This window comes from Streptomyces sp. NBC_01716, from assembly GCF_036248275.1.
Classification (GTDB): Bacteria; Actinomycetota; Actinomycetes; order Streptomycetales; family Streptomycetaceae; genus Streptomyces.
The window spans coordinates 7,791,247-8,021,932 of sequence record NZ_CP109181.1; the positions used below are offsets into that span (position 1 = coordinate 7,791,247).

Consider the following 230,686-nt stretch of genomic DNA (forward strand, 5'->3'; position numbering starts at 1 on the left):
GGCCAGAGCCGCGCCGACGTGCCGTATCTGATGCGTGATCTGGTACGCGGCCCGGCCCGCCGCGTCGTCGACGTCGCCGCGCCGACGGCGGAGCCCGCCGAGAGCCTGCGCGACCGGCTGGCCCGGCTGACGCCGACCCGCCGCGAACAGGCGCTGCTCGACGTGGTCCGCGCACAGGCCGCCGCCACCCTCGGCTTCGCCGACGCCGACGAGGTCGACGCCGAACGGTCGTTCCGCGACATGGGCTTCGACTCACTCGCCGCCGTGCGGTTCCGCAACGGCCTCGGTGAGGCCGTCGGGGAACGCCTGTCCGCGACGATCGTCTTCGACCACCCGACGGCGCTCGTCCTCACCAGGCACCTCCTTGAGGAAATGGCGATCAACGAACCGGAACCCGAGCCGGAGCCGGCCGAGCCCACCGAGGACCGCACCGCGGCGATCCAGAACATGGACCTGGCCGAACTGCTCCGCACCGCGCGACGATCAGGAGAATCCTCATGACCCAGCTGCTCGACGACACCGACCGGAGCGTGTTCGCCACCGACGAGGAACTGCTCCACCGTGTGCTGACCCCCTACCGGGCCAAGCGGTGCGAGTACCTCACCTCGGCCACCGTCACCTCGGCGGGCGACCCCCGCGACGGCGGACGACTGACCGCCGCGTGCACCTTCGAGATCCCCGAGTCCTGCTACATCGACGACACCGGGCACTTCAACTCGGTCGAGTTCAACATCTGCTTCAACCAGATGGCCTACTACCTGATGGCCAAGTCGGTGAAGGAATCGCTGGTCGAGCCCTTCTCCCGGTGGACGCTGGACCAGTTCTGGACCCGGCAGCTCGCCGACGTGTTCATCACCGACTTCAAGAGCACCTTCCGCAAGGCCATGCGCGGGCGCCGCTTCAAGGGCGAGATCGAGATCGTCGACATCGCCGAGTGGGACGCCAACGACCTGCGCGAAGCCCTGGTGATCCTGCGGACCCGCTGCCACTACGCCGACGAGCACGGTGGCGAGAGCAACGGCGAGGTCACCGCCGCTGTCACCAACCCGCCCGTGATCTGACCCCCGTCCGGACTTCGCGAAGGAAGCGACAATGAGCAAAGCAGAACGCCCCGGGCTTCCTGACGGAGTCCTGGAGGTCGACATCGAGCACCTCTACAGCCGCTTCGCCGACCGCGGGCTCCAGTACGGGCCCGCGTTCCGGGGCCTGCGGTCGGTGTGGTCGCACGGCGACGAGGTCTACGCCGACTCCGCGCTCGACAGCGCGGCAGGCAGCGACGACTACCTCATCCACCCGGCGCTGCTCGACACCGCGCTCCAGGCCGCGCTGGTGCCGGACCTCGAACGCGACGACCGGACGTTCCTGCCCTTCGCGCTGCGGGGGATACGCGTCCACCGGGCGGGCGTCCGCGCCGTCCGTATCCACACCGTCCCCGGCGACGGCGGCGTCTCACTGGCGCTCACCGGCCACGACGGCGAACCCGTCGCCACGGTCGGCACCCTCGTCAGGCGCGCCGTCACCGCCGACCAGCTCGACGCCGCCGCGCAGCGCACCCAACTGCTCCGCGTCGCCTGGAAATCCGTCGTCCAGCAGCCCGACCACGCCGACCAGCGGCACTGGGGATTCCTCGGCACCGACCGCATCGGACTCACCGGCGCGCTCAAGGCCACCCGCCGCTCGTTCGACTCCTACCCCTCGCTGCGCGAGCTCGACTCCGTGCTGCGCGAGGGCACTTCGGTGCCCGACGTGGTCGTCGTCTCCTGCACGGACGAGGACTCGCCGGTGCGCTCGGCCGCCCAGCGCGCCCTGATGCTCGTACAGGAGTGGCTGGCCGACGACCGCCTGGCCAAGTCCCGGCTCGTCCTCGTCAGCAGCGGAGCCGTCGCCGCCCGCGCGGGGGAGGACCTGTCCGACGTGTCGGGCGCCGCCGTCTGGGGTCTGCTGCGCAGCGCCCAGTCCGAACACCCCGGCCGCTTCGTCCTCGTCGACGTGGACGACCCCGGGAACTCCGGCCGCGCCCTGGTCGCCGCCGTGGCCTCCGACGAGCCGCAACTCGCCGTACGCCAGGGCGCGCTGCTGCGGCCCCGCCTCGTACGGTCCCCGCCCCCGCAGGGCCGTAAGAGCCTCACCGGCACCGTGGTGATCACCGGCGGCACCGGAGCGCTGGGCCGTCTGTTCGCCCGGCATCTGGTCACCCGCCACGACGTCAAACACCTCGTGCTGCTCAGCCGCCGCGGCCCCGACGCCCCCGGCGCCGCCGAACTCGTCGCCGAACTCAACGAGTTGGGCGCCCGCGCCGACGTCGTCGCCTGCGACGCCGCCGACCGGCCGTCGCTGGAGCGCGCGCTGGCCGACATCCCCGCGCCGTCCGCCGTCATCCACACCGCCGGTGTGCTCGCCGACGCCGCGGTCGGCACCCTCACCCCGCGCGGACTCGACAAGGTCCTGCGCCCCAAGGTCGACGCCGCGCTGCATCTGCACGAGCTGATCCGGGACCCGGACTGCGTGTTCGTGATGTTCTCGTCCGTGGCGGGGCTGGCCGGCAACGCCGGACAGGCCAACTACGCCGCCGCCAACGCCGTACTCGACGCGCTCGCGCACCACCGCCGCACCCACGGCCTCCAGGGCGTGTCCCTCGCCTGGGGCCTGTGGGAGAGCGAGGGCGGCATGGGCTCCGACCTGTCGGCCGCCGACCGCAACCGCATGAAGCGCTCCGGCTTCGCCCCCCTCGGGTACGACCAGGGCCTGGCCCTCTTCGACGTGGCCCTCGCCGGCGACGACGCGGTCCTCTCGCCGGTCCGGCTCAACGAGGCGGGCCTCACCGGCGACATCCCGCCCGTCCTGGAAGAGCTGGCGCCCGCCCGTACCGGCAAGCACGCCGTGACCGACACGCTGGTCAGCCGTCTCGCCGACCTGCCCGACGACGAACGCGAGGCCGCTGCGGTGGAGTTCGTCCGCGCCGTGGCCGCCACCGTCCTCGGCTACGACAGCGCCGACGACATCGACCCCGAGCGGGAGTTCGGCGAGATCGGCCTGGACTCCATCGGCAACCTCGAACTCAGCCGCCATCTGGCGGCCGCCACCGGGCTGCGGCTTCCCGCGACCCTCGTCTTCGACCATCCGACACCCGCAGGTCTGGCCTCCCATCTGCGTCGACTTCTCCAGGAGAGCAATTCATGAAAACTGTTGTCGTCGGCGGCGGCGTCATCGGCCTGGCCACCGCGTGGCGCGCCGCGCGTGAGGGCGTCTCCGTCACGGTGATCGACCCGGCCCCCGGCACCAAGGCGTCCCACGCCTCCGCCGGCATGCTCCCCGGTCACAGCGGACAGCTCTACGACCAGGAGGAGCTGCTGCGCCTCTGCCTGGCTTCCCGCGACCTCATCCCGTCCTTCTTCGCCGAGCTGGAGGAGTTCGCCCCCTCCGGCTTCCGCCGGGACGGCGTACTGGACGCCGCGTTCGACGAGGACGCCCTGCGCGACCTCGACCAGCAGCACGCCTTCCAGGAGTCGCTCGGCATCCGCACCGAACGCCTCACCCCCGAGGAGTGCGCCAAGCTTCAGCCGGCCTTCGGGCCCGTGCTCGCCGGCGTGCTGATGCCGGACGACGGCGCCGTCGACCCGCGCGTCCTCCAGCCCGCGCTGATCACCGCGATCGAGGCCCTGGGCGGCACCGTCATCCGCAGGGGCGCCACCCGCGTCGAGGACCACACCGTCGTCCTCGACAACGGCGACAAGGTCCCCTTCGACCGCGTCGTGCTGGCCGCCGGCTGCTGGACGCACCAGATCGAGGGCCTGCCCGAGGGCGCGATCCCGGAGATCCGTCCCGTCAAGGGCCAGATCCTGCGTCTGCACTCCGACACGCCGCTGCTCAACCTCACCTCCCGGGCCCTGTCCACGGGCGGCGCTTCCCTCTACCTGGTGCCCCGCCTGGACGGCGAGCTCGTCATCGGCTCCACGTACGAAGAGGCCGGTTACGACGAGACCGTCACCGCCGAGGGCACCCAGAGCCTGCTGGCCCGCGTCACCAAGGTCATCCCCGGCGCCGGCTCCCTGCGCTTCGCGGAGATCAGCGCCGGGCTGCGGCCCGCGTCGCCCGACGGGCTCCCGGTCATGGGCCCGACCGTGGTTCCGGACGTGTACATGGCCTCCGGCCACTTCCGGATGGGTGTGCAGCTCACTCCCATCACGGCCTCGATCATGGCCTCGTACCTGACGGACACCACGCCGCACGAATCGGCGGCGCCGTTCAGCCCCCTCCGCTTCGCCTGACCGACCTCTCCGACGTCCTCCCTCCCCGCGGCTCGCGGGGAGGGAGGACGTTTTCGTGCCCGGGGGTGGAGGACCTGAGCGCGACACAAAGACCGGCAGCCGCCCACGCCCTTTCGGGCATCGTGGACGGCTGCCGGTCGCAGGCTTTGAGGTCAGGCCACCGCTGTGAGGGCGCTCAGGGTGCCCGTCGCGTTGTCGGTCCAGGAGTGGTCCTCCTCCGAGCGTGACCTGATGACGAGCGAGCGGCCCGCCGACCGGTCGTCAGGTCCCACGATCACCTGGACAAGAGCGGCTGACTGCGTCCCGAAGGTGATGGGCGCGTTCAGGACGAGCTCCGCGATCTCGTCCAGACCCACCGTCCGCGCCGCGTGCAGCGCGAGTTCGACGAAGGCTGTGCCCGGGAGGATGACGGTCCCCATGACGGTGTGGTCGGCGAGCCACGCGTGGCCCGCCAGCGTCACCCGGCCGGTGAACAGGCGCGTACCGTCCGGGAGTTCGGTGGCCGTGGCCAGCAGCGGATGCGAGGCGGGCTCCAGGCCGAGACCCGCGGCCGAGCCGGCCGGGTCGGGCACCTCCAGCCAGTGGCGGCGGCGCTGGAAGGCGTACGTGGGAAGGCTGACCGCCCGGGCACCGCGCCCCGCCAGGAACCCTTTCCAGTCGACGGCCGTACCGCACACATGGGCCTGGACGAGACCGCCCAGGAGGGTGGCGGGCTCGGGAAGGTTCGGCCGCAGCAGCGGTACGGCGGTGGCGTTCGGCAGCGCCGAGCGGGTGAGCGCGGTGAGTACGCCGTCCGGGCCGATCTCCAGGAAGGTGGTGATGCCCTGCTCCTGGAGCTGGTTGAGCCCGTCGAGGAACCGGGTGGTGTTGCGGATGTGATCGGTCCAGTAGGCGGCGCCGATGATCTCGGAGCCCGCCGGACGGCCGGTCACGGTGGAGACGAGGGGGATACGGGGCGCGTGGTACGTGAGCGTCCCGGCGATGTCGTGGAAGTCCCCGAGTATCGGATCCATGTGCGGGGAGTGAAAGGCATGGCTCACGGTCAGCCGGCGGGTGCGCCGCCCCTGCGCCGTGAACTCCAGGCCGATGGTGTCGACGTCCTCCTCGTCGCCGGAGACGACGACGGAACGGGTGCCGTTGACGGCGGCGATGCCCACCCGCTCGGTGAGGTGCGGGACCACCTCCTCCTCGGTCGCCTCGACGGCGAGCATGGCGCCGCCGCCGGGCAGGGCCTGCATCAGCGAGCCGCGCGCGGCGACCAGCCGGCAGGCGTCGTCCAGGGAGAGGATCCCCGCCGTGTGGGCCGCGGCTATCTCACCGATCGAATGACCGATGAGATGCGTCGGGGTGACGCCGAAGTCGGCGGCCAGGAGCCGGGTGAGGGCCGTCTGGAAGGCGAAGAGGGCGGGCTGGGTGTACCGGGTCTGGTTGAGCAGCGTGGGGTCGTCGGCGAAGACGACCTCCTTGACCGGGACTTCGGCCTTCAGATGCCGGTCCAGATTCGCGCACACCTCGTCGAACGCCTCCCGGAAGACCGGGTACGCGTCGTAGAGCCCCCGTCCCATGCCCGGGTGCTGGGCACCCTGGCCGGTGAAGAGGAAGGCGACCTTCTTCGAGCGGGAGTGCCCCTGGAGGGAAGCGGCGCCGGAGTCCTGAGCGAGCGTCCGCAGACTCTCGACCAGCTCGTCCCGGGTGGCGCCGACCACGGCGGCCTGGTGCTCGAAGGTGGTACGCGTGGCGACCAGGGAGTACGCGATGTCGGCGGGCCGCAGATCCGGGTGCTCGGTGACATGGTCGACCAGGCGCTGCGCCTGGTCGCGCAGGCCCTGTTCGGTCTTGGCCGACAGGAGCCAGGGGACCGTGGTGGCCTCCGGCGTCGTGCCGGGCGCCTGATCGGCCGGAGCGGGAGCTTCCTCAAGGATCAGGTGGGCGTTGGTGCCGCTGATGCCGAAGGAGGAGACGGCCGAGCGGCGCGGGTGGTCGGTCTTCGGCCAGGCACGCGCCTCGGTCAGAAGCCGCACGTTGCCGGTGGTCCAGTCGATCTGCGGACTGGGCTCGTCCACGTGGAGCGTGCGGGGCAGCGTCCCGTGGCGCATGGCCTGGATCATCTTGATGACCCCGCCGATGCCGGCGGCGGCCTGGGCGTGCCCGATGTTCGACTTCAACGACCCCAGCCACAGGGGCTGTTCGGCCCCATGGCTCTGGCCGTACGTGGCGAGAAGCGCCTGGGCCTCGATCGGGTCACCGAGGGGCGTTCCCGTGCCATGACCCTCGACCGCGTCGACCTGGTCGGGGGTCAGCCCCGCGACGGCCAGCGCCGCCTGGATGACCCGCTGCTGGGCCGGCCCGTTGGGCGCGCTCAACTGGCTGCTCTTGCCGTCCTGGTTGACCGCCGAGCCACGGATGACGGCCAGCACACGGTGCCCGTTGGCCTCGGCGTCCGACAGACGCTCCAGCAGCACCACACCCGCGCCCTCGGCCCAGATCGTGCCGTCGGCGGCGCCCGCGAACGACTTGCACCGGCCGTCGGGCGCAAGCCCGCGCTGACGGCTGAACTCCACGAACATCCCCGGCGTCGGCATCACCGCGGCGCCACTGGCCAGGGCCATGCTGGACTCGCCGTTCCGCAGCGACTGGCAGGCCAGGTGAAGGGCCACCAGCGAGGAGGAACACGCCGTGTCGACCGTGACCGCCGGGCCCTCCAGACCGAGCGTGTACGCGATCCGCCCGGAGGCCACGCTGAGGGTGTTGCCGGTCAGCAGGTGACCCTCGACATCCTCGGGACCCTGGTGGATCAGCGACGCGTACTCGTGCCCGGAGACCCCGCTGAACACCCCGGTACGGCTGCCACGCAGCTCGGCCGGCGCCAGCCCGGCGCTCTCCAGGGTCTCCCACGTGATCTCCAGCAGCAGCCGCTGCTGAGGGTCGAGGGCCAGGGCCTCACGCGGGCTGATGCCGAAGAAGTCGGAGTCGAACCGGTCCGCGTCGTAGATGAAGCCGCCCTCACGGGCGTACGTCTTCCCGGACGCGTTCGGATCGGCGTCGTACAGCTCCTCCAGGTCCCAGCCCCGGTTGTCCGGGAACGGACCGACCGCGTCCCGGCCCTCCGCGACCAGCTCCCACAGCTCCTCGGGCGTACCGGCCCCGCCGGGGAACCGGCAGGCCATGCCCACGACCGCGATGGGCTCGCTGTCCCGCGACTCCACCTCGGCCAGCCGCTGACGGGTCCGCTGAAGATCAGCGGTCACCCGCTTGAGGTACTCGCGCAGCTTGTCCTCGTTCATGATGCGACGCCGCTCCTTTGCCGAGTCGTGTGCCGAGTCATGAGAGCCCCAGCTCGTTGTCGATGAAGTCGAAGAGATCGTCGTCCGTCGCGCTCTCGATCGCGACGTTCGTTCCCTGCCGTTCGGCGTCGTCCAGGCCGTCCAGCTTCTGCAGGAGAGCCTGCATCCGTGCCACGACCGCGGTACGGGCGCCGGGCGCCACGGTCCCGAGACTGCCCTCCAGCCTGTCCAGCTCGGCGACCAGCGCCTGCGGGACCTCGTCCGGGGTGCTCTCGGTCCCCTCGGGTGCCAGCTCCGCGCGGAGCATGGTGGCGAGCTGAACCGGTGTGGGGTAGTCGAACAGCGTCGTGGGAGGCAGCCGCAGGCCGGTGGCCTGGTTGAGATTGTTCCGGAACTCGACCGTGGTGAGCGAGTCGAGCCCCATGTCCAGGAACCCGCTGTCGGGGTCGATGGCGTCCGGCGAACCGTGGCCGAGGACCGCGGCGACCTGGCCGTGGATGTAGGTGAGCAGGATGTCCAACTGCGCGGCCTCGTCCTGGGAGGCGAGCCGCTGCCTCAGCGCGTTCGGCGCCGTGGCGCCGTCCTGGGCCGCGGCACGCCGCCCGCGGGGGCGGACCAGTCCGTGCAGGACCGGCGGGACCGGGGCGTCGCCGTCGCCCAGCCGGGCGAGGTTGAGCTTGGCGGGCACCAGCAGCGTCCGGTCCGAGGCGAGCGCCACATCGAGCAGGGCGAGCGCCTGTGCCGTGGGCATCGCGCCGATGCCGCCGCGGTCAAGCCGCGCCCGTCCGACCGGGTCCAGACCCGCCGTCAGCTCACTGGTCTGCGCCCACAGGCCCCAGGCCAGTGAGAGGGCCGGCAGGCCCCGTCCCCGGCGGTGGGAGGCGAGCCCGTCCAGGAAGGTGTTCGCCGCCGCGTAGTTGGCCTGACCGGGGTTGCCGATCGCGCCGGCCGCGGAGGAGAACAGGACGAACGCCGCCAGGTCCATGGTCTCGGTCAGCTGGTGCAGGTGGTAGGCCCCGTCGACCTTCGGCCGCATCACCGCCGACAGCCGCTCCGGCGTCAGCGAGGCGAGCGCCGCGTCGTCGAGGACACCGGCCGTGTGGAACACACCGGTCAGCGGGTGCGTGTCGGGAATCGACTTCAGAAGCCCGGCCGCCTCCTCGGCGACCGCCGTGTCGCAGGAAGCGACGCTGACCTCGGCGCCCAGCGCCTTCAGCTCCGCGGTCAGCTCCGCCGCCCCGTCCGCGGCCGGGCCACGCCGGCTCGTCAGGAGCAGATGACGTACGCCGTGCCGCTCGACCAGGTGCCGGGCGAGCAGGCCGCCGAGGGTTCCGGTGCCGCCGGTGATGAGTACGGTCCCCTCGGGGGCGAACCCGGCACCGGTGACTTCGGCGTCCCCGCCGTCCTCCTGCGTGGGCAGCGTCGCGTGCACCAGTCGCGGTACGCGCAACTCGCCCTCACGGATGGCCAGTTGCGGCTCTCCCGTGGCGAGCGCCGCCGGGAGGGCGGCGAGTGTGGCGTCCGAGCCGTCGATGTCGACGACCACGAACCGGTCGGGATACTCCGACCCCGCCGTCCGCATCAGACCCCATACCGCGGTCCCGGCCGGGTCGGGCACCTGCTCGCCGTCGGCCGTGGCCACCGCGTTCCGGGTCACCACCACCAGCCGCGAGTCGGTGAGGGCGTCGTCCGAGACGAAGTCCCGGATCAGCTTGACCAGTTCGTCCACCGAGGTGTGGGTGTGCGCCGCCAGGTCGTCGCCGTCGAAGCGGCCGGGTCCGGCCAGCACGATCCGTGGCGGCCGGGCACCGTTCGACGCGGGCCCGCTCAGCGTGGCGAGAGTGGAGTGGTCCACCACGTCGGTCCCGGCCTCGCGGAGCGCCGCGGTCAGATCCGTCAGGCCGAGTCCGGCCCACCGTCCGGCGTCGGCCGACGCCGGCGCGGCGAGGGGGCTCCAGCCCATCTCGTACAGGGCGTTGCTCTGCTGGGCACGGGCGGCGGCGACCTGGTCGGAGGCCACCTCACGCATGGACAGACCCGTGATGGTCAGCACAGGAGCGCCGGTGGGATCGGCGACGGCCAGCGACATCAGATCCCGCTCGGAGCGGGTCAGCCGCACCCGCAGCCGGGACGGGCCGAAGGCGTGCAGAGCCACACCGCTCCAGGAGAAGGGCAGCCGCACGGCGTCCGAGCCGTACCAGAACAGCATCAGCGGGTGCAGTGCCGAGTCGAGGAGCGCGGGGTGAATCCCGTACGCCTCGGGGTCCGTGCCCTCCGGCAGCGCGATCTCCGCGTAGAGGGTCTCGCCGACCCGCCAGCCCGCCTTGAAGCCCTGGAACAGCGGCCCGTAGTCGTATCCGCGCCCGATGAAGCCGCGGTAGAACTCCTCCATCTCGACGGCCTCGCCCTCGGCGGGCGGCCACACCGTCAGATCGAAGTCGGGCTCAGGCGCCGCCCCGGTGAGGAAGCCACTTGCGTGGCGCGTCCACTCGGCCGACTCCTCGGCGACCTCGCTCTCCGGCGCGGAGTAGAGGGAGAACGGTCGCCGCCCGCCCTCGTCCGCGGCACCCACGGTCACTCGCAGCTCCCGGCCACCCTGCTCGGGCACGGCCAGGAACGCGTGGTGCGTGAGCTCTTCGATCTGGTCGCAGTCGACGTACCCGCCGGCGTGCAGCAGGAGATCCACGAAGGCGACACCCGGCAGCACGACCGTTCCGTGCACGACGTGGTCCCGCAGCCAGGGCTGCGCCTTGAGCGAGACCCGGCCGGTGAACACCGCGCCTTCCCCGTCGGGGAGCGGAATCGCCGCCGTGAGGAGGGGATGCCCCGAGCTGTTCTGGGCCTTGGCGGCGGGACTTGCCTGGTCCAGCCAGTAGCGCTGGCGCTGGAAGGGGTAGGTGGGCAGGTTCGGGTGGGTTTGGCGGGCCGGGAGATGAGCGGTGAGGTCGGCGGGGGCGCCGGCCGTGTGCGCGGTGGCGAGGGCGGCGAGGAGCGTGCCGGCCTCGGAGTGTCCCTTGCGCAGTACGGCCGTGGGTGTGGCGGTGTGGGTGCCGTCGGTGGCGCTGAGGGTCTCGTTGACCAGAGTGGTGAGGACGGGGTCGGGTCCGAGTTCGAGGTAGTGGCGGGTGCCGAGCCCGTCGAGGGTGCGGATGGTGTCGGCGAAGCGTACGGCGTCGCGGACGTGCTGGACCCAGTACCGCGCGGTGGTGATGTGGTGATCGGCGATCTCGCCGGTGACGGCGGAGACGACCGGGATGGTCGGGGTGTGGTACGTCAGGTCCCCGGCGACGCGTTCGAACTCCGCAAGCATGGGGTCCATGTGAGGGGAGTGGAACGCGTGGGACACCGTCAAGCGCCGTGTCTTGACCCCGGTTTCGGCGAGGGTCGCGGCGATCTGGGTGGCCGCTTCCTCGTCGCCGGAGATGACGATCGAGTTGGGGCCGTTGACGGCGGCGATGGTGACGTGGTGCTCGTGGCCTTCGAGGAGCGGGAGGACCTGCTCCTCGGTGGCGCGGAGCGAGATCATGGCGCCGTTGCCCGGGAGGGCCTGCATGAGTGACCCACGAGCCGCCACGAGTCGGCTGGCGTCGTTGAGGGTGAAGATGCCCGCGACATGGGCGGCTGCGATCTCACCGATGGAGTGCCCGGCCAGGTGGTGCGGTGTGACGCCGAACGATTCCACCAGTCTGTACAGCGCGGTCTCGATGGCGAAGAGCGCGGACTGTGTGTACCGGGTCTGGTTCAGCAGCTCCGGGTCGTCCGCGAACACGACGTCCTTGACGGGTACTTCGGCGTCCAGATGCCGGTCGAGCGTGGTGCACACCTCGTCGAACGCCTCCCGGAACACCGGGTACGCGTCGTACAACTCCCGGCCCATACCGGCCCGCTGCGCACCCTGTCCCGTGAAGAGGAACGCGGTGCCCCCCGGGCGTGCCGTTCCGGTGACGACGGTGCGAGAGGTCTCGCCGTCGCTCAACGAGCGCAGACCCGCGAGGAGTTCGTCACGACCGTCACCGACGACCACCGCACGGTGCTGGAACTGGGACCGTGTCGAGGCGAGCGCGTGGGCGACCTGGTCCGGGCGTGCCTCGGTGTCGCTTTCGAGGTACTCGCTCAACTGGAGCGCCTGGTCGCGGAGCGCCTGTTCGGTCTTGGCGGACAGGAACCAGGGCACCGTGCCGACCGTCGGCTCGGTGTCACGCACCGGCTCCGGGTGGGTCGCGGTGGGCGCTTCCTCAAGGATGAGGTGGGCGTTGGTGCCGCTGATGCCGAAGGAGGAGACGGCCGAGCGGCGCGGGTGGTCGGTCTCGGGCCAGGCGCGCGCCTCCGTGAGGAGCTGCACATTGCCCGACTCCCAGTCGATCTGGGGGCTCGGCTCGTCCACGTGGAGCGTCCGGGGGAGTGTCCCGTGGCGCATGGCCTGGATCATCTTGATGACTCCGCCGATACCGGCGGCGGCCTGGGCGTGCCCGATGTTGGACTTCAACGAACCGAGCCACAGGGGCTCTTCACGGTTCTGGCCGTAGGTGGCGAGAAGCGCCTGGGCCTCGATGGGGTCACCGAGCGGCGTTCCGGTGCCGTGTCCTTCGACCGCGTCGACCTGGTCGGGGCTGAGCCCGGCGCCGGCGAGAGCGGCGTTGATGACCCGCTGCTGGGACGGACCGTTCGGGGCGGTGAGACCGTTGCTGGCGCCGTCCTGGTTGACGGCGGAGCCGCGGATGACGGCGAGGACCGTGTGTCCGTTGGCCTTGGCGTCCGACAGACGCTCCAGCAGGACCATGCCCGCGCCCTCGGCCCAGATGGTGCCGTCGGCGGCGCCCGCGTACGACTTGGCGCGGCTGTCGGGCGCAAGCCCGCGCTGGCGGCTGAACTCCATGAACATGCCGGGGTTGGCCATGATCGTGGCGCCACCGGCCAGGGCCATGGTCGATTCGCCGTTCCGCAGCGACTGGCAGGCCAGGTGCATCGCGACGAGCGACGACGAGCACGCGGTGTCGACGGTGACGGCCGGGCCTTCCAGACCCAGCGTGTACGAGATACGTCCCGAGGCCACGCTCGACGTCGTACCCGTCAGCAGGTAACCCTCGACCGGTTCGGCACCCTGGTGGGTGAGCGAGACGTACTCCGCGGCCGCGACACCGGCGAAGACGCCGACCGGCTTTCCGCGCAGGGCGTCGGGGCGGATGCCCGCGTTCTCGAACGTCTCCCACGTCGTCTCAAGCAGCAGCCGCTGCTGCGGGTCGAGCGCGAGAGCCTCACGGGGGCTGATCCCGAAGAACTCGGGGTCGAACCGGTCGGCGTCGTACAGGAACCCGCCCTCACTGGCGTACGACTTCCCGCGTACGTCCGGGTCGGCGTCGAAGAGGTTCTCGATGTCCCAGCCACGGTTGTCCGGGAAGGCACCCACGGCGTCACGCTCGTCCACGACCAGCTGCCACAGGGCCTCGGGCGTGTCCGCGCCGGGGAAGCGGCAGCCCATACCCACGATCACGATCGGGTCGGCCGCGTCGCTCCGCGACGACGCGCTTCGGGTGGTGCGGCGCGCCACCTGCGTGCCCGCCTCGGCCTGCCCGCTGCCCACGAGCTGGCTCCGGATGTAGCCGGCCAGCACCGTGGGGGTGGGGTAGTCGAAGAGCAGCGTGGACGGGAGTCGCATCCCGGACGCCTTGTTGAGCGAGTTGCGCAACTCCACCGAGCTGAGCGAGTCGAACCCGAGCTCCTTGAACGAGTGCACCGGGTCGATCGAGTTGGGCGATCCATGTCCGAGGACGGTGGCCACGTGGTTGCGCAGGAAGTCAAGGATGATCTTGTCCTGCTCGGCCTCCGGACGGCCGGCGATCGCCTGCCCGAGGGCTCCGACCTCCGCCCCGGCGCCCGCCGACTGGGCGGCGCTGCGCAGCGGCGTACGGACCAGGCCCCGGAAGACCGGCGCGACGGGGGTCGTCGCGGCGCGGGCCCGCAGCCCGGCCAGGTCGAGCTTGGCCGGGACGACCACGACCTGATCGGCTTCGAGCGCCGCGTCGAAGTGCCCGAGTGCCTGGTCGGCGGGCATCGGCAGCAGGCCGCCGCGGTTCATGCGCGCCTGGTCCTGCTCATCGAGGGTGTCGGCCATACCGCTCTCCCACAGGCCCCACGCGAGGGACTTGGCGGGGAGTCCGGCGGACCGGCGGTGCTCGGCGAGTTCATCGAGGAAGACGTTCGCCGCCGCGTAGTTGGACTGTCCGGGAGAGCCCAGGACTCCGACCACCGACGAGAACATGACGAAGGCGTTCAGCTCCAGGTCGCGGGTCAGCTCGTGCAGGTTCCACGCGCCGTCCACCTTCGGGCGGAGCACCCCGTCCAGCCGCTCCGGGGTCAGCGCCGTGACGATGCCGTCGTCCAGAGTGCCGGCGCAGTGGACCACCGCGCCGAGCGGGTGCTCGTCGGGCAGGCTCGCCAGCAGTGTCTCCAGCGACTCCCGGTCGGCCGTGTCGCAGGCCGCGATCGTGACCTCGGCGCCGAGTTCGGCCAGCTCTTCGGTGATCGTGCTGCCTGCCGTACGTCCGCGCCTGCTCGTGAGCAGCAGCTTCTTCACACCGTGTTCGGTGACCAGGTGCCGGGCGAGGAGCGTGCCCAGCGCGCCGGTGCCGCCGGTGATGAGGACCGTCTTCTCCGGGTCGAACGGCGCCGTGGACGCGGTCGGCGCGGAGTCGGACGTGGCGTCGGAGCCGGCGGAGTTCGCGCCGGCACGGGCGAGGCGAGGGGCGAGAAGCCGGCCGTCGCGCACGGCCAGTTGGGGCTCGTCGGTGGCGAGAGCGGCCGAAAGGGCCCGCAGGGACGAATCCGAACCGTCGAGGTCGATCAGGGTGAACCGGTCGGGGTGTTCCGTCTGCGCGGTGCGGATCAGTCCCCAGACCGCCGCTCCGGCCAGGTCGGTCCGGCCGCCGGTCCCCGTGGACATCGCGCCCTTGGTGAGGACCACCAGCCGGGAGTCCGGCCGTTCGTCGGCCAGGATCGTCTGGACGAGGCCGAGTACGCGGTGCGTGAAAGAGCGGGCGGTCCGCGCCGGGTCGGCGCCGGGCTCGGAGACGCACCAGGTGAAGACCACGTCCGGCCTGCTGGTGTCGTCCCCGGGCGTCGTCGGAAGCGTGATGGCGTCGGGCGCCACCTCGACCGCCGCGCCGAGCGGCGAGAGTGCCCCGGTGACCTGGGCGTTGCCCGGATCGGCGACCACGGCCCACTTGGCGCCGGCGCTCTGTGTCTTGTCCTCGACCGCCTGGACGTCGGTCCAGTCGACCTTGTAGAGCTCTCCGGCGTCCGCCGCACGGGTGGCGGCGAGCTGGTCGGCGCCGACCGTCCGCATCGCGAGGGAGTCGATCGTCATGACCGGCGTCCCCGTCTGGTCGGCGATGACCAGTGACGCGGTGTCGGGTGTGGTCCAGGTGTGACGGATCCGCAGCGAGCCGGCCCCCGTCGCGTGGAGGGACACACCGGCCCAGGAGAACGGCACCCGGATCGAGTCGTCCGCCTCGGTCTCGCCCATGATCAGCGCGGCCGGCTGGAGGGCCGAGTCGAGCAGACCCGGGTGGATGCCGTAGTCACCGGGATCCGATCCGGTGGGCAGGGAGACTTCCGCGTACGTCGTGTCGCCGTCCTGCCAGGCCTTCTTGAGCCCGCGGAACAGCGGCCCGTAGCCGAAGCCCCCGTCCGTGACGCGGCGGTAGAACTCCGCCACGTCCATCTCCTCCATGGTGTCCGTGATCTCCGGCGGCCAGACCTCGTTCCTGAGCGAGTCCGCACCCGCGGGGACTTCCCTGCGTTCGGCCCCCAGCACACCCGTGGCGTGGAGGGTCCAGTCGGTCTCGACCGGAACGTCCTCCGGCCGGGAGTAGAACGCGAACGACCGGTGACCCGAGTTGTCCGCCGGCTCGACGAGAAGCCTCAGCTGGAGGGCGGCGCGCTCCGGCACGGCGAGGAACACATGGTGGGTCAGTTCCTCGATGTGCTCGCAGTCCACATGGCGTGCCGCGTGGAGCAGGAGGTCCACGAAGGCCACACCGGGGACGATCATCGTCCCGAAGATGATGTGCTCAGCCACCCAGTCCGGGTCGTTCCCGGAGACACGGCCGGTGAACAAGTGTCCGCCGCCGTCCGGGAGTTCGGCCAGCGTGGTCAGCACAGGGTGACTGGTGGCCGTCAGCCCCAGACCGTCGGCGCCCGAGGTGGGCTTCGCCGGCTCCAGCCAGTAGTGCTGGCGCTGGAAGGGGTAGGTGGGCAGGCCCGGGGCGGGGGCCGGACCCTCGCCGATCACGGGGGTCCAGCGGACCTGCGTGCCGTTGGCGTGTGCGGCGGCCAGAGCGGTGAGGAAGCTCTGGTTCTCGTCCCGGTCGCGGTGCAGGGTGGCGACATGGACGGCGTCGACGTCGTCCGGCACGGAGTCCTGCGCCATGGCGGTCAGGACGGGGTCGGGGCCGAGTTCGAGGTAGTGCCGGGTCCCGAGCCGGTCGAGGGTCGTGATCGCGTCGGCGAAGCGGACGGCCTCCCTGACGTGCTGGACCCAGTACTGCGGGGTGGTGATGTAGTGATCGGCCAGCTCGCCGCTGAGGGCGGAGACGATCGGGATCGTCGGGGTGTGGTAGATCAGCTCCCCCGCGACGAGTTCGAACTCGTCCAGCATGGGCTCCATGTGGGGCGAGTGGAACGCGTGGGAGACCGTCAGCCGCCGTGTCTTGACCCCGGTCTCGGCGAGCGAGTCGGCGATCCGAGTGGCGGCCTCTTCGTCACCCGAGATGACGATCGAGCTGGGCCCGTTCACTGCCGCGATCGTGACCTCGTCCTCATGGCCTTCGAGGAGGGGAACGATCTGTCCCTCGGTGGCGCGGAGCGAGATCATGGCGCCGTTGGCGGGCAGGGCCTGCATCAACGACCCACGGGCGGCGACGAGTCGGCACGCGTCATCGAGGGAGAAGATGCCCGCGACGTGCGCGGCTGCGATCTCACCGATCGAGTGGCCGGCCAGGTACTGCGGCGTCACGCCGAACGACTCGACCAGACGGTAGAGCGCGGTCTCGATGGCGAAGAGCGCGGACTGTGTGTAGCGGGTCTGGTTGAGCAGGGTGGGATCGTCGGCGAAGACGACGTCCTTGACCGGTACTTCGGCGTTCAGGTGCTGGTCGAGGGTGGTGCAGACCTCGTCGAACGTGTCCCGGAAGACCGGGTACGTGTCGTACAACTCCCGGCCCATACCGGGCCGTTGCGCGCCCTGTCCCGTGAAGAGGAACGCGGTCTTGCCGGGGTGAGGCGTGCCACGGACCAGCGCCGGGGACGGCTCACCGAGGGTGAGCGCGCCCAGCACGCGGTCGAACGCCTCGTGCTCGTTGCCGAACACCACGGCCCGGTACGGGAACTGGGCCCGGGTGGTGGCGAGTGCGTGGGCGACCCGGTCCGGGCGCACCTCGGGGTTGAGTTCGAGGTACGTACGCAGCTGCTGCGCCTGGTCGCGGAGAGCCTGCTCCGTCTTGGCGGAGAGAAGCCACGGGATGAGGGCGGCCTGGGGGCCGTCCTGCTCCTGGTCGTCCTCGGTGGACTCCGGTGTGACCGGGGCCTGTTCGAGGATGACATGGGCGTTGGTGCCGCTGATGCCGAAGGAGGAGACGGCGGAGCGGCGCGGCTGGCCGGTCTCCGGCCAGTCGCGGGCCTCGGTCAGAAGCCGCACATTGCCCGACTCCCAGTCGATGTGCGGGCTGGGCTCGTCCACGTGGAGCGTCCGCGGCAGGGTGCCGTGGCGCATGGCCTGGATCATCTTGATGACTCCGCCGATACCGGCGGCGGCCTGGGCATGGCCGATGTTGGACTTCAACGAACCGAGCCAGAGCGGCTCTTCACGGTTCTGGCCGTACGTGGCAAGAAGCGCCTGGGCCTCGATCGGGTCGCCCAGCGGCGTTCCGGTGCCGTGGGCCTCGACCGCGTCGACCTGGTCGGCGGTCAGACCCGCGCCGGTGAGCGCGGCCTTGATGACGCGCTGCTGAGAGGGACCGTTCGGGGCGGTCAGACCGTTGCTCGCGCCGTCCTGGTTGACCGCGGAGCCGCGGATCACGGCGAGCACCGTGTGTCCGTTGGCCTTCGCGTCCGACAGACGCTCAAGGAGCACCATGCCAGCGCCCTCGGCCCAGATGGTGCCGTCGGCGGCACCGGCGAACGACTTGCACCGGCCGTCGGGCGCAAGCCCGCGCTGGCGGCTGAACTCCAGGAACATGCCCGGGTTGGCCATGACCGTCGCGCCACCGGCGAGAGCCATCGTGGACTCGCCGTTCCGCAGCGACTGGCACGCCAGGTGCATCGCGACGAGCGACGACGAGCACGCCGTGTCGACGGTGACCGCCGGGCCTTCCAGACCCAGCGTGTAGGCGACTCGCCCGGAGGCGACACTCGCCGTCGTACCCGTCAGCAGGAACCCGTCGACAGGCTCGCTGCCCTTGTGGACGAGGGAGCCGTACTCCTGGGTGACGACACCGGCGAAGACACCGACGGGCTTGCCGCGCAGGGCGTCGGGGCGGATACCCGCGTTCTCGAACGTCTCCCACGTCGTCTCCAGGAGGAGCCGCTGCTGCGGGTCGAGCGCGAGAGCCTCACGGGGGCTGATCCCGAAGAACTCGGGGTCGAACCGGTCGGCGTCGTACAGGAACCCACCCGTACGGGCATAGGTCCTTCCGCGCACGTCGGGGTCCGGGTCGAACAACTCCTCAAGATCCCAGCCGCGGTTGACGGGGAAGGAGCCGATGGCGTCCACCCCCTCGGTGACCAGCCGCCACAGCTCGTCCGGCGTGGTGGCGCCACCGGGGTAGCGGCAGCCCATACCGACCACGGCGATCGGGTCGTCGTCGTCACGCGGGACCACCGGTACGACGGCGGTCTCCACCGCGTCCTGCGGCAACACGGCCTCGTCGTCGACCAGTTCGTCCCTGAGGTGCGTGATCAGCGCCTCGGGCGTCGGGTGGTCGAACAGCATCGTGGACGGCAGGTGCAGTCCCAGCGACTCGCCGAGCACCATGAGGAGTTCGATACCGGCGAGCGAGTCGAAGCCGAGGTCCTTGAACGAGCTCTCGGGGTCGATGACCAGCGGCGAGCTGTGGCCCAGGACGGCCGCGACGTGCTTGCGCAGGACCTCCAGGAGGAGTTCGCGCTGCTCGTCCTCGGACCGGCCGGCCAGCTGCCGGCGCAGCGAGGACTCGTCCACCTCCTCACCGCCGCGCTCGGCGGGCGGTGCCTGGGCCGGAAGCAGTTCGGCGAGCAGCGGGGACAGCATCGAGGCCCGCTGCGAGCGTGCGCCGGAGACATCGACCCCGGCGGGCACGAGCACGGCTCGCGCCGTCGCGAGGGCCGAGTCGAAGAGCCCGAGCGCCCGCTCGGTGGGCATCGGCGCCAGTCCGCCGCGGTTCATACGCGCCCGGTCCTGCTCGTCCAGGGTGTCGGCCATACCGGCTTCCCACAGGCCCCAGGCGAGGGACTTCGCGGGGAGTCCGGCGGACCGGCGGTGTTCGGCGAGCTGGTCCAGGAAGGAGTTGGCGGCGGCGTAGTTGGCCTGTCCGGGGGAGCCCAGGACACCGACCACCGACGAGAACATGACGAAGGCGTCCAGGTCCAGGTCCTGGGTCAGCTCGTGCAGGTTCCACGCGCCCTCGACCTTCGGGCGGAGTACCGCGTCCAGCCGGTCCGGGGTGAGTTCCGTGACCACACCGTCGTCCAGGACACCGGCGCAGTGGACCACCGCACCCAGCGGGTGCTCCGCGGGCAGCCCCGCGAGCAGCGCTTCGAGCGACTGCCGGTCGGCCGCGTCGCAGGCGGCGACCGTGACCTCGGCGCCGAGTCCGGCCAGCTCCGCGGTGAGCGCGCTGTCCGTACGGCCGCTCCGGCTCGTCAGCAGCAGCTTCCTGACGCCGTGCCGGGTGACCAGGTGCCGGGCGAGGATCGAGCCGAGGGCGCCGGTGCCGCCGGTGATGAGTACGGTGCGCCGCGCGTCGAACGTCGCGGGAATCGCGCCCGGCGTCAGACGGGCGAGGCGCGGCACGAAGAACCGCCCCTCGCGCAGGGCCAGTTGGCGCTCTCCGGTGGAGAGGGCGGCCACGATTGCCTCGTCGGAGGCCCGCGAGCCGTCGACGTCGACGAGCGTGAACCGGTCCGGGTGCTCGGACTGGGACGACCGGATCAGACCCCAGACCGCCGCTCCGGCGAGGTCGGCCGACGCGTCGCCGGTCCCGGTGGACCGCGCGTTCTCGGTGAGGACCACCAGACGCGAGTCCGGCGCTCCGTCGGCCAGGACCGCCTGGAGCAGGTCAAGGGCCTTGCGGGTCTGTGCGTGTGCCGCCTCGACCGGTTCGGCGCCGTCGGCGGTGAAGCGGGCGACGACCGTCGACGGCCGGGCCGCGCCGGCCCGCAGCGAAGCGCGCAGCGCATCGGCGTCCGGGTACGAATCGGCCGCGGAACCGAGCGCCGCCAGCACAGCGGCGACCCGCGGATTACGGGTGTCTCCCACCACGGCCCAGCCGGCGCCGTCGGGGCGCGCCGCCGCGCGCGGCGGCGCGGGTACCGCGCGCCAGGCGACCTCGTGGAGCGCGCCGTCGCGGTCGGGCCTGGCAGCTTCGAGCTGCTCGGAGCTGACCCCGCGCATGGCGAGCGAGTCCACCGTCAGGACCGGCGCACCGGACGGGTCCGTCACCGTCAGGGCGACCGTCTCGGGCGTCGTGCGTACGAGCTGGACCCGCAGGGCACGGGCGCCGTTGGCGTGGAGGGCCACACCGCTCCAGGAGAACGGCACCAGGAGCGTGCCGTCCGTCCGGGTCGAGGCCAGCGCGATCGGGTGGAGCGCGGAGTCGAGCAGACCGGGGTGGACGCCGTACGAGCCAGGGGCGGTCCCCGCGGGCAGGGCCACCTCGGCGTACAGCGTGTCGCCGTCCTCCCAGGCGGCGCCGAGCCCCTGGAAGACCCCGGCGTAACCGAATCCGGCCTCGGCGACGTGCCGGTAGAAGCCGTCGGTGTCCAGCGCCTCGGCGGAGGCCGGGGGCCAGACCGCGTCCGCCGCCGGGATGGCCGGCGGTACGGCGGGGGCCGTGCCGAGCGCACCGGTGGCGTGGCAGGTCCAGTCGGCGCCCAGCGGGGCGTCCTCGGGCCGCGAGTGGACGGCGAAGCTCCGGCGCCCGGAGTCGTCCGCCGGCCGGACGACGACCCTCAGCTGAAGGGCGCCGTGCTCCGGCAGAGCCAGGAAGACATGGTGGGTGAGCTCCTCGATACGGGGGCGTCCCACCAGGGCCGCGGCGTGCAGCAGCATGTCGACGAAGGCGACACCCGGCATGACCGGGGTGCCGAAGACGGCGTGGTCGGCAGCCCACGGAGGCGCGGAGGCGTTGACCCGGCCGGTCAGCAGGAGGCCGCCCGGGTCGGGCAGCTCGGCGGCGGTGGTGAGCACCGGGTGCCCGGTGGCGGTCAGTCCCGCCGAACTCACGTCCCCTGTGGCGGCCGTGGCCGTGAGCCAGTAGCGCTGGCGCTGGAAGGGGTACGTGGGGAGGTCGGGGTGGCTGTCGGCGCTCGGGAGATGGGTGGTGAGGTTCGCGGGGGCGCCGGCCGCGTGCGCGGTGGCGAGGGCGGTGAGGAGCGTGGTGGCCTCGGAGTGTCCCTTGCGGAGGACGGCCACGGGGCTGGTGCTGTTACGGGACTTGGTGAGGGTCTCGTTGACCAGAGTGGTGAGAACCGGGTCGGGTCCGAGTTCGAGGTAGTGGCGGGTGCCGAGCCCGTCGAGGGTGCGGATGGTGTCGGCGAAGCGTACGGCGTCGCGGACGTGCTGGACCCAGTACCGCGCGGTGGTGATGTGGTGATCGGCGAGTTCGCCGGTGACGGCGGAGACGACCGGAATCAGCGGGGTGTGGTACGTCAGGTCGGCGGCGACGCGTTCGAACTCGTCCAGCATGGGGTCCATGTGGGGTGAGTGGAAGGCGTGGGAGACCGTCAGCCGCTTCGTCTTGACCCCGGTCTTGGCGAGGGAGTCGGCGATCTGGGTGGCGGCCTTTTCGTCGCCGGAGATGACGATCGAGTTGGGGCCGTTGACGGCGGCGATGGTGACGTGGTGTTCGTGGCCTTCGAGGAGTGGGAGTACCTGTTCCTCGGTGGTGCGGAGCGAGATCATGGCGCCGTTGGCGGGCAGGGCCTGCATCAACGACCCACGGGCGGCGACGAGTCGGCACGCGTCGTTGAGGGTGAAGATGCCGGCTACGTGTGCGGCGGTGATCTCACCGATGGAGTGGCCGGCCAGGTGGTGCGGGGTGAGCCCGAAGGACTCGACCAGGCGGTAGAGCGCGGTCTCGATGGCGAAGAGCGCGGACTGTGTGTAGCGGGTCTGGTTCAGCAGTTCCGGGTCGTCCGCGAACACGACGTCCTTGACCGGTACTTCGGCGTCCAGATGCCGGTCGAGGGTGGCGCAGACCTCGTCGAACGTGTCCCGGAACACCGGGTACGTGTCGTACAACTCCCGGCCCATACCGGCCCGCTGCGAGCCCTGCCCGGTGAACAGGAAGGCGGTCGTGCCTTCCCGCGCCGTTCCGGTGACGACCTCGCGGGAGGTCTCACCGTTGCTCAACGAGCGCAGACCCGCGAGGAGTTCGTCGCGGCCCTCACCGATCACCACGGCCCGGTGCTGGAAACGCGCGCGGGTGGAAGTGAGCGCCTGACCGATGTGCGCGGGGTGGAGATCGGGCTGCGCGGTCACGTGGTCGAGCAACTGCCGCGCCTGGTCACGGAGAGACTGTTCCGTCTTGGCGGACAGGAACCACGGCACGAGGCCCGCCTGGGGCGCGTCCTGCTCCTGCTCGTCCTCGGCGGGCTCCGGTGTGACCGGGGGCTGCTCGATGATCAGGTGGGCGTTGGTGCCGCTGATGCCGAAGGAGGAGACGGCGGCCCGGCGGGGATGATCCGTCTCGGGCCAGGCACGCGCCTCGGTGAGGAGCTGTACGTTGCCGGACGTCCAGTCGATGTGCGGGCTGGGCTCGTCGACGTTGATGGTCCGCGGCAGGGTGCCGTGGCGCATGGCCTGGATCATCTTGATGACTCCGCCGATACCGGCGGCGGCCTGCGTGTGCCCGATGTTGGACTTCAACGACCCCAGCCACAGGGGCTCTTCACGGTTCTGGCCGTACGTGGCGAGAAGCGCCTGGGCCTCGATCGGGTCACCGAGCGGCGTTCCCGTGCCATGGGCCTCGACCGCGTCGACCTGGTCGCCGGTCAGCCCCGCGCCGGCCAGCGCCGCGTTGATGACCCGCTGCTGGGACGGACCGTTCGGAGCGGTCAGACCGTTGCTGGCGCCGTCCTGGTTGACCGCGGAGCCGCGGATGACCGCGAGGACCGTGTGTCCGTTGGCCTTCGCGTCCGACAGACGCTCCAGCAGGACCATGCCCGCGCCCTCGGCCCAGATCGTGCCGTCGGCGGCGCCCGCGAACGACTTGCACCGGCCGTCGGGCGCAAGCCCGCGCTGCTGACCGAACTCCACGAACATGCCGGGGGTCGCCATGACCGCGACGCCGCCCGCCAGGGCCAGCGAGCAGTCACCGGCGCGCAGCGCCTGCGCCGCCTGGTGCATCGCGACGAGCGACGACGAGCACGCCGTGTCGACCGTGACCGCCGGACCCTCAAGGCCGAAGGTGTACGAGATACGCCCGGAGACGACACTCGCGGTGTTGCCGGTGAGCAGATATCCGCCGAGACCGTCGTCGCCCTCGTGCAGCCGGGGGCCGTACTCCTGCGACATCGCGCCCACGAACACACCGGTGCTGCTGCCCTGCAGACCGTCCGGGTCGATCCCGGCGCGCTCCAGCGCCTCCCAGGTGACCTGGAGGAGCACCCGCTGCTGCGGGTCCATCGCCGTGGCCTCGCGCGGGCTGATGCCGAAGAACTCGGTGTCGAACTCGGCGGCCTCGTCGAGGAATCCGCCGTGCCGCGTGTACGTCTTGCCGCGCACCCCGGGCTCGGGGTCGTACAGGGCTTCCAGATCCCAGCCACGGTCGGTGGGGAAGCCCGAGATCGCGCTCACACCGTTGTCCACGAGCCGCCACAGCTCGTCCGGGGTGCCGGCGCCGCCGGGGTAGCGGCAGGCCATGCCGACGATCACGATCGGGTCGTCGGCGTCCAGCACAGAACCCGACCGCGACAGCACGGACGCGGCCGACGACGAGTCGTCGCCCAGGGCCAGTTCGATCAGCCGCCGGGCCAGCCGCGACGGGCTCGGGTGGTCGAAGACGACGGTCTCCGGCAGCGCGAGACCGGTGACGTCCACGAGGTTCTGCCGGAGCTGGACCGCCATTGTGGAGTCCATGCCCAGCTCACGGAAGGCCTGGCCGACCTCCACCGTGTCCGTGCTCAGATGGCCGAGCACGATCGCCGTACGCAGCCGCACCAGCTCCAGCGCCACCCGGGTGCGCTCGTCGGCCGGCAGTCCGGCGATCCGCTGCGACCACGAGGAGCCGGCCGCCGCGGGGGTCTCCTCGCGTGCCGCTTCCGGGAGTTGGGCGGTGCCACGTGTGCCGGGCTCGAACGCGGTCGAGACGTCCGGCCAGTAGCTCTCGCGCTGGAACGCGTACGTCGGCAGCGCCACCCGGCCCGGCGCCCGACCGGCGAAGACGGCGGACCAGTCCACGGGCAGACCGCGAACGTGCAGCTCCGCCAGCGAAGTCAGCAGCTGCGGCCACGGAGTCTCGTTGCGGCGCAGCGAGTCCACGACCACCGCGTCCGGCAGCGTCGCACGCAGTCCGACCGTGAGGACGGGGTGCGGGCTCGACTCCACGAACGTGCCGAAGCCGTCCTCGGCCATGGCCCGGAGGGTCGACTCGAAGAGAACGGGCCGGCGGAGGTTGGAGAACCAGTAATCGGCGTCGAGCCCGGCCGTGTCGATCGCGCCCGCGGTCACCGTCGAGTAGAAGGCGATGTCGCACGAACGCGGCGTCACTCCGGCGAACTGCTCAAGGAGCCGGTCCTTGATGGCGTCCATGTGCGGCGAGTGGGAGGCGAAGTCCACGGCGGAGACGGCCTTCGCGCGAATCCCGTCGCTCTCGCAGCGGGCCAGCAGCTCGGCGACCGCGTCAGGGGTTCCGGCCACGACCGTGGTGGTGGGCCCGTTGACCACGGCGACGCTCAGCCTGTCGCCGAAGGGCTCGATGTACTCGGCGACCCGGTCGGCCGCCAGCGGCACCGACGCCATCGCCCCGGTGCCCGAGAGCGTCATGATCGTCTGGCTGCGCAGGGCCACGATCCTGGCGGCGTCCGCCAGGTCGAGCGCGCCCGCGATGTGCGCCGCGGCGATCTCGCCCTGCGAGTGACCGATGACCGCGTCGGGCCGTACGCCCAGCGACTCCCACACCCGGGCGAGCGAGACCATCACCGCGAACAGCACGGGCTGGACGACGTCCGCGCGGTCGAGGGCCGCCGCGCCGGACTCGGCGGTGAGTGTGTCCAGCAGCGACCAGTCGACGTACGGGGCGAGGGCTTCGTGGCACGCCTCGATCGACGCGCGGAAGACCGCCGACGTGCGCATCAGCTCGCGTGCCATGCCTTCCCACTGCGAGCCCTGCCCCGGGAAGACCAGCGCGGTCTTCCCGTGCTCACCGGTCACCCCGGTGACGAGCCCCGGCACCTCGGCGCCGGACTTCAACGCCGCCAACTGGGCGTCGTGGTCGAGCCCGAGGGCGACGGCGCGGTGCTCGAAGTGGGTACGGGTACCGGCCAGCGACCGGCCGATGTCGAACGCGTCCGCGTCCCCGGTCCGCCGCTCCAGCAGCCGCCCGGCCTGGGCGCGCAGAGCGGCCTCCGTACGCCCGGAGACCAGCCACGGGGCCAGCTCCAACTTCGGCTCGTCGCCCTGCGGCGCGGCCTCGGGAACGGCAGGCTCGGGCGCCTCGGCGAGGACGACGTGGCAGTTCGTACCGCCCACGCCGAAGGAGCTCACACCGGCAAGCAGAGGCGCGTCCGGCCAGGGGCCGGACGCGGTCTGGACACGCAGATTGAGTGCGTCGGGATCGATACGCGGGTTCGGCGTCTCGTAGTTGAGGCTCGCCGGGATCTCCCGGTGCCGGATGCTCAGCGCCGTCTTGATCAGACCGACGATGCCCGCCGCGCCTTCCAGGTGCCCGACGTTGGTCTTGGCCGAGCCGACGAGAACGGGTTCGCCCGCGGGGCGCGCGGTGCCGTACGTGGCGCCGATGCCGGCCGCCTCCAGCGGGTCGCCGGTCGGGGTGCCCGTGCCGTGGAGTTCCACGTAACGGACCTCGGCCGGGTCCACACCCGCGTCCTCGCACGCCTGGCGCAGCACCGTCGCCTGCGCCTCGGCGCTGGGCACGGTGAGTCCGTCGGTGGAGCCGTCGTTGTTGACCGCGCTGCCGCGGATGACGCCGTAGACCGTGTCGCCGTCGCGCACCGCGTCAGCGAGCCGCTTCAGTACGACGACGCCGCCGCCCTCACCGCGTACGTAGCCGTTGGCCCGCGCGTCGAAGGTGAAGCAGCGTCCGTCGGGCGACAACCCGCCGAACATCCCGGCGACTTCGGCGCTCTCGGGCGCGAAGTTCAGCGCCACACCGCCCGCCAGGGCCAGGGTGGCCTCGCCCTTGCGCAGGCTCTCGACCGCCAGGTGCACCGCCACGAGCGACGACGACTGGGCCGAATCGACCGCCATGCTCGGGCCGTTGAGGCCCAGCGCGTACGACACGCGGTTGGCGATGACGCCGCGGTTCAGACCCGGCAGCGAGTGCTGGGTGATCGCGCCGCCCCGGTGGGCCAGCGCCGCGTAGTCACCGGCTATCGCGCCGACGATGACGGCGGTCGCGGTGGACCGCAGCGTCTCCGGGACGATGCCCGCGTCCTCCAGGGCCTCCCAGGCCAGCTCGGCGAAGAGCCGCTGCTGGGGGTCGATCGCCACGGCCTCGCGCGGCGATATCCCGAAGAACGCCGCGTCGAACTGGTCCACGCGGTCGAGGAACCCGCCGTGACGCAGCGCGGCGCGGTGCCGCTCAGGCGAGTCCGGCAGCACCTCGTCCGGGTTCCAACGGTCCTGTGGTACCTCGCCGATCGCACTCCGGCCCGACCGCAGCAGCTCCCAGAAGGCGCTGGCGTCGGGTGCCTGGGGGAGGCGGCATGACATGCCGGTGATAGCGATTGCATCCGTACCGTGAACAAGATCACTCGACATGATGGCGAGTGCCTCCCTCATCGCGCGCTTCGAAAACGCCGGGCAGGCGTTCGTCTTGAGGGAACGATCATCATCTCCCCCGCTCGCCCCCAGCTACCCGTAGAGCCCCCTAGGACGGCGTTGTCAGGGGGTACCCCTGGAGACGTCCGTCTCCCGGCCCTCCGTACAAACACAAGTCCGCCCGCCCGTTGGAGAACGGGCAGGCGGACGGGGCCCCTTGGGGGGATACGGATCAGACGGACTCGTAGCTGACCGCGTGTGCTCCCTGGAGGAGCTGCTCGCGGTTCCTGATGCCCATCTTGCGGTAGACGCGGGTCAGATGCTGTTCCACGGTGCTGACCGTGATGAACAGCCTCTCGGCGATCTCACGGTTGGCGTACCCCTGCGCGGCCAGCATCGCGACGCGTCGTTCGGACTCGCTGAGGGTGCCGAAACTGTCCTGGGCCACCCGGTCGGGACCGCGGGACCCCTCGGCCGGCCTGGTGTCCATGTTCTGCGGCATGGACGTCGGAAGCAGCGCCTGGCAGAGCGACTCCGCCTGGCAGCTCTTGGCGAGCCGCCACGCGCGCCGCGCGGTCGGCCGCGCCCGCTTGTCGCCCAACTGCTGGTAGGCGCGGCTGAGATCGGCCAGGACAGCCGCCGCCTCGTAACGCGCGCCGCTCGCCTCCAGCAGCCGGAAGGCGTCCCGCAGGATCGAGGGCTGCTTCGCGGTCGCCTGGACCAGCGCCAGGGTGTGCAGGGTCATCCCGCGCGAGCGGGTGAGCCCGTTGTCGGGATTGGCGAGCTGCTTCTCGACGAGCCGGGCCGCCTGCTCCCGGTCGCCCAGCCGCAGCCACACCTCGGCCTCTCCGAGCCGCCAGGGCGCCAGGGCGGGGGTGTCGATGTCCCAGCGCCGCATCAGCGTGCCGCACTCCTGGAAGTCCGACAGCGCGAGATACGTGTTGCCCGTCGCGAGGTGGTGACGGCCGCGCGCGTACAGGTAGTGCAGCCCCGCCCGGGTGAGGAAGAGCGCCGGCGGCGGCTCGGCCGCCAAGTGCTTCGCCGCGGCCTGGTGGTTGCCCATGGCGGTGTGGGCCTCGACGAGCACGGTCAGCGCCAGCGCGCTGCTGACGTTCCACCTCGGCCCGGACAGCCGGGCGTACGCCGTCTCCGCCTGGCGTACGGCGTCCGCCAGCCGTCCGCGCCGCAGTGAGAGGAGCGCGCCGACGCTTTCGATCTGGGCGCGCCAGCCGGGGGCCTCATGTCCTTCCATCTCGGCCGCGACCAGCTCGTACCACGTGGCGGCGGCGTCGAGTTGATCTGCGTAGCACAGGGCCAGCAGCGCCTTCGGCAGACCGCTGAGTCTCGATGTCGACCGGCTCTGGCTGCCCTGGAACACCTGCTCCGCCAGGGCGACGGCGTATTTGTCGGCGCCGTTCTCAAGGACGAGGGCGAGGGCGTGGCGTGCCCTTAATTCCGCGTGGGACGTCGCCGGGGCGGTGGTGGCCGGGAGCGGACGGCTCAGTCGTTCGAGCAGACCGGGGACCTCGGCGGCCATCAGCATCCGGGTGCTGTGCAGCGCGTTCGACAGGTCCTCGTCGCCGGTGTTGACGTGGTCGACAACTTCCAGTGCCTCGTCGAAGTTGAGGTGGAACAGCATCCCCTCGGCGACCCACAGGGCGTCGTTGCCCGCGAGCTTCCCTTCGAGGATGGGGCCCTTGAGCGCGCGGAAGTGCGGGCCGGACTCCGCGGGCCTGAGCTGCCACTGGCCGAACGCGTAGAGGGACTTGGCCGACAGCCGCTGTCCCTCGTCCGACGAGCACTCGCAGGCCAGCTCCAGATACCGGATGCCCTGCGGTACGTCCCCGTCCTCCATGGCGTGCGACGCGGCCTCCTGCAGGACGGGCAGCACCCATCCGTCGTGCAGCGGGCCGACGTTGAGCAGATGCATGGCGACTGCCTGCGGCGGCGCCCCGCCCTCGTTCAACAGGCAGGCGGCGCGGTAGCGCTGCTGGGTCGCCTCGCCGTGCGGCATCTCACCGAGGACCGCCTGCCGCACGCCCGCGTGCCGCAGCCGCGCGCCCTCCAGCACCCCCATGCTGGTGAACAGCCGTATATAACGTTTCAGCAGTTCGGGGTCGATACCGCTCAGGCGGCTGAGCAGAAGAGGTGTGGTCGCCTCGTCCAGCAGGGCGACACACCGGGCGACCCGGACCGCGCGCGGACCGAGCCGGTGCAGATAGGCGAGGACCGCCTGATAGAAGACGGGGCCGATCGACGCCCCGCCCTCGGTGGTCGTCTGGCGGCCGGGGCCCTCGGTCTGCTGCGGGACCGGCCCCGGGGCGGACTCGGACGCCGCGCGCAGCCGGTGCTCCTCGATGAGCGCCAGCGCGAGCAGCGGGTTTCCACCGCTCAGCCGGTGGATCTCCACGACGAGCCGGTCCGACGGCAGGACCGGGAGCCGGCTCGCGGCCAGCCCCATGAGGTCCACGCGCGTGAGCGGCTCCAGATGGAAGTGGCGCGCGCTGGTCCGGTACAGCAGGTCGTCCAGGACCCGAGCCGGCTGCTCGTCGACGGAGACACCGTGCGTGAAGACCAGCGTGAGCGAGAGCTGGGTCAGCCGCTGCGCCAGGTGGCGCAGGCAGGTCAGGGTGGCGGTGTCGGTGTGCTGGATGTCGTCCACCGTGATGAGCACGGGGTGCCAGGTGGTCAGTTCGGCGATGACCTGGTAGGTCCGCCGGGCGACGGCCAGCGGGTCGTCGTGGGCCCCGGGCGGGGCGAGCGCGGCGGCCACATCGGCCGCCCTGCCGGTACGGAGAGTGCGCGGGCCCCCGTTGCCCGGACCCTCGGTGGCGATGCACTGCGTTTCGATCGAGTGCAGGAGCTGGGCGAGGGCGCTGTACGGAACCTCGCGCTCGTGGGGTGAACTCACCACGCTGAGCACGATGGTGCCCGCCGAAGTCGCCCGCTCCGCCAGTGCGTTGAGTGTCGTGGTCTTCCCGACCGCGGTCGAACCGCTGATCGCGGCGATGGCCCCCCTGCCTCGCGTGGACTGGATCAGCAGATCGTCGAGCTGTTCGAGTATCTTGTCCCGTTCCTTCAACACTACGAGCCTTCCCCCCCTGTTTACACCTTTTGGTCGTGCAGGCTGGTCTCTGTTTCCGGCGCACCCAGAAACGGAACCCAGTCGTCAATATGAGAAGCATAGTGACCGTATTCGGTCACCACCCGGCGATAGGATAAGCGCTGTCGCGCTAGGGAGTGGTAAGTGCCGCTGTGCGAAATCTCCTAGTAACCTTGGCGGCGATTACCGGCCCGTAGGGGAACTTTCGAGGGTCCGCAGAGCCGGGTCTGCTGCTGTACGGGGCGAATTGGGCGGGTGCCGACACCCGGAGTCGGCCGCTTCACGGACTGCCTGTACTACGATACGGTCCTCACCGTCGGTCGCGGTTACCAAAAAACGCTTCCGTCGCCGATTCAAGCGCGTCGGCTTGCTTTCGGCCAAAACCCTGAAGACCAGCGACGATCTGCCCCCGGCGACCTAGACGGAATCCATACGCGAAGGGTTCCGGCCGTGACGTGTTCATCACGCGGATAGGTGAAGTCGGTGTTACCGGTGAGTTCGCAGGGCCCGAGTGGTGCAGCCGCGACGCGGCTCCCGGTGCGTACGTACGGAGACCGCCGCGACGGGGCCGACAGGATCGCGCGGAGCGGCCGGCGGACTCGGGGGACGACTGACTCCCGGTACGGAGAACGGGAGTTGAAGACCCCGTGAATCCACCGCGGTCCGCGCGGTGACCGTGTGAACGCCCTGGTGAGGCGGCGGGAGGGGCTCAGGTCCCGGGGGTGTGGTCCTGGTGGACCCCGAGCGGCGCGCGGCCGAATCGCCCCGCGCACAAACGCGCCGAGCGTGCTCCCTTGGCAAATCGGCTCGCCTAGGGTCCGGACATCCCCGCGCGCTTTTCCCGCACGACGATGGCGGAGCGAAGCGTGCGGCGGACGGACCTTTTGTGCGCACGGGATGAACGGCTGTTGGCCTTAAGATGCCCGGCTGTATGCCCTGGTCGGAGAAGTGCGCGAGCCCCGGCATTCCGTTTGCGGCGGATAGTGCGGTGGGCGCAAGGCCGACGGCGGCTGGGCGGCGCGGAATTGAAGATAGCAGGCGCGCGGGGGCGCGAGCGGCGCGCGGCGGGGCTGTTTACCTTGCTGTTGAAAAACAATAGTCACGCCTTTTCCCTCGCGCCATAGTCCACCCCGGGCAGGGGATACCGGTCACGTGCGGGTACTTGCGGGCGACGGGACGGCCCGTTCGGGCGAGGGCGCTCCCGTGGTGAAAACATAGCGCATCGGCGTTGTTGAACTCGCCGAGTTCGGCGCCCCCGAACAGCGCCCCGCAGGTGGGCTGTCGGATCCGGGCTCCGCCGCCGGGCCGGGCGACCGCTGCGGAGCCGCGAGACCGGGCGGGGATCGGCCACCCTCCTTCGCTCCCCAAGACCGGAACGTGCCCGTCAGGATGGACCGCGGCCGCAAGCGGAACCGAAATAGGGGTTGGGAAATAGGGGTAAATAAATAGGGGGTGAGTAGGGGGCGTATCCGCATGGCCAGGCTCGCGCCCAGGTCGGATCGCGCGCCGTCGGCGCCTCGGCACATGGGCGCGAGCCTCGAACCCCCGGCATCCGCCCCCTACGCCCGGCCGGGGACCCTCGTCGGCCACCTCGCGGGCCGTCATGTCCCGCCGTACGGCACGGGCTTGGAGTTCCTCACACGGCCTCGTCGTACCGGCCGACGCTCTCGACCCCCGTCATCGGGGTCCATGTCGGGAATAGGCCGGTACTCGCCCTCAAACGGCATGCGACTCGTCACATTCACCGCAATTGGCCGGTCCTGCGCCTACCGAGTGTTCCTCGCACAGGTTTATCGGCCATACTGCCAGCCGTGGAGCGCATCGATCCGATAATCCAGCCCGTACCCGCCGCGGGAACCGATCCCGGATTCATCCCTGGGCTCATGGCACCCCGCCTCGTAGAGGAGGCTGACGACGCAGCCAAGGACGTTCCTCAGGAGGCCGCCGACGAGGAGAAGGCCGAAGAGCCGACCGAGGAGGCCGAGACCTCCAAGGCACCGGCCGTCGCCGACCCCGAAGCGGAGACCGACGACAAGGCGGACGACGCGGACGACACGGACGCGGCGGTCTCCTTCAACAAGGACGCCCCGGAGGACGGCGACACCGACACCGACGCCGACGTCGACAAGGACGGTCCCGTCTTCGACATCAGCGACCGCCGCGCCTCGATGACCGCCGACCGCACCGGCGTCCGCCTCCGGCTCGACGAGACCGAGGCGGAGTTCGGCTGGGACGAGATCGGCGCCGTGGAGATCGAGACCCCCAGGTTCACCCGCCGGTTCACCGTGACCCTGCACACCACCGGCCGCCGTCACTACCAGTCGGAGGTCGACGCACCCTCGCGGAGCAGCCTCAAGAAGTGGACGGCCGACCTCGACGCGGTGCTCGACGCCTACTTCGAGGAAGCCTGACCGGACGCCTCGGGCGCCCCGTCCCCACCCCAACTCCTCGGTACTCCTCGGTCCCGGCCGGGCCGCACTCCGACGGCCCAGCCCAGGTGGCCGGTCCCTCGGCCCTGCTGTGCACTTGGGGCGAGCGGCCCCGATCGGGCGGGCCGCGTGCTGCCCGCGCGGGCGGCCGACGATCGAGGAGTCCCTGATGAGACGGCACACCAGGACAGTCACCGCGCTGGCCTCCGCCCTGCTGCTCGCCACCGCGGCGGCCGGCTGTTCGGACGGCGGTGGCGACAACGGCAGCGCCGCCGACACCGACACCGGCAGCCAGGCGGACAGGCGTGAGGCCGAGGTGGTCCCGGCGGTGTCGTCGTCAGCGACCCCGAATGTCGACGTCAAGAACAACAACTCCCTCGGCAAGATTCTCGTCGACAACAAGGGCATGACGCTCTACGAGTTCGACAAGGACACGAAGAACAAGTCGATGTGCAACGGCGCGTGTGCCCAGCAGTGGCCGCCGTTCACCGTCAAGACGACGCCGGCCGCGGGCAGCGGGGTCAAGGGCAATCTGCTGAAGACCACCAAGCGCGACGACGGCAGCATGCAGGTGACCTACAACGGACGCCCGCTCTACCACTTCGCCGACGACACGAAGGCCGGCCAGACCAACGGGCAGGGCCTCAACGCGTTCGGCGCCAAGTGGTACGTCATGGGCCCCGACGGCAAGAAGATCACCAAGAACTCCGGGAACAGCAGCGGCGGCGGCGGTTACTGATCGCCGGCAGCTCCGGTCCATGACCACTCGGAGCCCGGCAGGCGGCTCCGTCCCCGGGGGCGCGAATGGAGACCTCCATGTCATCACAGACCCCCGCGCACGCCGCGCCCCGGCGCAGGGGCGGCGCGGGCCGCATCGTGCGGGGTGTGGTCCGGGTGCTCGCGGCGGCGGCCCTGGCCCTCGACGCGTATTACCACGCGGATCTCGCGCCCCAGTACGACGGCATCAGCGAGGACATCAGCCAGGGCGACCTCTTCCGGATCGAGGCGGGCCTCTCCGCGCTGGCCGCGCTGCTCGTCCTCGTCTGGCGCCGGTTCCTGGGCGACGCCTACGCCTGGGCGGTGGCGGCGGGCGGACTCGCGCTCCTGCTCGTGTACCGGTACGTGAACGTCGGCGTCCTCGGCCCGTTCCCGAACATGTACGAACCGATCTGGTTCGGCGAGAAGCAGGCCACCGTCGTGGTCGAGGCGATCGCCGTCGTGGCCACGGCGTATCTGCTGATCTTCCGTCCCCGGGGCAGACGTCTGTACTGACCCGGATCACCGGTCCGCCCGGCCCGCGGGTCCGGCCGACCGCCCGTCGACACATCCTTGACCGGCCATCCGCGCGGCCCCGGAGTAGCCTGAGATTACCGGGGGCGTGCTGAGCGCTGGAGGTGAGGGCAACGATTCATGTCCGTCACAGATGACTCCGCGCAGAGCCCGGTGGGAGCGGTCGGACGCATCACGGTCCCGATCCCGCCGGACGGCCCCGGAGAAGTACTGGTGGCCGTACGCGGCGGTTCCGAAGCCTACGCGGCCTGGTGCGACCGGCCGATCGCCACGAACGTACGGGTCCTGGTGACCGACCGTGTCTCGGCCCGCTCGGTGATGGTGGAGCCCCTTCCCGACTGAAGCCCGGAAGCCCACCGAGACCGATCACGGCGTATGAGTGCGAGTGTGCAGTGAGGACAGGAGTTCCCTCATGTTGTTCTGGCGCGTTCCAGCACCGAACGAGGCGATGCTCATCTCCGGTTCCAAACGGCAGGTCCAGGACACCCAGTTCCGGATAGTCACCGGTCACGGCAGTTTCGTTCTACCCATCAAGCAGAAGGCCCGCATGCTGTCCCTGGCGTTGCGGGAGGCGGAGATAGCCGAGGACTGTGTCACCCAGCAGGGCATCCGGCTGACGGTGCGCGCGGTGACCGTCTTCAAGGTCGGTGACGACGCGGTGTCGATCGCCAACGCGGCCCGGCGTTTCCTCGCCGAGCAGGACCGGATGGAGGAGCTGGTGGGCCGGATCTTCGCCGGTCACCTGCGGTCCATCGTCGGTGGACTGACCGTCGAGCAGATCATCCGCGAGCGGGACCGGGTCGCCCAGGAGGTGAAGGCGGCCAGCCACAGCGAGATGGAGAAGCTCGGCATCGTCGTCGACGCCCTCCAGATCCAGGAGATCGAGGACGCCACCGGCTACATCAACAACCTGGCGGCGCCGCACGCCGCGGCTGTCGCGAGCCAGGCCCGTATCGCCGCGGCCAGGGCCGACCAGGAGGCCGCCGAGCGCGAGCAGCAGGCGGAGGCGCTGAAGGCCGAGTACGAGAGGGACACCTCGATCAAGCGCGCCGGCTTCCAGGCCGAGACGGAGCAGGTACGGGCCCGCGCCTCCCAGGCCGGACCGCTCGCTCAGGCGAAGGCGTCGCAGGACGTCATCGAGGAGCAGACGGCGCTGGCCGAGCGGCAGGCGATGCTGGCGGCCCAGCGGCTGGAGGCGGAGGTCAGGCGCCCGGCGGACGCGGAGGCGTACCGTCAGCGGACGCTCGCGCAGGCGCAGGCCGACGCGAACACCGCGCGCGCCCTCTCGCTGCGGGAGGGGAACCAGGAGCTTCTCGCGGCCAACCGTGTCGTGGAGGTGCTCCCGGAGCTCGCCGACGCGGCGGCGAAGGGCCTGGCGGACTCCAACCTCACCGTCCTCAACGGCACCGACGGTGTCAACGAGATGGCGGCGGGGCTCGTCGGCCAGGGCATGACCATCCTCAACTCGCTCCAGCACCGGGGCGGTTCGACCCGGGCACCGGCGGAGCAGAGCCGGGAGGCGGCGCCCAACGTGAACGGACAGGCACCGGTGAAGGCGGACACCGCCAACTGACGAAGAGGGGCTTCCCGCCTCGGGCGGGAAGCCCCTCGTGATCAGTGGTCAGCGCTCTTCGCGGAAGTCGACGTGCCGACGGGCGACCGGGTCGTACTTGCGCAGGACCAGACGGTCCGCGTCGCTGCGGCGGTTCTTGCGGGTGACATACGTGTGGCCGGTGCCCGCGGTGGAGCGGAGCTTGATGACCGGACGGAGTTCGTTGTGTGCCATGAGCACATCATACGATAATGGTTCCCATTTCCAAAATGGCCCGCTCACCGCTTCCGTCGTCCCGCACCCCGCCGCCGGCTCTCCTCGGCCGGCCGCGAGATCGACCGCGACTGGACGTGCTCGTAGACCATCGTCGTCTGCACGTCCGCGACCTCGCGGCGCTCGGTGAGACGGTCGATGACGAAGGCGTACAGCCCGTCGACGTCGGGGACGGCCACATGCAGGAGGAAATCGTGCGGGCCCGATGTCACGAACAGCCCGATGGTCTCCGGCAGCCCCGCCGCCCACTCGCGGAACCCCTCGATCACGGGCCGGGACGGCGGTCTGATCCGTACGGAGATCAGCGCCTGTACGGGGCGGCCCACCGACTCCAGGTCGAGCGACGCGTGGAACCCGTCGATCACGCCCCGCTCGCGGAGGATCTTGACCCGCTCCAGCGAGGTGGAGGGGGAGACGCCGGTCTTGGCGGCGAGATCGCGGTTGGTCTGCCGTGCATCGTGCTGGAGCTCCCGCAGCAGAGCCCAGTCGAGCGCATCAAGTTCCATGTTTCTGCCCCTCGGACGTACGAAGTGCGCCGGAACTCCCCATCGTACGCATGACTGCCTACCGTTCTGAGGCATGACCGTTCAGAACGACATCTCTCAGCTCGCTCACGACGCGACGACCGGCCTCTCCACCCGCCAGGCCCCGCTCAAGTGGGTCGTCGTCATCGACGAGTCCCTGCCCGCCGGGCGCGCGGTGAACGCGGCGGTCTGTACGGCCGCCGCCGTCGGCAGGGCCCTGCCCGACCTGCTAGGGGGCGACGGCCGGGACGGCTCGGGGCAGCTGCACCCGGGGCTGCCCTGGGCGGGCTGTTCCGTCCTGGCCGCCGACGCCGCCACCCTCCACGCCCTGCGGGAGAAGGCGACCGCCAAGGAGGACGTCTTCGTGGTCGACATGCCGGAGCCCGCGCAGACGTCCCGGATCTACGACGAGTACCTCGGCCTGCTCGCCGGTACCAAGCACGAGGATCTGACCTATCTCGCGGTCGGCCTCGTCGGCCCGCGCAACCGGATCGGCAAGCTCGTCGGCAAACTGCCCCTGCTGCGCTGACGGCCCGTCAGGAGGTGACGCTCAGCACGATCTTCCCGCGCGTCCGTCCCTCCTGGACCCGCCGGTGTGCCTCGGCCGCGTCCGCCAGCGGCAGGACGCCCTCCACCTCGACGCGTACGACGCCCTCGTCGATCAGTCCGGCGATGCGGGTGAGGGAGACGCCGTCCGGCTCCACCAGGAAGGCGGTCGCGTTCAGCCCCCGCGCCCGCGCGGTGTCGAGCAGTTCCGGCGCGACGCCGGACGGGACGGCGACGATCGTGCCGCCCGGCCGCAGGGTCTCCAGCGAGCGGCTGGTCGTCGCGTCGTGCCCCTCGCCCACCAGGTCGATGACGACGTCGACGTCGCTCACGGCCTCCTCGAAGCGGACCCGGGTGTAGTCCACGACCTCGTCCGCGCCCAGTTCGCGCAGCCAGTCGTGCTTCGCGGCGCTCGCCGTCCCGATGACATACGCCCCGAGGTGCTTCGCGAACTGCACCGCCAGATGCCCCACGCCGCCCGCCGCCGCGTGGATCAGCACCCGCTGCCCTGCTTCCACGTGCGCCGCGTCCACCAGCGACTGCCAGGCCGTCAGGCCTGCGAGCGGCACGGCGGCGGCCGTGTTGTGGTCGAGCGTGCGGGGCTTGAGCGCGAACTGCCGTGAGGGCGCGGTCACATACTCGGCGTACGCGGACGCGGGCCGCGGGAACCAGGGCATCCCGTACACCTCGTCGCCCACCTTCAGCGTGTGCACACCGAAGCCGACCTCCTCCACCACACCGGACACGTCCCAGCCCAGGACGAACGGGGGAGCGCCGAGGAGACCGGCCATGCCGCCGCTCTCGCGCGACTTCCAGTCGACCGGGTTCACGCCGGCCGCGTGCACCCGTACCAGCACCTCGGTCGGGACCGGGCGGGGCCGCGGGCGGTCGGAGAGGCGCAGCACCTCGGGCCCGCCGAGGGAGTTCTGGATGATCGCGCGCATGGTCGGCTCACTGCTCATGTCGGTGAAGTCTCCTGAAAGAGTGCGTGCCGGGGGAGCGCCGAGGACGCCGGTCCCGGTCGGTGGATCTTCGACACCGCGAAAGTACTCCCCGGGTACTGCTTTCCCGCAAGGGGCACTGCTTTGGGCCGCCCTCGCCATCGGTGCCCTCGAAGAGGGCCCGCAGCGCTTCGGCGCCCTCCAGCGGCGGCTCCAGGGGGTCAGCCCCAAAGTGCTCACCAGCACCCTGCGCCGACTCGCGGACCTGGACGAGATGCGCACACTCGAGCCGGGTCTCTCACCGGTGACCGAGTGACCGGCTGACCGCGGCCGACCGACGGCCGGCGGCCCGCGTCAGTTGCCGCCGGCGGCGACCATCGCGAGCGTCACCAGCACCAGTACCACCCACCCGAACCAGAGCCAGCCGCTGCTCCCCAGCGCCGCCGTGTAGGCCGTCACGACCACCAGCGCGCCGACGGTGATGACCCCCATCGCCTTCGTGGATCCGGACCCGGACATGGGCGACCTCCTCAGCGGCCGTGACCGTGGCCGTAAGGACCATCGTCACCCGAAAGGTGGCTTCCGCGCTACCGTCCGCGTGTCTGCAACGACGCGAGGTAGGCGTTGTACGCGGCCAGCTCCTTGTCACCGTCCCGGTCGGCGGCCCGGTCCGAGCGCTTCGCCTGGCGCTGGTCGGACCGGTACCACTGGTACACCAGCGCGATCAGCACGAGCACGGACGGGATCTCGCTGAACGCCCAGGCGATGCCGCCGGCGGCGTTCTGGTCGGCGAGCGCGTCGATGCCCAGGGACGCCGGGGGATTCTCGTACGCCCGCACCATCGGCTCGCTCGCCATCATCAGCGCGATCCCGAAGAACGCGTGGAACGGCATCCCGGCGAACAGCTCCAGCATCCGCATCAGATAACCGGGCCGGTGCGGCCCCGGGTCCACGCCCATGATCGGCCAGAAGAAGACCAGCCCGACGGCCAGGAAGTGCACCATCATCGCGATGTGCCCCGGCTTCGACTCCATGAGGAAGTCGAAGAGCGAGGTGAAGTAGAGACCGTAGAGGCTCGCGATGAACAGCGGGATCGTGAAGGCGGGATGCGACACGAACCGCAGGAACCGGCTGTGCAGCAGCGCCAGCAGCAGCTCACGCGGCCCCTTGCGGCCCCGGCCCGCGACCGGCAGCGCCCGCAGCGCCAGGGTCACCGGCGCGCCCAGGAGCAGCAGGATCGGGGAGACCATGCTGATCACCATGTGCTGGACCATGTGCACGCTGAACATGACCATGCCGTAGTCGTTCAGCGCGGTGCACATCACCAGGGCCACACTCAGCACGCCGAGCACGAAGGGGACAGTGCGGCCCGGCGACCAGCTGTCGCCCCTGGCGCGCAGCCGCAGGACGCCCCACCCGTACAGCGCCAGCGCCAGCAGACATCCGACCAGGAAGAAGGTGTCGAGCGAGAACTCCAGCGCGCGGCCCAGCGTGAACGGCGGCAGATCCATGGTCGTGCCGTGCTCGCCGTGATCCATACGTGCTCTCCCACCGCGACGATCCCGAATGGGGCGATGTGTCCGCACCCGGGACCAGAGTAGAACCGCCCCCGGCGCCGTTCGCGGCCGGGGGCGGTTCGTCGTACGAACGCGGGCGGTTCAGCCGCGGACGCGAAGGCTCAGCGCCTCAGAGCACGCACTCCGCCTCGGCGTAGCGCTCGGCCGGCACCGTCTTCAGCGTCTCGACGGCCTCCGCGAGCGGCACCATCAGGATGTCCGTGCCGCGCAGCGCCGTCATCATGCCGAACTCGCCGCGGTGCGCCGCCTCCACCGCGTGCCAGCCGAAGCGGGTCGCCAGCACCCTGTCGTACGCGGTCGGCGTCCCGCCGCGCTGGACGTGGCCCAGGATCACCGGCCGCGCCTCCTTGCCCAGACGCTCCTCCAGCTCGACGGAAAGCTGCCTGGCGACGCCCGCGAAGCGCTGGTGCCCGTAGATGTCCTTGCCGCCCGCGTCGAACTCCATCGAGCCCTCACGGGGCTTGGCGCCCTCGGCGACCACCACGATCGCGAACCGCTTGCCCGCCGAGAACCGCTTGCCGACCAGCTCGGTCAGCTCCCCGATGTCGAAGGGCCGCTCGGGGACGACGATGGCGTGCGCACCGGCGGCCATGCCCGAGTGCAGCGCGATCCAGCCCGTCTGCCGCCCCATGACCTCCACGATCAGGACGCGCTGGTGGGACTCGGCGGTGGTCTTCAGCCGGTCCAGCGCGTCCGTGGCGACACCGACGGCGGTGTCGAAGCCGAAGGTCACATCCGTGGAGGAGATGTCGTTGTCGATGGTCTTCGGTACGCCGACGATCGGCAGCCCCGCCTCGGAGAGGAGGTTGGCGGCCTTCAGCGTGCCCTCGCCGCCGATCGGGATGATCGCGTCGAGACCCAGGTCGGCCACATGCCCCTTCGCGCGCTCCACACCGTCACGCAGATGCGCGGGCTGGACCCGGGAGGAACCGAGGATCGTGCCGCCACGGGCCAGGATGCCGCCGACCGCGTCGAGGTCGAGCTTGCGGTAGTCGCACTCCAGCAGACCCTTCCACCCGTCATGGAAGCCGATGACCTCGTCACCGTGGTCGACGACGGCGCGGTGCACCACGGACCGGATCACCGCATTGAGACCGGGGCAGTCGCCGCCGGAGGTGAGCACACCAATTCGCATTGCCCGGAGAACCTTTGCAACGTGGGCCGACGGCCGGACCCCGTCGTCCGGCTGAATCCCCGCCACCCTACCGGCGCGGAGTGGCGGGGCCGAACCAGGCGTCCGACTGCTGGACACCCCTCGGTTGAACGGAAGACGTCAGGCCGGCTGCGTCGCGGCGGCGATCCGCTCGGCGCGCAGCGCCTCGTACCAGCGGTCGTCGGCCGGCGGGAGCGCGTTGACGTCGAGCGCCAGCTTCAGCAGCAGATCGGCGATCAGCGGATTCCGGGCCAGGACCGGGCCGTGCATGTACGTACCGAAGACCGTGTCGTTGTACGCGCCCTCCGTGCCGTCACCCGTGCCGTTGCCCCCGCCGAGCGAGACCCGCGCGAACGGCCGGGCGCTCGGGCCGAGATGGGTGATGCCCTGGTGGTTCTCGAAACCGGTCAGCGGCGGCAGCCCCAGGTGGGGGTCGATGTCGCCCAGTACGTCTCCGACGCAGCGCGCGCCCTCGCCACGGGTGGAGATCACGTCGAGCAGCCCGAGACCGCCCTCGCGCTCGCCCAGGTCGTTGACGAACTCGTGGCCCAGGATCTGGTAGCCGGCGCAGACCGAGAACACGATCGCGCCGTTGGACACCGCCCGGTTGAGACCGCCGTCACGGCGCAGCCGCTCGGCGGCGAGCCGCTGCGGCCGGTCCTCGCCGCCGCCGATGAGATAGATGTCGCCCGAGGTCGGTACGGCCTGGTCGCTGCGGACGTCCACGCGCGTGACGTCGAGACCCCGCTGCCGGGCGCGGCGCTCCACCACCAGGGCGTTGCCCTGGTCGCCGTAGGTGCTCAGCAGGTCCGGGTAGATCCACACCAGCCGCAGACTGTTGTCACTCATTCTTCGCTCCTCCCTCTCCGACTTCATCTGTCTCAGTTGCCGACACGGCGGCGCAGGTCCTGGAAGGACGTGTAGTTCGCGATCGCCTCGATGCGTCCGGGGGGTGCCATCTGCACGGCCTCGTCGGCGGTCGCGCACACCCGGAAGTCCAGGTTCGCGACCTCAAGACGCACCGCCAGGTCCAGCTTGCGGTCGCCGATGACGAAGATCGGGTGACCGGCCAGCCGGGTGTAGTCGACGTCCCACAGCCAGGACGTGTCCGTGCCGTCGGCGCCGCGGGCGTTGACCGCGAGGATGACGGGAGTGGGCGGCGGGTCGATGAGCGAGAACGTCTCCAGCCAGCCCGCCGGGTTCTTCGCCAGCAGCAGCCGCAGGTCACGGCCGAGGAAGGACACCACGTCGTACCGGCCGGCGACGGCCTGCACCTGGTACATCCGCTCCAGGGCGACCTGCGGGGGCACGCCGAACGTGGCCGCGACGGCGGCGGAGGTGGCGGCGTTCGCGCGGTTCGCGCGGCCCGGCAGCTGGAGGTGGATCGGCCAGGCGGAGCCGTGCGGGTCCAGGACGTGCTCGCCGTGCAGTGCCCAGCTCGGCGCGGGCCGGCGGAAGCCGCACTGGCCGCAGAACCAGTCGTCGCCGGGCCGCTGCATCACACCGCCGCACGCGGGGCAGGACCAGGCGTCGTCCTTCCACTCCTGTCCGGCGGCGACCCACACCACGTTCGGGGACGACGAGGCGGCCCAGACGACCAGCGGGTCATCGGCGTTGGCGATGACCACGGCCTTCGTACCGGCCAGGCCCTCACGCCAGTGCTCGGCGAGCATGCGGGTCTCGGCGGCGCGGTCGAGCTGGTCGCGGGAGAGGTTGAGCAGGGCGATCGCCTTGGGCGTGGTGTCGCGCGCGACACCGGCGAGGTACTTCTCGTCGACCTCGATCACGCCGTACTTGGCGTCCGAACCGCCGGCGAGGGCGGAGGTGATGCCGGCCGGCATGTTCGCGCCCAGCGCGTTCGACACCACGGGGCCGCTGGCCCGCAGGGCCTCGGCGATCAGCCGTGTCGTGGTCGTCTTGCCGTTCGTCGCCGACACGAGCACGACGTCCAGATGCTGTGCGAGAGCCGCCAGCAGATCCGGGTCGAGCCGCAACGCCACCTTGCCGCCGATCACCGATCCGCTGCCGCGTCCCGCAGCGCGCGACACCGCCGCTGCGGCCTTGCCTGCCGTCACGGCCAGCTTGGCCCGTGGCGACAGCGGGTCCGTGTTGCCTGCCATCGTCCTTGATCCTCCTCGCGTCGGTCCGGGCTCAGCCTATCGAGATACGCGCACAGGCCCGAACCACGGCACCTGCGAAGGGACCGATCGTTGTCACACGTACGCCTGAACGAAGCCGCAGGGCGGGCGCGCCGGAGAGCCGCCGGGGGCCGCGGTGCGGCGGTTCCCGGCCCGGAGAGCTGGGCGTTTTCCCGGCGGCGCCCGGTGTTCGCACGGCGTACGGCCCCATTCCCGCCGGTCCTGCCGCCGCGCGGTGTGCCGTCGGGCCGTGCCCGGCGGCGGTGGACCACACCGGACGGCCCGACGCCTCGGCCGATCCCCGACGGTCCGTCACATCCGCGCCGACGACCAGGTCTTGAACCGGATGTTCACCCCACCTCCACACCGCCGAGCCATACGCGGGCGGGTCGCAGGTCCGGGCCGAGCTCCACCAGGTCCGCCCGCAGGCCCGGCCGCAGTTCGCCCCGGTCGCTCAGACCGAGCAGCCGGGCGGCGGTGCCGGACGTCATCCGGACCGCGTCCGGCAGCGGGATGCCCACCGTCGTCACGGCTCTGCGGAACGCCTCCGCCACGAACAGCGTCGACCCGGCGAGCGTGTCGGTGCCACGCAGCGTGGCCACCCCGTCCGCGACGGTCACCTCGCGGTCCGCGAAGGCGTACTCCCCGTCCGGCATGCCCGCCGCCGGCATCGCGTCACTGACCAGCATCAGCCGGTCGGGCCCCGCCACCCGGTGGGCCAGCCGGACGGTGTCGTCGGCCAGATGGTGCCCGTCCAGGACGAGTTCGCAGACCAGCCGCCGGTCCAGCAGCGCGGCGGCGACCGGGCCCGGCTCCCGGTGGTGCGGCGGCGGCATCGCGTTGAAGAGATGCGTCACCGCGCGGGCACCGAGATCGGCGGCCCGCGCGAACCGGTCCGCGTCCGCGTCGGTGTGACCCAGACAGCAGACCAGCGCGTCCGCGTATGCGCGGATCAGCTCCGGCGCGCCCGGCAGTTCCGGCGCCACGGTCATCGACACCGCGTGCCCGCCCGCCGCGTCGATCAGTCGTGCCAGCAGGTCCGGGTCGGGGTCGCGCAGCGCGGAGCGGGTCTGCGCGCCGCGCCGCAGGGGCGACAGGAACGGGCCCTCGAAATGGGTGCCGGCCAGACTGGGCGCCGACCCGTCGTCGATGACCGACGCGACCGCGCGTACGGCTGTCTCCATCGCAGCCGGCTCGACCGTCGCGACGGACGCCAGCATCGTGGTCGTACCCCGCGCGAGATGACCCGCCGCCGCCCCCCGTACGGCGGCGGGATCCCCTGTGTAGACCGAGTGCCCGGCGCCGCCGTGGCAGTGCGGGTCCACGAACCCCGGCACGACGGTCCGGCCGCCCAGATCCACTACGCTCGCGGGCCCGCCGGGCGGGGCGCCCGTACCCACCGAGTGGATACGGCCGTCCCGTACGAGGAGCCACCCGTCCAGGACACCGGCGTCGGGCGTGACGAGCCTGCCGCCGGTGAACAGCCGCCCGCCGGTGCCTTCCGGCCCCTGTTCCGGACGGCCCGCCGTCATCGCGTGCCCAGCAGCGCGTCCACCGCGGCCCGCGCGCACACGCGCGAGGCTCCGAAGGTGCGCACCCAGCCCCGGAAGCCGCCGAAGTCATGGCCCGGGACGCCCATGTCGACCTGTCGACCCCGGCGGCGTGCTTGGCGACGAGCGCGCGGTCGGCGCCGAAGGTGACACAGGCGAGCGATGAAAACCAGACATGTGGCACATCACGTTCAGGTAAACGTGACGGCACACCCGTGAGGCTCTCGCCCCGGGCGACGACGTACCCTGGCGCGACGGCGACGAGCGAACCCGGCACCCACCGACGGCCGGTGCGCCGGCGGTCGGCCGGGACGGAGCGTCAAGACCATGCGAAACCGGCCGATCCCCGGCAGCGCCGGACGGGTCCGTCCTCTGCGGCTGCTCGGCGACCCGGTCCTGCACGCACCCTGTGGGCCCGTCACGGACTTCGGGCCACAACTCGCGCGGCTGGTCGACGACTTGTTCGCGACGATGTACCGGGCGAGCGGGGTCGGTCTCGCGGCGAACCAGATCGGCGTACCGCTACAGGTGTTCGTGTACGACTGCCCCGACGACGAGGACGTCCGCCACCTCGGACACGTCGTCAATCCCCGCCTCGTGGAGGCGGACGGGGTCACCGTACGAGGGCCCGAGGGCTGCCTCTCGCTGCCCGGACTCGAAGCGGGCACGGAGCGGTTCGACCACGCGGTGGTGGAGGGCGTGACGGTGGACGGCGTGCCCGTGCGGATCGCCGGCACCGGGTTCTTCGGGCGCTGTCTCCAGCACGAGTGCGACCATCTGGAGGGGCTTGTCTACGCGGACCGGCTGACGGGTCTGCGGCGGGCCAGGCTGCTGCGGGCGGCGCGGCGCGCGTCCTGGAGCTGACGCCGTACCCCGTCGTACCGTCGGCCGGGCGTGCTCGGAGCCCGGGGCGTGCTCAGAGCCCCGGGCTGCCCGCCCGGTCGGCCACCGCCGACAGCCTGCCCCACAGCAGATCCGCCAGGCTGCTCACCAACTGGGCGCGGGAGCAAGGGCGTTCGCCGAGCCACCAGTCACCCGCCGCGTGCATCATGCCGACGATCCCATGGCCCCAGACGCGGGCCAACTGGGCGCTCTCCGGGCCGAGGTCGACCCGCTCCTCGATGACGATGGCCAACTCCTCGCCGAGCCGGCGCAGCAGCGGCGCGGAGTGCCGGCCCACGTCGAAGCCCTGCTCGGGGAGTTGGCTGTCCTCGGCGGGGTGCATCAGGAACCGGTACACCTGCGGGCGTGCCTCGATCGCCGCGAGATACGTGTCGAGCGTGGCCTCCACCCGCTCGCGGCGGTCGGCGGGGGCGTCCAGCGCCGCCTTCAACGCGCTGAGCAGCGCGTCCGTATGACGCTTCGCCAGGGCGCGGTAGAGCCCGCCCTTGTCGCCGAAGTGGCGGTAGAGGATCGGCTTGGTGATGCCGGCCTCGGCCGCGATCGCGTTCATGGAGGCCTTCGGCCCGTCACGCAGCACCACCCGGTCGGCGGCCTCCAGGAGTTGGCGGCGCCGCTGATGGGCGGAACGGTGCTGGTCGGCCTGCTGTGTGGTCCCCATGGGTGTCTCCCCGCCCGTGCGATTCCGTGACGCCCCGGCAACGTAACACCAAGGCCACCACCCCCGCAGATCAGCCTGCCGCAGGTTGACATCCTCTACTTGCCGGTAACAGACTGTTGTTACCGTAAGTAACAGCAGTGCTGGAGGATGACGATGGCCGAGTTCACGTTCGAACTCAACGATGACCAGAAGCAGGTACGCGACTGGCTGCACGGGTTCGCCGCCGATGTCATCCGCCCGGCCGCCGCCGAGTGGGACGAGCGGGAGGAGACTCCCTGGCCCGTCATCCAGGAAGCCGCCAAGGTCGGTGTCTATTCCCTCGACTTCTACGCACAGCAGTATTTCGACCCCACGGGCCTCTCCATCCCGATGGTGATGGAGGAACTGTTCTGGGGTGACGCGGGCATCGCCCTGTCGATCGTCGGCACCGGACTCGCCGCCGTCGGTGTGCTCGCCAACGGCACCGAGGAGCAGATAGGCACCTGGATACCGCAGATGTACGGCGACGCGGACGACGTGAAGGTCGCCGCGTTCTGCTCCTCCGAGCCCGACGCCGGATCGGACGTCGCCGCGATGCGCACCCGCGCGGTCTACGACGAGGCGAAGGACGAGTGGGTCCTCAACGGGACCAAGACCTGGGCGACCAACGGCGGTATCGCCAATGTGCATGTCGTGGTCGCCGTGGTGGACCCGGAGGCCGGCTCCAAGGGGCACGCGTCCTTCATCGTCCCGCCCGCGACGCCCGGTCTCTCCCAGGGGCAGAAGTTCAAGAAGCACGGCATCCGCGCCTCGCACACGGCCGAGGTCGTCCTGGAGGACGTCCGCGTCCCGGGCCACTGCCTGCTGGGCGGCAAGGAGAAGCTGGACGAGCGGCTGGCCCGCGCCCGCGAGGCGCGGGCGGGGGCCGACGGGTCGGGGACCAGCGGCGGTGAGCGGGTGAAGAACGCGGCCATGGCGACCTTCGAGGCCTCACGCCCGGCGGTCGGCGCGATGGCGGTGGGCACGGCACGAGCGGCGTACGAGGTGGCGCTCGACTACGCCAAGACCCGCAGCCAGTTCGGCCGCCCGATCATCGACAACCAGGGCATCGCGTTCCAGCTCGTCGACATGCGCACCCGGATCGACGCCGCCCGGCTGCTCGTCTGGCGCGCCTCCTGGATGGCGGCCACGGGCAAGCCCTTCACCGCGGCGGAGGGCTCCATGTCGAAGCTGTACGCGAGCGAGACGGCGAAGGAGGTCACCGCGCGGGCGGTGCAGATCCTCGGCGGCAACGGCTTCACACGGGAGTACCCGGTGGAGCGGATGCACCGCGACAGCGCGATCTACACGATCTTCGAGGGCACCAGCGAGATCCAGCGCCTGGTCATCGCGCGCACGCTGTCGGGGATGCCGATCCGCTAGAGCCTGTCTTCTCGATCGGCCGGCCCTGGCGGCTCACTCGCAGGCGATGCCGTCGCCGTCGCGGTCCAGATGCGAGCCGTAGCCGGGGTCGCCCCTGCGGATGGGGGCGGCGCCTGCGGCCCGGACGGCCGTGCAGTTGGCGTAGTACGTGGAGCCGCCTCCGGAGCCGCCCGTGTCCGAGCCTCCCGAGCCGGTCGACCCGCCGCTGTCGCCGTTGTCGTCGTCCGCGGCGGGCGCGCCGGTGACCTTGACGGTCTTCGTCTCGGTGACGGTCGGCGCGGGCTTCGGGGTGGCCGTCACCGTCTCCGTCGCCGCGGGTTCGGGGGTGGCCGTCGCGGTGGCGGTCACCGTCGCCGTGGCACCCGGCTTCGCGTCGGCCGTGTTCTCCGTCCGTGTCGTGTCGCCCGAGGAGCCGATGCCGACGCCCAGGAAGAACAGCACCGCGACCACGGGAAACAGCACCCGCTTCCGTGTCCACTTCGGACGGCCGGGCGGCGGTGTCGGCGGCCCGACGTACGGGTTGGGACCGGGCGCGGCAGGTGGCGAAAAACTCATGTGTCCCCCAAGGGCGGCTTCGTGAGGGGATGACCGTAGCGAGGCGACTTGCCCCCTTGTAGGGACATCGGGCCCGTTGTGGCGAAAACGTGATGAAGTCATGGACGGGTGGTGATGCCGGTCTTCGCGCCCATGGCCTCTGTGGCGAGCCGGAGGCGGTATCGCGCTCCTAGGAGGTGATCACCGTCTCCGCGGTACGCGTCGGGCGAGGGCCGCGACGGTGCGTTCGGTGTCGAGGTGTGCGACGGCAGTCCAGCCGCGGCGGCGGGAGGCCGCGCAGTTGGCCGCCGTGTCATCGATCAGCAGGCACTGCTCGGGCGGTGTGCCGAAGACAGCCTCGGCGAGACTGAACATCGCCTCGTCCGGTTTGGCGACGCCGACCTCGTGCGAGCGCACCACGGCGTCGAACACGGCGGCGGAGCGACCTGCGGCGGCCAGCATGGCCGCCCGGTGCGGTTCCCACTCGCGGACGCTGTTGGTCAGCAGGCCGAGCCGCACCCCCTGGCCGCGCAGTCGCACGAGGTGGTCGAACAGCGCGAGGTTCAGCTCGCGGTCGGCATAGAAGTAGTCCCCGAATCGGCCGAGGTCGACGCGGGGACGCCACCGGGGCGCCAGGGCGGCGGTGACGCGGCGGCCCCACTCGGCCTGGCTGAGCAGGCCGAGTTCGAGGGGTGCCACACCGGTGAGTCCCATGTCCGCGGCGACGGTCTCGGAAGCCGCACGCAACTCCCTCGCCGGCACCGCGGCGGCCGCGACCACGCGGGCGAACGCTTCGTCGATCGGTGGCGTGAGAACGCCACCGAAGTCGCACCACACCACTGTGATCCCGCCCATGCGCACTCCCTCGTCGTGTCGATGTTCTGACCGCCCGCTTGTCGTCGGCAAGGAGCGATCACCGATCGCCCGATCGGCCATCGTGATCGGCGCTCGACATCGAAGAAGTCGGGCAAGGCCCCCGGCGAGCCTGTTCAGCGGGAGTGACGAGTCTGTCGCCGCGTGTTCACCTGGGCGCACGGTGGCGCGACGACACTGAGCGCCCGAGGGAGGTCGAGCAATGGAACTGCGTCACCTGGTGTCGTTCCTCGCGATCGCCGAGGAACTGCATTTCGGCAGGGCCGCCGCACGGCTGCATCTGGCGCAGCCGTCGCTGAGCCAGCACCTGCAGCGGCTGGAACGCTCGATCGGGGTCGAACTGGTCTCCCGGAACTCCCACGAAGTGCGGTTGACGCCCGCCGGGGTGGTGTTTCGCGAGGAGGCGAGCGACATCGTCTCCCGGGTCCAGCGGGCGGGCCAGACCGCCAGGGCTGCCGCGGCCGGCCGGGCGGGCACCGTCCGGGTCGGTTACAACTTCCCCGCCGGCCAGCGCGTTCTCCCCGACACCCTCGCCACTCTCGCCGAGCGGTATCCCGCGATCGACGTGGAGATGCGGGAGATGCGCACCGGCCCGCAGCTCACCGCCCTCACACAGGACCGCATCGACGTGGCCATGGTCTACGGCAAGCCGACCGCCACCCGCCTCTGCCACCGGCACCTGCTGCGGGTCCCGCTCGTCGCCGTCGTCGGCAGCAGGCACCGGTGGGCCGGACGCGACCGGATGGCGTTCGGCGAGCTGGCGGGCGAGTCCTGCATCCTGTTCGACCGGGCACAGTCCACGGCGATGTACGACGTGATCTTCTCCGCCGCCGAGCGCAGCGGCATTCAGCTCACCGTGGCGGAGGAGGTCGACGACCCCGGTGCCACGGCCATTCTCGCTTCCATCCGACCGTTGGTCGGCTTCGCCTCCGAGTCGCGCGGGCAATCGACCGGGGCCGCACCCGGCGGTCCGGGGACCGCCGTGGTGCGGCTCTACGATCCTGTCCCCACGGTGGACCTGTACGCGGTGTGGACCGTGGGCGACCGCGCCTCGTTGGTGGAACCGTTCGTCGACTGCCTGCCCACTGCCCGTATCGAGGACGGGAGATGACTACTTCAGTCCAGATCGGACGAAAGCGTTGACGATGTGCCGCTGAAGGAACAGGTACAGCGCGAACACCGGCAGACACGCCATTCCGGAAGCAGCCATCAGCGGCCCCCAGTCGTTGCCCTCGGTGCCCATGAAGCTGCGCAGGCCCAGTTGCACCACGGCATTGCTGCGCTGCATCACCATCGCGGGCCAGAAGTACTCGTTCCACGCGGTGATGGCCAGCAGTATTCCCAGCGCGGCCAGCACCGGCCGCAGCGTCGGGACCACGACGGTCCACAACGTGCTCCAGGAACCCCGGCCGTCCATCCTGGCCGCGTCGAGCAACTCCTTCGGAAAGCCCATCAGGTGCTGCCGCAGCATCAGCACGCCCAGCGCCGAGCACAGGTTCGGCACGATCACCCCGGCCAGGGTGTTGAGCAGGCCCAGCCGCGAGAGCAACACGTAATTGGGCAGCATCGTCACCTGGAACGGGACCAGCCAGGTGCCGACGAACGCCAGGTACAGCAGACGCTCGAACCTGAACCGCCACGCCGCGAACGCGTACGCGGCGAGCAGCCCGGTCAACAACTGGCCCAGCGCGGTCAGCACGGCGATGATCATGGTGTTCACCAGCATCGCGAACATGTCGGTCTTGTTCAACGCGTCGGCGTAGTTGGCCAGTGACAGGGGCCACGGCAGCAGCGACAGGGAATGCACGTCGCCGGGAGCGCGCACCGAGGTCGCGTACAGCCAGTAGATCGGGAACAGGCACCCCAGGCTCATCAGCCCGAGCACGACGTGCCCGACGGCCTTACGCGCCGTCCCCCGGTCGCGGAGCGGCTCTTCGGGTTCGGTGTGGACTGTCATCGTCCGCCTCGTCAGTCGTCGTAGTGGCTCAGCCGGTCCGACAGCCGCACCAGCACGGCGGCGACCAGGACGAAACCGATGAAGAAGATCACGCCCGCGGCGGCCCCGAGCCCCGCGTCGTAGCTGTGGAATCCGTAGTCCCACAACAGGTAGTAGACGGTCGTGGTCGACCCGGCCGGCCCGCCCTGGGTGAGTGTGTCGATCAGCGGGAACGTCCACTGGGCCGACAGAAGCACCGTCATCAGGAGCAGGAACGCCAACGTCGGCGACAGCATCGGCAGGGTGATCCACCGCAGTATCTGTCCCCGCGAGGCACCGTCCACCTGTGCGGCCTCGGCGTAGTCGGGGTTGATCCCGGTCAGGCCGGCCGACACCACCAGCACCGCGAACCCGACAAGGTGCCAGCCGGTGATCAGGATGATCGCGAGCTGTGCCGGCCCCGCGTCGTGCAGCCAGTTGATCCGCGTGCCCAGCGCCGAGTTGACCACCCCGGCGTCCGGGTCGAGAAGCCACTGCCACACAGCCGCGCCCGCGACCGGAGCCACCAGCATCGGCGCGAACACCATCGCCCGGTACGCCGCGCCCGCCCGGCCCTTGACCCGCCGCGACAACAGGCTGACCAGAACCGGGACGAACACCGTGAACGGCAGCAGGCCCAGGATGACCAGCACCGTGCGCCACACCGAATCACCCAGGTCCGGAGTGGAGAGCAGCCGTTCGTAGTTGGCCAGGCCCACATCGGCCATGGGTGAGGTCGGCAGCAGGTTCCACGAGTGGAACGACAACTGCACGGTCTGCGCCAGCGGCCGATAGGTCCACACCACCAGCATCACCAACGCGGGCGCGAGATAGAGATACGGCGGCGCGGCGCGGGCCGCCCGGCGCCACCACGCGGGCCGGGCGGCAGGTACGGCCGCGGGGACCCGCGGCCGTACCACGGCGACTTCGGTGAACTCTCCGCTCACCATGTTCCGACGACCTCCCGGATGTACCGGAGCCGGTCCGCCTCGTCGACGTCGTACACCGAGGCGGCCCGCGACATCGGCACCGCGGTCGCGACCACGTGCTCACCGAAGACGTCGATGCGGCTGAACGCGGTGTCGGCGTCGGCACGGAGCCTGCCCTTCGGCGGGACCACCGTCACGCCGTAGGCCGTCGCGGGCCCGATCCACACCGGGATCCGGGACAGCGCACCGCATCCGGTGTGGTGCGCGTGCCCGGTGACCACCATCCGTACGTCGGTGCCCGCCAGTACGGCGGCCAGCCGGTCGGCCTCGCGCATCCGCAGCAGGTGCACCGTCGGGACGGGGGAGGGCAGCGGTGGGTGGTGGGTCACCAGCAGACTGCCGAGCGGTGCCGGCTCGGCGAGCACGTCGGCCAGCCAGTCCAACTGGGACCGTGACACATGCCCGTCGTGACGGCCGGGTTCGGTGCTGTCGAGCACGACGACCCGCAGTCCGCCGATCATCCGCACCACGTCGTATTCCGCGGTCGACGGCCGCTCGTCCAGCAGTTCGCTCCGGAACGCGGCCCGCTCGTCGTGATTGCCCGGCGCGTAGACCACCTCGGCGCCGAGCCGTGCCGCGGCGGGCTCGACGACCGAACGCAGCCGTCGGTACGCGGCCGCCTTGCCGCTGTCGGTCAGATCGCCGCTGAGCACGAACGCCGCTACGGGGAGACCGGATGCCTCCACCGCCTCGACCGCGGCCACCAGGTTGGCCATCGTGTCGACGGTGCCGTGCAGCAGCTGTCCCTCCGGCATGATGTGGGTGTCGGACAGTTGGATCAGAGTCAGGTCGGGCCGGTTGTCGTCATTCACCGTCCGCCGCCCGGGATCAGCTTCGCGGCCTCTTCCTGCTTGGCCCGCAGCGTGGTCGCCGCGTCCGCACCCTGGAACACCGAGTTCTCGACGGCCTCCATCATGCCGTCGCGGACCTGTACGTAGCTCGCGCCGGGGAACGACACCCAGGGCTCCATCCGGGCGAACTGCTCCAGGTTCGGCTTGATCAGCGGGTTCTTGTCCGCCCACGGCTTCAGTGCGGCCGGATCGTTCACCAGCTCGGTGCGCAGTGGCAGGTAGCCGATCTTGGTCGATATCGTGGTGTAGGCCTCTTCGCTCGTCAGGAACTTGATCAGTTCCCACGCGGCCCGCTGCCTTGCCGGGTCCTTGGCGAGAACGAACAGCGACGCGCCGGAGTTGGTCGGCACCACGGGCTTGCCCGCGAACGCGGGCATCGCGGCGGACCGCAGCTCCCACTTGTCCTTGGCGCCCTTCTCGAAGGTTCCCTGCACGGCGCTGGACTCGAGGATCATGCCGAGGTCGCCCCGCGTGAAGCCCTCGACGGCCTGCATCTGGGTGCGGTTGGGCATCGCACCCGAGCGCACCATGCCCCGCATGGTCCGGACAGTCTCGACCGCGGCGGGTTCGGCGAACCGCAGCGACGTGCGGTCCTCGGAGATGACACGACCGCCGTTCGAGCGCACCAGGGACTGGAAGCACCAGTCCTTCGCGGACTTGGTCAGGCAATCCACATAAGCGCCGTCCTTGCCGGTCTTCTTCTTGATCGCCAGCGCGGCCCGCTCGACCTCGGCCCACGTCGCCGGCGGCTTGGCCGGGTCCAGTCCCGCGGCGGTGAACAGCGCGGCGTTGTAGTAGAGGACCGGTGTGGAGAACACGAACGGCACGCCGTACGTCTTGCCCTTCCAATCACCGAGTGTCCGCGCGTTCTTGGCGTACGGGTATGTGGCTCCGTCGAAGTTCTTCCGCACCGCGTCCTTGCCGAACAGGTCGTCCAGGGGTGCGGCTTTGAGCTGGTTCACGGTGAAGTCGAGATCACTGAAGCCGAGTTGCGCGACGTCGGGCGGATGACCGGTCGCGAGCTGGCTCTGGAGGCTCGTCACCGTGTCCGAAGCCGGGTTCGCGCTGTTTCCCTGCGGCTTCTGCCCCGTCACCTCGATGTTCGGGTGCGCCTGCTCGAACTTGGCGATCAGCTCGTTGAACGTGTCCGTCCACGCTCCCGCCTGGCCGAAGTTGTAGCTCTCCAGCACGATGGAGACCTTCTGGCCCGCCTTGAGCTCGGGAACCCGCTTCACGGGCGCCGCCTTTTCGGGTGTGCCGCTGCCCAGGCCGCAGCCCGTGGCGGTCAGTGTGACCACAAGCGCCGATACGGCGCCCGCAAGCAACGTTTTCTTCGTTCTCATGTGTGGTTGCCCTTTCGTGGGAGGGGAAATCGGGGGTCAGACAGGGGTGGTGGTGACAGGGGCGGCCCGCCAGGTCAGGCGGCGCCCGCTCGCCGGGTCGAAGAGATGCAGATGCCGGGGCTCGGCGGTGAGATGAACCGGGTCGCCCACGCGGAGCCCCAGTGGCCGTGGTCCGCGCAGGCACAGTCGCGACTCACCCGCCAGGAGGTGTGCGACTTCCTCGCTGCCGAGGTTCTCCACGGCGCGCACGACGCCGCGGATACCGGTGTCCCCCGGGGCCCTCACGGTGAGGTGTTCCGGCCGCACGCCCAGGGTCACCGGGCGCTCGGGAATGCCGGCGTCGATCCCGAGCGGCAGGTCGATGCCGGCGCCGCGCACGGACAGCACACCGTCGACCGCGTGTACGGTCGCATCGAGGAGGTTCATCGCAGGCGAGCCGAGGAACCCCGCGACGAACGCCGAAGCGGGTTCGTCGTAGACCTGCTCCGGGGTGCCCACCTGCTCCACCCCGCCGTCGTTCAGCAGGACGATCTGGGTCGCCATGGTCATGGCTTCGACCTGGTCGTGCGTGACATAGACGAACGTCGCACCCAACCGCCGGTGCAGAGCGGAGATCTCGGCGCGGGTGGTGGACCGCAGCTTCGAGTCCAGATTGGACAGCGGTTCGTCCATCAGGAACGCGCCGGGATCGCGCACCAGCGCACGGCCCAGCGCCACCCGCTGGCGCTGGCCGCCGGAGAGCTCCCTGGGCCTGCGGTCCAGCAGGCCGTCGAGGTCGAGGACCGTGGCGACCTCGTTCACCTTGGCCCGGATCTGCGCCTTGGACCGTCCTTGCGCCCGAAGAGGGAATCCGATGTTCCGCGCGACCGAGAGATGCGGATAGAGCGCGTAGCTCTGGAACACCATGGCCAGATCGCGACGTTGCGGCGGGGTGTGGGTGATGTCGCGGTCGTCGAGCAGCACGCGGCCGCCGGTCGGCGGCAGCAGGCCCGCGATCATCCGCAGCAGAGTCGACTTGCCACAGCCGCTCGGTCCCAACAGGACCACGAACTCACCGTCGGCCGCGTCGAGCCAGACGTCGTTGACCGCGGTCACCGAACCGAAACGCCGGGTCAGTCCTTCCAGTTGAATACGGCTCACGGATACGCGCTCCCTCTTCGTGTTCCGGCGAATGCCGCCGGGAGGCGAGTGCAACAGCCATCCGTGTACGGCCGGTGAACGGAAATGGCCGCGACAGGGTCAATGAATTGCCGTCACATAGGCGCTGAGCTGGGACGACAGTGAAACATCCGTTGCGCGGACACAATCGGCGATCGGGAAACGCAATCGGGCGAGAGGGAATGAGCCGCCAACACGCCGGTATTTCACCTACGCGTCTTCCTCGGACGGAAGACCGATTCCCCGGGGCGGGAGAGACTTTCCGGGGGTAATGCTCTGTCCCGGAGTCGCACCGATTCTCGTAGGCCCCTCGCTCCGGGAACACCGATGCCCGGCCCCACGGTCACGGGCCGGGCATCGGTCTCGGAAGTGAGTGCTACGCCGGGAGTTGGGCCTCGATCGCCGCGATGACCTCAGGGGCCTCGGGCTCCGTACGGGGACGGATACGGCCCACGACCTCACCCTCCGGGGAGATCAGGAACTTCTCGAAGTTCCACTGCACGTCACCCGCCTCGCCCTCGGCGTCGGCCCGCTCGGTCAGCGCCGCGTACAGCGGGTGCCGGTTGTCGCCGTTGACCTCGGACTTCTCCAGCAGCGGGAAGCTCACGCCGTACGTCGTCGAGCAGAACGTCTCGATCTCCTCGGCGCTGCCCGGCTCCTGGCCCGCGAACTGGTTGCAGGGCACGCCCACCACCGTGAGGCCCCGGTCGCCGTACGTCTGCTGGAGCCGCTCCAGGCCCTCGTACTGCGGAGTGAGACCGCACTTCGACGCTACGTTCACCACCAGCACCGCGCGGCCCTTGTACGCGGCCAGGGATGTGGGCTCACCGCTGAGGGTGCGCAGCGGGATGTCGTACACAGTCATCAAGATCTCCTAGGAGCAGTCGGTCCACGCGATCCCCACCATTGTCGCGCTTCACCCGCCGAGCTTGCGGAACAACCCCTCCTGGACGACTGAGACCAGAAGCCGGCCCGAGCGGTCGTAGATACGGCCCCGGGCCAGACCCCGCCCGCCGGTCGCGATGGGCGACTCCTGGTCGTACAGGAACCACTCGTCCGCCCGGAACGGCCGGTGGAACCACATCGCGTGGTCCAGCGACGCCATGTCGTACCCGCGCGGCCCCCACAGCGGCTCGACGGGGATACGGACCGCGTCCAGCAACGTCATGTCGCTCGCGTACGTCAGCGCGCAGGTGTGCACCAACGGGTCGTCGCCCAGCGGGCCCACCGCCCGCATCCACACCGCGCTGCGCGGATCGGCCTCACGGATCTCCTCCGCCGTCCAGCGCAGCCGGTCCGCGTAGCGGATGTCGAACGGCTGACGGCGCGCCATCCGCTCGAACGCCTCGGGCAGCCCGCCCAGATGCTCACGGACCTCGTCGGCCACCGTCGGCAGCGACTCGGGGTCCGGGAAGTCGAGACGCGGTGGCAGCTGGTGCTCGAAGCCGCCCTCCTCCGGGTGGTGGAAGGACGCCGTCAGATTGAAGATCGTCCGCCCCTCCTGCACCGCCGTGACCCGGCGCGTGGTGAACGACCGGCCGTCGCGCACCCGCTCCACCTGGTAGACGATCGGCACGCCGGGCGTGCCCGGCCGCAGGAAGTAGGCGTGCAGCGAGTTGACCGGCCGGTCGTTCTCCGTGGTGCGCCCGGCCGCGACCAGCGCCTGGCCGGCGACCTGGCCGCCGAAGACCCGTTGCAGCGATTCGTGCGGGCTGCGCCCGCGGAAGATGTTGACCTCGATCCGCTCCAGATCGAGCAGATCGACCAGCCGCTCGGCGGGATTCGTCATGGTTCTCGTTCTCCACAGATCTCGTTCGGCGGGGGAGGGGTTCTCAGACGCCCGACAGCTGTCCCACCGAGGTGACGCGGACCACGGCCCGGCCCTCCTCGTCGGACGCGGCGAGATCGACCTCCGCGCTGATGCCCCAGTCATGGTCGCCGTTCGGATCGGCGAACGACTGCCGGACCCGCCACAGGCCGTGGGCCGGGTCCTCCTCGATACCGAGCAGCTTCGGACCCCGCGCGTCGGGGCCGGTGCCCAGCTCCTCGTACTCGTCCCAGTAGCCGTCCATCGCCTCGCCCCAGGCGTCCGCGTCCCAGCCCGATTCGGCGTCCAGCTCGCCCAGCTCGTTCACCCTGTCGAGCGCCGCCAGCTCCACCCTGCGGAACATCGCGTTGCGCACCAGGACCCGGAAGGCACGGCCGTTCGCGGTGACCGGCTTGACCTGGTCGGCCTTCTCCCGCGCCTCCTCGGCGGTCTCCACCTCCGGATTGGCCAGCTGCTCCCACTCGTCCAGAAGGCTGGAGTCGACCTGACGCACCATCTCGCCGAGCCAGGCGATCAGGTCCTCCAGGTCCTCCGACTTGAGGTCGTCGGGGATGGTGTGCTCGAACGCCTTGTACGCGCCCGCGAGATACCGCAGCACGATGCCCTCGGTGCGCGCCAGCTCGTAGTGGGAGGTGAACTCCGTGAAGGTCATGGCCCGTTCGTACATGTCACGGATCACGGACTTCGGCGACACCGGGTGGTCACCGACCCATGGATGGCTGGTGCGGTAGACCTCGTACGCGTGCCACAGCAGCTCTTCGAGGGGCTTCGGATAGGTGAACTCCTGGAGCCGCTCCATCCGTTCCTCGTACTCGACGCCGTCGGCCTTCATCTGCCCGATCGCCTCGCCACGGACCTTGTTCTGCTGCGCGGCGAGGATCTGCCGGGGATCGTCCAGCGTCGACTCCACGACGGAGACCATGTCCAGCGCGTACGAGGGCGAGGCCGGGTCCAGCAGTTCGAACGCGGCCAGCGCGAAGGTCGACAGCGGCTGGTTGAGCGCGAAGTTCTGCTGGAGGTCGACGGTGAGCCGGATGATGCGGCCCTCGGCGTCCGGGGTCTCAAGCCGCTCGACCACACCACCGTCCAGCAGGGAGCGGTAGATGGCGATCGCGCGCCTGATGTGCCGCAGCTGCTGTTTGCGCGGCTCGTGGTTGTCCTCCAGAAGACGGCGCATCGCCTCGAAGGCGTTGCCCGGCCGCGCGATGACCGACAGCAGCATGGTGTGGGTGACCCGGAAGCGGGAGGTCAGCGGCTCCGGGTCGGAGGTGATGAGCTTGTCGAACGTCGTCTCCGACCAGGCGACGAAGCCCTCGGGGGCCTTCTTGCGGACCACCTTGCGGCGCTTCTTCGGGTCGTCGCCCGCCTTGGCGAGCGCCTTCTCGTTCTCCACGACATGCTCGGGTGCCTGCGCGACGACGAAGCCCGCCGTGTCGAAACCGGCCCGGCCCGCGCGGCCCGCGATCTGGTGGAACTCACGGGCGCGCAGGGTGCGTACGCGCGTGCCGTCGTACTTGGTGAGAGCCGTGAACAGCACCGTACGGATGGGGACGTTGACGCCGACGCCCAGCGTGTCCGTACCGCAGATCACCTTCAACAGACCGGCCTGCGCCAGCTTTTCGACGAGTCGGCGGTACTTCGGCAGCATTCCGGCGTGGTGCACCCCGATGCCGTGGCGTACGTAACGGGAGAGATTGCGGCCGAACTTGGTGGTGAACCGGAAGTTGCCGATCAGGTCGGCGATCCGGTCCTTCTCCTCACGCGTGCACATGTTGATGCTCATCAGCGACTGCGCGCGCTCGACGGCCGCCGCCTGTGTGAAGTGCACGATGTAGACCGGCGCCTGACGGGTCTCCAGCAGTTCGGTCAGCGTCTCGGTGATCGGGGTGAGCCGGTACTCGTAGCTCAGCGGCACCGGGCGCGTCGCCGAGCGGACCACGGAGGTCGGCCGGCCCGTACGGCGGGTCAGGTCCTCCTCGAACCGCGACACGTCGCCGAGCGTCGCCGACATCAGGATGAACTGCGCCTGCGGGAGCTCCAGGAGCGGGATCTGCCAGGCCCAGCCCCGGTCCGGCTCCGCGTAGAAGTGGAACTCGTCCATCACGACCTGGCCGATATCGGCCTGCTTGCCGTCGCGCAGCGCGATGGAGGCCAGCACCTCCGCCGTGCAGCAGATGACCGGCGCGTCGGCGTTCACGGACGCGTCGCCGGTGAGCATGCCGACGTTCTCCGTACCGAAGAGCTTGCACAGGTCGAAGAACTTCTCCGACACCAGCGCCTTGATCGGGGCGGTGTAGAAGGTGACCTTGTCCTCGGCCAGCGCCGTGAAGTGCGCACCCGCCGCGATCAGGCTCTTTCCGGAGCCGGTGGGGGTGGAAACGATCACGTTGGCCCCGGAGACGACCTCGATCAGCGCCTCCTCCTGAGCCGGATAGAGCGTGATGCCCTCGCCCTCGGCCCATGACGAGAAGGCCTCGAAGAGGGCATCGGGGTCGGCATCCGGCGGCAGCTGATCGATAAGGGTCACGCCCCCATCTTGCCTGCCTTGCGCCCGGAAGCGGGAACCGGACGATCGGCGGAAGATCACTACCGGTACGCTGCTCTGTCAACTGGGCCTTGGGGGGTGTCTTTTGGGTCAGGCCGGATCAGGGAGCGGGGTCTGGTGCGTGCGGTCGCAAGGCGGAGGAGGGAGTCGACGCGGAGTGTCGGCGACTGACGACAACGCGGCGAGTGTGCGCACCAGGGCTCGCGAGCCCGGCAAGACCCGAAAGACACCCCCCAACCGCAACGGTGGTGGGCCCATCGTACGTACCACCACAGCGACGACGGGGCGGGGAACGATCATGCGGGGACGACCATGATGGGGCCGGCGCACTCCCTGTCGGGAGCGGCGGCCTGGCTGGGGGTGGGAGCCGCCGCCGCGGCGGCGGACCGCGCCATGCCCTGGCCGGTGCTGGTCGTGGGTGCGCTGATCTGCGCGGGGGCGGCGCTCGCCCCCGACCTGGACCACAAGTCGGCGACGATCTCGCGGGCGTTCGGACCGGTGTCCAAGGCGGTGTGCGAAATTGTCGACAAGCTGTCGTTCGCCGTCTACAAGGCGACAAAGAAACCGGCGGACGCCCGCAGGACCGGCGGCCACCGCACTCTCACCCACACCTGGCTCTGGGCCGTCCTGATCGGCGGCGGCGCCTCCGCGATGGCGATACTCGGCGGGCGCTGGGCGGTGCTCGCACTGCTCTTCATCCATATGGTGCTCGCCGTCGAGGGGCTGCTCTGGCGGGCGGCGCGGGTCTCCAGCGACGTGCTCGTCTGGCTGCTCGGCGCGACGAGCGCGTGGATCCTGGCCGGTGTGCTGGACAAACCGGGCAACGGCGCGGACTGGCTCTTCACGGCCCCCGGCCAGGAGTATCTGTGGCTGGGGCTGCCGATCGTCCTGGGCGCGCTGGTGCACGACATCGGCGACGCGCTGACGGTGTCGGGCTGCCCGATCCTGTGGCCGATCCCGGTGGGCCGCAAGCGCTGGTACCCGATCGGCCCGCCGAAGGCCATCCGTTTCAGGGCCGGGAGCTGGGTGGAGCTGAAGGTGCTGATGCCGCTGTTCATGCTGCTCGGCGGGGTGGGCGGCGCGGCGGCGCTGAACGTGATCTGACGGGCGGGCGCCGTACTCACAGTACGTGAGCAGGCAGGAGTCCCACAGCGTGATCCCGGGGCGTACAGCGCGCGGTCACGCCGACGCGGCCTTTCCGGCTGTTCTCCCGGACTACTCGCGCAGGTCTTCTCTGATCATGGCGACGAGGCCATTGACCGTGGCCAGGGTGGAGCGCTGCTCGGCGGCGTCGTCGGCGGGGAAGCGCGCGAGCAGGTCGGCGGACTCCTCCGCGGCCCTGAGGGCCTCGGCCGGGCGCAGCCACCGCAGGTTGTCGGCGACGAGATAGAGCGCCGCGGCGACGCCGCGGTAGTGGGAGGGGGATTCGGCCGCCAGGGCGCGCCAGAGCGTGGCGGCCTCCCGCGCCGCGTCGGCCGCTTCCGCGGCCCGGTCGGTGCCGGTGAGTTTGTCCGCGAGGTAGCGCAGGGCGAGGCCGAGTTGGTAGCGGTGTTCGGCACTGCCCTCCCGGGCGGCGCAGCGCCGCCAGACGCGTACCGATTCCTGGCCCGCGTCGACGGATTCCCGCCGGCGTCCCAGTTCCCACAGCGACTGGGACAGGAACCTCGCCGTGACGGCGAGACCGAGCTCGTGCGCGGCGGGGTCGCGCCGCACCAGGCGGCGGTACGTCTCGGCGATCCGCTTCATGACGCGCACGGCCTGGGGCCGGGCCATCCGGTGGTAGGGGTTGCCGCCCTCGGAGGGATCCAGTCCGGCGAGTTCCGCGGTCATCGAGGTGAGCGCGCCCGCCAGGCTCGCGTTGAGGGGCCTCGTTCCGTCGGCCCATGTCTCCCGTGCCGCCTCGTCCAGATACGCCACGGCTTCGTCCCACCGGCCCGCCCTCGCCAGAAGGACGCTCGCTTCGACCAGCACGCCGTTGATGTCGGAACGGCCGATGAGGTCGTCGTCCCCCGCGTAGGAAATCTCGTCCGAGGTTCTGAGGAGGTGGACGATGCTGCGGTGCAGGCTGAGCACATCCTCCGTGTTCGCCGACGCGTCGAGCATGCCGCGGAGGGCCATCAGGGCCCTCAGCAGCGCGGACGCGCGCCCGGAGGTGTTGCCGTGGGCCAGGCGCCCCAGCACCTGCACAGCCATGCCGCGTCCCGTCGCCGCCCCGGTGGCCCGTTCCTGTACCCACACGAAGCTCATCGCATGGGCCATGACCCCGAACCAGGGATCCTTGTCCCCGCCCGCTTCCGGGTTTCGGCGGCTCAGCTCGGCGGCCTCGCTGAGTACGTCGATGGCTTCCTCGGCCCGCTCCAGTCTGAGCAGCACCGCACCCTGGGTGGAGAGCGCGAAGACCAGGTCCCGCACATGGTCGTCCGGAGCCTCGGTGGCCAGTCGGCGGGCGATCCCGACCGCCTCGTCGGCCAGCGCCCTTGCCTGCCCGGACTGTTGTCCGGCCAGGGCCGTGGCGGAGGTCACCAGCACATAGGGCAACTGGTGAGCCCATTCTCCGGGATCCGCGTCCGCCAGCCGGCGGGTCAGCTCGACCGCCTCCAGCGCCGCTCCCACCGCCGCGTCGGACGGTCCGAGCCGGGGAACGAGGAAGGCGGACGCAGTCAGTGCCGCCACCAGGTTCCCCTGGTGTTCGGCGGGGCTCACCGCCGCCAGTCGGCGGAAGAGCTCGATGGCTTCCCGGAACGCGGCCGCTGCCTGATCGACCCGCGCCGCGTCGGCCGCGGGATTCGCCAAGGGGTCCCGCGCCCACGGCTCAAGGTCGGCGAACACCAGAGCCATGGCCAGTTCGAACGACGCCTCCGCGAAGAGGGCTTCGAAGTCCGATGGGTTCGAGGCGGCGACCTCCCGATACAGCCGTACCGCCTCCGCGAAAGCGGGGGCGGCCTTCTCGGCCCGGCGAGCCTGGTCGAGTCGCTGCCCCAACTCGCGGTGGATCCGGGCCTGTTCACCGGGATCGGCGGAGGCCGACAGGCGCCGAGGGGCGAGGCGTTCGGTGAGGTCGGCCGCAGCCGCCGCGAGTTCGCCGCTCTCACCGACATCGTCCGGCAGGCGCGCGTAGAGGGCTTCCAGCGTGGTGAGCAGATGGGGCCAGCGGTGGCTGGCGGCGGTGAGGAAGGCGAGGGCGCGGGGGGCGTAGGGCGGCAGGGAGTCGGACTCCTCCCCGTCACCGCCGGGCAGGGCGGGCAGCAGGAGTTCAGGCATGCCGGCGGCCCATGGATCGGCGGCGTGGTCGGTCAGTCGGTGGCCCGGGAGGGACAGCGCGAGAAAGTCCTCGGCGAGGCGGTCGGGGTAGAGAGGCTCCAGGACGGTGTCGGAGGCGCCGGGCGGATAGCAGTACGCGTGGTCGGTGAGCAGACGGTCCGCGTCGGCGCCGAGTCCGGCGCTCTCCAGTGCCCCCTTCGCTTCCCGGTAGGGGAGCGGTCCGGTGAGCGCCGCGACGAACGCCGTGCGGGAGATCTCCGCCGTGCTGGAACCGAGCGCCCCCGTCTCGTGCAACGTGTGCCAGTGGCGGCGTTCCCTGTCCAGCAGATAGGCGGTCAGACCGGTCATGTCCGGTGCGGTGGCCGCGGCCGCGGTGTGGGCGTGGCGGTCCACGGCCGCGAGCGCGGCCAGATGGACCGCGAGCGTCAGCCCGAAGTCCGGTCCGCTCAGTTCGCCCGGCGGCTGGATGTCGTTCGCGGGCATGCCGTAGAGGTCCGCGAAGGCGTCGCGCGCGGCGAGGAACATGCCATGACGCTCGCCCTCGCCGACGTTGCCGCCGCCGTGGCTCAGGGGCGGCAGGGCGTATGTCGACACATCGGCCCGGAGGTCGGCGACGGAGGCGCGCACGGCGGGCCAGGAGTCCCGGCTGCGGGCCAGCAGCAGAACCCGCGCCTGGTCGGTCACCTGGTGCAGAAGGGTGTTGCTGAGCAGCCACGTCAGATGGGCCACCGGCCACCGGTCGGCGTAGTCGACGACCAGGAGGACACCGGGGCGGGTGTCGGTGCGCAGGTCCTGGCTCCCGGGCGGGGGGTGGGCGACGCCGGGTCCGCGTGCGGCGGTCGCCACGGTCCAGTCGGCCGCTGCGGACTCCCTCGCGAACCGCGCCGCCAGTCGGCTCTTGCCCTGGCCGCCCGGAGCGTGCAGCCACCGGACAGCGAGGCGTGGCCCGCCGTCGCGCCAGCGGCGAAGGCCGGACAGCGCGTCCTCGCGCCCGGTGAAGCCGACGACCTCGTACCGCGCGTTCAACATACGGCTGGGCAGGTCCAGCAGCCAGGACGGGTCCGGCCGGGGCTCGGGGCACCACTGCTGAAGGACGTACAACGGCACGCCGTCGCCGAACACATGGATGTCCGCGCCGATACAGCCGTAGGCGAAACCGTTGACCGCCTGCACGGTCTGCTCCTGGGAGAGCTTCAACGGCGGTCCCCGGTACGAGGAGTGTCCCTGTCGTCGATCACCTTGCTGCCCGGCCTCCGCATCAAGTCCCCCGTCATCACGCTGAGTTCGCGTACTTCACTTGGTGACGAGGATATAGCCGGCCCGCGCCCGTCGACCCGTGCCCACCGGCCCGCGTCATCGAAGACGCGGCCCCGGCCGTGTGCTCAGTCGTGCCAGGAGCGCCACAGCGCCGCGTACGCGCCGTCAGCCGCCACCAGTTCGTCGTGACTGCCCAGTTCGCTGATCCGGCCCTCCTCGACCACGGCGATCACGTCCGCGTCGTGCGCCGTGTGCAGACGGTGCGCGATGGCCACGACCGTACGGCCGTCCAGGACCTTCGCCAGTGACCGCTCCAGATGCCGGGCCGCGCGCGGGTCGAGCAGTGACGTCGCCTCGTCCAGGACCAGCGTGTGCGGGTCGGCCAGCACCAGTCTCGCCAGCGCGATCTGCTGTGCCTGCGCCGGTGTGAGCGTCGCCCCGCCGGAGCCGACCTCGGTGTCGAGTCCGTCGTCGAGCGCGCGGGCCCAGCCGTCCGCGTCGACCGCCCCGAGCGACGCCCACAGTTCGGTGTCCGCCGCGTCCGCGCGGGCGAGCCGCAGATTGTCGCGCAACGAGCCCACGAAGACGTGGTGCTCCTGGTTGACCAGCGCGACATGACTCCGTACCCGCTCTGCGGGCATCCGCGACAGCTCGGCCTTGCCGAGAGTGATCCGGCCCGTGCGCGGCCCGTAGATCCCGGCGAGCAGCCGCCCCAGCGTGGACTTGCCCGCGCCGGACGGTCCGACCAGCGCGACGCGGGTGCCCGGCGCGACGTCCAGCGTCACCTCGTGGAGTACGTCGACGCCTTCGAGGTAACCGAAGTTGACCTGGTCGGCGCTGACGTCGCGGCCGTCCGGCACGACCTTCTCGTCACCGTCGTCGGGCTCGATCTCGCGTACGCCGACGAGCCGGGCGATGGACACCTGCGCCACCTGGAGCTCGTCGTACCAGCGCAGGATCAGACCCACCGGGTCGACCAGCATCTGCGCGAACAGCGCGCCGGTCGTCAGCTGTCCGACGGTGATCCAGCCCTGGAGCACGAAGACACCGCCGCCCACCAGCGTCGCCGCGAAGATCGTGACGTGGGTGAGGTTGATGACGGGGAAGAGCACCGAGCGCAGATAGAGCGTGTACCGCTCCCATGCCGTCCACTCCTTGACGCGCTGGTCGGACAGCGCCACCCGGCGGCGGCCGAGGCGGTGCGCCTCGACCGTCCGCCCGGCGTCGATCGTCTCGGCGAGTACGGCGGCCACCGCCGCGTAACCGGCCGCCTCCGAGCGGTACGCCGCCGGCGCCCGCCTGAAGTACCAGCGGCAGCCCACGACCAGCAGCGGCAGCGCCACCACCACCGCGAGCGCCAGCGGCGGCGCGGTGACGCCCAGCGCGCCGATCAGCAGCGCGGCCCACACGAGGCCGATCGTGAGCTGCGGTACGGCTTCGCGCATGGCGTTGGCGAGCCGGTCGATGTCGGTGGTGATACGGGACAGCAGGTCGCCGGTGCCCGCCCGCTCCAGGACGCCCGGCGGCAGCCGTACCGACCGTACGAGGAAGTCCTCGCGCAGGTCGGCCAGCATCTCCTCACCGAGCATCGCGGCGCGCAGCCGCATCATCCGGGTGAAGACGGTCTGGATGATCAGCGCGCCCGCGAAGACGGCGGCGGTGCGCTCCAGATGGAGTTCCCCCGCTCCCTTGGCCCCCTCGGACAGATCCTCCACGACGCCGCCGAGCAGATACGGCCCCGCCATGGAGGCGATCACCGCGACCGCGTTGGCTGCGACGAGCAGGACGAACGCCTTGCGGTGCCGCCGCAGCAGCTCCATCACATAGTTCCGCACGGTCGCCGGGCGGGCGACGGGCAGGGTCGTGGCCGACTCAGGGGCCGCCGGGTCGTACTCCGGTGGTGCCACGCCGATCATGCGGATTCCTCGATCTCTGCCAGTTGTTCGTGTGTCTTCAGCGGTGTCGGCACCTGCGCGTCCTCGCCGGACCCGGCCCCCGCCGCCGCGTCGGCCTCCTCGTCCGTCCGGCGTGTGACGACGCTCAGATAGCGCGGGTCGTCCCGCAGCAGTTCCCGGTGCGACCCCACGGCCGCGACCTTCCCGTCGTGGACGAACACCACGGTGTCCGCCTGGTCGAGCAGCAGCGGCGACGACGCGAACACGACGGTCGTACGGCCGCTCCGAAGCCGCCGTACACCCGCCGCGATCCGCGCCTCCGTATGCGAGTCGACGGCCGACGTGGGCTCGTCGAGGACGAGCACCTCGGGGTCGGCGACGAGCGAGCGGGCGAGCGCGAGCCGCTGGCGCTGCCCGCCGGAGAGCGACCGGCCGCGCTCGGTGATGCGTGAGCGCAGCGGATCGCCGCTGCCGTCCACCGACGCCTGGACCAGCGCGGCGAGCACGTCGTCGCACTGCGCGGCGTCCAGCGCGTCCCGGGGCTTCACGGCGTGGGACGCGGGCACGTCCAGCAGCTCCGTGAGTGTCCCGGACAGCAGCACCGGATCCTTGTCCTGTACGAGGACGGAAGCGCGCGCCGAGTCCAGCGGAAGGTCGTCGAGCGCCACCGGACCGAGCAGCACGGAAGCGCTCTTCTCCTCCTCGGTGGCGTGTCCGCCCAGCCGTTCGGCCAGTCGCCCGGCCGCGTCGGGATCGCCGCACACGACGGCGGTCAGCTGTCCGGCCGGGGCGAGCATGCCGGTGGCCGGGTCGAAGAGGTCGCCGGTGGGCCGGGCGTCGTCCAGACCGCCGCGCTCGTCGTCGTAAGAGGTCCGCTCCAGCCGCAGCACACGGGCAGCGCGCTTCGCCGAGGGACGCGAGAAGGAGTACGCCATCGCGATCTCCTCGAAGTGCCTGAGCGGAAAGAGGAGAAGGGTGACCGCGCTGTAGACGGTGACCAGTTCGCCGACCGAGATCCGGCCGTCGCCCGCGAGGACCGCGCCGTACCAGACCACGGTGATCAGCAGGATTCCCGGCAGGAAGACCTGGATGGAGGAGATCAGCGCCCACATGCGGGCGCTGCGGACGGCTGCCCCGCGGACCTCCTGGGAGGCTTCCCGGTAGCGCGTGAGGAACAGCTCCTCGCCGCCGATGCCGCGCAGCACCCGCAGCCCCGCCACGGTGTCTGCGGCCAGCTCGGTCGCCCGGCCCGCCTTCTCGCGCTGGATGTCGGCGCGCTGCGTGGCCCGGGGGAGCAGCGGCAGTACGGCCAGGGCGAGCACCGGCACCCCGATGGCCACGACCGCGCCGATCGACGGCAGATACAGCACGAGGCCGACGCACACCACGACGACCGCGATGGCGGCCGCCAGGAAGCGCGACAGCGCCTCGACGAACCAGCCGATCTTCTCGACGTCACCCGTCGAGACGGCGACCACCTCGCCGGCCGCGACCCGGCGGGTCAGCGCCGACCCCAGCTCCGCGGTCTTGCGGGCCAGCAGCTGCTGTACACGGGACGCGGCGGTGATCCAGTTGGTCACCGCCGCCCGGTGCAGCATCGTGTCGCCGAGAGTGATCGCGCACCCGAAGAGGGCGATGACCAGACCGGCCAGCGCGAGCCGCCCGCCCGAGCGGTCCACGACGGCCTGTACGGCGAGCCCGGCGCCCAGCGGCAGCCCCGCCACGCCCAGCTGGTGCAGCAGCCCCCAGGAGAGCGATTTGAGCTGGCCACGCAGCTGTCTGCGCCCGAGCCAGTACAGGAAGCGCGGTCCTGACCGGGCGTCGGGTCTCCCCGGATCGGAGTACGGAAGATCGCGAATCTGCATGACGTCCCAGTGAGTCGTGGAGTGGCCCAAACCGTCCAAGGTTGTGCTTACGGCACGGTCCGGGGCAATCGATTATTCGCTTCTCGGCCACGACTCCTCGGGAGGCTTCTCCGAATCCGTACCGGGGCGGGACTTCTTCCACTCGCCGCGGGTGAAGTCAGGAACCTGCTGCGGCCGGCCGCCCGCCTTGATGGACGCGTGGCTGAGCGGCACGGGGGCGGTCCAGGTCGCCGCGTCGTAGACGTCGAAGTCGGGCACCAGACCGAGCCGGACGCACTGCATCAGCCTGAAGACCATGATGTAGTCCATCCCGCCGTGCCCGCCCGGCGGATTCGCGTGCTCCTTCCACAGCCAGTGGTCCCACTCGGCGTACGCGCCGAAGTCGCCCCACTCGTCGTTCGCGTGATCCGGCTCGATGTGGATGCGCTCGGGGTAGTCCTCGAACACGCCCCTCGTGCCGCCGAGACTGTTGATACGGCTGTACGGGTGAGGCGTCGAGACGTCGTGCTCCAGCCGGACCACCCGGCCCTTGGCCGTCTGCACCAGACTGATCGTCCGGTCGCTGTTGACGTAACTCTCCTTCCAGCTGGCGTCGCCCGGCGGCATGTTCTCCTCGCGGTACTGGGCGAGGGAGAGCGCGGGCGTACCGATGCTGGTGATGCTGACGGCGCGGTCACCGCGGTTGATGTCCAGATAGTTGGCGACGGGGCCGAAGCCGTGGTTCGGATAGAGGTCGCCGCGGAGCCTGGTGTGCCACAGCCGGCGCCAGGGGCCTTCGTAGTAGTCCGGGTCGAACATCAGGCCGCGCAGGTCGTGGTTGTACGCGCCGGCGCCGTGCAGCAGATCGCCGAACAGGCCCGCGTGCGCCATCCGCAGGACGCGCATCTCGTTCTTGCCGTACACGCAGTTCTCCAGCTGCATGCAGTGGCGCCGGGTGCGCTCGGAGAGGTCGACCAGCTTCCACAGCTCGTCGAGCCGCATCGCGATCGGACACTCCACGCCGACGTGCTTGCCGGCCAGCATGGCGGTCCTGGCCATCTCGAAGTGGAAGTCCCACGGAGTGGCCACGTAGACGAAGTCGACGTCGCCGCGCGCGCAGAGCTGTTCGTAGTCGTGCTCGTCCTTCGTGTAGACGGCGGGCGCCGGCTGCCCGGCCTTGACGACCTTGGCGGCAGCGCCGAGCGCCTTGTCCCGCACCGTGTCGCACAGGGCGACGACCTGGACGCCGGGCACCGCGAGGAACAGATCGATCATGCTGCCGCCGCGGTTGCCGAGGCCGATGATGCCGACGCGGACCGTCGAGCGGCCTTCGAAGGGCACACCGGCCATCGTGCGGCCCTGGCGCTCGGGGACGGCGGATCCGTCGCCGTCGGGGGCGGCGGCCTGTGCGGCCGCTCCCGCTCCGGCCGCCGGCGTGGGCTCCGCGGCGGCGGTGCCGGTGCCCAGGGCGGTGAGTCCGAGGCCGGCGCCGGCGACGCCCGCCGTCGTCCTGAGAGCGGAACGGCGGCTCATCGAGCCGCCGTTGTCGTTGTCCATGTGGTCGTTCGCGTCGTTGTCCGCGTCGTTCTCGCCGGGGTTCTGCGGTGCTGCGTCGTTCATGAAGCCTCCAAAGGAGCTGACGTGCGCGGCGGAATTGAACCTCGGGGAGGACCTTGGTCGGTGGGGCTGGTGATGCGCAAGGGGACCAACAGCCAGGCCCGTCGGCCCCGTTCGGCGAACCGGCTCAGCAGCGCCGGTCCGGTACGCCGTCCACCGGCCCGCCCACCAGCGCGGACAACAGCACGCCGAGCGTGGCGCGCTGATCCGCCGTCAGCGGGGCCAGGATGTCCTCGGCGGCCTTCTTGCGCGCGTCGCGCAGCGCCCGCAGCACGCCGCGACCGGTGTCGGTGAGCTCGATCCGGATCACCCGGCGGTTGGCCGGGTCCGGGGCGCGGCGGACGCAGCCGCTCGACTCCAGGCCGTCGACCAGGCTCGTCACGGCGCGGGGCACCACTTCCAGACGCTCGGCGAGATCCGCCATGCGCGGCGGACTGTCGTAAAAGGCGACCGTGCGCAGCAGACGGGACTGCGCGGGGGTGATCCCGATCGGCTCCAGATGGCGCTTCTGGATGCGGTGGAGCCTGCGGGTCAGCCTCAGGAGCTGTTCGGCCAGCAGGCCGTCGGCGTCGGGGGTGCTCATGGCGGAATAATAACAGGACCTAGTGCATTGTGAAGCTAGGTAACAGTGAGCTATGCTCTTCAAGCATTTCCTGTACTTCCTGAAACTCCCGTAACTCCTGAACTCCCGAATCCTTCGAAGGAGCCCATGAAGTCCGAACTGTCGACCTGGAAGCCCTCGGCCCGCACCCTGGAGCCGGCGCAGCCCGAGCCGCCGGCCCAGCTGCGCCGCATCTTCCGGCTCTTCCGCCCCTACCGCGGCAGGCTCGCCGTCGTCGGCCTGCTCGTCGGTGCCTCGTCCCTCGTGGCCGTCGCCTCGCCCTTCATGCTGCGCGAGATCCTCGACACCGCGATCCCGCAGGGCCGCACCGGGCTGCTCAGCCTGCTGGCCCTCGGCATGATCCTCACCGCCGTCCTCAGCAGTGTCTTCGGCGTCATCCAGACCCTCATCTCCACGACGGTCGGCCAGCGCGTGATGCACGATCTGCGCACGGCCGTCTACGCGCAGCTGCAGCGCATGCCGCTCGCGTTCTTCACCCGCACCCGCACCGGCGAGGTCCAGTCCCGGATCGCCAACGACATCGGCGGCATGCAGGCGACGGTCACCTCCACCGCCACCTCGCTCGTCTCCAACCTCACCGCCGTCATCGCCACCGTCGTCGCGATGCTCGCGCTGGACTGGCGGCTGACGGTCGTCTCGCTGCTCCTGCTGCCGGTGTTCGTATGGATCAGCCGTCTCGTCGGGCGTGAGCGCAAGAAGATCACCCTCCAGCGGCAGAAGCAGATGGCGACGATGGCCGCCACGGTCACCGAGTCGCTGTCCGTGAGCGGCATCCTCCTCGGCCGCACGATGGGTCGCGCCGACTCGCTCACCAAGTCCTTCGCCGAGGAGTCCGAGCAGCTCGTCGACCTCGAAGTGCGGTCGAACATGGCGGGGCGGTGGCGGATGTCCGTCATCGGCATCGTCATGGCCGCCATGCCGGCGGTCATCTACTGGGCGGCCGGTTTCGTCCTCCACTCCGGCGGCACCGGCGTCTCCATCGGCACGCTCGTCGCCTTCGTCTCCCTCCAGCAGGGCCTCTTCCGCCCGGCCGTGAGCCTGCTCGCCACCGGCGTGCAGATGCAGACGTCGCTCGCGCTCTTCCAGCGCATCTTCGAATATCTCGACCTGCCGGTGGACATCACCGAACCCGAGAAGCCGGTCCCGCTGGACAAGGTCCGGGGCGAAGTGCGCTTCGACGGCGTCGACTTCAGTTACGACGAGAAAGACGGCAAGACCCTCCAGGGAGTCGACCTGACCGTTCCGGCGGGCGGCAGCCTCGCTGTCGTCGGCCCGACCGGATCGGGCAAGTCGACCCTCAGCTATCTCGTGCCGCGTCTGTACGACGTGACGGGCGGCCGGGTCCTGCTCGACGGGGTCGACGTACGCGACCTGAGCTTCGCCACCCTTGCCCGCGCGGTGGGTGTCGTCTCGCAGGAGACGTATCTCTTCCACGCCTCGGTCGCCGACAACCTGCGCTTCGCGAAGCCGGACGCGACGGACGAGGAGATCGAGACGGCGGCCAGGGCGGCGCAGATCCACGACCACATCGCCTCACTGCCCGACGGGTACGACACGCTGGTCGGCGAGCGCGGATACCGGTTCTCCGGTGGCGAGAAACAGCGCCTCGCGATAGCCCGCACCATCCTGCGCGACCCGCCGGTCCTGGTGCTCGACGAGGCGACGAGCGCGCTCGACACCCGTACGGAACACGCGGTTCAGCAGGCCATCGACGCGCTCTCCGAGGGCCGTACGACCATCACCATCGCGCACAGGCTCTCCACGGTGCGGGACGCCGACCAGATCGTCGTCCTCGACGCCGGGCGAATAGCCGAGCGCGGCACGCACGAGGAACTGATCGACCACGACGGCCGGTACGCGGCACTCGTCCGCAGGGACGGCAGGCTGTCGACGGCGCAGGCGGCGTCCGAGAACGCGCGCGCCAGCGCGGCCTGACCGACCTGCGCGCTTTGTCCGGGTTAGCGTGCCCGCATGACGAACGAGCCCCCACGCGCGGCATCCGGGCGGAGGCCCCGACTGACGCGCCGTGGCCGACTGGTCCTGATCACGGCGGCGGTGGTGGCCGTCGCGGTGGCCGTGCTCGTGCCGGTGCTGCTGACGACCGGGGAACCACCCGCCGAGGAGAAGAAGACGGTGTCGCTGCTCGTCCCGGAGGGACGACGGGCCACCGAGGTGTACGCCTCCGTCGACAAGGTTCTCGGTGTCCCGTCCGGTACGGCCGCGAAGGCGGCGACCGGCGCGGGGCTCCAACTGCCCGGCGCCGCCCGCCGCAACCCGGAGGGATATCTCTTCCCGGCCACCTATCCGGTCGAGGCCGGAGCGACCCCGGCCGGCCTCCTCGGCTACATGGTCGACACGGCACAGGAGCGCTTCGGCGCCGAGCGCATCACCGAGGGCGCGCGGCGCAACGGCATGACGGTCTATCAGACGGTGACGATCGCCAGCATCGTGCAGGCCGAGGCCGACACGGCCGCCGACATGGGCCGGGTGGCGCGCGTCGTACACAACCGACTGGCGCGGGACATGCCCCTCCAGATGGACTCGACCCTCAACTACGCCCTGAACCGCAGCACGTTGGACACCACGCACTCCGACACGAAGACCGAAAGTCCTTACAACACCTACGAGTTGAGAGGTCTGCCGCCCACGCCGATCGGCAATCCGGGGGAGATGGCGATGAAGGCGGCGATCAGCCCGACACGGGGCGACTGGCTCTACTTCGTGACCGTGGCACCGGGGGACACCCGCTTCACCGCCGACTACGCGGAACACCGGAGCAACGTGGCGGAGTTCAACGCGAACAGAAGCTCCGCCACGCCGTAGCCCGCCTGTTCAGACGAGGACGGGCTCGTGCTCCAGCAGCGCCCGGATGTCGCGTACGGCCGCACGCCCCGCACGATTGGCGCCGATCGTGGAGGCCGAAGGCCCGTACCCGACCAGATGGACCCGCTCGTCCCGTACCGCACGCGTGTCCTCGACCCGGATACCGCCGCCCGGCTCCCGCAGTCCCAGCGGTGCCAGATGGTCGATCGCCGGACGGAAACCGGTGGCCCAGAGGATCACGTCCGCGTCGGCATGCCGTCCGTCGTCCCAGACCACACCCGACGGGGTGATCCGGTCGAACATCGGCAGCCGGTCGAGCACACCCCGCTCGCGCGCCCGGCTGATCGCCTCGTTCACCGGCAGCCCGGTCACCGAGACCACACTCTGCGGCGGCAGCCCCGCCCGTACCCGCTCGTCCACCAGCGCGACGGCGGCCCGGCCCTGTTCCTCGCCGAACGGCCCCTCCCGGAAGACCGGCGGCCGGCGCGTGACCCATGTCGTCTCCGCGGCCACGTCCGCGATCTCCATCAAGTGCTGTGTCCCCGATGCCCCGCCCCCGACGACGACCACCCGCAGCCCGGCGAACGCGGCGGGCCCGGGGTAGCCGGACGTGTGCAGCTGGCGGCCACGGAAAGTCTCCTGCCCGGGGTAACGCGGCCAGAAGGGCCGGTCCCAGGTGCCCGTGGCATTGATCAGCGCCCGCGTCGACCAGACACCCTCCGACGTCTCGACCCGCAGCCGCCCGCCGTCGCCCGCACGTACGGCCGCCACATCCACCGGCCGCCGGACGCGCAGGCCGAAGCGGTCCTCGTACGCGGTGAAGTACTCACCGATCACCTCGGACGAAGGACGGCTCCCATCGGCGCCGGTCAGCTCCATGCCGGGCAGCGCGTGCATCCCGTGGATCTTCTCGTACGTGAGTGAGGGCCAGCGGAACTGCCAGGCGCCGCCGGGCCGAGGGGAGTGGTCGAGCGTGACGAAGTCCCGGTCGGGCACGAGCCCGGAGCGCCGCAGATGGTAGGCGCTGGACAGGCCGGCCTGCCCCGCGCCGATGACCACGACGTCCACGTCCCGTATGTCCCGTGCCTCTGCCACCCCGGAATCGTTCACGCTTCTGCCAACAGCCGGGGTTGCGCGGATCATCCCGCACGCACACCCGCCCGTGAGGCGGCAGGATGGAGCCATGCCCGACGCCTTCACCACCAGGATCGTGAACGTCGCCACCGGCACCGACGAGACCGTGACGGACCTGACGCACCTGTGCGAACGGTTCCTCCGCGAGACCGCCGCCGGCCGCGACGGCCTCCTGCATGTCTTCGTCCCGCACGCCACGGCCGGCGTGGCCCTCATCGAGACGGGTGCGGGCAGCGACGACGACCTGCTCGCCGCGCTGCACACCCTGCTCCCGGCGGACAACCGCTGGCAGCACCGCCACGGCTCCCCGGGCCACGGCCGCGACCATGTCCTCCCGGCCCTGGTGCCGCCCCACGCGACGCTGCCGGTGCTCGCAGGCCGCCTGGAGCTGGGCACCTGGCAGTCGGTCTGTCTGGTCGACACGAACACCGACAACCCGGACCGGAAGGTACGGCTGAGCTTCCTAGGCTGAGCGGGCGGGCGCGCCGCCGGCCACCGGATACGAAACGAAAGCGAACCGCCGGGAGTCGGGACTCCAGCTGTTGACGTTGATCGTGCCCTGACCGCCGAACAGCGGCACGCGTGCCAAGGGCGCGGACCAGTCGGAGGTACCGACGAGGACCAACTCCACGTCGAGGTCAGCGGGATGGCCGACCGTCCCCGCCGGATACCGCAGACAGACGGCAAGACGGCCGTCCGGTGCGAGATGCGGGAACCAGTCCACGGTGTCGGTCGAGAGCAGCCGCTCGACCTTCTCCGGGGACGGGTCCTCGCTCGGCACCCTGGCCAGTTGGGCGTGTCCGGGTATCGCCGCCCAGCGCTCGGTGTTGAAGTAGATCCATTCACCGTCGGGAGACCATTCGGGACCGTCCACATGGCCACCGCCCGTGTCCACCACCGTGACCGGACCGCCGTCCGAGTCGATCAGAGCGAGCCTGCCCGGACCGCCGGCCCCGTCGATCCGTACGAAGCCGAGCCGCTTCCCGTCCGGCGAAACCCCGTGCAGGAAGTGCTGGACCCCCTGCTCGTCCGTGACGCGGCGGTGGCCGCCGCCGGCCAGCGGCCCGTGGTAGATGTGCCCGTCCGTCGCGGACATGAAGACGGCCTCACCGCGCGGATCGAGGACATGGTCGTTGTTGAGAGCCGGCAGCCCCTCGTACGCGACACGACGCGGTGCGAGCGGGGAGTCGAGGGAGAAGGCCCAGAGCGCGCCGTCCCCATTCAGATAGAGCGTGCCGCCGTCGGCTCCCCAGTTGGGCGCCTCGAAGGACATCCGGTCGAACTCGGCGATGACGGTGGCCGAGAGGGACGCCACGTCGAACACATGGATCCGACAGGTGCGGCCCGCCCCCGGATCTCGCGGGGGACCCGACGGGTCCCGCCCGACGGGATGTGCCGTCTCACGGGGTGAAGGTGTGGTCATCTCCGGAAACTCCTCAAGTCGCGGGCAGGTGTCCACCCTGCCCGGTGCGGCTCGGCCGCGGGCGACGAGGCCGTGTCCGCCCAGGTCCGGAAGGTGCCGCGTACTCTGGGGGCCGTGCCGTCCCCCCGCCCGCAACGTGTCGCCGTCCTCGTGCTGGAAGGTGCGAAGCCGCTCGACGTCGGCATTCCCGCGCAGGTGTTCACGACCCGCGAGAGCATGCCCTACGAGGTACGGGTGTGCGGCGCGGCGCCCGGTCTCGTGACCGGTGGCGACGGGCTCTCGTACCACGTCGCGGACGGCCTCGACGCACTCGCGTGGGCCGACATCGTCTTCATCCCCGGCTACCGCTTCCCCGACCGCGAGGATCCGCCGCCCCCGGTCGTCGACGCGCTGATCGCGGCCCACCAGAGGGGCGCGCGGCTCGCCGCCATCTCCACGGGTGCCTTCGCGCTCGCCGCCACCGGGCTGCTCGACGGCAGACGCGCCACGACCCACTGGCACTACACGCGGGCGCTCGCGGCCAAGCACCCGCTCGTCCGGGTCGACGAGAACGTGCTGTTCGTGGACGAGGGCAGCGTGCTGACGTCGGCCGGTGCCGCGTCGGGCATCGACCTGTGCCTGCACATCCTGCGTTCCGACCTCGGGGTGGCCGCGTCCAACCACGCGGCCCGGCGCCTGGTCGCGGCCCCCTACCGCAGCGGCGGGCAGGCGCAGTACGTGCCGCGCCGGGTGCCCGAGCCGCTGGGCGAGCGATTCGCCGCCACCCGCGAGTGGGCCCTGCGCCGGCTCGGCAAACACCTCACCCTCGACGTGCTCGCCCAGCACGCGGCGGTGTCGCCGCGCACGTTGGCGCGGCGCTTCGTCGAGGACACCGGGTACACGCCGATGCGGTGGGTGATGCGCGCGCGGATCGATGCGGCCCGCGAATTGCTCGAACGCTCCGAGCTGAGCATCGAGCAGATCGCCACCGACGTCGGTCTCGGCACCGGTGCGAACCTGCGGCTGCACTTCCAGAGCACGCTCGGCACCACACCGAGCGCGTACCGGCGGACCTTTGCCCAGGGCGAGTAGCCCAGGCGGCCCGCCCGCCGCACCCCCGTTGGCGTGATCCTTACGAACCATGGCGTTCACGCCGCAGTCACGGGCGGACGCCCCGCGCGAACCTGGAGGGAAACCGAAGGGACATCTCTTATGACTCGCATCGCCATCAACGGATTCGGCCGCATCGGACGCAACGCGCTGCGCGTACTGCTCGAACGGGACAGCGACCTCGAAGTCGTCGCCGTCAACGACCTCACCGAGCCCACCGACCTCGCGCGCCTGCTCGCCTTCGACACCACGGCCGGCCGGCTCGGCCGCCCGGTGACCGTCGACGGGAACGCCCTCGTCGTGGACGGCCGTCGTATCGCCGTTCTCGCCGAGCGCGAACCGGCCCGGCTGCCCTGGGCGGAACTCGGCGTCGACATCGTCCTGGAGTCGACCGGCCGTTTCACCTCGGCCGAGGCATCCCGCGCCCACCTCGCAGCGGGCGCCAAGAAGGTGCTGGTGAGCGCCCCGTCGGCCGGCGCCGACGCCACGATCGCGTTCGGAGTCAACACCGACGCGTACGACCCGGCCACGCACACGATCATCTCGAACGCCTCGTGCACGACCAACGCCCTCGCGCCGCTGGCCGCGGTCCTCGACGACCTCGCCGGCATCGAGCACGGCTTCATGACGACGGTGCACGCCTACACCCAGGAGCAGAACCTCCAGGACGCTCCCCACCGCGACGCCCGCCGGGCCCGCGCCGCCGCGGTCAACATCGTGCCGACCACGACGGGCGCCGCCAAGGCGATCGGCCTGGTCCTGCCGAACCTCGACGGCAAGCTGTCGGGCGACTCGATCCGCGTGCCGGTGCCGGTGGGCTCGATCGTGGAACTCAACACGACCGTCGCCCGCGACGTGTCACGCGACGATGTGCTGGCCGCGTACCGCACGGCATCCGAAGGAGCGCTGGCCGGCATCATCGAATACTCGGAGGACGCCCTCGTGTCGTCCGACATCACGGGCAACCCCGCCTCGGCGATCTTCGACTCGGCCCTCACCCGCGTCGACGGCCGTCACATCAAGGTGGTCGCCTGGTACGACAACGAGTGGGGCTTCTCGAACCGGTTGATCGACACGCTCGAACTCCTGGCCTGACGCGCCGGGCAGGCCCTACGCGCAGTCGGGCGAGGTGGGGTCGGCGCCCACGGTGAGCGTGACCGGGATGCCGGCGACGGGCCCCAGCCGACTGCTCGTCGTGGGAGTGATGGTCGTCCCGCCGACCCGCTTCGCGGTGACCCTGCCGCTCCGGTCGACGGTGGCGACCGCCGGGTCGCCGCTGGTCCAGCGGGTCGAGGGCAGCAGCGGCAGGATGTTGTCGGCGTCCAGGGCCACTTCGTCGCCGGTGACCTCGGCCGCGTCGGTGGCGTTCAGATCGGCCCGCAGATTCAGACCGTTGTCGAAGCGGTTGTCCTCGATCACGGCGTCCGACGAACCCCGGTAGGCGAACAGCGAGGTGGTGTACGCCGACGCCTTCGGCACGGCGCGCACCTGGGTGGTGGCGCCCGGGGCGGGGCAGGGGTCCGCCGTCTCGGCGGCGAAGGCGGTGTCGCGGTCCAGGCGGGAGACCGTGTTGCGTTCGAAGGAGATACCGCTGACGCTCTTCGCGTCGAGCAGCCGTACGTCTCCGGTCCGGAAGGTGTTGTCCCGCACCCGGATGTTGTGGTGCACCGGCCTCGCCGGGTCCACGACCTGGTTCGTGGGCTCCACGAGGATCACCGGACCGGCCGGCCGCAGGAAGGTGTTGCGGCTGATCAGCACATCCTTGACGTCGTGCGAGCGGATGACCGCGAAGGTGGTCATCAGCCCGTGGAACAGCAGGTGCGAGCCGTCCCCGTCGATCGTGACGTCGCGCATGTCCTCGGCCAGGATGCCGATCCGCTTGTCCCGGTAAGTCTGGTCGGCGCCAACGGTGTTGGAGACGTACAGCTCACGGCGTTCGGCGTGCTCGGGGTAGAGCTGATAGGTGCCGCGCGGAAACAGGACGCGGACCGGGCCCTTGACCCGCTTGGCCTGTCGCATGGCCTTCGCCACCGCGCCGGCGCTGTCCCGCCGGCCCGTCGGGTCGGCGCCGAAGGCGGTGACATCGACGACCGTCTCGGCCGCCGGAGTGGTGGCGGTCCCGGCGCTCGACGGATCGGCACCGGCCGCGAACACCGCCGGGGCCGGGGCCGTCAGTGACAGAACGACGGCCAGGGTCAGCAGGATCTTCCGCGACGGCGGGCGGGTGCTGTGCAGGCGCACGAGAGGCTCCATGGGGGAGAGGGGAGCGTGGATCAACACAGACGAACGGAAGTGAACGAATTCGAACAGGCTGGGGTCCACATAAGAACGTCGGGCCTATGGCCCTGTCAATATGCGTGCGGTGCATCAACCTGCGGTTGATGGCGGACAGTGATCCCATGTATGGCGGCCGGACGACAGCCGTATGCGCCGCCGCACCCGGCCGAGGCATACTCGGATCCCTGTCGGTGCGCCGGTGCCGACAGCTGCGCGGAGGTGAGTGATGGCGTCGTCGGGGACCGAATCCCGCAGGGTGACGATCCACGATGTCGCCCGGTCCGCCGGGGTGTCCCGGCAGACCGTGTCACGGGCCCTGAACGACAAGGGCGAGATCCACGGCTCCACCAAGCAGCGGGTGCTCGACGCCGCCCTCGCGCTGGGCTACCGCCCGAGCCGGTTCGCCAGGGGCCTGGTCAGACAGGACACCATCAGCGTCGGGCTGGTCATTCCCGACCTGCTCAACCCGTTCTTCACCGAGGTCGCGGCGGCGGCACTGGAAGCCGCGCGGGCCCATGGCTGGCACGTCCTCGTGTACGACACCGCCGACAGCGCCGAGGAGGAACGCGGCACCCTCCAGGTCATCGCCTCACAAGTGGACGCCGTCGTCGGGTACTTCAGCCGGTCCGAGGAAGAGATCGAGAAGCTGACGCGCGGCGTCCCGGTCGTGCTCATCGACCGTGAGCGGCGCAGCGACCGGTTCAGCGCGATCCGGATCGACGGCGAGGCCGGCGTCCAGGCGGCGATCACCCACCTGGTGGCGAACGGCCACCGGCGCATCGGCATGCTCGACCACGCGGGCCGGGCCGAACCGAGCGTCCGGCACGCCTGGTTCGCGGCCGCGACGGCGGCCTGCGGGCTGGACGAAGGGCCGGTGTGCAGGGCGGACCAGAGCGTCGAGGGCGGCGAGAGCGCGCTGGAGACGCTCCTGGCCGAACACCCCGACGTGACCGCCGTGTTCACCTTCAACGACATCATCGCCATCGGCGCGCTGCGGGCCGCGCGCCGCCTCGGCCGGAGCGTCCCCGGGGAGCTCGCCGTGATCGGTTTCGACGGGCTGCGCCTCGGTACGCTCGTCGAGCCGCCGCTCTCCACCGTGGCACTGGACACGCGCGGGCTCGGGGCGCTCGCCGTCGAGCAGGCCGCCCGCCTGCTGACCGGCAGCGGCCCGCTCGCTCCCGACGAGCTGGTCGTCCGCGCGGAGTTGCGGCTGCGCGAGTCCGGGTGAGCGGGCCCGGGTGAGCGGGCCCGGCCCCGGTACCGGCTTCGGCCCCGGAACGTAACCCCCGAACCGACCCCGAATCGCTCTCCACAGGTCGCCGACGTGCGGCCTCTTGACACATCGGCGTACTCCGCCAGAGACTTCCCGGCAATTCGTGAACGTTCACGGGAACGTTCACGGGCCTTGGAAGGGTCCTCAATGACGCTGACTCGACGAAGGCTCCTGGCAGGCGCGACCGCTCTCGGCGCCGCCGCGTTCGGAGCCGGTGGATGCTCAAGCCCCACGACCGCGAACCCCGGTCACCTCACCTTCTGGTACACGTACAACGGCTTCTCCGAGAACGTGCTCAAGGCCGCCAGGAAGCGCTTCGCGGCCGACAAGTTCGTCCCCTCGCAGGTGAGCGGCGACCTCACACAGCGGCTGCTCGCCGCGCTCGCCGGCGGTGCCTATCTGCCCGACATCACCATGATCGGCGACAACATCTCGCGGTACTTCAGCGACAGCGACCGCTTCGTGAACATGAACGACCACGGGGCGCGTGAGCTGGCGCAAGGCTATCTGCCGTGGAAGTGGCAGGCGGGCGCCACCTCCGACGGATTCCAGCTGGGTTTCCCCATCGACATCGGCCCAGCGGCTCTCTACTACCGGCACGACATCTTCGAGAAGGCCGGCCTGCCCAGCGAACCGGACGACGTCGCGGCGGCCGTACCCACCTGGGAGAAGTACTTCACCTTCGGCGAGCAGATCCGGAAGAAGCTTCCCGGCCGCTATCTGATCACCGACACCAAGACGGTCTTCACGTACTCGATGGCCCAGGAGCAGCGGAAGTACTTCACCCCCGAGAACAGCTACCTGGACGACCAGGCCCACGTCAGGCTCGCCTGGGACCGCTCGGTCGAGGCGTTCCGGCGGCGCCTCACCGCCGGGTTCGGCGGGTCGCAGACGGCCAGCGGCCAGTCCGTGGACCGGCACGCGGCCTGGAACACCGGCCAGGAGGTCAGTCTCGTCAACGCCTCCTGGATCACCGGCGAGATCAAGCAGTCGGCTCCCGGCACCGCCGGCAAGTGGCGGGTCTGCGCACCGCCCGGCGGACCCGGCAACCAGGGCGGTTCCTTCCTCGCCATCACCGCCGCCTGCCCCGACCCGCAAGCGGCGTTCGACATCATCAGCTGGCTGCAGAACCCGGCGAACCAGGCCTCCAACTACGCCGAGATCGGCCTCTTCCCCTCCAGCCCGGCCGCGGCCGAGGACGAACGGATCACCGCCCCGGACACGTTCTTCGGCGGCCAGTCCGCCGTGAAGGTCTTCGCCGACATCGCCGACCAGGTGCGGTACGCCTACTTCAGCCCCTGGGACATCACCATCAGCGACACCTACACCGACGAGCTCACGAACGTCGAACTCGGCGGCAAGGATCCGGAGCGCGCCTGGAAGGACGCCCGGAACCGGATCGAACGACTTCTGCGCCGACAGGGTGTGCTCTCATGACCGCGACGTCCGAACTCGACGCGCCGGCGACCGCCCCGCGGTCACCGGCGGAGGAGGCCGCCCGGCGCCGCAGGCGGTGGCGTCATCTGCCGCAGTACGCCGCCGTCTCCCCGTTCTTCCTGCTCTTCGCCGTCTTCGGCCTCTACCCGGTGTTCTACTCGCTCTATCTGTCGCTCCAGCGCTGGGACGGCGTAGGACCGACGAAGTTCGTCGGCCTGGAGAACTTCCGCTATCTGCTCACCGACAGCCAGTTCTGGGACTCGATAGCCAACACCCTGATCATCTGGGTGATGTCGACGGTCCCGATGACCGTGCTCGCCCTGCTCATCGCACTCGGTCTGAACTCCTCGGTGCGCTTCAAGGGCGTGCTGCGCGTCGCGTACTTCATGCCCAACGTGACCTCGATCGTGGCCATGTCGCTGGTCTTCGGCTCGATCTTCAGCGGTGAGTTCGGCATCCTCAACTGGATCCTCGACCTCTTCGGCTTCGGCCATGTCCCCTGGCTGACCGACCCCTGGGGCATCCGGTGCGCCATCGCCATCATGATCATCTGGCGCTGGACGGGCTACAACGCCATCATCTTCCTCGCCGGACTCCAGGCCCTGCCCACCGACGTCTACGAGGCGGCGCGCGTCGACGGCGCGAGCCCCGTACAGACGTTCTTCCGGATCACCCTGCCGCTCCTGCGGCCTGTGCTCCTGTTCTCGCTGGTGATGTCCGCCATCGGCGGCCTCCAGATCTTCACCGAGTCACAGGTGCTGCTCGGCGACCGCGGCGGGCCCGGCGGGGCGGGACTGACGATGGTCCTCTACTTCTACGGAACCGCCTTCGCGGACAACGACTTCGGCTACGGCGCCGCCATCGCCTGGGGCATCTTCGTCGTCGTCGTGCTGTTCTCCATCCTCAACTGGCGGCTTGTGCAACGCCCCGAGCGAGGCCAGGTCACCATCAAGGAGAACGTGCGATGACTACCCGCGGACGTGTCCTGACGTACACAGCGCTCCTCGTCGGCGCGGCGATCACCCTCTTCCCCTACTACTGGCTCGCCGTGATGGCGTCCAACACCACGCCGGACATCTACTCAAGCCCCCCGAAGCTCGTCTTCGGCGACCAGCTCTTCCACAACATCGGCGAGGTCTTCTCGAAGATCGACTTCTTCGGGTCGCTGCTCAACACGCTCGTCGTCGCGATCGTGACGACCGTAGCCGTGCTGTTCTTCGACTCGCTCGCCGCCTTCACCTTCGCCAAGTACACCTTCCCCGGCAGCAAGATCCTCTTCGGGATCCTCCTGGCCACCTTCGTGGTGCCCACCCAGCTCGCCGCCATCCCGCAGTTCTCCCTGATGGCCGACCTCGGCTGGGTGGGAAGCCTGAAGGCGCTGATCGTGCCCGCCGCGGCCAACGCCTTCGGCATCTTCTGGATGCGCCAGTACGCGGCCGGCGCCCTGCCGGACGAACTGCTCGACGCGGCGCGGATCGACGGCTGCGGCTTCTTCCGCACCTATCTGTACGTCGGACTGCCGGTACTGCGCCCGGCGCTCGCGTTCCTCGGCATCTTCACCTTCGTCAACGTGTGGAACGACTTCCTGTGGCCACTGGTCGTCCTCATCGACTCCCGCCACATCACGCTCCAACTCGCGCTCGCACAGCTCAACGGCCTCTATGTCACCGATTACAGCGTGGTCATGGCGGGCACGCTGGTGGCCATCGTCCCGCTGATCATCATCTTCCTCTTCGGCGCCCGGCACTTCATCCGCAACATCGCCGCCGGCGCCCTCAAGGGCTGAAGGGAATCCATTGCCCTCCTCGTACGTCGAAGACCCGGCCCCCGGCCACGGCTCGTCGGCACCCCGGTCCGCCTTCCGCTCCGACGCGCCCGCGCTCAGCCTGGGCGGCAGTTGGCGGTTCCTGCTCTCACCGGCGGTCGACGCGGCGCCGGACGGCATCGAACGGGACGACTTCGACGACGGTGGCTGGGGGGACCTCCAGGTCCCCGGCCACTGGCAGTTGGCCGGCCACGGCGCCCCCGCCTACACCAACGTCCGCTACCCCTTCCCCGTAGACCCGCCCCATGTGCCCACCGAGAACCCGACGGGCGACCACCGGCTGGCCTTCGACCTGCCCGACGACTGGCCGGACGAGCCCGCCGTGCTGCGCTTCGACGGCATCGACTCCTGCGGGCGCGTCTGGCTCAACGGCATCGAACTGGGCGTGACCAAGGGCAGCAGGCTGCCGACGGAGTTCGACGTCGGCCCACTGCTGCGACGGCGCGGCAATCTCCTCGCCGTCCGTGTCCACCAGTGGTCGGCGGGCAGCTACCTGGAGGACCAGGACATGTGGTGGCTGTCCGGCATCTTCCGCGACGTCACCCTGCTCGCCCGGCCGGCGGGCGGGGTACGGGACTTCACGCTCGACGCCGGATACGACCACCTCACCGGACGAGGCACGCTCCGGGTCGACGCCGACAGCGGCGTACGCGTCAGCGTTCCCGAACTCGGCATCGCCGGGCTGCCCGCGGGTGAGCCGGCCGAGGTCGCCGGCGTGGAGCCGTGGAGCGCCGAGGAGCCACGGCTGTACGAGGGCGAGGTCCACACCGGCACCGAGCGCGTACCGGTACGTATCGGCTTCCGTACCGTCGCCGTCGAGGACGGCCAACTCACGGTGAACGGCCGCCGGATCGTCTTCCGGGGCGTCAACCGCCATGAATTCCACCCGGAGTCGGGACGCGTCGTGCCCCGCGAGTTCGCCGTCGCCGACATCGAGCTGATGAAACGGCACAACGTCAACGCCGTCCGCACCAGCCACTATCCGCCCGACTCCGCGTTCCTGGACCTCTGCGACACCTACGGCCTCTGGGTCGTCGACGAGAGCGACCTGGAGACGCACGGCTTCTCCGAACTCGACTGGCAGGGCAATCCCAGCGACGACCCCCAATGGACGGACGCGTATCTGGACCGTATGCGCCGCATGGTCGAGCGGGACAAGAACCACCCCTCGGTCGTCATGTGGTCACTCGGCAACGAGGCCGGCACCGGCCGTAACCTCGCCGCCGCCGCCGAGTGGACCCACCGGCGCGACCCCACCCGCCCCGTGCACTACGAGGGCGACACCGACTGCTCCTACACCGATGTGTACAGCAGGATGTACGCCACCCACGAGGAGGTGGACCGTATCGGGCAGGGCATCGAAGGGCATGAACGCGTCCGCGAACGGCCCTTCGTCCTCTGCGAGTTCGGCCACGCGATGGGCAACGGGCCGGGCGGTCTGCTGGAGTACCGCGACCTGTTCGAACGCCATCCGCGCTGCCAGGGCGGCTTCGTGTGGGAGTGGCTCGACCACGGCATCGCGCAACGCGACACCGAAGGGCGCGCCTACTTCGCGTACGGCGGCGACTTCGGCGAGCCCCTCCACGACGGCAACTTCGTCATCGACGGACTTCTCCACCCCGACCGCACACCGTCACCCGCTCTCGCGGAGTTCGCGAAGGTCTTCGAACCGGTGCGGATCACGGCCGTCGACGGCGTACCGCGCGTCACCAACCACTACGACATCCTCTCGACGGCGCATCTCGACTTCGCCTGGGTCCTGGAGGAGGAGGGAACCGAGGTCGCGCACGGCGCGCTCACCGTGCCGCCGGTCGCGGCGGGCGCCGGCGCCGACCTGTCTCTGCCCGAACTCCCCGCCACCGGCGGGGAGAGCTGGCTCACCGTACGGGCCGCGCTCGCCGCCGACACCTCATGGGCGCGGGCAGGCCACGTGGTGGCCTGGGGGCAGATACCCGTCGCACCGAGGCCGGTGTCCACCGCCCCCGCCGCCGGTACGGCTCCGGAGGTGACGGACACCGAACTGCGCCTGGGACCCGGCGTGTTCGACCCGGTGACCGGGCGATTGACCGCACTCGGCGGCCTGCCCGTCGAAGGCCCGCAGCTCGACCTGTGGCGGGCGCCCACCGACAACGACCGCGGCTCCGACGACCCCGAGGAAGCCCGGTGGCGGGCCGCCGGCCTGCACCGGTTGCGGCACCGCGTCGTGGCCGTCGAACCGCTCGGCGACGCCCTCCTCGTACGCACCCGCGTCGCCCCGCCGGGTCTCGGCTTCGGCATGCGGGCCGACTACCGCTGGAGCGCCGACGGACAGCGCCTGCGACTGGACCTGGACGTCGAGCCTGAGGGCACCTGGCCGTGCACCCTGCCCAGGCTCGGTCTGCGCATGGCCCTGCCCGCCGCCCTCGGCGCCGCCGAGTGGTTCGGGCGCGGACCGGGGGAGGCGTACGCCGACAGCCGGCAGGCAGCCAGGATCGGCCGCTTCACCAGCACCGTCGACGCCCTTCAGACGCCGTATGTCTTCCCCCAGGAGAACGGGAACCGCCTCGACCTGCGATGGCTGCGGCTGACGGCCGACGACGGCACGGGCCTGCGCGTCGAAGGGGACCAGTCCTTCGCCTTCACCGCCCGCCGCTGGACATCGGAGCAACTCGACGCCGCGGCCCACACCACCGACCTCGAACCGGGCGACACGATCGTGCTCAACCTCGACCTCGCGCAGCACGGACTCGGGTCCGCGTCCTGCGGCCCCGGTGTTCTGCCGGAGTACCGGCTCCGGCCGGAGCGCGCCTCCCTGACGCTCACCTTCACCCCACAGACCGCGACCCAGGCGGGTACTTCAGCCGCAGAGGAGACACCGTCCCGATGACCGCCCGCGCCCACGCTCCCGCCCCCGCCGTGTCGCTGGTCCCGCACACCCACTGGGACCGCGAATGGTACGAGCCCTTCCAGCGCTTCCGGCTGCGGCTGGTCGATCTGCTGGACGAGGTCCTGGACCGGGCGGAGGCCGACGAACGGTTCCGCTTCACCCTCGACGGACAGATGGCCGCCGTGGACGACTACCTGGAGGTCCGCCCGGAACACCGCGACCGCGTGCTCCGGCTGGTCCGGCGCGGCCAACTGGCCGTCGGCCCCTGGCAGATCCTCCTGGACGAATTCCTCTGCTCGGGCGAGAACATCATCCGCAACCTGGAACTCGGCCACCGCCGCGCCACGGAACTCGGCAGCCCGATGCCCGTCGGCTATCTCCCCGACATGTTCGGCCACTGCGCGCAGATGCCGCAGATCCTCTCCGCCGCCGGTCTCGACCACGCCTGTGTGTGGCGCGGCGTGCCCGCGGGCGTACCCGGCCACGCCTTCCGCTGGCAGGCACCCGACGGCAGCTCCGTACGTACCGAATATCTCGCGGGCGGCTACGGCAACGCCGCCTATGTCTTCTCCGACCCCGGACACTTCGCAGGCCGCATGGCCGATCTCGGCAGGCGGCTGACCCCCGCCTTCGGCGCCGACCCGGTCCTCGCGATGTACGGCACCGACCACTCGGCCCCCGTCGGCTCCCTGGTCAAGCTGGTCGCCGACCTGGATCCGGCGGACGTCGACGTGACGATCACCACCCTGGCCGATTACATCGGTGAACGCGACGCGCACGACCGGTCGTTGCCCGTCGTGGAGGGTGAACTGCGCAGCCACGCCAACGCCAACATCCTGCCCGGTGTGCTCTCGGTGCGCCCTCATCTGAAGCAGGCGCTGGCCCGCTCGGAGCGTCTCGTCGAACGCTACGCGGAGCCCTTCGCCGCGCTCTGGTCGGCCGAGTGGCCCGAGAAGTTCCTCGACCTGGCGTGGTGGCGGCTGATCGACGCCTCCGGCCACGACTCGGTCACCGGATGCGGGGTGGACGAGACGGCCACCCAGGTGTTCGCCCGTATCAGTGAGGCCGGACACCTCGGTCAGGCCGTACGGGACAGGGTGGCCGGCGGCCTCGCGCGGCAGGTGTCGCGGGACGCCGTACTCGTACTGAATCCCACCCCGGCCGCGCGGGAAGACCTGGTCACCGTCGATCTCGAAGTCCCGGACGAGTGGGAGGAGATCGCCGTCGAACTGCCCGACGGCAGCAGGCTGCCCGCCCAGACCGACCTGCGCGCGGAACAGCTCCTGCTCTCGGAGGCCCTGCCCGGTGAGGAACTGCCCGCGTTCCTGCCACGCGTCCACGGGCGGGAGCTCTTCGGCAGCGAGATCACTCACTGGACCTGCGACGACGAGCGGCGCGTACTGGAATTCGGCGTGGCCCGGCACGGCGGCGACACACCGTTCGACGTGGAGGCCGTCCGCGCCGCCGTGAGCGGCGCGACCGGTGACTGGACGGTCCGCATCACCCGGGCCGCCCACCGTACGGTCACCTGTCTGGCCCGGGTGCCGGCGCTCGGCTGGACGTCGCTGCGGCCGGTACCGGGCGGACAGCCGGTCGAGCGGGCCGGCGACCCGGCAGGGGGAAGCCCCGTACGGGCCCAGGGCCGGACCTTGTCCAACGGCCTCGTCACCGTCACGGCCCTGGACGACGGCACGCTCCGCGTCGTGTCCGCCGACGGGACCGTACTCGACGGTGTCGGCCGCATCGTCGATGGAGGCGACCGCGGCGACAGCTACAACTACGCCCCGCCCGGCACCGACCGGCTCGTCGAGACCCCCCGCTCACTGCGCGTCGGCACGGCGGTCGGCGGTCCGCTCCGCGCCTCGCTCACGGTGGAGCGCGGGTACGACTGGCCGGAGGCCGTCGACCGGACCGCCGACCGCCGGACGGCGACGACCCGGCCGGGCAGCGTCCGGCTGGACGTCGAACTGCGGGTGGGGGAGCCCTTCGTCCGCCTCGACCTGACCCTGGACAACGCCTCGCTCGACCATCGGGTGCGCTGCCATGTGCCGCTGGCCCGCCCCGCCAACTCGTCCTACGCCGAGGGGCAGTTCGCGGTGGTGGAGCGGGGGCGTACGGCGGAGGGCGGTTTCAGCGAGCGCCCCGTCCCGACGTTCCCCGCGCACGGGTTCGTGGACGCGGGCGGTGCGGGTCTGCTGCTGACCCAGGCCTGCGAGTACGAACTCCTGGACGACGAACTCGCGTTGACGGTGCTGCGCAGCACGGGCTGGCTCAGCCGTAACATCCACCCCTACCGCGCGGAGCCCGCCGGGCCACAACTCCCCATCCCGGCGGCCCAGATGACCGGAACGAGCACCGTCTCGTTCGCGGTGCTGCCGCACACGGGCGACTGGCACGAGGCGAATCTCGCCGAGGCGGGCGAACACTTCCGCCATCCGCTCCATGCGACGCACGGCACGGGGCCGCGCGAAGCCGCGCCCGCGTTGCACGAGGGCCTGTCGGTCGAGGGCGCGGTCATGACCAGCCTTCGCCGCCGCGACGGAGAGCTGGAACTGCGTCTGGTCGCCGCCTCGCCCGAGCCGGCCACGGCGGTCGTACGCGGCGCCTTCCGGGGCGCCCGCCGCGTCGGCCTTCTGGGCGACGACGACAGCCGCGCGGAGCGGGCGGCTCCCGCTGACGAACCGCTCGTCGATGCCGGAACGGTCCGCATCCCCCTGCGCGCCTGGGAGATCGCGACGGTGCGCCTCTCCGAGTGAGCCGCCTTCCGTGTCACACCACTTGGACGACATGCTTTCCACGGACGCCGCCCGCCTCCAGGGCGCGGTGGGCGGCGGCTATGTCGCCGAGAGGACGGACGGTGTCGACCACAGCGACCTCCCCCTCCTGCTCCTCGCCAACAGCGGCATCGTCGGCGAGAACCGGCAGGTCTCACTGGCGGCGTCCCGGCGGCTGGTCGCCCACCTCCTCCAGTCCCTGAGGGCCGACCACGCGGAACCCTGCCGCCCCCCGCGCCGCTGGTACTGGATCAGCTCAACACCCGCTACTGACCGACTCGCTCACCGGGCTCCGGACGACGGCCCGATGGAGACCACCCGTGCCCACTCGGGCGGCGCGTCCGGTACGTAATCGGGATCGTCCTCGGCCCGGGACCGGGAGGAGGACTCCCGGTCGAACAGGCCCACCACCGTCCGGCACGGCGGCCGGCTGTCCGGCCACGGCGTCTGACCGTCCGTCAGGACCACGATCACATCGGGCCGGGGCCCCTTCCTGAGCGCCCTGGCGAAGCCCGTACGCAGATCCGTACCCCCGCCTCCCATCAGCGGGATCCCCGCGGCCCGGCACAGCGGATGCACGATCTCGGCCGACGCGTCGCAGGGCAGGACGGAGATCAGATCCCGACGGCCGCCCACGGCACGGGAGATGGCGGTGACCTCGTTCAGCGCGCTGCCCAGTTCGGAGTCGCTCACCGACCCGGACGTGTCGATGATCACCGCGACCCGCGGCGGCCTGCGCCGCAGGCTCGGCAGTACGACGCCGGGCAGCCCGGCCGAACGGCGCGATGGCCGGCCGTACGTGTAGTCCTCGCCCACACCGGAACCGGAGGCCGCCGAGCGGACCGCCGCACCCAGCAACTCCCGCCACGGCTGCGTCGGATGGAACGCCTCATCCGCCCACCGCTGCCACCCCTTCGGGGCACTCCCGGGACGGGCGTTGATGCCCTGCGCCACCCGGAACCGGACCGCGTCCCGCTCCTGTGCGCTGAGACCGTGCGCGCCGTCGGGCCCGAGATCCCACTCCCGTGCCAGCCCGTCGGCGCCACTGCCGCAGTCCAGCCAGGCCAAGCTCTGCGTATGCGGGCCCAGCCGGAACCGGAGCAGATACTCCTCCATCAACTCGCCTGCGGGCAGCCCCAGTACACCCGGACCGACGGCGTCTCTGGGCCGCGCCAGCCCCTCGCCGAACACGTCGTCGTTGATCTCGCAGTCCGCCGCGATGTTCATCCGCAGCCGTTCCGCCGGGCCGGTCAGCCCGCGGGCCCGCGCGAACCGGTCACTTCGGCCGTGGTGGTCGCGGAGCAGGTGCGACACCTCGTGCACCCAGACCCCGGCCAGTTCCTTCACCGGCGTCCGGGCCACGAACGCCGGCGAGACGTAACACCGCCAGTGCCGGTCGACGGCCATCGTCGGCACCCGCCGCGACTCCACCACATGCAGGGCGAACAGCGCCGTGGCCATGAAGGGCCGCACCCGGACGGCGTGCAGCCGGGCGGCGAAGAGCTTGTCGAGATCCAGCGCTCCCGGCGCGTCCACGGCGGAGTCCGTGACCGTGTGCGCGGTCATCGGCCGGCCTTCGCGACGGACGCCGTACGGGCTGCCGCCCGGTCCGCCCGCCGGGAGAGCGACACCGCCCCGGCGAGCCGGTCGATCGACGCCGGAACGTCCCACTCCTCGCGGCGCAGCGAGGCGAGGGTGGTCGCGGGGACGACCACCAGGTCCGGCGCCCCGGTCTCCATCGCCCGGACCAGAACCGCCCACGCCGCGTCCCAGCGGGACTTCTCCGGACGCTCGCGGACGGCCCGCACCACACCGTCGAGCACGGCCTGCCGCAGATCACCGCGCTCGGGCAGGGCGGCGCCCGCCGGGTCGGCGAGAACCGTCTCCGGGTCCGGGAGATCCATCCGGTCGAGACTGGCGAGCAGTTCCAGCCCCGGTCCGTCCCCCACGGTGCCCCTGACGAGTAGCGAGAGTACGTCCCGCGACGAACCGGCCGCGGTGGCGAAGGCGATCAGCCGCAGCGACATCTCCCAGCTGCGGGGCGACGGCCAGGCGCCGCCCCGGCGCGTCTCGTTGCTGGGCAGCCGGTGCACGAGCCCGGCTCGGGCGGAGAGCAGCCCGCACACGGCACGGCGCGCGAAGCCGACGGCCTCGGCCAGCCGCTCGCGATCCAGCCGCGGCAGCGTCGCCACGGGCCAGGTCCCACCGAGGCCCCTTACGACGACCTCGTGGTCATGGGTCCACTGAAGATGAACGAACCGGTTGGCCAGCGGCGGGCTCAGCTCCCACCCGTCGGCCGCCGACGAGCGCGGATTGGCGGCGGCCACGATCCTTACGTCCGGCGGGAGTTGGAGCGCGCCGATCCGCCGTTCGAGTACGAGGCGGAGCAGGGCGGCCTGTACGGCGGGCGGCGCCGTGGACAACTCGTCCAGGAACAGCAGCCCGCGCCCCGCCCGTACGAGGCGGACGGCCCAGTCGGGCGGGGCCATCGGGACACCCTGCGCCGCGGGATCGTCCCCGACGACAGGCAGCCCCGAGAAGTCGGACGGCTCGTGCACGCTCGCGATCACCGTCGTCAGGGGCAGGTCCAGCGACGCGGCGAGCTGTGTCAGGGCGGCGGTCTTGCCGATCCCCGGCTCACCCCACAGCAGGACGGGCAGGTCGGCGGCGACGGCGAGGGTCAGGGCCTCCAACTGATTGTCCGGGCGCGGTTCGGTGGTCGTGTCGCGCAGCAGCGCCAACAGCTGACCCGCGACATCGAGTTGGGAGTCAGGCGCGGGGGCTTTGGCGGAGGCATCGGTGGGGGCGTCGGTGGGGGCGAAAGGGGCGTGAGTGGTCAAGTGTCATCACCATTGGGTTCGTTGGCCGGTCAAAGGGTGTGCGTGCGGGCGACGGACGTCCCCGCCGTGTCGGCAGGCGTGCGGCATCGCCGGTCGGTGCCGGCCGGTGCCGGGATCAGCGAGCGGTTGCGACGCGCGGGTGCGAACGGAGCTCAGGCGGACGCTTGGTACGCGGCAGATGGCGGCCGGATCCCGGACCGGGACCGACCATGCCCGCCCTGAACAGGCCGTAGGTGATCCGCCGTTCGGCGGCGGCCTCCAGCTCGTCCCGCAGGGCGCCGCCGCGCAGCACCGCGTCGGGGCCCAGCAGGCCCTCGACGACGGCCAGCGCACCGGCGGCATCACCGTGGTCCAGGCGTTCGCGGACCCCGGTGAGGCAGTCCGGGCTCCGGTGCGCCTCGTCGACGGCCCGCAGACAGGCGAGCGGAGTGCCCGTCAGCGCGGCCAGCAACTCCTCCCGCCGGATCTCGTCCGGGTCATGGTCCAGCGCGGACAGCACGCCGTCGACCAGGCCGATCCGATGGCGCGCTCCCCGGCACTCCACGAGATGCGGCTGTCCCGACCGCTCCGGAAGCGGCGCAGGACCGGTCGGCGAACAGCCAGGTACGAGCGCCGATGCGACCAGCGGGTGCAGCCGCTCGACGTTGATCGCACCCGTGCGGACCAGCTCCAGATCGGGCAGTGTCCAGGTCGCGGCGTCGGGCAGGAGCGGCGGCGCCGGAGCGGAGCCCGTCCTGCCGCGCTCCGCGATCCGCAGGACCGGCGGGCAGGCGCCGTGCCCGTCCGCGACGAGCTCCAACTCCAGCCGCTGCCGCGCCCCGAGCCGTACGGCGAAGGCACCGGCGGACCGCCCCTCGGCCCGGAGCAGGATCCCGGCCTCGGCCGCCCACCTGTCAACGGCACAACGGCGCCCTGTCGGCAGGGCCTCCAGCAGGGCCGGATCCAGCACGGAACCGCCCTCGCCCGAGGGCGAATCCGCCCCCGATCGGGTCCGGAGCTCCTCGGTCCGGCGCGCGTCCCACAGATGGCGGTGCAGATCGAGCCGGAACCGCCGGTCGGGATGGGGATGCGGATGGCGGCGGGCGCCGGTATCGGCGTAGGACCTGTCCCACAGCGCCAGGCTGATCCGCTGCCCGGCATCCGCCCAGGCGGGCGGAGTCCGGGCCACGAGGTACACGGGGGCTACGGGGGCGGCGCGGTCCGGACCGCCGGGCCCGTCGCCGTAACGCGCCAGGGCGACGGTGAGACCGGGGCGCAGCAGCCCGTCGGGAGCGATTCTCGGCAGGTGCCAGCGCAGTAGGTCGGGCGCCAAGTGGCGGAGATCGGCACGGAGTCGGGCAGCGAGTTCGCGGCCATGGGCACGTGCCACGGAACGTAGGTCGAGATCGACATCGACACGTGCGGCTGCGCACGCGCCGGCCCAGTCGCCGACATGACGGCGGGCGGTCGCGGTCTCGATCATGGAAGGCGGCACGGCGAACTCACGCACGCGCGGCCAGAAGGAAGGGCGGGAAATCCCGTTCGCGGTCTCAGTGAGCATCAGCACTCACCTTGCGCGGTCGGGACCCCCAATCTGACGGCAGAATAGGTAGTCATCGCGGTGACCATATCCCTCCTGATCCCGTTAGGCCAGATTCTTGTGACCGGACCAACTGCTGCCAGGGTGAAGACCCGCTCGATCTACGCGGTCGTGGCCCTCACCGTCGCGTTGATCACGCCCTTCCTCGTTTCGTCCTCCGCGGGTTCGCCGGCCGCCGAAGCGTCCCCGCCACCGCCCCACGCCGGGTTCGACTACCAGATCGGCGGCGGCTACCCGCCGCCCGCCGGGGTGAGCGTGGTCAGCCGTGACCGCGAGGACTCCCCGGCCCCCGGGCTCTACACCATCTGTTACGTCAACGCCTTCCAGGTCCAGCCCGACGAACTGGACGCGTGGGAGCCCGATCTCCTGCTCCGCGACGACAACGGCGACGTCATCATCGACGAGGAGTGGGACGAGGCCATCCTGGACGTCAGCACCCCGGGCAAGCGCGAGCGCATCGCGGCCAAGGTGAACGGCTGGATCGACGGCTGCGCGGAGAACGGCTTCCAGGCCGTGGAGCCCGACAACTACGACAGTTACGAACGCAGTCAGGGCCGGTTCGGCTCCTCCGCCGCCATGGCCTTCATCACCCTGCTCTCCGGGCACGCGCACGACAAGGGCCTGGCGATCGGGCAGAAGAACACCGCCGATCTCGCCGAGTTCCGTGACGAGACCGGGCTCGACTTCGCCGTCGTGGAGGAGTGCGGGGAGTTCGATGAGTGCGACTCCTTCACCGAGCACTTCGGTGACGACGTGATCGTCATCGAGTACACGGCGAAGGGGCTCGCGACCGCGTGCGCGGGCTGGCAGGACAGCCTCAGCATCGTCCGCCGTGACCTGGACGTCGTCCCCGCCGGCGCCGACGGCTATCTCCGCCAGACCTGCTGACCGCTCAGAGGTTGCGTCCGAAGAGGTCGAGGAGCGCCGTCCAGTGGCGCTCCGCCGCCTCGGCGTCGTACGACGCGGTGTCCACCTGCGTGAAGCCGTGCCGGGCCCCCGCGTAGACCGCGGCGTGATGGCGGACACCGGCGTTGGTGAGCGCCTTTTCGAGCCGGTCGATCTGCTCCGGGGGAAGCGAGGCGTCCTGGTCGGCGTGGCCGAAGTAGAGCTCGGCGGTGATCCGGCCGGCGCCGAGGTGCGGGCTGTCGGGTGCCTCACTGGCGAGGTACGCGCCGTGGAAACCCGCCATGGCCGCGACCCGCTCCGGATACGCCGCTGCGGCGCGCAGCGCGAAACCGGCGCCCATGCAGTAGCCGGTGACACCGACCGGTCCGTCGTTGGCGAGAGGGCTGGCCGCCAGCCAGTCGAGGAAGGCGCCGGCGTCCCGTGCGGCAAGCTCCGGAGTCAGACTCTGGGCGGCGGGGAGGATGGTCTCGAAGAGCTCCGAGCGTCGTTCCGGAGTGATGAAGTCGGGCAGTTCGACCAACGGGGCGCGTCCGGCGCGGTAGAGGATGTTGGGGAGCAGGACGGTGTAGCCCGCTGCCGCGATCCGGTCCGCCATGGCCTTGAGACCCGGGCGCGGCCCGAAGGCGTCCATGTAGAGCAGCACGGCCGGATGCGGGCCGGGGGACTCGGGGTGGACCAGGTAGGCGTCGGCGGTTCCGTCCGGGGTGGGGACATCGACGGACGATTGGTTCACAGCGGTGGCCATGGGTCTCTCACTTCGTGGGAAGAGAGGTGTTCCGGCCGCCCGCCGGATCCTCGGCCTCGACCCTACTCCCCCCGATGATCAGGAAAACGGCCCGCTGTCCGGGGCCCGGACCGGTCAGATGAGAGAGGCGCGAACGTCGGCGAGCGCCTCGTCCAGCGTGTCCGCGGTGTTCTCGTGCCCGCTGAATCCCTCGTCGTCGCCGGGGTCGACGGTCCAGCCCCAGCCGCTCTCCGGGTGTCCGTCGATCGTCGCCGCGTGCTCCCCCTTGGTGAGGGTGATCGACACGTTGCCCGCAGGGAAGGTGGCCACTTCGGCGTGCGCGCTGTCGCCGAACGCGTGGTGGATGGCGTCGATTGCTTCCTGCTCCGTGGTCATGGCTGCTCCTGGCTGGTCTCGGTCGTGGGGCTGATTCATGGTTACCCGAGTCGATCGGCCGGGCGGCGGCCGACGCGCTGCCCGGACCGGTTCGGACCGGTTCCACTGACCCCGGCTGTCACCCTTACGGCGCAATGTGTGAGGCGCCTTCGTATACCGCCTTCCCTCTACCGCCTGCCCATTTCCCTCGCGGGTGATTCCCGGGGGACGAGCGGTGTCGGAGGGGGTGACGTGGCGTCGACTCGCCTCTAACATCCGATGTGTTGACCTGGCAGGCGGTCAAATGTGGGCGCAAAGTGCCCGATTGGGGCTTCAGGGTCGGATGTATCCATAGGATCGCTCGCGGAGGAGTGTCGGAATGCGCAAGGTGATCGGTGTGTTGCTCGCGTTGCTGCTCGCCGTCGGGGCGGAGGCGACCAGCCCTCCCGCGGCGGTCGCCACCCCGGCGGACCGACCCGACGGACAAACCCCGCGTGGCATACCCGGCGCCATCGATCTCAGCGCCGACAGGGACATCGCGGCCTGGCAGCGGCTCCAGTTCGGAATGTTCATCCACTGGGGTCTCTTCTCCGAGCTGGGCGGCGTCTGGGAGGGCGAGCCGGTCACCTCCGGGTACAGCGAGCAGATCCAGATGTGGGCCGACATCTCCGAGGAGGAGTATCTGGACGTGGCCGCCCGCTTCCGGCCCGACCGCTTCGACCCCGCCGGGATCTGCTCGCTCGCCAAGCAGGCCGGCATGCGCTACGTCGTCATCACCAGCAAGCACCACGACGGCTTCTCCATGTTCGACACCGCCACCACCGACTACGACGTCACCGACGCGACCCCCTACGGCAAGGACCCGCTGAAGGCGCTCGCCGACGAATGCCGGAGCCAGGGACTGAAGTTCGGCTTCTACTTCTCCCTCGTGGACTGGCACCAGGGCCATGAATTCGACGGCGGCAACAACAATCCGATCCCCGCCTCGATGGAACCCGTGATCAAGGCGCAGATTCGCGAGCTGATGACCAACTACGGCGACATCGCCGAAGTGTGGTTCGACATGTCGTCACCCACCGACGCGCAGAGCGAGGAGTTCGCCGGCATCGTCCGCGAACTCCAGCCGAAAGCCGCGGTCAACAGCCGGGTGTGGAACAACAAGGGCGACTTCCGCACGCTCGGCGACAACGAGATTCCCTCCGTCGCGCTCGACGGCGCCTGGCAGACCCCCGCGTCGATCTACCACGACACCTGGGGCTACCGCAGCTGGCAGGTCCGTGACGACCTGCCGGGCAAGATCCGGGATCTCGTCGTCGGACTCACCGGAGTACGGGCCCGTGGCGGCAACTATCTCCTCAACATCGGCCCGCGCGGCGACGGTTCGGTGGTCGAGTTCGAGGCCGACGTGCTGCGCGGGATGGGCGACTGGCTCGACCGCCACCCCGACGCCGTGCTCGACGCCTCCGCCACCCGGTTCGGTGGCCGGCCGTGGGGCGAGGTGACGGTCAAGGACCGCGACCTGTTCCTGCATGTGACCGACTGGCCGGAATCGGGCGAGCTGCGTCTGCCGGGCCTGGCCACCTCCGTACGAAAGGTCGGCGAGGACGGCGCGGCCGGGCGGCTCGACTGGCGCCTGGACGGTGACGACCTCGTCGTCACCCTGCCCGAAACGCCACGCGACACCGTGCTCCCCGTGATCAAGGTCGAACTCGGCGGCGAGCTCCGCGTCATCCCCGAGAACACCGTCTCCCTGGGCAGCGCCGACTCCGGCGGCAACGGAGCCGTGGTCCTCGGTGCCCAGGACTTCGAGGACGGCTACAGCTACGCCGACGAGGGCAGCTACGGCAGCACCCGGCGGACCACCGTGCGCCACACCGGATACGTCACCGCCGACCGCGCCGGGCAGGTGTCGCTGGCGGTACGGGGAGAGGCCCGCCCCGACGCCCTCTACCGTGTCCAGGTCGGTGAGCGGACCCGGCTGGTCAAGGGCGAGGAGCTGACCCGCGAGGCAATCGGCCCCTTCTCCGTACGACCCGGCCAGGTCACGCCCGTAACCCTCACCCTCGCGCGGCCCGCACACGCCGGCGAGGACCTCGGGCTGAGCCTCGACGCCGTGCTCGTCGCACCCACCGGAAGCGTCGTCTCCTGGGCCCAGGCGCCGGAGCGGCTCACGGTCGGCACGGTGACCGACGTCCCGGTCCATGTGACGAACCTCGGCCAGGACCCGGCGCGCGGCACCCTCGCGCTGCGGTCGCCCACGGGCTGGACCACTGGTGGGGAGGCGAAGTTCAGCGGTCTGAAGCAGGGCCGTACGCACACCGTCACGGCCCCGGTGTCGGTGCCCGCCGACTCCGCGACCGGCCCGGCCACCCTCGAAACCGTCGTGACGGGCGGCGGACGACGGGTCCTGCAACTCACGGGCGACGTCGACGTCGTCCTGCCCAACGTGGCGCACGGCAGGACGGCGACCCAGTCGAGCACCGCGTGGGACGGGGTTCCGAGCCGCGCGGTCGACGGCGACACGGCAGGGGACTACCTGCGCGACAACACCACCACCCACACGGCGGAGCCGTCCAACCAGGCCTGGTGGCAGGTGGATCTGGAGCGGTCGCACACCATCGACACCGTCGAGATCTGGAACCGCACCGACTGCTGCGCCGAACGCCTCGCCGACTACTGGGTGCTGGTCTCCGACACCCCGTTCACGGCCGGCTCACTGGAGGAGGCGCGCACCGCGCCCGGTGTGACGGCCGTCCATCTGAAGGACCAGGCGCAGCGCCCCACCGCCGTCGAACTAGGCGGGGCGCAGGGCCGTTACGTACGGGTGCAACTGGCGTCCACGACGAATCCGCTGTCCCTGACGGAGGTCGTGGTCCGGGCCCGGTAGAAATCCGGGGGAGGGGTGGCCGGCGCGGCTCAGTACTGCCCGGCCACCCAGTCGTACCAGTCGCGCATGCCCTCTCCGGTGGTCGCCGACACGGCCAGCGACCGCAGAGCGGGGTTGACGGAACGGGCGTACTCCTCGCAGCGGGCGACGTCGAAGTCGACGTACGGCAGGAGGTCGATCTTGTTGATGATCACCAGGTCCGCGGCGGCGAACATATAGGGGTACTTGAGGGGCTTGTCCGTACCCTCGGTCACCGAGATGATCACCACCCTGCTGCGCTCGCCGAGGTCGAAGAGGGCGGGGCAGACCAGATTCCCGACGTTCTCGACCAGGACCAGTGACCCGGACACCGGCGCGAGGGTGGTGAGCGCGTCCCGCATCATCTCCGCGTCCAGGTGGCATCCCGCGCCGGTGTTCACCTGGACGACGGTGCTGCCCGCGCGCTTGATCCGGTCGGCGTCGAGCATCGTCTCCTGGTCGCCCTCGATGACCGCGACCGGGCGCAGCCCGGCGAAGTCCCGGATGGTGCGTTCGAGGAGGGTGGTCTTGCCGGCGCCCGGCGAACTCATCATGTTCACCGCCACGATGCCCTGTTCGGCGAGCCAGGAGCGGTTACGGGCGGCCAGGTCCTCGTTCTTCGCCAGGACCCGCTGTTCGAGGGTGATGGTCTCGCCGCCGCCGGCTGTCCCGCGGATCGCGACCGGGTGAACGTGATCGCCGTCGTGCGGATGCGCGTGGGGTACGGCGATCCGTGTCCCGACGGTCCCGGTCCCCCCTTCGCCGCCGCCCGAGCAACCGCATGTACCGCACATAGGTCAGCCCACTCTCATGGAGACGATCTGGAGTTCCCGCCCCGACGTGATCTCGACATCGGCGCTCCCGCACGGACACAGCAATACAAGATCCGCCAGGGCGAAGTCCTCTGAACACGCCCGGCACCGCGCGGTTCCCGGCGGCTGCTCGATTTCGAGCGCCGCGCCTTCCGCGACCGTGCCCGCCGTGGTCAGGTCGAAGCAGAAACGCATCGAGTCGGGCACCACGGCGGTCAGCATTCCCACCCGGACACTGACCGCGCGTACCGGTCTTCCCGCCGCGCGCTCACATACCGCGTCGACAATGCTCTGTGTGATCGACAATTCATGCACCGGCTGACGGCCTTCCCGAAGTCACCCAATTGGCTCAGGAATTCCGGGCGCAAGACCAGGGCCGCCCGGACCAAACCCGTGTTGACAGAACCCTCAGCCGGATCCTAGATGGTAGCAATGTGAGCGACGCCACACCCATGGGATTCATGGGTATCGGGTGGGCCAATCCCGGAAGGCAGCGGTGCTATGCCGACAGAAGCGGCGAAAAAGGCCGAGGACACACTGATCCATGTGCTCTGGATCAATGCCGGACTGAGCTGTGACGGGGATTCGGTCGCGCTGACCGCCGCGACCCAGCCCAGCATCGAGGAGATCGCGCTCGGCGCGCTGCCCGGTCTGCCGCAGATCGCCGTGCACTGGCCGCTGATTGATTTCGAGTGCGGTCCGAACGGCGGCACCGACGATTTCCTGGAGTGGTTCTTCAAGGCGGACCGCGGTGAACTGGAGCCTTTCGTCCTGGTCGTCGAAGGCTCGATTCCCAACGAGAAGCTGAAGGCCGAGGGTTACTGGTCGGGCTTCGGCAACGACCCCGCGACCGGACAGCCGATGACCACCAGCGAGTGGCTCGACCGGCTGGCGCCCAAGGCCACCGCGATCGTCGCGGCCGGCACCTGCGCCACGTACGGCGGAATCCACGCCATGGCGGGCAACCCCACCGGTGCCATGGGAGTCCCCGACTATCTGGGCTGGAAGTGGAAGTCCAAGGCCGGGATCCCCATCGTGTGCGTCCCCGGCTGCCCCATCCAGCCGGACAACCTCTCCGAGACGCTCACCTATCTGCTCTACATGGCCACCGACCAGGCCCCGATGATCCCCCTCGACGACGAACTGCGGCCGACCTGGCTCTTCGGCCAGACCGTGCACGAGGGCTGCGACCGGGCCGGCTACTTCGAGCAGGCCGACTTCGCCACCGAGTACGGCTCGCCCAAGTGCATCGTCAAACTGGGCTGCTGGGGCCCCGCCGTGAAGTGCAACGTGCCCAAACGCGGCTGGATGAACGGCATCGGCGGCTGTCCCAACGTCGGCGGGATCTGCATCGGCTGCACCATGCCCGGATTCCCCGACAAATTCATGCCGTTCATGGACGAGCCCCCGGGCGGGAAACTCTCCACGAATTCCGTCGGTATGTACGGGGCGACGATGCGGCGCCTGCGTCAGATCACCACCCACACGCTCGACCGCGAACCAAAATGGCGCAGGCGCGGCAAGGAACTCACCACCGGCGCCGCCCGCACCTGGTAACTCACCGCTCGATGAAACCGAAACGGAAAGAAGAGGCGGCCTCATGACGGCGACGAGCCAGGGCACCGACGAACTGGTGGAGATGGCGTGGGATCCCATCACCCGCATCGTCGGGAGTCTGGGTATCTACACGAAGATCGACTTCAAACAGCGGGTCGTCGCCGAGTGCCACAGCACCAGCTCGATCTTCCGCGGCTATTCGGTCTTCATGAAGGGCAAGGACCCGCGCGACGCCCACTTCATCACCAGCCGGATCTGCGGAATCTGCGGTGACAACCACGCCACCTGTTCCTGCTACGCGCAGAACATGGCGTACGGCGTGAAGCCCCCGCATCTGGGTGAGTGGATCGTGAATCTCGGCGAGGCCGCCGAGTACATGTTCGACCACAACATCTTCCAGGAGAATCTGGTCGGGGTCGACTACTGCGAGAAAATGGTCGCCGAGACCAATCCCGGCGTACTCGAACTGGCCAACCGCACCGAATCACCGCACGGCGGGGACCACGGGTACAAGACCATCGGCGACATCATGCGGTCACTGAACCCCTTCACGGGCGAGTTCTACCGCGAGGCCCTTCAGGTCAGCCGGATGACCCGCGAGATGTTCTGTCTCATGGAGGGCCGCCATGTGCACCCCTCCACGCTCTACCCCGGCGGGGTGGGCACGGTGGCGACCATCCAGCTCATGACGGACTACATCACCAGGCTCCAGCGCTACGTGGAGTTCATGAAGAAGGTCGTGCCCATGCACGACGACCTCTTCGACTTCTTCTACGAGGCGCTGCCCGGCTACGAGCAGGTCGGCAACCGCCGTATCCTGCTGGGCTGCTGGGGCTCCTTCCAGGATCCGGAGCACTGCAACTTCGAGTACAAGGACATGACCGACTGGGGTCGGAAGATGTATGTGACCCCGGGCATCGTCGTGGACGGCAAGCTCGTCACCACCGACCTGGTGAAGATCAACCTCGGCATCCGCATCCTGCTCGGCTCGTCGTACTACAACGACTGGGACGAGCAGGAGATGTTCGTGACCCAGGACCCGCTCGGCAACCCGGTCGACCGCCGCCACCCGTGGAACCAGCACACCAACCCGCAGCCGCAGAAGCGTGATCTGGGCGACAAGTACAGCTGGGTCATGTCGCCGCGCTGGTTCGACGGCAAGGACTACCTCGCGCTCGACACCGGCGGCGGCCCGCTCGCCCGGCTGTGGGTCACCGCGCTGGCCGGTCTCGTCGACATCGGCTACATCCAGGCCACCGGCAAGAGCGTGAAGATCAACCTCCCCAAGACCGCGCTCAAGGGCCCGGTCGAGCTGGAGTGGCACATCCCGCGCTGGAGCAACACCATCGAGCGCAACCGGGCCCGGACCTACTTCCAGGCGTACGCGGCGGCCTGCGCCCTGCACTTCGCCGAGAAGGCGCTCGTGGAGATCCGGGCCGGCCGCACCAAGACATGGGAGAAGTTCGAGGTCCCGGAGGAGGGCATCGGCTGCGGCTTCACCGAGGCCGTACGCGGTGTCCTCTCGCACCACATGGTGATCAGGGACGGCAAGATCGCCAACTACCACCCGTACCCGCCGACCCCGTGGAACGCGAGCCCGCGCGACACCTACGGGACGCCGGGGCCCTACGAGGACGCGGTGCAGGGCCAGCCGATCTTCGAGGAGAACGACCGGGAGAACTTCAAGGGCATCGACATCATGCGTACGGTCCGCAGCTTCGACCCCTGTCTGCCCTGCGGCGTGCACATGTATCTCGGTGAGGGCAAGAAGCTCGAACTGCTGCACTCGCCCACGCAGTCCGCAGGCAGTGAGTGACATGGGAGATGTGCTTGAGGTGCCGCAGGGGCACGAGGAACAGCCTCTTGGGTCCGAGGCATGGCGGGCGACCGGGGAGCGTATCGACACCCTGATCGCCGCGAGCGCGGCCGGCGGCGTCGTGGCGCGCGAGCGCAGCGAGGAACTGGTGCGGCTCGTCACCGACTTCTACGGCGCCGGCCTCGAACGCCTCCTCGAACTCGTCCACGAGCGGGGGCGGCTGGACGACGAGACCCTGGCGGCCATCGCCGCCGACGACCTGGTGGCGAGCGTGCTGCTGGTGCACGGACTGCACCCGTACAGCGTGGCGACGCGGGTCGAGAAGGCGCTGGACAGCGTACGGCCCTATCTCGGTTCGCACGGCGGTGACGTGGAGTTGCTGGGCGTCACGGACGAAGGAGCCGTGAAACTGCGGCTGTTGGGCAGTTGCGACGGCTGCCCGTCCTCCTCGGCCACCCTGGAACTCGCCGTACGGGGCGCGATCGAGGCGGCGGCACCGGAGATCACCACGATCGAGGTCGAGGCCGCCGAGGAGGCCGCCGCCGGGGCCACGGGCCCACTGGTACCGGTCGACGCCCTCTTCACCCGGCTGCACGACGCGGAACCCGGCGCCGCTGCCGATCCCGGTCCCGATGCCGCTGCCGATTCCGGCTCCGGTGATGCCGGCGCGACCTGGGAACCGGTCCCCTCCCTGCTCGCCCTGGAGTCAGGCGGCGTCGAGCGCTTCACCGCCGGCGGGCTGCCCGTCGTGGCCTGCCGGATCGGCCCCGACCTGTTCGCCTTCCGCGACCGGTGCGCCCGGTGCGAACGCCCGATGGAGGGCGCCACGCTCGCCAGGCGGCTCGGGGGCGGCCCGGGTGACGGGGTGCTGCGCTGCTCCGCCTGCCGCGCGCACTACGACGTACGGCGGGCCGGTGCCTGTCTGGACGCGGCGGCCGACGGGGCGCATCTGGACCCGTTGCCGCTGCTGGCGGACGGGGCTTCCGTCTCGGTCGCCGTACCGGCCCCGGCCGTGGTCACGACATGAGCGCACCCCAGGGCCGCGCCGTGTCGCCCGTCGCCGCGCTGCTGCGGGTCAGCCGCAACCGGCCGGGCCCGGCCGCCGGTGAGCGGTGCGAGATGTGCGCCGCGCCCATCGGCGACGAGCACCGGCATGTGGTGAATCTGGAGAGCCGGGGCCTGATGTGCGGCTGCCGGGCCTGCTGTCTCCTCTTCACCGACGAGAGCGCGCGGCTGCGCTACCGCGCGGTCCCCGACCGCTATCTGCGCTTCGACGGGCTCCCGTTGGACGCGCGCACCTGGGACGAGCTCCAGATCCCGGTCGGGCTGGCCTTCCTGTTCCGCAACTCCGTGCAGGAACGCACCATCGCGTTCTACCCCGGCCCGGCCGGGGCCACCGAGTCGGAGCTGCCCCTCGACGCGTGGGCGACCATCGTCGAGTCCAATCCCGAACTGGCCGTGCTCCGCCCGGATGTGGAGGCGCTGCTCGTGCGCCGCAGCGCGGCCGGCGGGGGCCGTGAGCCGGTCGCGTCCTGCCATCTGGTGCCGATCGACGCGTGCTACGAACTGGTCGGCCGCCTGCGCACGTTGTGGCGCGGCTTCGACGGCGGCCAGGAGGTACACGCCGCGATGGACGCCTTCTTCGAGCGGGTCGAGAGCCGCAGCCGCGCCGCGGGCCCCGTGCCGGCGGCCGTGGGCTCCTCCGCGACGACGGAGGACACCGCCTCGACCGTCGGCGGGTCCTCATGAGCGGCGCCACGGCCGCCGGCCTGGAATTCTCCGTACGGGACATCGTCGCGGAGCCGTACACCGCCACGCCCCAACTCACGGCGCGCCTGCGGATCGAGGACGGCACGGACGAGCGGATCCACGCGATGGTGCTGCGCTGTCTGGTCCGTATCGATCCGCAGCGCCGCCACTACGGACCGGCCGAACAGGACGCCCTGCGCGGCCTGTTCGGGGAACGCGAGCGCTGGTCCGAGACGCTGCGGCCGTTCCAGTGGATGCAGTGCCACACGACCGTGCAGGGTTTCACCGGCTCCACCGAGGTCGACCTCGCGCTGCCCTGCACCTATGACTTCGACGTCATCGGCTCGCGTTATCTGCACGCCCTCGGGGACGGGACGGTGCCGGTCAGCCTGCTCTTCTCCGGCACCGTCTTCACCAAGGGCGGCGAGGGCGGGGGCGGTTCGGGCTTCGGCGTACGGCAGGTGCCCTGGGACTGCGAGGCGCGGTACCAGCTGCCGGTGGCCGTCTGGCGGCAGATGATCGCATTCCACTTCCCCAACTCCGGCTGGATCAGGGTCGATCACGACATCCTCGCCCGCCTCGCGGACTTCCGTGAGCGGCGCGGACTGATCAGCTGGGACGAGACGGTGACCACGTTGCTGGCGGACACGCGGGCCCGCGACGCCGCCGACGAGATCGGCGAGGTGGTCACATGACCTCTCTGACGCCCGAAGCCCCTGCGGGCCTCGACCACGTCCGTACGATCGCCGACGCGGTCCTGTACGAGGGGTACTTGCTCTACCCGTACCGGGCGAGTTCCCACAAGAACCGGTCCCGCTGGCAGTTCGGCGTCCTCGGCCCGCCCGACGCGGCGCCGGGGAGCTTCGCCGAGGACCCGGACATGGCGACGCAGTGCCTGCTCACCGTCCCCGGCGAGGCGCCGGCCACCGGCGCGGGGGTGAGCGTCCGGCTCAGGTTCCTCCAGCTCCAGGTGCGTGAGGTGCGGCGGCTCGACGAGGGCGGCGAGTACACCCCCGTCGCCGAACTCGATGTGGCCGGCGTGCCCGTGCTCAGCTGGGACGAGGCGGTCGAGTGCGAACTCGATCTAGGTACAGTCCCGTTGACCGGCGACGGCGGCTTGACGGACGAGACGCGTACGGTCCCCGGCGGCGAGGAGACCGAGCCTCTGACCGACGAGCGGGGTGTGACCGTCGGCCGCGTCGTACGGCGCCGCGAACCGCTGACCGCCCGCGTCCGCACCCGTACGACCCGGGACGACGGCTACCTCCGGCTGTCCGTGTCCGTGGCGAACGAGCACGCGGGGACCGCCGCCGACAAGGACGCCGCGATCCGCGTCTCGCTGATCGGCACGCACCTGCTCCTCCAGGCCCACGGCGCGGATTTCGTCTCCCTCCGCGAGCCCCCGGACGAGGCCGCCGCGGCTGCCGCCCGGTGCCAACAGCGCAGGTGCTGGCCGGTGCTGGCCGGAGCGAAGGGCTCCACGGACGTGGTGCTGGCCGCGCCGATCATCCTCTACGACCACCCGGAGATCGCCGAGCAGAGCCCCGGCGCCCTCTTCGACTCCACCGAGATCGACGAGATCCTCACCCTGCGCGTGATGACCATGACGGAGGAGGAGAAGGCGGAGGCGCGGGCCACCGACCCCCTGGCCCGCGAGATCATCGAGCGCTGCGACACGATGTCGGCGGCGGACCTCCAGCGACTCCACGGCCTTCTCCGCGACCCCCGCAGCCCGGCGGCGCGAGCCGGCGCCAGCGCCGTGCGCCCCCTCACCGACCTGCGGGACGCCGAGCCTGCCGCCTTCGACACCGGCGGCGAGCCCTGGTGGGACCCGGCGGCCGACGCCGCCGTGTCGCCGGAGTCCGACGTCGTGGTGATCGAGGGGGTCCCGGTCACCAAGGGCAGCCTCGTCCGCGTACATCCCTCCCGCCGCGCCGACGCGCAGGACCTCTTCTTCGCCGGGCAGGTGGCACGGGTGACCGCCGTGCTCTCGGACGTCGACGGCGGTGTGCACATCGCCCTCGTCCTGGTCGACGACCCGGCGGCCGACATGCACGACTGGTACGGCCGGTACTTCTACTTCGCCCCCGACGAACTGGAACCGCTGCCCGCCGGCGAGCCCCGCCGGGACAGCGGCATCTCCGGCACCCCCGGCACCACCGACAGTCCCCGTTCACCGGAACACCGGAAGGAGTACCCCTCGTGAGAACCCTCGGAATGATCACCACGGGTGTGGCCGCGGCCGTGGCGGTGGTCGCCGTCGCCGCCGGCGTGCGATCACTTCCCGACCTCCGCAGATACGTCCGCATGCGCTCGATGTGAGCGCCGGCGCGAGTGAGAAGGGCATCCGATGACTGACGCAGCACGTGGCCGCCACGACGAGGAACCACAGGAGGAGCGGGGCCCGAAGGGCTCGCGCGACACCGGCTCGGACCAGCCGTCCGCCGGCCCCTCCGACCGCCCGTCCGGCCGCTCCGACAAGAAGTCGGACACCTCCGTGAAACCCGGCGGGCCCATCGACCCGGACTCGCCGAACCTCCAGTCCGGCGGGAACTGACCTGAGATGAGCTGCGGGGTGCTCGTCGCCGGTGTCGGCAATCTCTTTCTCGGCGACGACGGTTTCGGGCCGGAGGTCGTACGGCGTCTCACCGGACCCGGGGAGCCGCCGCTCCCCGACGGCGTCCGGGTCGTCGACTACGGCATCCGGGGCATGCACCTCGCGTACGACCTGCTCGACGGGTACGACGCCCTCGTGCTGGTAGACGCCTGCCCCGGGGGCGGCGCGCCCGGCGAGCTGACCGTTCTGGAGGTCGGTCCGGACGACCTCGGGACTGGTGAATTCGACGCACACGGCATGAATCCGGTATCTGTCCTGGCAAATCTGGGCCAACTGGGCGGTACGCTTCCGCACACCCACGTTGTGGGATGCACCCCCGCCGACGTCGAGGAGGGCATCGGCCTCAGTGAGGCCGTCGCCGCCGCCGTACCCGAAGCGGCGGCGGAGGTGCGTGCGCTGGTCCGGCGGCTGCTCGCCGCCGCGCCCGCCCCAGAACCCGCCCGGACCCGGAGGTCCTGATCATGTGTCTCGGCATCCCCGGGCGAGTCGTGGAGATCGTCGAGGGGTACGCGGACCAGCTCGCCCTTGTCGACGTGGAGGGTGCCCGGCGCCGTATCAACGTCGGCATGCTCGACTCGCCCCCGGCCGCCGGTGACTGGGTCCTGCTGCACATGGGCTTCGCGATGGAGATCATCGACGAGGCGAAGGCGGCCGAAGCGCTGTCCGGACTCCAGCTGATGGGCAGCGGCGCCGAGGAGCCGGCGGCAGTCGAAGCCCAACAGCCCTTTGTCCGGCGCCGGTTCGAGGTGCGGGGTGTCGTCCAGGGAGTGGGCTTCCGCCCGTTCGTCTACGTCACCGCCTCCGAACTCGCGCTCACCGGGTCCGTGGCCAACACCGGCTCCGGCGTTGTCGCCGAGGTGGAGGGCGATCCTCAATCCGTCGCCGAGTTCGGCCGCAGGCTGCGGGCAGGCCCGCCCCCGCCGGCCGCTGTGGAGTCCGTGACCGAGACGGACCAGCCGCCCACCGGGGGAGCGGAGTTCGTCATCGCCGACTCCCGCGCCGCCGGCCGCGTCCGCACCCTGGTCTCGCCCGACACCGCGGTCTGCCGGGACTGTCTGGCCGAACTGCGCGACCCGGCCGACCGGCGCCACCGCCACCCCTTCATCACCTGCACCCACTGCGGCCCGCGCTTCACCATCGTCACCGGGATGCCCTACGACCGCGCGGCGACGACCATGGCGGCGTTCGAGATGTGCGACAACTGCCGGGCGGAGTACGGCGATCCGCGCGATCGCCGCTTCCACGCCCAGCCGATCTCCTGTCACGCCTGCGGTCCGCGTCTCGAACTCGTGGGCGCGAACGGCAAGGTGGTCCGCGAGGGAGAGCAGGCGCTGCGCGTGGCACGGCGGTTGCTCGCCGAGGGAAAGATTGTCGCTATCAAGGGTCTGGGCGGCTACCACCTCGCCTGCGACGCCCGCGACGAGGCGGCCGTCTCCGAACTGCGGAGCCGTAAGCACCGCGGCGGCAAGCCCTTCGCCGTCATGGTCGCGAACCTCGGCGCCGCCGAAGAGCTGGTGACGGTGACGGACGACGAACGGGCGCTCCTCGCCGGCCCCCGGGCGCCGATCGTGCTGCTGCCGCGCCGCGAGACCGCTGCCGGCGCCGGTCTCGCGGACGCCGTGGCGCCCGGCAGTCCGGACCTCGGCGTGCTCCTCCCGTACACCCCCCTGCACGTCCTCCTCTTCGGCATCGGCGACGACGCCCCCGGCCCCGACGCGCTGGTGATGACCTCCGGCAACCGCTCCGGCGAGCCGATCGTCACCGACGACACGAAGGCGCTGACCGAACTCGCGCCGCTGGTGGACGCCTGGCTGCGGCACGACCGCCCCATCCGGGTGCCGTGCGACGACTCCGTCAGCCGGTTCGTCGCGGGCGCCGAGCTGCCCGTGCGCAGATCGCGCGGGTACGCCCCGCTGCCCCTGGCTCTGCCCTTCGACATCCCGCCGCTGCTCGCCACCGGCGCCGACCTGAAGAACACCTGCGCGCTCGGCGAGGGCGGCTACGCCTGGGTCAGCCAGCACATCGGCGACCTGGACGACCTCTCCACGGTCGACGCGCTGACCGGCACGGCGGCCCATCTGGGCCTGCTGACCGGTGTCGAACCCGGACAGCTCGTGGCCGACGCCCACCCCGGCTACCGCTCCGGCGCCTGGGCCCGCACGCATGCCAAGGGCCGGGCCGTACGCACCGTGCAGCACCACCACGCGCACATCGCGTCCGTGCTCGGCGAGCACGGAATCGGACCCGGCGAGAGCGTCATCGGCTTCGCCTACGACGGCACCGGCCACGGCCCCGACGGGGCGGTGTGGGGAGGCGAGACGCTGATCGCCGACTACAAGTCGTACCGCAGGGCGGCGCACCTGGCGTACGTACCGCTCGCGGGCGGCGACGCCAGCGTGCGGCGGCCCTACCGGATGGCTCTCGCGCATCTGCACGCCGCCGGGATCGCCTGGGACGAGAAACTGCCCGCCGTCGCTGCGTGCCCGGCCAAGGAACGCGACGTGCTGGCCCATCAGTTCGCGACGGACTTCGGCTGTGTGCCGACGTCGAGCATGGGCCGGCTCTTCGACGCGGTGGCCTCACTGGCGGGCGTACGGCACGAGGCGGCGTACGAGGCTGAGGCGGCGATCGCGCTGGAGGGCCTGGCCAGATCGGCGCCGGACGACGCCGCGAGCGGCGGCTACGTCTTCGCGCTCGATGTGCCGGCCGAACCGGGTGCCGATGAGCCTCTCGTCGCCGACCCCGCTCCGGTGATCCGCGCGGTGGTCCGCGACGTACGTGCGGGCCTTCCGCCGGAGCTGATCGCCGCCCGCTTCCACGCCGCCGTCGCCGCCCTCACCGTCGAGCTGGCGCAGCTGTGCCGGGACCGTACGGGGCTCGGCGTGGTGGCTCTCGGCGGCGGGGTCTTCCAGAACGCCCTACTGCTCGAATCGACTCAACAGGCGCTGAGAGCGGAGAACTTCACCGTCCTCCGTCCCCGTCTGCTGCCGCCCAACGACGGCGGAATCGCCTTCGGCCAGCTGCTGATCGCGGCGTCCGGCTGACTCCACGTCAGATCACCCCATCCAGAGAGAAGGAAGAGACACCATGTGTCTGGCAGTCCCCGGGCGGGTGCTCAGCACGTCCGAGGTCGACGGCGCCCTGATGGCCCAGGTCGACTTCGGCGGCGTACGTAAGGAGGTCTGCCTCCAGTACATCCCCGACGCGGAGATCGGCGAGTACGTCGTCGTCCACGTCGGATTCGCCATCCAGCGGCTCGACGAGGAGTCGGCCTTGCGGACACTCGCGAACTTCGAGCGACTCGGGCTCCTGGAGGAGGAGTTCGGCGACGGTTTCGAACGCGCGGCCGGACAGCCCGAATCAGCGGAAGGCACGGTCAAGTGAAGTACCTCGACGAGTTCAGCGACCCGGACCTCGCCAAGCGGCTGGTCGACCAGATCCACGCGGCCACCACCCGCCCCTGGGCCATGATGGAGGTCTGCGGCGGCCAGACACACTCGATCATCCGGCACGGCATCGACCAACTCCTGCCCGACGGGGTCGAGATGATCCACGGGCCGGGCTGCCCGGTCTGCGTGACCCCCTTGGAGATCATCGACCGGGCGCTGGCGATCGCCGCCCGCCCCGGTGTCATCTTCTGCTCCTTCGGCGACATGCTGCGGGTGCCGGGCAGTGACCGGGACCTGTTCTCGGTGAAGAGCGCGGGCGGTGACGTACGCGTTGTGTACTCCCCGCTCGACGCGCTCAAACTGGCCCGTGAGAACCCGGGCAAGGAAGTCGTCTTCTTCGGCATCGGCTTCGAGACGACCGCCCCCGCCAACGCCATGACGGTCCATCAGGCACGGCGGCTCGGCGTACGGAACTTCTCCCTGCTCGTCTCGCACGTGCTCGTACCGCCCGCCATCGCGGCCATCATGGAGTCACCCGCCTGCCGGGTGCAGGCGTTCCTCGCCGCCGGGCACGTGTGCAGTGTGATGGGGACCTCCGAGTACCCGCCGCTGGCGAAGAAGTACCAAGTCCCCATCGTGGTCACGGGATTCGAGCCGCTCGACATCCTCGAAGGGGTCCGCCGCACGATTCTCCAGCTCGAACAGGGCCGCCACGAGGTGGAGAACGCCTACCCCCGCGCCGTGCGTGACGAGGGCAACCTCCCCGCCATGGAGATGCTGCGGGACGTCTTCGAGATCACCGACCGGACATGGCGCGGTATCGGAATGATCCCGGGCAGCGGATGGCGACTGTCCGAGAAGTACGCGGAGTTCGACGCCGAACGCCGGTTCGACGTGGCCGGCATCCGTACCGCCGAGTCGTCGCTGTGCCGGTCGGGCGATGTGCTCCAGGGGCTGATCAAGCCCCACGAGTGCGCGGCCTTCGGCAAGGAGTGCACCCCCAGGAACCCGCTCGGCGCCACGATGGTGTCCTCCGAAGGCGCGTGCGCCGCGTACTTCACCTACCGCCGGCTCGAACTGGTCGATGCGAAGTGACTGAGACGACGAACCACGTCCCCGCGCCTGTGACCGCCCCGGCGACCGGCGCCGCCGGCAATGGCCTCGACTTCGAGAGCTGGACCTGCCCCGTTCCCCTCCGCGCGACCCCGGCGGTCGTCATGGGCCACGGCGGCGGCGGTGCGATGTCCGCCGAGCTGGTCGAGCACCTGTTCCTCCCCGCCTACGGCTCCGCCGCCGCGCCCGAACTGGGCGACTCGGCCGTGCTCACCGTCGGTGGCGGCACCCGGCTCGCCTTCTCCACCGACTCGTTCGTGGTCAGACCGATGTTCTTCCCAGGCGGCTCCATCGGGGACCTCGCCGTCAACGGCACCGTCAACGACCTGGCGATGTCGGGAGCCACACCGCTCTTCATGTCGTCCGCGTTCATCCTCCAGGAAGGCACCGCGCTCACCGAACTCGGCCGGATCGCCCAGGACATGGGCGCGGCGGCGCGAGCCGCCGGGGTCAGGCTGGTCACCGGCGACACCAAGGTCGTCGACAGCGGCAGCGGGGACGGTGTCTACGTCAACACCTCCGGGATCGGGGTGATCCCCGCGGGTGTCGACATCGGCCCGCGCCGGGCCGAGCCCGGGGACGCCGTACTGATCAGCGGCGACATCGGCGTCCACGGCGTGGCGGTCATGAGCTGCCGGGACGGCCTGGACTTCGGTACGACGGTCGAGAGCGACACCGCGCCCCTGCACGGTCTCGTCGCCGCGATGCTCGCCACCGGCACCGACGTGCACGTTCTGCGCGACCCCACACGCGGTGGCGTCGCCGCCTCGCTGAACGAGATCGCCACCGCATCGGGCGTCGGCGTCGAACTCGTCGAGCGGGACCTGCCCGTGCCCGGCACCGTGCGCGACGCGTGCAGCCTGCTCGGGCTCGACCCGCTCCAGGTCGCGAACGAGGGCAAGTTGATCGCGATCGTGCCGGGCGACCGCTCCGACGAGGTCCTCGCGGCCCTCCAGGCGCACCCTCTGGGCGGCGCGGCCCGCCGGATCGGCACCTGCGTGCCCGAACACCCCGGCATGGTGGTGGCCAGAACCGGGCTCGGCGGCTCGCGGGTCGTCCCTCTCCCCGTCGGCGAACAGCTCCCGAGGATCTGCTGAATGAGCGAGGGACGAGTGAGCGATGAGTGAGCGCGGCGCGATCCTCTTCGCGCGGTACGCCTACCCGCCCAACGAGCTCGGCTACTGCGGCCCGGCGGACTCCGCGGCGCTGCTCCGCCCCGCCGACCCCGATGGCATCGAGCGCGGCGCCCGCCAGTTCGACGGGGCCTGGTGCTATCTCGAATTCCTCGCCGAGACGGCGGGCATCGACGACCCGCTCGACGAGCGCGTGGTCGAGGCGTACTGGATCGGCAACGACCTCCTGGACCTGGCCGACCCGGCGGCCCTGCTGGCCCGGATGCGCGACCGCTTCCGCGGCCAGCAGGGCGGCACCTGGCGCGCCGCCGCCGACCGCGCGGTCGCCCATCACAGTTTCCAGGTCTTCGACGTCTACCCCTGGGCGGAGCTGCTGCGCGCATCCGGCAATCCGACGGCGCTGTCGGTCCTCGACCGGTGCCGAATCAGGACGGGCGTGGTCCGCTCGGTCTCCGGCGAAACGGCCACGGTCGAGTCCCGCCCCCTGACCTGGACGGGGACGGCCCTGACGCCCGGCCCGCCCCGCGATGAGTCCGTCCGCTGGTCGACGGGAGGCCGCTCGCTGATCGCCGGGCCGGCTCCCGGCGACCTCGTGGCGCTGCACTGGGACTGGGTGTGCGACGTGCTGACCGCAACCCAGGCGGCACGCGTCGAGTCGATCGAGGCGCGCCGGCTCGCGGCGCCGGAGCATGTACCCGCGACGGGGTGAGTGGTCCTAGGGCGTGTTTGAGAAGTAGCGTCGTCCGCCCACTGGGCGGGGCCCACGGCGTCTGGTGCGTGCGATCGCAAGGCGGAGGATCAGCCCCGTAGATGGACCGGACGTACTTGGATGACTCCGACAACGCGGCGAGCGTGCGTGCCAGGCGTCGTGGGCCAGACGGGACTTCTAAAACACGCCCTAGGCGAAGACGCCGAGGGCCACTTCGGCGGCCTCGGCGATGAGGGCGTCGTCGGGCTCGGCGTCCTTGACATCGCGGCGGGACAGGACCGCGATGGCGATCGGATCGGCCTTGGGCGGCCAGACGATGGCGATGTCGTTACGCGTGCCGTAGCCTCCGGTGCCGGTCTTGTCACCGACCTGCCAGCCCTTGGGGGTGCCCGCGCGGATCACCGTGTCGCCGGTGGTGTTGCGCTTGAGCCAGTCCGTCAGCACGGCCCGTTTGCCGGCGGGGAGGGTGTCGCCGAGGACGTACGTACGCAGGTCGGTGGCCAGCGCGCGGGCGGTGCTGGTGTCACGGAGATCGCCGGGGACGGCGTCGCTGAGCTCGACCTCGTAGCGGTCGCACCGGGTGACGCGGTCGCCGATGCCGACCAGGGCCCTTTCGAGGCTCTTGGGGCCGCCGATCTCGTCGAAGAGGAGGTTGGCCGCACCGTTGTCGCTGTAGCGGACCGCCGCGTCGCACAGCTCTCGCAGGGTCAGACCCGTGGCGAGATGCCGCTCGGTGATCGGCGAATGACCTTCGAGAGCGTCGCGGTCGTACCGGACCAGGCGGTCGAGTTGTCTGAGGGAGTTCCTGTCCAGCATCACGGCGGCGAGCAGCGCCTTGCAGGTGGAGGCGTACGCGAAGCGTTCGTCGGGCCGATGGGTGATGGACCGGCCGCTGCCCGTGTCGATCGCGTAGACACCGAGCCGCGCGTCGAACTTCCGCTCAAGCCCGGCGAACGCGCGCGCCGTCCTCGGGTCGGTCGTGGAGGTGCTTCCGGACGGGGCCGGGCCCGACTTCGAGGGTGTGGAGCCGGAACGGGACGGAGATCCGTTGTCGGAGGAGCCGTTGCCGCACCCGACGAGGGGGATCGTGGCGAGGCCGGTGAGGGCGGCGAGTGCCGCACGGCGGGGGACCTGGATACGAGTACGGGCGGGGCTGGACATACGGTGGCGGCTTCCCTTCGGGGCGGGGCTGTGACCGGGCGCTTCACACGGAGGCGGGAGCCTGGTGGTCCGTACCTCCTACGCCCCGAGGAGATCAACGGCCGTCCGTTCACGTCCAAGACCGATATCGCTCATGGATCGATCAACCATCGATATGATCGCTGGTCGTGGACCTGATACGGCACCTCCAGTGCTTTGTGGCTGTTGCGGAAGAGTTACATTTCGGCCGCGCCGCCCAGCGACTCGGTGTCGCCCAGCCACCCCTGTCGCAGCGCATCCAGCGGCTGGAACGAGAACTCGGCGTACGTCTCTTCGAGCGCTCCAGCAGACAGGTCGCGATCACCAAGTCAGGCGCGCTCCTTCTGGACGAGGCACGCCAGTTGCTGGCCCACTCCGAGGCGTTGATGGCCACGGCCCGCCGTATCCAGGACGGCCACAGCGGGCTGCTGCGCGCCGCGCTGCCGCCCGACATCACGGGGGAGACCGTGGCGGCGATCCTGGCCGGATTCCAGGAGCGCGCGCAGGGGGTGGAGCTGGAACTGCACGAGTCGCAGACGTCCGAGCAGCTCACCCGGCTCGCCTCGCACGAACTCGACGTCGGGCTCATCCACCATCCCTGCGACGTGTCCGGGCTGGAGCTGGGCCCCGTCCTGCGCCACGAACTCGGCGTCCTGCTGCCGCACGACGCCCCTGAGGCGCGCCTCGAAACGGTCCCGCTCGCGGCACTCACCGGATACGACCTGATCCTCTTCCCGCGCGCCCACGCACCGGCCGTCCACGACGACCTCCTGACCACGTGCGCGCGGCACGGCTACACCCCCGCGGCCGTCAGGCACGGCCAGGGGCCGAGCTTCATACGCGGGCTGCTCCTGTCCAGCCGCGCCGTCGCCTTCGGCCCACGCGACGCCCACCACGCCGGAGACGCGGACCTCAGCTGGCGGCCGCTGACCGGCGCCCCGCTGGCCCGGCGCCACTCGGCCGCCTGGCCCAAGGGGCGGGGCGACGCCGCCGTACGGGCCTTCGCCGACACCGTCACCGACGCCCTGGGCCGTACCGCCGCCGACCCCGACCTGTCCACCGGTCCGCTGCATCTGCGCCCGGCGGCGGAGTACTGGATATGACCGAGCCCCCCGCCCGCACCCACGCACGCGACCGCATTCGCGCAGCCTTCGCCGAAGCCGGTGTCACCGGCTGGCTGCACGCCGTGGACATCGACTCCGGCGTCCAGATCGGCGTGGGCGCCGACCAGCCCGTGGTGACCGCGAGCGTCCACAAGCTACCGCTGCTCGTCACGCTCCATCAGCACGCGGAAGCGGGGCACTTGGCCCTGACGGAGCAGGCCGAGTCACCCGCCGGCGACCGCACGGCGGGACCCACCGGACTCTCCGCGATGCTCGATCCGGCACGGCTCTCCCTGCGCGACGCGGCCTATCTGATGATGGCCGTCAGCGACAACACCGCGGCCGAACTCCTCCTGGCGCGCGTCGGCCTCGACGCGGTCAATGCCACCACCGAGCGCCTCGGGCTCACCCGTACCCGCGCCGTCCAGACCTTCCGCGAGTTCCTCACCACCATCAGGGAGGACGCCGGCCACGGCGGCTCGCAGGCCCTGGCCGACCCCCAGGTCCTGGCCCGCCTGCGCGCGCTCGACCCGGCGCGTACGAACCGGAGCACCGCGCGCGACATGACCCGGCTGCTCGGCGCGATCTGGCGCGACGAGGCGTGCGGCCCCGAACACGGCGCTGCCGTACGCCGCCTGCTCGGCCTCCAGGTGTGGCCCCACCGGCTGGCGTCCGGCTTCCCCTTCGACGAGGTCCACGTCGCGGGCAAGACGGGCAGCGCGCCGACCCTCCGCAATGAGGTGGGCGTCATCGAGTACCCCGACCACGGCCGCTACGCCGTCGCGGTGTTCACCCGCGCGGCCAGCCCGGCCGCCGCGCTGCCCGCGGCGGACGCGGTCATCGGAACGACGGCGCGCATCGCGATCGACGCGCTGCGCAGCCGTGATCCGCGTGCTGCCGGTGGGCTCCGGGGGCGGCCGAGTCCGTAGCGCCGGGCCTGGTTCCTGTCGTCCACTCGGGGAGGTGGCCGTTGATGCGGTAGTACTAGTCTCATCGGCGATGCTGGATGTCCGTCGTACGACTGGGAAGCACTGAGCGGGGCGGTTGTGGAAGAGCACCGAGCAGACGGCGATACCGAGCGGGAGGAGTCGGACCTGAGCGACCGACTCGGCCGGCTGGAACGGGTGGTCGCCGGGATGGCTGCGGAGGCGACTCAGCACCACGAGGATCCGGGGACACCGAGCGAACCGGTGCCGGTTGCTGAGGCGGAAGGCGATGAACGGGCGCGGGGCGATGGCGAGTTGCCGAGCGGGGCGGAGTCCGGGCTCTCGGTCGCGACAGCGAGCGGGAGCGAGTCGGGCGGAGTGGGTGGGCCCGGACCCGTCGAGCCGGCGTCTGTGGGTGCGCCTGCCTCCTCCGTGACCGCTACGGTCGAGAGCGTGGCTGTGCCTGCGGGGCCGGTGGAGCCGGGTTCGTCCGTCGTGGCGAACGGGGCTGAGGCCGCTCCCGTGGGTTCGGCGGAGTCCGGGCCCTCGGTCGCGGCAGCGAGCGGGAGCGAGTCGGGCGGTGCGACCGGGCTCGGGCCCGCCCCGGCTGCGACCACGGCCGAGGCCGCTGCCACCGTGACCGCCGTCGGCGAGATCAAAGCCGTGTCCGCGGAGCCCGTGGCGGCCCCTGCGTACGACGACACGTCCCACCCTCCCCGGAAGCGCGCGCGGCGGGTCGGGTGGGTTTTGGGTGGTGTCGGTGTCTGTTGTGCCGTTGTCCTTGGGGCTGCCGTGATCGGTGGAGGTTCGGCGCCGCCCTGGTTGTCCATACCCGGGGTCGCCGAGAGCGACGGTCAGGATCCGGCCAACACCACGCCCGCTCCCGTGGATTCGGTGTCGGGCGCGCCGGAGGGCGGACCAGGGCGGAGCGGTGGACCGGGGCCGGGTGAGACCAGGCGGAGCGTGGAAGCCGTGGAGTCCACGGCCGGTGCGCGGTCCGGTGGCAGCGGTTCGGCCGAGCCGCTCCCGTCGGAGACCGGCGCCGTATCGCCCTCCGCGACGTCGGGGAGCCCGAGCGCCCCCGGGACCACGACCCCGCCGTCACCGAGCGCCGACACCGGCACACCGACACCGTCCGGCGAGCCCAGTGAACCCCCGTCGGAGGACCCCGACCCGCTCGGCGGGCTTCTCGGCGGCCTCTTCGGCGACTGACGGCGACTGACCGTGAATCAGGGGCGGTACACGAGGAGTTCGGCCACCTCGTAGGACATCTCCTTCGTGGCCGGATCCGGGCGTGGGTGGTAACGGCCCGCGCAGACCGAGAGGTTCACGATCAGATGGGCCCGCCAGTCCCGGCCCACACCCGTGCGGTCGGCGAACGCGCGCGTGCCGTTGATGTGCCAGTCGACCGAGCGGGCCCCGAGGCGGACTTCGAAGTCCACCCAGGCGCCGGGGCGGATCGCCCGGTCGCGGTAGTAGCGTTGGCCGCCGTTCACGTGGTTCGAAAGCTCAAGCAGATCCGGGTTGTCCGGGTGGTACTCGAACACGTCGATCTCGTTCCCACCGTCCAGCCAGGTCCAGATCGCCGGCCAGGCCCCCTGCTCGTGGGGGAGACGGACCCGGGCTTCCAGGACGTCTCCCGTACGGAGCATGAAGCCGTCCGGGCTGCCCTCGGTGGTCAACAGCCCGGTGTACCAGGTGCCTTGGGGCCTCCGCGTCGCGCGGAAGACACCGCTTCTGCTGTACGCGGGGTCCGGGGTGAGGTAATCCAGTTTGTTGTCACCCGGGTTGGTCGGGCCGCCGCCGGGATAGGCCCACGAGTGGCCGGCCACCCACTGGTCCTCCGACGAGAAGTCCGCCGTGAACACCGGTTGGCCGTCGTCGGCCGTATCTGAGGATCCGCACATGACGTCGACCGCCTCGATCTCGCACCGCACCGCCCCGCACCCCGCATACGTACCTACGGCGACGGCCGACGAAACGCCATAAACGACCGCACAGTTGGTCGATCGCGTCCTACCGGTCCAGAAGGCGGAAGCCCTGCTCCTCCGCCTGGAACAGGGAGTACACGGGCTCCTCCGCCTTCAGGGCGTTGGTGCCGTCCGTGGTGAAGCGGAGGGTTTTGGCGATTCCCTTGTACGCGCCGTACTCGGCGTCGAAGAGGCGCTGGGCCACCGCACCCGGTTCGATGTCGGCCGTCCCGCCCAGATTCCTGAGCGTACGGGCGAGAAGTCCCACGGCGTCGTACGCCTCCGGGGACCAACGCCCGGGTCCCGTACCGTACTTCTTCCGGTACGCGGCCCTGAAGGTGCCGGACACGCTGTCGGGGTCGGTGAAGGGGGCGGCGAACACCCAGCCCCTGCCCACGGTTCCGGCCTGCTGGAGGAAGGCCGGGCCCATGCTGTGCCAGATGCCCACCCGGGGCCCGGTGAAGCCCGCCTCGGCGAGCGCGCGGGCGCAGCGTGCGGCGCGCTCCGGCGATGTGCCGCTGAAGACGACGGCCTGCGCCTTCGCCGCGAGGGCGTCGCGCACGGCGGCAGCGAAGTCGTTGCTGTCGGCCTCGACGGAATGGACGCTTGTCTCGCCCCCGCCGGGCGGCGACCGCCTGACCAAGGTGGTGAGGTCCGAGCCTGTTTGGCCCGCTTCCAGGTCGTCGATGACAGCGGTGCGGTCGACCTTCGGCAATGACGACAGATACGACACCAGTGGCACGGCCAGCGTCGATTCGGGACCCCGGGTGACACGCACCGTGCTCAAGTCCGGTTCGGACCCAGTGAGTTCGGCGCCGTCTGCGGAGATCAGCACCATCGCCGTGCGGGCCTCCTCGTAGACCGGAGCGGCGGCGAGCGCCGAGGCCGCCTTGCCGAGGCCGAGCACCGCGCTCACCCCCGCCTCGGTGAGACCCCGGGCCGCCTCGTCGCCACCAGCCGCATCGCCCCGGTCGTCAACGGTGTTGAGGGCGAGGCGGAAAGTGATCCCCGCACGCTTGTTGTGCTGTTCCACGGCGAGCCGCGCCCCGCGCTCCTGCGCCACGCCGCCCGCCTTGTCCGAGCCGCTCAAGTCCGCCTGGAAGCCGAGCGTGTGCACGGGCAGGCCACCGCCGGAGCCCCTCGAACCCCCCGCCCCGCCGTCGCTCCCTCGCCCCGCCGTCAGATACGCGGTGACCCCGCCGCCGACGGCGACCACGGAAGCCGCCGCGCCCCCCATCAGCAGGACCCGCCGCCGGGTCGGCGGGCGGGCGTCCTGTGGACCGGAGGACGTCGAATCCCCCGCGCCAGGCGCGTCGTCGCCCGTCTCCGGCCTTATAGCTCGCCGGGGCGTGGGCACGTCCAGCGCCCGCGCGGAGCGTTCGGCGACCACGCGCAGGAGCGCGGTCGGCAGCCAGCCCTCGTCCCGGCCCCCGGAGATGTTCCGCGCGAGCGAGACGCGCGGGTCGTCGAGCGTGGCCGCGACCTCCCTGACCGTCGGCCGTTCGGCCGGGTCCTTGGCCAGGCACGCCCGGATCAGTGTCTCCAGTTCGCCGGGCACCTCCGCCAGGTCCGGCTCCTCGTGCACCGTGCGGAAGAGGACACCCGCCGCGTTCCCGCCGCCGAACGGGCGCCGGCCGGAGGCCGCGTACGCCAGCACGCAGCCCAGCGAGAAGACGTCGCTCGCCGGTCCGACCTCCCCCGCGCGGGCCCGCGCCTGCTCCGGCGCGAGGAAGCCGGGCGTCCCGACGACGGCGTCGGGCGCGGTGAGCACGGTGGCGCCCCCGGCGTAGGCGATGCCGAAGTCGATGAGGCGGGGGCCGTCGAGAGCGAGGAGCACGTTGCCGGGTTTCACGTCGCGGTGCACGAGTCCCGCGTCGTGTACGGCGGTCAGCGCCTCGGCCAGCCGGGATCCCAGGGTCCGTACGGCGGCGACGGGCAGCACACCGAAGCCGTCGACGGCCTCGACCAGCGAGGGACCCGGCACGAACTCCGTGGCCAGCCAGGGCTCCCGGGCCTCCGCGTCGGCGGCCACGACCGGCACCAGCCAGCGCCCGGTCAGACCCCGCACCGCCGTCACCTCGCGCCGGAACCGGGTGCGGAAGGCGGGGTCCGCCGCGTGCTGCGCGTGGATCGTCTTGAGCGCGACGAGCGCACCGCCCCCCGTACGGGCGAGGTAGACGACGCCCATGCCGCCCGCGCCGAGCCGGGTGAGCAGCCGGTGTCCGCCGATGTCCTCGGGGTCGTCGGCCGCCAGGGGGCGCATCAGAGGCCGACCTTGCCCGCGTAGGAGTACCGGCCGCCCTTCACCTCGTACCGGAAGATCTCGTAACTCTCCAGCCAGCGGTACTCCTTGTCGAAGGTGTACGACCGGACGACGCCCTTGTACTCGTCCTTCAGCAGCAGGTCGAACAGCTCCTGCTGCGAGGGCCTTCCGCCGGCCTCGGTGAGGCGGGTGATGACCATGCGGGCGACGTCGTACGCCTCGGCCGCCCAGTACGGAGGCGCGGAGCCGTACCGCTTCCGGTAGGCCCTGGCGAAGGCGCGGACAGGGGCGGCCGACGGGTCGATGTACGGCGCGAAGACCTGCCAGCCGTCGGCGGCGGCGCCCGCTGCCGTCAGGAACTCCTTGTCCGCCGCCGGATAGCCGAGCACGCGCGGGCCGTCGAAGTCCGTCGCCGCGAGGGCGCGTGCGACGGCGGCGGCCCGCGCGGGGGTGCCCGTGAAGACGAAGGCGTCCGGCTTGTTCGCGACCATCTCGGCGATAACCGGCGTGAGGTCCTCGGCCAGCCGTGGCGCGACGCGCGGCTCACCGGCGATCTTGAGGACGCCGAGGTTCTGGAACATCGTGTTGCCGAGCTGCCAGGCGGGCATGCCGCCGCCGCGGTCGATCAGTACGCCCACCCGCCGGGCGCCCTGGGCCCGGAGCGAGAAGGCGGCCGTCGCGGGCAGATGGGTGTAGGAGGGTACGGCCTGGAGGAAGTGACGGGGGTCCGACGTGCCGTACGGGCTCTGCGCGGATGAGGCCGTGAGCTGGGGGATCTGCCGTTCGTCGTAGCCGCCGAGGCTCGCCCCGGTGGTCTCGTCCCCGGTCGAGCCGATGACGGCGAGCAGATCGCGGTCGGCGGCGAGAGTACGGGCCACCTTGGCCGCGCGCGTCGCGTCGCCCCGGTCGTCGACCGACTTGAGAGTGAGCGTGAAGGGCTTGTCCGCACGGGAGTTGAACTGCTCCACGGCCAGCCGTACCCCGCGCTCCTGGCCCTGCCCGACAGCTTTCTGAGGGCCCGTCAGGTCGGCCTGGACGCCGAGGATCCAGCGGCGGACGGGGGGTGCGGCGGCCGGCGGCGTACCGTCGTCGCGCTGGGCGGCCCAGAGGGCGCCACCGCCACCGGCGGCCAGCAGGGCGGCGCCGCCGAGCAGCAGGAAACGGCGGCGGCCGTCGGCACGTGGCGTCGGCGCCGCGTCCTCGGGCTCTCTTTCAGCCCTCGCGGCTCCCTCAGCCCCGTCCGCCCCCTCCGCCTTCGCGTCGACGGCCGTCGCCTCGATGTCCGGGAGGGCGAGCATCGCGGCGGAACGCTCCGCGATGAGCCGTACCACCGCGTCGGGCAGCCAGTCGACCGAGTCCTGGGGTGTCTCCTCGACCAGCGCCTCGTCCACCTCGCGGGCGGTGGGCCGTTCGTCCGGGTCCTTGGCGAGGCAGCGTTCCAGAAGGCCGCGCGTGTCCTCGGGGACGCCGTCGAGGTCGGGTTCGTCGTGCACTGTGCGGTAGAGGAGCGCGTCCACGGCGCCGGACCCGAAGGGCGGGCGCCCGGTGGCCGCGTACGCGAGGAGACAGCCGAGGGCGAAGACGTCGCTCGCGGGCGAGGCGGGCCGGGCCCGCGCCTGTTCCGGGGCGAGGAAGCCGGGTGTGCCGATGACCATGTCGGCCGAGGTGAGCGCCGTCTCCTCGGTGGCGTGGGCGATGCCGAAGTCGATGAGGCGGGGGCCGTCGACGGTGAGCAGCACGTTGCCCGGCTTGACGTCGCGGTGCACAAGTCCCGCCTCGTGCACGGTGGTCAGGGCGCGGGCCAGCATCCGGCCGAGGACGCGTACACCGCGCGACGGCAGCGGGCCGCAGGCCGCGACGGTCTCGGCGAGCGAGGGGCCGGGAACGAACGCGGTGGCCAGCCAGGGCGCGGACGCGTCCGGGTCGGCGCCGGTGACGGACACGGCCCAGGGGCTGTCCACGCGCCGGGCGGCGGTGACCTCGCGGCGGAAGCGGGCACGGAACTCGGGCTGGTCGGCGTACTCGGGGAGAATGACCTTGACGGCGGCCAGTTCCCCCGACTCGGCGCGCCCGAGATAGACGACGCCCATGCCGCCCGCGCCGAGCCGGGCGAGCAGCCGGTGCCCGCCGATCTGCGCCGGGTCGGTGGGGGTGAGCTTCTCGGTCATCGGCGGTCGCCCCTCGTATTGCCCTTGGTGTCACCCTTCGTGTCGCCACCCGGCCCGGACGGGTCGCGCTCGATCGCGGTCCGCAGGCGGGAGCGCATGCCGACGTGCGGATCCCGCAGCCGGTCGAACAGGTCCGCCTGGGACCAGCCCTTGGCGCCCTTGGCGGAGACGGCGAGGGTGAACTGGCCGATGCGGGTCTGCTCCCAGATGTACGGGTTGGTGCCGCCCAGTCCCTTCGCGGTACTCGTATAGCTGCCCAGCTCGGTGAGGGAGTCCTCGGCGAACTCGTTCCCCGACTCGCCGAAGGAGGCGGGGACGTTCCTCAGGTTCGTGATCAACTCGTCGGAGCGCAGCATCTGTTCGGGGCAGCGCATCATCTCTTCCAGGACCTCGGCGTTCTCCCAGTCGGCCTGCTCGGGAGTGCGGTGCACCGTGACGACGGCGCTCAGCCGGAGCGGGCCCCTGCCGTCGCCCGCCGGTACCTCGTAGGAGCGGGTCAGCGTGGCGAGCACCCCCTTCGGGAGCGCCCGCTGCTCCCAGACGCACTCGTCGCCGAGGACCGGCCAGCGGAGCGGATCGCTCTCGTACGGAGTCCTGCGTACGGCGCCGGGGCCGAAGTCGGAAGGGCCGGGGAGGACGTCCCGGATCAGGACGTCCGCCTGTGCCCGGGTGTTCGGGAGCCGGGCGGGGGAGATGTCGACGACTTCGGTCGGGGAGGGAGACGGGGACGCCGAGGCGCCGTTCTTCTTCGCCGACGCCGATTCCCGCGGTTCGTCGCCTCCGTCGGAGGTGCAGCCGGCGAGTACGACGCACACCCCGACGGCACAGCCAAGGCGCGCCAATCGGCCTGTCACGACCACGAGTCCCCCATACGATCCATCCGCTGACATGCCTCTTCGGCGATCCTAGGCAGCAACGTACGGGAGCCCTCGTCCCGTTGACGATCTCGTGGCAGAGCCGTACCCCATCTGTCACACACCGTGCTCGAACACCGCCCGGACGGTGGGTGGTTGAGAGCCGGGCGGCGTGCCGTAGCACCGCGGCCGTGCTCCCCGCAACAGGTGGCGGCCCCCCTGTGGCGGCCGGGTTGTGGAGCGGCGCCACATTCCGTGCCGCACCACGCGCTCCTACTGTGACCGCACCCCACTCCGGCCACCGTCCTCCCCGAGGGCCGGCGGCCGGGCCCTTGCCGCCGGAGGTCACGTTGTCCCACGTATCGCCGCCCCGTCCGGATCAGCCGACACCCACCCACGTACGTCGCCGGGGGCGCCTGCGCCGCGTCCTCGGGCGCGTCGCCGCCGCCCTCACCCTCGCCACCGGAATCGCGCTGCTCCCGCCCGCGCCCCAGGCACAGGCGGCCGTCGCCCTTGAGCGGGTGACGAGTTTCGGGGCCAACCCCGGCGGCCTGAACATGTACGTCTACCGGCCCTCGTCCCTGCCGGCGAACGCGCCCGTGGTGGTCGCGCTGCACGGCTGCACCCAGTCCGCCCAGATCTACGCCGACAACTCGGGCCTGACCACTTACGCCGACCGGTACGGCTTCCTGCTGGTCCTCGCCGAGACGACGTCCGTCAACAACGCCAACAAGTGCTTCAACTGGTTCCAGGCCGCCGACATCCGGCGCGGCCAGGGCGAGGCCGCGTCCATCCGGCAGATGGTCGCCCACGCCGTGTCGTCGTACGGCGCCGACGCCGGCCGGGTCAACGTCACCGGACTGTCGGCCGGCGGGGGCATGACCGCGGTCATGCTCGCCGCGTACCCCGACGTCTTCAAGGCCGGTGCCGTGATGGCCGGGCTGCCGTACGAGTGCGCCACGGACGTCCTCGCGGCCTTCACCTGCATGAGTCCCGGCGTCGACCGTACGCCCCAGGACTGGGCGCAGCGCGCACGGAACGCCTACCCCGGCTACACCGGCCCATGGCCGAAGGTCTCCGTGTGGCAGGGCGACAACGACCCCACCGTCGTCCCGAGGAACGCGGACGAACTGCGCGACCAGTGGACCCAGGTGCACGGCCTGGACCAGACGCCCGACCGCAGCTCCACCATCGGACCCAACGGCACGCGCAGGGACGAGTATCTGGCCGGGGACGGCACCGTCGCCGTCGAGGTCAACCGGGTGCCGAACATCGGTCACGGCACGCCCGTCGACCCCGGCACCGGGGCGGAGCAGTGCGGGGCGACCGGCACCGCCCACTTCATCGACTCGATCTGCTCCAGCCACTGGGTCACCCGCTTCTTCGGACTCGACACGGCCGCGCCGGACCCCGGCGGTCTGCCCGCCCCGGCCGGACTGCGGTCCACGGGCGTGACCGGCTCCTCCATCGCGCTGGAGTGGGAGCCGGTGGCGGGCGCGACCGGCTACGCGGTCTACCGCGACGGCACGCGCGTGGGCCGGCCGGCCGAGCCGAGGTACACCGACAGCGGTCTGGGCGCCGGCGCCACGCACGCGTACAGCGTCGCGGCGCACGGCGCCGACGGGGTCGAAGGCGCCCGCTCGGCACAGGTCACGGCCGGTACCACCGGGGCGACGGCGGCCTGTTGGACGTCGAGCAACTACGAGCATGTGCGCTCCGGCCGGGCGACCACCAGCGGGGGATACGTGTACGCCAAGGGCTCGAACCAGAACATGGGCCTCAACAACACGTTCGTCAGCCGCACGCTGAAGGAGTCACCGACGGGTTATTACGCCCTCGCCGACGCTCGCTGCCCCTGACGGGCGGGTAGCGTCCCGCCGCCCCGTACATGTCGTGTGCCGTGTCCCCGCAACGGAGTGATGACCCATGCCAGTTGTCCCGCAGAACGTTCCACCCGCCCCGACGGCCCTGTCCACCGGGGCAGTTCGGCGCTTGCACGCCGCGTGCGTCGCCGTGGCGGCCGTGATGGTGGCGGTCTCCGCCCCCGCGATCCCGGCGTCCGCCGTCCCGTCCGCGGTCCCGTCCGCCGTCACGGACACCGGCCGGCCGCCCGGCCACTGCGCCCGGATGAACGCGCTCGACGTACCCGGCGCCGAACACCAGCGGGCCGCCTGCCTGGGCGAGTTGACCACCGCGGGCACCGTCGCCTCGGGCCACACCGACGAGGCCGACTGGTCGGGGCTGACGCCGAAGGACCTCGCCACCCCGAGCGGCGTCCCGGGCATCCAGATCGACGGCTACTTTCCCGACTCCTCCACCACCAACACCAACCACGGCTGGAACCACGACTCCCAGTTCGTGATCCGGCTGCCCGACCGCTGGAACGGCGGTCTCGTGATCGCCGGATCGCCCGGTGTCCGCGAGCAGTACGCCAACGACCGGGCCTTCGGTGACTGGGTGCTCGCCCGCGGCTACGCCTTCGCCGCCACCGACAAGGGCAACACCGGCGCCGCCTTCCACCGCGACGGCTCGGCGCCCGGCGACGCCCTCGCCGAATGGAACAGTCGGGTCACCCAACTCGCCGTCGCGGCACGGAAGGTGACCACCCAGCGCTATCAAAGGCCCGTGTCCCGCACACTCGCGATGGGCATGTCCAACGGCGGCTATCTGGTGCGGTGGCAGTTGGAGAACCACCCCGAGCTGTACGACGGCGGCGTCGACTGGGAGGGCACTCTCTGGCGTACGGAAGACCCCAATCCCCTCACCTTCCTGCCCCCCACCCTGCGCGCGTATCCCACTTATGCGGCCGGCGGCGCGGGCGCCGGCGCGGCACACCGGGAGATCGTGGCAGCCGGATTCCCGGCCGGCTCGGAATTCCTCTGGCCGTACCACCACCAGTACTACTGGGATCTCACCCAGCGCATCTACCGCGAGGAACTGGACCCGGACTACGACGGCGCCACCGAGGCCGGAACGCCCTTCTGCGCCCCGGGAACACCCGCCTGCGACGCCGACTACGACTACACCGCCCGGCCGGGCGCGGTCCGCGAGGCGATCGGGAAGATCGAACTGACCGGCCGGATCGGCAAACCGCTGATCAGCTTCCACGGCACCCTCGACGTGCTGCTGCCCATCTCCAAGACCTCGGACGCGTACGCGAAGATGGTGCGCCGCGAGGGCCGGGGTTCGCTGCACCGCTACTACCGGGTCGAGGGCGGCACGCACGTCGACTCGCTCTTCGACACCTTCCCCGACCGGCTCCGCCCGCTGGTGCCGTGTCACCGTTCCGCCGTCACCGCGCTGGAGCGCTGGCTGGACGACGGCCGGCGCCCGCCGTCGAGCCGTACGCTGCCGATGCCCGAAGGAGCGGATCCGGCCGAGTCGCTCAACCGGTGCCCGCTCGACCGGTGAGTGCGGAACAACGCAGAGTGGCGAACCGCCGCTCTCGGTAACGCGAGTGGTGACCGTCGACACCTGATCGGCATCCACTGTGGCGAACCGTCACATGGGATGTCCGGTCAGGTGTCTCTACCGTTCCGGCCATGAAGAGCCCAAGTCACGCAGCCCCCGGCCCCTCCGCACCGCGCGCGGACGGCAGGGAGCTCCAGGGTCGTACCGCGCTGGTGACCGGCGGCGGCAGTGGCATCGGACGGGCCTGCGCCGAGGCACTCGCCGGAGCCGGGGCGCTGGTGCACATCGTCGACCGCGACGCCGACGCGGCCAAGTCCGTCGCCGCCGGGACCGGCGGTGTGAGCCATGCCGTGGACCTCGCCGACGCCGGGGCGATCGGCCGGCTCCCGGCGGACGTGGACATCCTGGTCAACAACGCCGGGCTGCAACACGTCGCCCCGATCGAGGAGTTCCCGCCCGACAGGTTCGAGCTGATCCAGAAGGTGATGCTCACGGCCCCGTTCCTGCTGATGCGCCACTGCCTGCCGCACATGTACGCGGGCGGCTGGGGCCGCGTGGTCAACATCTCCAGCATCCACGGACTGCGCGCCAGCGCCTTCAAGTCCGCCTACGTCGCCGCCAAGCACGGCTTGGAGGGGCTGAGCAAGGTGGCGGCTCTCGAAGGCGCCCCGCACGGTGTGACCAGCAACTGCGTCAACCCCGGCTACGTACGGACTCCGCTCGTGGAAGGGCAGATCGCCGCCCAGGCCACGGCCCACGGAATCGCCCCGGACGACGTCGTCAGGGACGTACTGCTGGACCGTTCCGCGATCAAACGGCTGATCGAGCCGGCGGAGGTGGCCGCGGTCTGCCTCTGGCTCTGCGGCCCCGACACCGGTTACATCACCGGCTCCTCCTTCCCCCTCGACGGCGGGTGGGGAGCCGGCTGATCCGGCGCGGCGGCCGTCTCCCCGCGGTCGCCGGCTCCCACGCCCGCCCCCACCCGCCCGACCCGCTCCAGTTCCCTTCGCGCCACCCGCACCCCCGTCCCTGACCGCCCAACGAAACGCGGTGACTTCACCATGAGCGTCTCCAGCTCCCCACAACCCCGCCGGGCCAACATCGGCCGCATCGTGGCGGCCAGCCTCGTCGGCACCACCATCGAGTGGTACGACTTCTTCCTCTACGGCTCCGCCGCCGCGCTGGTCTTCAACACCCTGTTCTTCCCGAGCAGCGACCCCCTCGTCGGCACGCTGCTCGCCTTCCTCACCTACGCCGTCGGCTTCGCCGCCCGTCCCCTCGGCGGCATCGTCTTCGGTCACTACGGGGACAAGATCGGCCGCAAGAAGCTCCTGGTGTTCAGCCTCCTGCTGATGGGCGGCGCCACCTTCGCCATGGGTCTGCTGCCCACCCACGCGACCATCGGCGTCGGCGCGCCGATCCTGCTGACCGTGCTGCGGCTCGTCCAGGGCTTCGCCCTCGGCGGTGAGTGGGGCGGTGCGATCCTGATCGTCTCCGAGCACGGCGGCGACAAGCGCCGTGGTTTCTGGGCCTCCTGGCCGCAGGCGGGCGCCCCCGGCGGCAACCTCCTGGCCACCGGTGTGCTGGCGCTGCTCGCCGCGATCCAGTCCGACGAGGCGTTCCTCGCGTGGGGCTGGCGCGTCCCGTTCCTGCTCTCCGGTGTGCTGGTCATGATCGGCTTGTGGATCCGCATCTCGGTCGAGGAGTCGCCGGTCTTCCTGGAAGCTCAGCGGAAGGCGGCCGAGGAGGCGGCGCGGGCGGCGGGGACGACTGCCAAGGGCGGCGAGGGCGGCGAGGGCGGTGTCCCGGCGGTCAAGGAAGAGGCCCCCGTCGTCCAGGTGTTCCGCAAGAGCTGGCGTGAGGTGCTGGTCGCGATCGGCACCCGGTTCGGCGAGAACGTCTCGTACTACATCCTCACCGCCTTCGTGCTCGTCTATGTCACCGTGCATCTGGAACTGCCCAAGAGCGACGCCCTCAACGCGGTTCTCATCGGCTCGGCGGTGCACTTCGTCACCATCCCGATGTGGGGCGCGCTCTCCGACCGGCTCGGCCGCCGACCGGTCACCCAGATCGGCGCGGTCGGCATGGTGGGCTGGGCGTTCGCCTTCTTCGCCCTGCTGGACACCGAATCGTTCCCGGTCATCGCCCTCGCCGTCACGGTGGGCCTGCTCTTCCACGGGGCGATGTACGGGCCGCAGGCGGCCTTCATCTCCGAGATGTTCGACACCAGGGTCCGTTACTCCGGCGCCTCGATGGGCTCCCAGCTCGCCTCGATCGTCGGTGGCGCGCTCGCGCCGCTCATCGCCGTCGAACTGCTGAAGGACTACGACTCGTCCGTGCCGGTGTCCCTCTATCTCAGCGCCGCCGCGCTCGTCACCGTCGTGACCGTCTGGGTGGCGAAGGAGACCAGGGGCCGCGATCTGACCAAGGACGGTCTGGTCGGTTCCGTTCCCGCGCCGCCCGCGGGGGCCCCCGCCGTGAACCGCACAGGGAACACCGAGACCGTCAAGGACTCGGCCCGGCTGGGCGGTTGACCCCGGCCCCGCCCTCGCGACCGCGACCGGGCCCGTACCGGCCCCGTCGCACCCGTGCCCACCTGGAGGTGATCACCGTATGCTCGCCGACGTGACAGCTCCAGGCACCCGGAACTCCGTGGCCGCCCTGCGCCGGCTGCTCGATCTGCTGGCGCGGGGAGCGCCCACGGAGGAGTTCGCCCGCCCCGCCGCCGACGCCCGTGAGGCGGGCGTGCGGGGCGGTGAACTGGCCGCGATCACCGAGGCGACCGATGTCGCCCTGCGGATCAGGCGCACCCTCAGCCAGCACCGGCGCCGCGAGGCCCAGCTCACCGCGCTCTTCGACACCGCGAGCGACCTGGCCGCGCTCCGCGACCTGGACGCGGTGCTGCGGGCCATCGTGCACCGGGCCAAGCTGCTGCTCGGTACGGACGTCACCTATCTGTCCCTGAACGACGAAGCGGCCGGCGACACGTACATGCGGGTGACCGACGGGTCGGTGGCCGCCGCGTTCCAGCAGGTGCGGCTCGGGATGGGCGAGGGGCTCGGCGGACTCGTCGCACAGACCGCCCGCCCGTACGCCACCGGCGACTACCAGCGCGACACGCGTTTCCACCACACCACCACCATCGACAGCGCCGTGCTCGACGAGGGCCTGCGCGCGATTCTCGGGGTGCCGCTGCGGGTCGGCGCCCGGGTCATCGGAGTGCTGTACGCGGCCGACCGCGCGCCGCGTGAGTTCGCCGCCGAGGAGGTCGCCCTCCTCTCCTCGCTGGCCGACCACGCCGCCATCGCCATCGACGGCGCGCGGCTGCTGGAGGAGACCCGGGCCGCGCTGGTCGACCTCAACTCGGCCTCGGAGACGATCAGAACGCACAGCGGCGAGATGCGCCGCGCCGAGCAGGCGCACGACCAGCTCACCGATCTCGTCCTGCGGGGCGGCGGAGCCGACGACGTGGCCGAGGCCATCGCCGACATCCTCGACGGCGGAATCCTCATCCACGACGCGAACGGCGCCGAACTCGCCCGCGCCCGCGCCGAGTCGCTCGCCCCACCCGCCCCGGCCGTCGCAGCCTCCAGGGCCAGCGGCCGGGCGGTCCCGCTGGGCGGCACCTGGGTCTGCGCGGTCCTGGCCGGTCCCGAACTCCTCGGCAGCATCGCCCTCACCGGGCACGCGGACCTCGCGGACGTCGACCGGCTGCTGTTCGAACGTGCCGGGGTCGTCACCGCGCTGCTTCTGCTGCTGCGCCGCTCGGTCGCCGAGGCGGAGGACCGGGTACGCGGCGAACTGCTGGGTGACCTGCTCTCGCGCTCCGGCGATCCGGGCGCGCTGTCGGCGCGGGCCCGGCGCCTCGGCGTCAACCTGGCCCGCAGACACTGTGTGTTCGTCGCGGAGAGCGAGACGGCGGACCGGCACCGGCTGCTGGCCGTGGCCGCCAGGCACGCGCAGGCGGACAGGGGTCTGGCCGGAATCCACCAGGGCCATGTGGTGCTGGTCGCGCCCACCGACACACCAGGAGCCGGCGCGCGAAGGCTCGCCGCCGAACTCGGCCAGGCGATCGGCTCCCCGGTGACCGTCGGCGCCGCCGGCCCGGCCGCCGGTCCCGCCGAACTGCCCACCACCCACACCGAGGCGTGCCGCTGCCTCTCCGCCCTGCGGGCCCTGGGCCACACCGGGCACGGCGGGGCGAGCGACGACCTCGGCTTCGTGGGCGTACTGCTGGGCGACCGGCCGGACCTCGGCGGTTACGTGACGGCCACGCTCGGCCCCGTACTCGACTACGACACCGAGCGCGGCACCGACCTGGTGGGGACGCTCGACGCGTACTTCGCCGAAGGGGCGAGCCTCACCCGGACGAAGACCGCGCTGCACGTCCACGTGAACACGGTGGTGCAGCGGCTCGAACGGGTCGGCCGGCTGCTCGGCGAGGACTGGAACTCCCCGGCCCGCTCCCTGGAGATCCAACTGGCCCTAAGGCTCCACGGGTTGACGCGCGATCGCCGGACGGGCTGAACTCCGCCCGTCCGGCGACCGGTGAATCAGGCGATTCCGGTGAAACTAGCGGACCTTGACGAAGACCGGGTTCGAGTAGAACCACAGGTCTTCCCACGGGCTCTCCAGGCCGTCCGCGAGCGGCTCGGCCTCGTCCGTGCTGGTGCCGCGGACGCGGGCGTACATGTCGCCGTCCACGTCGCGCAGGGTGTGCTTGATGACGTACTCGTCACCCTGCTTGCGCCAGTCGCGCTTGCCGAACCGCGCCACGACCTTGGTGGTCGGGTTGGTGTCGGAGTCGCGGTTGTCGGCCTTGCCGGTGATCTTGCCGGTGATCAGGTCGACACGACGGACCTCGGGACGGTCGCCGTTGGCGTTCTTGCCGTTGAGCGGGCGGAACCGGATCTCGATCTCGACGTCCGTACGGCCCCGGTTGTCGATCGTGATCGACTCGCCCACGGACGCCTCGTTGCCGCGGTTGCTCGCCGTGACGTCCAGCGTCCGGATGAGGTCGCCGGTGCCGACCCAGATCCGGCCGTTGCGCAGACCGTCCATGATGTCGGCGTAGTCCTGCCGCGCCAGCACGTGGGTCTTGCTGTACTCGCCCGGCCAGAAGTCGGAGCCGCCACGCGTCCAGTGCACGTGCGAGTCGGACGTCGCCGTGATCCACCAGCGCCGGCCCTCGCCGAGCAGCGCGTCCCACAGGCCGCCGACACGCGCGGTCATCTGGTCGAAGCCGCCGTGCGTCGGGTAGTTGCCGTACCCGCCGCGGGCGCCGCCGTTGAGCGGTCCTGCCTGGTGGCCGGGCGCGCCCTCGAAGCCGACGTAGATGTCGGGGGCGGCGTCGTTGCCGTTGCGGAACTCGCGGGGGGTGTCCTGGCCGTAGACGCCCAGGCCGGGCGCCGAGCGCGAGGCGTGGTGGGCGATCACCAGCGGCTTGCGGCGCATGTCCTTCGCCGCCTTCAGGAACTCCACCATCTTGGCCTCGGTGTCACGGCCAGGGTCGGAGGGGAACGCGTCGAGCTTGGCGAAGCGCGACTCCAGCTCGAACAGCTGCTGCGCCTCGTCGGTGTGGTGCGGGATCATCAGCGTGTGGTGGTCGAGCGCCGGGGCGTCGAACTCCATGCCCCAGAACTGGAGCACCTCGGGGACGAGCACGCGCGAGCGCAGCAGGTCGGGGTAGGCCTGCTCCAGGTTGACCTTGGAGTGCGTCGGACCGCCGTGGTCCGTGCACATGGCCCAGCTGAGGCCGAAGTTCTTCGCCATGATCGCGTTGGTCACGATCGGGTAGACGGCGTCGGCGCCCTTCTTGAACACGGGCGGGTTCTTCGTCGTGTCGAACGAACCGCTGTACTCCGAGTGCACGTGGTGGTCACCGGCGCGCCAGGAGCGTCTGCGGGAGTCACCGGACTGGCCGGACTTGCGGTTGTCGTCGTCGTCCTCGTTGCCGAAAGCGACGCCGGCGCCAACGATGGGGGCAGCGGCGGCGAGCGTCGCACCGACGCCCGCGAACTTGACCAGGCGACGCCGCGAGAGCGCCGAGCGCTCGGGGTCTTCGGTGTTCTTGTCCTTCACGGTGTGAAGCCTTTCGTTCTACTTCCGGCGGGGGGTGCCAACCGCAGAGTCTCGGAGAACAAACCGAACGCCGGGTGAACGGAGGCAGGGCCCGTCGAGAACAACCACCACTGCCCCCTACACCGAAAGCCCGGCAACCCGCACGCTCAGCCGGCTTCTCCCCGCGCTCAGTCCAGGGCGCTCCGCTCCCGCCACTCCGCCCACGACAGATTCCAGGCCCCGAAGCCGTTGCCCGCCTCGACCGTGCCCTTGGTGTCGGCGCCCTTGATCTCGAACGGATCGCCCACGCGCACCTGCCCGTAGACCCAGGCGGCGTCGGTCGAATTCATCCCGATACAGCCCGAACTGCGGTTCGCGACACCCATGTAGCGCGAGTTCCAGGGCGCCGCGTGCGCGTACATGCCCGACCAGGTCAGCCGCATCGACTGGTCGACCATCTTGTCGTAGGCGTCACCGAGGCCCACGGTCTCGGAGTTCATGTTGATCGTGCCCTCCTTGGCCATCAGCACCGCCGTGCCGCGCCAGGACCGTTTGTCCCCGCCGGGGGTGCCGCCGGAGACCGGGATCTCGCGTACGGACTCGCCGTCCCGTTCGAAGGTGAGGCGGTGGCGGTCCAGATCGACCTTGACCACCTGGCGGGGGCCGATGGTGAACGTGGTCGAGTAGTCCCGTACGAACCAGCCGCCGGTCCCGGAGTCCGTGCCGTTCAGCTCCGCCCGCAGCGTGACCTTCGTACCGGGGCGCCAGTACGTCTTCGGCCGCCAGTCCACCCGGTCCCGGCCCGACCAGTCCCGTACCCAACCCCAGGAACCCTCGGTGTCGTTGGAGGTGGTGATCCTCAACTGCTTCTCCACCTCGGCCTTGTTCGCGACCGGGTTGTCGAAGACGAGCGAGACCGGCTGCGCGACGCCGACCGTGGCCCCCGCGCCCGGCCGCCAGTCCGTCTTGTTGACCTTGCTCGCGTCGGCGGTGCCGAACGCCGCCTCCGCCGTTCCCGTCGTACCGCCCTTCGTCCGGGTCGCCGCCCTGACGGTGTACGAGGCCCCGGGCACCGCCTTGCGGTCGGAGACCCAGACCATGTTCTTCGGCTCCAGCGAGCCCTTGAGGGTCCGGCCCCGGTCGTCGGTGACCGTGACGGACGTGAGCGTGCCGCCGTGGGCGGTGACCTTCACCGGGTGCCCCGCCTCGGCGCCCTGTCCGCGCGGGGTGACGGTGACGGTGGCCGGGCTCTCGGCGGCACGGCCGGCCTTGCCGTCGGCGGCGTCCGGCGTACCGCCCGCGGCGGCGGACGAACAGGCGGTGAGCGAGATGAGTACGGCCGGTGCGAGCGCGAGGCGTACGGACCGGTGGCGTGGGTGCGGTGGCTGACGCAACGGAGACCTCCGTCGGAAGGCAGTGGGACAGCGCGACTCTAGGCAGGTGAAACACGCAGGTGAGAGGCGTGCGGACAATGTGACAGCCACTGATGGCGAACGGTCGTCGTCCCGTCACATTCGGCCCGTGGAGCGGTCACGGACCGCTGTGAGCATCCTCGGCGTCCCCGCGGACAGGTCGGGGTGGAAGAGAGGCTCACACTGTGGCAGCGCTCCTTGTGACGGCCGGCCGGACCGGGCAGAGCCAAGGCGGCCGGGACCTATGGCCGCGACCCGTCACCGCACAGGCGTACCGCGCGTTCCTCGCCTCCCGTACGGGGGCGGCCCTCGGTCCCGGATTCCTGCAGTGCCCCTCGTGGGCCGAGGTCAAGGACGGCTGGCGGCCACTGCTGCTGGGCTGGGGACCGGCTTCCGGATCAGCTTCCGAACCGGTGGGCGAACCGGCGGGCGGAGCCGCGCCGGGAGCCGGGGGGCTCACCGGCGTGGCGCTGGTGCTGCTGCGTCAGTTTCCGGGCACCCGGCGGTATTTCGCGTATCTGCCCGACGGGCCGGTCACCGACTGGACCGATCCGGACATCGACGGCTGGCTCACACCCCTGCTGCGGTATCTCAAGGGCGCCGGCGCCTTCGCCGTACGGATCGGGCCCACGCCCGCGCACCGCCGCTGGCACCCCGGCCCGCTGAAGTCGCGGACCGGAACCGGTATGCGGCTCGCCGATGTCCTCGACTGCGAGGTCGACCCGCTCGGTACGGCGGTCGCCGAACGGCTGCGGGCCCGGGGCTGGCAGCGCTGCGGCGACGACACGGGGGGCGGCGGGGACGCGCAGCCCCGCCATGTCTTCCAGGTGCCGCTCGCCGGCCGCGGCACCGACGACCTCTGGTCGGGACTCAACCAGGAGTGGCGGCGCAACGTGCGCCGCGCACAGAAGGCAGGGGTGGAGGTGTCCGTGGGCAGCGCGGCCGAACTACCCGAATTCTACCGGCTGTTGTGCCTCACCGAAGAGCGTGACGGCTTCCGGCTCGGCCGCTCGCAGGCGTACTACGAGCGCCAGTACGCCGCGCTCAACGCGGAGGAGCCCGGCCGGATGAAGCTCTATCTCGCCCGTCACGAGGGCGAGATACTCGCCGCGCACACCATGATCACCGTCGGGCGGCGGGTCTGGTACCAGACGGGGGCCTCCGCCGACCACCGGCGGGAGGTCCGCCCGTCGAACGCCCTCCAGTGGCGGATGATCCTCGACGCCCACGCGGCCGGCGCGGAGGTGTACGACATGCGCGGGGTACCCTCCACTCTCGATCCGGCGGATCGTTCCTTCGGGCTGCTGCGCTGGAAACTCGGCACCGGGGGACAGGTCGTCGAGACCTTGGGGGAGTGGGAGAGACCGTTGGCCGGGACGACCAACCACGCGCTGTACCGCGCCTTCCAGGCCTACCTGGCCCGCCGATGAGCGCCACATCCGTCGCGAAGCCGGGCGAACCCGCGCCTTCCGCCGAGCCGGGCGAGCCGTCCGTCGCCCGCAGCGGCGTGATCATGGCGGCCGGGTCCGTGGTGTCACGCGCCGCCGGATTCGTCCGGTCGGCCGTGGTCGCCGCCGCACTCGGCGTCGGGCTCACCGCCGACGGTTACGCCGTCGCCAACTCCGTCCCCACCATTGTCTACACACTGCTCATCGGCGGCGCCCTGAACGCCGTGTTCGTCCCCGAACTGGTCCGCGCGGCCAGGGAGCACGAGGACGGCGGCGCCGCGTACACCGACCGGCTGCTCACCGTCTGCGTCGTCGCCCTGCTCGCGATCACCGCGTGCGCCGTATGGGCCGCGCCCGCGCTCGTCGACGCGTACACCGGCTACACCGGTGAACAGGCCACGATGACCGTCGCGTTCGCCCGCTACTGTCTGCCGCAGATCTTCTTCCTCGGGATCTTCACGCTGCTCGGTCAAGTGCTCAACGCCCGGGGCCGGTTCGGCTCGATGATGTGGACGCCCGTCCTCAACAACGTCGTCGTCATCGCGGTGTTCGGCCTCTACCTCGCGACGGGCGACGGCTCCGAACTCACCGGCGCCGAAACCGCGCTCCTCGGCTGGGGCACCACGGCGGGCATCGCCGTACAGGCGCTGGCGCTCCTGCCCGTCCTGCGCGCGGCCCGGTTCCGCTGGCGGCCCCGCTTCGACTGGCGCGGCAGCGGACTGACCAGACCGCTGCGCGCCGCGGGCTGGCTGGTGCTGCTCGTGCTCACCAACCAGGGCGCGTACTGGGTGGTGACCCGGCTGGCGACCCTCGCCGGCGGCCGGGCGGCGGGCGAGGGCATCGACGGCGGCGCGGGCTTCAGCGCGTACAACAACGCCTATCTGCTCTGGGCCGTACCGCACGGCATCGTCACCGTCTCGCTGGTCACGGCACTGATGCCACGGATGAGCCGGGCCGCGGCCGACGGTGACCGGGACGGCCTGCGACGCGACGTCTCGTACGCCCTGCGGAGCAGCGCGGCGGCGGTCGTACCGGCCGCGTGCCTCCTGCTGGCCCTCGCACAGCCGCTGATGGCGGCCGTGTTCCAGTACGGGCGGACCGACGCGCGCGACATCGCGGTGATGGCCGGGATCCTGATGGCGTTCGCGCCCGGACTTGTCGCCTTCTCCGGGCAGTACGTCCTCTCCCGCGCCTTCTACGCGCTCTCCGACACCCGCACCCCCTTCCTTCTCAACCTGGTGATCGCCGGACTCAACGCCGGTCTGTCGCTGGCCGCGTACGCGCTGCTGCCGGCCCGGTGGGCCGTGACCGGGATGGCCGGCGCCTACTCGGTGGCCCTGCTGGCGGGATGGGTGCTGACGGCGCTGGTCCTGCACCGCCGGCTCACGCCCGCCGTGCCCGCCGCCGTGTCCGTACGGTCCGCATCCGTCGCCGCCCACGCGCGCCTGCTCACCGCCGCCGTACCGGCCGCCTTCGTCGGCCACCTCGCTGCCGCCCGCGCGATGCCGGCGGGCGCGGTCGCCGCCTGCGCCGCGGGCGTTGCCGCGGTCGGCCTGGTCTTCGTCCTCCTCGCCCGCCCGCTCCGGCTCACGGAACTCGACCACCTGCTCACCGGCCTCACCCGCCGCCTCGTCCGACGCCCCACCCGGCGCTGAGAACCCCTGGGACAATCCGCCTATGCCACGCGTGCTCCTCATAGAAGACGACCCCTCCGTACGCGAAGGGGTCGAACTGGGCCTGCGCCGCCGGGGTCACGAGGTGCGGACCGCCGCCACCGGCGAGGCCGGCCTCGCCGCCCTGGACGAGTTCCGCCCCGATCTGCTCCTGCTGGACCTCATGCTGCCCGGCGTGAACGGCGTCCAGGTCTGCCGCCGGGTGCGTGAGAACAGCCAGTTGCCGATCATCATGCTCACCGCGCGCGGCGACGACTTCGACGTCGTCGTGGGCCTGGAGGCGGGCGCCGACGACTACATCGTCAAACCCGCCCGTACGGAAGTGATCGAGGCCCGCATCCGGGCCGTGCTGCGGCGCATCGACGAGCCGGGCAACGGGCGGCCCGCCGTCGAGTTCCACGACGAACTCGCCATCGACCGCACCGGCCTCACCGTCACCAAGTCGGGGCAGCGGCTCGCGCTCGCCCCCTCCGAGATGCGTCTGCTGCTGCATCTGAGCGCGGCGCCCGAGCAGGTGTTCAGCCGGCAGCAACTGCTGGAACACGTATGGGAGCACAGCTACCACGGCGACGCCCGGCTGGTCGACGCGTGCGTCCGGCGGCTGCGCAACAAGATCGAGTCGGCGCCTGGCAACCCCCGGTACATCCAGACCCTGCGCGGCTTCGGCTACCGCTTCGGACCGCTGTGAAAGGCATCGGGCCCGGCCGGCCCGCCACCCCCTTCAAGCTGCGCACCCGTCTGGTGCTGGCCTTCCTGCTCGTGGCCGTCGTCAGCGCGGGCACCACCGCCACCCTCACCTTCCGGGAGGCGCGCAGCAGTGTCCTCAGGACGGCGCAGGACACCGCCGTCTCGTCCTTCCGTGAACAGGTCCAGCAGATCGGTGTCGGGCTGCCCGTGGAGGACCCGGACGGGCTGTCGGAAGTCCTGCGCGACATCGCCCGCAAGGGCAAACCGCACACCTGGATCGTCTTCGCCGAGTACGGCACACTCCGGGCCTCCTCCGGGACCAGCCCCACCTCCACCGTGATCACCCCCGAACTGCGCCGCAAGGCCACCGGCTATCCGCACGGCAGCTTCGAACGGGTCGTCAAGGACGGTGTGCCGTATCTGACGATCGCCATGCCCACCGTCTTCAAGGTCGGGGTCGGTGGTGTCCTGTCCACGGGGCTCGTCCTGTACGCGGTGATGCGCATGGACCAGGAACAGACGCAGGTCGACGCGCTGATCACCGCCGCCAGGGACGGCGCGGTGCCGGGACTCGCGATCGCGCTGCTGCCCGCGCTGCTCGCCGCCCGGAGCGTCCTGCGCCCGGTCCGCGAGCTGCGGCGGGCCGCCCGCAGCATGGGCAGCGGCCGGTTCGACACCCGTATCCCGGTCCGGGGCAGTGACGAACTCGCCGATCTGGCCCGCACGTTCAACGAGTCCGCCGGTGAGATCGAGCGGTCCGTGGACGAACTCCAGCGCGCCGAGGCACGCGCCCGGCGCTTCGCCGCCGACGTCTCGCACGAACTGCGCACCCCGCTCGCCGGGATGCTCGCCGTGACCGAGGTGCTCGACGAGGACGCGGGCCGGCTCGACCCCGACACAGCGCAGGCGGTACGGCTGATCAGCGCGGAGACCGGAAAGCTCGCCGTACTCGTCGACGACCTGCTGGAGATCTCCCGATTCGACGCGCGCGCCGCCGAGTTGAACACCGACGAGGTCGACGCGGCCGAGACCATCGCCAAGACCCTGGAGAGCAGGCACTGGACCGGCCAGGTACGCACCGAACTGCCCGGTGGCATTCGCGCCCGGCTCGACCCGCGCCGGTTCGACATCGTCGTCGCCAACCTCGTCGGCAACGCGCTGCGGCACGGCGGCACGGGCGTCACCGTACGGCTGCGCACGAGGACGAGCGACGACGGTACGGGCCTGCTCGTGATGGAGGTCGCCGACCGGGGACCCGGCATCCGGCCCGAGGCGCTGCCGCACATCTTCGACCGCTTCTACAAGGCGGAGGCGGCCCGGACCCGTTCGACGGGCAGCGGGCTGGGACTCGCGATCACCCAGGAGAACGTACGGCTGCACGGCGGCACCATCCACGCCGCCAACGCGCCCCGGGACAGCACGGGAGACCCGGACGCGGCGACCGGCGCGGTCTTCACCGTCGAGATACCCCTGAACGCGGGGGAGGGGACCGCGTGACCCGCTCGTGGCGCCGCCTGCGCGGCTCAACTCCCCTTGTGTCCGGGGCGGTTCTCCTTCTCACGCTGCAACTCACCGGCTGCGACATCCAGTCGACCGACGCGATCGACGCGGGCGGGCCCGCCACCATCCAGGTGTTCCCGAGCCGTGAGGACCGGACGCTGCTCTTCTTCCGCTCGGAAGGAGCGCTGATGCCCGTGGCCCGGCCCGGCGCGTACGTACCCCCGCAGGACCCGGCGAACCTGTCGGACCAGCCGACGGCGGATCCGGCGACGGCGGGGACCAAGGCCCTGGTGGCGCTCTTCGGCGGACTGCTCCCGAATGAGCGCGAGGTCGGGCTCACCGACGGTCTGCCCGATCTTCCCGACCTGCCCGGCGACGGCGGTGGCGAGTCGCCCCGGGTGGAGCTGACCAAGGATGACCGGACGCTCGCCATACTGCCTCTCGCGCTCAGCGGCCTCGACGACACGGCGGTACGGCAGGTGATCTGCACCGTCGCGTTCGCACGGGACGCCGAGGGCAGCCGGCCGGTGCTGCTGCGGGGCACGGACGGGACCATGAAGCCGGCCAACTGCGACGCCGACATCGATCTGGGCGTACAGCCGCGCAGGGCGGTCGCACCACCCGCGGACAGCCTCTGACGGGTGCGGGGGCGGCATCAACCGCCCGTTCCGCCCATGTCCGCCCGTGTCCGTCACCCGAGATGCGGCAGCAGCCTGTCCGGCAGCATCGGCAGTTCGCGCAGGCGCACCCCGGTCGCGTGACGCACCGCGTTGCCGATCGCCGCGGCCGTGCCGACGATCCCGATCTCGCCGATGCCCTTGCTGCCCATCGGATTGAGGTGCCGGTCGTCCTCCTCGATCCAGTACGCCTCCAGGGAGCGCACGTCCGCGTGGGCGGGGACGTGGTACGAGGCGAGGTCGCGCTCCACGAAGTCGCCGGCGACAGGGTCGATCGTCGCCCCCTCCATCAGCGCCATCCCCAGCCCCATCGTCATCCCGCCGATGAACTGGGAGCGCGCCGTACGGGGGTTGAGGATGCGGCCGGCGGCGTAGACCCCGAGCATCCGCCTGACCCGGATCTCGGCCGTGTCCGTGTCCACCTGCACCTCGGCGAAGTGCGCGCCGTAGGCGTGGCGGGCGAACTCCGTCCCGGCCGCGACGTCCTCCGTGGTGTCGGCGCTCGCCGACAGCCCCTCGGAAGGCACGGTGCCGCCCACCTCGTCGATACGCGCACGCAGCGCACGGCACGCCTTGTCGACGGACCAGCCCCACGAGCCGGTGCCCGCTGAACCGCCCGCCAGCGGGGCGGTCGGCAGATCGCTGTCGCCGATCACGATCCGGACCCGCTCGAAGGGCGCGTGGAGCGCGTCGGCGGCGATCTGGGCGAGCACGGTACGGGCTCCCGTACCGATGTCCGTGGCGTTGACCCGTACCAGGAAACCGCCGTTCGCGTCGGCGCGCGCCTCGGCGGTGGAGGGCAGGATGAACACCGGATACGAGGCCGATGCGACACCGCTGCCGACCAGGAACCGGCCTTCCCTCCGCAGCCCGGCACGCGGATCGCGGTCGCCCCAGCCGAACCGCCTGGCCCCCTCGCGCAGACACTCCACGAGATGGCGGCTGCTGTAGGGACGGCCCGAATCCGGCTCGTGGGACGGGTCGTTGCGCACCCGCAGCTCCACCGGGTCCACCCCGACGGCCAGGGCCAGCTCGTCCATCGCCGACTCCAGCGCGTACATGCCCGGCGCCTCGCCCGGCGCGCGCATCCACGACGGAGTCGGCACATCGAGCGCGGTGACGCGATGGACGGTGCGGCTGTGCGGCGAGGTGTACATGGTGCGGGCGGACGTGGCGGCCTGCTCCACGAACTCCTTGACCGTGGACGTGTACGAGACCATCTCGTGCGCCAGCGCGCTGATCACCCCGTCCTGGTCGGCGCCGAACCGTACGCGCTGGATGGTCGGCGGCCGGTGCCCCACGACCGCCGCGAGCTGGGAGCGGTGCAGCGCCAGCTTGACCGGGCGCCCGACGTGCCGGGCCGCCAACGCGGCCAGCACCGGCTGCGGGCGCGGCGTCCCCTTTGAACCGAAGCCGCCGCCCACGTGATCGCTGATGACCGTGACCTGCGCCGGGTCGAGGGAGAAGAGCGAGGCCAGCGTCTCGCGCACGACGCTCGATCCCTGGCTGGAGTCGTACACGGTCAGCCGCCCGTCGTGCCACTGGGCGACGGAGGCGTGCGGCTCCATGGGGTGGTTGTGCGTCGGGTCCATGGAGTACGTGACGTCCACGGTCACCGGGGCGGCGGCGTAGACGGTGTCGAAGTCACCGCGCTCCCGGGTGCCGGGATAGCCGCCGTTGGCCACCTCCGGGGCGTAGAGACCGGGGTGGTCGGCGGTGAGGACGACGTCGTGCTCCTCGGCCGCGTAGGAGACCCGCACGGCATCGGCCGTGGCGCGTGCCGCCTCCAGCGTCTCGCCCACGGCGACCGCGATGATCCAGCCGCGGTGCGGCACACGGTCGTCCCGCAGCATGCCCAGCGTCGCGTCGTCGGGGGCACTGACGTGCTGCGCGTTCTCATGGGTCAGTACGGCGACGGCCCCGGGCTCGGCGAGGGCGGCGGCCGTGTCGATGGACGTGATCCGGCCCTTGGCCACGGCCGCGGGCACCACCCACGCGTAGAGGCAGCCGGGCGGGGTGTGCTCGGCGGAGTACCTGGCCGTACCGCCGACCTTGGCCAGGCCCTCGATCCGGACGGCGGCGGAGCCCAGGGCGCGTTCGCGGCTGGTCGTCATCGGTCTCCTCCGCGGGGGTCGGTGTGGCGGGGGTCGGTGGGGTCGGTGGCGGTCGCCGTGGGGTCGGCCAGCTCGGTGAGCAGGCGGACGGCGAGATTGCGGGCCATGGGGACCTTGAAGCCGTTGTCCCGCAGGGGCCGGGCGGCGGCGAGTTCGGCGTCCACCGCGTGCCCGAAGGACTCGGGCGTGGCCGGCTCGCCGCGCAGTGTGGCCTCGGCGGTCGTGGCCCGCCAGGGCTTGTGGGCCAGCCCGCCGAAGGCGAGCCGTACATCCCCCACGACACCGTCGCGCACGTCGAGCACCACGGCGGCCGATGCCAGCGCGAAGGCGTACGAGGCACGGTCCCGGGCCTTGCGGTAGGCGGACGGCAGCCCGGCGGTCGCCCCGGGGACCCGGATGCCGGTGATGAGTTCGCCCGGCCGGATCACGGTGTCCTTCTCGGGGTGGTCGCCGGGCAGCCGGTGGAAGTCGGTGAGCGCCACGGTGCGTTCGCCGTCCGGCCCCAGCAGCTGGACATCGGCGTCGAGCGCGGCAAGCGCGACGGCCATGTCGGAGGGGTGCGTCGCCACGCACGCCTCGGAGTGCCCCAGCACGGCGAGATCGCGGTGGGCGCCCTCCCTGGCCGGACAACCGGTGCCCGGCTCCCGCTTGTTGCACGGCTTGGTGACGTCCTGGAAGTACGCGCAGCGGGTGCGCTGGAGCAGATTGCCGCCGGCGGTGGCCGCGTTGCGAAGCTGCCCGGAGGCGCCCGCGAGCAGTGCCTGCGACAGCACCGGGAAACGTGTGCGGACGGCCGGGTCGGCGGCCAGGTCGCTGTTGCGCACGGTGGCGCCGATGAGCAGGCCGCCGTCGTCGGTCGCGTCGACGTGGTCGAGCGGCAGCCGGGCGACGTCGACCAGGTGGCCGGGGGTCTCGACCCCGAGCTTCATCAGGTCGACGAGATTGGTGCCGCCGCCGAGGAAGCGGGCGGCCGGGTCGCGGGCGAGGAGGGCGACGGCCTGGGCGGGGTCGGTGGCGCGTTCGTAGGTGAAGGACTTCATGAGGTCATGTCCGCCTTGCTCGTACTGCCGGCCCAGGTCGTGCTGCTCGACGTGCTTGAACTGATCGTCGTACTCGTCCGCGGCGTCGTACCCGCGACGTCCTGGACGGCGGCGAGGATGTTCGGGTACGCGGCGCAGCGGCAGATGTTGCCGCTCATCCGTTCGCGGATCTCGTCGGGGGTGAGCGGCACCGGTTCGCCGGGCGGCGGGCCGTCCGCGCCGGTGACGTGCGAGGGGTGTCCGCCGGCCGCCTCGGCGATGACACCGACCGCCGAGCAGATCTGGCCCGGGGTGCAGTAGCCGCACTGGAAGCCGTCGTGGTCGAGGAACGCCTGTTGCATCGGGTGCGGCCGGGGCAGCTCGTCCGCACCGCCGCCGGGGGTGTTCGCGCCGTCCGCCAGGCCCTCGATCGTGGTGATACGGGCGCCGCTCTGCGCGACGGCCAGAAGCAGGCAGCTGTTGGTGCGGCGGCCGTCCACGAGAACGGTGCAGGCGCCGCACTGGCCGTGGTCGCAGCCCTTCTTGGGGCCGGTGAGATCCAGGTGCTCGCGCAGCGTGTCGAGCACGGTGGTCCGGTTGTCGAGCGTCAGTCGGCGGGGAGTCCCGTTGACATGGAGAAGTACTTCCGAGGTATTTGGCACCACCCTCGGGTATCCGTCGGGAATGCCCCGGAAACGACTCCCGCCGGGGACCACTCGAACAGCTTCGGCCAGGTGAGGCGACCCAGGACCGGGGTCCGGGCCGGGGTTCGGGCCGGGGTCCGGCGAGGGCGGACGAGGGCCTACACGCGGCCGTCGGTCCGGGCCGCGAGGCGGACCTTGATGCGCTTGCCCACGGGCTCCCGGCGGACGTCGTATCCCTCGCAGAGCGAGATGACGATCTCCAGCCCGTGCTGCCCGATCCGGCCCGGTTCGGCCGCGCGCGGCACCGGCAGCGTGGAGTCGGTGTCCCACACGGTGATCTCCACGACGTCCCCGTCGAAGACCAGATCGAGGAGGCAGGGGCCGGGCGCGTACTTGCACGCGTTGGTCACCAGCTCACTGACGACCAGCTGCGCCGTGTCGATCACGCGCGACGGCACGGTCAGGCCCTGGTCCGTCCGTACGCTCCCGAGGACGCCGGCCGTGAAGCGGCGCGCCTCGCCGATCATCCCGGAGTCCCCGTCGAACACCGCGCCCCGCCTGAGCACCCGCCCCGTGGCCGGGCAGCGGTCCTCGGTCTCCTCCACCTGCCCGTCCATGGTTCGATCCGTTCCCCCGCAGCGGCTCCTGGGAGCCGGCTCTTCGTCTGTTCATGCCACCGCCTGCCCCGCTTCAGCCACTTCAGTCCCAAAGCAGGGCAACGAACCGTACGAGCCTGGTCGATACCGGGACCGTCGGTCGTACGGTGTTATAGATTTTGATCCACTTTTCAGTCACGAACAGCAGGAGGAGATCGTGGGCGTTTCCCTGGGCAAGGGTGGCAACGTTTCGCTGAGCAAGGAGGCTCCCGGCCTGACCGCGGTGCTCGTCGGCCTCGGCTGGGACGCGCGCAGTACGACCGGTGCGGACTTCGACCTCGACGCGAGCGCGCTGCTCGTGAACAGCGCCGGCCGGGTGCTCTCCGACCAGCACTTCATCTTCTACAACAACCTGACGAGCCCTGACGGTTCGGTCGAGCACACCGGTGACAACCTCACCGGTGAGGGCGAGGGCGACGACGAGTCGCTGAAGGTCAACCTCGCCGGCGTTCCCGCCGATGTCGACAAGATCGTCTTCCCGGTCTCGATCCACGAGGCGGGCTCCCGCGGCCAGAGCTTCGGCCAGGTCCGCAACGCGTTCATCCGCGTGGTGAACCAGGCCGGTGGCGCCGAACTCGCGCGCTACGACCTCACGGAAGACGCCTCCACCGAGACCGCGATGGTCTTCGGTGAGCTCTACCGGCACGGTGCGGAGTGGAAGTTCCGCGCCGTCGGCCAGGGCTACGCCTCCGGACTGGCCGGTATCGCGGCCGACTTCGGCGTCAACGTCTGACCACGGACGCGACGAACGCGAGAAGCAGGCACGCGTTCAGCACATAGAGACACGAGCAAGAGACACCACCAAGAGACACGAGCAAGAGACACCACCAAGAGACACGAGCACGAGCACGAGCGGGACGGTGGCGGACGAGACTTGGTCCGCCGCCGCCCGGCCGGTCCGCGGGGCCGGCACCAGGTCCGTATCGAACGGGCTTGACGCGCAACAGGTTTCCCCGGCGTCTCACAGCCGGGGATCGACGTGGATTTTGGGTCCCGGGCCGGCTCCCTCGGGCCGGGCGCCCGCCAGTACCTCCGCCAGCGACTCCAGCGCCACCGTGCCCGCGACCAGCGGACGCGGATCGACCGCGCCCGACGCGTAGTGCCCGATGGTGCGGGCGAGGGCGGGCGACGCGCTCAGGATGCCCACGGCGGTGACGTCCTTGAGCACCAGCGCGCGGGTGTCGATCCGGCTCGGCCCGCTCGCCAGACCGATGTAGACCACGCGCTTGCCCGGTTCGACCAACTCCAGTGCCCGCGCCGGAAGATGAGCGGCGTTCGACGCGTCGATCACGGCGTCGAAGGGCAGATCGGGAAGCCCGTCGGCGGTCCACGCGCCGTGCGCTCCCACGGAGCGGGCGAAGTCCAGGGACGCCTCGTCGAGCCCCTGTACATGCACTTCCGCGCCCCGCGCGAGCGCGAACCGCGCGGCGAGCAGACCGATGGTGCCCGGACCGAGCACCAGCAGCCGGTCGCCGCGGGACAGTGCGGCCGCCTCGACGGCGCGCAGCGCGTTGCCGCCCGGCTCGACCAGCGCGCCCGCCGTCGCGTCGACACTGTCCGGCAGCGCGTGCAGAGACGAGACGGGGACGGCGACCTGTTCGGCGAGCGCACCCGGCCGGCCGTGCCGGATGCCCAACTCGTAACGGTCCTCGCACACATGGTGCAGCCCGCCGGCGCACCGCCGGCAGTGCCCGCAGCCGAGCATGGTGTCCCCGGTGGTACGCCGCCCGAGCCAGTCCGGTCCGACACCCTCGCCCACGGCCGAGACGGTGCCGCACCACTCATGGCCGATCCGGATCGGATACGAGGCGTGCCCGTCGTGCAGATAGCTCATCTCGCCGGTGTAGAACTCGATGTCCGTGCCGCAGACACCCACCCGGTCCACATCGACGACGACCTCGCCGGGCGCGGCGACCGGCGGTTCGACGTCCCGCACCCCGCACCTGCCGGGACCGGTGATGACAAAAGCACGCAAGGGCGACCTCCTGACGGGCGGGCCGGACGGCGGGTGGGAGGGCGGGGGCGCCCTTCCCCGGTACGGCTCCGGAAAGTTAGGGTGCCAGCCATGCCGGAGCAGCGCAGCTCTCAGTGGTACGCGGGAACGGACCGGAACGCCTACATCCACCGGGCGTGGATGCGCCGGGGACTGCCCGCGCACGCCTTCGACGGACGACCCCACATCGCGATCGCCAACACCGCCTCCGATCTGACGCCCTGCAACGCCCACCTCGGTGAGGTCGCGGAGAGCGTCAAGCAGGGCATCTGGGAGGCCGGCGGCGTCCCGATGAATCTCCCGGTCGTCTCCCTCGGCGAGACGCTGGTACGGCCCACGGCCATGCTGTGGCGGAACATGGCGGCGATGGCGACCGAGGAGATGCTGCGGGCCAACCCCGTCGACGGAGTGGTGCTGCTCGGCGGCTGCGACAAGACCATCCCGTCCCTGCTGATGGCCGCGGCCTCCGTCGACCTGCCCGCCGTCGTCGTGCCCGGCGGTCCGATGCTGACCGGCACGTTCCGGGGCAAGCCGCTGGGCTGCGGCACGGACGTGTGGAAACTCAGCGAGGAAGTGCGGGCGGGAACGCTCTCCGAGGAGGAGTTCCTGCGCTCCGAGTCCTCGATGATCCGCAGCCGGGGCCACTGCAACACCATGGGCACCGCCTCGACCATGGCGTGCGTCGCGGAGGCACTGGGCACCACCGTCCCCGGCGTCGCCGGCATCCCCGCCCCCGACAGCCGGCTGCTGGAGAGTGCCCATGGCACGGGACGGCTCGTCGTGGAGATGGTCGCCGATGGCCGCCGCCCCAGCACCACACTGACCAAGGGGTCCTTCCTCAACGCGATAGTCGCCCTGGCCGCCGTCGGCGGCTCGACCAACGCCGTCGTGCATCTGCTCGCGATAGCCGGACGGCTCGGTATCGACCTCACGCTCGACGACTTCGACCGCACCGGCGCGGGCGTACCGCTCCTGGTCGACCTCCAGCCCGCCGGACGTCATCTCATGGAGGACTTCCACCGGGCCGGCGGTCTGCTCGCCGTTCTGAACGAGGTGCGGGACCTGCTCGATCCGGCGGCGCTCACCGTCACCGGCACACCGCTGGTGGACCATCTGGACGGGGCGCGGATCTGGGACGACTCCGTCATCCACCGGCGTGCCGAACCCCTCCAGGCCGACGCGGGCATCGCCGTGCTGCGCGGGAACCTGGCCCCCTCGGGCGCCGTCATCAAACCCGCGGCCGCCTCGCCCGAGCTGCTGAACCACCGGGGCCGGGCCGTCGTCTTCGACAGCATCGAGGACATGCACGCCCGTATCGACGACCCGGACCTCGACGTCGACGCGACATCGGTGCTCGTGCTCCGGGGCTGCGGCCCCAAGGGCTACCCGGGCATGCCCGAGGTGGCGAACCTGCCGCTGCCCACCAAGCTGCTGGAGCGGGGCGTGCGTGACATGGTGCGGATCTGCGACGGCCGGATGAGCGGGACGGCGTACGGCACGGTCGTACTGCATGTGGCGCCCGAGGCCGCGGCGGGCGGCCCGCTGGGACTTCTGCGCACGGGGGACTGGATCGAGCTGGATGTCGCCGGGCGCCGTCTGGACGTGGACATCCCCGCCGCGGAGCTCGAACTGCGGCGCCCCGCCGAGGAGATGACCGGCGCCTTCGCCGCCCCGGCGCGCGGCTGGGAACGTCTCTATGTCGACCATGTCATGCAGGCCGACACCGGCGTCGACCTCGACTTCCTCGTCGGGTCGAGCGGCCACGAGGTGTCACGCGAGTCGCACTGAGCACGGGCGGCCCGCCGGGGCCGCCCCTCAGACGTGGTCCGGATCACCGCCGTGGCCCGGATCGGGATGTATCGGGTCGTGCTGCCCGGCCCGCGCCGACTCCAGCTGCGCGGCCAGAGACAGCCCCAGGAGGAGGGATATGCCCGCCAGCTGGGACCAGAGCAGCAGCGCGACGAACGCGGTCAGCGGCCCGTACACGGAGCCGAAGGACCCGCTGTAGCTGACGTACAGAGTCAGCAGCCACGTCGCGCCGACCCACAGCAGCAGATGTACCGCGGAGCCGAACGCCAGCCACGTATAACCCGGCTGATCGCGGCGCGGGGCCCGGCGGAACAGCACCGCCGAAGCCAGCCACGTCAGCGAGATGCCCACCGGAATCCGCAGCCACCCCCAGACGTCCCGCGCCGACTCGCCCCACTGGAACGTCTCCGCGAGTGCGCCGCCGACGGCCTTGCCGCCCACCAGAATGAGAAACCCGCCCACCAGCGGCAGCCCCGCCGACACCGCGAGCGCCAGCGCGCGCCCGTACTTCGCGTGGAACGGGCGGTCCCGCTCAACGCCGTAGATACGGTTCGCGCCCCGCTCGATCTGCGCCATCGCCGACGCCAGATTCAGCGTCGCGAACCCCAGCCCGAGCCACACGGCCAGCTCACCACCGGGACCCGAGGCGCCGCCTTCGGCGCGCCCGAGGGAGGTCCGGATCAGATCCGCGCTGGGCCCCGGCGCGATCCCGGTGAGCGTCAACTCCACGACGCGGCCCACGCTCTCCGTATGAAGGGAGGTCGCGACGCCCACCAGCGCGATGCTGAACGGCACCAGCGCCAGGACGAACTGGAAGGCCAGCGCCCTGGCGATGCTGAACCTGTCCGCGTAACGGAACCGCACGAACGCGTCGTGCAGCAGCTTGCCCCCGCCGTACGTGCGCAGTGCCGCCCACGCCTCGTCCCCGGAAAGCTCTTCCCCGATCATGTCCCGGGTCTGTGGTACCCGCACCACCGTGCCCATCGTGCCCCCGACTCGAATTGATCTGCCGAAGACGGATTCTCGCAGGCGGGCGGATATGAGAGGTTGCTCGGGGGTTCGCTGTGGGCCCCGGCAGAGGTGGCCGAGGAAGTGGGCAGGCTGTGGAGGCAGGGGCTGTGTTGCACGTAGGTCGAGTGCTGAGGTTCGACGAGGTTCGCGGGTACGGGTTCATCGTCCCGAGCGAGGGGGACGAGGACGTGTTCATGCACGCCAACGATCTGCTGGACGAGAAGTACCAGTACAAGGCGGGCAGTGAGGTCGAGTACTTCCTGGAGATGGGGGACAAGGGTCCCAAGGCGTCACAGATCAGGCTGGTGAACGCGCCCGCGCCGCAGCGGAGTTCGTCGGGTACGGGCCCCGCGGATCCGCACGGCGACTACTCGGACGTGCTGTCCCAGGTCGAGCTGCGGAACGAGCTGACCGAGGCGCTGCTCCAGGCCGACGGGAGTCTGACGGGTGATCAGATCAAGCGGGTGCGTATGTCGGTGATCGAGCTGGCGCGCTCCCACGGCTGGCTCGAATCCTGAAACGGTGGTGGTGGGCGGGGCGCCGCCCACCACCCGGCCCGGCTACCCCGTCTTCGCGGAAGGCTCCGACTCCGGCGCGGCAGCGGGAGGCGGAGGTGGCCCGGCCTTCGTACGCTGCGGCGCCAGGAAGAAGAACATCGTCGGGATCAGATACAGCGCCCACACCGACACCTGCACGACGGTCGGATCGGGCTGGAAGTTGAAGACGCCCTTCAGCAGCGTGCCGTACCAACTGTCCGGCGGGACCGTGCTGGTGATGTCGAACGCCTTGTTCTGGAGGCCGCCGATGAAGCGCGCCTCCTGGAGGTCGTGGAAGCCGTACGCGAGGACGCCCGCCGCCACGATCACCAGCATCGAGCCGGTCCAGGTGAAGAACCTCGCCAAGTTGATCCTCAGCGCGCCCCGGTAGAAGAGCCAGCCCAGCACGATCGCGCTGGCGATCCCGAGCAGCACGCCGATCAGCGGCCCCGACCTGCCCTCACCACCCGCCCGTACCGACGCCCACACGAACAGCGCCGTCTCAAGACCCTCCCGCCCCACGGCCAGCAGCGCGGTCGCGACCAGCGCCCCCGTACCCATCCGCAGCGCCGCGTCGAGCTTGCCGTGCAGGTCGCGCTTGAGATGCCGCGCCGTACGCCGCATCCAGAAGACCATCCAGGTCACCAGCCCCACCGCGGTGATCGACAGTGACCCGCCGAGCAGCTCCTGCGCCTCGAACGTCAGCTCCTGGGAGCCGAATTCGAGCGCGGCGCCGAACGAGAGCGAGACCGCGCAGGCGATACCGATACCGGTCCACACCGGCCGCAGCGCGTCGCGGCGGTCGGTCTTGACCAGATACGCGACGAGGATGCAGACGACCAGACTGGCCTCCAGCCCCTCGCGCAGACCGATCAGATAGTTGCCGAACATGCCGGCCGTCCTTCCGCCGATGTCACTGTGCCGGTCACGAGCGCGCGGGTCATGAGAACAGCTCCCGTCCCCACCAGTCGCCGGAGTCCCGGACGCCCGGCGGCACGGCGAAGACCGCCGAACCCACGTGCTGGATGTACTCGTTGAGCGCGTCGGCGCGCGACAGACTCCGCTGTACGGGGATGAACGCCTCCCGTACGTCGTGCTGGTACGCCAGGAAGAACAGGCCCGCGTCCAGCCGGCCCAGCCCGTCCGTACCGTCGGTGTAGGAGTAGCCGCGCCGCAGCATCCGCGCCCCGCTGTTGGAGTCGGGGTGCGCGAGCCGTACGTGCGAGGTCGGCAGCATCGACTTGAGGAACGGCTCGTCGTGCTCCTTCGCCTTGCCGACCGGCGCGCCCTCGCCCTTGTCCCGTCCGAAGATGTCCTCCTGCTCCTTCAGGGAGGTGCGGTCCCAGGACTCGATCCGCATCGCGATCCGGCGCGCCACCAGGTACGAGCCGCCGGCCAGCCAGGCGGGTCCCGCCTCGGCCGGCACCCACACGTGCCGGTCGAGCGCGGCGGCGTCGGTGCCCGCGACATTGCGGGTGCCGTCCTTGAAGCCGAAGAGATTGCGCGGAGTCTGCGCGTCGGGCGTGGTGGACGACGTCTTGCCGAAGCCGAGCTGCGACCAGCGGATCGCGATCCGGCCGAACCCGATGCGGGCGAGGTTACGGATGGCGTGCACCGCGACCTGCGGATCGTCGGCGCACGCCTGCACGCACAGGTCGCCGCCGCTGCGCGCCGGGTCGAGATTGTCGCCGGGGAACTTCGGCAGCTCCACCAGCGCCTCGGGCCTCCGCCTCGCCAGGCCGAAACGGTCCCCGCGGGCCTTGCCGTCCCCCGTGAACAGGGAAGGACCGAAACCGATGGTCAGCGTCAGCCTGGACGGTCTGAGGCCGATCGCCTCGCCCGTGTCGTCGGGCGGTGCCTCCGGCAGCCCGCCGAACGCGCCCTCGCCGACCGCGCGTCCCTCGGTCATCAACGCGGCCGCCGCCGTCCAGTCCTTCAGGAGCTGGACCAGCTCCGCCCGGTCGCCGGTGGTCACGTCGAAGGCCGCGAAGTGCAGCCGGTCGGGCACCGCGGTGGCGATCCCGGCCTGGTGCGCGCCGTGGAAGGGGACGGCCGCGCCCGCCGACCCGGCCGGCTCCGACCCGTCCGTATCGCGCAGGGCGACGGCCGTACCGCCGGTCACCCCGGCGCCGAGCGCGAGCCCCGCACCGCCCCAGCCGATCACCGAACGGCGGGACGGCGTACGGGGTTCGCCCGCCGGTGCGCCCGGCTCTGTCTCGTCGGTCATGTCCCGCGCCACTACTTCACGACCGCGGCGGCGAGCTTCGACAGCGGCTCGGCCAGCGCGTTCACCGCGTCGGACAGCTCCTTGCGCTCCGGCTCGCCGACCTTGTCGTACGAGGTGAAGACGTAACTCGTCCTGTCCTCACGGTACTTGTCGAGCAGCGTGTTCAACGCCGCGAACTGGGTGTCTAGTTCACCGGTCAGCTTCGCGTCGTTCTTCGAGGCGACCGGCTTCAGCAGCGCGTACGACTTCTCGGCGCCCTCGACGTTGGCCTTGAAGTCGACCAGGTCGGTGTGGCTGTACCGCTCCTCCTCGCCGGTGACCTTGCCCGCGGCGACCTCGTCGAGCAGTTCCTTGGCGCCGTTCGCCATGGACGTCGGGGTTATCTCCGCCGTACCGACCTTCTTCTGCCAGGCGGTCAGATCGGTGATCAGCAGATCCGCGAGTTCCTTGTCGCGCGGGGTGATCTTCTTGTCCTGCCACAGCGCCTTCTCCAGGCGGTGCCAGCCGGTCCAGTCCGTCTCGGGGTCCTGGCCGTCTTCGAGGCCGTCCGCGCGGAGGTCGACCTTCGGGTCGATGTCGCCGAAGGACTCGGCCACCGGCTCGGTGCGCTCCCAGCCGATACGGGAGTCGGCGTACGCCTTCTTCGCGGCCTCGATGTCACCGGCCTTCACCGCGTCCGCGAAGACCTTCGCCTTCGGCAGGGTCTGCTCGGCCTGCTCCAGCGTGTACTGCCGGTACGCCGCGACCGCGGCGTCCAGCTTCGGGTCCCGCTTCGCGGTCTTCCCGCCGCCGGTCGCCTTGACCTGCTGCCGGATGCCCTTGCCCTTCATGCCCGGCTTGCAGGCGATCTCGTAGTCGCCGGCCTTGATCTCCGCGGTGATGTTGGCCTTGGTGCCCGCGCCGATGTTCTCGCGCTCGGTGACGATCCGGTCGTCGGGGAACAGGACATAGACCTCGGTGACCTTCGAGCCCTTGTTCTCCACGGCCAGTTGAAGGTGACCGGCGGGGAACTCCTTCTTCGACACCTCGCAGGAGGTGTCGGTCGCCGTGACCTTGATGGCCCCGTCCCCTCCGGCGTCGCTCTTCTCGGCGCACGCCGTGACGGTGGTGAGGGCGGCGACCGCCGCGAGGGCGGTGACCAGGGAGAGGCGGACGGGACGCATGCGGGCTCCAGCGGCTGAGGACGGTGTTTGCGGTGTTTCGTCATGGCCCCAGGGGTGAGGCGAGCCTAAGTTAGCTCAGCCTTACTCGTCCGAAAACATGGCAAATTCTGCGATACCGGATTCAATGGGTGGTTCGCCTTTGCTCATCCTTTTCAATGGCCTTACTTCTGTCCGCTCCACGCCCCACCAGCGAGAGGCCGAACCTCCCATGCAACTGAGCATCCGCAACCAGCTCCCCGGCACCGTCACGGGGGTCATTCCCGGGGAGGTCATGGCCACGGTCAGGGTCCATCTGGCGGGTGGGGAGGACGTCACCGCCGCCATCACGCTGGAGGCCGTCCAGGAGCTCGGCATCGCGGTGGGCACGGCGGTGCGCGTCCTGGCCAAGGCCACCGAGGTCTCCCTGGCCACCGGGCCGATCGACGGCCTGAGCATCCGCAACCGGCTGGCCGGCAAGATCACCGAGATCGTTCTCGGCACCAGCCTGGCGAACGTCAAGCTGACGGTGGGGGAGACCGAGCTGACCGCCGTGATCACCAGGGAAGCGGTGGAGGAGCTGGGGCTCACCCCCGGGACCGGCGTCACCGCGCTGGTCAAGTCGACGGAGATCTCCCTCGCGGCCGTCTGAGCGGTCCGGGGCGCCGAAAGCCTTGATCCGGGCTGCTTCTGCGATGAGTTCCGGCCGGTGTCACAGTCAGAAGAGGAGAAGGAAGCGCCCGAGCCGTAGAGGCGGCGAACGGCGACGACAACGGGAGACAGCGATGCCGAAGATCACCCCCAATCTCTGGTTCGACGGGCAGGCGAAGGACGCCGCCGAGTACTACATCGGGATCTTCCCGAACTCCAAGATCACAGGTATCACCCACTACGGCGAGGCCGGTCCCGGGCCGGCCGGCACCGTACTCACCGTCGATTTCGAGCTCGACGGCCACCGCTACACGGGGATCAACGGCGGCCCGCAGTTCACCTTCGACGAGGCCGTCTCGTTCCTGATCGAGTGCGCCGACCAGGAAGAGGTCGACTACTACTGGTACAAGCTCTCCGAGGGCGGCTCGGAAGGCCCCTGCGGCTGGCTGAAGGACAAGTTCGGCCTCTCCTGGCAGGTCGCGCCCGCCGGGATGGAGGAGGTGCTGAACGACCCGGACCAGGAGCGTGGCCAGCGGGCGATGAAGGCGATGCTCGGCATGAAGAAGATCGACCTGGCCGCCCTGCGGGCCGCCGCCGACGGGACGGCCTGAAGCGGCTGACGTCCAGGTGATCGCGTAGCGCGTACCGCCCGATTCACCCGGGCCGGCGGCTACCGCCGGCCCTGCTCCGTCCCGGTCAGCCAGGCGTACGCCGCCCGCGCCGTGAACTCGCTCTGGCCGCGCGCGAACAGCAACTCCGCCCCGCGGAAGGCCGGATCACCGGCCGTGTCCCGCACGTACGGGACGGCGACACACCGCATACCGGCCGCGCGTGCCGCCGCCACGCCCGGGGCCGCGTCCTCCAGCACCACGCAGTCGGCCGGGTCCGCGCCCAGGCGCCGCGCCGCCTCCAGGAAGACGTCGGGCTCGGGCTTGCCGTGCGGGACCTCCTCGGCGGAGACGTACAGAGCGAAGTACGGACCGAGCCCCGTGCCGTCGAGCACGGCCTCGATGGCGGCACGCGACGAGCCGGAGGCGACCGCCATGGGCACCCCTTGTGCGTGCAACTGCTCCACGAACTTCCGCATCTCGGGAAAGACCTCGGTCGACGCGCGTGCCAGCTCCACATAGACGCGGTCCTTCACGGCCAGCAACTCGTCCACCGGTGTGTCGAGCCCGTACTCCGCGCGCAGCGCCTGAAGCGTCTCGCGGGTGCTGATGCCGATGTACCGGGTGTGGTGCTCCCAGGTGAAGTCGGGTACACCGTGCTGTGCGAGCAGTCGACGGCCGGCCTCGTAGTAGTTCGGCTCGCTGTCCACGAGGGTGCCGTCGAGGTCGAAGACGACGCGGACGGAGGAGGGGGTGCGCGCGGTGCTCATGGCCCCAGCATGCCAAGCCCGCACACCGGGCGCCCCGCCTGGCCGGCTCCGCACGGCTCACACACCACCCGGAACACCACGGAGGCCACCATGCTGATCGTCGCCGGCAAAGGTTACGTCGATCCCGACGACCGTGAGGCGTTCCTCGCGGGCTTCGAGGCGGCGCAGCTGCGGGCGCGGGCCGAACCCGGCTGTCTCGACTACGTGGTGGCCGCCGACCCGGTCGAGCCGGGCCGCGTCAACGTGTACGAGCGGTGGGAGTCGCAGGAACACCTGGCGGCCCATCTGGCCCGTACGGCGCGGGAGTCACAGCCGTCCCCCGTCGTGCTCAGAATGGAGATCACGCAGTACGAGATCGGCGCCTCGGGTCCGCTCTCAGCCTGACGCACGGGCCAGCAGCCCCGAGAGCCCGACTTCCAGCACCTCCCGCAGCGACGGCGCGAAGTCGATCCGCATGGCCGCGAGCGACGGATCGGCCTCGTAGGCCGCCAGCATCGCCGCCGACGGCTGGGTGTGGGTCCAGATCGCGCCGGCGGTCAGGACGCAGTAGGCGGCGAACCGCGGCGCGTCCTGCTCGCTCAGCTCGGGCACATGGGCGCGGACCAGAGCCGCCAGTTTGCCCACGTTCGCGATGGCGGTGCGCTTGAACTCGGCCGCGACGTCGGGCGAGACGTTGCGTTCCAGGACCGCCGCCTGCGAGCTGGTGAGATCGCACAGGACCGGGCGGTCCGCCAGCGAGGCGGCGAGCACGGCAGCCACCTGGTCGCCCCGCTCGCGCAGTGGCGCGCGGGCGTCGATGTCCGAGGCGAGCGCCCCCTCCAGATACTCCGTCCACTCGCGCCACGCGACGTCGAGCAGGTCGAGGAGGACGGCCTCCCGGGACTCGAAGTAGCGCAGGACGTTGGACTTCGCCAGCCCGACCCGCCGGCTCAGCTCGTTGAGGCTCACCTGGGACACCGGCATCTCGGTGAGCATCGATGCCGCCGTGTCGAGGATCGCCCGGCGGCGCTGGGCGCGCTGCTCCTCGCTGCGTGCGCGCTGGAAGGTGTGTGCCATGGGCCAAGTCTACAGACCCCCGGTCTGTTGTTATCGGACCGCTGGTCTGCTATCTTCGGAATTGAAGAGACCGGCGGTCTTATATGGGGTCGCCGCCCTGCTGCACCTCAAGGAGTCATCATGTACATCGTTCCTGATCAGACCGGCAAGTACGCCGTCGTCACCGGCGCCAACAGCGGCACCGGCAAGGAAGCTGTCCGCCGTCTCGCCGCCGCCGGCGCGCATGTCGTGATGGCCGTCCGTACGGTCGCCAAGGGCGAGAGCGCCCGTGACGAGATCCTGGCGCGCCATCCGAACGCCAAGCTCGACGTGCGCCGCGTCGACCTCGCGGACCTCGCCTCCGTCGAAGAGTTCGCCGACGGTCTCATCGCCGACGGCACCCCGCTCGACCTGCTGGTCAACAACGCCGGAGTGATGGCCCCGCCCTCGCGCATCGAGACGACCGACGGCTTCGAGCTCCAGATGGGCAGCAACTTCCTCGGCCCGTTCGCCCTGACCGTACGGCTCCTCCCGCTGCTGCTCGCCGCCGGATCCCCGCGTGTGGCCACCATGAGCAGTGGTACGGCGAGCTTCGGCAGGATCGACTTCGCCGACCTCCAGTGGAAGAGCCGGAGGTACAGCTCGAACGGGTCGTACGCCCAGTCCAAGCTCGCCGACATGATCATGACCAGGGAACTGGCCCGTATCGCGGCGGAGCGCGGCTGGAATCTGCTGAGCACCGGCGCGCACCCCGGCTTCACCCGTACCAACCTCCAGACGGCGGGCGCGAGTCTCGGTACCGGCAAGAGGTCCCTCGGTACGACTCTGCTCACCAAGATGGACTTCCTGCCCTCGCAGGGGGTGGAGCCGGGCACCGAACCGCTGCTCTACGCCGCGACCAGCCCCGACGCCGTCGCGGCCGGCTACTACGGCCCCGGCGGGCGCTTCGGCCTCGTCGGTCCCGCCACCACCGCACGGATGACCCGCAGGGCGCTCGACGCGTCGGTCAACGCCCGTCTGTGGGCGGAGGCGGAGCGCCTGACCGGCGTCGCGCTCCCCGCGCACGCCGTCTGAGGGCCGATCTGCCTCTGGTGCGTCCAAAAGGGTGAACCGGCTACCGGAATGGGTAGTCCAGGCGGCAGCACCCGACACGGGCAGCTGGTCTAGACCGCCTGCTACCGTCGGCCGGACACGTGAGCGGGGCACCGCGCACCACTCACGGACGCACAGAACGATCGAGCGACAAGGGGACGGACAGTGGGCGACAGGCGCGACGGCAGGAGCGAAGGACGGGCCTACATCGGGTCGTTCACCTCGGCGGGCGGTCGCGGCATCATCGCCGCCACCGTGGACGCGGACACCGGCTCGCTGACGGAGATCGGCGCGACCGACGAACTGGCCGACCCCTCCTATCTGACCCTCGCGGCCGACGGCTCCGTGCTCTACGCCGTCTCCGAAGGAGAGGAAGGAGCGGCGGCGGCCTTCGACGTCGTCCCGCGCGCGTCGGGCGGCGCGTCGGCGCCGCGCCTGCTGGGCGAACCGGTGCCGGTCTGCGGATCGGGCCCCACCCATCTCACCCTCACCGCCGGGCACCTGGTGACCGCCAACTACGGCTCCGGCAGCGTCACCACGCTGCCCGTCCGCCCCGACGGCACACTCGGCGCCGCGGCCGGAATCCTCCAGCACGAAGGCACCGGACCGCGTTCCGACCGGCAGGAAGGGCCGCACGCCCACCAGGTGCTGCCCGACCCGAGCGGCCAGTGGCTGCTCGCCGTCGACCTGGGCACCGACTCCGTACGGATCAGCTCCGTCGACCCCGGCAGCGGAGACATCGACCCGCACGGCGAGACCGTGCTGCGCCCCGGCACCGGACCGCGCCATCTCGTCTTCCACCCGGCGGGCACGCACGCGTACATACTCAACGAGTTGGAGACGACCCTCACGGTCTGCCGCTGGGACGCGGACAAAGGCACGCTGGAGCCGGCCGGCGAGGCGCCCGTCCTCCCCGACGGTGTCGAAGTGGCGAGCCACGCCTCCGAGATCGTCGTCTCACGCGACGGCAGGCACCTGTGGGCAGCGGTGCGCGGGCACGACTCCATCGCCGTTCTGACGCTCGACGAGACGCGTGAGAAGGCCGTTCTGGTCACGACCGTGGACTGCGGGGGACGCTGGCCGCGCGATCTCGCGCTGGACCCGGCGGGCCGCAGGCTCTACGTGTCGAACGAGCACTCCGGCGATGTGACCTGGTTCGACATCGACCCGGTGACCGGTGTGCCGTCCCGTGCGGGCTCGTTCGAGGCGCCCGCGGCCTCCTGTGTGATCTTCGGCTGACACCGCCGCCGGGCGGCGCCGGTGCCCGGCGCCGGACGGGCTGAGAGATCAGGCCGTCCGGCGGCCACCGGGCGGAAGCGGAGTCGCGGAGTTCAGGACGCCGGGGAGTTCTGCGTCTGCGCCGAGATGCCCAGCGCGCTCGTGTACTGCGAGAGCACCAGCTTGCCGACGGCCGGATACGCGCCGAGCGGCTCGGAAGAGGCGCAGTCGGCCTCCTTGAGAGCGATGTCGAGCAGCCCCTCGGGGAGCTCGGGTCCGATCAGGTACGGGGCGAGCGCAAGCTGCGTGGAGCCGGACTCGCGCAGCTGCTCGGCGATGGCGGCGACCGCGCCCTCGTCGTCGAGCGCCGCCGCCATCACCGGCACGGCGAGGCGCGCGGCCAGCAGCATCCCGGTGATCCCGGCCGCCTGGACGGCCTCCTCGCCGCCCACCGTGGCGAGGATGATGCCGTCGGCGGCCGTCGCCACCGTGAAGAGCCTCGCGCGGTCGGCACGGGCGAGCCCGGCCTCCGACAGACGCACGTGCAGCGCCTCGGCGAGCAACGGGTGCGGACCGAGGACCTCGGTCATCTCCGCCACGGCCTTGCTGTCCACCACGGCCTGACGTATCCGCCTGACCAGGGAGTTGTCGGGACCCGCGAGCAGCGGCACGACAACGGCCGAGATGCCCTCGGGCTCGGTGACCTCACGGCCGGCGGCCTTCGCCTGCTCGTAGCGCTCGACACGCTGCTCGGAGGTCTGCGCCAGGACGGTGCCCAGCGCGGGGTACTCGTCGTCGTCGCCGTCCAGATAGCCGATGCGGGCGTCCAGGCCCGGCAGCTCGGAACGCGCGATGCTGACGACCTCCTCGCCGAGGTTCCGCACCTCGGCACCGGGGATGCCGGGCATGGCCAGCACAAGCGTGGGCGCGCCCTCGGGCGCCGCCACGGGTTCGGGTCGACGGTGCCGCCCCGACTGTCGGGGTCGAGGCATTCGTACAGGCAGGCCGGGTGCCGGCCCAGTGGGGGAGCTCATGGCGCCGAATGCTACTGGTTTTGTGGGGTCGGCTGTTCGGGGAGGGTCCGGTCGTGCGTCATCTGTCCTTATTTCTTCGCTATGGTGCTTAACCCTCATTCGTCCCGCTCTGTCGGGACGGACAACATCCGCCCGTCGCACGGCAGTCGGAGCGAACCGGTCGCGAGGGCCGCCGCGATCCGCAGGGCCCCCGCCAGCGGGTCTCCCTCCGCCGACACCGGCCTCGCGTGCGGCAGCCGGTCGGCCAACTCCGCCCGCAGCGGTACGAGCAGTGGGTCACCCATCTTGAACAGCCCACCCGTCAGGGCCACTTCGCACCCCTCCGCCGGCGGACACGCGGCGACGGCCGCGTCGGCGATGTGCCGCGCGGCCTCGGCGAGGATCCCCGCGGCCACCGGGTCGTCGGCCGCGCAGCGGGCCACCTCGGGGGCGAACGAGGCGAGCACGGCGGGCCGGTCGGTACGCGGATAGACCCGCCCCGGCATCTCCGGCGCGGGGCCGAACACGGCTTCCGTCCGGGACAGCAGTGCGGCCGAACCGCCGCGCCGCCCGTCGTACGCGCGCATCGCCGCCTCCAGCCCCGCCCGGCCGATCCAGGCACCGCCGCCGCAGTCGCCGAGCAGATGCCCCCAGCCGTCCGCGCGCCGCCAGCCCGTCAGATCGGTGCCCAGCGCGATCATGCCCGTACCGGCGGCGACGACGGCGCCCGGACGCTGGCCGAGCGCCCCCGCGTACGCGGTGACGGCGTCGGCGGCGAGCGCCAACCGCCGTGCTCCCAGGGCGTTTTCCAGCGCCGCAGGCAGGTCGGCGCGCAGTCCGTCACCGAGCGACGCCATGCCCGCGGCGCCGATCGCGACGGCCACGGGAGCCGCCGCGCCCTCGCGCGCGAGCAGCGTCCGCGCGGCGGGCAGCAACTGCTCCAGCAAATGGTCCGGATCGATCCCGGAAGCCCCGGTGCGGACCGGCCCGGCGGACGCGGCGCCACCCACCGTCCTGACCGCCGCGCCGCCCTCCGCCGACGCGGCTGCGGCCTCGTTCACCGACCCGAGGGCGATCCGCAGCCCGGACCCGCCCGAGTCGACACCGAGCACCCAGCTCATGGCGTCAGATCCCCGTTGGACGGCAGGGGCGCCGCGATGTCCGCGTGCGTCTCACGGAAGACGCTGTCCGTGTGTTCGGAACGAAGGGCTTCGGAACGAAGGGCTGAGCGGACGTGATGACGGTGAGTCAGTGAATCGGTCACCGGACGCAACGAACTCCCCTCCTTCCTGCCGATCAGCTGCGAGATCCGCTCGAACGGCCTGACGATCTCGACGTCGAGGAAGACTAGCGCCTTGGAGGGGTGGCCCCGTTCGAGGGACTTCTCCTCTTCGTAACCCAGTAGAGTGATCGGCCGTGGCACCACGACCCTTGCACGAGCTTGTTGAACCCGGATGGGCGACAGCTCTCGAACCAGTAGCTGAACGCGTCGGCGCCATGGGGGACTTCCTCCGGGCCGAGATCGCAGCCGGCCGGACGTATCTGCCCGCCGGCGCGAACGTGCTCCGCGCGTTTCAGCAGCCCTTCGACGATGTCCGAGTCCTGATCGTCGGACAGGACCCGTACCCCACACCGGGGATGGCCGTCGGACTCAGCTTCTCTGTGGCCCCCGACGTGCGTAACCTCCCGGGCAGCCTGGAGAACATCTTCCTGGAGATGCATCGCGACATCGGTACGCCAAGACCCTCCAACGGTGACCTGACTCCCTGGACACGGCAGGGCGTGCTGTTGCTCAACAGGGCGCTCACGACGGCCCCGCGCAAGCCCGCCGCGCACCGGGGCAAGGGCTGGGAAGAGGTTACGGAGCAGGCGATCCGGGCGTTGGTGGGGCGCGGCAAGCCGCTGGTGTCGATCCTGTGGGGGCGTGACGCGCGCAATCTGCGGCCGCTGCTGGGGGATCTTCCGGCGATTGAATCCGCGCATCCGTCTCCGATGTCGGCGGACCGGGGCTTCTTCGGCTCGCGGCCGTTCAGCCGGGCCAACGACCTTCTCACCGGGCAGGGTGCCCAGCCGGTGGACTGGCAACTGCCTTAGGGCATGACGCAGTTGAGGAACGTGGTCAGGAAAGGTCCCTGAGGAAGCCGAGGAGAGCTTCCTGGGTCTGCGCGGGATCTTCCAGCATGGAAACGTGTCCGCCGGTGACTTCGGCCAGACGGGCGCCGGGATGCCGTCGACGAACTCGGCGGAGTGTTCGGGGTTGAGCCGCAGCGTGGTGCGCAGACGTGCGCAGCCGACGACGGTCGCGAGGCCCCGCACCCTGCTGGGGGTGGCGTGTGGTCACCCTGATCGCGATTGCCGCCCCCAGGGACCGCCGTGTGCTCGGCCGCGAGCTGCTCGATCACGGGTCCCCAGCTGCCGACCCCATTGCTACTGGTCCCGTGCACAAGAACCAGGCCATCGGGAGGCATGTTGACCTAGGATGGTTGAACGGTGAACATGTGTCGCCGTCCTGGCTGCTGTCACGGCGGCACGACAACAGTCCATCGACTCATGGCTGCCGACGGACAGCTGGTTTCGGAGGAATTCGGAAATGCTCGTTGACTCCTTGACGATCGATTCCGTGCCGCAGGACGAAGTCACGGTGTCGAGTTACAGATCCGCCGATCTCGGTCCTGTCCAGATCGGCGAGGTGATATTTCAGGACGAGCTGCGGCTTGAGTGCGAAGATATCGGCACCGGATTTTATGTTCAGCTGCCGATTCAAGGGCGATTCGAGTCGCGGCACCGTGGTGTGCGCACGCTGGTCAGCCGCGCGTCGTCGGTCGTGTACCAGCCGGGTGGCGGGTCGTTCTCCGGCCGCTGGCCGGCGGGCTACCGAGCGTTGTGCGTCCGCATTGACGCGTCGGCGCTGGACACCGCTCTGGCCAGACTCATCGGCGACCGCGTGTCCAGCCGAGCCCGCTTCGGCCCGGTCATGGACACCGCCGACGGCTACGGGCGCGGCTGGGCCGACCTGCTCTATTCGGTCAACCGACAGCTCGCGGGCGCTCCGGACAACCTGCTGACACAGCCGCTGGTCGCTGCCCCGCTGGCGGAGAGCGTGATCAACGGCTTCCTGCTCGCGGCGGCCCACACGCACACCGAGGCGCTCACCGCGTCGGTGGCGCCGGCGCGGCCGGCGGCGGTCCGCACCGCCATCGACGTCATCGAGGCGGACGCACGGACCCCGCTGACGCTGTCGGTTCTCGCCGAGCACTGCGGCGTGAGCGCGCGCACCCTGCAGAAGGCATTTCAGCGGCATCTGGGCATGTCGCCGATGGAGTACCTGCGCGATGTCCGCCTGCGCCGGGCGCACGAAGAACTCCGCAGCGCCGATCCGTATGTCGACTCGGTCGCCTCGATCGCCCGCGGTTGGGGCTTCGCGCACCCGGGCCGATTCGCCGCCGCGCACGAGGCGAAATATGGAATAAAGCCGCTGCGTACGCTTCGTGGATAACCGGATTCGCATCCCGGACCTTTTCTTTTCGCGGCGCGGCACGGTGGCTAGGGTTATGCCTGAAGAAGCCGTACTGAAGAAGCCGTACAGAGAAACTCAGGAAAGCGACCCATGATCAACGAACCCCTGGCTGACGTCCGCGACATGTATATGGCGCACACCATGTTCCGGCGCGAGATCGGACTCGCCCCGGCGCTTGTCCGCGGTGTGCCGGGCGGCGACGTCAAGCGTGCCGCGACCGTGGCCGACCACTTCCAGGTCGTCGACAACAGCCTGCACCACCACCACGTCGCCGAGGACGAACACGTGTGGCCACGGCTGGCCGAGCGGGCGGGTACGGAGGCCGAACCGGTGGTGCGGGTGATGGAGGAGCAGCACGCGGCCATCGGTGCGCTGCTGGACGAGGTCCGTGCCGGGCTCGCACGGTGGCGGGGCACCGCCGACGCGGCACAGGGCGAGGCCCTCGCCGACGTGGTGAGCCGTCTGCACGAGCACCTCGTCGAGCACCTCGCCGTCGAGGAGGACCTCGCGCTTCCTCTGATCGAGAAACACATCACCGCGGCCGAGTGGGGCCGGATGATCGCCGACAGCGCAGGCGACGTCGCGCCGGAGCGGATTCCGCTGATCTTCGGGATGATGGCGTACGAGGCCGATCCCGGCACGGTGCGGGACATCATCGCCCAGATGCCGCCCGAGATCAGTGGCGTGATCGGGGACCTGGCTCCGCAGTCCTACGCGGCACACGCGCGGCAGGTGTACGGCACCGCCACCCCGGCGCGGATCGGCGCTCGCGGAGCGGTGGCGTGATGACCGAGGTGAGATTCGGCGCGCTGTTGGAGCCGACGGCCGACCGCCCGCAGGATGTGGTCGGCTGGGCGGAGCTCATGGAGCAACTCGGTTACGACGTCGTCTCGTTGTCCGACCACCCGTACTGGCCCGAGCGTCTGGACACCGTCGCGCTGCTGTCGGCCATGGTGGCCAGGACGCGGCGGATCACGGTGATGCCGAACCTGCTCAATCTGCCGCTTCGGCCGCCCGCCATGATCGCCCGTACCGCCGCCACCCTGGACATCCTCAGCGGCGGCAGGTTCGAGCTGGGGCTCGGAAGCGGGGCGCAGCAGATGTGGGAGTCCATCGTCGCGGAGGGCGGCCCCCCGCGCACCGCCGGGCAGTCCATCGAGGCGCTGGAGGAGGCCACGCACATCATCCGTGCGCTGTGGGCGTCCAAGGCGGACGTCGAGTTCCGGGGCACGCACTACCGGCTCGGCGGCGCTCGGCCCGGCCCCGCGCCGGTGCACCAGGTCAGTATCTGGTTCGGCGCCTACCGGCCCCGCATGCTCCGTGTCGTAGGTGCCATCGGCGACGGGTGGATCCCCAGCTCGCCCTTCTTTCCCCCGGAGGCGCTGCCCGACGCCAACCGGATCATCAACGAGGCCGCGGAGGCCGCCGGCCGGTCACCGCGGAGTATCCGTCGCGGCTACAACATCGAGGGCGAGTTCGGTACCGGCCCCGGCTTCCTCCAGGGACCGCCCGCTGTCTGGGCGCGGCAACTGGCCGAGCTCGTACTGACCGGACAGATCGACACGTTCTTCCTGTACCGGGTCGGCTCACCCGACTTCCTGCGCCGCTTCGCCGCTGAAGTCGCGCCCGCCGTCCGCGAACTCGTCACGAGCGGCTGACCGTCGCCCCCGCATTACCACCGCACGATCTACGAGGCACCAAGCATGCCCCCGACGGACCTGTGTTTCTCCAGCGTGCGCGATCAGTTGACGGCGCTTGACCAGGACCGTGTCGGATTCCGCGCTCCTGCTAGACGTGCTGCACGGCCCGGCGCCGGGTGACCGGCGCATCGCGCGGCCGCCGGACCGTACGTTCGCCGAGGCCGCCGCGACCGGGCCGGGCCGGCTCCGGGTCGGGCTGTCGCTGCGCCCCTGGCCGGTCGGTGGCCGCCTCGTTTCACGCGTCGAGCACGCGGTCCGCGGTATGGCCGACACCATCGCCGAGTTGGGACACGAGGTCGTGCGCGTCGAGCCGCCACTGACCGACCGCACCGGGATGCTCAGAGCGCGGCTGGCTGGCCACGCTGCTGGGGGCGCAGCGCTACACCGCGTTCGTGACACTGTGGAACCTGTCGGGCAACCCGGCGGCCGTGGTACCGGCCGCCCGCACCGACGACGGCCTCCCGCTCGGCGCACAACTGGTCGGCCGGCCACACGACGAGGCGACCCTCCTCGCCCTGTCGGCCCAACGTGAGGCGGAGCACCCCTGGTCCCGACTGCGCCCGCAGCTGGACTGATCACGTGCATGGACCGTTGGGAGCCTGATCAAACCGTGCTGCGACGCGGGGTGGTGGTGCCGTGCACACGCTGCGAATGGGCTCGGAACGCCTCTCCGGCCGCCTGCTCGATGACAGGCCGCACCTCCGGCGGCATGTTGGCCACCGCCCGCGCGACAATCCCGGGATCGCCTTCGTACATCATCATGCCGAACATGAGAGGAAGCAGCTCCTGAGGTGTGTCCTTGCCGCCCTCCTGAACACTCCGGTCCCACTCGTCGAGCGTGATGTACCTGTCGATCAGCGGAAGGACGCGCCGCTCCTCGTCGCCCAGGTGCTCGTACAGCGGGGGAAGCAGCCCTTCGAAGGTGCCCGCCAGCGCGTCGCGCGGACCCGCGGCCGCGCTGTGACGCCACTTGTCCAGGAGGGTGGTCGCCTCCGTGTAGAGCCGGGCGATGCCCGCGTGTTGCTCCTCCATCGAGTGGACCACCGGTGCGATCTCCTCGGGACCGCGCTCCAGCAGGACCGGCCAGAGGTACGCGTCCTCAGCGGCATGATGGTGATGGAGCACCGAAGCCACCAGTTCGGCGTGCCCGGCGACGACTCCCACCCGCTCCCGATCACCGGCCCCGACCTCGCGCACCAGGGCCGGAAGCAGCGAGAACTCCCGCCGGAGCATGGTGTGCACCATGTACATCTCGCGCGTGCTCACGCTCGGTTCCTCATTGACCGTCATGTGCTTCACCGTGATCCTTTGGCGCACCACCGCGCAATAAGGTGCAATTGACCCGAAACGCCTTCTGGATCACCTTAGATCAGCACGTGCCGCAGACCATGATCAACGAATCAGCCAAGGACCGCCGCCCGGACACACAGCACGTCGGGAAGGTGCGAGGCGAGTTGCTGCCAGGTGTCGCCGTCGTCCGCGCTCGCGTAGACCTCGCCGTTGCGGTTGCCGAAGTAGACACCGGCCGGGTCCGCGTCGTCCGTGCACAGCGCGTCGCGCAGCACCGTCCCGAAGTGGTCGCCGTCCGGCAGCCCCGTGGTCAGGGCGTCCCAGGTCTCGCCCGCGTCGCTCGTACGGTAGATCCGGCAGCGCCGGCCGGCGGGGACCCGGTCGGAGTCGGCCTGGATCGGGAAGACGTACGCCACGTCGGCCCGGTGCGGATGGGCCGCGACGGCGAAGCCGAAGTCGGACGGCAGACCGGAGCCGATGTCCTTCCAGTTGGCGCCCGCGTCGTCGCTGCGGAACACGCCCCAGTGGTTCTGGAGGTAGAGCCGGTCCGGATCGACCGCGTCCCGGGCGATCTTGTGGACGCACTGGCCGAACTCCGGGTCGGGATCGGGCAGGAAGACCGCCGACACGCCCTTGTTGGAGGGCGCCCAGCTCGCGCCGCCGTCCCGTGAGCGGAACACTCCCGCGGTCGACACCGCGACCGTCACCGCGTCCGCGTCCCTGGGGTCGGTCACCACCGTGTGCACCGCCTCGCCGCCACCGCCCGGCACCCACTGCGAACGCGTCGGGTGCTCCCACAGCGGCCGGACCAGCTCGAAGGTCTCGCCCCTGTCGTCGGAACGGAACAGGGCGGCCGGCTCGGAGCCCGCGTACACGACGTCCGGCGCGGCGGGCCCCGCCGGATGCAGCTGCCAGACCCGCTCCAGCGACGCGCCGGTGTCCTTGGGGAACTTCACGGCCGGTTCGCTCGGCTCGCTCCAGCTCGCGCCGAGATCGTCGGAGTGGAACACGGACGGGCCCCAGTGCGCGCTGTCCCCGCCGACCAGCAGGCGCGGTACGGCGTGCCGGGTGTCGATCCCGATCGAGTAGACCGCCTGCGCGTTGAAGTGCGGTCCGTCGAACTCCCACCGCCCGCCGCGCCTGCGGCCGATGAAGAGTCCCTTGCGTGTGCCCACGGTGAGCAGTACGTCGTTGGTCATGGCGGATACCTCCGAAGACGCCGTTGTCCCAGACTCCGGACAGTCTGCACCCACCCACTGACAACGCACCTCCGGACGACGCCGCCCCCCCGGGCCGAAGGCCAGGAGGCCGACGCGCGGCCTTCGGCTCAGCCGTCGGCCCGGCCGACCGTCCCCAGGCGTGCCACCTCCTCGTCCGAGAGCCGGAGCGCGCCCGCCGCCACGTTCTCCGCGAGGTGCTTCGGGTCGCTTGTCCCGGGGATGGCCAGTACGTGCGGGCCCTGGGCCAGCGTCCACGCCAGCCGTATCTGCGCGGGCGAGGCGCCGTGCGCCCGCGCGACGGCGAGCACCGCTTCGTCGTCCGTCGCGCCGGCGCCCGACTCGCGCCCGCTGCCCGCGATGGCGAAGAACGGTACGTAGGCGATCCCCAGGTCACCGCACTCCCGCAGGAGCTTCTGCTCCGCGCCCGGCGCGTCCACGCTGTAGGAGTTCTGCACACAGACCACCGGCGCGATGGCCCGGGCCTCGGCCAGCTGCTCGGAGGTCACGTTCGAGACGCCGAGATGACGGACGAGCCCGGCGTCCCGCAGCTCGGCCAGCGCGCCGAAGTGCTCGGCCACCGAGCGGGTCGCCCAGCTCTGCGGCAGACGCAGATTCACCACGTCCAGGTGATCACGGCCGAGCTGGCGCAGGTTCTCCTCGACCTGACCGCGCAACTGCCCCGGCTCGGCCCACCACCACTCGCCCGAGGTGTCCCGGCCCGGCCAGACCTTGCTGGTGATGACCAGATCGTCGGGGTACGGCGCGAGCGCGGTGTTGATCAGCTCGTTGGCGGAGCGCGTCGCGGAGAAGTAGAACGCGGCGGTGTCGATGTGGTTCACGCCGAGCTCGACGGCCTGCCTCAGTACGGCTGTCGATTTCTCGCGGTCGCTCCGCCCGCCGCCGGGACCGAAGGGAACACCGCCGGTCAGGCGCATGGCGCCGAACCCGACGCGGTTGACGGTCAGATCGCCGAGCCGCCAGGTACCTGCGGCCGTCGCGGGGCGGTCACGCGTGTCGGACATGGATCTCCTCTGTAGGAAGGAAGGGCGGGCGGGCTGTCCGGGCACGACCCGGATCCGGGCACGAAAAAAGCCTCCCCGGCGGATCGGAATCCGCACAGACAAGAGGCTTGATCGACAACGCATCCTAGCAGTCCGCTCCCGGCCGTGGGGCGGCTACGTACCCGACGGCCCCCGCTCCCCGCGCGCCGCCGCCAGCAGACCCTCCCAGTCCGGGATCTTCACCGACCGCCGCCCCAGCTCCGCGCCCAGCGCCGCCTCCGCGTCCTCGATGGCCAGCCAGCCCGGCCATTCCACCGGGTGGTGCCCGGCCGCGCGGAGCGCGTCGAGCGGGTCCCCGGCGATCCGGCGCGCGCCCAGCGCGGGCGCGTCCGCGAGGAGCGAGGCGACCGTCTCCTTCGCGCACGCGCGATTGGTGCCGATCACCCCCGTCGGCCCGCGCTTGATCCACCCCGCCACATACTCGCCGGGCGACGCCGCCCCGTCCCTCAGCACCCGGCCCGCCCGGTGCGGCACCGTGCCCGTCGCCTCGTCGAAGGGCAGCCCGGCGATCGGCACCCCCCGGTAGCCGACCGCCCGCAGGACGAGCCCAGCCTCGATGTCCTCGTACGCCCCCGTGCCCCGCACCCCGCCCTGCCCGTCGGGAGCGGTGCGCTCGAACCGTACGGCCGTCACCCGTCCGTCGTCGGTCCCGAGCAGCTTCACCGGGCGCAGGAAGAACCGCAGGTGGATCCGGCGCGCCCGGCCCTGGTCAGGCGCGTCGGCCCAGCCGCGTACGACGTCCACGTTGCGCCTGTTGACGGCCGCCAGTGGCTGCGCGGCGGGCGTGGGCGGCCCGGACCCGGTGCGGTCAGCCGGGGCCGGGGCGTACGCCGGATCGAGCTCCAGGTCGGCGGGCTCCACGCGCACCTCGGCCGAGGGCAGCGCGCCCAGTTCACGCAGTTCCTTCGTGGTGAACTTCGCCTGCGACGGGCCCCGCCGACCCACCATGTGCACGTCCCTGACCGCGCTCCCTGCCAGCGCGCCGAGCGCCGGGTGCGGTACGTCCGTCGGCCGGAAGTCCTCCGCCCCACGGGCCAGGACGCGCGCCACGTCGACGGCGACATTGCCCACGCCGATCACCACGACCGACCGCGCGCCGAGCCCGAAGCCGCCCGGCACGGCGTCCGGGTGCGCGCTGTACCAGGACACGAAGTCCGTCGCCGAGTGGCTGCCGGCCAGCTCCTCGCCCGGGATGCCGAGCCGCCGGTCGCGGGCGGCGCCGACGCAGTAGACGACCGCGTGGTAGAGCCCGAGGAGTCGTTCGGGTGTGAGGCCCTCCGCGCCGATCTCGACGTTCCCCAGGAAGCGGACGCGTTCGTGCTCCAGCACCGAACGCAGCGTGTTCTGGAGCGACTTGATCTTCTCGTGGTCGGGCGCGACGCCGTAGCGCACCAGCCCGTACGGGGCGGGGAGCCGGTCCAGGACATCCACCAGGACGCCGGGCACCGACGGCTGCTGGACGAGGGCCTGGGCGGTGTAGACCCCGCTGGGGCCCGATCCGACGACGGCGACGCGCGGCACGGCGCACTCCTTCCGGCAGGAGACCTCCAGCATCGCACCGGCGCGCGGCGCTGAGGAGTACGCGGAACCGTCGCGTCGCGGGCGCCGCGCCCGGTGGGGGTACGCCAGTGCGCTGACCGAGTGCGATGCGCGCCGAGGGCGAGTGTGCCACGGGAGAGGGGAAGAATTGCCTGATTAAGTGGTGAATGTGTCAGAACCTGAGATGACTTCCGCCGCTGAGCCCGCGACGCCTGTCTGGCCCCGGTGGGAGGTGCAGGGGTACGGCACGGTCACCTGCGACACCCTGCCGGGCGGCCGGTGCGAGCTTCCGAGACACGAACTGGTACCGCCCTGGGTCGACATCCGGCTGACGTTCGCCGACGGGGCGCGCGTCGACGTACTCGCCGTCCTGCGGGACGGCGTCGTCGCCGTCGAGGACGCGCAGGCCGATCCGCCGCTGCCGCTGGACGACCTGACGGAGCTGCGCGCCTGGATCGAGGCACCCGTCGAGTACGCCTGCCGCGTGGTGGCGGGACAGCATCATGTGGAGGCCGGCCCGGTCGAGGGCGACGTGGCGGCGGCGAGGCCGGCGCCGAAGCCGGCGGTGAGGCCCGCGTCCAGCACCGCGGAACCGGCGGTGGCCGTGACGGCGGAGGGCGAGGGCTACGAGTACGAGGGCGGCCCGTCGGGAGCCGACGCGGAGCTTCTGGAGGACGAGCCCGCGCCCGGCGGCCGGCACCGCGCCGACGACTCCGTGTCGTCCGACCGCGCGGACCGGCGCGGTGTGGCGGAGACGTACCGCAGGGCACAGCAGTTGGGCCAGGACCCGGTCCTCGCGGTGATGTGCGCGACCGGGTACGGGCGCCGCAAGTCGCTCAGCGTCATCGCGAGCGCCCGCGACGACGGCTATCTGACGCCGCGTCACCGCCGCCGCTGACGCGACCCGGCACAGGACGCCGAAGACGGCGCCGGACGTGCGTCACAGCGAGCGCATCCGGTTGATCTCGGACGTCTGCTGCGCGATCACATCGCTTGCCATCTCTTCGAGTTGGACGTTGTTGCCCCCGGAGAGGGCCTCGGTCGCCATCGTGACCGCACCCTGGTGGTGGGTGACCATCAGGCTGATGAAGAGGTCGTCGAACGCCTTCCCCTCCGCCGCCCGCAACTTCGCCAGTTGGGCGTCGGTGGCCATGCCCGGCATGTCCATCGCGCCGTGGTCGTGGTCGCCTTCCTTCTTCGCCTTCTCCTCGCCGCCGTTGAGCTTCAGCCAGCCCTCCATGGCGCCGATCTCCGGTTCCTGCGACGCGGAGATGCGCTCGGCGAGCCGCTTGACCTGACCGGATCCGGCGCGGTCCGGGGCGAGTTCGGTCATCACCAGCGCCTGGCTGTGGTGCTGGATCATCATCGTCGCGTAGCCGAAGTCCGACGCGTTGGGCGTGTTGTCCGGGATCTCCTTCGCCGCCTCCTCGGGGGAGAGGGTCCTGGACTTCTCACCCGGCTTGCCCGGGGCGACCACCTGGCCCGTGGCGTCGCTCTTGGTCTCGTTCCCGGTCTCGCTCTTCTTGCCGTCGTCGCCCGAGTCGCAGGCTCCCAGGGCGAGTAGAGCGGCCATGGCCACCGCTGCCACGACAGGCCGGAGGACACGCGGTCTCCTGGTCCGGATCAACACAGTGACCTCCTGTGGTACTTCACGTGTATCGGGCACGTTGTCAGGGACTTTCCTAACACGCTTCCGGACGCCAGTGATCAAAAACTTTCATTACATCTAGGTTGCCATCTGTTGAGATGTACATGTGAAGGACGATACTGCCGACGTCCGTAAGCCGTTCAACTGGGAACGGATACAAGGGAGGACGCAGTGACTTCGTTGCACACCACCCGCGTGCGGCGCAGACGTCTGGGCGTGGCGGCAGCCGCTGCCGCCGGGCTCTTCGCCACGCTGCTGGCCGCCGGACCGGCGGTCGCGACACCGGACCCCGGTGACAAGCCGGCCAAGGAAGAGACTTCCAAGAGCCAGCAGGCCGAGGCCAGGAAGGCCATCGAGAACAACGACATACCCGGCGTGGACGAGATCATCCACAGTGACAACATGTCACACGTCGCCAACGTCCCCAAGGAGCACCTGAAGGGGACCAACTCGGACATCGCGTTCCAGGGGAAGTACGCCTTCTCCGGGAACTACGACGGCTTCCGGATCTTCGACATCAGCAAGCCGTCGAAGCCCAAGACGGTCGCGCAGGTCCTGTGCCCCGGCGGTCAGAACGACATATCCGTCTCGGGAGACCTGCTCTTCCTGTCGACGGACGCCTCGCGCAGTGACAACTCCTGCTCCAGCGTCTCGGCGCCGGCGACGGAGAAGTCCTCCTGGGAGGGCATGAAGATCTTCGACATCAGCGACAAGCGCAACCCCGAGTACGTCGCTGCCATCGAGACCGCGTGCGGCTCGCACACGCACACGCTCGTGCCCGAGGGCAAGAACGTGTACGTGTACGTCTCCTCGTACTCGCCCAGCACCACGTTCCCGGACTGCCAGCCGCCGCACGACGGGATCAGCATCATCAAGGTGCCCCGCAAGGCGCCCGAGAAGTCGAAGATCGTCGACTTCCCGGTGCTCTTCCCGGACGGCGGCAACCCCGGCGCGCCCACCAACCCGGGCGTCTCGGCCACCACCGGCTGCCACGACATCACGGTGCTTCCCTCCAAGGACCTCGCCGCCGGTGCGTGCATGGGTGACGGCATCCTGTTCGACATCAAGGACCCGGAGGCGCCGAGGATCATCGACCGCGTCCAGGACAACGTCAACTTCGCCTTCTGGCACTCCGCGACGTTCAACCAGGGCGCCAACAAGGTCGTCTTCACCGACGAGCTCGGCGGCGGCGGAGCGGCCACCTGCAACGAGGAGATCGGTCCGAAGCGCGGCGCGGACGGCATCTACGACATCGTCGGCAAGGGCGACAAGCGGAAGCTGGTCTTCAAGAGCTACTTCAAGATCGACCGTCCGCAGGCGGACGCCGAGGTGTGCGTGGCGCACAACGGCTCGCTGATTCCGGTCAAGGGCAAGGACATCATGGTCCAGGCCTGGTACCAGGGCGGCATCTCGGTCTGGGACTTCACCGACTCGTCGAAGCCGAAGGAGATCGGCTACTTCGAGCGCGGCCCGGTCACCCTCGACCAGGTCACCACGGCCGGCCCCTGGTCGGCGTACTACTACAACGGCTACATCTACTCGAACGACATCGCCAAGGGTCTGGACGTCATCAAGCTCGACGACCGCCGGACGGACGAGGCGAAGAAGGTGCGGATGGACGAGCTCAACGTCCAGACGCAGCCTGACTACTTCGAGGACTTCCGCCGCTGACCGGAGCGGCCGGCCGCTGACGCGGCCGGCCGGACCGGCAGTCAGACGCTCCGCCGGGCGGGCTCCCCGCCCGGCGGAGCGTGGTAGGCCGGATCAAGACCGAACCGCTGGAACAACTCGTCCCGCAGGCTGACCAGCGGCATACCCGCCCCCGGCAGCAGAATCGCGAACACGGCGCCCATCATCAGCGCACGCAGCAACGGGTAGTCGCGGTCCACGTCGTCCGACCCGTAACGCACCATCGTCTCGCGCAACAGCTCAGCGAGGCGCTGCTGTTCGGAGCACTGGACGAAGCCCTCGGCCTGGAGTATGCCCGCCATATGGGCCCGCATCAGGACCGGATGGTCGACCGTGAGACCGAGGACGGAGTCGATGGCACGCGCCAGCAGCTCATGGCCGTCGTCCGTGCGGGGCTCGCGCTCCAGGGCCGCCTGGAGCGTCTGGTGCATCAGCCGGTGCACGGCCGACTGGAACATCTGGCGCTTGCCGGGGAAGTAGTACGAGACCAGTCCGCGTGCCGCACCGGCCCGGTCGGCGATGTCGGCCAGGGTCGTCCCGTCGAATCCGCGCTCCTCGACAAGATCGACGGTGGCCTGTAGAAGCCGCTCGCGGGAACGCCGACGAAGTTCTTCATTGACCGATGCGCTTCGCGGGGACATGCTGGACTCCTGCGTTGACTGGCTCCTAGCCAGTATACTCAGCATGCCCCCGCCGCCCGATCCGTCGGGCCTGGTCGGCGTGGGACGAGGCTGTCTGTCTTGGGCGACGCGGGGGATCGTCCAAGACAGACGGCGCGCTCGCCGCTTCTCTGTGCTGACCTGCGAACTCGCAGGTCAGCACAGAGAAGCGATCAGAGCGGGTGTGCAAGTTTGACTATCTCTGGTCGCCCTTGATCGTACCCGTGCTGACCGGTTGCTGACTTAACTGACGCTCCCTCAGATAATTCAGAGACACCCCGAAGGCAGTGATCCGACACTGCCGACCGGACTCATTGTCAGGCAGCAGGGCGCCTCAGCAGTGCCGTGGAGCGAAGGGGCCGCTGATCGACTGCGTCCGGGCTTTGCCGCAGGTCGGGCGCGTGACCTTTCGGACCTAGCGATCTTTCGCGCTCAATCTTGAGGGAGGGTTCTGTCAGTCACTACCTGCCGTCCTGGTCGGGCGTCACGTGCACGATTTTCGGTTCCTAGCCGTTAGTGCCCCTCCCGGTCAGAGCGAGGCCGCGGCGCGCGACTTGCCGATTTGCCGACTTGCAAGTGTTCCGATGACGCACCTGTGGAGTGCGTGGCGATCCTGGAGCAGGTCTCGAAGGGCTTCTGACCTACGGTTTGATGCGTACGCATTATGTGCGTTGTGGGCGTTACGGGCGATAGCTTGACGCTGATCAGACGTTCGTTCCGATGGGGTGTCAGTCGATTTGTTGGGCAAGTCAGGTCCTGTCGAGGTGGCAATTGCCGACAGGTTGCAAAGGCAGTTGACGCTGGAGCGTATAGGTGCCGATCCCGGCTGATCAGATGTCCCGGAAGAGATTCGCCTGGTCTGTGACCTGCTGCGATGGGCCAGTATGGGGCACTGACCAGCGCAAATGCGCAGCGTGAAGGGATACGGGCAGACGTTGGCCCGGGTATGGTCCGGATCTTGGGAGAACACGACCTCGGCCGGCTTCGTCTTCCCGAAGCCGCCCGCACCGGACAACGAGGTTGTGATCCCAACATCCCCGCCGCGGCCACACGACGCTGCCTCGGATGTCGTTCACCTGCCCCCGGTCGACCACCCGGTCGGCGACGACCACCGGGGCGGGCGGCGGTGGGTCGCCGACGACGGCGCGCTTCTCCTGCCGTACGACGGCTGCGACCAGAACGAAGATCCGGATCGACGCCCAGGGGTGCTTTCGCACCAGATCCAGGACACCGGGCCAACGCGCGTCCGGCGTTGCGGCGTTGATTGCGAGCCCCATTCCCCTCGGTCGCGGCCGAGGACGCAGGTGGGCAGCGGTGAACGGGCCGGTCCGCGCTACGGCCGGAGCCGGGCCGGGCTTCCGCAGCGACGACTTGCTGCTGCCGTACGGTCCGAATCTCGCTGCGAACCGGTGCTCGCATACCAGTTCCACCAGCCCGACGAACGAGCGCTTCCCCGCCAGTTCGTCCCGCTCGGACTCGAGGCCCCGACCTCGCCACTCGCTACCGGACGAGCTGAATCATCCACGTCGCCCGGATCGCCGCTGTTGCCGGACGCCTGCCCACCCGCGGGTTTCCTCCAGGCCTCACTCGGTGCGCACAACTCGTTCTCACTCGGAGTGGGTCCGACCGTCGGACCCGCCAGGGGTACCTTGCACATCCGCCTTGGCGGTCCGCCTGTGCGGCCACCAGGCGGCGGATCGTCGGCATGCGAGGCGTACGTGAAACGGCGGTCCCCGCGATGGACGGCCGAGCCGCTGGCGTACTCGGGCAAATCGACCGAGATGGTGCCACCCGGGAAACCGGTCACCTGGAACGAGTCGGCGCGTGGCGGGAGCCGCGTGGCCGGGTCCGCTGTGTGGGACAGCCACTCGGTGCCACACCGGATGCGGCACCGAGCGGCCCGGTCCTCCGGGTCAGCCGTTCCGGCCCACCCGGAACATCGTCGTGTACAGGCGCTCCTCGCCGGGTTCCAGGAACGTCATGGACCCGTCCTCCCGCGCGGCGGTCTCCCCCGCGACGTGGTGTGTGGACGGTTCGAAGCCCACCGCGTACGCGCCCTCGCGCAGGTGCATCCACTGGAAGTAGGCGGGGAACTGTTCAGGGTCGTACTCCAGCTCGAAGTACATGCCCAGGCGGTCGTTGACCAGCCGGGGCCGGACCAGACCGTCGGCGTCCGGTACCGGCTCGTGCTCGTAGACCTGTTCCACGAACCCGCTCAGCGGACCGGGCATGTCCGTGTGGGAGACACCCTGCTCCGCGACGCTGTCGCTCTGCCACAGCGTGCGGCGCACGGGGATTTCGTAGCGCGCGCCCTCCTCCAGGAACGGCCAGCCGATGTTGATGTGGTACAGGTACATGTGGGGTGTGAGGTCGAAGCCCGCGTTGCGCACCCGGTCGATCAGCCGGATCTCCGTGCCGCCGAGGTCGGCCTCGATGCGGCGGGTGAGTCGCAGGTGCTCACCGAAGATCGCCGCCTGGCGCACCTCGCCCTCCGCCCACAGGACGCAGCGGTCGTCGCCCTCCCACCGCTCGCCGTACCCGGTGAGCCGGGCCGGCAGGTTCGCGACGCGCCCGTGCAGTCCGTTGGAGACCGTGCGGCGGGGCGGATAGCGGTACTGGGAAGCGTCCACCTCGGCTCCGAAGAGTGTGTGGTCGAGGCCGGCGGTGAGCAGCAGCCCGGAGAAGCTGCGCATGATCGACAGCCCTTCGTCGTCGCGGTACTCGTGCAGCCCGGGGTGGCGGAAACCGGTCGCCGAGCGCCAGCCGAAGCCGCGTCCCTCGAACTCCGCACCGCCCAGGTCCATGGCCCGGTCCACCAGTACGTCGAAGTTGAGACCGGCGCCGGTACGGAACTCCAGCGTGCGGATGCCGCGTTCGGAGCCGTCGTCCAGGACGACGGACCGCACGCCGCCGGCCGCGCCGAGATCGCCGGCGAGCCGGGCGAGGGAACCGCGGTCGTAGTCGTGTCCGTTGAGGTTCACGACATCACCCACCCTCCGTTGACCTCGACACACTGGCCGGTGATGAAAGTGGAGTCGGGTCCCGCGAGGAAGGAGACCACGGAGGCCAGTTCGTCGGGCCGGCCACGCCTCTTCAGCGCCTGGTGGTCGAGCACGTGCCGTGTGTACACCTCTGGGTTCTCGTGGATCTCCTCGGCTGCCGTGGGGAAGGCGCCGGGGGAGACGCAGTTGACCCGGATCTCCTGGGGGCCCAGTTCGCGGGCGAGGGCACGCGTGAAGGCGACGGCGGCGCCCTTGGTGGAGACGTAGGCGGCGAGTGAGTCCCAGCCGCCGTGCACGGTGATCGACGCGACGTTGACGATCGCCCCGCCACCCGTTGTGGCCATGTGGCGCGCCGCGGCCTGTGCGGCGACCCAGTAGGCGCGCTGGTTTACCGCCACGACCTCCTCGTACTCGGCGAGCGGCACCTCCAGGAAGGGTCGGCTCGGGTACACAGCGGCGTTGTTGACCAGGACGCGCAGGGTGCCCAGCTCGGTGGCGGTCCGGTCGACGGCCGCTGCGATCGCTGCGGCGTCGCGCAGGTCGGTGGTGAGTGCCAGCACCGGGGAACCGGCCTTCCGCACCTGCTCCACGGTCCGCTCCAACGGGTCCGCGTCGTGGTCGAGCACGGCGACACCGAATCCGTCGGCGGCCAGCCGGAAGGCCGTGGCCCGGCCCAGGGCGCCGCCGGCGCCGGTCACGAGTGCGGCTTGCGGTCGTTTCATCGGTGGTTCCCATCTTCCCGGTGTCGACCGGGCGCCGAGGGGGCGGATCGGGGCGTTGACACTGCGAGCCGTGCCCGCTTAGCGTAAATGTTAGCGCTACCGGTAGCGCTAACAACAGAGTTCGCAACGACGGAACGACGAGAACCCGCACGACGAAAGCCCGCACGACGCGACAGGTTCCGCGCCCCCTTCCTCCACCCCTCCTCCAAGGAGTCCCATGAGCACGCGCGACAAGCCCGGCATACTCGCCGGGTACCGGGTCCTCGACTGCTCGATCGCCATGGCCGGCCCCTTCGCGGCGCAGCGGCTCGGCGACCTCGGCGCCGATGTGGTCAAGGTCGAGCCGGTCACCGGCGAGTGGCAGCGCCACGCGGCCGCCGGCGGTGCGGGCGGCAACCGGATCAACGTCTCCTTCCTGTCGCTCAACCGCAACAAACGCTCGCTCGCCGTCGACCTCAAGGACCCTGCGGGCAAGGACGTGTTGCGCCGGCTCGTGGCCGACGCGGACGTCTTCCTGCAGAACTACCGGCCCGGCGTCGCCGCCCGTCTCGGCGTCGACTACGCCTCGTTGGCCGCGATCAACCCCTCCCTCGTGTACGTCTCCATCTCCGGCTACGGCGAGGACGGACCGTACGCGCAGCGCCCGGGACAGGACCTGTTGCTCCAGGCGATGTCCGGGGCGATGCTCTCCACCGGCCACGCCGGGGAGGCGCCGCGCGCCGCCGGCCAGTACCTCGTCGACGCCGTCACCGCGTCCACCGCGTTCGAGGGCGTACTCGCCGCGCTGCTGCACCGTGAACGCACCGGCGTGGGCCAGCTCGTGACGGTCAACATGCTCGACGCGATCACGACCCTGCAGATGCAGGAGCTTTCGGTGCACACCGTCGGCTCCCTGGACCAGTCCCGCTCCGAGGAACCGCACGCGCACGTCTACATCCGCGCGCCATACGGCGCCTTCCGGACCGCGGACGGCTTCATCGTCCTCGCGTTCCCGTCGCTGAGGACTCTGGGAGAGACCATCGGCGAGGAGAGCTTTCTGTCCATGGAGGACGAGAAGCACGGCTGGACCCACCGCGACGAGATCTTCGCCCGCACCGCGGCCCGGCTGCTCAACAGGTCCTCGCTCCACTGGCTGGACGCCTTCAGGGCCGCCGGTATCTGGGCCGGTCCGGTCTACGGCTACGCGGACCTGGTCGACGACCCGCAGATCCGGCACAACGGCACCTTCGTCACCTACGACCACCCCACCGAGGGCCGCGTCAAGGTGCCCGGATTCCCGTACAAGTTCTCGGCGACCCCGCCACGCATTCACCGGGGCGCCCCGCTCACCGGTGAACACACCCGCGAGATCCTCGGCGAGGCCGGTCTCGACGACGCGGCGATCGAGGCGCTCTTCACCTCCGGCACCGTCGCGGAGACCTCGTGACCTACGCCGGACTGACGTGGGACCACCCGCGCGGATACGACGCCCTCGCCGCATCGGCCGGTGACCTCGTGCACTGGTCCGTCCAGCCGCTCGAAGGCTTCGAGTCCCACCCCCTCGACGATCTCTGTGCCCGCTACGACCTCGTCGTGCTCGACCACCCGCACCTCGGCGAAGCCCTTGCCGCCGGCTGCCTGGTGCCGCTGGACGATCTGTTCACCTCCGAGGAACTGCACCGCTGGCGCGCCCGGTCGATCGGTTCCACCATGCGCTCGTACGCCATGGAAGGCGTCCAGTGGGCCCTCCCGCTGGACGCGGCCACCCAGGTCGCCGCCACCCGGACCGACCTCGCCGGTGAGCCGCCCGCCATCTGGGACGAGGTGCGCGACCTCGCGCGCCGCGCGCCGGTGGCCCTGTCGCTCGCCGGGCCGCATGCGTTCCTCACCTTCGCCTCCGTCGCGGTCGCCCTCGGCGAGGAGCCCGCCGCCCACCCCGACGAACTGATCGGCGACGAAACGGGACTGGCGGTCCTCGACCTCCTGGCCGATGTCGACTCCCTCGCACCGGCCGAGACGCGCACCCTCAACCCGATCGGGCTGCTGGAGTTGATGTCGCGAACCGACCGGCTCGCGCACTGCCCGCTGGTATACGGCTACGTCACCTACGCCGACCGGCTGGCGTTCACCGACGCGCCGACGGCGCGACCCGGCGGACTGCCGGGCTCCACCCTCGGCGGCACCGGGCTCGCCGTCAGCTCCCGGTGCACTCCCAGCGCCGACCTCCTCGACCACATGCGGTGGTTGATGTCTTCTCCCGCCCAGCGCGAATTCCTGCCCCGGCACAACGGGCAGCCCAGTGCGCGTTCCGCGTGGACCGATACGTCGATCGCCGGCGCGGACTTCTACCGACGTACCACCGCCACCTGCGAACAGGCGTGGGTTCGCCCCCGGTACGCCGGCTACATCGGCTTCCAGACCGCGGCCTCGGCCGTCGTCCGGGACGCACTCGCCAACGAGACCGGCCACCGGGCGGCGCTCGAACGGATGCGCACGCTGTACCGGGCGAGCCGGGCGGCGGAGGAAGGACGAACATGACAGACCCCACCACGAGCACCCCGCCCGACCTCGGCACCGGGCACGTACTGCTGGAAGTCGCCGACCGCGTCGCGACCCTCACCCTGAACCGGCCCGAGAAGCTGAACGCCGTAACCCCCGAGATGTCCCGGGCACTGGTCCGTGCCGTCGAATGGTGTGACACGACGGACGACGTACGCGCCGTGGTCGTGACCGGCGCCGGCGGGCGTGCCTTCAGCGCAGGGTCGGACATCCGCGAACTCGACGGCTACCGCACGCCGTGGGAGTTCCGCAACCGCGTCGACTACTGCGACGCCATCCGCGAGGCCCGCACCCCGACCATCGCGGCGGTCGGCGGCTATGCGCTCGGCGGCGGGCTGGAGACCGCACTCTCCTGCGACATCCGCATCGCCTCGCGCACGGCGTCCTTCGGTGCGCCCGAGATCACGCTCGGCTGGATCGGGGGCGGCGGCATGGCCGCCTTCCTCAACCGCGCGGCAGGCCCCGGCAACGCCGCCCTGATGCTGCTCACCGGCGAACGAATCGACGCCGCACGGGCGTTGGCCTGGCATCTCGTGAGTGAAGTGGTCGCCCCCGGGGAACTCCTCGACCGGGCCCGTGCCCTGGCCCGAGTGATCGCCTCCCGGGCCCCCGTGGCGGCCGAAACGGCGAAGATCAACCTGCGGGCAGCCGGAAACCTGCCCGAGGACCAGGCTCTCGCCTACGAGCGGGACCTGCAGACGATCTGCTTCGCCACCGAGGACGCTTCCGAAGGCCGCCGCGCGTTCGCCGAGAAACGCCCGCCCGTATTCCGTAAACGCTGAGAGGACCGACATGAACCAGTGGCCCGACGCCGCGACCACCCTTCCTGCCGACGGAACCGAAGGGGCGCTCGTCGGCCGGATCTGGCGGCCCGGTCTCGGCCCCTCCGTCGTCACCGTCCGCGACACCGGTGTGCACGACCTGACCGCGACCTTCCCGACCGTGCGCGACCTCTGCGAAACACCGGACCCCGCGGGTCAGTTGCGCGCGGCCGACGGTGAGAGGATCACCGGACTCGACGAACTGCTCGCCAACACGCCGCCCGACACACGGAATCCGGCACTGCCCTGGCTGCTCGCCCCGGTGGACCTCCAGGCGGTCAAGGCCGCAGGGGTCACCTTCGTGGTGTCGATGCTGGAACGCGTGATCGAGGAGCGGGTCCGCGGCGACGCCTCCGGGGCCGCCGAGGCGCGCGAGCGGATCCGCGGGCTCATCGGGGACGACATCGCCTCGCTGCGGCCCGGCTCCGAGGAGGCCGAGGCGTTGAAGCAACTCCTGGTCGCCCAGGGGGTCTGGAGCCAGTACCTGGAGGTCGGCATCGGACCCGATGCGGAGATCTTCACCAAGGCCCCCGTACTGGCCGCCGTCGGCAGCGCCACCGACGCGGGGGTGCGCTCCTCGTCGCGGTGGAACAACCCAGAGCCGGAAGTGGTGATCGTCGTCTCCTCCACGGGCGAGGTCGTCGGCGCGACGCTCGGGAACGACGTGAACCTCCGTGACGTGGAAGGCCGTTCCGCACTGCTGCTGCCCCAGGCGAAGGACAACAACGCCTCGGCGGCACTCGGTCCCTTCGTGCGGCTGTTCGAGGACGGCTTCGGGATCGGGGACGTGCGGGAGGCGACCGTCACCTTGACCGTCGAAGGTGAGGACGGCCACCGGCTCGACGCGGTGTCCTCGATGTCTCTCATCAGCCGCGACCCCCTCGACCTCGCAGCCCAGTTGGTCGGACCGCATCACCGGTACCCCGACGGCGCGGTGCTCTACCTCGGCACGATGTTCGCCCCGGTGGAGGACCGCGACGCCCCGGGCCAGGGATTCACCCATCACGACGGTGACCTGGTCACGGTCGCGACTCCCCGGCTCGGCGCGCTCGTCAACCGGATCAGGGCCAGCGAGGCGTGCGAGCCGTGGACCTTCGGCCTCGCCGATCTGATGCGGTCGCTGTCCGCTCGGGGAGCACTGTGACGACAGGTCCCACGGCCGGTGTCCCCGGCCGGGCGGACGGGGCGGTGGGCGGAACGCTGGATATCGTCTCCGGTGTGACTCCCGATCCCCGCCGCCCCCGCAAGCGTTCCGCGACCCGTTCGGTGACTCTGGCGGACGTGGCGGCCGCGGCCGGGGTGTCCGCCCAGACGGTCTCCCGCGTCGTACGCGATCCCCTGTTGGTGTCGGACGCGACCCGGGCCATGGTCGAGGCGGCCATCGCGACGACCGGTTATGTGCCCAACCTGGCCGCCAGCAATCTGGCGTCGAACCGCAGCCGCACGGTCGCCGTCCTGGTGCCGCAGATCAACGCGTCGGTCTTCGCCGACACCGTCCACGCCTTCTCGACCGCCCTGGCCGCCCACGGCTACCAGATCTTCGTCGGGACGACCGACTACCGGCCGGAGCACGAGGAAGAGGTGCTGCGCAGCTTCCTCGGCCGACGGCCGGACGGACTGCTGGTGGTCGGCACCGACCACACCCCGGGCACCCGTGCCCTGGTGCGGGCGGCGGGGGTGCCGGTCGTCGAGACGTGGGGCTGGTCGGACGATCCACTGGATCTGCTGGTCGGTTTCTCGAACGAGGCGGCTGCGTCGGCGATGGTGGCCCACCTGGCGGAGCGTGGCCGGCGCAGGATCACGTTCGCGGGGCGACACACCTCCGGCGACCCGCGGGCGGCGGAACGCCTCGACGGGTACACGACTGCGGTACGCCAACTGCTGGGCGCCGCCCCGCGCACCGTCGACGCGGGTCCCGAGGCGGTCACCATGGACACCGGGGTCGCGCTGCTGGACCTGGCCCTTGAGAGGTATCCGGACTCCGACGCGGTGATGTTCTCCAGCGACGTGTTCGCCGCCGGGGCCCTTTTGGCGTGTGTACGCAGGGGGATCGACGTACCCGGCAGGCTCGCGCTGGCCGGGTTCGGCGACTTCGAGTTCGCCCGCCATCTCGTACCGGCGCTGACGACGGTCGCCGTACCCGGCGCTCGCACGGGGGAGTTGGGGGCCGAGCTGCTGCTGGCCCGGATGCGCGGCGCCACGGTCGACGTCCCGCACCGGGACGTCGGCTACCGGGTCGTCGTCCGCGAAAGCTCCTGACCGGGCCGGGTCGCACGCGCCGGTCCGGCCCCGGGACGTTCAGCGGGCCGCCCACTCCAGACCCCGCTCGACGATCGTCGCCGTCTGCGGCACTTCGAGGTCCGCGACGCGGTGGCCGAGGGTGCACACGAAGACCTTTCCCGCTCCCCAGCGCCGGGTCCACACCACGGGGAACTCGACCGGCTCGTCCCACTGGTCCCCGGTGGGGTGGAGCACCGAACTCGCCAGCACGGTGTTGAGTCCGTCCGTCAGTACCCAGTAGTGCTCGGTGACGACGTCGTAGTCCCCGACGCCCGCGGTGATCGCCGCGTCCCGCACCGGCGACGGGGCGATCCGTACGGTGAAGTCCTGAAAGCCCTCCGGGTGCCAGAGGAACCGTCCTCCGACCATCCGCAGGTACCGCGCGTTGCCGACGTTCGCCCCGATGACGCCGCCGTGCCAGCCGGCGAACCCCGTGCCCGCCTCCACGGCCGAGACCAACGTGGCCTCCTGGAGCGGGCTCAGCTCGCCCCCTGACCACGAGTGCACGATCAGGTCGGTGGCGGCGAGCAGCGCCGCGTCCTCGTAGACCGCGAGATCCTCGGCGACCGTGATGTCGAACCCGGCGCGCTCCAGCCGGGGCACGAACAACCCGGTGCAGCCGACCGGATCGTGTCCCTCCCAGCCTCCACGGACCACCAGGGCCCTGCGCGCGGTCACTTGGCGATCTCCTCGTGCCGGCGCCGGCCTCCGGCGATGTGCCCCGTGGTCCCGCCCTGCGCGGGTGCGAGCCGCAGTCCGGCGTCGGCCGGGCGTACGTGCGGACCACCCGGGACGGACCACCGGCCGGACACGGACTGTGCGGCGATCTCCTTCTCGTCCACCTCGATGCCCAGTCCCGGCGAGTCGCCGAGGACGATCCCGCCGTCGGCGATCTCCTGGTCCACCCGCAGGCCGACCGGGAAGTTCAAGTCCTGTACCTCGGTGACCAGATGGTTGGGCACGGCCGCGGCCGCGTGCGCCATCGGGTTCCCGTTGTACCCCACCGGGCTCACCGGCAGGCTGTGGCCGTACGCGAGCGTCGAGACCCGCAGGAAGTGGGTGATGCCCCACACGCTCCCGGTTTGCACGACCCCCACCGCCTCGGCGTCGAGCAGCGCCCGGTAGTGCTCAAGACCCGTCAGGTTCTCGCCCGTTGCGACGGCGGCGCGGATGCCCGCCGCGACGGCGCGGTGTCCGGCGGCGTCCCACCGCCGGACCGGTTCCTCGATCCAGGTGAGGTCGACGCGGTCCTCGACGGAGCGGGCGAGGCGCACGGCCTGGTGGGCTCCCCAGGACTCGTTGACGTCGTACATCAGGGCGGGGCGTTCGCTGTTGACCCGCAGAACGTCACGGACGGCGGTGAGGCGCCGCACGTCCCGGTCGATGTCCAGCCCACCCTTGACCTTCGCCCCCGAGAAGCCTCGTTCGACCCACCGCTCGTAGAACGCCACCAGCTCGTCGTCGGTGAGTGCGTAGTCCAGGCCCGAGGCGTAGCCTGGCACGAAGCGGTCGGCGGCTCCCAGCGTCCGCCAGAGCGACTCCTGAGCGATCTTCGCCTTGAGGTCCCAGAGCGCCATGTCGAGCGCACCGATGGTCCCGAACACATGGCCGCCGTGACCGGACTTGAAGACGTAGGAGAGCATTCTGTCGTACAGCGAGGTGACCGCCCGCGGATCCTGGCCCTCGAGCGCGGGGAACACACGGTGCACATCGGGGTGACTTCCGAGGCCGACGCCGGTGAGACCCTCGTCGGTCTCCAGCAGCACCACGGGTACCTCGGTGATCCCGCCTGCGACGACGCCGTTCACGTCGCCCACCGGCCGTCCCCACTTGTGCACCGTGGCAAGGGACCGGTATCCGGTGATTCGCATCGCTTCTCCTTGGTCTGCGCGCGTCAGCACCGTCACCATGTGCGGCGCGTGCCGTGGGAGGTCCGACCGGATGCGTGCGGGTACCTGCCGGGAGCGACGGGGCAGGGAGCGCCCGCGGGCGCCCGGCCGCCGGGGTGGCGTACGCGCCCTCGCTCCTCCCGCGACCGGTCAGTCATAACTTGTGATACGAGTGATGACTCTAGCATGTTCCGCTAGCCTTGGAGCGTCGGACAGCGCGGGCCGGGCAACCTGCACACACCTTGGGAGTCTCTGACCAGATGAGTAAGCCATCCGCGGACACCGTTGCAGTGCCCCGCCATCGACGGCGTCGGCCACCGCTCGCCGCAGCGGTCGTCCAGAGCCTCGCGACGGCCATCGTGCTGGGGGAGTACCCCCCGGGGACGGCGCTCCCGTCGGCGGGTGATCTGTGCGAGGAGTACGAAGTGAGCCGCACCGTGATCCGCGAGGCGACTACGGCGCTCGCCGAGAAGGGGCTGGTCGCAACTCGGCAGGGCTGGGGCACCGTTGTGCTCGACCAGGAGCAGTGGAGCCTGCTCGACCCGCTCGTCCTCGACGCGCTCTTCCAGCGGAAGGACCGCCTGGTCTTCCTGGACAACCTCATCGAGATCAGGACGACGCTGGAATGCGCGATGGCCGCCCGCGCGGCCCGGTGCATCGACGACGCCCAGGCGGCGGCGCTGTCGGCCAAGCTCGACGAACTGGCCTCTCTGCGGGACGATCCCACGGCCTATTCGCGGGCGGACATCGAGTTCCACGAGATCATCCACCGGGCGTCGCAGGACGCGTTCGGGCGGGCGATCGTCTATAGCATCCAGGGGAAGGCGGTCCGGTCGCCCCAGTACAGCGGTGATCCGACGCGCGAGGACATCGACCTCACCCACGAGGCGCACGCCCGGGTCGCGGCGGCCGTGCTCGCCAGGGACGCCGAGGGTGCGGCGGAGGCGATGCGCCTCCACATCACGTCGTCGTGGGAGCGCCGTCGCCCGCAAGACACGACGGAGGCGTGAGAAAGCCGGGGCACCCGCCGCGCGGCGGATGCCCCGGCCCGGTCGGGGGCCTACTAAAGCGTGTTGCAGAACGACAGAACGATCTCCCGCGGACGCTTCGCGACGCATGCCAAGACGGTGGAAACGGGGGTGCAATCGGGCAGTCGATCTTGCCGCGGGTGGCTGGATCTGAGCGTGATCGCGGTTCTGCAACACGCTTTAGGGCGTGTTGCGAAAGTCCCGTCTGGCCCACGACGCCTGGCACGCACGCTCGCCGCGTTGGCAGCGTTCTCGAAGGCTCCCGAGTACGTCCGGTCCATCTACGGGGCTGATCCTCCGCCTTGCGATCGCACGCACCAGACGCCGTCGGCCCCGCCCTCCGGGCGGACGGCGCTACTTTCGCAAGACGCCCTAACGCCCGGCCCCGCAGGCGCCCCCGCTCGTCCAGGGGCCGTTCGCCTCACCCGGAGTCTCGTTCCGTGTCCACCACTTCGCCGCCCACAGGCGCCCGTCGTGCGCGACCGTGTCACCGGCGCGGTGGACCGAGGAAGCCGTCCACGCCGGCACCGTGGTGCCCGCGCACGACACGGGCTTTCCGACCTCTGCCCAGGCGCCGGTGACGGACGTGCCCGGCTCCTCGCCGCGTGCGTACCACAGGGCGCCGTACGCCCGGCCATCGCGGAAGACGGTGTCACCCGCGCCGTAGGTCTTGGAAGCGGACCAGCGGGTCGACCGGTACGTGTCGATCACGCCCCGCAGCGCCGTGTCGGCGGCGTCTATCCGCTTCTGGGAGGCGTCGGTCGCCTCGCCGGCGTCGGTCGCGGCGGCGACGGCCCTCATAAGCGGCGGGCCATTCCCGCCCGGCTCGTCGGCGAGCGCCTTCTCCGCCCGGTCGACCGTGCTCCACAGAGCCTTGGCGTCGCCGCGGTGCGGACGCCCGATCCCCTCTGCGGTGACCCCGCGGTTCCACTCCGCGATCCACCCGGATCCGTACGACTGGGCGACCGTGCCGGAGCCGGAGAACTTCAGGGTGTCCAGGTCCAGACCCGTCTCCGCCACCGAAGTGGCCGACAGGCCAATGGTGTTGACCTTGTCGCTCCAGCGGGAGATGTTGAACACGGACGTCGGCTCGGAGAACGTCGCGTTCGTCTCGACGAACCCGGCCGGGCCTGCGGAGCCGATGGTCACCGCGTGGTCGATCTCGACCCGGGACGGCACCCAGACCGAATCGGGGTCCTCCCACACCGTCGCCCGGCTGCAGCCGTTGGTGCCGCTCGTCGAGTACGTGGCGCTGGTGCACACCTCGCCCGTCTCCGTCACCCGCGGGATGAACCAGTCGGTGATCTCCGGGTACGTGATCGGGGTGCCGTCGGAGTACCTCTGCTTCCCGTCCACGTAGTGCTCGTGCCAGGTGGCGACGGACTCCGGGGTCGCGCTGTACTTCTCACCCTCGCGAACGTCGAGGAACGCGTTGTAACGGCTCTCCAGCACCCAGCTGTTGGCCAGCGGCAGCCGCGTCTCGCCGTTCTTGTGGTAGATCCCGCCGTGGCCGGCGTGCTTCACGCCGATGAAGACGTTGTCGTTGACGGTGTTGCTGTGGCCGGAGTTGAGGTTGACGCCGGAGTTGGAGCCGTTCACCACGTTGTGGTGGAACCTGACGCCGGTCGCCCCGTCGTCCATGTACAGCGCGTCGTTGGAGCCGCCGATCTTCTCGAAGTGGTTGTAGCCGATCTCGTTGCCGAGATAGGTGAAGTCACGTCCCGCGTAGATGACGCCCATGTCGCCGGCGTTCTTCACCACGTCGTAGAAGTGGTTGTGATTGACTCGCATGTCGTTGCCCATGATCTGCACCGCCATGTGCGGCGCGTCGTGGACGTAGTTGTACTCGAACGAGTTGCCGACCCCGTACAGATAGCCGGCCGGGGTGTATGTGGCGAGTTTGGAGAAGCGCGCGATCTCGTTGTGGCGGGCGACGTTGTTCCCGCGCCGCAGGGTGGCGCGGTCGCCGCCGCCGAGCAGTACGCCTCCGCCGCCGAGGTCGTGCAGATAGGAGTTCTGCACGACGTTGTCGCGTCCGCCCTGCAGGGTCTCGTAGTCGGGCATGCTGGTGATCGTGTCCGTCGTACGGCCGATCCGGATCGCGTCCATGCTGACGTTGGAGATGTCGACCCCGTCGATGAGGGTCCCGACGGCGTCCAGCAGTTGCACCCCGCTGATGAGCGACCCGGTCATCGACAGGCCGCGCACCGTCACCCCCTGGGTGGAGTCCAGCAGCAGGAAGTTCTTGTCGAACGTCTGCAGCGTGGCGGTCATGCCCTCGACGGTGCCGCCCTGGGGACGGTAGTAGAGGACGTCGTTGTCGTTGTAGCGGTCGATGTAGTACTCACCGGCCGTGTCCATCTCCGACAGGACGTTGAGCACCTTGACCTTGGTCCAGGAGTCCTGCGGGATGTACATGGAGGGGTACTTGGCGTACAGCGTGTCGCCGCTCCACGACAGGATGCGCAGCATGTCGTTGGCGTAGTTGTTGCCGAGATAGCCGGAGATCCAGCCCTCGGTCTCGGACTTGGTGTTGTCGATGTCCTCGATCCACCACGGGTCCAACTGGACCGGCACGTCCTTGTAGTCGCCGAAACCGCGGGTACCGAGGTCGTCCACCGTCGGCACCGCCTCGGGTGCCCACCGCCGGTAGCGGTCCGCCTCCGCCGCGCGCCCGCCGACGGTGAAGACCGACGGTGTCATGCGACGCATCTCCTCCGGGGTCCAGGTGTCCCGGCTCTCGCCGGCCGGGAGCTGCTGCTTCTTGTCTTCGAACTGGGCTCGGGGGGTAGTGCCGGAGCCGTTCCAGGCGCTCTCCGGACCGAAGCGGGCGTCCAGGTCCACGTTCATCAGGTCCCTGGGTCCGGCGGCGCCCCACTTGGCGCCCGTGCCCCACAGGTGGCAGTCGGTTTCCTTCGTGGAACAGCCGTTGCCGTTCGGGTACTCGGCGAGAACCTGGGTTCCGCCGTTCACCACGAGTTCCGGGGCGAAAGGCTGCTGGACCCAGTTGAAACCGTTCTTGTAGAGAGTGCCAGGGTCGATGCCGTGCGCACCCAGGTCGTACACATACACACCCTCGCGCGACTCAGGGGTGTCCAGGCGGCTGTTGGAGGAGTACTGCGCCTCGGCGAGCGTCTCGTCGGAGAAGTCGGTGAGCTTCTTCCACCCCTCGGCCGGAAGCTCGTGCGACCCGGTGATCGTGACCTTCTCGCCCCGGTAGGCGGCGTACGTGACCCACGAGTTCTCCGGTCCCTCCAGCCGGATGGTGTCGTCGAGGACGTACGTGCCTCCCCGGATGTACACCGTGCCGCGCTCCTCGGCGGAGGTGCGGCCGGCCAGGGCGTCCCGCGCGGCGGCGATCGTCTTCAACGGAGCGTTCTTGGCGCCGCTGTTGCCGTCGTCGCCGTCGGAGGCCGATACGTGGACCGTCAGGTCCGCGGAGGAGGTGGCCGCTGCCGGGGCCGCCGACGCCGGGCCGGCCGCCGGCCCGCCGAGGCTCGTCATCAGCGCCAGCACGACGGAGGCCGTCACGATCCGCGCCCGTCGTCTCCCAGTTCTCACCATGGAGAAGCCTTTCGTTGGATGCCATGTTCCTGGCACGGCCGCGACGCGCGGGCCCGTGAGCCGCCCGGGACGAAGGCCACAGGGCAGATAGCACATGTATGACATGTGCACAGTAGGGGACCTGTGGGGGCGGGCACAAGGGTGGGGACGGCAGGAAACAGGGCCGGAATTCAGTCCAGGTGGAACACCTCCTCGGCGTTCACCCAGCGCTCGCTGGGCTCCGCCGAGTCGAGGGGCCGCTGGCAGGGGTCGGTCAGCGCCCACCACTCCCGGGTGGCCGGATCCGCGGCGACGGCGGCCATGTCGGCCTCGTAGTCGTCGCCGGTGTACTCGTAGTACGCGAACAGTGTGTGGTCACGCAGGAAGATGGAGTACGAGGTGATGTGGGCGCGCGACAGAGTGTCCAGCACCTGCACGGGGACGTTCCGGTGCAACTCCCGGTACCTCGCCTCCTGTTCAGGACGCAGATGGATCACGGACCCGACGCGGCGGGGCGTCCGGGGTGCGGACATGGCGATGGCTCCTTGGCGGGGACTTCGTGGACACGGCCTAGCCCTTGACGGCTCCCGCCGCGAGACCGCTCATGACGTGACGCTGCATCACGACGAAGATCACCAGGATCGGGATGACCGCGAGCAGCAGTGTCGGGAACACCTTGGTGTAGTCCGTGGAGTACTGGCCGACGGCCGCGTACACACCGGTGGTCACCGTGTAGACGCCGCTGCCGGGGCCGAGGATCATCTGCGGGCTGGCGAAGTCGTTCCAGACGCTCAGGGAGTTGAGGATGAACACGGTGGCCAGGATCGGCCGCATCAGCGGGACGATGATCCGCCACAGGGTGTAGTACCTGCCGGCCCCGTCGATGGCGGCCGCCTCGTCCAGCGACCTGGGCAGCATCCTGATGTAGCCGAAGAGGACGAACAGCGTGAACGGGACGGTGGTGGCCGTCATGAACAGGACGAGCCCCGGCATGGTCCCCATCAGACCGACCGCGCGCAGCACGAAGATGACCGGCACCAGGATCACCTGGGTCGGGATGAACATGCCCGCGATGAAGAAGAACAGAAGAATCCTGGAGATCAGTCTCGGCGTGCGTGCCAGTACGTACGCCGCCGGCGCGCACACGCCCATCGCGAGCGCGTTCACGCAGAGCACCAGGGCGATGGTGGTGCCGTACCCGTTCAGGATGCTGAAGTCCGGGTTGTTCCAGGCGTCCGCGAGGTACTGGAACGTGAGGGAGCCGAAGTCCAGCGTGAAGGGGTTGGCGAGGATGTCCTGCTGGCTCTTGAAGGCGTTGACCACCAGGATGTACATCGGCACGAGCATGCCGAGGGACACCAGGGTGATGAACACCACTCGCACGGTGGCCGCCGAGTTGAGTGTCTTCTTCATCCGATGGACTCCGCGTCGTCCTCGGCGCGCCTGCGCAGGACGAGGACCGTGAGGGACAGGACCGCGGCCGCGAGGATCAGCAGCACGGCCTGCGCCGATGCGAGGCCGATGTCCCGCTGCGGGAACGAGACCGCGAGGATCGAGTAGGCGAGGGTCTTGGTGGACCCCGCGGGGCCGCCTCCGGTCAGCGACACCACGACGTCGTACGTCTTGAGGAGCGAGATGCCCGAGGTGAGCACGGCGACCGTCACCGTGGAGGCGAGCGAGGGCCAGGTGACGGCACGGAACGTCTGCCATCTGCCCGCGCCGTCGAGCCTCGCCGCCTCCAGCAGGTCCGCCGACACGGCCTGGAGGCCTGCCAGATAGAGGATCAGCTGGACGCCGAACAGGGACCAGGCGATGACGGTGATCATCGACCAGAGTGCCCAGTCGGGGTCGCTGAGGAAGGGCAGGCTGTCGGTGCCGACCTTCTCCAGCATGGTGTTGACCACGCCCTGCGGCCCGAGGATGGCCTGCCACAGGAAGCCGACGACCAACGCGCTGAGCACGTGCGGATAGAACATGACCACGCGGCCGAAGGTGTTGAACCGGTTGGTGCGTTGCAGGAGCAGCGCGAGCCCCAGAGCCGCGAGGTTCACCACGATCGCGCCCACCACGGCCACCACGGCGGTGACCACCATGGTGCGCGTCATGTCGTCGGAGTCGAAGATGTGCCGGTAGTTCTCCAGACCGACGAACTCGGGGACCCGGCTGGGGAATCCGTTGTACTCGGTGAAGCTGTAGTAGACGGCGTAGACCACCGGGACGACCAGCAGAGCGGCGTAGATGAGCACCGCGGGGACGACCATGCTGACGGCAGCGCCGGCGTCGCGCCATCTCCGCGGCCTCGAAATGGATTTCAGTGCCATGGTCAGCGGTTCTCGTCGACCCACTGGTCGATGGCCTTGGCGGCGTCCGCCGGGCTCGCTCCCGTGTAGAGGCTCTGCGCGACCTCGGTGAACTTCGGGTTGAAGCCCGTCACGGGCAGCCGGACATTGCCCTGGCCCTCGCCGACGGCGACCAGTTCGGGAGCGTCGTCGAGAACACCCTGGATCTGGGCGTCGACACCGGTCTGCTCGACCTCGGAGCCCTGGCGGAACACTCCGTCGGAGCCGAGCTGAGTCTCCACGGCAGCCGGGTCCGTGACCAGGTACTCCACCAGTTGTTTGGCGCCGTCCGCGTCGGTGGCGTCCTTGCTCACCATGTAAGGGTTGGCCATGGTGGCGCCCTGCGGACCCGGGTGACTCTCGCCGTCCTCGACCGGCGGGGAGAACACGCCCACCTCGAAGGGAAGCTTTCCGGCCTTGTCGAGCGTGGCGGCGAACCAACTGCCGTTGGTGTAGAGGCCCACCTTGCCCGCGACGAAGTTGCCGTCCGCCTGCGAGGGGTTGAGACCGACGTCGCTCTTGGCTATGTAGCCGGCGTCTATCCACCGCGCGTACTTCTGGAACGCCGGCTCGTAGGCGTCGCCGACGGCGAGTTCTCCGTCCTTGACGGCGCTCTGCCACTTCGGATGCGCCTGGTTGAGCGTGGGGTGGTAGACCTGCTGGAGCTGGAGACCGGTCATGTAGTCCCCGGCGGTCTGCATCGGCGTGTAACCGGCCTTCTTCAGCGCGGCCATGTCGTCCGCCAGGCCGTCCCAGGTCGTGGGGGTCTCCTTGATGCCGGCCTTCTCGAAGGCGGTCTTGTTGTAGTAGACGAGCGACTGCGTCTGGGTGCCGACACCGACCGCGTAGTGCGCGTCGCCGAGGGCGTACTCGTCGAACATCGGGGTGTCCTTGGCCCAGTCCTCGTCGGTCAGGTCGAGCAGTTCGGGCGCCGTGTCGTCGTCGGGGAAGATCGACTGGATGACGTCGGGCGCGGTCCCCGCGGCCAGCTGCTGGGGGAAGGACTCGGCCACGGACTTGCCGGTCGGCCCCTCGATCTTCACCTTCAGACCGGTCTCGTCCTCGAACGGCTTGACCAGCTTCTCCCAGTAGGCCTGGTCCAGGTTGTCGGTCAGGTTGACCATCATCCGGATCTCGCCGTCCTCGCCGCCGGACTGGCCGGTACCCGAGGAGCAGGCCGCGAGGAGCGTCAGCGGAACCATGGCGGCGAGGGAGGCGAGGCGCGCCGTGCTCCCTCTGTTGGCAGACATCATTGTCGTCTCTCTTTTCCTTCGGGGAAACTGGGGATCAGCATTCACCGGACAGTGAGGGGTGGGACGTGCGGTCCGGCGTCACAGTCGGCCCCGGTAGGGCAGGGGGCCCACGGCCGTGATGTCGGTGGGGGCTTCCTCGCTGTCGACACGGTAGATACCGTCGTTGGCGACGAAGAACTCGGGAACGCGCGGGTAGTGAAGGTTCTCGGGCAGCGGCTCGCGGTCGGTCCAGGAGAAGAACTCCCGGGCGAACGTGTCCATGTCCTTGCGGCCGTAGAGGTGCAGGTCCCCCGCGGTGAGCGGGGAGCGTACGCACCAATGGACACCTGACTCGGCCCAGAAGGCACGGTCGCTGATCAGCACCGACTGCCGCTCCCTGGGGGCGAACACCTTGTCCCAGAACCCGTCGCCCGGACCCAGTTCGGCCATCAGGAACATCAGGTCGTGGGCGTGCCAGGCGGTGCTGGGCGCGATGTCGGCCTCGGTGTGCCAGCCGCTGGCGGAGGCGAAGTAGCCGCCGGGCGTCTGGTAGTGGGTGTAGGTCGCCAAACACGCCTCGGTGAAGGCTGTCAGCTCGGCGTCCGGTTCCTCGGCCAGCACCTCGTGGATGCCGTAGAGGGTGAGTCCCATGCCCGCGATCAGCATGGGCGTGTCCGTCTTCAGGGAACGGCCGTCCCGCACGTACCAGTAACGGTGGTAGCGGGTGGCGCCCGTGGCGTCGGTCCAGGCGGAACGTACGACGTGCCGGCACAGGCGCTTCGCCTCGGCCAGCAGGCCCGGGTCGCCGTAGGCGCGGTAGCCGAGCACCAGAGGGACGATCATGAGGCCGTAGTACTCGGCCGGCTCCAGGATGCCGCCCTCGGTGCGGTCACGCACCGTACGGAAAGTTCCGGCGCTCTCCGCGTCGGGCACCCCCCGGTGGTGGAAGAGGCCGATCAGAGTGGCGAGATCCTCGGGTATCTGGCCCGCGTAGGTCTTGTCGTCGGCCAGTTCGGTGTAGAGCTGTTTGACCCAGACCCGTGCGTACTCCTGGTTGCAGGTGCCGTCCTCGCCGGCCCGGCCGCCCCCGTACATCTCGCAGGCGTCCAGGTTGCGCCGGACGGCGGCCAGCACGCCGCTCACTTCGTCGGCGGGCAGCAGATGACGGGCGTGCTTCAGCGCGAGGAGCATGCCGAGGCTGCCGACGGCGTTGTGGATGAGCCCGGTGGTGGCCGACTCGCCGACCTGGAAGCCGATGTGCTGGTACTGGCCGTCGGCCTGCAACTCGGTCGACTGGTAGCGAAGCAGCCGCCGCAGCAGGTCGACGCCCCGCTCGTCGGGCTGCTCGGCCAACGCCTGGGCGAAGGCGCCGACGGCCGGACCCGCGAAGGTGGTGTGTCCGCTGGTGAAGTCGAGGAAGGTGAACGGATTCGTCCCCCACACGCTGTGGTTGTGGAAGCCGTTGATCGCCCCTTCGTCCGTCACCCAGCTGTGCAGCCAGCCGGCCAGCGCGGCCGTGTCCGGCCTGGTCGTGCGGTGTTCCATGGCGTTCCTTCCGGGGTGGTTCACACGGCCGCGCGGGTCGGCGTCGGAGGGCCTTCGGGAAGTAGTCCGAGCGCGGTCAGTTCGTCCCAGAGCGCGTCGGGTACGCAGGCCGTCAGCCGGTCGGCGTTGGTCCGGGACTGGCCGGCGTCCCGGGCGCCGAGCACCACCGACGTGACCCCGGGATGGAGCAGGGGGTAGGCGAGGGCGGCCTCCGGCAGGGTGATGCCGTGGCGTTCGCAGACGTCAGCAATGGCGGTGGCACGGCGGGTCAGTTCGGGGGAGGCGGGCCGGTAGTCGTAGCCGGCGCCGGCCGGCGGACGCGGCGCCGCGAGCAGCCCGGAGTTGTAGACCGCCGCAGCGACGACGCCCACGCCGCGCTCCCGGGCGAGCGGCAGCAGTTCGGCCTGGGCGGAGTGGTCGAGCAGGGTGTGACGGCCGGCCACCATGACGATGTCGGTGTCGCAGTGGCGGACGAACTCCGTGAGCATCGCGGCCTGGTTCATGCCCGCGCCCACCGCCTTCACCACACCTTGGTCCCGGAGTTCCACGAGGGCGTCGAAGCCCGTGGTGGACGCCGCCTGCCAGTGTTCGTCCGGGTCGTGGAGGTAGACGACGTCGATGTGGTCGAGGCCGAGGCGTTCCAGGCTGCCCTCCAGCGAGCGCAGGACTCCGTCCCTGCTGAAGTCCCAGCTCCGGCGGAACGCCGCGGGCACTGCGAATCCGCCGTCGTCGAGGAGATGCGCGGTCTCCGGACTCGGCTCCAGCAGCCGCCCCACCTTGGTGGAGACGGTGTACTCCTCGCGGGGCCGCCGCGCGAGCGCGGCACCCAGGCGGCGTTCGGAGAGCCCGAGTCCGTAGTGCGGAGCCGTGTCGAAGTACCGGACACCGCTTTCCCAGGCCGAGTCGACGGCGCCCCGGGCGTCCTCGTCGCTGGTCACGCGAGCGAGGTTCCCCAGCTGGGCCGCTCCGAGGCCGAGTTCGGTCAGCACGGGGGAGCGCGGGCAGACGCGGGTACGCATCCGGCTCACCGGACCCTCGTACGCGCCGAGAACGTCAGGTCCTCGGGATGGGCGAAGGGGAGTCCCGCGGCGAACCGCTCCACCTCGCCGGCGACGGCGTCGCCGATGCGGTGCAGCTCACCCCCCATGGAACCGGCTGTGTGCGGGGTGAGCAGGACGTTGTCGAGCGTCCACAGTTCGCTGTCGGCAGCGGGCGGCTCCGGGTCGGTGACGTCGAGCACGGCGTCGATCCGGCCGGTGCGCAGTTCGGCGGTCAGCGCCTCCTGGTCGACGACGGCGCCGCGTGCCGTGTTCACCAGCGTCGCTCCGTCGCGCATCAGGGCGAGCCGCCCCCCGTTGATCTGCCCCCGCGTCGTGGGCGTCAGGGGCTGGTGCAGTGAGATCACCTGGCTGCTCCTCATGAGTTCGTCGAGCTCCACCGGCCGCGCGCCGAGGCCGGCGGCCTCCTCCGGCGCGAGCGTAGGGTCGTACAGGAGCACGTCCAGGTCGAAGGGGCGCAGCAGGTCGAGGACCGTGCGGCCCACTGCGGAGGCGCCGACGATGCCCACGGTCTGCCGGTAGTTGCCGAACCCCTCGGGCACGGCGAAGTTGTCCGGCGGAGTCCGGGTCCGCCGGTAGGCGCGTCCCGCCGGCAGGACGCGCTTCCCGGCCAGCAGGATCATGGCGAGCGCGTACTCGGCCACGGGCCAGGAGTTGGCGACGCGGGCGTTGGCCGCGACCACTCCACGGGCGGCGAACGCCGCGGGGTCCTCCAGACAGGTCGCGGCGACCCCACCCGCGTAGATCACGGCCCGCAGCCGCGCGGTGTACGGCAGGTGGGCGACCCGGACGACGGGCGCGTTCCAGCCCGCGACCAGGATGTCGACCCCGGCCAGCGCGTCCCGGGAACGCGCGGAGTCCAGCTCCGTGAGAACGAGATCCGTGTCGATGTCGGCGGCACGGTGCAGGCGGGCGAGTGCGTCCTCGTCGAAAAGGGACCGGGCCAGCCGCGGGGGGTTCATGGACAGCACGGCACGTGGTCGCGTCACGGGGACGCCTCCCTCTCGCTCTGCCCGCCGCGCGTCGGGCGTTCGGCGTCGGCACGGGCGCGGCGGCCGTCAGAGCCGGACTCGGCCACGAGACGCAGACCGGCGGCGACCGGCCGTACGTGCGGCCCGGCGGGCTGGGACCACCCGGCTGTCCCGTCCAGGCGCGCGAGGGCCGCTTCGTCCACCGAGATGCCGAGGCCGGGGGAGTCACCGAGGACGATGCCGTCGTCCGCGATCACCTGGTCGACCGTGAGGCCCACGGGGGTGGAGGTGTCCTGCACCTCGGTGACCAGATGGTTGGGTGCCGCAGCGGCGGCGTGGGCGAGCGGGTTGCCTTCGTAGCCGACCGGGCTGACCGGCAGATCCTGGCCGTGCGCCAGGACGGCGACGCGCAGGAAGTGGGTGATGCCCCAGACGCTGCCGGTCTGCACCACCTGGACGGCGTCCGCGGCCAGCAGGGGGCGGAACTGTTCGAGGCCGGTCAGGTTCTCGCCAGAGGCGACGGCGGTGCGGGCCGCACGGCCCACGGCGCGGTTGCCCGCCACGTCCCAACGGCGCACCGGCTCCTCGATCCAGGCGATCTCGACCTGGTCCTCGATACGGGCGAGGAGGCGGACCGCCTGGTGCCTGCCCCAGGTCTCGTTGACGTCCAGCATCAGGGCGGGGGAACGGGTGTTGTCGCGCAGTACCTCCGCCACCGCGGTCAGCCGGCGGATGTCGCTGTCCGGGTCGAGACCACCCTTGATCTTGGCGCTGGTGAAGCCGCGTTCCGCCCAGTCCGCGTACAGCGCCACCAGTTCGTCGTCCCCGAGCGCGATGTCGAGGCCCGAGGCATAACCGGGCACGAAGCGGTCGGCGGCGCCGAGCGTGCGCCACAGGGGCTCCTCGGCCATCTTCGCCTTGAGGTCCCAGAGCGCCATGTCGAAGGCGCCGATGGTGCCGAAGACGGCGCCGCCGTGACCGCTCTTGAACGTGTGGGCCAGCATCCGGTCGTAGAGCGCGGTGACAGCGCGCGGATCGTGGCCCTCGACGGCGGGGAAGATACTTTCCGCCGCGGCATGGGCGCCGAGCCCCACACCGGTGAGACCGGCGTCGGTGTCGACCAGCAGGACCGGGACTTCGGTGATTCCGTTCGCGACGAAGCCGTTCGCGTCTCCGACGGGGCGGCCCCAGTTGTGCACGGTCCGGAGGGTCCGGTATCCGGTGATCTTGATGTGCTCCCCCTCTGCGTCCTCGTTCGCCGTCCCGGGCGGAGGTGATGTCGCCTCCGGGACGCCGCCGAGGTGGCCGGTACGTCCCTGGCTCGGGTAGGTCTCGGGAGCGAGTCACGATCGCGGGCCATGGGGGAGCGCGTCGGGACGCGTGGCTCGCGGTCGACGACCGCACCTTGCTGGATGTTCCGCGGTGACTCTTCGTCGGGGCGGGGAACGGCGTGGCACGCCGCCGGGGACCCGGACCGCGCCCTCAACAGTCGTAACGTATCATACAAGTGACGACCTGGAAGTCCCCCGTTAACATCCGGATGCGGCGCGCGGGGTGGGCGAATTGGCACGCTTCGGCCGTGCGTGATCCGCGGAATCGGCGCGGTCCCCCGCTCGTTGACCTGCGCGTACCCGTCCGCGTGGCGCTCCGGAGAGCCCGAACGCCGGGACGGGTCCCCTCGCCTCACTGCCCGGAGGAATCCTCCGGGGCCGCCCCTGCCGGATCGGAGAGGTGGCCGTCCACCTCACCCGCCGCGTGGGCGGCGAACATCGGACCCGCGACATCGGGATCCCCGGAGCGCAGGACGTCCAGCAGCTCCGCGTGGTGCTCGGCCAGGGCGCCCCAGCCGCCGACGTAACGCGGGTCGCCCAGCACATGCAGATCCCACAGGCTGGACTCGATCATGCGCCACAGGCGGATCAACGCGTCGTTGCGCGCGGCCTCGCAGACATGCCGGTGAAACGACATGTCGGCGCTGCGGAAGCCCGCGATGTCGCCCTTGTCCGCCGCGTGACGCAGGAGCGCCACGTCCTGCGCCAGCACTCTGGTGTGCTCGGCGTCCAGGTGGCCTGCCGTGCGGCGGGCCACGTACTCCTCGAACATGACCCGTATGTCGCGTACATCTTGTGCCTGCCGCTCGGAGATCCGTGCGACGTAACTGCCCCGGTGCGGCTGGGAGATGACCAGCCCTTCGTACGCCAGGCGCTTGATCGCCTCGCGGGGCGGAGCGTGGCTGGTGCCGACTCGTCGGGCGATCTCCGACTCCACCAGGCGCTGGCCCGGTACGAGTTCACCGCCGACGATCCACTCGCGCAGCAGGGTGTAGACGTGGTCGGAGAGCAACTGGCGCGGTCTGCGGGCGGGTAGCGGCGCAGACCTGCCGGTCTCCGACACCCGCGGGCGCTGGTGCCGGGGGTGTGGCTCCGGTGGTTCGGGGAGCTCGGCCGCCTGTTCGCGCCAGATGCGCGCCACCGTGGACTGTGACAGGCCCAGCGCCTGCGCCAGCGAGCGGGTGGAGGGCATCGGCGCGCCCTTCCCGGCCCGTGCCAGCAGCCCGGCGATGTGCGCCTCCGCCTCCTGCCTGGTGACGCTGCGCGGTCGACCCGGCCGGGGCGCGTCGCTCAGCCCGGCCGTACCCAGCCGCAGAAAGCGCCCACGCCACTTCGCCACCGTGGCCGGACTGACCTGCAGCCGCTGGGACACCTCCGCGTTGGTCAGACCCTCGGCGCAGGCCAGGACGATGCTGCCGCGCAGCCGGAGCGCCCCGGGCGGCCGACGCGAGTAGTCCGAGAGAGCCGCCCGGTCCTCCCGGCTGAGCTGCGGAAACGCCGACGGATCGGGAATTTTCATGGCGTCGCCACTCCATGGAAGCGTGGATTTATGACTCGGAGGGCAGGGACGGCGCCTGCCCCCCATGCATCAACTTATTGTTCACGCCCGCGTATTGACGGGGCCCGGGGGCGAACACCTTACTTGTCGTGCTCGATCAGTGACCCACTGGATCGTGCTCACCGATGCCCGCCGAGGAGGAAACGTTGCGTGATCGACGGACCGGGGGAGTGAGGCCGACAGAGCCCGCGCCACCTCGTTCGTCCACTCCTGAACACCCTTTCCGGACCGGGCCCCCGAGCCCGGAAGACCTGGCACCGACCGACGGGGCCGGCGGCCCCCGGCAATGACGGACGGCCCGCGCGACGGCACCGCCGTACTCGCGCACAACCGGCCGGATTCTCTCCCGCGTCCATGACGTGCCCGCGCGCCGGGCCGAGCGCGCCTGCTCACCGGTGACCGCGAGCGACGACAGGCCGAACGTGGTGCCCCGACGACGTACGCGGGCATCGTCTCCGCCGCACACGAGCATGTGCCGGTCCGGCACCCACCTCTGCCCTCACCTGTCGTCCACGCGTCCACGGCCGAACGACGAAGCCACGCCACACGCGTGGCAAGGAGGCTCCATGTCCATCACCACTTTCGTGCGACGAAGGTCAAGACTTCCACTGCTGCTCGCGGCCGGCGCCCTGCTGGTCAGCGGGACGACGCTGAACGTCCCCGACGCGAACGCGAAACCGGCCGAGTGCAAGGCGACCGAGCTCTTCGTCGCACCCGACGGGAGCGACAAGGCCAAGGGCACCAAGAGCCGGCCGTTCAAGACCGTCGAGGGCGCACGCGACCACATCCGCGACAAGGGACTCAACCGCGCCGGCCGGATGGCGTGCGACATCCACGTCAACCTGCGCGCCGGTGACTATCCGGTGAGCAGGACCATCGACTTCGACGACCGCGACTCGGGCGCCGGCGGACACAAGGTCGTCTACCGCTCCTACGACGGCGCGGGCAAGGCCCGGGTGATGGGCGCCGCTCCGGTCACCGGCTGGGAGGAGTACAAGGACGGCGTCTACCGCGCCGACGTCGGAACGGACAAGCCCTTCTACACCCTCTTCGAGGACGGCAAGCGCGCCACCACAGCCCGCTACCCCAACCGCAAGGCCGACGACGCGTGGGCGCCCTACATGACCTCCGTACTCAAGGAGCCGGAGAAGGAGGCCGTGCGCCAGTGGCTCTACTCCAACCCCGGTGAGTGGGACGCGAAGTGGGACCTCTCCAACGCCCAGGCCGTCGTCTGGTCGGGCGGCAGCTGGAGCTGGTTCACCGACACCGTCCCGATCCGGGACTGGAACCCGGTGAAGAACCAGATGACGCTCAAGTACTGGACCCGGTACGCGCTCATCAACTCCCGGGGCGGATCAAGGTACTTTCTGCAGAACTCGCTCGACTTCCTGGACCAGGCGGGCGAGTACTACATGGACTTCAAGAAGGGGCACCTCTACTACAAGCCGCGCGGCGACATCGACGACGCCGTCGTACTGCGGCCCACGGTGAAGACCCTGTTCAACCTGGCCGGCGCCGACCCGGACCGCCGGGTGAAGGACATCAGCCTCGACGGACTCTCCCTCCAGTACACCGACTTCGTCGACTGGTACCGCTACGGCTGGATCAGTGACGGCGACTCCGGAGAGCCGCAGAAATACCCCGAGTACGACCGGCAGATCGAGATGCCGCGCAACCGCTTCGGTGCCGTCACCGTGACCAACAGCAAGGACATCACCCTGTCCCGGCTGCACCTGTCCGACACCGGGTACCACGCGGTGTACGCCCTGTTCGCCAACGACGGGCTGACGGTCCGCGACAGCCTGCTGGAGAACATCGGCGGCGACGGCATCAAGATCGAGGGACCGTACCCAGGCGAGGGCAGCACCTCCAACGGCCACCTGCTGACCAACAACTACATCACCCACTACGGCGAACTGGTGCCCGGCGATGCCTCCGGCATCGAACTCGTCGGCACCGGCAACAACACGATCAGTCACAGCCACATCAAGCACAGCGCCCGCTACGGCGTGAGCCTCGAAGTACGGCCGGAGGTCGCGCCCGCGGACAACTACGCCCGGAACAACACCTTCGAGTACCTGCGCATCGAAGAAGCCGGCCTGGACAGCGGTGACATGGGCGCCTTCTACACCTATGGCGTCAGCAACGTCGAGCCGCACACGATCGACAACCACGTGCGACAGGTCGTCATCGGAGACGTGCTCCCGGACGCCTCCATGCCGGACAGCGGCACCCGGGGTGTGCACATGGACGCCGGCGGTTGCGGCTTCAGCTTCGAGGACATCGAAGTCGGCCAGGTCACGGACCAGAAGTACCAGAGCTACCAGTGCAACGAGGTCGAGAACGCCAACTGGGAAGCGGACTACGACGCCTCCAGGATGGAGTACGACAAGATCGGCGTCACCGCCTCCTTCCCGTACCCGCTGCCCGAGGGCGACACCCAGTGACCAGTCGCTGACCGGACACCTCCACGAGAGGTACGGGCCCGGCCGCCGGAGCCGGAGACGACCGGCCGGACCGGCCCGTACCCCCCCGGGGATCGGTGGGGCGACGCACTCGCGCCGCCGCCCCACCGATCCGCACGCCCACGCCGCCGGACACGGTCCGGCCCCGTGCCACGGCCGGGACCGGTTGCGCGCCCACCTCACCCGAACCCCGAGGAGCTCGTGCCCGCAGCGCCGTCCGGCCCTAAAGCGTGTTGCAGAACCGCGATCACGCTCAGATCCAGCCACCCGCGGCAAGATCGACTGCCCGATTGCACCCCCGTTTCCACCGTCTTGGCATGCGTCGCGAAGCGTCCGCGGGAGATCGTTCTGTCGTTCTGCAACACGCTTTAGGCCGTGTTTTAGAAGTCCCGCCTGCCCTGAAACACGGCCTAGCGCACGACCAGCAGAGAAGGAGGCGGGAACGCGACGACCACCCCGGCTGCGGTGCGCACCGACACCACCGAACGGCGCGGGCTGACCTGGGACCACCCACGCATCTACGCCCCGCTGGAGGAACTGGCCCGACCCGACCCGACGCCCGACCGGCGGAGCGACAGCCATTGGCAGGGCTTCTGCCGCAGACACCCTGAACACCGTGGAGCGCGCCTGGCTGCGACCGCGCCGGCTGGCTGTCTCGCCTTCCAGGAACACGCGTCGCTGCTGCTGCGCGAGGGCCTGGCAGCGCGACCCCCTGCACCGGACACTGTTCGCCGCGCTCGACACCTGGTACCGCGAAGGGAATTGGCGATGACCACCGGCGAGACCGCCGCGGCGACCGCTCCGGCGGAGGCGACCGGCGCCGCAACCACCACGACCACGCCCGGCACATCGCGCAGGCGCCGCACCCGGTCACGGGTGCGCTGCGGGGCCTGCGCTCCAACTGCCCGCACGACGCACCTGGAGGCACACCATGTCTGAGCTGTCCCGACGACACGTCCTGGCCGTGGCCGGAGCATCCGCGGCGGCGACCGCGCTGAGTACCGGAGTCGCGCAGGCGGCAATCGGTGCGGCGGACACCACCGCGCCGTCGGCCACCGGGACCGGAACTCACCCGATGCGGTTGTGGTACCAGGCCCCGGCGGCGGAGTGGCTGGAGGCACTGCCGGTCGGCAACGGCCGGATCGGCGCCATGGTCTTCGGCGGAACGGACACCGAACGGCTCCAGCTCAACGAGGACAGCGTGTGGGCCGGCGGTCCGCACGATTACATCCGTCCCGGCGCAGGGGAGCACCTGGACGAGATCCGCCGCCTGGTCGTGGAGGAGAAGTGGAACCAGGCGCAGCGGCTGATCGACACCAAGTTCATCGGCAGCCCCTCGGAGCAGGTTGCCTACCAGGTGCTCGGCGATCTCGAACTCGCCTTCACCGGAACCGGCGAGGTGACCGACTACGAACGTGAGCTGGACCTGGAGACCGCGGTCGCCCGCACCAGCTACACGCGCGGCGGCGTACGCCATGTGCGCGAGGTCTTCGCCAGCACCCCCGACCAGGTCGTCGTCGTGCGGATGACCACGGACACTCCAGGGAGTATCGGGTTCACCACTCGCTTCACCACCCCCCAACGGTCGACCGACTCCGCGGTGGACGCGCACACCGTCGCGCTCGATGGAGTCAGCGGCGACTGGTACGGCCTGCCCGGTTCCGTGCACTTCCGCGCACTGGCCCGTGCCGAGGCCGAGGGCGGACGGGTCTCCACCGACCAGGGGGCGCTGACCGTCGAGGGCGCCGACTCGGTCACCCTGCTGGTCGCCATGGCGACCAGCTACCGCAACTACCTCGATGCCGGCGCCGACCCGAAGGCCAGAGCCCGCCGCCACCTCGACCCGGCCGCGAAGCGAAGGTACGAGCACCTGCGCACCAGGCACGTGGCCGACTACCGGCGGCTGTTCTCCCGGGTCGGCATCGACCTGGGCCCGTCGGAGCGCGCCGGCCTGCCCACCGACCAGCGCATCCCGCTCTTCGCCGACGGCAAGGACCCGCAGTTGGCCGCCCTCTACTTCCAGTACGGCCGCTACCTGCTGGCCTCCTGCTCCCGGTCGCCGGGGCAGCCCGCCAACCTCCAGGGCCTGTGGAACGACAGCCTGAACCCGGCCTGGGAATCCAAGTACACCGTCAACATCAACTTCGAGATGAACTACTGGCCCGCGGGGCCCGCCAACCTGGCGGAGTGCTGGGACCCCGCCGTGCAGATGGTCCACGAGCTGGCGGAGTCCGGCACCCGCACCGCCAAGGCGATGTACGACGCGCCGGGCTGGGTGTTGCACCACAACACGGACGGCTGGCGGGGAACCGCGCCGGTGGACGCCGCGCAGTACGGCATGTGGCCGACCGGAGGCGCCTGGCTGTGCGTGATGCTCTGGGACCACTACCGCTTCACCGGTGAAACGGGCGCTCTGATCCGCAACTATCCGGTGATCAAGGGCGCGGTGGAGTTCTTCCTCGACACGCTGGTCGTGGACGCGAAGACCGGATGGCTCGTCACCAACCCCTCACAGTCCCCAGAGGTCACCCACCACCAGGACGAGGGCGAAAGCGTCAGTATCTGCGTCGGCCCCACCATGGACATGCAGCTCCTGCGCGACCTGTTCGACGCCTACCGGCAGGCCGCGAAGGTGCTGCACCGTGATGCCGGCTTCGTCGAACGGGTCTCCGAGATCCGCGACCGCCTCGCGCCCACGCGGATCGGCTACCTCGGCCAGATCCAGGAGTGGCTGGAGGACTGGGAGGAGGCGGCGCTGGTGCGGAGCCGCCATGTCTCCCACCTGTACGGGGTGTTCCCGAGCGGGCAGATCAACCCGCGCACGACCCCGGAACTCGCCGCGGCGGCGGTGAAGAGCCTGGAGCTGCGGGGAACGGCGGGGCAGGGCTGGTCCCTCGCCTGGAAGATCAACATGTGGGCCAGACTGCTGGAACCGGCGCGCGCCTACAAGCACCTGTCGGACCTGCTCACCCCGGCGCGCACGGCCCCCAACCTCTTCGACCTGCACCCGCCGTTCCAGATCGACGGCAACTTCGGCGGCGTCTCCGGCATCACCGAGATGCTGCTGCAGAGCCACGCCGACGAGATTGACCTCCTGCCGGCGCTGCCCGAGGCATGGCCCACCGGATCCTTCCGCGGACTGCGCTCCCGCGGTGGCTTCGAGGTCGACCTCGCGTGGACGGCCGACGGGATCACGCACGTCGAGATCCGCTCCCTGCTCGGCAACCCGGTGCGTGTCCGCACCCCGCACCCGGTGGACGTCGAGGGCGCCGGGGCCGACCGCCCCGAGGAGTGCGTGGTGTCCTTCGACACTCGCCGGGGCGGCCGGTACCGTCTGACCGCCGCGAAGACGGGTCGCTGACCCGGGGAAGCGGCGGAACGTCACGTCACACGGAGCCGGAAGCGGACCGTCGGTCGCGCAGCGGCATCCGTACCCGCATCGCGCCGTCGCCGCGGTTGTCCCACTGGAAGTAGGGCATCGCGGTGGCGGTCGCGGGGCAGCCGGAGTCGTCGCTCGCCGGGCCGCCGAGCGTGCGCTACGGCAGCCCCGCCTGTGGGCGCCGGTGACCGCCACCGCCGGGGTCCGCAGCGTGATGGCCGCCACCGTGCCGCCGACGTCGGTTCGCCGGCCGGCCTGCACCACGGGCACCCTGGCCGCCCAGATGCTGCTGCAGGAGACCGACGCCCACGCGGGCGAGCACCGCCACCAACGTATCGTGCTGCAAGCGGAGTTGGTGGTCCGCAAGTCGAACCTGGCTTGAGAGCGGCGCGAGGAGCTGTCTGAAGAGCGCGCGATCGTCCGAAAGACCATCGGCGGCCTGGTCACCCGACCAGGCCGCCGATGGTCTTTCCGGTGCGGGGCGCCCTGTTACGCCTGCACGGTGCCCCGCCCGTACGGCACGATCCGTACCGGGCCGATGAGCCCGTAGTCCTGCCGTTTGCCGGCCCCGAACACTGACGGGCGGGCGACCCGCAGCCGGTTCAGGAGGGTCGTCGCCACCTCCGCCTCGATGGTGTTGGCGCCCCGCCGCAGCCGGGTGCCGAGGTCGGCGACCCGGGCGAGCTGGTCCAGCGGTGGCAGCTCGCGGCCGTTGACGAGTACGCGGAACGTATCGAAGACGCCGCCCAGGTGAAGCAGCGCGCCGTGCTCTTCGGACCAGTCGTCGCCCAGGACGACGGTGGTGCGGTAGCGGCCCACACCGGAGACGTCTTCCAGGCCGGGGATCTTCGACCAGGGCGCGAGGGCGTCCAGTTGGACGACGTGCTGCTCGTGGGCCGTCTCGGTGGCGCTCGCCCCGGGGCGCCAGTCGTCGACGGTCAGCGTCCAGGAGGTCAGCGCGACGGGCTGCGGTAGCGCGCCGATGACAGTGTTCGTCATCCGCCCGTCGTCGAACGTGGTGGTGTACGTTCCGGCGGCCGCGGCGCGCATTTCGAGGCGGCCCCCATCGCGCACGTGGAGGGAGTCGGCCTGCGTGGCGGTGGCGTGCCGTCGGGGGGTGTCCCGGGTGGGCCGGGCCGGCACGACGACGGTGACCGCACCGGGCTCGAGGTCCACGGTGAGGCGGATGCGGCCGTCGCCGGTGCGGGTGTACAGGGCGATCGGGGTGAGCGTGCCCGTCCACGGGTCGAGGCGGCGCGGGACCGCGCCCTTGACCCTGGTGGTGAGCGTGACGTCATGGGTGATGCGGGTACCGGTCGAACCCTTCTTGCTCACCGCGTCGTTGGCGAAATAGAACCAGTCGGCCTCGACGGTCGCGCGGTGGCTGTGCAGCAGCATGGACGACTGGGCGTACTCGACGTCGCGGCGCAGCCCGAGCGCGGCGATGGCCTCGGGCACGTTGGGGCGGTCGGCCACGATGTGGACCGACTTCAACTTGCCCAGGTCCGCAAGGAGTTGACGCAGCCGCGCGTCGCCGCCGGGGCGGGAGATGCCGGGGACGCGGGCGTTGGACCAGTCGCCGATGAGGATGATGGGCAGGCCGGCCTTCGCGTACGAGAGCAGCTTCTCGGCGACGCCCAGCTCCAGCGTGTGCTCCCGGCCGACCATGACGTCGCCGTCGACCACGAGGGCCTTGAGCGTCGGCCCGTCCGGCGCGAGGCGCCCGTCGCGTACGACGGCCGACGGCAGATCGAGCAGGCGCGGGCTGAGGAACGTGTGCGTCCAGCCGACCGGTACGCCGCTCGTAGCGGAACGCGGCTACGCGACACCGGAAGAGGTACGCGCGGCCTTCGACGCGGGCGCGCACGCTGTCGTGGTGGGCTTGGCCATTGTGGCCCCGGTCTGGCTGACCGCCCGCTTCGCCGACGCGACGCAGGCGACCACCCCGTAGCCGGGCACCCGGGTCGGCCGGGGCCCTGCCCGAGGGGCTTCCGGCCGGGTTCACGTTCCGGCCGGATTGGCGTTCCCGACAGACCGACGTTCCCGACTGGCCCCGGCGTGGCGCCCAGGTCGCGGGCTTCTATGGACGGGGTGATATCTCGGTGACGTGGCTGATCTCGTCGGACAGGACGTCGTTCAGCGTGGCACGCGCCACCCTGGACCGCTCCATTGCGTCGGCCACCTCCTGACTGACCTCGTTCTCCTCCGCCTCGGGCGGCCGTACGGTCCGCCGCAGGATCTCCGCGCGTACCACCCGGGTCGCCTCGCGCAGGGCGGCCAGGAGCCGGGCGCGGGCCTCGGCCGCCTGTATGTCACCCTCCGCCACGCCCGGGGGAATGGGAACGGACTGCGACAACGTTTCCATGGAATCCACCCAGGCACCGCTGAAGGCCAGCGAGATCCCGGCCTTGTGGGCTTCCGTACTGACTTGGGCGATCACGTCGTCGTACCGTTCGAGGTCCATCGGCCGACCGGCCTCGAGGTCCTGGACGGTCCGCTCCAGCGCGTCGATCCACGCGCGGCCGGTCACCCTGACGAGGAGCAGCCGGGCGGTCTCGCCCTCCCGCCAGAGGGCCAGCTTCTCGGCGTCCTTCTGTTCGACCTGCCTGCGGTGCAGCCGCAAGGGCCCGTAGACCGCCGCCAGTCCCGCGACGCCGGCGCCTCCCAGCGCCCCGAGGACCCCGAACCACACACTGCTGTCAGCCATTCTGCCCATTCTTCCCCACGCCGAGCCGTCTGGGCGAGGCGATGAGGCGGCGCTCCGCCAAAACGCCGCGCCTCCTTCCCGCCAGACCCCGCGCGGCGTGCACGGGGCAGGGTGATCCGCCAAATCCACTACGCCTGACGGGCGTTGGGTGTGCCGTGCGAGGATATGGGGGGTGTGCCGAGGTGAGAGGACAACACGGTTGCTGCGAGCACTGAGCGACGTGTCACCGAGGCGGATCGGGCCCTTCACCGTTCTGGCGCGGATCGGGGCCGGAGGTATGGGGGATGTCTACCTGGCCACCCCGTCGCCCGGTGCTCCGGTGGACAGACTGGTGGCGGTGAAAACCGTACGCCGTGACCTGGCCGACGACCCTTCGTTCCGCCGCCGGTTCCGCCGTGAGGCGGCCCTGGCCGGCACCGTTGACAGCCCATACACCGTCACACCGGTCGATGTCGACGCGGACGCCGACGTGCCCTGGATGGCTGTCGAGTACGTCGCGGGCCCCACCCTCGCCGAGGCGGTCCGGCGCGGGGGGCCGCTGCCACAGGACGCCGTCCGCAGGCTGGGCGCCCACCTCGCCGGGGCGTTGAGCGGGCTGCACGCGGCTGGGATCGTCCACCGGGACATCAAGCCCGGGAATGTCCTGCTCGGTCTCGACCGTGCCCGCCTCATCGACCTGGGTCTCGCCGCCCGTGCCCAGGGGAGCGGCACCGACACCGAGCCAGACCTGGTGGTCGGTACGCCGGACTTCATGTCTCCGGAGCATCTCAGGGGCAGCCGTGCCGTGACCGCCGCGTCCGATGTCTTCAGTCTCGCCGCAGTGCTGTGCTACGCGGCGTCGGGAAGGAAACCGTTCGGGGCGGGACCCGTTCAGGTCGTACAGCACCGCATTTCCACTGCGGACGCCTCCCTCGAATCCGTGCCGGACGGTCTGCGGGAGATCCTTGAGGAGTGCCTGAGCCCGGATCCGGCCCGGCGGCCCCCGCCGGATCTGCTGCGGGAGCGGCTGAGTTCCCGGACGGCCTCGCAGTGGCCGGCTGGGTTACGGACCTTCATCGAGGAGTGCCGACAGGATGCCATGGCGCTCAGCGCCACCGGCAGACCACTCCTCGCGCCGCCGCCGACGGCCGATGCGACGGCCGATCGGGCGAGCACGGATCGCGCGAGTACCGATCCGGCGGCCGGGCAGCCGAAGCGGCGCCGTGGGGAGTCGCCCGGCCAACGCCGTCGGATCGCCCTGGCCCTGGCCCTGGCCGCCGTGCTCGGCACGGGCGTGGGACTCGGCACGTACCTCTCCCGCCCGGTGAGCCGAGCGGCGAACACGGCTCCGACCACCCCCCAACCGGCAACCGGCGCCGCCGTCATGGGAATCGACGACCGCGGCGGGGCCGATTCGTCCGGCGCCGTCCCACAGATCACGGACGGGCGCCCCGGCGACTGGCGGCCCTGGCAAGGCAAACTGTCCGGCCCCGCCATGGGCTGCGCCGCCGGGAGATCGGTCCTGGTGTGCCGGCTGACGGACGGCACGTACGAGACGCTCGACTCCGGCACCGGCCGAAAGCTGTGGAACATCGGCCGGTACGACGCGAGTTCGCAGACAGACACCAGCCCGACCGGGTACGTCACCTTCGCCGCCCGTAGCACGCAGCCGACCGTCCACGGTAAGGACGTCGTCCTGAGCACGGACGGATGGCTACAGGTACGCCGCGCGCGAACCGGCGAAATCCGCTGGGAGAAGGAAGCGGCAGGCCCCCTCGGATTCTCCTCCCGCCCGCTCGTCGGCGACGGCCTGGTCTTCGCGGCGACGGTCCTCGGCAAGAATCTCGGCCTCACCGCCTTCGCCCTGGCCGACGGCCGGAAGCTGTGGAGCAAGGTTCTGAACAATCAGGACTACGCGCGTGCTCACCTACGGGACTTCGAGCCGGTCGCCTACGCCGACGGGCGCGTCTACGCGCTCGGCGACGGCGGCATCGTCTCGTACGACGCGCGGACCGGTGAACAACGCGGTCAGGTACAGGGCCGGGCGAAAGGCTGTGACTCCCTGCGGATAACGGGACCGACCGCGTTCTGCTCGTACTGGGAAACCTCCAACGCGGACCCGGCCTCCCCGACCTCGACCCTGCACCTGCTCCGGCTGGACGCGGCGACCCTCGCTCCCGCGGGTCGTCTGCCGACTCCCCGAGGCATCGACAAGGGGGGAGTCGCCGGACTGACAGCCGTGGACCACCGTGTCGCCGTGGTCTACGACCCCGAAAGCCTCAGTCCGCTCGATGACGACGACAACACTCCGTCGGCGGGACTGATCGTGCTCGACCAGCGGACGGGGAAGGAACGGGGACGCTTTCCCGTCGTGCCCAGCGGTCTTGAGAACGCGCGGACAGAGGCGTTCTCCGACGCGATGATCGCCGGCGATTCTCTGGTGTACGCGGACTACTCGGAACTCCACGTCATACCGCTGGGGAAGGCCGGCCGGCCGGGCAAGGAGCGCGTGCTTCCGGTACCCGGCGCTCCCGGCCCGCGGCCCGAGGAGCCCCAGGACCCGTACAGAAACATCCTGCCGTCCATGGAGATCCGTCCGCCGGTGCTGCTTCCGCTGGGCGGCGTCGCCTTCGTGGTCTACGACAAGGGGGCGGTCGCCTCCGTCGCCCTGCCGGGCTGAGGGGGGCGTCGTGCTGAGACCGTTGGAACCGGGTGGGCCGGCCCGGCACATCGGCCCGTACCGCCTCCTGGGCCGACTCGGCGAAGGCGGGTTCGGAGAAGTGCATCTGGCCTGCTCCGCCGCGGTCGCCACCGCCGATCCGAGCCACATGGTCGCCATCAAGACGATCCGCGCGGACATGGACCCGCACCCGTCGGCCCGCAAGCGCTTCGCCCGGGAGATAGCGGCGGCCAAGTCCGTACGCAGTCCGTACACCGCCGCTCTCGTCGAAGGCCGGGCCGACGACGAGAGCGCGTGGCTGGCCACCGAGTACGTACCCGGCCCGTCTCTCGCCGAGGCCGTGGCGGACTGCGGGCCTCTGGACGTGTCCTCGGTACGTCAATTGGGCGCCGCACTCGCCGGGGCGCTGGTCGCCGTCCACGGCGCCGGGTTGCTGCACCGCGATCTGAAGCCGGAAAACGTGCTGCTCTCGGCGTACGGCCCCAAACTCATCGACTTCGGCATCGCCCGGTCCGTCGGCGCGTCCGCGCTCACCGTGCCGGGCACGCTCCTCGGCACGCTGCTGTTCATGTCGCCCGAGCACATCGACGACCAACGGACGGTGGTGCCGGCGACCGATGTGTTCTCCCTCGGTTCCGTGTTGTGCTTCGCGGCGACCGGGCAGGGTCCGTTCAACTACGCCGACCGGGGGGTGCTGTTCCACCACATCCGGCTGGGGGACGCGAATCTCGGCGAGGTGCCGGAACCGCTGCGACCGGTCGTCGCCGCGTGCCTGCGGCCGGACCCCGCGCAACGGCCCACCCCGAACTGGGTGGCCGAGCAGCTCGGTCCGCCGCCGAAGGGCGCGTTCGAGTGGCCCGGTCCGGTGCTGTCGCTGATCGCCGAGCAGGACAGAACGGCTCGGCGCCTGGGGGCGCATGCGGGAGCGGATCTGCTCACCCAGGACACCGGCCCCCGCGTTCTGCCCTCACCGACGCTGACGGACGGCCCCAATCGGCCACCCGGGTCGAACGAGTCCGAGATCCATGTCCGTCCCCGTTGGCGCCGGAGCCTGCCCGCGGCGGCGGCGATACTCCTTGTGAGCGTGTCGGTGACCGTCCTCCTGAACGCCGGGAGCGGTGACGACGGGAACAGAGGCAGCGCCGGGAAGCCCAAGGCCGCCGCTCAGGTGTACATGGCTCCCTACGCCGGAGAGGGACACGCCCGCGACCTCGGCGCCACCGCGACCTCACGCGACGCCCACCCTCCCAACTGGTCCCCATGGGCGATCAAGGCGCCCTCCGTGACCGGCCCTTGTGCCCTGACCGGTACGACGCTGATCTGCGCCGGGTACCGCGGCGCACTGACGGCGCTGGACGCGGAGAACGGCGACACGCGCTGGTCCCACCCCGCGTCCGGACCGCAACCGCCCACCGCGGGTCCGAACCTCGCCGTCGTCGGTGGTGTCGTCCACACCAACGGTCCGGCGGGCATCGACGGTTACGCCGTCGAAAGCGGCGATCGGGCCTGGCACCGGGAGCCGGCGGTGGGCGCGTACGTCCTGAGAGGCGCGGACACCGTGGACGGCGTCATGTACTCCGTCTACGTGGACAGGGAGATGAGCGCAGAGGGCGAAGAGGGGCCAGGTCTGCTTGTCGCGCAGAGGCTCGACGGCGACCGGAAGGAGCTGTGGCGTGTTCCCCTTTCGGGCGGCCCTCAGCAGCCGGTGACGGCCGGCGGCCGTGTGTACGTGCCGAGACGGGCGGGACTCATGTCCTTCGACGCTCGCACGGGCCACAAGCCCGCCACCAACGACAAGGTGTGGTGCGGCGAAGTTCAGGTGCGGGACGGCCAGGTGCTCTGCAGCGGGGACGAACCGGGTGGCGTGCGCGTCCTGGACGCGCACACCCTGCGCGAACTCCGCCTGATCGGAAGGGGAATCCACCTCTCGGCGGCCCCGGCGGTCAACAGAGACGGTCTGCTGGCGTTGACGGACTTCAAGAACGTGTACCTCTACGATCTCCGGTCCGCCAAGCGCGTGTGGACCAAAGAGGCGTGGTCCAGGAACCGCCAGGCGGGATCGCTTTATTTCGCCGGCACCCGAATCATTCTCGCCGACGGGCTGAACGTTCACTCGTACGCGGCGAAGTCAGGAGAAGGAGAAGACACGATCGCCGTGCACCGTGGCCTCGCGTCCACGGCTGAGGACGCGGACCCCGTACCGAACGGTGAATGCCTGGCCGCCGGAGGGGTGGTGTACATCCCCCTCACCGACGGCACGGTCATATCCGGCTATCTGTAGCCCCACCCTGACGGCCGATCCCCCCAGCGCCGCCACGCCCGCCCTCACCCGGGGCCCGACCCACCAACATCCGGTGGAGTTGGTGGCGGCTCCCTGCTTGGTGGGCGGCCCGGTCGCCACACAGTCCCGTACAAGACAGGGCGTCGACTTCAAGGAGTACCAGTCGCATATTTCACGTGAATCGCGCTTCGCGACTTCTGTCGATGATCTGTGTGTCTTCTCGTAGACATTCGAGTGGCACCACTCCGCTTTATGGCACCCTGGGCAGGCTGGCACGCGGTCTCGATCGGAAGGTCGTAAACGCCGTTCCACCGCAGTGGACTATGGGCGCGCCAGCCAGCCGATAAGGACGCGCTCCAGCCTGCATGCGTGCTCCCATCCGGACAGGAGTGCCAGCCACTGCCGTCCCCGCATCTCGCCGAACGCGAACGCGAACCCGATCCTCGGCCGTGACGCTCGTTTGACGCTCAGAGGCCCTGACGCACCCTTCCCGGGTTGAATACATGCCACCTGACCTGGGGCTTTTCCATCCCTCACTGAATGTGACGTATTTCCGATGACGCACCACGTGGAGTGCGTGGCGATCCTTGAACCGGCCGCGAAAAGCTCCTGAGCTGCGGTTTTGTGCCTCCGCATGATGTGTGGTGTGTGCGTTACGGGCGATATCTTGACGCTGAGATGACGCTCGTTCTGATGGGCTGTCAGGTGACCTGTTGGGCAGATCAGGCCCGGCAAGAGTCGCGTATATCGATGAGGCGTCGAGGGCGGGCGACGCTCTGCGCGGAGCTGCTGGTTGCTGATGTTGCCCCGAACGGGCCGGCATCACGCCACTGCCGGAAGCGGTTGGAGACGGTCGACCAGGCACCGAACTGCTGCGGCATCTCCCGCCACTGCCCGCCAGTCCTGAACCGCCAGATCACGCCCTCTGCTGCCGTAGCCGCTCAGGCTACGGTCCGTACTCGCCGATCGGCAGGTACGGCTCGATGAACCTCCGTTCCGCGCCCGTCAGTTGCACTCGCGTCACGCAAGATGATCTACCAGTCCAGGCCCCGCCCAGAGCACGGGTCCTGAAAGTTGATCACGACTCGATACCCTCCCTGAAGCGTGTGGCAGAAGGCTGCGATTGGGGCATTTCACTTGTGTGCGTGGGGTGTTGAGGGCTGAGCCGGCGTGGGTGGAGACATTCGCCGGGCTGAGGATGCGACAGTCCGAGCGGCTGTGGATTGTGGACGGCACCCTCGTCCCGGTCCGTGACCGAACGACCGGAGCGTCCTCACGCAACTACCGGTTTTCTGCGAACGTGCAGGTCATCATCGACGCCGACACGAAGCTGGTGATCGCCGCGGCCCGTCCGGTGCCCGGCAACACCGCGGATGCCAAAGCCTGGCGGGAATCCGGCCTGGCCCAGCAGTGCCAGGGCGTGACCGTCCCCGCCGACGGCGCTTACATCATCACCGGCCTCGTCATCCCGCACCGCAAACGCCCCGGCCGGGCCCTGCTGCCCGGCGAGGAAGAAGACAACGCCGAGCACCAGTGGCCCAGGCCACAGGCCGACTCGTTCGCCATCAGGGCTCCGGACGGGGCACACGCCATGTCCCGTCAGTGTGACCGGTGTGGCTGGCGGGACAGGTGGATGTGTATGAGGCGTTCGGGGCGCAGGAAGGCCGGTCCGAGGAGGCCGGAGGGGAGCGTGTCTCCGCGGGCGTTGGCGCCCGTGTTGGTGACGCGGACCCGGATGGTGTTGGTGCCGGTGCGCAGGACGTCGGTGACGTCGAGACGGTAGGGCGGCCAAAGCCGGCTGGGCAGTCGTCCGCCGTTGACGGTGACCTCGGCGACGTCGCGGACCTGGCCGAGGTCGAGCTGCCAGCGGCGTCCGGCGAGGTCCCGCGCCCCGAGGGTGACATCCCGCTGGTAGACGGCGGAGCCGGAGTGGGAGGCATCCAGGTCGGTCCACGGGCCCAGCGGGCGGCTGATGCTCTCGGTGCCGTCGCGGTCGAAGCGGAAGCTCCATTCGCCGTCCAGCGGCATCGCGGTCAGTGGGTCGCTGCTGGTGTGGGTACCCGTGTATCGCCGATTGCCGTCGACGGCGGTGACGCGGACGGTGGTCGCGGAGGAGACCCGCACGGTGGCGGTCACGGTGTCGTGGTCAACGGTCACCTTCTCCACGGGCGCGTTGGCCTCGATGGCGTGCGCGGGTTCGCCACCGGTGGTGCGGAAGACGACCAGGAGTGTCGCCTTGGTCTCCAACCGGAGCGGGACGGCCGTGCCCGACTCCTCCTTGCGCCAGACGCCGGCGGGGGTGGCCTCACCGGTGTCCGGGTCCCAGATCTGCGGTGCCCCGAGTGCCGGGAAGGTCGCTGTGACCTCGATGGCCTTGTCGCTCTCGTTGGTGACGAAGAAGGCCGGCTCGCCCGCGCGCTTCAGGCGCAGTGCCCGCACGTCGGAGGTGGCGGGGGACAGCGTGGCTGCGGCGCCGCCGGATGCCGCGACCACTTCGGCCGCCTTGGCCGGGTCGGTGGCCCGGTGTGCCCGGGGACTGGTGAAGAGCCTGCCCAGGGCACGGGCGAGCCGGTCGGTGCGGCCGGAGGGCTCACGCTCGGGCAACTCGCCCACCGCGACGAGGATTCCGCCGCCGTCCACGAAGTCGGTGAGCGTCCTGACCGCGCCGAGGGACAGCATCGGGGTGTACGGCAGCACGACGATGGCGTACTGCTGAGCTCCGACAACCAGACGGGAGCGGCGCGGGTGTGCGTGCTCGATCAGGGCCGGGTCGCCGTCCAGCGCGCCTTCGTCGAGGAAGTCGAAGTCGACCTGGACGTCTTCGAGGGCGTGGGCCGCGGCGATGAACGCCTCGTTGATGTCGTCCTGCCCTGGGGTGTCCTGGAAACACTCGGCAGCGCGCTGGGGTTGGATGAGCGCGGTGCGGGCGGTGGCGGTGGCCCGGGTCGCCTCCACCACTCGGCCGATCCAGTCATTCAGCGGCGCGGACAGGTCCCACCAGGGATTGGCCGGCTGGAACGGCGGCGGGTAGACGAGGTTGCCGGAGTCGGAGAAGCGGGCGTGCAGCAGGACCTGGTTGATGCCGCGGACGGCGAACGCCCCGATCACCTCGCGAGTGAAGGCCGGTGTGACCTGCCAGCCGGCGCCGCCCATGGCCTCCAGGTATACGCGCTCCAGCCCTCGTTGATGGGCGGTGCTGGCCGGCCAGCGCGGCAGGATCCGATGGTAGCCGCGCTGGTAGTGGTCGAAGATGAGATCGGTACCCGGTATCTGGACCCACTGGTGGGCGGTGTTGAGATTTCCGGTGCTCCTGATCTGCTCGGCCGGGCCGTACTCGTCCCACAGCGGGTTGGAGATGACCTGGAGCCCGTGCTCACCCGTCCACGTGCCCATGCCCCGGTAGTAGGCGTCGGCGAACCGGTTGGATACGGCGCGCCAGAACACCCCGCGCAGTTCGCCGCCGTCATCCCCGAGGTCGTCGTGGACCGCGGACAGCACCACCCCCACACCGGCCTTCGGGCTCAGTTTCTTGATCTCCCCGGGCAGGCTTGGTGACCACGGTACCCGTGCCCAGGCCGCGTCCGCGGAGGCCACGAACGGTTCGTCGTCGGCGAAGCCGCGCAGCACGTCGCCCACGGCCCAGCCGAACCTGCGCACGTATTCACCCGGCACAATGTCCAGGTACAACTTCACTGCCTCGTCGTCGAGGAGATCGAGGTAGTTGCGCCACGGACCGCTGGCATCGGCCAGCAGCCGGAGGCTGTAGACGTCCACCTGCCACTTGCCCGCGGGCGCCTGCCACACCCCGGAGCCCTGGACGGCCTCGGTCAGATCGATCATCTTGGCGGTCGTCCCGGCACCGGCACCGGCGGGCCGGGCCGCGGCGGCGACGGGCGCGCCGAGGTCGTCGGGGGTCTTGAAGGCGTCGACGCTGTCGGGGGTGTCGAAGCCGGAGGCGAACAACTCCGCACCGGTGGGGCCGGCGACGCTCAGGTTGTCCCACGACGAGCGCTGCGTGGCGGTGGCCCGCACCCCGACCGTGCCGGTGGCGAACGTCGTGTCGGTCACCGAGGTGAGCACTGTGCCGTCCAGCGCCGGGGTGATGGTGTCGCCCAGCACGGTTACGGCCAATTCGTGCTCGGCGTCCGCATCGAACGCGGGCTGGGCCTTGCCCTGGTGCAGCAGCGTGAAGGCGCCGTCCTTCTGCCGCCATAGGTCGACCCCACCGTCCGAGCGCAGGTCCGCCAGATAGCCGTTCTTTTGATCCGCACAACGCACCATCAGACCCGCGGTGGCCCGCTCGACCCAGATTCTCGCGGTGACCGTGTAATCGCCCCAGGCGGTGCCCTCCTTGAGTACTCGCACACCGTCGTAGGCGGCGGCATCCACGATCAGCCACCCGTCGGCCACCGCGAGCCCTTGGCCCGTGAGCTTTACCGCGGTCCCGCCGGTGATCTCCATGATGCTTCTGACCACGCACTTGGCCCGCAGATCGGGGCGTGGCCGGTAGGTGCGGTCGCCGACCGTGCCGCCGTTGACCACCAGCCCGCCGGCCCGGCCGCTGGGAAAGAAGTCGTCGTTGAACAGCCACACCACCATCCGGTGCCGCTTCGCCTCACGCAGCGTGTACCCGATGAGGTCGAACCACGCCTCGGTGAAGAACGACGGCTTGAGCGCCGGGGTGTCGAACGGGAAGACCAGCACCTCGGTCACGCCCTTGTCGCGCAGGTCCGCCAGGCTCTCATCCACCAGCTCGCGCGTCACGGCACCGTTCCAGAACCACAGGACCATCGGCATGCTGCCGGTGCCCGGCCGTGCGAACCGGACTGCGGAATAGCCCCCCGAACCGCCGGGCGTCGCGGCATGGACCGGCTGCCAGAAGCCGACCGCACCGGTACTCGCCGCGGCCAGCGCGGCCAACTGAAGCATTCGCCTGCGCGAGACCTGTGTGCCATTGTCGTCGCTCATCGAGACCCCTTCGTCTGCCGTCGGGCGATGTGATGAAAGGTTTCAACTGTGCTTCAGGGAAGCTAGGGCCACTTGCACACGAGGTCAACACCTTGGAGTGGAGCGAAGGATTGAACGTTTCAATCTCAATTCCGAATCAACGGCGTCCGACACAGGTGGTGGCGACGGCTGTGACAACCTCGCTCTTGCCCGTCCCGTGCGGCCCGGTCACCACCGTCAACGGCTGATCGCCGAGGAAATCACCAGCTCCTGGCTCTCGTTGCACGGCCCCGGAGCCACCACGGCGGCGGACGCGGCCCGAGCCCTGTCCGCACCGCCGCTCAGCGTCCAGCGTGGTGCCCGGGATCTGCTCAGTCCGCGTCGACATCTGGAGCAGGTTGTCCACCAGGGCCTGCGTGGCGATGGCCTCCACGCCCGAAGGCGCCAGCAGTACGGCCGCGTTGTGCGCGCCGGGCCGCAGCGCCTGCGTCACCGTCCGCTCGCTGAGCGCGGACGGGTCGAGCGGCTCCAGCTCCGGCAGCCCCAGCTCCTCCAGCAACTCCCGTACGGCGCACAGCGTCTGCGCGTCGTTGTCCTCCTGCCAGGCCGGCTGCCAGTGCGAGACGAGGTCGGCCGCGTCGCCCGCGTCCAGCAGTTCCGAGACGGCACCGGTGTGCAAAGAGGGCACACCGCTCGGCCGGAGCACGTCCCGGCCCTCCTCGTCCGGCGCGAGTTCCATCTGCTGGATGAGCAGCGGGGCCAGCTCCATTGCGGTACGACGCCCCCGGCCACCGCCGTCCCGCATGGGCAGGGTGATCGCCGGATAGCCGTACCAGTACTCCTGCTGTCCGGTACGCGGAGGCCAGACCCGATCATGCGGTGCGCATCAAGAGGCGCGGCAGCGGGGCGGTGGCGGAGTGGACCCTGGCGCCGGTCGAGGCGCCCGGCTCCTACGAGTTGGCCTTCAAGCTCCCGGAACACATCGAGCAGTGGATCAGCGACATCGACGGGAAGGAGCGCCGACGCATTGTAGAGATCAAGGATCGGTTCTTGTCCACGATCACCAGCTACCGGATGAACGGCGAGGGCCTGCGTACCTACCAACTGCGCTACGAGGCGAGTTCCCTGGCGCAGCCGTCCGTCATGGTGACGTTGCGTGATATCCGAGTCGTGTTAAGTGAGCCGGTGTCCGTGCTGTTGACCGGGGCACAACATCATGCTTTTTCTACTTATACGTATCAGACGACGGAGTCAGTCGTGCCCGCCCAAGGCCGCAGGGTGAACCAGCGTGACATCGCACGGATTACGGGCGTGTCTCAAGCTGCGGTGTCGATGGTGGTCAGTGGCAAAGCGGACGAGGGCGGGATCGCCAAGGCCACGCAGGAAAAAGTGCGTGCCGCGATGCGCGAGCTCGGCTACGTCGCCCACGCGGCCGGCCGAGCACTGCGCGGTGGGCGCAACGGGCTCATCGGCGTGCATACCTTCGTACCGGTCTTTCCTGTGGCCGTGAGTGACTACTACCACGCGTTCCTCAGGGGGATCGAGGAGGCCGCCGTCGAGGCGGGTCACGACCTGGTGCTGTTCGCGTCCACCCAGCAAGCCGACGGCAGCCGGACGATCTACGGCGACGGCACCAATCGGCTGCGCCTTGCCGACGGTGCGGTCATCCTGGGCCTTCAGGGCAACGATGCGGAACTGGAGCGGCTGTCGGCCGAAGGCTTTCCGTTCGATGTGCGCAGCGGACCGCAGGAGGAACGCCTGAACGCGTTCATGGCTGTAGGTCCGCAATTGGAATGTCCCGTTCCGTCGTGACGACCTGCGTGTTCTCGCGCTGTCTCATTCGGATGGCCCGGCATTCTGTCTCACGATCTTGTCCTTCTGCTGCCTGGCCCACTGCGCGGAGGCTCTGGGTGTCTCCGGGGAGTCAGAGAGCCGTGCCGAGAGGGACCCGCGTCACTCTTTCCCAGGTGATCGTCTTGGCCTGCGGATTCGCAGTGACGTCGACAAGGTGCACCGTGTTGATGTGCAGCGGGGCATGGCTCGGCCGGACTCGTCGGAGGAGGCGTTGCGCGGCGTCGGAGCATGCCTTGGCGTAGGCGTAGGCCGTGGTCAGATGCTGAATGCCGAACTCGTACTGGCCGTGGTGCGGGAGGTCGCCGCCATAACCGTCGACTCGACGGAGAGCTCCTTGTCGTCCGTCCTCAACGGCTGCTGACTGGTCCCGATCAGGGTCACTTCGCCCGCCGGCGACGGTCAGACGCGGCGGGCGGGGCCAGTTTCGGGAGCGGCTGCAGGACGAGCGCGGCACACAGCCGGCCCATCCTCGTTGGCGGGTAGTTCCGCAGGGCAGGAACCGCACTCAGGCTCTTGAGAAGACGGCTGAGCGGGCGGGCGCTGTGAGCATGGTGCCTCCGGTCGGGCTGGCAGGTGCACTGGCTGACACATCCTTGGAACATCCTGAGCTCAGACTTCAGCGAGTGACTTCCTCTTGGCTTCCGCTCTGCTCCAAGGAGCTCTGTATAGCTCGGCGATGAGCTAAGAGGGTTGCTGAGAGCAGCGCGCCAACCCGCCTGGGCGCATGCGGGACGCGCACCGGCGTGAGGCGATCGTTTCTGCGGTGAAAGTCTGCGTCCGTACGGGGGAGCGGGCACGCCGATCGGCCCGATGACCGACCCGGGCCGGTATCACTGCCGGTTGTGATCAAGAACCTGCTGCGCGGCCTCGCGCTCTCCGCTGTCCTCGTCCCCCTTCTCTCCGCCACCCCGGCACAGGCCGATGTGCTGGTGTTGTCAGATGCCGTGGGGAAGTTGCCCGAGGCGGTGGAGAGCCGGAACGGCTATCAGCGCACGTCCTTCCGGCACTGGAACGTCGGCCTAGGGCGTGTTTTAGAAGTAGCGTCGTCCGCCCATCGGGCGGGGCCCACGGCGTCTGGTGCGTGCGATCGCAAGGCGGAGGATCAGCCTCGTACTGGACGTACTTGGATGACTCCGACAACGCGGCGAGCGCGCGTGCCAGGCGTCGTGGGCCAGACGGGACTTCTCAAACACGCCCTAGACCCGGCCGACGGGTGCCACACGCGCAGCGAGGTTCTCCTCGCGGAGGCGCTGGAGTGGCGTGGGACTCCGGCGCCTCCGCGTGGACCGCTCAGCGCCGTGAGGCGTACGCCAACGACCAGGACGCGGAGACGTCGCTGGGCGCGGTCACCGCACGGACCAACAGGTCGAAGGCGGACAAGGACCCGGCCGACTGACTGCCGCCGGCCGCCGGGCAGCAGTGCCGCTACGTGGGGGAGTGGGTCGCCACCAAGCTCCGCTGGGGCCTGAGCGTTGACAAGCGCGAGCTGGAGGCGCTGAAGGTCCTCTCCGACGGGCCGTGCGAGAACACGGCCGTCGTCTACACCCCCGCCCCGTAGAACACGTCGGAGGGCTGGGTTGTCGGTGTGCCTGATGTCCGCGTGGATGCGGGCGCGGACTCCCGGCACCCCGGGCTCCCGTCGTACGGGCGTGATGCCGGAGGTGGCCCACGTCTGTTCCAGTGCTGCCATCACGGCGTGCGCGGTCGCCTCGTCGTGAGCGGTGAGGTCCAGAACGACCAGGCCGGGCTCGGGAATCTGCGTCGCGTCGATACGGTCCATGCCCGGCTCCGCCCGTCGTTGAGTTGCGCGCCTGTCCGGTGCTCAGCTGAGTTCGTAAACTCCGGGGGCGACGCGTGCGCTCCGCAGCCGGAGAGAAGGGGGAGGCGACATGATCCGGCTGCTGCTTGCCGACGACGAAGACCTCCTCCGAAGCGCCTCGGCGGCCCGCCCGGGATGGAGGACGATCTGACGGTGGTCGCCGAGGCTGACACTCCCGAAGGGCAACGGCTGGCCCGCCCGCACCACCCCCGACATCGCAGTACTCGACCTGGAGATGCCGCCCACCGACGGCTGCCCGGACCTGGCGGGAGGAGACCACCGGGCTCCCGGATCCCTGCTGCGTACACCTGCGCGTCGCGTGTGGCCGGGGCCGCCACCCCTGGCCTGACTGATGCACGAAGGGCCTCTGAACAGGTAGTTTGTGGTCCAAATAGAGGTTCTCGCCGACCGCCTAGTTCGGACTCCATCTGGGTGTTTCTGCCTGTTTCTGGCTGCTGTTGGTCACGCGTTGGCCACGCGGCCAACCGTCGGGCCGGCCGGGCGCGTTGACGCGCCAGAAGTGGGGCTCTCGCTGGTGAGGCGACCGAAGCACGTCGCGTAGGGCCGTCTGAGCCATGAGACCACCCTGGCGAGCTGGGTCTCCCGCGCCCGCCGGACAGGGACGGCACTGACCGGCGGGAGTGACAAACTGGAGCGGCTGCGGCGGGAGAACGCCCAGCTCAAGCGGGGCAACACGAAACTGGTCATGGAGCCTGATGTCCTCAAACGCTGCACGGTCCGGTGGGTGAAGTAGCCGCGGCGGACCCGTCTCAAGTGGTCGGGCTGATCAGTCTTCAGAAGCCGTATCTCAACCGAACGTGATCGTTTGATTCTTGCTGGTCAGGCATGGTTTCGGCCGGGGTGAGGGAGAGTTTCGACGTTCTGTTCCGCTTGTTCGGTTAGGGGTGCGCGGTGGCGTCGATGCTGGGATTGCTGGAGACACGGGAAGTGGCTGCTCGCGAGCGAGTCGAAGATCTGCGGGAGGCGGCGGCCCGGGCGGCTGCCGTGCTGGAGGCGGCCGAGATCGAGCTGGACCGGCGGGTGATCGCGCGGGAGGAACTCGTCGAGGCCCTGGCGGTGTCCGCTGCCGAGACCACCGCCGTGATCGAGACGGAGGCAGAACCTGTGCCGGTGCCCGCGCCGTTGCCGGGAACGACGGTGCCGTCCTGGCAGGAAGGGCTGCCTGCGACGGTTCTCGCGCCGGACTACCAGCGGATCCTGGGCATGCTGGCGGAACGGCCGGGCCAAGAGCCGGTGCGGGCCAAGGAGATCGCGGTGGTGCTGGGGCTGGAGCCGACCCCGGCGAAGGTCGAGGGGGTGCGGTCGAAGGCGAGGCGCCTGGCGGAGCGCGGGTGGTTGCTCCAGGAGGCGTCGGGGACGTTCAGCGCCGGCCGCAAATCCGTGGCCGGGCCAGGCGGCGGCTCATCCGCGTGATCATCGACCACTGGATCATCGCCTCGCTGGTGGCGGTCAGGGTTTCGTAGTCGCGGGCCAGACGGCGAGAATGCGTCAGCCATGCGAACGTGCGCTCCACCACCCACCTGCGGGGAAGCACCACGAACCCTTCCATGTTGTCGGTGCGCTTGACGACCTCCAGGGCAAGCGCGAGTTTCTGACGGCACCAGTGGACAAGGCCGCCGGTGTAACCGCCGTCCGCTCAGACCAGGGTGATCTCCCGGTGCCGCGTGCGCAGCCGCTCCTGCAGGGGCAGGGCCGCATCCCGGTCGCCCGCGTTCGCGGCGGTCACCGCGACGACCAGCAGCAGGCCGAGCGTGTCGGTCACGATGTGCCGTTTGCGGCCCGGCACCTTCTTCCCGCCGTCGTACCCGCTTGAGGCAGCCGGCACGGACGCCGAGACCCGCACCGACCGCGCGTCGATGATCCCCGCCGAAGGTTCCGCCTCCCGGCCCTCGCGCTCCCTGACCCGGCCACGCATCCGGTCGTGGAACTCCGCGGCCAGCCCGTGCTCACGCCACCGGCGGAAGAAGGCACAGACCCGGCCCCAGGCGGGGAAGTCCGCGGGCATTGCACGCCAGGAGATCCCGCCCGCGACCAGGTAACGGATCGCATCCAGCATCGAGCGGTGGCAGTAACCCTCGGGCTGCCCGCCCTTCCCCTCCAGCCAGGCCGGCACCGGCAACAGCGGGCGCACCGCCGCCCACTCCGCGTCCGTCATGTCCGAGGGATACCGGCGTACCCGATCCGGATGATCAGCCGCGTTCCCGTACACATGCGCGAGACAATCGCACGACACGCGCGGCAAGTTGAACTCGACGGCGACGCGGGGGATCGTCCAAGACGGACAGCGAAGCGCCCGGTGTGAGGCGCACACCACCGTCGTCGCGAAAGCAGTCACGGCCGCCCTCTGATGCTGAATTGCAAAATTTCGCAATTCAATAGATGCTTTGTTGCTGTGTTGGCTGCATTCGCGATCGGTAGGGGAAGTCGAGGGGCCGTGTCCGTTCCGCTGTATCAGGCCAAGGCAGAGTTCTTCCGGATGCTGGGGCATCCGGTGCGGATACAGGTGCTGGAGCTGCTGCAGGACGGGCCCGCGCCGGTGCGTGAGCTGTTGGCCGCGGTCGAGGTGGAGCCCTCCAGCCTGTCCCAGCAGCTCGCGGTACTGCGGCGGTCGGGCATCGTCACCTTCCGGCGCGAGGGCTCGACGGTGGTCTACGCGCTCGCCGGCGGTGACGTCGCCGAGCTGATGCGCGCCGCGCGCCGGATCCTGACCGAGATGATCGCCGGACAGCACGAGCTGCTGGCGGAGCTGCGGGAAACCGAGGTCACCGCGCGATGAGGATGCCGCTCGGCCGGGTCGGTGCCCGGCTCGTCGCGCTGCTGCCCGGCCGTACCGATCTGGCGGAGACGCGCCGCGACCCGCGCCGGGACCTGCTGGCCGGGCTCACGGTCGCGATCGTGGCACTGCCGCTCGCGCTCGGCTTCGGCGTCTCCTCCGGCCTCGGAGCCGAGGCGGGGCTGGCGACCGCGGTCGTCGCGGGGGCGCTCGCCGCCGTCTTCGGCGGTTCCAATCTCCAGGTGTCCGGTCCGACCGGCGCGATGACGGTGGTGCTGGCACCGATCGTCGCCGCGCACGGCCCGTCCGGGGTGCTGACCGTCGGGCTGATGGCCGGATGCATGCTCGTCGCGCTGGCGGTGCTGAGGGCCGGGAAGTACATGCGGTACGTGCCCGCGCCGGTCGTCGAGGGCTTCACCCTCGGCATCGCGTGCGTCATCGGACTCCAGCAGGTCCCGAACGCCCTGGGCGTGCCCCAGCCGGAGGGCGACCGGGTGCTCGTCGTCACCGGGCGCGCCCTGCGGGAGTTCGCCGGGAACCCGAACTGGACCAGCGTCGCCTTCGCCCTGGCGGTCGCCGCCGTCATGCTGCTGGGCGCCCGCCTGCGGCCCACGATCCCCTTCTCCATCCTCGCGGTGATCGCGGCCACCGTCGTCGCCCAGGCCGCCGGGCTCGACGCGGCCAGGCCGATCGGCGACCTTCCTTCCGGGCTGCCCGCCCCGTCCCTCTCCTTCCTGGACCCCGGCGCTCTCAGCTCCCTGCTCGCCCCGGCGGTGGCGGTCGCCGCACTGGCTGCCCTGGAATCGCTGCTGTCGGCATCGGTGGCCGACGGTATGACGGTGGGTCAGAAGCACGACCCCGACCGGGAGTTGTTCGGCCAGGGTCTCGCCAACATGGCCGCTCCCCTCTTCGGGGGCGTACCGGCGACCGGCGCGATCGCGCGGACCGCGGTCAACGTCCGTACGGGCGCCAGTTCCCGGCTCGCCTCGCTCACCCACGCCGCGATCCTGGCGGTGATCGTCTTCGCGGCGGCGCCCCTGGTCTCCCGGATTCCGCTCGCCGCTCTGGCCGGTGTGCTGCTGGCCACCGCCATCCGCATGGTCGAGGTCGGCTCGCTGCGGGCGATGGCCGGGGCCACCCGTTCCGACGCCCTGATCCTGGTGGTGACGGCCGCTGCCACGCTCGCACTCGACCTCGTGTACGCGGTGCTCATCGGTCTGGTGGTCGCGGGAGCCCTGGCGCTGCGCGCGGTGGCCATGCAGGCCCGCCTGGACCAGGTGCCCCTCGACCGCGGTGACCACAGCGCCGAGGAACACGCGCTGCTGGCCGAGCACATCGTGGCGTACCGGATCGACGGGCCGCTGTTCTTCGCCGCCGCGCACCGGTTCCTGCTGGAGCTGGCCGAGGTCGCCGATGTCCGCGTGGTCATTCTGCGTATGTCGAGAGTGACGACCATCGACGCCACCGGCGCCCTCGTCCTCAAGGACGTGGTGGAAAAGCTCAACCGGCGCGGTGTGGTGGTGATGACCTCCGGGATACGTGCCGGCCAGCGCCAAGTCCTGGACTCCGTGGGCGCGTTGGAGATGCTGCGGACGGAGGGGGGCGAGTACGCCAGCACGCCCGAGGCGATCCGGGGCGCCCGGGACCACCTGGAGGGCGCCGGCGTGATGCCGCCCCTCCCCGCCCGGAAGTCCCGGCCGGCCGGCGAGGAAACCGGGGAAAGGGTCGGCTGAGCACTGCCGGGTGACGCCTGCGCACGAGTTGCTAATCTCGGCAATTGTTGAGGTTCTCACCGTGGATGCGGTGCGCCGAGGGCCGGCCGGTGGGGCCGTACCGCTGTATCGGGGAGGTAGCGCCACGATGAGTACGCCGCTGTACCAGATGAAGGCCGAGTTCTTCAAAACGCTCGGTCACCCCGCGCGCATCCGCGTACTGGAGCTGCTGAGCGAGCGCGAGTACGCGGTCGCGGAGATGCTGCCCGAGGTGGGGATCGAGCCGGCGCATCTGTCGCAGCAGCTCGCGGTGCTGCGCCGGGCGAACCTGGTGGTGACCCGCAAGGAGGGCTCCACCGTGTACTACTCGCTGACCAGCCCGCACATCGCCGAGCTGCTCCGGGTCGCGCGGACCATCCTCCAGGGTGTGCTCGCGGGGCAGGCCGAGTTGCTCGCCGACCTCCAGGCGGGGCAGGCGCAGGCCAGGCCGCCGCTGTAGCGACGGCTCGTACGTGGCTGTCAGGAGAGCCCCCGGCCGGCCAGGTCGATCACCAGGTCCCGGACCGCGTGCAGAGCCGGGTTGTCGTCGTTCGCGCGCCAGGCGACGACGAGTTCGACCGGCTCGCCCTCGATTCCCGTCACCGGGCGCAGCACGACTCCGTCCAGCCCGAGCGCCTCGGCCGCCCGGGGTACCAGCGCGAGCCCCAGCCCTGCTCGTACCAGCGCCAGGATCGTGTGCACCTGGCTGAGGTGGTGGACGTACCGGGGCGCGATCCCGGCACCGCGGAACACGCCGACCAGCACCTCGTAGAAGTATCTGGCCTCGGCCGGTGAGTACATGACGAACGGCTCGCCGTCGAGGTCGCGCACGTGCGGCACCCGGTCCGGCGCGGCGAGTGGGTGCCCGGCGGGGATCGCGGCCAGCAGGCCCTCCCGGTGCAGCGGGCGGTGATCGAGCCCGGTCCCGGGGACGGGCGGACGGACCAGGCCCAGGTCCAGTTGTCCGGAGCGCAGCTCCTCCATCTGTGTGCCGGAGACCCGTTCGCGCAGCACCAGATCCACGCCCGGCAGCTGGGCGTGGATGCCGCCGACGATGGCGTCGAGCACCGAGTGCGCCGACGATGCCGTGAAACCCAGTGCCACTGTCCCGATTTCGCCTGACGGCACCCTGCGGACCGACAGGGCCGCGTGTTCGGACAGACCGAGGATGCGCCGGGCGTCGCTCAGGAACGCCCGGCCCGCCGCGGTGAGCCGGACGGAACGGCCGATCCGGTCGAACAACTCGACGTCCAGCTCGCGTTCCAGCAGTTGGATCCGCCGGGACAGCGGGGGCTGGGTCATCGACAGCCGCTCCGCCGCGCGGCCGTAGTGCAGTGTCTCGGCGACAGCGACAAAGCTTTCAAGCTGACTCAGGGTAAACATCGATCCATTATAGGTATCAGTCGATCCCCAAGAAGTGTTGGACGTGCATCGTTTTGGTTCCTATGGTTCATCCCAGTCGATGTCTCAAAAGCCACCCCCGAGAGGAAACACCGATGCCCGCCTTCACCCAAACCGAGCTTGCCGAACGCCTCGGATCCGGGCTGCTGTCGTTTCCCGTCACCCACTTCACCCGCGACCTGGCGTTCGACGAGCCCGCCTACCGGGAGAACATCGTCCGCCTGGGCAAGCACGAGATCGCCGGCCTGTTCGCCGCCGGCGGTACGGGCGAGTTCTTCTCCCTGACCCCCCAGGAAGTCGGCACCGTGGTCCGAGCCGCTGTCGACAGCGCGCCCAAGGGCACTCCGATCATCGCTCCGGCCGGCCACGGCACCGCGCAAGCGGTCGAGATGGCCCGCGATGCAGAGGCGGCGGGCGCCGACGGCCTGCTGCTGTTCCCGCCCTACCTCACCGAGGCCTCACCGGACGGCCTCACCGCGCATGTGCGCGCGGTCTGCGAAGCCACTTCGCTGGGTGTGGTGGTTTACAGCCGCGCGAATGCGGTGTACACATCCAACACAGTGGCCACGCTTGCCGATAACTGTCCGAATCTGATCGGTTTCAAGGATGGTGTCGGCGACCTGGAGGAGATCACGCGGATCCACTCACGCCTCGGCGACCGCCTGGTCTTCATCGGCGGGCTGCCGACGGCGGAGGCGTTCGCGCTGCCGTACCTGGAGTTGGGTGTCACGACCTACAGTTCGGCGATCTTCAACTTCCTGCCCGAATTCGCCCTGGCCTTCTACGGCGCCGTGCGAGCGGGGGACCGTACGAAGGTGCGCCGGCTGCTCGACGAGGTCGTGCTGCCCTACACCGCGATCCGCGACCGTAAGGCGGGCTACGCGGTGAGCATCGTCAAGGCCGGCATGGATCTGACCGGACATCCCGCAGGTCCGGTACGGCCGCCGCTGACCGACCTCGACGAAGCCGAGCGTGAGCTGCTGGCCGGTGTCATCGCGGCGTCGCGTACCGCCACGGCCGCCGCCACCGCCTGACGCCACCGAACTGTCGAAGTGCAAGGAGACACCCGTGTCCGCTCTCCCCCCGACCGGCCCCACCGGCGCCATGGTCATCGGAGCTGAACCCGTCATCGGTACGGGTGAGGAGATCCGGTCCGTCGATCCCCGCACCGGCGCGGCTCTCGACCCCGGCTACCGCACGGCATCGGCCGAGCACGTCGAGCGGGCCTGCGCGCTGGCGAAGCAGGCTTTCCCGGCTTTCCGCGCCGCCGGCGCCGAGCGGCGCGCCGGATTCCTCGACCGCATCGCCGAGCTGCTCGACGAGCGCCGGGATCCGCTGGTGGAGCGCGCCCACACCGAGACCGCGCTGCCCCGTCCCCGGCTCACCGGCGAAGTGGGCCGCACCAGCGGTCAGCTGCGCCTGTTCGCCGCCGAGCTGCGGGGCGGGACCTGGCAGGGCGCTCGTATCGACCCGGCACGGCCCGACCGTGAACCGCTCCCACGCGCCGACATCCGGCAACGCCGGATCGCGCTCGGCCCGGTCGCGGTGTTCGGGGCGAGCAACTTCCCGCTGGCTTTCTCCACCGCGGGGGGCGACACGGCGTCGGCGCTGGCCGCGGGGTGCCCGGTCGTCGTCAAGGCGCATCAGGCGCATCTGGGTACCGCGGAGCTGGTGGCGCGGACGATCGCCGAAGCGGCGGCCGACACGGGTATGCCCGAGGGCGTGTTCTCCCAGCTCGTCGGCGGTGGGACTGACGTGGGCGCCCGGCTCGTCAAGGACCCGCGGATCCGTGCCGTGGGCTTCACCGGGTCCCGCGCGGGCGGGCTGGCGATCGCGGCCATGGCCGCGGCCCGGCCGGTACCGATCCCCGTGTACGCGGAGATGAGCAGCATCAATCCAGTGCTGCCGCTGCCCTCGGCGCTCGAATCCCGTGGCGCCGAGCTGGGTGCCGCCTTCGCCGGATCGCTGACACTCGGCGCCGGACAGTTCTGCACCAACCCCGGTCTGGTGCTGGCCGTCGAAGGACCTGGCCTCGACGCGTTCACGAAGGCCGCGGCCGAAGCCGTCGCCGCCGACGCCGGAGCCACCATGCTCACCACGGGCATCGCCGAGCACTACGCCGCCACCGGTGACGCCCTCGCGGCCCGGGAGGGCGTCGAGGAGTCCGCACACGGCGGCCGGCCCCGCAGCGCGGCTCGCGGCCGAGCCCGGCTGCTGACCGTCGACGGCGCCCGGTTCGCCGCCGACCCGCGGCTGCAGACCGAGGTCTTCGGCGCGACGTCCCTGATCGTCCGCTGCGCGGACGCCTCCGAGCTGATGGCAGCGGTCGAGGCGCTGGAAGGCCAGCTCACCGCGACCGTGCACGCCGACGAGGCCGATCATCCACTCGCCGCGACCTTGCTGCCGCTCCTGGAGGAGCGGGCGGGCCGCGTCCTGTTCGACGGCTGGCCCACCGGGGTCGAGGTCGGACACGCGATGGTGCACGGCGGGCCGTTCCCGGCCACGACCGACCCTCGCAGCACTTCCGTGGGAACGCTCGCGATCGAGCGCTTCCTGCGCCCCGTTGCCTACCAGGACGTGCCGACCGCGCTGTTGCCTGCTGAGCTTCGTGACGAAAATCCGCTCGGTGTATGGCGCCGGCTCGACGGTGAACCCGGTCGAGACACCCGCGCCCTCGACAGCGCCGGCTGACCGGTGGGCCAGGTGAGGCACGTGTCCACCTGGCCGAGGTCCGGCCACGCCGGCCACACCCGCGACTGCCCAGTGGCAACCCTTCCAATGATGTGAGGACGCAATGACACGTCGATGGCTCTCGCCGTCCATATCGGCGCGCCGGATCCCGGCCGCGTCGCCCCTCCCCGCCACAGATTCCTGTTGGCGTACACACCCCCGGCCGACAGCCGCGGTCCAGTCCGCGCACGGCGCGCCCTTTGACGGGAGATTCCGCGATGGCCACTCCTGAAGTCAGTGAAGCCGGTCCGGCGGACCTGCGTCGGACCTCGTCCGAGTCAGCACTCGGTGACCCGACGGCAGCCAAGCCGAGAATGCTCAGCCGTGACTC

Annotated in this window: 174 protein-coding genes and 9 pseudogenes (2 of these 183 running past the window's edge); 94 read left to right on the top strand and 89 right to left on the bottom strand. The window is 70.7% G+C overall.

What is annotated here, in order from left to right; translation table 11 throughout:
* The 4 genes in view from OIE74_RS34720 to thiO are tightly spaced (at most 31 nt apart) and all read left to right on the top strand, a layout consistent with a single transcriptional unit that may run on beyond the window.
* Positions 1-501: the 3' portion of a type I polyketide synthase gene (locus OIE74_RS34720; RefSeq protein WP_329390866.1), read on the top strand. 10,080 nt of this gene lie to the left of the window's left edge; 501 of the gene's 10,581 nt are visible here — the last part of the coding sequence; its start codon lies beyond the left edge, outside the window; its stop codon occupies positions 499-501.
* Positions 498-1,061 (top strand): FcoT family thioesterase, encoded by a 564-nt coding sequence (locus OIE74_RS34725; protein WP_329390868.1) that lies wholly within the window; start codon positions 498-500, stop codon positions 1,059-1,061. Before OIE74_RS34720 ends, OIE74_RS34725 begins: the two co-directional genes overlap by 4 nt.
* A gap of 31 nt (positions 1,062-1,092) precedes the next feature.
* The gene (locus tag OIE74_RS34730) at positions 1,093-3,180 is read left to right on the top strand and encodes a type I polyketide synthase (protein WP_329390870.1); all 2,088 of its coding nucleotides are present in this window, start codon (positions 1,093-1,095) and stop codon (positions 3,178-3,180) included.
* A complete protein-coding gene (gene thiO, locus OIE74_RS34735; RefSeq protein WP_329390872.1) occupies positions 3,177-4,268 on the top strand; it encodes a glycine oxidase ThiO in 1,092 nt (363 codons plus the stop codon). The genes OIE74_RS34730 and thiO overlap by 4 nt, the downstream gene beginning before the upstream one ends.
* Positions 4,269-4,420: 152 nt before the next feature.
* Here thiO and OIE74_RS34740 read toward each other — a convergent pair whose 3' ends face one another.
* The 3 genes from OIE74_RS34740 to OIE74_RS34750 form a co-directional block, all read right to left on the bottom strand.
* On the bottom strand, positions 4,421-7,552 hold the full coding sequence (locus OIE74_RS34740) for a type I polyketide synthase (protein ID WP_329390875.1): 3,132 nt from the start codon (positions 7,550-7,552) through the stop codon (positions 4,421-4,423).
* Positions 7,553-7,589: 37 nt separating this feature from the next.
* On the bottom strand, positions 7,590-26,768 hold the full coding sequence (locus OIE74_RS34745; RefSeq protein ID WP_329390878.1) for a type I polyketide synthase: 19,179 nt from the start codon (positions 26,766-26,768) through the stop codon (positions 7,590-7,592).
* A 211-nt stretch (positions 26,769-26,979) separates the two neighbouring features.
* On the bottom strand, positions 26,980-29,832 hold the full coding sequence (locus tag OIE74_RS34750; RefSeq protein ID WP_329390880.1) for a helix-turn-helix transcriptional regulator: 2,853 nt from the start codon (positions 29,830-29,832) through the stop codon (positions 26,980-26,982).
* A 1,829-nt stretch (positions 29,833-31,661) separates the two neighbouring features.
* Here OIE74_RS34750 and OIE74_RS34755 point away from each other — a divergent pair.
* The 5 genes from OIE74_RS34755 to OIE74_RS34775 all read left to right on the top strand — a co-directional run bounded on the left by OIE74_RS34755 (position 31,662) and on the right by OIE74_RS34775 (position 35,142).
* Entirely contained in the window at positions 31,662-32,261 is a 600-nt protein-coding gene (locus tag OIE74_RS34755) for a hypothetical protein (RefSeq protein ID WP_329390883.1), read from the top strand.
* 187 nt (positions 32,262-32,448) lie between these two features.
* Positions 32,449-33,018: a COG4315 family predicted lipoprotein gene (locus OIE74_RS34760; RefSeq protein ID WP_329390886.1), complete on the top strand. Its 570-nt coding sequence runs from the start codon at positions 32,449-32,451 to the stop codon at positions 33,016-33,018.
* Between the two features lie 77 nt (positions 33,019-33,095).
* The gene (locus tag OIE74_RS34765) at positions 33,096-33,551 is read left to right on the top strand and encodes a hypothetical protein (RefSeq protein ID WP_329390888.1); all 456 of its coding nucleotides are present in this window, start codon (positions 33,096-33,098) and stop codon (positions 33,549-33,551) included.
* A 138-nt stretch (positions 33,552-33,689) separates the two neighbouring features.
* Positions 33,690-33,911, top strand: a complete 222-nt coding sequence (locus tag OIE74_RS34770) for a hypothetical protein (protein ID WP_189109429.1) — start codon at positions 33,690-33,692, stop codon at positions 33,909-33,911.
* Positions 33,912-33,981: 70 nt separating this feature from the next.
* The gene (locus OIE74_RS34775) at positions 33,982-35,142 is read left to right on the top strand and encodes an SPFH domain-containing protein (protein WP_329390901.1); all 1,161 of its coding nucleotides are present in this window, start codon (positions 33,982-33,984) and stop codon (positions 35,140-35,142) included.
* 48 nt (positions 35,143-35,190) lie between these two features.
* Here the strand turns inward: OIE74_RS34775 and rpmG are convergent, their stop codons facing one another.
* The gene (rpmG, locus tag OIE74_RS34780; RefSeq protein WP_329390902.1) at positions 35,191-35,355 is read right to left on the bottom strand and encodes a 50S ribosomal protein L33; all 165 of its coding nucleotides are present in this window, start codon (positions 35,353-35,355) and stop codon (positions 35,191-35,193) included.
* 44 nt (positions 35,356-35,399) lie between these two features.
* Positions 35,400-35,900 (bottom strand): Lrp/AsnC family transcriptional regulator, encoded by a 501-nt coding sequence (locus tag OIE74_RS34785; protein ID WP_329390904.1) that lies wholly within the window; start codon positions 35,898-35,900, stop codon positions 35,400-35,402.
* Between the two features lie 73 nt (positions 35,901-35,973).
* Here OIE74_RS34785 and OIE74_RS34790 point away from each other — a divergent pair, with 73 nt between their 5' ends.
* A complete protein-coding gene (locus tag OIE74_RS34790) occupies positions 35,974-36,447 on the top strand; it encodes a DUF2000 domain-containing protein (RefSeq protein ID WP_329390906.1) in 474 nt (157 codons plus the stop codon).
* 7 nt (positions 36,448-36,454) lie between these two features.
* On the opposite strand, the gene OIE74_RS34795 is transcribed toward OIE74_RS34790, so the two are convergent.
* The gene (locus OIE74_RS34795) at positions 36,455-37,426 is read right to left on the bottom strand and encodes an NADP-dependent oxidoreductase (RefSeq protein ID WP_329390907.1); all 972 of its coding nucleotides are present in this window, start codon (positions 37,424-37,426) and stop codon (positions 36,455-36,457) included.
* Here OIE74_RS34795 and OIE74_RS34800 point away from each other — a divergent pair.
* A complete protein-coding gene (locus tag OIE74_RS34800) occupies positions 37,425-37,721 on the top strand; it encodes a winged helix-turn-helix transcriptional regulator (protein ID WP_329392541.1) in 297 nt (98 codons plus the stop codon). The two genes, OIE74_RS34795 and OIE74_RS34800, sit on opposite strands and share 2 nt — an antisense overlap.
* Positions 37,722-37,759: 38 nt before the next feature.
* Here the strand turns inward: OIE74_RS34800 and OIE74_RS34805 are convergent, their stop codons facing one another.
* The 6 genes from OIE74_RS34805 to nagA all read right to left on the bottom strand — a co-directional run bounded on the left by OIE74_RS34805 (position 37,760) and on the right by nagA (position 43,844).
* On the bottom strand, positions 37,760-37,924 hold the full coding sequence (locus OIE74_RS34805) for a hypothetical protein (RefSeq protein WP_329390908.1): 165 nt from the start codon (positions 37,922-37,924) through the stop codon (positions 37,760-37,762).
* A gap of 68 nt (positions 37,925-37,992) precedes the next feature.
* The gene (locus tag OIE74_RS34810) at positions 37,993-38,943 is read right to left on the bottom strand and encodes a cytochrome c oxidase assembly protein (protein WP_329390909.1); all 951 of its coding nucleotides are present in this window, start codon (positions 38,941-38,943) and stop codon (positions 37,993-37,995) included.
* A 148-nt stretch (positions 38,944-39,091) separates the two neighbouring features.
* On the bottom strand, positions 39,092-40,117 hold the full coding sequence (locus OIE74_RS34815) for a 6-phosphofructokinase (RefSeq protein ID WP_329390910.1): 1,026 nt from the start codon (positions 40,115-40,117) through the stop codon (positions 39,092-39,094).
* Positions 40,118-40,255: 138 nt separating this feature from the next.
* The gene (locus OIE74_RS34820; protein ID WP_329390911.1) at positions 40,256-40,984 is read right to left on the bottom strand and encodes a type 1 glutamine amidotransferase; all 729 of its coding nucleotides are present in this window, start codon (positions 40,982-40,984) and stop codon (positions 40,256-40,258) included.
* A 32-nt stretch (positions 40,985-41,016) separates the two neighbouring features.
* Positions 41,017-42,255 (bottom strand): MurT ligase domain-containing protein, encoded by a 1,239-nt coding sequence (locus tag OIE74_RS34825; RefSeq protein ID WP_329390912.1) that lies wholly within the window; start codon positions 42,253-42,255, stop codon positions 41,017-41,019.
* Between the two features lie 368 nt (positions 42,256-42,623).
* Positions 42,624-43,844 carry an N-acetylglucosamine-6-phosphate deacetylase gene (gene nagA, locus OIE74_RS34830; protein WP_329390913.1) on the bottom strand — a complete coding sequence of 407 codons (1,221 nt, stop codon included), beginning with the start codon at positions 43,842-43,844 and terminating at the stop codon, positions 42,624-42,626.
* A 306-nt stretch (positions 43,845-44,150) separates the two neighbouring features.
* On the opposite strand from nagA, the gene def reads away from it, so the two are divergent.
* Entirely contained in the window at positions 44,151-44,687 is a 537-nt protein-coding gene (def, locus tag OIE74_RS34835; RefSeq protein WP_329390914.1) for a peptide deformylase, read from the top strand.
* A gap of 52 nt (positions 44,688-44,739) precedes the next feature.
* Here the strand turns inward: def and OIE74_RS34840 are convergent, their stop codons facing one another.
* Entirely contained in the window at positions 44,740-45,384 is a 645-nt protein-coding gene (locus tag OIE74_RS34840) for a TetR family transcriptional regulator (RefSeq protein ID WP_329390915.1), read from the bottom strand.
* Between the two features lie 153 nt (positions 45,385-45,537).
* On the opposite strand from OIE74_RS34840, the gene OIE74_RS34845 reads away from it, so the two are divergent.
* The gene (locus tag OIE74_RS34845; protein ID WP_329390916.1) at positions 45,538-46,785 is read left to right on the top strand and encodes an acyl-CoA dehydrogenase family protein; all 1,248 of its coding nucleotides are present in this window, start codon (positions 45,538-45,540) and stop codon (positions 46,783-46,785) included.
* A gap of 33 nt (positions 46,786-46,818) precedes the next feature.
* Here OIE74_RS34845 and OIE74_RS34850 read toward each other — a convergent pair whose 3' ends face one another.
* Together OIE74_RS34850 and OIE74_RS34855 are read right to left on the bottom strand one after the other, a co-directional pair.
* Entirely contained in the window at positions 46,819-47,340 is a 522-nt protein-coding gene (locus tag OIE74_RS34850; RefSeq protein WP_329390917.1) for an excalibur calcium-binding domain-containing protein, read from the bottom strand.
* Positions 47,341-47,520: 180 nt separating this feature from the next.
* Positions 47,521-48,174, bottom strand: a complete 654-nt coding sequence (locus tag OIE74_RS34855) for an HAD-IA family hydrolase (RefSeq protein ID WP_329390918.1) — start codon at positions 48,172-48,174, stop codon at positions 47,521-47,523.
* 220 nt (positions 48,175-48,394) lie between these two features.
* Here OIE74_RS34855 and OIE74_RS34860 point away from each other — a divergent pair, with 220 nt between their 5' ends.
* The gene (locus OIE74_RS34860; RefSeq protein WP_329390927.1) at positions 48,395-49,303 is read left to right on the top strand and encodes a LysR substrate-binding domain-containing protein; all 909 of its coding nucleotides are present in this window, start codon (positions 48,395-48,397) and stop codon (positions 49,301-49,303) included.
* On the opposite strand, the gene OIE74_RS34865 is transcribed toward OIE74_RS34860, so the two are convergent.
* From OIE74_RS34865 to OIE74_RS34900, 8 genes are all read right to left on the bottom strand, one after another.
* Positions 49,304-50,149 (bottom strand): carbohydrate ABC transporter permease, encoded by an 846-nt coding sequence (locus tag OIE74_RS34865; RefSeq protein ID WP_329390929.1) that lies wholly within the window; start codon positions 50,147-50,149, stop codon positions 49,304-49,306.
* A gap of 11 nt (positions 50,150-50,160) precedes the next feature.
* A complete protein-coding gene (locus tag OIE74_RS34870; RefSeq protein WP_329390931.1) occupies positions 50,161-51,117 on the bottom strand; it encodes a carbohydrate ABC transporter permease in 957 nt (318 codons plus the stop codon).
* Positions 51,111-51,968, bottom strand: a complete 858-nt coding sequence (locus OIE74_RS34875; protein ID WP_329390933.1) for a metallophosphoesterase — start codon at positions 51,966-51,968, stop codon at positions 51,111-51,113. Before OIE74_RS34875 ends, OIE74_RS34870 begins: the two co-directional genes overlap by 7 nt.
* Positions 51,965-53,350, bottom strand: coding sequence for an ABC transporter substrate-binding protein (locus OIE74_RS34880; RefSeq protein WP_329390935.1), 1,386 nt, complete (start codon positions 53,348-53,350; stop codon positions 51,965-51,967). Before OIE74_RS34880 ends, OIE74_RS34875 begins: the two co-directional genes overlap by 4 nt.
* A gap of 36 nt (positions 53,351-53,386) precedes the next feature.
* A complete protein-coding gene (locus tag OIE74_RS34885) occupies positions 53,387-54,490 on the bottom strand; it encodes an ABC transporter ATP-binding protein (protein ID WP_329390937.1) in 1,104 nt (367 codons plus the stop codon).
* A 394-nt stretch (positions 54,491-54,884) separates the two neighbouring features.
* Entirely contained in the window at positions 54,885-55,373 is a 489-nt protein-coding gene (locus OIE74_RS34890; protein WP_329390939.1) for a glutathione peroxidase, read from the bottom strand.
* 51 nt (positions 55,374-55,424) lie between these two features.
* Complete coding sequence (locus OIE74_RS34895) at positions 55,425-56,297, bottom strand: acyl-CoA thioesterase (RefSeq protein ID WP_329390942.1); 873 nt, start codon at positions 56,295-56,297, stop codon at positions 55,425-55,427.
* A gap of 43 nt (positions 56,298-56,340) precedes the next feature.
* Positions 56,341-58,863 carry a DEAD/DEAH box helicase gene (locus tag OIE74_RS34900; protein ID WP_329390944.1) on the bottom strand — a complete coding sequence of 841 codons (2,523 nt, stop codon included), beginning with the start codon at positions 58,861-58,863 and terminating at the stop codon, positions 56,341-56,343.
* Positions 58,864-59,193: 330 nt separating this feature from the next.
* Between OIE74_RS34900 and OIE74_RS34905 the strand changes: the two genes are divergently transcribed.
* Positions 59,194-59,985, top strand: a complete 792-nt coding sequence (locus OIE74_RS34905) for a metal-dependent hydrolase (protein ID WP_329390947.1) — start codon at positions 59,194-59,196, stop codon at positions 59,983-59,985.
* Positions 59,986-60,096: 111 nt separating this feature from the next.
* Here OIE74_RS34905 and OIE74_RS34910 read toward each other — a convergent pair whose 3' ends face one another.
* The 5 genes from OIE74_RS34910 to OIE74_RS34930 all read right to left on the bottom strand — a co-directional run bounded on the left by OIE74_RS34910 (position 60,097) and on the right by OIE74_RS34930 (position 69,338).
* On the bottom strand, positions 60,097-63,339 hold the full coding sequence (locus OIE74_RS34910; protein WP_329390949.1) for a hypothetical protein: 3,243 nt from the start codon (positions 63,337-63,339) through the stop codon (positions 60,097-60,099).
* 185 nt (positions 63,340-63,524) lie between these two features.
* Positions 63,525-65,315 carry an ABC transporter ATP-binding protein gene (locus OIE74_RS34915; RefSeq protein ID WP_329390951.1) on the bottom strand — a complete coding sequence of 597 codons (1,791 nt, stop codon included), beginning with the start codon at positions 65,313-65,315 and terminating at the stop codon, positions 63,525-63,527.
* Positions 65,312-67,159: an ABC transporter ATP-binding protein gene (locus OIE74_RS34920; protein ID WP_329390953.1), complete on the bottom strand. Its 1,848-nt coding sequence runs from the start codon at positions 67,157-67,159 to the stop codon at positions 65,312-65,314. The genes OIE74_RS34915 and OIE74_RS34920 overlap by 4 nt, the downstream gene beginning before the upstream one ends.
* A 72-nt stretch (positions 67,160-67,231) precedes the next feature.
* Entirely contained in the window at positions 67,232-68,695 is a 1,464-nt protein-coding gene (locus OIE74_RS34925; protein ID WP_329392542.1) for a Gfo/Idh/MocA family protein, read from the bottom strand.
* A gap of 187 nt (positions 68,696-68,882) precedes the next feature.
* Positions 68,883-69,338 carry a MarR family winged helix-turn-helix transcriptional regulator gene (locus tag OIE74_RS34930; RefSeq protein ID WP_329390955.1) on the bottom strand — a complete coding sequence of 152 codons (456 nt, stop codon included), beginning with the start codon at positions 69,336-69,338 and terminating at the stop codon, positions 68,883-68,885.
* Between the two features lie 126 nt (positions 69,339-69,464).
* Between OIE74_RS34930 and OIE74_RS34935 the strand changes: the two genes are divergently transcribed.
* Both OIE74_RS34935 and mltG read left to right on the top strand, forming a co-directional pair.
* On the top strand, positions 69,465-71,312 hold the full coding sequence (locus tag OIE74_RS34935) for an ABC transporter ATP-binding protein (RefSeq protein WP_329390956.1): 1,848 nt from the start codon (positions 69,465-69,467) through the stop codon (positions 71,310-71,312).
* Between the two features lie 36 nt (positions 71,313-71,348).
* Positions 71,349-72,200 (top strand): endolytic transglycosylase MltG, encoded by an 852-nt coding sequence (gene mltG / locus OIE74_RS34940; RefSeq protein ID WP_329390959.1) that lies wholly within the window; start codon positions 71,349-71,351, stop codon positions 72,198-72,200.
* Positions 72,201-72,209: 9 nt separating this feature from the next.
* Here mltG and OIE74_RS34945 read toward each other — a convergent pair whose 3' ends face one another.
* On the bottom strand, positions 72,210-73,277 hold the full coding sequence (locus OIE74_RS34945; protein ID WP_329392543.1) for an NAD(P)-binding domain-containing protein: 1,068 nt from the start codon (positions 73,275-73,277) through the stop codon (positions 72,210-72,212).
* 106 nt (positions 73,278-73,383) lie between these two features.
* Between OIE74_RS34945 and OIE74_RS34950 the strand changes: the two genes are divergently transcribed.
* On the top strand, positions 73,384-73,806 hold the full coding sequence (locus OIE74_RS34950; RefSeq protein ID WP_329390961.1) for a YjbQ family protein: 423 nt from the start codon (positions 73,384-73,386) through the stop codon (positions 73,804-73,806).
* Here OIE74_RS34950 and OIE74_RS34955 read toward each other — a convergent pair.
* Complete coding sequence (locus tag OIE74_RS34955) at positions 73,798-74,757, bottom strand: TolB family protein (protein ID WP_329390963.1); 960 nt, start codon at positions 74,755-74,757, stop codon at positions 73,798-73,800. The two genes, OIE74_RS34950 and OIE74_RS34955, sit on opposite strands and share 9 nt — an antisense overlap.
* Positions 74,758-74,871: 114 nt before the next feature.
* On the opposite strand from OIE74_RS34955, the gene OIE74_RS34960 reads away from it, so the two are divergent.
* On the top strand, positions 74,872-75,828 hold the full coding sequence (locus OIE74_RS34960) for a GlxA family transcriptional regulator (RefSeq protein WP_329390965.1): 957 nt from the start codon (positions 74,872-74,874) through the stop codon (positions 75,826-75,828).
* A gap of 120 nt (positions 75,829-75,948) precedes the next feature.
* Positions 75,949-76,941: a type I glyceraldehyde-3-phosphate dehydrogenase gene (gap, locus tag OIE74_RS34965; protein ID WP_329390967.1), complete on the top strand. Its 993-nt coding sequence runs from the start codon at positions 75,949-75,951 to the stop codon at positions 76,939-76,941.
* 15 nt (positions 76,942-76,956) lie between these two features.
* Here gap and OIE74_RS34970 read toward each other — a convergent pair whose 3' ends face one another.
* Positions 76,957-78,099 (bottom strand): Ig-like domain-containing protein, encoded by a 1,143-nt coding sequence (locus OIE74_RS34970; protein ID WP_329390969.1) that lies wholly within the window; start codon positions 78,097-78,099, stop codon positions 76,957-76,959.
* 250 nt (positions 78,100-78,349) lie between these two features.
* On the opposite strand from OIE74_RS34970, the gene OIE74_RS34975 reads away from it, so the two are divergent.
* From OIE74_RS34975 to OIE74_RS35000, 6 genes are all read left to right on the top strand, one after another.
* The gene (locus OIE74_RS34975; RefSeq protein WP_329390972.1) at positions 78,350-79,351 is read left to right on the top strand and encodes a LacI family DNA-binding transcriptional regulator; all 1,002 of its coding nucleotides are present in this window, start codon (positions 78,350-78,352) and stop codon (positions 79,349-79,351) included.
* Positions 79,352-79,543: 192 nt separating this feature from the next.
* Positions 79,544-80,833 (top strand): extracellular solute-binding protein, encoded by a 1,290-nt coding sequence (locus OIE74_RS34980; RefSeq protein WP_329390974.1) that lies wholly within the window; start codon positions 79,544-79,546, stop codon positions 80,831-80,833.
* Positions 80,830-81,801 (top strand): carbohydrate ABC transporter permease, encoded by a 972-nt coding sequence (locus OIE74_RS34985; RefSeq protein ID WP_329390976.1) that lies wholly within the window; start codon positions 80,830-80,832, stop codon positions 81,799-81,801. Before OIE74_RS34980 ends, OIE74_RS34985 begins: the two co-directional genes overlap by 4 nt.
* The gene (locus tag OIE74_RS34990) at positions 81,798-82,619 is read left to right on the top strand and encodes a carbohydrate ABC transporter permease (protein ID WP_329390978.1); all 822 of its coding nucleotides are present in this window, start codon (positions 81,798-81,800) and stop codon (positions 82,617-82,619) included. Before OIE74_RS34985 ends, OIE74_RS34990 begins: the two co-directional genes overlap by 4 nt.
* A gap of 10 nt (positions 82,620-82,629) precedes the next feature.
* On the top strand, positions 82,630-85,524 hold the full coding sequence (locus tag OIE74_RS34995) for a glycoside hydrolase family 2 TIM barrel-domain containing protein (protein ID WP_329390980.1): 2,895 nt from the start codon (positions 82,630-82,632) through the stop codon (positions 85,522-85,524).
* Complete coding sequence (locus tag OIE74_RS35000) at positions 85,521-88,280, top strand: alpha-mannosidase (protein ID WP_329390982.1); 2,760 nt, start codon at positions 85,521-85,523, stop codon at positions 88,278-88,280. Before OIE74_RS34995 ends, OIE74_RS35000 begins: the two co-directional genes overlap by 4 nt.
* A gap of 13 nt (positions 88,281-88,293) precedes the next feature.
* Here the strand turns inward: OIE74_RS35000 and OIE74_RS35005 are convergent.
* From OIE74_RS35005 to OIE74_RS35020, 4 genes and pseudogenes are all read right to left on the bottom strand, one after another.
* Positions 88,294-88,392, bottom strand: a pseudogene (locus OIE74_RS35005) (NAD(P)-dependent alcohol dehydrogenase); the annotation flags it as partial.
* A 188-nt stretch (positions 88,393-88,580) separates the two neighbouring features.
* Positions 88,581-89,864: a vWA domain-containing protein gene (locus OIE74_RS35010; RefSeq protein WP_329390985.1), complete on the bottom strand. Its 1,284-nt coding sequence runs from the start codon at positions 89,862-89,864 to the stop codon at positions 88,581-88,583.
* Positions 89,861-91,138, bottom strand: coding sequence for an AAA family ATPase (locus OIE74_RS35015; protein ID WP_443076314.1), 1,278 nt, complete (start codon positions 91,136-91,138; stop codon positions 89,861-89,863). The genes OIE74_RS35010 and OIE74_RS35015 overlap by 4 nt, the downstream gene beginning before the upstream one ends.
* Before the next feature lie 115 nt (positions 91,139-91,253).
* Positions 91,254-92,678, bottom strand: coding sequence for a hypothetical protein (locus OIE74_RS35020; RefSeq protein WP_329390987.1), 1,425 nt, complete (start codon positions 92,676-92,678; stop codon positions 91,254-91,256).
* A gap of 99 nt (positions 92,679-92,777) precedes the next feature.
* Between OIE74_RS35020 and OIE74_RS35025 the strand changes: the two genes are divergently transcribed.
* On the top strand, positions 92,778-93,605 hold the full coding sequence (locus tag OIE74_RS35025; RefSeq protein ID WP_443076315.1) for an endo alpha-1,4 polygalactosaminidase: 828 nt from the start codon (positions 92,778-92,780) through the stop codon (positions 93,603-93,605).
* Between the two features lie 4 nt (positions 93,606-93,609).
* Here the strand turns inward: OIE74_RS35025 and OIE74_RS35030 are convergent, their stop codons facing one another.
* Positions 93,610-94,368, bottom strand: coding sequence for a dienelactone hydrolase family protein (locus tag OIE74_RS35030; protein WP_329390989.1), 759 nt, complete (start codon positions 94,366-94,368; stop codon positions 93,610-93,612).
* A 114-nt stretch (positions 94,369-94,482) separates the two neighbouring features.
* Positions 94,483-94,743, bottom strand: a complete 261-nt coding sequence (locus tag OIE74_RS35035; RefSeq protein ID WP_329390991.1) for a hypothetical protein — start codon at positions 94,741-94,743, stop codon at positions 94,483-94,485.
* A 358-nt stretch (positions 94,744-95,101) separates the two neighbouring features.
* On the opposite strand from OIE74_RS35035, the gene OIE74_RS35040 reads away from it, so the two are divergent.
* Positions 95,102-97,609: an alpha-L-fucosidase gene (locus OIE74_RS35040; RefSeq protein ID WP_329390993.1), complete on the top strand. Its 2,508-nt coding sequence runs from the start codon at positions 95,102-95,104 to the stop codon at positions 97,607-97,609.
* A 29-nt stretch (positions 97,610-97,638) separates the two neighbouring features.
* Here the strand turns inward: OIE74_RS35040 and hypB are convergent, their stop codons facing one another.
* Both hypB and OIE74_RS35050 read right to left on the bottom strand, forming a co-directional pair.
* Positions 97,639-98,421 (bottom strand): hydrogenase nickel incorporation protein HypB, encoded by a 783-nt coding sequence (gene hypB / locus OIE74_RS35045; RefSeq protein WP_329390995.1) that lies wholly within the window; start codon positions 98,419-98,421, stop codon positions 97,639-97,641.
* A gap of 3 nt (positions 98,422-98,424) precedes the next feature.
* Positions 98,425-98,754 carry a hydrogenase maturation nickel metallochaperone HypA/HybF gene (locus OIE74_RS35050; RefSeq protein WP_329390997.1) on the bottom strand — a complete coding sequence of 110 codons (330 nt, stop codon included), beginning with the start codon at positions 98,752-98,754 and terminating at the stop codon, positions 98,425-98,427.
* A gap of 186 nt (positions 98,755-98,940) precedes the next feature.
* Here OIE74_RS35050 and OIE74_RS35055 point away from each other — a divergent pair, with 186 nt between their 5' ends.
* The 14 genes from OIE74_RS35055 to OIE74_RS35115 are packed head-to-tail and all read left to right on the top strand — an operon-like array spanning position 98,941 to position 112,522.
* A complete protein-coding gene (locus OIE74_RS35055; protein WP_329390999.1) occupies positions 98,941-99,996 on the top strand; it encodes a hydrogenase expression protein HypE in 1,056 nt (351 codons plus the stop codon).
* Positions 99,997-100,039: 43 nt separating this feature from the next.
* Positions 100,040-101,812: a nickel-dependent hydrogenase large subunit gene (locus OIE74_RS35060; protein ID WP_329391001.1), complete on the top strand. Its 1,773-nt coding sequence runs from the start codon at positions 100,040-100,042 to the stop codon at positions 101,810-101,812.
* A 1-nt stretch (position 101,813) separates the two neighbouring features.
* Entirely contained in the window at positions 101,814-102,839 is a 1,026-nt protein-coding gene (locus tag OIE74_RS35065) for a NifU family protein (protein ID WP_329391003.1), read from the top strand.
* Positions 102,836-103,561: a DUF5947 family protein gene (locus OIE74_RS35070; RefSeq protein ID WP_329391005.1), complete on the top strand. Its 726-nt coding sequence runs from the start codon at positions 102,836-102,838 to the stop codon at positions 103,559-103,561. The genes OIE74_RS35065 and OIE74_RS35070 overlap by 4 nt, the downstream gene beginning before the upstream one ends.
* Complete coding sequence (locus tag OIE74_RS35075; RefSeq protein ID WP_329391007.1) at positions 103,558-104,256, top strand: DUF6084 family protein; 699 nt, start codon at positions 103,558-103,560, stop codon at positions 104,254-104,256. Before OIE74_RS35070 ends, OIE74_RS35075 begins: the two co-directional genes overlap by 4 nt.
* On the top strand, positions 104,253-105,767 hold the full coding sequence (locus OIE74_RS35080) for a hypothetical protein (protein WP_329391009.1): 1,515 nt from the start codon (positions 104,253-104,255) through the stop codon (positions 105,765-105,767). Before OIE74_RS35075 ends, OIE74_RS35080 begins: the two co-directional genes overlap by 4 nt.
* Positions 105,764-105,883: a DUF6893 family small protein gene (locus OIE74_RS38730; RefSeq protein WP_384198564.1), complete on the top strand. Its 120-nt coding sequence runs from the start codon at positions 105,764-105,766 to the stop codon at positions 105,881-105,883. Before OIE74_RS35080 ends, OIE74_RS38730 begins: the two co-directional genes overlap by 4 nt.
* Before the next feature lie 28 nt (positions 105,884-105,911).
* Positions 105,912-106,118: a hypothetical protein gene (locus tag OIE74_RS35085; RefSeq protein ID WP_329391012.1), complete on the top strand. Its 207-nt coding sequence runs from the start codon at positions 105,912-105,914 to the stop codon at positions 106,116-106,118.
* Positions 106,119-106,124: 6 nt separating this feature from the next.
* Positions 106,125-106,637, top strand: coding sequence for a hydrogenase maturation protease (locus OIE74_RS35090; RefSeq protein WP_329391014.1), 513 nt, complete (start codon positions 106,125-106,127; stop codon positions 106,635-106,637).
* A 2-nt stretch (positions 106,638-106,639) separates the two neighbouring features.
* Positions 106,640-109,222, top strand: coding sequence for a carbamoyltransferase HypF (hypF, locus tag OIE74_RS35095; protein ID WP_329391016.1), 2,583 nt, complete (start codon positions 106,640-106,642; stop codon positions 109,220-109,222).
* Positions 109,223-109,265: 43 nt separating this feature from the next.
* Positions 109,266-109,562 (top strand): HypC/HybG/HupF family hydrogenase formation chaperone, encoded by a 297-nt coding sequence (locus tag OIE74_RS35100; protein WP_329391018.1) that lies wholly within the window; start codon positions 109,266-109,268, stop codon positions 109,560-109,562.
* The gene (hypD, locus tag OIE74_RS35105; protein WP_329391020.1) at positions 109,559-110,662 is read left to right on the top strand and encodes a hydrogenase formation protein HypD; all 1,104 of its coding nucleotides are present in this window, start codon (positions 109,559-109,561) and stop codon (positions 110,660-110,662) included. The genes OIE74_RS35100 and hypD overlap by 4 nt, the downstream gene beginning before the upstream one ends.
* Positions 110,659-111,777 (top strand): hydrogenase expression/formation protein HypE, encoded by a 1,119-nt coding sequence (hypE, locus tag OIE74_RS35110; protein WP_443076316.1) that lies wholly within the window; start codon positions 110,659-110,661, stop codon positions 111,775-111,777. The genes hypD and hypE overlap by 4 nt, the downstream gene beginning before the upstream one ends.
* A 22-nt stretch (positions 111,778-111,799) precedes the next feature.
* The gene (locus OIE74_RS35115) at positions 111,800-112,522 is read left to right on the top strand and encodes a DUF6390 family protein (protein WP_329391022.1); all 723 of its coding nucleotides are present in this window, start codon (positions 111,800-111,802) and stop codon (positions 112,520-112,522) included.
* A gap of 189 nt (positions 112,523-112,711) precedes the next feature.
* Here OIE74_RS35115 and bla read toward each other — a convergent pair whose 3' ends face one another.
* A complete protein-coding gene (gene bla / locus OIE74_RS35120; RefSeq protein ID WP_329391023.1) occupies positions 112,712-113,683 on the bottom strand; it encodes a class A beta-lactamase in 972 nt (323 codons plus the stop codon).
* A gap of 167 nt (positions 113,684-113,850) precedes the next feature.
* Between bla and OIE74_RS35125 the strand changes: the two genes are divergently transcribed.
* The 3 genes from OIE74_RS35125 to OIE74_RS35135 all read left to right on the top strand — a co-directional run bounded on the left by OIE74_RS35125 (position 113,851) and on the right by OIE74_RS35135 (position 116,942).
* Entirely contained in the window at positions 113,851-114,804 is a 954-nt protein-coding gene (locus OIE74_RS35125; RefSeq protein ID WP_329391025.1) for a LysR family transcriptional regulator, read from the top strand.
* Entirely contained in the window at positions 114,801-115,733 is a 933-nt protein-coding gene (locus OIE74_RS35130; RefSeq protein ID WP_329391027.1) for a serine hydrolase, read from the top strand. Before OIE74_RS35125 ends, OIE74_RS35130 begins: the two co-directional genes overlap by 4 nt.
* A 969-nt stretch (positions 115,734-116,702) precedes the next feature.
* Complete coding sequence (locus OIE74_RS35135) at positions 116,703-116,942, top strand: hypothetical protein (protein WP_329391029.1); 240 nt, start codon at positions 116,703-116,705, stop codon at positions 116,940-116,942.
* Positions 116,943-116,959: 17 nt separating this feature from the next.
* Here the strand turns inward: OIE74_RS35135 and OIE74_RS35140 are convergent, their stop codons facing one another.
* From OIE74_RS35140 to OIE74_RS35155, 4 genes are all read right to left on the bottom strand, one after another.
* Positions 116,960-117,637 (bottom strand): beta-glucanase, encoded by a 678-nt coding sequence (locus tag OIE74_RS35140; protein WP_329392547.1) that lies wholly within the window; start codon positions 117,635-117,637, stop codon positions 116,960-116,962.
* Positions 117,638-117,746: 109 nt separating this feature from the next.
* Positions 117,747-119,963 carry a bifunctional serine/threonine-protein kinase/ABC transporter substrate-binding protein gene (locus OIE74_RS35145; RefSeq protein ID WP_329391031.1) on the bottom strand — a complete coding sequence of 739 codons (2,217 nt, stop codon included), beginning with the start codon at positions 119,961-119,963 and terminating at the stop codon, positions 117,747-117,749.
* The gene (locus OIE74_RS35150; RefSeq protein ID WP_329391035.1) at positions 119,963-122,131 is read right to left on the bottom strand and encodes a bifunctional serine/threonine-protein kinase/ABC transporter substrate-binding protein; all 2,169 of its coding nucleotides are present in this window, start codon (positions 122,129-122,131) and stop codon (positions 119,963-119,965) included. The genes OIE74_RS35145 and OIE74_RS35150 overlap by 1 nt, the downstream gene beginning before the upstream one ends.
* Entirely contained in the window at positions 122,128-122,985 is an 858-nt protein-coding gene (locus tag OIE74_RS35155; protein WP_329391037.1) for a hypothetical protein, read from the bottom strand. Before OIE74_RS35155 ends, OIE74_RS35150 begins: the two co-directional genes overlap by 4 nt.
* Before the next feature lie 350 nt (positions 122,986-123,335).
* Between OIE74_RS35155 and OIE74_RS35160 the strand changes: the two genes are divergently transcribed.
* The 5 genes from OIE74_RS35160 (at position 123,336) to OIE74_RS35180 (ending at position 130,923) form a co-directional block, all read left to right on the top strand.
* The gene (locus OIE74_RS35160; protein WP_329391039.1) at positions 123,336-124,844 is read left to right on the top strand and encodes an extracellular catalytic domain type 1 short-chain-length polyhydroxyalkanoate depolymerase; all 1,509 of its coding nucleotides are present in this window, start codon (positions 123,336-123,338) and stop codon (positions 124,842-124,844) included.
* A 67-nt stretch (positions 124,845-124,911) separates the two neighbouring features.
* Positions 124,912-126,396 (top strand): 3-hydroxybutyrate oligomer hydrolase family protein, encoded by a 1,485-nt coding sequence (locus OIE74_RS35165; RefSeq protein WP_443076317.1) that lies wholly within the window; start codon positions 124,912-124,914, stop codon positions 126,394-126,396.
* Between the two features lie 131 nt (positions 126,397-126,527).
* Entirely contained in the window at positions 126,528-127,325 is a 798-nt protein-coding gene (locus tag OIE74_RS35170; protein WP_329391041.1) for a 3-hydroxybutyrate dehydrogenase, read from the top strand.
* 132 nt (positions 127,326-127,457) lie between these two features.
* Positions 127,458-128,930: an MFS transporter gene (locus OIE74_RS35175; RefSeq protein ID WP_329391042.1), complete on the top strand. Its 1,473-nt coding sequence runs from the start codon at positions 127,458-127,460 to the stop codon at positions 128,928-128,930.
* 79 nt (positions 128,931-129,009) lie between these two features.
* Complete coding sequence (locus OIE74_RS35180; protein ID WP_329391045.1) at positions 129,010-130,923, top strand: helix-turn-helix domain-containing protein; 1,914 nt, start codon at positions 129,010-129,012, stop codon at positions 130,921-130,923.
* A gap of 45 nt (positions 130,924-130,968) precedes the next feature.
* On the opposite strand, the gene OIE74_RS35185 is transcribed toward OIE74_RS35180, so the two are convergent.
* Positions 130,969-132,477 (bottom strand): phosphoesterase, encoded by a 1,509-nt coding sequence (locus OIE74_RS35185; protein WP_329391047.1) that lies wholly within the window; start codon positions 132,475-132,477, stop codon positions 130,969-130,971.
* A gap of 167 nt (positions 132,478-132,644) precedes the next feature.
* On the bottom strand, positions 132,645-133,850 hold the full coding sequence (locus OIE74_RS35190) for a L,D-transpeptidase (RefSeq protein ID WP_329391049.1): 1,206 nt from the start codon (positions 133,848-133,850) through the stop codon (positions 132,645-132,647).
* Positions 133,851-134,053: 203 nt separating this feature from the next.
* Between OIE74_RS35190 and OIE74_RS35195 the strand changes: the two genes are divergently transcribed.
* The 5 genes from OIE74_RS35195 to OIE74_RS35215 are packed head-to-tail and all read left to right on the top strand — an operon-like array spanning position 134,054 to position 139,814.
* The gene (locus OIE74_RS35195) at positions 134,054-135,298 is read left to right on the top strand and encodes a lipid II:glycine glycyltransferase FemX (RefSeq protein ID WP_329391051.1); all 1,245 of its coding nucleotides are present in this window, start codon (positions 134,054-134,056) and stop codon (positions 135,296-135,298) included.
* Positions 135,295-136,971 carry a murein biosynthesis integral membrane protein MurJ gene (murJ, locus tag OIE74_RS35200; RefSeq protein ID WP_329391053.1) on the top strand — a complete coding sequence of 559 codons (1,677 nt, stop codon included), beginning with the start codon at positions 135,295-135,297 and terminating at the stop codon, positions 136,969-136,971. The genes OIE74_RS35195 and murJ overlap by 4 nt, the downstream gene beginning before the upstream one ends.
* Positions 136,972-136,993: 22 nt before the next feature.
* Positions 136,994-137,677 carry a response regulator transcription factor gene (locus tag OIE74_RS35205; RefSeq protein ID WP_329391055.1) on the top strand — a complete coding sequence of 228 codons (684 nt, stop codon included), beginning with the start codon at positions 136,994-136,996 and terminating at the stop codon, positions 137,675-137,677.
* The gene (locus OIE74_RS35210; protein ID WP_329391058.1) at positions 137,674-139,173 is read left to right on the top strand and encodes a HAMP domain-containing sensor histidine kinase; all 1,500 of its coding nucleotides are present in this window, start codon (positions 137,674-137,676) and stop codon (positions 139,171-139,173) included. Before OIE74_RS35205 ends, OIE74_RS35210 begins: the two co-directional genes overlap by 4 nt.
* Positions 139,170-139,814: a hypothetical protein gene (locus tag OIE74_RS35215; RefSeq protein ID WP_329391060.1), complete on the top strand. Its 645-nt coding sequence runs from the start codon at positions 139,170-139,172 to the stop codon at positions 139,812-139,814. Before OIE74_RS35210 ends, OIE74_RS35215 begins: the two co-directional genes overlap by 4 nt.
* 53 nt (positions 139,815-139,867) lie before the next feature.
* On the opposite strand, the gene OIE74_RS35220 is transcribed toward OIE74_RS35215, so the two are convergent.
* The 4 genes from OIE74_RS35220 to OIE74_RS35235 all read right to left on the bottom strand — a co-directional run bounded on the left by OIE74_RS35220 (position 139,868) and on the right by OIE74_RS35235 (position 144,247).
* The gene (locus OIE74_RS35220) at positions 139,868-141,967 is read right to left on the bottom strand and encodes a xanthine dehydrogenase family protein molybdopterin-binding subunit (RefSeq protein WP_329391062.1); all 2,100 of its coding nucleotides are present in this window, start codon (positions 141,965-141,967) and stop codon (positions 139,868-139,870) included.
* Positions 141,964-143,007, bottom strand: coding sequence for an FAD binding domain-containing protein (locus OIE74_RS35225; protein WP_329391064.1), 1,044 nt, complete (start codon positions 143,005-143,007; stop codon positions 141,964-141,966). The genes OIE74_RS35220 and OIE74_RS35225 overlap by 4 nt, the downstream gene beginning before the upstream one ends.
* Entirely contained in the window at positions 143,004-143,672 is a 669-nt protein-coding gene (locus tag OIE74_RS35230; RefSeq protein ID WP_443076393.1) for a 2Fe-2S iron-sulfur cluster-binding protein, read from the bottom strand. The genes OIE74_RS35225 and OIE74_RS35230 overlap by 4 nt, the downstream gene beginning before the upstream one ends.
* A gap of 116 nt (positions 143,673-143,788) precedes the next feature.
* The gene (locus tag OIE74_RS35235; RefSeq protein WP_329391068.1) at positions 143,789-144,247 is read right to left on the bottom strand and encodes an ATP-binding protein; all 459 of its coding nucleotides are present in this window, start codon (positions 144,245-144,247) and stop codon (positions 143,789-143,791) included.
* Between the two features lie 196 nt (positions 144,248-144,443).
* On the opposite strand from OIE74_RS35235, the gene OIE74_RS35240 reads away from it, so the two are divergent.
* The gene (locus tag OIE74_RS35240) at positions 144,444-145,019 is read left to right on the top strand and encodes a TerD family protein (protein ID WP_078078626.1); all 576 of its coding nucleotides are present in this window, start codon (positions 144,444-144,446) and stop codon (positions 145,017-145,019) included.
* Positions 145,020-145,247: 228 nt separating this feature from the next.
* Here the strand turns inward: OIE74_RS35240 and OIE74_RS35245 are convergent, their stop codons facing one another.
* On the bottom strand, positions 145,248-146,261 hold the full coding sequence (locus OIE74_RS35245; protein WP_329391071.1) for a zinc-dependent alcohol dehydrogenase: 1,014 nt from the start codon (positions 146,259-146,261) through the stop codon (positions 145,248-145,250).
* Between the two features lie 90 nt (positions 146,262-146,351).
* On the opposite strand from OIE74_RS35245, the gene OIE74_RS35250 reads away from it, so the two are divergent.
* Positions 146,352-148,067 (top strand): IlvD/Edd family dehydratase, encoded by a 1,716-nt coding sequence (locus OIE74_RS35250; protein ID WP_329391073.1) that lies wholly within the window; start codon positions 146,352-146,354, stop codon positions 148,065-148,067.
* A 27-nt stretch (positions 148,068-148,094) separates the two neighbouring features.
* Here the strand turns inward: OIE74_RS35250 and OIE74_RS35255 are convergent, their stop codons facing one another.
* Entirely contained in the window at positions 148,095-149,072 is a 978-nt protein-coding gene (locus tag OIE74_RS35255; protein WP_329391076.1) for a YihY/virulence factor BrkB family protein, read from the bottom strand.
* Positions 149,073-149,206: 134 nt separating this feature from the next.
* Between OIE74_RS35255 and OIE74_RS35260 the strand changes: the two genes are divergently transcribed.
* Positions 149,207-149,617, top strand: a complete 411-nt coding sequence (locus tag OIE74_RS35260; RefSeq protein ID WP_329391078.1) for a cold shock domain-containing protein — start codon at positions 149,207-149,209, stop codon at positions 149,615-149,617.
* Between the two features lie 42 nt (positions 149,618-149,659).
* Here the strand turns inward: OIE74_RS35260 and efeU are convergent, their stop codons facing one another.
* From efeU to efeO, 3 genes are read right to left on the bottom strand one after another with little or no spacing between them, the layout of a single operon-like run.
* Positions 149,660-150,526 carry an iron uptake transporter permease EfeU gene (gene efeU / locus OIE74_RS35265; protein ID WP_329391080.1) on the bottom strand — a complete coding sequence of 289 codons (867 nt, stop codon included), beginning with the start codon at positions 150,524-150,526 and terminating at the stop codon, positions 149,660-149,662.
* Between the two features lie 49 nt (positions 150,527-150,575).
* Complete coding sequence (gene efeB, locus OIE74_RS35270) at positions 150,576-151,862, bottom strand: iron uptake transporter deferrochelatase/peroxidase subunit (protein WP_329391083.1); 1,287 nt, start codon at positions 151,860-151,862, stop codon at positions 150,576-150,578.
* Positions 151,863-151,873: 11 nt separating this feature from the next.
* Complete coding sequence (efeO, locus tag OIE74_RS35275) at positions 151,874-153,025, bottom strand: iron uptake system protein EfeO (protein WP_329391084.1); 1,152 nt, start codon at positions 153,023-153,025, stop codon at positions 151,874-151,876.
* A 208-nt stretch (positions 153,026-153,233) separates the two neighbouring features.
* On the opposite strand from efeO, the gene OIE74_RS35280 reads away from it, so the two are divergent.
* Both OIE74_RS35280 and OIE74_RS35285 read left to right on the top strand, forming a co-directional pair.
* Entirely contained in the window at positions 153,234-153,653 is a 420-nt protein-coding gene (locus tag OIE74_RS35280; protein ID WP_329391086.1) for a TOBE domain-containing protein, read from the top strand.
* 133 nt (positions 153,654-153,786) lie between these two features.
* Positions 153,787-154,263 carry a VOC family protein gene (locus OIE74_RS35285; RefSeq protein WP_329391088.1) on the top strand — a complete coding sequence of 159 codons (477 nt, stop codon included), beginning with the start codon at positions 153,787-153,789 and terminating at the stop codon, positions 154,261-154,263.
* A 59-nt stretch (positions 154,264-154,322) separates the two neighbouring features.
* On the opposite strand, the gene OIE74_RS35290 is transcribed toward OIE74_RS35285, so the two are convergent.
* A complete protein-coding gene (locus tag OIE74_RS35290; RefSeq protein ID WP_329391090.1) occupies positions 154,323-155,030 on the bottom strand; it encodes an HAD family hydrolase in 708 nt (235 codons plus the stop codon).
* Between the two features lie 90 nt (positions 155,031-155,120).
* Here OIE74_RS35290 and OIE74_RS35295 point away from each other — a divergent pair, with 90 nt between their 5' ends.
* The gene (locus OIE74_RS35295) at positions 155,121-155,414 is read left to right on the top strand and encodes a putative quinol monooxygenase (RefSeq protein WP_329391092.1); all 294 of its coding nucleotides are present in this window, start codon (positions 155,121-155,123) and stop codon (positions 155,412-155,414) included.
* Here the strand turns inward: OIE74_RS35295 and OIE74_RS35300 are convergent.
* Entirely contained in the window at positions 155,406-156,086 is a 681-nt protein-coding gene (locus OIE74_RS35300) for a TetR/AcrR family transcriptional regulator (RefSeq protein ID WP_329391094.1), read from the bottom strand. The genes OIE74_RS35295 and OIE74_RS35300 overlap by 9 nt on opposite strands.
* 120 nt (positions 156,087-156,206) lie before the next feature.
* Here OIE74_RS35300 and OIE74_RS35305 point away from each other — a divergent pair, with 120 nt between their 5' ends.
* Both OIE74_RS35305 and OIE74_RS35310 read left to right on the top strand, forming a co-directional pair.
* Positions 156,207-157,139, top strand: a complete 933-nt coding sequence (locus OIE74_RS35305; RefSeq protein WP_329391096.1) for an SDR family oxidoreductase — start codon at positions 156,207-156,209, stop codon at positions 157,137-157,139.
* 183 nt (positions 157,140-157,322) lie between these two features.
* On the top strand, positions 157,323-158,396 hold the full coding sequence (locus OIE74_RS35310; protein WP_329391099.1) for a lactonase family protein: 1,074 nt from the start codon (positions 157,323-157,325) through the stop codon (positions 158,394-158,396).
* A gap of 92 nt (positions 158,397-158,488) precedes the next feature.
* On the opposite strand, the gene OIE74_RS35315 is transcribed toward OIE74_RS35310, so the two are convergent.
* The 3 genes from OIE74_RS35315 to OIE74_RS35325 all read right to left on the bottom strand — a co-directional run bounded on the left by OIE74_RS35315 (position 158,489) and on the right by OIE74_RS35325 (position 160,811).
* The gene (locus tag OIE74_RS35315; protein WP_329391101.1) at positions 158,489-159,409 is read right to left on the bottom strand and encodes a sirohydrochlorin chelatase; all 921 of its coding nucleotides are present in this window, start codon (positions 159,407-159,409) and stop codon (positions 158,489-158,491) included.
* A 95-nt stretch (positions 159,410-159,504) separates the two neighbouring features.
* On the bottom strand, positions 159,505-160,509 hold the full coding sequence (locus OIE74_RS35320; protein WP_329391104.1) for an N-acetylglucosamine kinase: 1,005 nt from the start codon (positions 160,507-160,509) through the stop codon (positions 159,505-159,507).
* Positions 160,506-160,811 carry a hypothetical protein gene (locus OIE74_RS35325; RefSeq protein WP_329391106.1) on the bottom strand — a complete coding sequence of 102 codons (306 nt, stop codon included), beginning with the start codon at positions 160,809-160,811 and terminating at the stop codon, positions 160,506-160,508. Before OIE74_RS35325 ends, OIE74_RS35320 begins: the two co-directional genes overlap by 4 nt.
* Here OIE74_RS35325 and OIE74_RS35330 point away from each other — a divergent pair.
* The 6 genes and pseudogenes from OIE74_RS35330 (at position 160,805) to OIE74_RS35350 (ending at position 165,180) form a co-directional block, all read left to right on the top strand.
* Positions 160,805-161,482: a uracil-DNA glycosylase gene (locus tag OIE74_RS35330; RefSeq protein ID WP_329391109.1), complete on the top strand. Its 678-nt coding sequence runs from the start codon at positions 160,805-160,807 to the stop codon at positions 161,480-161,482. The two genes, OIE74_RS35325 and OIE74_RS35330, sit on opposite strands and share 7 nt — an antisense overlap.
* Before the next feature lie 496 nt (positions 161,483-161,978).
* A complete protein-coding gene (locus tag OIE74_RS35335; RefSeq protein ID WP_329391111.1) occupies positions 161,979-162,884 on the top strand; it encodes a helix-turn-helix transcriptional regulator in 906 nt (301 codons plus the stop codon).
* Positions 162,885-162,995: 111 nt separating this feature from the next.
* Positions 162,996-163,691, top strand: coding sequence for a hemerythrin domain-containing protein (locus tag OIE74_RS35340; protein WP_329391114.1), 696 nt, complete (start codon positions 162,996-162,998; stop codon positions 163,689-163,691).
* Positions 163,691-164,563: an LLM class flavin-dependent oxidoreductase gene (locus OIE74_RS35345; RefSeq protein ID WP_329391116.1), complete on the top strand. Its 873-nt coding sequence runs from the start codon at positions 163,691-163,693 to the stop codon at positions 164,561-164,563. Before OIE74_RS35340 ends, OIE74_RS35345 begins: the two co-directional genes overlap by 1 nt.
* A 109-nt stretch (positions 164,564-164,672) precedes the next feature.
* Positions 164,673-164,921, top strand: a pseudogene (locus OIE74_RS38735) (amidase); the annotation flags it as partial.
* A 49-nt stretch (positions 164,922-164,970) separates the two neighbouring features.
* On the top strand, positions 164,971-165,180 hold the full coding sequence (locus tag OIE74_RS35350) for an amidase family protein (RefSeq protein WP_329392549.1): 210 nt from the start codon (positions 164,971-164,973) through the stop codon (positions 165,178-165,180).
* A 28-nt stretch (positions 165,181-165,208) separates the two neighbouring features.
* On the opposite strand, the gene OIE74_RS35355 is transcribed toward OIE74_RS35350, so the two are convergent.
* From OIE74_RS35355 to OIE74_RS35370, 4 genes are all read right to left on the bottom strand, one after another.
* Positions 165,209-165,895 carry a hemerythrin domain-containing protein gene (locus OIE74_RS35355; RefSeq protein ID WP_329391119.1) on the bottom strand — a complete coding sequence of 229 codons (687 nt, stop codon included), beginning with the start codon at positions 165,893-165,895 and terminating at the stop codon, positions 165,209-165,211.
* Between the two features lie 110 nt (positions 165,896-166,005).
* Positions 166,006-167,094, bottom strand: a complete 1,089-nt coding sequence (locus OIE74_RS35360; protein WP_329391121.1) for a WD40/YVTN/BNR-like repeat-containing protein — start codon at positions 167,092-167,094, stop codon at positions 166,006-166,008.
* Between the two features lie 128 nt (positions 167,095-167,222).
* Positions 167,223-168,137: an oxidoreductase gene (locus OIE74_RS35365; protein WP_329391124.1), complete on the bottom strand. Its 915-nt coding sequence runs from the start codon at positions 168,135-168,137 to the stop codon at positions 167,223-167,225.
* 153 nt (positions 168,138-168,290) lie between these two features.
* Positions 168,291-169,697, bottom strand: a complete 1,407-nt coding sequence (locus OIE74_RS35370) for an FAD-dependent oxidoreductase (RefSeq protein ID WP_329391126.1) — start codon at positions 169,695-169,697, stop codon at positions 168,291-168,293.
* 202 nt (positions 169,698-169,899) lie between these two features.
* Between OIE74_RS35370 and OIE74_RS35375 the strand changes: the two genes are divergently transcribed.
* Positions 169,900-170,613, top strand: a complete 714-nt coding sequence (locus OIE74_RS35375) for a DUF6214 family protein (RefSeq protein WP_329391129.1) — start codon at positions 169,900-169,902, stop codon at positions 170,611-170,613.
* Between the two features lie 42 nt (positions 170,614-170,655).
* Here the strand turns inward: OIE74_RS35375 and OIE74_RS35380 are convergent, their stop codons facing one another.
* On the bottom strand, positions 170,656-171,288 hold the full coding sequence (locus OIE74_RS35380; protein ID WP_329391132.1) for a DUF305 domain-containing protein: 633 nt from the start codon (positions 171,286-171,288) through the stop codon (positions 170,656-170,658).
* 246 nt (positions 171,289-171,534) lie between these two features.
* Here OIE74_RS35380 and OIE74_RS35385 point away from each other — a divergent pair, with 246 nt between their 5' ends.
* On the top strand, positions 171,535-173,034 hold the full coding sequence (locus tag OIE74_RS35385) for an LVIVD repeat-containing protein (RefSeq protein ID WP_329391134.1): 1,500 nt from the start codon (positions 171,535-171,537) through the stop codon (positions 173,032-173,034).
* Positions 173,035-173,075: 41 nt separating this feature from the next.
* Here the strand turns inward: OIE74_RS35385 and OIE74_RS35390 are convergent, their stop codons facing one another.
* The 3 genes from OIE74_RS35390 to OIE74_RS35400 form a co-directional block, all read right to left on the bottom strand.
* On the bottom strand, positions 173,076-173,693 hold the full coding sequence (locus OIE74_RS35390) for a TetR/AcrR family transcriptional regulator (RefSeq protein WP_329391136.1): 618 nt from the start codon (positions 173,691-173,693) through the stop codon (positions 173,076-173,078).
* 1,931 nt (positions 173,694-175,624) lie between these two features.
* A complete protein-coding gene (locus tag OIE74_RS35395) occupies positions 175,625-176,692 on the bottom strand; it encodes an aldose 1-epimerase family protein (RefSeq protein ID WP_329391138.1) in 1,068 nt (355 codons plus the stop codon).
* Positions 176,689-177,435: an SDR family NAD(P)-dependent oxidoreductase gene (locus OIE74_RS35400; RefSeq protein ID WP_329391140.1), complete on the bottom strand. Its 747-nt coding sequence runs from the start codon at positions 177,433-177,435 to the stop codon at positions 176,689-176,691. Before OIE74_RS35400 ends, OIE74_RS35395 begins: the two co-directional genes overlap by 4 nt.
* A 217-nt stretch (positions 177,436-177,652) precedes the next feature.
* Here OIE74_RS35400 and OIE74_RS35405 point away from each other — a divergent pair, with 217 nt between their 5' ends.
* The 5 genes from OIE74_RS35405 to OIE74_RS35425 all read left to right on the top strand — a co-directional run bounded on the left by OIE74_RS35405 (position 177,653) and on the right by OIE74_RS35425 (position 183,053).
* Positions 177,653-178,861 carry a CaiB/BaiF CoA transferase family protein gene (locus OIE74_RS35405; RefSeq protein ID WP_329391143.1) on the top strand — a complete coding sequence of 403 codons (1,209 nt, stop codon included), beginning with the start codon at positions 177,653-177,655 and terminating at the stop codon, positions 178,859-178,861.
* Positions 178,858-179,952: a carbohydrate ABC transporter substrate-binding protein gene (locus OIE74_RS35410; RefSeq protein ID WP_329391145.1), complete on the top strand. Its 1,095-nt coding sequence runs from the start codon at positions 178,858-178,860 to the stop codon at positions 179,950-179,952. Before OIE74_RS35405 ends, OIE74_RS35410 begins: the two co-directional genes overlap by 4 nt.
* Entirely contained in the window at positions 179,949-180,755 is an 807-nt protein-coding gene (locus OIE74_RS35415) for an enoyl-CoA hydratase/isomerase family protein (protein WP_329391147.1), read from the top strand. The genes OIE74_RS35410 and OIE74_RS35415 overlap by 4 nt, the downstream gene beginning before the upstream one ends.
* Before the next feature lie 10 nt (positions 180,756-180,765).
* A complete protein-coding gene (locus OIE74_RS35420) occupies positions 180,766-181,938 on the top strand; it encodes a fumarylacetoacetate hydrolase family protein (protein WP_329391149.1) in 1,173 nt (390 codons plus the stop codon).
* A 74-nt stretch (positions 181,939-182,012) separates the two neighbouring features.
* Positions 182,013-183,053 carry a LacI family DNA-binding transcriptional regulator gene (locus tag OIE74_RS35425; RefSeq protein ID WP_329391152.1) on the top strand — a complete coding sequence of 347 codons (1,041 nt, stop codon included), beginning with the start codon at positions 182,013-182,015 and terminating at the stop codon, positions 183,051-183,053.
* A 39-nt stretch (positions 183,054-183,092) separates the two neighbouring features.
* On the opposite strand, the gene OIE74_RS35430 is transcribed toward OIE74_RS35425, so the two are convergent.
* Together OIE74_RS35430 and OIE74_RS35435 are read right to left on the bottom strand one after the other, a co-directional pair.
* Positions 183,093-183,752, bottom strand: coding sequence for a ThuA domain-containing protein (locus tag OIE74_RS35430; protein ID WP_329391154.1), 660 nt, complete (start codon positions 183,750-183,752; stop codon positions 183,093-183,095).
* Complete coding sequence (locus OIE74_RS35435) at positions 183,749-184,945, bottom strand: mandelate racemase/muconate lactonizing enzyme family protein (protein ID WP_329391155.1); 1,197 nt, start codon at positions 184,943-184,945, stop codon at positions 183,749-183,751. The genes OIE74_RS35430 and OIE74_RS35435 overlap by 4 nt, the downstream gene beginning before the upstream one ends.
* A 278-nt stretch (positions 184,946-185,223) precedes the next feature.
* On the opposite strand from OIE74_RS35435, the gene OIE74_RS35440 reads away from it, so the two are divergent.
* Positions 185,224-185,973 carry a FadR/GntR family transcriptional regulator gene (locus OIE74_RS35440; RefSeq protein WP_329391156.1) on the top strand — a complete coding sequence of 250 codons (750 nt, stop codon included), beginning with the start codon at positions 185,224-185,226 and terminating at the stop codon, positions 185,971-185,973.
* A gap of 390 nt (positions 185,974-186,363) precedes the next feature.
* Here OIE74_RS35440 and OIE74_RS35445 read toward each other — a convergent pair whose 3' ends face one another.
* The 10 genes from OIE74_RS35445 to OIE74_RS35490 form a co-directional block, all read right to left on the bottom strand.
* Positions 186,364-189,555, bottom strand: coding sequence for a carbohydrate-binding protein (locus OIE74_RS35445; RefSeq protein WP_329391158.1), 3,192 nt, complete (start codon positions 189,553-189,555; stop codon positions 186,364-186,366).
* A gap of 170 nt (positions 189,556-189,725) precedes the next feature.
* A complete protein-coding gene (locus OIE74_RS35450; RefSeq protein ID WP_329391160.1) occupies positions 189,726-190,067 on the bottom strand; it encodes an L-rhamnose mutarotase in 342 nt (113 codons plus the stop codon).
* A 37-nt stretch (positions 190,068-190,104) separates the two neighbouring features.
* Positions 190,105-190,947 (bottom strand): carbohydrate ABC transporter permease, encoded by an 843-nt coding sequence (locus tag OIE74_RS35455; protein ID WP_329391162.1) that lies wholly within the window; start codon positions 190,945-190,947, stop codon positions 190,105-190,107.
* Entirely contained in the window at positions 190,944-191,855 is a 912-nt protein-coding gene (locus OIE74_RS35460) for a carbohydrate ABC transporter permease (protein ID WP_329391164.1), read from the bottom strand. Before OIE74_RS35460 ends, OIE74_RS35455 begins: the two co-directional genes overlap by 4 nt.
* A 2-nt stretch (positions 191,856-191,857) precedes the next feature.
* Positions 191,858-193,123 carry an ABC transporter substrate-binding protein gene (locus tag OIE74_RS35465; protein WP_329391167.1) on the bottom strand — a complete coding sequence of 422 codons (1,266 nt, stop codon included), beginning with the start codon at positions 193,121-193,123 and terminating at the stop codon, positions 191,858-191,860.
* An 81-nt stretch (positions 193,124-193,204) separates the two neighbouring features.
* Complete coding sequence (locus OIE74_RS35470; protein WP_329391169.1) at positions 193,205-194,650, bottom strand: hypothetical protein; 1,446 nt, start codon at positions 194,648-194,650, stop codon at positions 193,205-193,207.
* A 20-nt stretch (positions 194,651-194,670) separates the two neighbouring features.
* The gene (locus tag OIE74_RS35475) at positions 194,671-195,669 is read right to left on the bottom strand and encodes an aldo/keto reductase (protein ID WP_329391171.1); all 999 of its coding nucleotides are present in this window, start codon (positions 195,667-195,669) and stop codon (positions 194,671-194,673) included.
* Between the two features lie 5 nt (positions 195,670-195,674).
* Positions 195,675-196,697 carry a hydroxyacid dehydrogenase gene (locus tag OIE74_RS35480; RefSeq protein WP_329391174.1) on the bottom strand — a complete coding sequence of 341 codons (1,023 nt, stop codon included), beginning with the start codon at positions 196,695-196,697 and terminating at the stop codon, positions 195,675-195,677.
* Positions 196,694-197,911, bottom strand: a complete 1,218-nt coding sequence (locus OIE74_RS35485; RefSeq protein WP_329392550.1) for a mandelate racemase/muconate lactonizing enzyme family protein — start codon at positions 197,909-197,911, stop codon at positions 196,694-196,696. Before OIE74_RS35485 ends, OIE74_RS35480 begins: the two co-directional genes overlap by 4 nt.
* 451 nt (positions 197,912-198,362) lie before the next feature.
* Positions 198,363-199,529, bottom strand: coding sequence for a GntR family transcriptional regulator (locus OIE74_RS35490; RefSeq protein ID WP_329391177.1), 1,167 nt, complete (start codon positions 199,527-199,529; stop codon positions 198,363-198,365).
* Positions 199,530-200,134: 605 nt separating this feature from the next.
* On the opposite strand from OIE74_RS35490, the gene OIE74_RS35495 reads away from it, so the two are divergent.
* From OIE74_RS35495 to OIE74_RS35505, 3 genes are all read left to right on the top strand, one after another.
* On the top strand, positions 200,135-202,015 hold the full coding sequence (locus OIE74_RS35495) for a right-handed parallel beta-helix repeat-containing protein (RefSeq protein ID WP_329391180.1): 1,881 nt from the start codon (positions 200,135-200,137) through the stop codon (positions 202,013-202,015).
* Positions 202,016-202,801: 786 nt separating this feature from the next.
* Positions 202,802-202,972, top strand: a complete 171-nt coding sequence (locus OIE74_RS35500; protein ID WP_329391182.1) for a hypothetical protein — start codon at positions 202,802-202,804, stop codon at positions 202,970-202,972.
* Positions 202,965-205,394, top strand: a complete 2,430-nt coding sequence (locus OIE74_RS35505; RefSeq protein WP_329391185.1) for a glycoside hydrolase family 95 protein — start codon at positions 202,965-202,967, stop codon at positions 205,392-205,394. Before OIE74_RS35500 ends, OIE74_RS35505 begins: the two co-directional genes overlap by 8 nt.
* 25 nt (positions 205,395-205,419) lie before the next feature.
* On the opposite strand, the pseudogene OIE74_RS38740 reads toward OIE74_RS35505, so the two are convergent.
* Positions 205,420-205,521: pseudogene (locus tag OIE74_RS38740) on the bottom strand (hypothetical protein); the annotation flags it as partial.
* A 108-nt stretch (positions 205,522-205,629) separates the two neighbouring features.
* On the opposite strand from OIE74_RS38740, the pseudogene OIE74_RS35510 reads away from it, so the two are divergent.
* A pseudogene (locus OIE74_RS35510) lies at positions 205,630-205,794 on the top strand (LacI family transcriptional regulator); the annotation flags it as partial.
* Positions 205,795-205,901: 107 nt separating this feature from the next.
* Here the strand turns inward: OIE74_RS35510 and OIE74_RS35515 are convergent.
* Positions 205,902-207,098 carry a hypothetical protein gene (locus OIE74_RS35515; RefSeq protein WP_329391187.1) on the bottom strand — a complete coding sequence of 399 codons (1,197 nt, stop codon included), beginning with the start codon at positions 207,096-207,098 and terminating at the stop codon, positions 205,902-205,904.
* Positions 207,099-207,105: 7 nt separating this feature from the next.
* Here OIE74_RS35515 and OIE74_RS35520 point away from each other — a divergent pair, with 7 nt between their 5' ends.
* Positions 207,106-207,363, top strand: a complete 258-nt coding sequence (locus OIE74_RS35520; protein ID WP_329391189.1) for a hypothetical protein — start codon at positions 207,106-207,108, stop codon at positions 207,361-207,363.
* Positions 207,364-207,492: 129 nt separating this feature from the next.
* Here the strand turns inward: OIE74_RS35520 and OIE74_RS35525 are convergent, their stop codons facing one another.
* Complete coding sequence (locus tag OIE74_RS35525) at positions 207,493-208,119, bottom strand: hypothetical protein (protein WP_329391192.1); 627 nt, start codon at positions 208,117-208,119, stop codon at positions 207,493-207,495.
* A gap of 199 nt (positions 208,120-208,318) precedes the next feature.
* Between OIE74_RS35525 and OIE74_RS35530 the strand changes: the two genes are divergently transcribed.
* A complete protein-coding gene (locus OIE74_RS35530; protein ID WP_329391194.1) occupies positions 208,319-210,778 on the top strand; it encodes a protein kinase domain-containing protein in 2,460 nt (819 codons plus the stop codon).
* Positions 210,779-210,788: 10 nt separating this feature from the next.
* The gene (locus OIE74_RS35535; protein ID WP_329391196.1) at positions 210,789-213,059 is read left to right on the top strand and encodes a protein kinase domain-containing protein; all 2,271 of its coding nucleotides are present in this window, start codon (positions 210,789-210,791) and stop codon (positions 213,057-213,059) included.
* 803 nt (positions 213,060-213,862) lie between these two features.
* On the opposite strand, the pseudogene OIE74_RS35540 reads toward OIE74_RS35535, so the two are convergent.
* Positions 213,863-214,083: pseudogene (locus OIE74_RS35540) on the bottom strand (transposase); the annotation flags it as partial.
* A 186-nt stretch (positions 214,084-214,269) separates the two neighbouring features.
* Here OIE74_RS35540 and OIE74_RS35545 point away from each other — a divergent pair.
* Positions 214,270-214,614 (top strand): annotated as a pseudogene (locus tag OIE74_RS35545) (transposase family protein); the annotation flags it as partial.
* A 44-nt stretch (positions 214,615-214,658) separates the two neighbouring features.
* Here OIE74_RS35545 and OIE74_RS35550 read toward each other — a convergent pair.
* Entirely contained in the window at positions 214,659-218,027 is a 3,369-nt protein-coding gene (locus OIE74_RS35550) for a glycosylhydrolase-like jelly roll fold domain-containing protein (RefSeq protein ID WP_329391197.1), read from the bottom strand.
* Between the two features lie 136 nt (positions 218,028-218,163).
* Positions 218,164-218,775: a hypothetical protein gene (locus OIE74_RS35555; protein ID WP_329391199.1), complete on the bottom strand. Its 612-nt coding sequence runs from the start codon at positions 218,773-218,775 to the stop codon at positions 218,164-218,166.
* A gap of 110 nt (positions 218,776-218,885) precedes the next feature.
* Here OIE74_RS35555 and OIE74_RS35560 point away from each other — a divergent pair, with 110 nt between their 5' ends.
* Positions 218,886-219,818 carry a LacI family DNA-binding transcriptional regulator gene (locus tag OIE74_RS35560; RefSeq protein WP_329391202.1) on the top strand — a complete coding sequence of 311 codons (933 nt, stop codon included), beginning with the start codon at positions 218,886-218,888 and terminating at the stop codon, positions 219,816-219,818.
* An 884-nt stretch (positions 219,819-220,702) separates the two neighbouring features.
* Positions 220,703-221,418: pseudogene (locus OIE74_RS38745) on the top strand (HNH endonuclease).
* 39 nt (positions 221,419-221,457) lie between these two features.
* On the opposite strand, the pseudogene OIE74_RS35570 reads toward OIE74_RS38745, so the two are convergent.
* A pseudogene (locus OIE74_RS35570) lies at positions 221,458-221,640 on the bottom strand (DUF6207 family protein); the annotation flags it as partial.
* A gap of 960 nt (positions 221,641-222,600) precedes the next feature.
* On the opposite strand from OIE74_RS35570, the gene OIE74_RS35575 reads away from it, so the two are divergent.
* On the top strand, positions 222,601-223,113 hold the full coding sequence (locus OIE74_RS35575; protein WP_443076394.1) for a hypothetical protein: 513 nt from the start codon (positions 222,601-222,603) through the stop codon (positions 223,111-223,113).
* Here the strand turns inward: OIE74_RS35575 and OIE74_RS35580 are convergent.
* Positions 223,061-223,855: pseudogene (locus OIE74_RS35580) on the bottom strand (IS5 family transposase). The gene OIE74_RS35575 and the pseudogene OIE74_RS35580 sit on opposite strands and share 53 nt — an antisense overlap.
* 279 nt (positions 223,856-224,134) lie before the next feature.
* Here OIE74_RS35580 and OIE74_RS35585 point away from each other — a divergent pair.
* From OIE74_RS35585 to OIE74_RS35595, 3 genes are all read left to right on the top strand, one after another.
* A complete protein-coding gene (locus tag OIE74_RS35585) occupies positions 224,135-224,476 on the top strand; it encodes an ArsR/SmtB family transcription factor (protein ID WP_329391206.1) in 342 nt (113 codons plus the stop codon).
* The gene (locus OIE74_RS35590; protein WP_329391207.1) at positions 224,473-226,206 is read left to right on the top strand and encodes a SulP family inorganic anion transporter; all 1,734 of its coding nucleotides are present in this window, start codon (positions 224,473-224,475) and stop codon (positions 226,204-226,206) included. Before OIE74_RS35585 ends, OIE74_RS35590 begins: the two co-directional genes overlap by 4 nt.
* Before the next feature lie 127 nt (positions 226,207-226,333).
* Positions 226,334-226,684: an ArsR/SmtB family transcription factor gene (locus OIE74_RS35595; protein WP_329391209.1), complete on the top strand. Its 351-nt coding sequence runs from the start codon at positions 226,334-226,336 to the stop codon at positions 226,682-226,684.
* 20 nt (positions 226,685-226,704) lie between these two features.
* On the opposite strand, the gene OIE74_RS35600 is transcribed toward OIE74_RS35595, so the two are convergent.
* Positions 226,705-227,607 (bottom strand): LysR substrate-binding domain-containing protein, encoded by a 903-nt coding sequence (locus OIE74_RS35600; protein WP_329391211.1) that lies wholly within the window; start codon positions 227,605-227,607, stop codon positions 226,705-226,707.
* 113 nt (positions 227,608-227,720) lie between these two features.
* Between OIE74_RS35600 and kdgD the strand changes: the two genes are divergently transcribed.
* The 3 genes from kdgD to OIE74_RS35615 all read left to right on the top strand — a co-directional run.
* A complete protein-coding gene (gene kdgD, locus OIE74_RS35605; protein ID WP_329391213.1) occupies positions 227,721-228,659 on the top strand; it encodes a 5-dehydro-4-deoxyglucarate dehydratase in 939 nt (312 codons plus the stop codon).
* A 34-nt stretch (positions 228,660-228,693) separates the two neighbouring features.
* The gene (locus OIE74_RS35610) at positions 228,694-230,316 is read left to right on the top strand and encodes an aldehyde dehydrogenase (NADP(+)) (protein WP_329391215.1); all 1,623 of its coding nucleotides are present in this window, start codon (positions 228,694-228,696) and stop codon (positions 230,314-230,316) included.
* Positions 230,317-230,573: 257 nt separating this feature from the next.
* Positions 230,574-230,686, top strand: partial view of an ABC transporter permease gene (locus OIE74_RS35615; protein WP_329391217.1) — the 5' end (the start) only. The gene runs 748 nt beyond the window's last position; the window shows 113 of its 861 coding nt (coding positions 1-113); the start codon lies at positions 230,574-230,576; the stop codon falls past the right edge of the window.

Excerpts from the sequence above, each read along its gene's own strand:
- OIE74_RS34725 (WP_329390868.1), top strand. The coding sequence starts at position 498 with ATGACCCAGCTGCTCGACGACACCGACCGGAGCGTGTTCGCCACCGAC.
- OIE74_RS34730 (WP_329390870.1), top strand. The coding sequence starts at position 1,093 with ATGAGCAAAGCAGAACGCCCCGGGCTTCCTGACGGAGTCCTGGAGGTC.
- thiO (WP_329390872.1), top strand. The coding sequence starts at position 3,177 with ATGAAAACTGTTGTCGTCGGCGGCGGCGTCATCGGCCTGGCCACCGCG.
- OIE74_RS34740 (WP_329390875.1), bottom strand. The coding sequence starts at position 7,552 with ATGAACGAGGACAAGCTGCGCGAGTACCTCAAGCGGGTGACCGCTGAT.
- OIE74_RS34745 (WP_329390878.1), bottom strand. The coding sequence starts at position 26,768 with ATGAGGGAGGCACTCGCCATCATGTCGAGTGATCTTGTTCACGGTACG.
- OIE74_RS34760 (WP_329390886.1), top strand. The coding sequence starts at position 32,449 with ATGAGACGGCACACCAGGACAGTCACCGCGCTGGCCTCCGCCCTGCTG.
- OIE74_RS34765 (WP_329390888.1), top strand. The coding sequence starts at position 33,096 with ATGTCATCACAGACCCCCGCGCACGCCGCGCCCCGGCGCAGGGGCGGC.
- OIE74_RS34770 (WP_189109429.1), top strand. The coding sequence starts at position 33,690 with ATGTCCGTCACAGATGACTCCGCGCAGAGCCCGGTGGGAGCGGTCGGA.
- OIE74_RS34775 (WP_329390901.1), top strand. The coding sequence starts at position 33,982 with ATGTTGTTCTGGCGCGTTCCAGCACCGAACGAGGCGATGCTCATCTCC.
- rpmG (WP_329390902.1), bottom strand. The coding sequence starts at position 35,355 with ATGGCACACAACGAACTCCGTCCGGTCATCAAGCTCCGCTCCACCGCG.
- OIE74_RS34785 (WP_329390904.1), bottom strand. The coding sequence starts at position 35,900 with ATGGAACTTGATGCGCTCGACTGGGCTCTGCTGCGGGAGCTCCAGCAC.
- OIE74_RS34790 (WP_329390906.1), top strand. The coding sequence starts at position 35,974 with ATGACCGTTCAGAACGACATCTCTCAGCTCGCTCACGACGCGACGACC.
- OIE74_RS34800 (WP_329392541.1), top strand. The coding sequence starts at position 37,425 with ATGTCGGTGAAGTCTCCTGAAAGAGTGCGTGCCGGGGGAGCGCCGAGG.
- OIE74_RS34795 (WP_329390907.1), bottom strand. The coding sequence starts at position 37,426 with ATGAGCAGTGAGCCGACCATGCGCGCGATCATCCAGAACTCCCTCGGC.
- OIE74_RS34805 (WP_329390908.1), bottom strand. The coding sequence starts at position 37,924 with ATGTCCGGGTCCGGATCCACGAAGGCGATGGGGGTCATCACCGTCGGC.
- OIE74_RS34810 (WP_329390909.1), bottom strand. The coding sequence starts at position 38,943 with ATGGATCACGGCGAGCACGGCACGACCATGGATCTGCCGCCGTTCACG.
- OIE74_RS34815 (WP_329390910.1), bottom strand. The coding sequence starts at position 40,117 with ATGCGAATTGGTGTGCTCACCTCCGGCGGCGACTGCCCCGGTCTCAAT.
- OIE74_RS34820 (WP_329390911.1), bottom strand. The coding sequence starts at position 40,984 with ATGAGTGACAACAGTCTGCGGCTGGTGTGGATCTACCCGGACCTGCTG.
- OIE74_RS34825 (WP_329390912.1), bottom strand. The coding sequence starts at position 42,255 with ATGGCAGGCAACACGGACCCGCTGTCGCCACGGGCCAAGCTGGCCGTG.
- def (WP_329390914.1), top strand. The coding sequence starts at position 44,151 with ATGCGAAACCGGCCGATCCCCGGCAGCGCCGGACGGGTCCGTCCTCTG.
- OIE74_RS34840 (WP_329390915.1), bottom strand. The coding sequence starts at position 45,384 with ATGGGGACCACACAGCAGGCCGACCAGCACCGTTCCGCCCATCAGCGG.
- OIE74_RS34845 (WP_329390916.1), top strand. The coding sequence starts at position 45,538 with ATGGCCGAGTTCACGTTCGAACTCAACGATGACCAGAAGCAGGTACGC.
- OIE74_RS34850 (WP_329390917.1), bottom strand. The coding sequence starts at position 47,340 with ATGAGTTTTTCGCCACCTGCCGCGCCCGGTCCCAACCCGTACGTCGGG.
- OIE74_RS34855 (WP_329390918.1), bottom strand. The coding sequence starts at position 48,174 with ATGGGCGGGATCACAGTGGTGTGGTGCGACTTCGGTGGCGTTCTCACG.
- OIE74_RS34860 (WP_329390927.1), top strand. The coding sequence starts at position 48,395 with ATGGAACTGCGTCACCTGGTGTCGTTCCTCGCGATCGCCGAGGAACTG.
- OIE74_RS34865 (WP_329390929.1), bottom strand. The coding sequence starts at position 50,149 with ATGACAGTCCACACCGAACCCGAAGAGCCGCTCCGCGACCGGGGGACG.
- OIE74_RS34870 (WP_329390931.1), bottom strand. The coding sequence starts at position 51,117 with ATGGTGAGCGGAGAGTTCACCGAAGTCGCCGTGGTACGGCCGCGGGTC.
- OIE74_RS34880 (WP_329390935.1), bottom strand. The coding sequence starts at position 53,350 with ATGAGAACGAAGAAAACGTTGCTTGCGGGCGCCGTATCGGCGCTTGTG.
- OIE74_RS34890 (WP_329390939.1), bottom strand. The coding sequence starts at position 55,373 with ATGACTGTGTACGACATCCCGCTGCGCACCCTCAGCGGTGAGCCCACA.
- OIE74_RS34895 (WP_329390942.1), bottom strand. The coding sequence starts at position 56,297 with ATGACGAATCCCGCCGAGCGGCTGGTCGATCTGCTCGATCTGGAGCGG.
- OIE74_RS34905 (WP_329390947.1), top strand. The coding sequence starts at position 59,194 with ATGATGGGGCCGGCGCACTCCCTGTCGGGAGCGGCGGCCTGGCTGGGG.
- OIE74_RS34915 (WP_329390951.1), bottom strand. The coding sequence starts at position 65,315 with ATGATCGGCGTGGCACCACCGGAGTACGACCCGGCGGCCCCTGAGTCG.
- OIE74_RS34920 (WP_329390953.1), bottom strand. The coding sequence starts at position 67,159 with ATGCAGATTCGCGATCTTCCGTACTCCGATCCGGGGAGACCCGACGCC.
- OIE74_RS34925 (WP_329392542.1), bottom strand. The coding sequence starts at position 68,695 with ATGGACAACGACAACGGCGGCTCGATGAGCCGCCGTTCCGCTCTCAGG.
- OIE74_RS34930 (WP_329390955.1), bottom strand. The coding sequence starts at position 69,338 with ATGAGCACCCCCGACGCCGACGGCCTGCTGGCCGAACAGCTCCTGAGG.
- OIE74_RS34935 (WP_329390956.1), top strand. The coding sequence starts at position 69,465 with ATGAAGTCCGAACTGTCGACCTGGAAGCCCTCGGCCCGCACCCTGGAG.
- mltG (WP_329390959.1), top strand. The coding sequence starts at position 71,349 with ATGACGAACGAGCCCCCACGCGCGGCATCCGGGCGGAGGCCCCGACTG.
- OIE74_RS34950 (WP_329390961.1), top strand. The coding sequence starts at position 73,384 with ATGCCCGACGCCTTCACCACCAGGATCGTGAACGTCGCCACCGGCACC.
- OIE74_RS34955 (WP_329390963.1), bottom strand. The coding sequence starts at position 74,757 with ATGACCACACCTTCACCCCGTGAGACGGCACATCCCGTCGGGCGGGAC.
- gap (WP_329390967.1), top strand. The coding sequence starts at position 75,949 with ATGACTCGCATCGCCATCAACGGATTCGGCCGCATCGGACGCAACGCG.
- OIE74_RS34970 (WP_329390969.1), bottom strand. The coding sequence starts at position 78,099 with ATGGAGCCTCTCGTGCGCCTGCACAGCACCCGCCCGCCGTCGCGGAAG.
- OIE74_RS34975 (WP_329390972.1), top strand. The coding sequence starts at position 78,350 with ATGGCGTCGTCGGGGACCGAATCCCGCAGGGTGACGATCCACGATGTC.
- OIE74_RS34980 (WP_329390974.1), top strand. The coding sequence starts at position 79,544 with ATGACGCTGACTCGACGAAGGCTCCTGGCAGGCGCGACCGCTCTCGGC.
- OIE74_RS34985 (WP_329390976.1), top strand. The coding sequence starts at position 80,830 with ATGACCGCGACGTCCGAACTCGACGCGCCGGCGACCGCCCCGCGGTCA.
- OIE74_RS34990 (WP_329390978.1), top strand. The coding sequence starts at position 81,798 with ATGACTACCCGCGGACGTGTCCTGACGTACACAGCGCTCCTCGTCGGC.
- OIE74_RS35000 (WP_329390982.1), top strand. The coding sequence starts at position 85,521 with ATGACCGCCCGCGCCCACGCTCCCGCCCCCGCCGTGTCGCTGGTCCCG.
- OIE74_RS35010 (WP_329390985.1), bottom strand. The coding sequence starts at position 89,864 with ATGACCGCGCACACGGTCACGGACTCCGCCGTGGACGCGCCGGGAGCG.
- OIE74_RS35020 (WP_329390987.1), bottom strand. The coding sequence starts at position 92,678 with ATGCTCACTGAGACCGCGAACGGGATTTCCCGCCCTTCCTTCTGGCCG.
- OIE74_RS35030 (WP_329390989.1), bottom strand. The coding sequence starts at position 94,368 with ATGGCCACCGCTGTGAACCAATCGTCCGTCGATGTCCCCACCCCGGAC.
- OIE74_RS35035 (WP_329390991.1), bottom strand. The coding sequence starts at position 94,743 with ATGACCACGGAGCAGGAAGCAATCGACGCCATCCACCACGCGTTCGGC.
- OIE74_RS35040 (WP_329390993.1), top strand. The coding sequence starts at position 95,102 with ATGCGCAAGGTGATCGGTGTGTTGCTCGCGTTGCTGCTCGCCGTCGGG.
- hypB (WP_329390995.1), bottom strand. The coding sequence starts at position 98,421 with ATGTGCGGTACATGCGGTTGCTCGGGCGGCGGCGAAGGGGGGACCGGG.
- OIE74_RS35055 (WP_329390999.1), top strand. The coding sequence starts at position 98,941 with ATGCCGACAGAAGCGGCGAAAAAGGCCGAGGACACACTGATCCATGTG.
- OIE74_RS35060 (WP_329391001.1), top strand. The coding sequence starts at position 100,040 with ATGACGGCGACGAGCCAGGGCACCGACGAACTGGTGGAGATGGCGTGG.
- OIE74_RS35065 (WP_329391003.1), top strand. The coding sequence starts at position 101,814 with ATGGGAGATGTGCTTGAGGTGCCGCAGGGGCACGAGGAACAGCCTCTT.
- OIE74_RS35070 (WP_329391005.1), top strand. The coding sequence starts at position 102,836 with ATGAGCGCACCCCAGGGCCGCGCCGTGTCGCCCGTCGCCGCGCTGCTG.
- OIE74_RS35075 (WP_329391007.1), top strand. The coding sequence starts at position 103,558 with ATGAGCGGCGCCACGGCCGCCGGCCTGGAATTCTCCGTACGGGACATC.
- OIE74_RS35080 (WP_329391009.1), top strand. The coding sequence starts at position 104,253 with ATGACCTCTCTGACGCCCGAAGCCCCTGCGGGCCTCGACCACGTCCGT.
- OIE74_RS35085 (WP_329391012.1), top strand. The coding sequence starts at position 105,912 with ATGACTGACGCAGCACGTGGCCGCCACGACGAGGAACCACAGGAGGAG.
- OIE74_RS35090 (WP_329391014.1), top strand. The coding sequence starts at position 106,125 with ATGAGCTGCGGGGTGCTCGTCGCCGGTGTCGGCAATCTCTTTCTCGGC.
- hypF (WP_329391016.1), top strand. The coding sequence starts at position 106,640 with ATGTGTCTCGGCATCCCCGGGCGAGTCGTGGAGATCGTCGAGGGGTAC.
- OIE74_RS35100 (WP_329391018.1), top strand. The coding sequence starts at position 109,266 with ATGTGTCTGGCAGTCCCCGGGCGGGTGCTCAGCACGTCCGAGGTCGAC.
- OIE74_RS35115 (WP_329391022.1), top strand. The coding sequence starts at position 111,800 with ATGAGTGAGCGCGGCGCGATCCTCTTCGCGCGGTACGCCTACCCGCCC.
- bla (WP_329391023.1), bottom strand. The coding sequence starts at position 113,683 with ATGTCCAGCCCCGCCCGTACTCGTATCCAGGTCCCCCGCCGTGCGGCA.
- OIE74_RS35130 (WP_329391027.1), top strand. The coding sequence starts at position 114,801 with ATGACCGAGCCCCCCGCCCGCACCCACGCACGCGACCGCATTCGCGCA.
- OIE74_RS35140 (WP_329392547.1), bottom strand. The coding sequence starts at position 117,637 with ATGTGCGGATCCTCAGATACGGCCGACGACGGCCAACCGGTGTTCACG.
- OIE74_RS35145 (WP_329391031.1), bottom strand. The coding sequence starts at position 119,963 with ATGCGCCCCCTGGCGGCCGACGACCCCGAGGACATCGGCGGACACCGG.
- OIE74_RS35150 (WP_329391035.1), bottom strand. The coding sequence starts at position 122,131 with ATGACCGAGAAGCTCACCCCCACCGACCCGGCGCAGATCGGCGGGCAC.
- OIE74_RS35165 (WP_443076317.1), top strand. The coding sequence starts at position 124,912 with ATGCCAGTTGTCCCGCAGAACGTTCCACCCGCCCCGACGGCCCTGTCC.
- OIE74_RS35170 (WP_329391041.1), top strand. The coding sequence starts at position 126,528 with ATGAAGAGCCCAAGTCACGCAGCCCCCGGCCCCTCCGCACCGCGCGCG.
- OIE74_RS35175 (WP_329391042.1), top strand. The coding sequence starts at position 127,458 with ATGAGCGTCTCCAGCTCCCCACAACCCCGCCGGGCCAACATCGGCCGC.
- OIE74_RS35180 (WP_329391045.1), top strand. The coding sequence starts at position 129,010 with ATGCTCGCCGACGTGACAGCTCCAGGCACCCGGAACTCCGTGGCCGCC.
- murJ (WP_329391053.1), top strand. The coding sequence starts at position 135,295 with ATGAGCGCCACATCCGTCGCGAAGCCGGGCGAACCCGCGCCTTCCGCC.
- OIE74_RS35205 (WP_329391055.1), top strand. The coding sequence starts at position 136,994 with ATGCCACGCGTGCTCCTCATAGAAGACGACCCCTCCGTACGCGAAGGG.
- OIE74_RS35220 (WP_329391062.1), bottom strand. The coding sequence starts at position 141,967 with ATGACGACCAGCCGCGAACGCGCCCTGGGCTCCGCCGCCGTCCGGATC.
- OIE74_RS35225 (WP_329391064.1), bottom strand. The coding sequence starts at position 143,007 with ATGAAGTCCTTCACCTACGAACGCGCCACCGACCCCGCCCAGGCCGTC.
- OIE74_RS35235 (WP_329391068.1), bottom strand. The coding sequence starts at position 144,247 with ATGGACGGGCAGGTGGAGGAGACCGAGGACCGCTGCCCGGCCACGGGG.
- OIE74_RS35250 (WP_329391073.1), top strand. The coding sequence starts at position 146,352 with ATGCCGGAGCAGCGCAGCTCTCAGTGGTACGCGGGAACGGACCGGAAC.
- OIE74_RS35255 (WP_329391076.1), bottom strand. The coding sequence starts at position 149,072 with ATGGGCACGGTGGTGCGGGTACCACAGACCCGGGACATGATCGGGGAA.
- efeU (WP_329391080.1), bottom strand. The coding sequence starts at position 150,526 with ATGTTCGGCAACTATCTGATCGGTCTGCGCGAGGGGCTGGAGGCCAGT.
- efeB (WP_329391083.1), bottom strand. The coding sequence starts at position 151,862 with ATGACCGACGAGACAGAGCCGGGCGCACCGGCGGGCGAACCCCGTACG.
- efeO (WP_329391084.1), bottom strand. The coding sequence starts at position 153,025 with ATGCGTCCCGTCCGCCTCTCCCTGGTCACCGCCCTCGCGGCGGTCGCC.
- OIE74_RS35280 (WP_329391086.1), top strand. The coding sequence starts at position 153,234 with ATGCAACTGAGCATCCGCAACCAGCTCCCCGGCACCGTCACGGGGGTC.
- OIE74_RS35285 (WP_329391088.1), top strand. The coding sequence starts at position 153,787 with ATGCCGAAGATCACCCCCAATCTCTGGTTCGACGGGCAGGCGAAGGAC.
- OIE74_RS35290 (WP_329391090.1), bottom strand. The coding sequence starts at position 155,030 with ATGAGCACCGCGCGCACCCCCTCCTCCGTCCGCGTCGTCTTCGACCTC.
- OIE74_RS35295 (WP_329391092.1), top strand. The coding sequence starts at position 155,121 with ATGCTGATCGTCGCCGGCAAAGGTTACGTCGATCCCGACGACCGTGAG.
- OIE74_RS35300 (WP_329391094.1), bottom strand. The coding sequence starts at position 156,086 with ATGGCACACACCTTCCAGCGCGCACGCAGCGAGGAGCAGCGCGCCCAG.
- OIE74_RS35305 (WP_329391096.1), top strand. The coding sequence starts at position 156,207 with ATGTACATCGTTCCTGATCAGACCGGCAAGTACGCCGTCGTCACCGGC.
- OIE74_RS35315 (WP_329391101.1), bottom strand. The coding sequence starts at position 159,409 with ATGAGCTCCCCCACTGGGCCGGCACCCGGCCTGCCTGTACGAATGCCT.
- OIE74_RS35320 (WP_329391104.1), bottom strand. The coding sequence starts at position 160,509 with ATGAGCTGGGTGCTCGGTGTCGACTCGGGCGGGTCCGGGCTGCGGATC.
- OIE74_RS35335 (WP_329391111.1), top strand. The coding sequence starts at position 161,979 with ATGCTCGTTGACTCCTTGACGATCGATTCCGTGCCGCAGGACGAAGTC.
- OIE74_RS35340 (WP_329391114.1), top strand. The coding sequence starts at position 162,996 with ATGATCAACGAACCCCTGGCTGACGTCCGCGACATGTATATGGCGCAC.
- OIE74_RS35345 (WP_329391116.1), top strand. The coding sequence starts at position 163,691 with ATGACCGAGGTGAGATTCGGCGCGCTGTTGGAGCCGACGGCCGACCGC.
- OIE74_RS35355 (WP_329391119.1), bottom strand. The coding sequence starts at position 165,895 with ATGACGGTCAATGAGGAACCGAGCGTGAGCACGCGCGAGATGTACATG.
- OIE74_RS35360 (WP_329391121.1), bottom strand. The coding sequence starts at position 167,094 with ATGACCAACGACGTACTGCTCACCGTGGGCACACGCAAGGGACTCTTC.
- OIE74_RS35365 (WP_329391124.1), bottom strand. The coding sequence starts at position 168,137 with ATGTCCGACACGCGTGACCGCCCCGCGACGGCCGCAGGTACCTGGCGG.
- OIE74_RS35375 (WP_329391129.1), top strand. The coding sequence starts at position 169,900 with ATGACTTCCGCCGCTGAGCCCGCGACGCCTGTCTGGCCCCGGTGGGAG.
- OIE74_RS35380 (WP_329391132.1), bottom strand. The coding sequence starts at position 171,288 with ATGGCCGCTCTACTCGCCCTGGGAGCCTGCGACTCGGGCGACGACGGC.
- OIE74_RS35390 (WP_329391136.1), bottom strand. The coding sequence starts at position 173,693 with ATGTCCCCGCGAAGCGCATCGGTCAATGAAGAACTTCGTCGGCGTTCC.
- OIE74_RS35400 (WP_329391140.1), bottom strand. The coding sequence starts at position 177,435 with ATGAAACGACCGCAAGCCGCACTCGTGACCGGCGCCGGCGGCGCCCTG.
- OIE74_RS35405 (WP_329391143.1), top strand. The coding sequence starts at position 177,653 with ATGAGCACGCGCGACAAGCCCGGCATACTCGCCGGGTACCGGGTCCTC.
- OIE74_RS35415 (WP_329391147.1), top strand. The coding sequence starts at position 179,949 with ATGACAGACCCCACCACGAGCACCCCGCCCGACCTCGGCACCGGGCAC.
- OIE74_RS35420 (WP_329391149.1), top strand. The coding sequence starts at position 180,766 with ATGAACCAGTGGCCCGACGCCGCGACCACCCTTCCTGCCGACGGAACC.
- OIE74_RS35435 (WP_329391155.1), bottom strand. The coding sequence starts at position 184,945 with ATGCGAATCACCGGATACCGGTCCCTTGCCACGGTGCACAAGTGGGGA.
- OIE74_RS35440 (WP_329391156.1), top strand. The coding sequence starts at position 185,224 with ATGAGTAAGCCATCCGCGGACACCGTTGCAGTGCCCCGCCATCGACGG.
- OIE74_RS35445 (WP_329391158.1), bottom strand. The coding sequence starts at position 189,555 with ATGGTGAGAACTGGGAGACGACGGGCGCGGATCGTGACGGCCTCCGTC.
- OIE74_RS35450 (WP_329391160.1), bottom strand. The coding sequence starts at position 190,067 with ATGTCCGCACCCCGGACGCCCCGCCGCGTCGGGTCCGTGATCCATCTG.
- OIE74_RS35455 (WP_329391162.1), bottom strand. The coding sequence starts at position 190,947 with ATGAAGAAGACACTCAACTCGGCGGCCACCGTGCGAGTGGTGTTCATC.
- OIE74_RS35460 (WP_329391164.1), bottom strand. The coding sequence starts at position 191,855 with ATGGCACTGAAATCCATTTCGAGGCCGCGGAGATGGCGCGACGCCGGC.
- OIE74_RS35465 (WP_329391167.1), bottom strand. The coding sequence starts at position 193,123 with ATGTCTGCCAACAGAGGGAGCACGGCGCGCCTCGCCTCCCTCGCCGCC.
- OIE74_RS35470 (WP_329391169.1), bottom strand. The coding sequence starts at position 194,650 with ATGGAACACCGCACGACCAGGCCGGACACGGCCGCGCTGGCCGGCTGG.
- OIE74_RS35475 (WP_329391171.1), bottom strand. The coding sequence starts at position 195,669 with ATGCGTACCCGCGTCTGCCCGCGCTCCCCCGTGCTGACCGAACTCGGC.
- OIE74_RS35490 (WP_329391177.1), bottom strand. The coding sequence starts at position 199,529 with ATGAAAATTCCCGATCCGTCGGCGTTTCCGCAGCTCAGCCGGGAGGAC.
- OIE74_RS35495 (WP_329391180.1), top strand. The coding sequence starts at position 200,135 with ATGTCCATCACCACTTTCGTGCGACGAAGGTCAAGACTTCCACTGCTG.
- OIE74_RS35500 (WP_329391182.1), top strand. The coding sequence starts at position 202,802 with ATGACCACCGGCGAGACCGCCGCGGCGACCGCTCCGGCGGAGGCGACC.
- OIE74_RS35505 (WP_329391185.1), top strand. The coding sequence starts at position 202,965 with ATGTCTGAGCTGTCCCGACGACACGTCCTGGCCGTGGCCGGAGCATCC.
- OIE74_RS35525 (WP_329391192.1), bottom strand. The coding sequence starts at position 208,119 with ATGGCTGACAGCAGTGTGTGGTTCGGGGTCCTCGGGGCGCTGGGAGGC.
- OIE74_RS35550 (WP_329391197.1), bottom strand. The coding sequence starts at position 218,027 with ATGAGCGACGACAATGGCACACAGGTCTCGCGCAGGCGAATGCTTCAG.
- OIE74_RS35555 (WP_329391199.1), bottom strand. The coding sequence starts at position 218,775 with ATGGAGCTGGCCCCGCTGCTCATCCAGCAGATGGAACTCGCGCCGGAC.
- OIE74_RS35575 (WP_443076394.1), top strand. The coding sequence starts at position 222,601 with ATGCTGGGATTGCTGGAGACACGGGAAGTGGCTGCTCGCGAGCGAGTC.
- OIE74_RS35590 (WP_329391207.1), top strand. The coding sequence starts at position 224,473 with ATGAGGATGCCGCTCGGCCGGGTCGGTGCCCGGCTCGTCGCGCTGCTG.
- OIE74_RS35595 (WP_329391209.1), top strand. The coding sequence starts at position 226,334 with ATGAGTACGCCGCTGTACCAGATGAAGGCCGAGTTCTTCAAAACGCTC.
- OIE74_RS35600 (WP_329391211.1), bottom strand. The coding sequence starts at position 227,607 with ATGTTTACCCTGAGTCAGCTTGAAAGCTTTGTCGCTGTCGCCGAGACA.
- kdgD (WP_329391213.1), top strand. The coding sequence starts at position 227,721 with ATGCCCGCCTTCACCCAAACCGAGCTTGCCGAACGCCTCGGATCCGGG.